We start from the raw sequence: 230,686 nt of genomic DNA, 5'->3' as shown, positions 1-230,686 counted from the left end.
TCAGTCAGACAGCACGCTTAACTACAAGCAGGAGCAGACTACAGAAGGCACCAAGGGCAAGAAAACCACTACTACCATTTACGAGGTTGATGAGAATAATGGTCTTACAAGCAACGTGAACGGCACTCCGACTATAGAGACCGTAAAGGCCAAGGACAAAGTCATCAAAGTTGGTAACTTGGAGAAAAAGACAAGCGATATTCCTTTCAAGAAAACTTACGAGGGAAATCCGGATCTTACTTATCAAAAACAAGAAACTAAAACCGCTGGTCAAAACGGTAAAGAAGAAGTTACTTTGACATACAAGGTAGACCCTTCTACTGGCTTAACTACGGAAGTTGAAGCGAAAAATGGCTCTTGCACTAAACCTGTTAATGAGGTTGTACAAGTCGGCAACAAAGAAGTCATTCAAAACAGCGACGGCTCAACCACGACTAAGACTTACAAAGTTAACCCAGATGATGGTACTTTAAGTGACCCGACAGTAGTAACCTCACGCCCGTGGACCGATATTGCAAGTGGCGCATCAGTCTCTGAAGTTTTGAAGGCGAAGATGACCTATACTGCTGATGATTCATTGCCTTACGGCCAAACTCAGAAAGTAAGTGACCCAAAGGACGGAGAGAAGATTACAACTCCGACAGGTAAGGTGGAAAACGGCAAGTGGGTCGAAGGCGAGCCGAAAGTCGAAATAAAGGCAGCTGTAAACGGTGTAACTAAAGTCGGTAATAAGGAAGTTAAGACTGAGGATATTCAACCTGTTACCAAGTATGAGGCCGATAGCTCGCTTGCTTACAAGCAGGAGCAGACGACAGAAGGCAACAAGGGCACTAAAACCACAACTACAATTTATAAAGTTGATGAGAATACTGGCCTGACAAATACCGTTCAGTCAAGCGAAAGCAAAACAACAACGCCCTCTAAAGACAAAGTCATCAAAGTCGGCAATGTTAAAAAGGAAAAGAAGGACGTTGCGTTTAAGACTACCTATGTTGACGACGACACCCTTGATAAAGGGCAAACAATTGTTAAAACCAAAGGTGTAAAAGGTTCAGAAACATTAGTAACAACATACAAGGTTGATTCTGTAAAAGGTTTAACAGAAGAAATTTCGAGCACATCAAAAGAAAATGAGGTAGCTGCTACTGATGAAGTAGTGCGTCGTGGAACGAAGACACCTCAGCCTCCAACACCGCCAGCACCAAACCCGGATAATCCAGGTAATCCAGGCGGCCAAGGTGGCGACGGTGGCCAAGGTGGCGATCAAGGCGGTCATGGAAATGACAGTCAAGGTGGTCATGGTGACGGTGGCCAGGGCGGCGAAGGTGGCCAGGGCAGTGGCACAGGAAACACCGGCACTGGCAACACTGGCTCCGGAGCCGGTGACGGCACTCACGGTGGATTGAACCCGCATAATCCGTACGGTGGTCATTTTGTTGATCCTGCGTGGACGTACAATCCTGAACTCAATATTTGGGAATGGAATGGCAACGGAACTAACGATCATTCTAACGACGGCAATGGTAGTAATTCCAATGGTTCTAATGGTGCAAATAGTGCTGCTGATTCCGCCGGTGCATCTGCTGGCGCAAACGTTAGCAATGCTAACGGTGCGAACGGCTCTAATGGAGACAACGCTTCCGGCAATGCAAACGGTGTGAACGGCTCTAACGGCGCAAACGGCTCCAATATCACCAACGCCAAGAATCACAAGCTATCTGCAACCGGCGCGAATGCTTCTGGCGCGTCCTTTGCATCCTTCGGCTCAATGCTGCTTGGATTGCTAGGATTGTTTGGCGCTGCTTCAAAGCGCAGGAGCTCTAAGCATTCAAATTACTAGCAGTATTACTAGCAATCTTTCTGATTTCTGATTTTTGATTGCTAAAATTAATCGCGCGCAGCTAACGCATAACGTATTAGCTGCGCGCTACTTTATTCTCACGATTCTCGCTTACGTTCGCGCGCTTGTCTCGCTCATCGCGCGTTTATCTCGCTTATCTCGCGCTTATCACGACGCGCGCGTTTATCTCGCTCATCGCTCGCTTATCGCTCACCGCCTGCCGCAGCAAGCTCCTGAATTCTTTCTGCCATATGGCAGTTGGTGTAATCGTTGAATGTGAATCCAATTAAGGACGAGGCATCAAAATCGATATTGAGCTTATTAGTATCCATTTTCGATTCCCAGTCTTTGCTATTAATCGTCTTATTAATTTTGTTCATAATTGATAGCATTGCCTGCCTGTTGTCTGTAAATTGTGCAGCAAACTCATCTGCTTCTTTGTAGCGTGTGTAGTTGCAAAGCGCGTTTCTTATTTCTTGCAGATGCTTTTCCAAGAACTTTTTGTCTTTTCTAAATTCCCATCCTGCAATCTTCGATCCGCCATACCTGTACTTGTAATACCTGAATTTTAGCGCTTTCATTAATTCATCAACTTGAACTACCAATTTCGAAGATGCGTTGCAATCTGCAAACTGCAGCTGGTAGAGCATACTAGCTATAACGCAATTTAGTTCTTCGTCGGTGGCCATAAGTGGCAGGTTGCTGCTAAAAATAATTGCCGAACGAATTTCATCTTTTAGCACAAAAGCATCCGTTTTTATGCAATCGCGTATGTAAATTTCTGGAACAGGCATGTTTAGGGTCATGCACATGTTGTATGTAAGCTCTACAAGTCGTCCTGTTCTTACTGGCTCCGAATACTTGCCTAAATAACTACTTATTGTGTTTCCTAAAAGCATAGAGTCGTGAATAAGTTCATAAACTATGCCGATTAGAGGTCCAATAAGTAAATTAAATGGGAAGAATGATGAAGAAAGAGCCGCAAAAACTAGGCTTCGCATAATAAAGTAGCGTCTGACGAATTTGCTTCTAACTTTTTCAAGCGCATACGTCATATTGAAGCAGTTTGGATTTCCGTAATAGCTATTATTTCCGTAATAGCTATTATTTGCGTAGTAGTTTTGATTTGCATAATAGTTATTACTGACATAAGAAGGTTGCGAGTTTTTGTTTTGCTCCTGGCTGGTTCCTTCTTCCGAATCCATGTATCGCAATGGCTTAAATTGCGAGCTTAACCCTGGGTACATGGCGCAAAGATTGTCAAAACGATTTATGTCTGTACGCGACTGAATGTAGTAAGGGTTAAATCCTGCTAGCAGAACAGGCTCAACATACGTATCTCGTAAATTAACGTTAAATAACTGGAAATTATAAGTATTCGATAATTTAAGAATTTTATGCAATGCTGAAGCAAGGTGAGCAGGATTTTGAATATGCTTTATTGTCAACAAATCTATATCGTTTTCTTTTGACCAGTTGATATAAGATTTTGCGTATTGAAGCATCTTATTGTAAGCGTGAGAAATTTTAATTGATCGGTAGAAAATTGCTTGTGCAATAAAGCATAATGTTATTGAGTAGAAGATTACTTCCAAAATGGCACCTATTACAATAAGTACTGTTCCTAAAACAGGTGCCATAAAGAATATAAGCAACAGGGCAAGGCATGCAAAAGCGTCGATTAAATACCATCTCAATAATACTGGTATTACATCTGCTGGTTCTAGCTTTGTGCGCTTAACAAAAAGCTTAAGAACAGTTGTGTTGTGGTATGCCTGGTTTGAAGAATTAAGTCCTTTAATGTGATAATACGCAATGCGCGATAGTAACGATATTGTTCGCGTCATACCTATGCATTCATTGCTCATAAGATGAATCATCTCGTTTGCAAGAATGGCTTTCAGCTCGTCGTCGTTGCACGCATCTGCTAAATCTTCGCTAATAAAAATTGCAGAATTTGCGTCGTCGCGTAGTGCAAAAGCGTTCGCTGCTATTTTTGATATGTAAATAGTAGGTGTAGGAATTCTCATTTCTCTACTTAAATTCTGCGCAATATCGTAGGTGCGACCGTGCAAAATTATGTATTTGTAATCGCTTGGCAAATTTTCAATAAAAGATTGAACAGGATTTTCCCAAATGGTTTTTAATCGCCATGCTGGTAGCGCAAAAATAGCGGCTAGTCCTACAAATAGAATCAGTCTTAGGTCTATGTGAAGTAAAACAGTTATTATTCCAGCAAGTATCATGAATGGGATGAGCAGGAATAAGATTGCAACAATAGCAAGTGGTATAAGTAGTGAAAAATACGAAGTTGCTAATATGTGTTTTGATATTTCTTCTGCGCTTTTATAATAGTTGCCTTGCTGATATGCGCCTTGAGACTGTTGGTATGTGTCTTGAGGCTGCTGATAGTAGTCTTGCGATTGATATTCGGTTTGCTGGTATGAATCTGATTGCGGTTGTTGGTATTGCTGCTGATAGTCTTGCTGATAGTTGGTCTGCTGCTGATAATCTGACTGTTGTTGATAACCCGTCTGATAATCCGGCTGATATTGTGACTGCTGATAGTCTGTTTGCTGCGAATAATCTGCTTGCTGATAATCCTGTTGATTTTGTTGATATTCCGTCTGATTCTGCTGATAATCCGCTTGCTGATACTCTTGCTGATAATATGCTTGCTGCGAATCATCAGCTTGATACCACGCCTGATTTTCTGGCTCCCCATTCGCGCCGTACTGATTGTAATCGTCGTTATGCATATTATGTATTCTCGCTCTCTAACTCTTTTAGTTATCTACGAACTATAAGAAATTACGCAGCCGCAGCACAAAATAGCCTTAACGTTTCAAAGAAAAAAGCACCTTGTAAATAAGCCACTTTCTACATAATAAGTCGCTTTAATAAAAAATAGTAGATAATTAATTACTAATTTTGCGAATCAATAAGCGTGTAGCCGTGCCTTGTTATTACAGACTTAAGCTGAGTAAGGTAGGCGAGTGAGGCTTTAGAAAGTTTAGTTCTTTCGTTGGTAATCCAGCCAACAAGCATAGTGTCGTCACATTCTAGCGGAATTGTAACGATTTTTTCGTTGTTCAAGTCGCCGTTGTTAATTCCAGTGCAAATTGTGTAGCCGTTTAGTCCAATAATAAAGTTCAGGATTGTTGCGCGGTCGGAAACGTTGATTTTTTTCGGCGGACGAGTTGGCCACACTGCTTCCTCTGCAAAGAAGAAGCTTCCTTCTTCGCCCTGCTCGTACTGAATGAACGGGTATGGTTTCAAGTCTTCCAAGCTCAGGCTTTTGTGAGCTGCAAGAGGATTGTTTCTGGAAAGAAAAACGTGCAAAGTTGCGCGGAAAAGTGGGTGGAATTCCAAATGTTTTTCGCGAAGCAGTTTGCCAATTACATCCTTGTTGTAGTCCGAAAGGTACAAAAGTCCAAGATCTGCGCGCATATCGCTTACTTGCTTAATAATATTTTTTGTGCGCGTTTCGCGAATAGAAAACTCGTATTCGTCGGAATTTATGCTACGAATCATATCAACAAATGCTTCAATAGCGAACATGTAGTGTTGTGTTGCAACGCTGCACAATTGTGGGCGTGGCTTTGTGCTTTTGTAACGTTCTTCAAGTAAATCGGCTTGCTCAATAACCTGTCGCGCGTATGTTAAAAATTCTGCACCGTCGGAAGTTAAAACAATTCCTTGAGTTGATCTTGTAAAAATCTCAATATTTAGCTCGCGTTCAAGCTCTTTTACAGATGAGCTCAGTGCAGGCTGTGAAATATAAAGTGCTCGCGCTGCTTCGTTCATTGAACCGCAGTCGACGATTTTCACAATATATTTCAGCTGTAGCAAAGTCATATTGAGTTTCCTTTATAAACTTTTGTAAGTTAAGTAGTAGTGAGTTAAATAAGAGCCGGTAACGAATTTAGCAAAAGGCATCGCCATGCGAATTTGCAAGAATTAAAGCTCAACGCCAATTGATGCTAAATCTTTACGCGCCTGCTCGGCTGTTGTAAAAACAAAACCGTGCATGCCAACAGCATGAGCTCCGTCAATATTTGCAGGCTTGTCGTCAAAGAATACTGTGTGTTCGGCCTCAAGATTAAATCTACTCATTGCAAGCTCAAAAATTTCCGCCTGTGGCTTGTGTAAGTGTTCAACGCCAGAAATAATAGTGCCTTGCAAAAGCGTTGAAAGTTCCGGGAATTTTCTAAGTGCCAGTGGGAATGTTTCGCTCGACCAATTCGTAAGTCCCCACACTCCGTAGCCTGCTTTTTTTAAATCGTGAAGCAAATCAACCATTCCTGGCATCATTCGTGTTAAAACCTGATCGTAATTTGCGCAATACCAACGGAATGCTTCTGCAAGCTCGCTTCCAAATCTGCGTTCATATTCTGGCATAAGGTCTTTCAAAAGCTCGCCACCGTCCATGCGGTCTTCAAACTCGTAGAATCCTGCTAAATCATCTTTTCCAAAGCTTCCGTTAGGGCAGATTGTGTCAACTAAATTAGGGAACTGTTTTTGCAAGCAATTGCGGCAATTCCACTCGAGTAGAACTCGGCAATAATCAAACATAACGTCGTGAATTTCAAACTGTTTTTTGGTGTTCATACTAAGATTCGCTTTCTTTTGGTAGTTTCTGTTTTGCAAGTTACTTCATATTTATAAGAATCCCAAGTACGTGGGGAAGTGCGCTAATTATGTCGCTTGCCACAATTGGGTGTTCTAAAGCCAACGGCTTTTTTGCTTTTAGCATATCTTGCACGAGCTGAGTGTAGCTATTCCCTCCGCTGCTTCTAGAAGCAAATACTGCGCAAATTCCGTGAATTACCGCTGCGCTTGCTGCAATAAACGCGTAGTTTGTGCGGCTTTCGTCTTGCTTTTCTCTCTGTGCAAGTAGCGCCCCTAAAATTCCTGCTAACACATCCCCAGATCCTGCAGTTGCAAGCCAAGTTGGGCCGTACTGAGCAATGTATATTGGCGTATGCGTGTAGCTTGCAGATGCAACAACTGTTTTAGCGCCTTTAACAAGCACTGTTGCTCCAGTAAGATCTGCTGCTTTTTGAGCGTACTCAACAGGATTTTTCAATATTTCTTGAGCGCTTATTTCTAAATCGTATCTTTTAAAAAGTGAACATAATTCGCCTGCGTGCGGTGTTAATACTACTTTTGCGCAAACTTTTTTAGGAAGTAAATCTAAGGCTCCAGCGTCAACACATATTGGGGGGAGTGCGTTTTGTGATTGCGATTGAATATTGCTTGATTGGCTTTCGTTTTCATAGTTTTTAAGTATGTTCGCAATTTGTTCTCTTTGCTCTTGTGCGCTTTCGCTGTTGCAATGGCTTGCGTCTGGTATGCCAGAGCCGACTGTTATTGCGTCAACTTTTCCTTGCAAATTTTGCGATGCTACTACTTCGGGGGATGCTTGTAACACTAAGTTTTGTGCGCGAAGAGGGCCTGAATAACGAACCATTCCAATATTTGCGTATGCTGCTGCGCGAGTGCTTAATACGGCGGCTCCCGGATACTCGTTAGAGCCAGTGATTACGCCTAAAACTCCTCTGGAATACTTATTGCTCGACTGATTCGGTATTTTTAGGCATTTACTAGCATCTTTTGTTGCTAAATTTACAAGTGGACTCATATATACGATTGTAGTAAATATTTGCGATTGGTGCGCTATGTTTTATCGATTGTATATTCGATTGTATATTCGTTTGCGTATACACTATTTGCCGTCAGAATGCAAGAAAAATCGTGATTATAACAGACGAAAATTTTGCGACACGCGCTTTTATAAAAAAATGTAAAGAAATTTTTGAAATATTGTTGACCCTCATGCATATTTTATTTAAGCTATAAGCGTTATTGCGAATGATTATTTTTTTCATGAACAATTTTTCATGGCTACTTTACGCAATCAACCCATGCAATAACAGTAAAGATTCCCGAAAGGAACGAGTGTGAAAACTACACGAATTTTCGCAACTGCCGCTGCGGTTGCACTTTTAGCTACTTCTATGAGCGCTTGCGGCTCTGCTAAAACTGCCGAAAACAATGCAAAAGGCAATCAAGTAAACGTAGTGGCAACAACAACGCAAATTTGCGATTACGTAACTCAAATCGCGTCAACTGCAGACGCAAATTCTGGTTTAAGCCTTAATAAAACCGATTCCCAGGGCAAAAAGTCTGTAATCGGAGCTCCAGCAAACAAAGCAAAGTCAACAATTAACTTGACTTGCTTGCTTGCACCAAACGCTTCTGCTCATGAGCACGAAATGACTCCAGCGCAGTCTAAAGCTCTTTCAAAAGCTGATTTGATGCTTGTTTCCGGCGTTGATCTTGAGCACTTCTTGGATCAGGCTGTAGAAGCAACCGGTTTTAAGGGAACAATGGGCGTCACTTCCGGTATTCTTACCGCAGACGAAATCAAAGATCCAAAGGCTGAGGCTGCTAAGGAAAAGAATCTTCCTTACAAGGTTGACCGCGGTATTGCTAAAGTTCATGCCGAAAAGTGGCCATTCCCGCCAGAAGAAGGCGAGAAGGAGCCTGAATTCCAGTACGATCCGCATATTTGGACAAGTACCAAGAATACTATGATTCAGGTTAAGAATATTGGTGCATTCTTAGGCAAGGCTCTTCCTAAAAGCAAGCCGATTTTCGACGAGCATGTTGAAAAGTTTGTTAAGGCTTTGACGGATTTGGACGCTTGGGCGACTAAAGCTTTGAACAGTGTGCCACAAGAGCATCGCGTACTCTTTACTTCTCACGACGCATTCGGTTACTTCTCTCGTGACTACAATGTGAAGTTTATTGGTGCAGCACTTTCTGACTTTAACAGCCAGCAGGATGCAACAGCAGATCATATTAAGCAGGCTGCAGAAGATGTTAAAAAGTCTGGTGCTGTGGCAATCTTTGCTGAAAATTCTAACAATTCCAAGTCAATTAAGGCTGTGGCTGCAGCTGCAGGTGTAAAGGCTGTTATTGGCGACGACGCACTTTATGGAGATTCTCTTGGACCAGTCGGATCTGCTGGTGAAACCTACATCGGTTCCATTGTTCACAATGTTGAAACATTGGTGAAGGCTTGGAACGGTAAGGTTCCTGAACTTCCAGATTCAGTCAAAACTGCATTGAAGAAGTAACATACAAATAACAGTAAAAATAACAGTAAAAATAACAGTATCGTAACAGTAACTTTGGTCGCGAAAGCAAGAAGTTACTGTTACGAATACTTATTATTAATAAACTGAAAAGACTGGAATTATAGTGAATAAGAGCGTCCTTGCAATGAAAAATTGCAGCCTTGCTTACGGTTATAAAACCGTGGTTACAGGTATTAACGGTAGTGTTGAGCCTGGAGAGGCTTTGGCTTTAATAGGGCCTAATGGTTCTGGAAAAACAACGTTTTTGCAAGCCATTATTGGGATTGTGCGCGTAAGTCACGGCGAACTTAGCATGCCAAAAGCTTTGTCTATTGGCTACGTGCCTCAGCAGGTTGATTTGGACTTGACTTTCCCGATTACTGCTCGTCAGGTTGTTGCCATGGGCTTGAGCAGAAAAACTGGATTCCTCGGTTTGCTTAAAAAAGAGCAAAAACAAGCCGTTGAGGACGCTCTTAATCACGTTGGATTGCTTAACCGCGCGGATGTTCGTTTTGGCGATCTTTCGGGCGGTCAGCGTCAGCGCATTTTACTTGCGCGTGCTATTGTTGCGCGCCCAACTCTTATTTTGCTCGACGAACCTTTTAATGGTCTTGACGAGCCAAATCGCCGAGAGCTTCTTAATATTATGAAAGCCGCTAAGCAAGAAGGAATAGCTTTTGTTGTTTCTACTCACGACTTGGTAATTGCGGATGCTATTTGCGAAAAAGCGTTACTTTTGGCTGGGCATCAGGTTGCGTTTGGTCCGCTTAAAGAAGTGATGACTAAAGAAAATATTACGAACGCTTACGGCGGAAGTATTCCTGCTGCTTCTGCAGGTCTTACTTTTTCGGAAATTGCGGAAGGCTGATTTTCAATGCTTGCCCAATTAGTCGAGTTATTAAGACAATCGTTGGAATCAATTCCAGGTTTTGATTTTATTGCTTCCGCTCCTTACATTTTCCGCCCATTCTGTCTTCTTATAGTTCTTTCCATAGCTAGTGGAATTGTTGGCGTATTTGTAAACTTACGTTGTGCAGAATTTAATGCGGAAGCTATTGTTCACGGAATTTTCCCCGGAATAGTGGTCGGAGCTTTATACGGTGGCATTAATCGTATTATTCCGGGTGCTGCAATTTGCGCAATATTTTTAGTTGCAGCTCTTGTATGGGCTTCTCGTTCGGCTAGAATTAACGAGTCTGTTATTGCTACTGTTCTTACGACTTTCTTTGCGCTAGGCGTAGTAATTTCGCTTAAAAAAGGCGATATGTCTGGGCAGCTTGAATCGCTTATGTTTGGCAGACTTCTTGACGTCACAGACGAGCGCATGACTCAAGCTATGTTTATTTGTATTTTTGCAATTATTGTTATGTTAGCCACATGGAAGCAGCAGATTATAGTTGCTTTTGATCGCGCAAGCGCTCCTCTTATGGGTGCTAACACTTTGCTTGTTGACATTGTGCTAAACGTTGGAATCGCGGCAGTTGTTGTTTCAGCATCTTCTGCGGTTGGTGTTCTTCTTGTTATTGGATACCTTGTTATTCCGGGTGCTAGCGCTCGATTAGTTTCGCGCACTGTTTCTGGCATGGTTTCTGTTGGTATTGTTGTTGGTATTGCAGGCGTTTTTCTTGGAATGTACGCTATGAATCTTGAGCTGGATCATCCTGTTTCTCCGCAGGCTGCAATTGCTTTAAGCATGTGTGCAATGTTTGTTGTTGTGCTTATATTGCGATGGGCTTTCCGCTTTATTTCCTCAATAATTCCGGCGCATGAATCAAATAAATCAATCTTAAAAAAGCAGGGAGCTTAAATGGTAAGTATTTGGCAAATTATTGCGCTCCCGATTGTTGAGGCGATTGTAGTTGGCGCATTATGTGGTTTCGTAGGGTCTTTAGCTCTTCTAAATCAGCGCATATTCTTTACTGAATCTATTACGCATGCAGCTTTTCCTGGAGCTGTTCTTGGAGTAGTCTGCACATCTTTATATACGATTGATCAGAATGTGCTTTCCTTAGGATTATTTATTGGGGCTGCAATTGCGTGCGTATTTCTTTCGTTGGTAATGCACGCACTTTCGCATATTAAAGGTATTTCTTCTCAGGCTGCTGCTGGAATTACTCTTACTGTTGGTTTTGCTAGCGGATATTTTTTGAATAAGTGGTTTGCGCCTTTACCGCTTCGTATTGAAGGATTTTTAACCGGATCTTTGCTTAATTGCACTCCTGCAGACGTTGCCTCAGCCTCTGTAGCTTTCTTGCTTGCTTTAGGATTGTGGATTTTTAATTCTGCTAATCTTGTGCACTGCTCTTTTGATCCTATCAATTACCGCGCTGCAGGCGGAAAATCTGGTTTTATACAAGGCATGGTTTTAGCTTTAATCATTATTACAGTTTCTGTTATTATTCCAGCTGTTGGAACGGTTGTTTCAGTATCTCTTATTGCTGCTCCTGCCGCAGCTTTAAAATCAAGAATCGCCTCTATCAATAAATTTGTGCTAGCTTGCGTACTTTCGTCTATTTTAATTGCGCTCACTGGCTTAGCTCTTGCCGTAATATTAAAGCTTTCAGCAGGAGGAACTATTGCTATTTGCGCTGGAGCTTTCTTCCTTCTAACTAAACTTGTTGAGCGGATTGTTTACGGCATTTGCAAGTGCAAATCTGTTACAGCATAGTTGAAGTCTTACGAGTGTCCTAAAGTATCAATGAATTGCGCGTGAAAAATGCGCGCGATTGACGTCGTTTTTTGCGTTTAATTTAATAAAATTTTAACCGCATGAAATTCGACGCCACACAAGTCCAGGTCTGCACATTAGTAACGCAAGACCCCGATAGAAAAGGACAATTATGGCTGAAAATACCATCTCCATCACCGTAAACGAGGAACGCAAGGAGGTGGATGCAAGCTTCACTGGCGTTGAACTTTTCGCGGAAGATAAGAATATTATTGCCGTGCGTTTAAATGGCGAGTTGCGTGATTTGTACACGCCTCTTCATAACGGCGATACCGTGGAATCGGTAGCACTTGATAGTGAAGATGGCATCGCAATCATGCGTCATTCCGCTACTCACGTGATGGCTCAAGCTGTTCAAGAAATTAGACCAGACGCAAAGTTGGGCGTTGGTCCTGTAATTAAAGACGGCTTCTACTACGATTTCGATGTTGATACTCCATTTACGCCAGACGATTTGAAGCAAATCGAAAAGCATATGCAGCGCATTATTAAAGAGTCTCAAAGCTTCCGCCGCCGCGTTGTAACAGAAGATGAGGCGCGCGAAGAAGAAGCAAATCAACCTTATAAGTTGGAGTTGATTGGAGATAAAGAAGCTGCTCTTGATCCAGCTGCTGCTGGCGAAATCAGCAAGCACGAGCTTAGCATGTACGACAATTTGGATCGCGAAGGCAATAAAGTTTGGAGCGATCTGTGCCGCGGACCTCACTTGCCAAACACTCGCTATATTAAGGCTTTTAAGCTTGAGCGTGTGGCTGCAGCCTACTGGCGTGGCTCGGAGCAGAATCCTATGCTTCAGCGCATTTACGGAACTGCTTGGCCTAGCAAGGAAGAGCTTAAAGCTTACACAACTCGCATGGAAGAAGCCGCTAAGCGCGACCATCGTAAGCTCGGCCAAGAGATGGATTTGTTCTCCTTCCCAGATGAGATTGGCCCAGGCTTAGCAGTGTTCCATCCAAAGGGTGCTGCAATTATTAACGCAATGGAAGATTATTCGCGCGAGCAGCATCGCAAGCACCACTACAGCTTTGTGCAAACTCCGCACATTACTAAGGGTGGATTGTACGAGACTTCCGGCCACTTGCAGTGGTACAAGGATGGCATGTATCCTGCAATGAAGCTTGACGAAGAGCGCGACGAAAACGGTAACGTAACTCGCCAAGGTGCAGATTACTACTTGAAGCCAATGAATTGCCCAATGCATAATTTGATCTTCAAGTCTCGCCAGCGTTCGTACCGTGAGCTTCCTTTGCGCTTGTTCGAGTTTGGTACCGTGTATCGCTACGAAAAGTCTGGCGTTGTGCATGGCTTAACTCGCGTGCGTGGCTTGACTCAGGATGATTCGCATATTTACTGCACTCGCGAGCAGATGCGCGACGAGTTGAAGAGCTTGCTCAACTTTGTGCTTGGTCTTCTTAAAGACTTCGGTTTGAACGACTTCTACTTGGAGCTTTCCACTAAGGATGAGCACAAGTTCGTTGGTTCCGACGAGATTTGGGAAGAAGCAACAAACACTTTGGCTGAGGTTGCTAAAGAGTCTGGTTTGGAACTCGTGGACGATCCAGGTGGAGCTGCATTCTACGGTCCGAAGATTTCTGTGCAGGCTCGTGACGCAATCGGCCGCACTTGGCAGGTTTCTACTATTCAGCTTGACTTCAACTTGCCTGAGCGCTTTAAGTTGGAGTACATTGCGGCTGACGGTAGCCACCAGCGCCCGGTTATGATTCACCGTGCACTCTTTGGCTCTATTGAGCGCTTCTTCGCGATTTTGCTTGAGCATTACGCGGGCGCGTTCCCAGCATGGTTAGCTCCAGTTCAGGTAACTGGCGTTCCTGTTGCAGACGAGTTCGCTCCACACTTGCAAAAGTTTATTAGCGATTTGGAAGAGAACATGGTTCGTTGCGAAATGGACAGCTCCGACGATCGCTTCGGTAAGAAGATTCGTAACGCTTCCAAGTCTAAAGTGCCTTTTACTTTGATTGCTGGCGAAGAGGATGTGAACAACAATGCTGTGAGCTTCCGCTTCCGCGATGGCAGCCAATTGAACGGCGTTCCTGTTGCTCAAGCTAAAGAGTGGATTCTTTCCATTATTAAGCAGCGCGTTCAGGTCAATACTGCTGAAGATTTCGAGCGTTACACTAAGTGATTTAAGTTATAACTTAGGTTCTAACGTAAGTTTCGGTGTAAGCTGAATCTTTAACTAAAAAGCCCACACTTCTTAACATTGTGTGGGCTTCTTTTTATATCTAAATCTCTACACTGTTACTTTTTCAGTTTGTTAGCTGAGTTAGTAACGGTGTTTTGCTTATTGCCGTTACTTTTTCAGTTCGTTAGCTGAGTTAGTGACGGTGTTTTGCTTATTATCGTTATTTTCTCAGTTGGTTGGCTGAGTTAGTGACGGTGCTTGTATCTTCTTACAGCCGCATGGTTAGTATAAAAGTGTTGTTTGAACACAAGTTTTATTTGCGAGCGCAGGAAGGTTGATTCAATGTTGGAATCGTTACGCAGTGGTTTTAAGCGTGTTATTGATCCTGTTGCAAAATTGTTGGTTCGCCTAGGCGTAAGCGCTAACGCTGTAACAGTTGTTGGCACATTAGCAGTAGTTGTTATATCTTTCGTAACGGCTTTTACAGGACAACTTTTTGCAGGAGCAATATTTCTTACGATTTTCGTACTTGCAGACGGTTTGGATGGCTCAGTTGCTGCACTAACTACTGGTGGCACTCGTTTCGGCGCATTTCTTGACTCAACTCTTGACCGTATTGCAGACTGGTCTTTATTTATGGCAGTGTTCATTTGCTTGTGGCGGGCAAATAATAAAAACGTGTGCATTTGGATGCCGTCCGTTATTGGAATGTCGTTAAAATACGCTGGATTATTTACTTGTTTGATTGCGCTTATGGCTGCTTTCGTAACTTCGTACACTCGCGCTCGCGGTCAGTCAATTTCGGTTGATCCTAAAAGTGGATTGATTACTAGAGCAGATCGTGTGGCTCTAATTCTTGTTGCTATTGGATTATCTGGTATAACTAATCAACTTTTCTGGTTAAGTTGCGCAATGATATTGCTTTCTATTGGTGGTATTGTGACTGTTATTCAGCGTATTCTCGAAGTAAAGCACGGTCTTCAACAAAAAGATAAGTAAAATTGTCGCGAAAGCGCAATAAAATCGTTTCGTTTGATTAATTGTACATTTTAGGAGTATCATGTCAGGTCATTCCAAGTGGGCGACTACCAAGCATAAGAAGGCCGCTATCGACGCAAAGCGTGGCAAGCTTTTTGCCAAGCTTATTAAGAACATTGAAATCGCTGCTCGTTTGGGCGGTGGAGATCCTGATGGTAACCCTACGTTGTACGATGCCATCGTTAAAGCTAAGAAGGCTTCTATGCCTGCCGACAACATCAAGCGCGCGGTGAAGCGTGGATCTGGTGAAGAAGCTGGCGGCGCTAACTACGAGGAGATTGTTTACGAAGGTTACGCTCCTGCAGGCGTTGGCTTGATTATTGAATGCCTTACCGATAACCGCAATCGTGCTGCTGCTGACGTTCGTTCCACTCTTACTAAGGGCAACGGCTCTTTGGCAACAAGCGGTTCTGTGAGCTTCAACTTTGAGCGTAAGGGCTTGATTGAAGTTCCATCCGAAGGCGTTGATTACGATAAGCTTTTCGAAGTTGCTGCAGAAGCAGGTGCTGAGGATGTGGCTGACGATGGTGATGTGTACTCCGTTTACACTGATTCCAGCGATTTGGTTACCGTTCGTAAGGCTTTGCAGGATGCTGGTTTCGACTACGATTCTGCAGATATTATTATGCATCCAAATAACGAAGTTGAATTAAGCTTTGAAGATGCTCAGAAGGTTTCTCGTTTGATTGATAATCTCGACGACCTTGATGATGTCCAGAATATTTACAGCAACTGGACTGCATCGGATGAAGTTATGGCTCAGCTTGAGGAAGCAGAATAATTTCATATGTTGATTTTGGGCGTTGACCCCGGGCTTACACGCTGCGGGGTCGGCGTGATTGAAGCCGGCGTTTCGCGTCGGCTTTCTTTTATTCACGTCGATGTACTGCGATCTGATCCAAATCTTTCTCAAGATTTGCGTTTGCTTAAGATTTACAATGGTTTAGTTGAAAAGATTGAGCGCTTTTCTCCGGATGCTGTCTCTATTGAGCGTGTTTTTGCTCAGGAAAATCTAAATACTGTTTTAGGCACTGCTCAAGTCGCTGGTCTTGCTATGTTGGCTGCAGCTCAACGCAATATTCCAGTCGCTTTGCACACTCCTACTGAGGTTAAGCTTGCTGTTGCTGGCAACGGCAAGGCGCAAAAGCCTCAGGTTGAGCGCATGGTTGCTCGTCTTCTTGGTCTTAATATGCTTCCAACTCCGGCTGATGCGGCTGATGCTTTAGCTCAGGCAATTTGTCATGCTCTTCGTCCGGAAGGGGCTTTGCAAGGCGGCGAGCGCGAGCAGCATTTAACGCCAGCTCAAAAACAGTGGGCTTTAGCTCAGCGTGCAGCTCGCGGCGTATCTTCTGTCTCTCGAGGCATGTAGTATACCAATAGAACAGATGTTCTATTGTCTGTTTTTTGACTTGTTTGCTGCGTTGTGCTGTGAGCTTTTATTGCTGGAAGGTGAGCGTTTATGATTGGTATGCTTGTTGGTCAAGTAGCGTCTGTTGATGCTCGCACTGCTCTTATTGTTGTTTCAGGCGTTGGTTACGAAACTTATATGCCTTCTCAAGATTTATCTTCTTTGCACGAGGGGCAGGAAGTTCGTGTTTATACTTCTATGCAGGTTTCTCAGGACTCAATAACTTTATACGCTTTTACAACTCAAGCTGCTAAACGCATGTTTTTGCAGGTTCAAAAAGTAAGTGGTATTGGTCCTAAAGTTGCGCTTTCAATTCTTTCTACTCTTAATGTTGATCGTCTTTTGAAAGCTATTTCCGAAGGAGATGTTACTGCTCTTTCTTCCGCACCAGGCTTGGGTAAAAAAGGTGCTCAGAAAATTATTCTGGAGCTTAAAGGTTCTATTGATCTTAACAGTTTATCTGCAGACGTCTCTGACGCTTCAAGCAGCAAGACTATTGATACTGGCGTTAGCGCCGTAATTGATGGTCTTGTTTCTCTTGGTTGGCGTCAATCGGATGCTCAAAAAGCTGTTGAACAAGTTTGCGCTGAAAATAATATTGTTGCTCCTGTAACTGAAGCAGATATGCCTAATGTTTTGCGCATGGCATTAACTTTGTTAGATAGGGGTAGATGATTATGTTGTTTAAAAATAAAGCATTGGGGGAGTTGAAATGAGTGATGAATATGCAACTGCACTAAATACTGGTGTTTCGGAAGATTCTTTGCGCATGGTTTCTTCTGCTCCTTTAGCTAATGAGCAGCTTAGTGATGAGGAGCTTCGTCCGCGCGCTTTAGAAGGTTTTATTGGCCAGCCTTTACTTAAAGCACAGTTGCAACTATTTTTGGATGCGGCCAAAAAGCGCGACGTTCCGCCTGACCACATGCTTTTGGCTGGTCCTCCAGGTTTGGGTAAAACTACTCTTGCAATGATTGTTGCAAACGAGCTTCAAGTTCCTATTCGTATTACTTCCGGTCCTGCCATTCAGCATGCTGGAGATTTAGCTTCTATTCTCAGCGCTTTGGACACTGGCGAAGTTTTATTTATTGACGAAATTCACCGTCTTCCGCGTGCTGCCGAAGAGTTGCTTTATATTGCGATGGAAGATTTTCGCGTTGACGTTATGGTTGGTAAAGGTCCTGGAGCATCTTCAATACCGCTTACTTTGCCACGTTTTACAGTAGTTGGCGCTACTACTCGCGAAGGCATGCTTCCTTCTCCATTGCGCGCTCGCTTTGGTTTTACAGCTCACCTTGATTTTTATCCTCACGAAGAGCTAGAAAAGCTTATTGAACGTTCGGCTAAAGTTCTTGGAATTAATCTTAAAGATCAGGCTGCTAAAGAATTATCTTTGCGATCTCGTGGAACTCCTCGTATTGCGAATCGTTTACTTAGGAGAGTGCGCGACTGGGCGATTGTTCACGACTTGGATTGTGTAAATCAAGATGCTGTTGTTGAAGCTTTAGCATTGTATCAAATTGATACTCAGGGTTTAGATAGGCTCGATATTGCGGTTCTAAAAGCAATGGTTTGCCAATTTAATGGAGGGCCGGTTGGTCTTAATAATTTGGCTGCAATGGTAGGTGAAGAAGCGGAAACTGTTGAAACTGTTTGCGAGCCGTATTTGGTTCGTGAAGGATTCTTAATTCGTACACCTAAAGGTCGTGTTGCAACTGCTAAAGCTTGGGAGCATTTGGGTTTGAAAGCTCCTAGTAATGTCAGCTAGATGGCTTAAAATAATTGTCTTGGACGGCATTTCGGCCGTCTTATGGTTGGACACTTAAGGAGTTTATTGTGCCTCAATTTTTCCAGCAGTACGGTCTTCTTATTGCGCTTATCGTAGTAATGGTTGTTATGATGTGGTTCCAAACTCGCAATGCTAAAAAGCGTCAGAATGAAATGCGTTCATTCCATGAATCTTTGCAGCCAGGTACTGAGGTTATTACAATCGGCGGAATTATTGGCAAGATTGTAAGCGTAGATATGCAGTACGAAGAAATCGTTATTGATTCTGAAGGTAGCTTAATGCGCGTGTCCTTTAGAGCTGTAAACAGGTTGTATGTACGTCCTGCATTTATTAGCGACGAAGAAGCTGAAGCAAACGAAAAAATGGAAGCCAAAGCTGATATCGAAGAAACTGATAAACAAGATGTTTCTAAGCCAACTGCTGAGTCCACTGAAGAAGACAGCGCAGTAGCGGCTCTCATGACGACTGCTATAAATTAATTATGTAATACTTGAAGTTGTGATGTGTGATGCGGTTCATGCTTCACACATCACACGAACATGCGTATACTTTCCTCATATTCTTAAAAACAGGTTGCAACGAAAAGAACGTTAGGATTATGACAACAACGGATATTACAGCAAAATCGTTGAGAACAGTAAGTAAAGATGATTCAGATTATCTTGCTTCATTAATTCGTACCGTTCCGGGATTTCCAAATCCGCATATTATATTCCGCGATTTTCTCCCAATATTTTCTAACGCACGCGCTTCTCGTATTCTTGTTGACTCTTTAGTAGACGCTTTGCCTACTGAGCCTGATTCAATCGACTTAATTGCAGGTCTTGAAGCTCGCGGCTTTCTTTTCGGCCCACTTTTAGCAGAACGTTTAGGCAAAGGTTTTCTTGCTATTCGTAAAGCTGGTAAGCTTCCGCCTCCAGTTATTAGCGAATCTTATATGCTTGAATACGGTCAGGCTAGTATTGAAATCGAAAATGATGCTATTAAACCTGGCCAGCGTGTTCTTATTGTAGATGATCTTATTGCAACTGGAGGAACTGCTAAAGCAGCTGCAAATATTGTTAAAAAAGCTAAAGGGCAAGTTGCAGGATTTAGTTTCGTGATTGAACTTACTGGCATTAGTGGAATGAACGATTTAGAGGATTATCCGTGCAGCAGTTTAATGACTATGCCTGCGTAGGGTTTAGCAAAATATAAACAATTTAAAGCAGTAGGATTATTTTACTAAGATTAGTTTTGCACGTTTGAAATAGTACTGAAAGGAGAAGCTATGGTTGAAAAACTTAAGTCATCCTTAATCAGTGTATCTAAAGGTGTAATTACTCCGTTTATTGTAATTTTTGTTTTTTCTCTTACAATAGGACTTTTCTTATCTCTTACTTTACTTATAGTTTCTATTGAAGAAGGAACCGGTAATCTTTCTGATTCCGCAATGTCTATGACTTGGGCTGTATTTATGTTCGCTCAAGGAATTGGTCTTACTTTTGACAATTGTGTGCTAACAATAACTCCTTTAGGTTTAACAATTTTGCTTATAGCTTCCCTTTCTAGCCTAATTAGAAAAGTTGAAGGCGGCTCTACAGCATACGTAACAGGTACCGTATTTTGGGTTGCTATTAACGTAATTCTTTCGCAAAATACGCATATAACTTTGGTTGATTCTGTTCCTGTTATTATTTTCAAAACAGCTTTAATATACTTAATATCTTTGTTTATTGCTGTTTTCCCTCGCAGCTTAGTTTATAAAACTCTTAAGCAGCGTTATAAACAAATGTGTCCTGAATTTGCGCAAAAAAATATTCGCATAATTAAACGATCATCAGTTATTTTATTTGCAATATACTCGGCTGTAGCGTTAGTAACTGTAATAGTTTGGTGCTGCACGAATATCGGTTCTGTTAATTCTTTCTTCATAAAACTCGGTATGCAAAACGGTTCGCGTATTCTTACGTCAATTGCATGCCTAGTGTGGTTGCCAAATATAGCTATTTGGGCTTTGTCTTGGATTTGCGGAGCAGGATTTAGTATTGGGAAAGTTGCGCATTTTACTTTGGCTTCCTCAATGCATAAATCTTTGCCACCTGTGCCAGTTTTTGGAATATTTCCCGAATCAGTATCCGATTCTTTATACCGAAACGCAATATTGAGTATTATTCCAATAATTTGTTTTGCGGTAATACTTTTAGCAATATTGCATAAACGCGGTTGTGGCTTGCGTTTGAAAAATATTAAAGATAAAGAAGAGCTTAAAGCTTTCGCTATAAGTTTAGCTCAGGCAGCTGCAGTAAGTATTTGCATCGCTTCTTTAATAACAGTTATTTTTACTATTGTTTTTGCTTTAGCCAACGGATCTTTAGGAGAGTACAGGCTTTCTTTTGTTGGAGTTGACATTGTTGAAAGCACTAGGGCTGTAGGCCATCTTACTCTTTATGCTGTTTGTGCAGCGTGGCTTATTGCAGCTCTTGGAATATTGTTATCTTGTGCAATTCGTTACCTTTTTTCTATGCTGCTTAATAAAAATTTTGCGCAAAACAAAACTCTTACCGTTGAAACTGAAACTACTTCTGATCCTGCAGAAGATAATACAAATAAAACAGATACCGAATTAATACAACGAAAATCACCTTTGTCTTTGAAAAAAGCCGCTCCTAGAACAGTTTCATCAAAGACCAAAATAAAATAAATTCCTCACTACTATTTTAGGAAGGATGACCGCCGTGCAACAGACACATAGCCAAGAATCAAATGCAAATGTTCTGATAACCACAGGGGGAAGGTCGGTTCGACGAGTTCTTGTTTCGGTTTTTCATAAAGAAGGACTTGAAACTCTCGCTAAAGCATTTATTCAGGCAGGTACTCAAGTAGTGTCAACCGGTTCAACAGCGTCAAAGCTTATGGAACTTGGTGTAAAAGTTACTGAAGTTTCTGCAGTCACTGGATTTCCAGAAAGCTTAGATGGTAGGGTAAAAACTTTAGATCCGCATATTCATGCAGGAATTTTAGCGGATATGAATAATGCTGATCATGTAAAGCAGCTTGAAAATCTTAATATAAAGCCGTTTGATGCAGTCGTTGTTAACCTTTACCCATTTGTGGATACGGTAATGAGCGGCGCAGATCGAGATTCTATTATTGAAAAAATTGATATTGGTGGACCTTCCATGATTAGGGCTGCTGCTAAGAATCACAAATCTGTTGCAGTTATTACGGATCCTAAAGACTACCAGATTCTTGCAGACCGTATTATTTCCGGAGAAGGTTTTAGTTTGCAAGAGCGTGAGTATCTTGCTGCAAAAGCTTTTGAGCATACTGCGGCTTACGATGCTGCTATTTCTCAGTGGACTACAAGCGCATGGCCAAAGCCAGAAAGTCTTAGCGCAATTAAGGAAGATACTGAAAGCAACGCAGAAAACAATGTTGCAAGCAATACTGAAGAAGCAAAGAAATGCATTTCGCTTCCTTCAAACTACACGTGCACCTGGCGTTTGGAACATGAGCTTCGCTACGGTGAGAATCCTCATCAGCAGGCTGGATTGTATGTTGATCCATTGCATAAGGGTGGTTTAGCTCAAGCTGAGCTTCTCGGCGGAAAACCTATGAGCTACAACAATTATGTTGATGCGGATGCTGCTTGGCGTGCGGTTTGGGATTTTGCTCCACAAATTGCTGTTGCTGTTTGCAAGCATAATAATCCTTGCGGTTTGGCAATTGGAGCTACTGCAGCTGAGGCTCATAAAAAAGCTCACGCTTGCGATCCTGTAAGCGCTTACGGTGGTGTAATTGCCGCTAATACCAAAGTGACTTTGGAAATGGCAGAAAGTGTTCGCCCAATTTTCACAGAGGTTATTGTGGCTCCAGACTATGAGCCAGAGGCTTTGGAATTGCTTCGCACTAAAAAGAAGAATCTTCGCATTCTGAAGGTTGCAACTCCGCCTGTTTTGGATTTGCAAGTGCATCCTATTGACGGCGGTGCTTTAGTGCAGTCGGCAGATAAGATTGACGCTTTTGGAGACAATCCAGAAAACTGGACTTTGGTTTCCGGTGATCCTGCAGACGTTGATACATTGCGCGACTTGCAATTTGCGTGGCGCTCGCTTCGTTGCGTAAAGTCTAACGCTATTTTGCTTGCGCACGACAATGCTACTGTTGGCATTGGCATGGGTCAGGTTAATCGCGTGGATTCTTGCCATTTGGCTGTTGAACGCGCTAACACTTTGGCTGACGGCGTTGAGCGTGCTAAGGGAGCTGTTGCAGCTTCCGACGCGTTCTTCCCGTTCGCTGACGGCCCTCAGATTCTTATTGAAGCGGGCGTTAGTGCAATTGTTCAGCCAGGCGGCTCTATTCGCGACGAGGAAGTGTTCGAAGCTGCACGTTCTGCCGGAGTAACAATGTACGTAACTGGCACTCGTCACTTCTTCCACTAAATTCTCGTAATTTAGTAAGTAAGTAAAATAAGTAAATTCATATTCTAAAAATGCAGCGTTTGATAACTTCAAGCGCTGCATTTTTTGTTTTTCTGTAAAACAACTTGTGTTTTATTATTGCAAGTTATGTATTATACAAGTATGACAAATAGCGAGCAGCAGACTAAGGATAGTAAAACTGAACATCCGTATGTGTCGGAAAAGTCTGAAGGAAAACCTTACGCTGAGTGGATTGTTGCAGCTATTGTTGCAACAAGCGCAATACTAGCTTTTCTTGGATACGCAACAGCCGCCACAGTTGTTGTTGCTGTGACGGCTGTTACTCTCGGTGTTATTCGTTTATTAATGCGTCAACGCAGTCCTTGGAAGGTCAGATCTGTTAGATTTGATTCTTTCATAAGTATTGCGCTAGGCATTGGTTTATTTATAACTTATGCTTCAATCTCATTATTGCTGTAAAAGCTAATTATTTTGGTTTGCTTCAGCAGCAGTTTTATCGAAATCAATATTGATTTCATGTTCGCTGTATTTAGCATCAGGCTCTTCAATATTGGACAGAGAATGATGCTTTTGATACAAAGCGTTAGTGTCATTTTCAAACCCTGCTAAAGTTTTATCTTCCGAAACAGCAAGAAGCTTTGTTAAAAGAATAATAAAACCAACAAGCGCGGCGGCAAAAATTGGAGCAATCCAAAAAACCCACAACTGAGTTAATGGCTTAACTTCAAGCTCTTTAAAGTTTGCAAAAATCGCAATGCCTGTAGAACGTGCAGGATTAAGACCCGAACCTGTAATCTGGTAGGTAATAAGAGTTGCAGCTGCGTAAGCAATGCCCATGTGAGTGGAATAACCGCAATTGGTCTTGCCGTTATCTTTTGTGTAATTCATTGCTGTAGCAACAATTATTGCAACTGCAATTACTTCAACCAATAAGGCCGTAATAACGCCGAAGGAAGAGTTTACGCTCTTTAGCTGCGTTGCAGAAATAGAGCCTTGTTCGAAACCGTTTACAACAGGAGCGAACCAGTTAGCATCTTTCACCATTTTTGTTTGAGGCAAAATGAACACAAAAGCGCCCGCTGCCAAAATGGAGCCAAGAACTTGCGCAATAATATAGCAAGGGCCTTCCAAATACGATGTGCGTCCTGTAAACATGGATGCAATAGTTACAGCAGGATTAAGTTGTCCGCCAGAAACTTTGGATGCAATAGAAATTGCTGCAGCATACGCAACGCCTGTGCCTACTGCAATCATAAGCAAATTAATGCCGTACATTGCTGTTGATAGTGAATAAAAAGTGTAAATTGTGAACATTAATAGCGCTGTAGCAATAAACTCGGTTGCTATTTTAATAGCAAGTGGAGAGTCACTTTTAGCTTCTTCAGAAGTTGTTTCCGGTGCTTCAATCATAGTTTTCCTTACTTTAATACGTGTTGCTGTATAGTTTGCAACTTATTAAAACAACTGCTATAGTATCACGGCCATGCCATACGGTAGCATAGAAAAAGTGGTAATTTTCTTATTTATCACAATTGCGAAAGTAATAGAAAAAATTATAGTAATAGAGAATTGTTTGATTTAGCGCTTAAGAATAACTTATTTGCGCATGTTTTGTTAAACAATTCATGAGGTCACGTTGGGAGAACGATGCCAAACGCATATTCCCGCGCCGATGGGGCGCATTCAGATGACAAAAACGCCATTCGACTGCAGAAGCTGCTTGCTGAAGCGGGATTTGGTTCAAGACGTAAATGTGAGGAGATTATTCTCGATGGGCGTGTTGAAGTAGACGACGAATTGGTTACAACACTTGGTATTCGCGTAGATCCGAAGCGTCAGAAAGTGCGCGTTGATGGATCTCGAGTAAAGTTCAACACGAAGCTCGTAACTCTCGCATTGCATAAGCCTAAGCGAGTTTTGAGCGCTATGGACGATCCTAAAGGTCGTTTTACTTTAAGGGATATTGTGGGAGACAAGTACGAGCGAATCTTCCACATGGGTCGCTTGGACTACGATTCGGAAGGTCTTATTTTAATGACCAACGATGGCGAGCTAAGCCAGCATGTTATGCACCCAAAGTATGAGGTTGAAAAAACTTATATTGCAACGCTTGAAGGCAAAATCAACGGCATGGTTTGCAGGCGCTTGGTTTCTCAAGGCGTAAATCTGGAAGACGGCTGGATTAAGCTCGACCGCTGCGCAATAATCGACCAAAATCACGACACAACTATGGTAAAAGTCGTGTTGCATTCTGGTAAGAATCGCATTGTGCGTAGAATTTTCGGAGCTGTTGGATTCCCTGTAAAGCGCTTGGTTCGTACGCAAATCGGCCCTATTAAGTTAGGTGATTTGAAGGCGGGATCGTATCGTGTGCTTTCTCAAACAGAAGTGCGTTCTCTTTCTAAGGAGGTTGGCCTGTGATTTGTGTAGCAATTGATGGACCAGCAGGAGTAGGTAAATCTTCTACTTCTCGCGCTTTAGCGCAATACTACGGTTTTGCGTATTTAGATACTGGGGCAATGTATCGCGCTGCTGCATGGTGGTGCATGCAAAAAGGCATTGACTTAAGCACTCAGCTTTCTTTAGATGATGAAGGTCAGCCGACAAATCCTGCAGACGCTGAACGTTTCAACCAAATTGTTGAAGCTGTTGGATCATTATTTACTGAAAGTAATGCCGACTTTAGCGTGGATCCTAAAAATCCTGTGGTGACTGTCGAAGGTGAGGATATTAGCGAAGAGTTGCGTTCTATCGAGGTTTCTTCGCATGTATCTACTGTTTCTTCTATTCCTGCAGTTCGTCGCATGCTTATTGCAGCGCAGCGCGCATATATTTCTGCGCAATCTGCTGATGATTCTTTCTCTAAAGGTGAGGGCATTGTTGCAGAAGGCCGCGATATTACTACTGTTGTAGCTCCTAATGCGCAAGTTCGAGTGCTTCTTACTGCAAGGGAAGAAGTTCGTCAAGCTCGCAGAAACAAGCAGGAGATTTCTAAAGAAAGTTTGCAAAATAATCAATCTTCTGAGGAAGACGATATTCGTGCTCGCGACGCTAAGGATGCTAAAGTTACGAGTTTTCTTCAGGCTGCTGATGGTGTTACAACGCTCGATAATTCAGATTTGACGTTTGAGCAGACTCTTGACGCGCTTGTTGAAATTGTTGATGCTGCTATTGAGCAGGACGAGTACGACCGTTACGCTGCAAATCTTGAAGGCTATGATCTTGACGATGAAGACCGCGCGCTTCTTAGCGGAGATTTTGCAAGTAGTGACGAGAAAAAAGATTCTAAAGCAGTTGGTGTAATAGCCGTTATAGGCCGACCAAACGTTGGAAAATCAACGCTTGTAAACCGTATTTTGGGTCACAGAGTTGCTGTTGTTGAAGATACTCCGGGCGTTACAAGGGATCGCGTAAGTTACGATGCTGAGTGGGCTGGAACTAACTTTAAGCTGGTTGACACTGGCGGTTGGGAAGCAGACGTTGAAGGAATTGATTCTTCGATTGCTCAGCAGGCTCAAGTAGCAGTGCGTTTAAGTGACGCTGTAATTTTCCTTGTTGATGGTCAAGTTGGTTTAACAGCCACCGACGAGCGCATTGTTTCAATGCTTCGCGCTGCAGGAAAACCTATTACTTTAGCGGTTAACAAGGTTGACGATGCTAGAAGCGAGTACTTGACTGCAGAGTTTTGGAAGCTTGGAATGGGAGAGCCGTACGGAATTTCTGCAATGCACGGCAGAGGCGTTGGAGATTTGCTTGATGCGGCGCTCAATTCTTTGAAAAAAGCGAATAAAACTTCAGGATTCTTAACTCCACAAGGTCTTCGTAGGGTTGCTTTAGTAGGAAGACCAAACGTTGGTAAGTCTTCTCTTTTGAACCATTTAGCTCACGAAGAGCGCGCTGTTGTAAACGATTTGGCTGGAACTACTCGTGACCCTGTTGATGAGGTTGTGCGAGTTGACGGCGAAGACTGGCTGTTTATTGATACGGCTGGTATTAAGCGCAGACCTCATAAACTTACTGGTGCAGAATATTATTCTTCGCTACGCACGCAGGCTGCGATTGAGCGTTCGGAGCTTGCGTTGATTCTTTTCGATTCTTCCCAGCCGATTGCGGAGCAGGATCTAAAAGTTATGAGCCAAGCGGTTGACGCAGGTCGCGCAATCGTACTTGTGTTTAACAAGTGGGATTTGATGGACGAGTTTTCAAGGCAGCGCATGGAACGCTTGTGGAAGACTGAGTTTGATCGTGTTACTTGGGCTGAGCGCGTAAATCTTTCTGCAAAAACAGGCTGGCATACGAATCGCCTTTCTCGTGCCATGAGAACAGCTTTAGATAGCTGGGATAAGCGTATTCCTACGGGTAAGCTTAACGCTTTCTTAGGGCGTATTCAGTCTGCTCATCCGCATCCTTTGCGAGGCGGCAAGCAGGCACGAATCTTGTTCGCAACCCAGGCGTCCACTCGCCCTCCGCGTTTCGTAATATTCGCAACAGGCTTCTTAGAGCACGGATACCGTCGCTTTATTGAGCGATCTCTTCGCGAAGAGTTTGGATTCGAAGGAACTCCTATTCAAATCTCCGTAAAAGTGCGAGATAAAAAGAAGCGCAAATAGAGCGTAATTAGGTCGTAAGTAAAGTCACGATTAAAGCGTAAGTAAAGTAGGAGCGTAGTATGACTGAATTGGGCGAGTTAGCTCTTGATTTGCATCATGCTAGCGAAGACGAGATTTTTCAAGCATTTGTTGACTGGGTTAAAGATAACAAACATGTAGATTTGTGGCCGCATCAAGAAGAATCCGTTATGGATTTGCTTGCAGGAGACCACGTTATTTTAAACACTCCAACAGGTTCTGGAAAATCTCTTGTTGCTCTCGGAATGCATTTTGCAGCACTTGTCACAGGCAGACGCTCCTACTATACTGCACCAATAAAAGCTCTTGTATCCGAAAAATTCTTCGACTTGGTTGCTATTTTTGGGCGAGATAATGTTGGTATGATTACAGGCGACTCGCATATTAATGCGGATGCTCCAATAATCTGCTGCACGGCGGAAATCTTAGCAAATCAAGCTTTACGTGAAGGTGTAAATGCTGAAGTCGGTTGCGTTGCAATGGACGAATTCCACTACTACGGAGACCCAGAGCGCGGATGGGCTTGGCAAGTGCCGCTACTTACACTTCCAAACACGCAATTCTTACTTATGAGCGCAACTCTTGGAGACGTATCGGATATTGCGGAACGCTTAGAAAAATCAACAAAAAGAAGCGTTGATATTATTGCTAATGCTCCAAGACCGATTCCTCTTGAATACGAGTACACGGATAAGCCGCTTGCTACAACTGTAGAACTCTTATTTAACAAGGGTTTAACGCCAATCTACGTAGTTCATTTTTCGCAAGACGCAGCTCTGGAAACAGCACAAGCGCTCGCAAGTACGGGAGTTTCAAGCAAAGAGCAGCGAGACAAAATTGCTCAAGCAATTAAGGGCACAAAGTTTACTACAGGATTTGGCAAAATCTTGCAAAGAATACTTAGAACCGGCGTTGGAGTGCATCATGCTGGCATGCTTCCACGCTACCGAAGGCTCGTCGAACAGCTGGCTCAGCAAGGACTTCTGCCAGTTATTTGCGGAACAGATACTCTCGGCGTTGGTATTAATGTGCCAATTCACTCGGTTGTGCTTACAGCTCTTACAAAATTTGATGGGAATCGTAGTCGAAAACTTCGCGCTCGCGAGTTTCATCAAATTGCAGGCCGTGCAGGCAGAATGGGATTTGATACCGAAGGCTTAGTGGTTAGCGAGGCTCCAGAGTTTGAGATTGAGAATGCTCGCGCTGTTGCAAAAGCCGGCAATGACCCTAAAAAGCTTAAAAAAGTTAAGCGTAAGAAGGCTCCAGAAGGATTTGTTGTTTGGGGCGAGCCAACATTTACTAAGCTTATTGAAAGTGCTCCAGAAACTTTGAATCCACACATGGTTGTAACGCACTCAATGATTTTGAACGAAGTTACGCAAGGTGGAGATGCTAGAGCGCGCGTGCAAAAACTTATTGAAGATAGCGCGCAAAAGCCGCAAGATAAAGAGAAACTTCTTGAACGTTGCGACGATATTTTCCAAACTTTGCTTGATACTCAAGTTATTGAATGTAAAAAGCGCGCGGATGGTTCTTGTGATTATGAGCTTGATGTTGCAATGCCTGAAGGTTTTGCGCTAGATCAGCCGCTTTCGCCGTTCTTGCTTGCTGCTTTGGAATTGTTAGATCCTGAGTCTCAAAGCTACGCGCTTGACGTAATTTCCATGGTTGAAGCAACTCTGGATGATCCTAAGCCTGTTCTTCGTGCTCAAGAGCGTAAGGCTCGAGATGCTGCAATGGCTGGCATGAAAGACGATGGTATCGACTATGAGGAGCGCATGGAGCGCTTAGCTGAAGTCAGCTATCCTAAGCCTCTTGAAGATTTACTAGCTCCTGCTTTTGCGCAGTATCGCAAGGACGTGCCGTGGGCAAACGACTACTGGATTAAGCCTAAATCCGTTCTTCGAGACATGGTAGAAACTGCTTCCGATTTTACTGGCTATATTTCACGCTATGGCATTGCTAGAAGTGAGGGAACGCTTCTTCGTTACCTTTCGGATGCTTACCGTTCGCTTGCTCGCACTGTTCCAGAAGATATGCTTAACGAAGAATTGCGTGATATTATTTCGTGGCTTCGTCTTGTTGTACGCTCTATTGATTCAAGTTTGGTTGACGAGTGGGAGAGTGCAGGAGGTTCGGACGCTGAAGCTAGCGCTGTAACTACGGCTGCGCCTGGAACTTCTGAGTCTGTGGTTGAAGATCGCCGTGGTCTTATTGTGTTGATTAGGAATGCAATGTTCCGCCGTGTGCAACTTATGGATTTGGAAGATGCGGATGCTTTAGGAGAGCTTGACAAGGCTTGGGGTTACGGAGTTCACGAGTGGAATGATGTGCTTGACGACTATTACGACGAACATGAGTATGTTGGAATAGACGCCAAAGCTCGAAGCGGAGACTTATTTATTCTTGACGATTCGCTTGAAAAAAGTGAGCATTCTTGGAAAGTGCGGCAGATTATCGACGATTCTGACGGGGATCATAATTGGGCTATTACTGGCATTGTTGATTTGGATACAACGCAAGATGAAGGCGAAGTTGTGTTCTTCGATTACCAAGTTTCGCACGTCTAGTGTTGTAAACTTGTCTTAGTTTGTAACCAACAATTAGAATCGAACGTTTGTTCTATACGTATTGTAAGCTGGTATTTATGGAGCAGGATTTATTTGCAGCAAGTAGCGCGCCGAGTGATGTAACTCGTCCGTTGGCAGTGCGTATGCGCCCGAGCAGCATTGACGACGTGCTTGGGCAATCTCATGCTTTAAAAGAAGGCTCTCCTTTGCGCAGGCTTGCAAATCCGCAGTCTAAAGGTTCTCTTACTGCTCCAAGTTCTGTTGTGCTATTTGGTCCTCCAGGAGTCGGTAAAACTACTCTTGCATATATTGTTGCTCGCCAGTCTGGGCGAGTGTTTGAAGAGCTTTCTGCTGTAACTTCTGGTGTTAAAGATGTTCGTGCCGTGCTTGATCGTGCGCACGAGCGTTTAGTTAGCAAAGGCCAAGAAACAGTTCTTTTTATTGACGAAGTTCACCGTTTTTCTAAATCGCAGCAAGATGCTCTGCTTCCAAGCGTAGAAAATCGCGACGTAACTTTTATTGGAGCTACAACTGAAAACCCAAGTTTTTCAATCATTAAACCGCTTCTTAGCAGATCTGTAGTAGTAAAACTTGAGTCGCTTAGCGTAGAAGATTTACACACGCTTATAGAGCGCGCAGTAACTAGCGAAAATGGGCTCAACAATCAGCTTAAAATTGACGAGGATGCAATAGATTCTATTATTCGCTTAAGCGGTGGAGACGCTCGTAAAACTCTTACTATTTTAGAAGCTGCAGCAGGAGCAATAACAGGAGATGCTGCGCTACAGCACGGCAAAAAGAAGCCTGTTATTACTGCCGATATTGTTTCTAACGTAATGGACACCACTACAGTTCGCTATGACAAAGACGGCGACGATCATTACGATGTGATTTCTGCTTTTATTAAGTCGATGCGCGGAAGTGATGTTGATGCGTCATTGCATTACTTAGCGCGAATGCTTAGAGCTGGGGAAGACCCGCGTTTTATTGCAAGGCGAATTATGATTGCTGCTGCCGAAGAAGTTGGTATGGCAGCTCCGCAAATTTTGCAAGTAACTGTTGCTGCAGCTCAAGCTGTTGCTTTAATAGGCATGCCGGAAGCGCGCATTATTCTTTCGGAAGCTGTGATTGCTGTAGCAACAGCTCCTAAATCAAACGCAAGCTATAATGCTATTAATCAGGCTTTGCAAGATGTTGATGCTGGAAATATTGGTCAAGTGCCTCTTCATTTGCGAAACGCTCCAACGAAACTAATGAAAAGCTGGGGAAACCACGAAGGATACCAGTATGCTCACGATTGCCCTGGAGCTGTAGCATCGCAACAGTATATGCCAGACGAGCTTGTTGGCCGCGAATACTACCATCCAACGAATCGTGGATACGAGCACGAGCTAACTCAACGCTTATCTCAAATTCGTAATATACTTCATGAGTCTAAAGAAAGTAGAGAAGTTGGCAATGAAAAAGAATAACGCTTTTCTGTATTATTGCGTATCAACAGTTGTGCTTATTTGTATGCTTACAACTTGGGTTGTGTATGTTCGCTTCACTGTAGACACCGTGCGAAACAGCGGTTTTTCGCTGAAAAATGTTATGAACAACAATGCTGTAACAGCTGTAGTTGAACCAAATAAGTCAGATAATGCTCTTGCTTTAGCAGGTCGTGCTTATAAAAACGTGCTTGAAAATCTACACGGAAAATACAAGTTCAAAAATGTTCCAGATTCCTTCGGATATTACTACGATTTATGGGATTTGGATAATGATAAGATTCCAGAACTTATTGTAACTGCAAGGAAAAAATTAGGTTACGATGATGATAAGCCGCGTTTTACTAAAGTATTTTCTTTTGATGGCAAAAAAATTGTTGAGTCACAGTTAATTGAAGATTTAGAACCGTCTCATGATAACGAACTCTCAGAAACATTAATGTACGATCATAATCACAATGGCATAGTTGTATATCATCTATTTGATGGGCTTAAAGTTCGTCGTGATACTTACAAGCTTACTGAAGATTATAAGTTTAAATTAGATTCAAGTGTTGAAGATAATTCGGCAGATCCTGGCACTATAGGCGATTTTGATGCAATGTTCGTTGATGTTAAAAATCTTAAGCCTGTAGATAATCTCATCAATAATATGACTCTTAGTGAAAAAGAGAAGAAACACAATAAGTATATTCAAGATTTACGAGATGATGGATACACCATTCTTACCGGCAATGTTAAAGAGATGAATATTGACGAAGTAAAGCAAACAGCACAGCCGGATGCAGATTTAGAAAATTATTCTTATTATTTTGTCAACGATTCAAAAATTATTTATACAGTAAATATGCCATACAAAACCATCATAACTGTTGGAGTTGATGGCAAAGGTACGCCAGTTCCTGACACATATGTTTACAAACGTTTCTTTGTTGCACCTAAAGCCGGAGAAATGAAAGATTATGTAGGCAAAAACGTAACTATAGCAGTTAAAAAGGCTTCTTCAATATGCTTTACCTTAGAACCAAGTTACGATGACCCTAGCTACAGCGCTCTAAAAATCATTACAGACTAAACGTAAACTGAAGGTTTACGCGTTATCAAATCGTGCGACTAGAATCATGGTTAAGAATTTCATTTAAGAGAGATTGATTGATTCGAAAACTAAGTCAGCGATGCTTATTTTGTATCACGCTTAAGATGGAGGTTTATTATGAGCAAAGCTAAAAGTTACTTTTGGGGATTTGTTGTAATTGCAATACTAGCCGGTTTATTCTATTGCGTTCAGCACAACGGTTCTTTTAGTGGCGTGCGTAATGCTCTTAATATTAAACCGGATCTTAACGCTATTAGCGAAAAGTGTAATCTGCCAATAAAGCATAGCTATGCTCTTGGTGGGGCTAAAGCAATCGTAAAAGTTGGAACAGGCGACGCTTTTGAAAAAGATGCATCATGCGTACTCAATGAGTTTCCGTCCGCTGAAAAAAATCGTAAAAAATTAGAGAACATTCTTTACAAAAATGGTAGCCCCTTCGATATGAGTGATGACAATCATATTTTTATTGTTGGTGACCCATGTTCTGTAATAATTTTCCCGACTACTGCTGGCGACGTTATGATTGTTGGAGATGCTAGTAATCTTTCCCACATTGACAACAACTCGCTTATGGCAGGTTTAATGAAAGATGTTTCTTCCAATTACGGTGACTAAATCTACGTATAACACGTACAAACCTTATATAACATGCGCTGAATAAAGACGATTAGTTGTTGTGCAGCTTGGCGAAAGTAGAGATGTTTGCGATGAAGAAAAATAATGCTTTTTTGTATTATTGCGTATCAACAGTTGTGCTTATTTGCATGCTTACAACATGGGTTGTGTATGTTCGCTTTGTTGCAGACACTGTACAAAACAGCGGTTTTTCGCTGAATCATGTTGCTAGTAGTACCATAAGTGCTATCACAAAACCGAATACTCGCAGTACTGACGATATTCTTTCTCAAGCTGGTAAAGAATACAAAAAGGTGCTTGAAAATATTCACAAGTATTCATTCAATGATGCTCCAGAAGGCGATTATACTTACGCCTTATGGGATATTAATGATGACAAAATACCTGATTTGCTGGTTAATGATACGTACGAAGTTAAGAAAAATGATTCAGACGATACTAAGGAAGTGTCGTCAACACGAGTTTTTTCATACGATGGGAATAAGCTAGTTGCTCCTAATAATGTTCTCAAAACTCTATTAGGTAGATATGAGCATTCAACACTTTTCTTTTATAGGAATCACAAAGGTTTAGTATTCTATCTTCCGGAAAGTGAAGAGTGGTATAACAATCTTTCTAATAACAATCCTTCTTTTAACCCGGAAACACCATTCAAGTGGAAAGAAGTATCTTATACGCTTACGGGAAACAATCTGAACGATAGTACTACAGTTGTTGATTATCCTATTAAGAAAAATGAAAACGATACGTGCGAAATGGATAAAGTAGTTGCTCCAGTTTTTATTCCTATAAATGATGACACTGGTATCAATAAGCTAATCAATTCAAATAAACGTAGCGATAAGCAAAAAGCGTACGATAAGCAAGTTCTTCAATGGCAAGAAAAAGGGTATCAAGTTTATACTGGTACAGTAAAACAGCTTACTCCAGAAGAAGCATACAACTATCCTGGTGCGCCAGTAACATATACTGGTTTTAGTCTTGATGATTTTATACGTATTAACAATAACCCAACTACCACAGTGCTCGCATTAGATAATCCGCGCTCAGCATCGTCATATTGTAATGGAACTGAGTGCGGATACAGACCTCCAAGTAATTTGATGAATAGGGTCGTAATAATATTAGATGATGCATTTGTGCACGATCCAAATCATGACAAGATTATGAATTATGTTGGAAAGAGAGTTACTTTTGCAACAGATGGAATGTATGATACTGTAAACAATCTTCCATGGGCGCAGCCTGTATTAAGCAGTAGCTCATATATAATTCAGGAGTTAGATCCTAGCTTGGATGAGTACAAATAAGCAACATCAGGTGCGTTCATGAAAACTGCTGAGCGCTAACATATGAAATAATTTATTCACGCACAAGCATAATGTGGTCAACGTTGTCGAGTGTAGATACGCGGAACAATACAAAGCGATTGCCGATTACTTGCACGACTTCGGCGCCAAGCTTTTGAGCAAGAGCTTCAGCTGCTTCTTTAGCGCTTAATCCGGAACCATCTTGCACAGCGCACTTCATAAGTTCGTGGTACTGCATGGTTTCGTCTGCTTGCTTTACGGCTGCATCAGTAATGTCGTTCTTGCCAACGTATAAAAGTGGGCTTAGCGTATTAGCAAGTGCGCGAAGCTGCTTAATCTGCTTCTTTGTCAATGCCATAAGGCGTCCTTTCGCATGCAAGTTTAATCAAGTTTAATTAAACAAAAGTATTGCATAAGTTACATAAGTGCTTAACGGATTATACAGTATCTTGCGAATTATTTCACGCAAAAATTGCAACATGCGTATTTTGCTATGCATAATTTTATTCTGTATAACATTTATAAACTCATTGCAATAATCGCGCTAACAAAAGCAACGGCCACAACTAATAACAGCACATCTTTTGCGTTAACTTTCAGCGTGTGCAGGTGCGACCTTGTTGCGCTTGGCGTGTAGCAGCGAGTGTCAAGTGCTAAAGAAAGTGTTTCTGAGTGGCGAATAACGCCTGCAAAAGCAGGAACAATAAGCGAAGATATTGCGTGGATTCGTTTGCAAATCGAGCCGTCCCGTATGCTTCCGCCTCTAGCGGTTTGAGCGTGCGCAACTTCTACTGCTTCGTTAGAAAGCGTTGGTAAAAATCGCAATGCTAGGCTCATAATAAGCGATATTTCCTGCGTTGGCACTCCAATAGTTTTAAGTGGCGACAGTAAAGACGTGCAGGCTTCGGTTAGTACTGTTGGGCTTATTGTCATAACTAATATTGCGCCAATAATAATTACAAGCGAGAATCTTGTGGCAAATAGTATTGCGCAATTAATTCCGTCGTAAGTTACAATAATCGGCCCAAGTTTATAAAGTATTTTGCCTGTGCGAACGGCAAGAATATTCAGCAATCCCGAAAAAGTAAATACTGCAATAAGCATGTGTAGTGAAGAAATTAGTTTTATGAATTGTATTTTTGCGGCAATTATTAGACACAGTGTGGCAAAAGCAAGAACAGCTAACTGCGTGTAATGAGTGATGCTAAAAGCGCTTAGCATGAGCATAAAGCAGGATATAAGTGTTATTCTGGGATCAAAAGAGCTAAGTAGTGAGGTTGATTTTTCTTGCGAAGATTCTTCTGTCGTAATCGTTTCTTGTGATGATTTCTTTGTATCTTCTAAACTTTCACTATTGTTTGCTTTTAATGTTACTAATCTTGCTCCTAAAGCTTTTACGTCATGAATATTATGCGTAATAACAACAATTGTTACGCCTTGATTATTCAGTTCGCAAAGAATTTGCAATAAATGCGATGCTGCTTCAAAATCTAATCCTGCTGTTGGTTCATCAAGCACAAGTACTCTCGGTCTAAAAGCAAGAACGCCCGCTATCGCCACAAGACGCTGTTGGCCGCCGGAAAGAGAAAAAGGCGATTTTTCAGCCAAATCTTCAAGATTAAGCAATCTTAACGTTTCATCTACACGTTCTTTAAGTTCGTCTCCTTTTAGACCAAAATTTTTAGGACCGTAAGCAACATCTTCGTGCACAGTGTTAGCAAAAAGCTGCTGTTCTGGAAGCTGCATTACGTAGCCAATAGTTTCGCGAAGTTTTTGACGATTCTTTTTAGAAGTTTTTCCACTAACAGGTATTTTTTCTACGCTTATAGAACCAGATTCTGTTTTTAACAGTCCGCACAAAGCTTTCGCAAGAGTGGATTTTCCACAGCCGTTTTCGCCCATTATTGCAATTATTTCACCTTCGTTTACGTCAAGTGAATAGTTGTTAATTACAGCTGGAGATTTATCATCGTATTTAACTGTTAAGTGTGATATTGAAATTGCTTTATTTGAATGCGTGCTATTGTTTATGTTTTCGTTTCGATTCGCGTAATTATTAATATTTTCCTGCGCTTTTTTTGAAAAACTAGATTTAGAATTGTTGAAATATGATTCCAGTTTTTCTAAACAAATTTCGTGAAGCACCCCATTTTCTAGCAGAAGTATGCGATCTGCATTCTGGCATTCGTCAATTCGGTGCGTAATTTGCACAATACTTGTGCCGCTTTTGTGCAAATCATCAAATAATGTGTCAACGTTTTCTCGAGATTTAGAGTCAAGCATAGAAGTAGGCTCATCTAGCACAAGTAGCTTTGACTGCATTGCAATAGATCCTGCTAAAGCAACTTTCTGCATTTGCCCGCCACTCATAAGACTTGGGTTAGAAAGTCTATGATTTTGCATGTGAACAGCCTCTAAAGCATTGTTAACAAGTTTTCGCATTTTATGCTGTTCTACGTTCAAATTTTCCAGTCCAAAAGCAACATCATCTTCAGTAACAGTAGTAACAATCTGATCTTCTGGACTTTGAAACAGAGCGCCAATAAACTTTCGCGCATTTTTGTAAGCGTCAGCATAAGCAGTAGTATTTTCAAAAACTTTTTCGCCGCACAATTCAACATAGCCGCTATCTGGAGCTGTTAAACCTGCAATAATTTTTGCCAAAGTTGATTTACCAGAACCGTTTTTGCCCACAATTGCTACGCGCTCGCCGGAGCGAATTGTAAGATTTAGTTGCTCAAGCGTCCAAGTTTTTCCATCATCGTAGCTGAAGCAAATATTTCGCAACACTACTAGAGTATTGTTTTCAACTGCGCAATTTTGAGCTTCGTTCATACTACTGCTTGTGCTGGTATTTTGCATAGTTTATGCCGTTTAGAAGATTTACTTGCTGTGGTGAAGTAGTTTAGAAACTGGTTTATAAACAAGCATTGTTACTACAACGTGAAGCGCAAGTTTAATAATATTAAACGGCAGCAGTGCTGGAATAATAAGAGCCACAACCTGCGAAACAGTCATGTGAGCGTAAAGCGGAGTAATAACAAGATTTCCTGCTATTGCGAGCGCAATTGCAACAACAGAGCCTACCAAAAGTGCAATGATTGCACCTTTTCTGGTATGCATTTTTTTGTATACGATTGCCGCTGTAACACTAGCTCCTAAAGAAACTAGCACTGCCATAACTGTGCCGAGTGGATTGGTAAATAAGTGTGGTGCAAAGCCGAGTATGCTTACGATTGCTGCAGCTGAAGGCCCGTATGCGAATCCTGCAACTAGGCACACGATTCCTGAAGGATCGTATTTTAGGAATGAAAAGTCTGGAATTAGTGGAAATTCTATGAAACTTACTGCCATTGAAAGTGCTACGAATAGAGCGTATTTTGCTATTTTTTCGCTAGACCAGCGTGTGTTTGAAGAGTTAGTTTGATGATTGTTATGATTGATGGTATTAGAAATGCCCATGATGGGCCTCCGTTTCTTTCATCCGGACTGTAACCGTTGGCTTCGGAATTTAACCGAATCAGCAGCTTTTACGCCGCTCGCGGGCTTCAAAAAGGCATAAAATACGCATTTTGTTACCGCCAGTAAGGATTTTCACCTTCCCTGAAACTGACTATTCTTTTGTATCTCATGCTAGGAACATTGTTGTAATAATTGTGTGGCGAGGGTAGGTGCGAGAATACAAGTATGAGCAATATGGGAACAAAGAAAATTGTTAACAGCAAAGCCAATAGCGTATGCAAGAGTATTGATAAGCTTGCTGTTGTTGTGGTTACTTATAAGCGTCAGGAACTTTTGGATAATTTGTTCCATTCTTTTGAATGTTTGAACGAGTGTCCTTGGCGAATTGTTGTTGTTGACAATGAGTGCAGCGATAAAACTCGCGAAATGGTTTCTGTTCTTGAATCTGATTTAACTAATCGTTGGGGTAAGGCAGAAAAAGACGATGAGGGCAATTGCTCTCACGTTGTTTACGCTCCGCAGGATGAGAATCTTGGTGGCGCCGGCGGTTTTAGCGCTGGTGTTAAAAAAGCTTATGAACTTGGAGCTAAGTGGTTCTGGGTTATGGATGATGATGTTGAAACAGTGCCTGAATCTATTGAGCGTCTTGCTCCTTGGACTAAGCGCCACTCGGTTGTTCAAGGAAGTCGTTTAGATTACGACGGTGGTAATTTCTACTGGCAGTATGATTTTTTGGTTCCTCTTGGTATACCGAATCCTATTGCGCCTTCAGCTTTTGGTAATGCTGGTTATCGTGTGATGAACACAATGTGTTTCGAGGGTGGTTTAATTCGTCGCGATATTGTTGAAAAAATCGGCTTCCCGGATTCTCGCTACTTTATTTACTGGGATGATACTACTTACGGTTATCTTGCTAGTAAGGTTACGAATCCTATTGTTGTTCCGGATATTATTCTTCGTCGCACTCGCGATATTCCAAACTGGGATATTGCAGGAGTTCGTCAACTAAACTCAACTTCTGACATGAACCGTTACCATATTATGCGAAATCGTGGGTTTATGGCTCGCTACTTTATGGTTCATGGTGATTTCCATCCGTTTATGTTTGCGCTTGGAACCGCTTTAACTGCTGCTAAAGAGATTATTCGTCTGTTGGCTGTTGATCGTGAGCATATTCTTTCCGGTATTTGGAAATTATTTACCGGTTGGCTTGCTTCTAGGAAGATTTTGCATGACGGAACGTGGAAACCTATGCCTTCTTTGAAGTAAAAATAAAGCAGAAGTGAAGTAGAAGTTAACAATCAGCAAGCGTGTCGCAATAAATATACGATACAATACTTGTGAATATCCTGTTATCAGCACACATTCAGAGGGGAGTGTTAGTGAGATGATTGACACTGCACAAGCATTTGGCGTCGATATTGGCGGTTCTGGAATTAAAGCTGCTCCAGTAAATTTGGAAAAGGGCGAGTTTGCAGAGCCTCGTTATAAGATTCTCACTCCTGCAGTTTCTACGCCTCAGGCGGTTGCGGATATTGTTCGTCAGCAGCTTGAGCATTTTGAAGTTCCTGCAGACGTTCCTGTTGGAATCGCTTTCCCTGCTCCAATTAAGCCGGGCAAGAAGCTTGATTTTATGGCAAATCTTGACCAGTCTTGGATTGGTGTTGACGTTACTGAAGTCTTTAGTGAGGCTTGCGGTCGTCCAGTAACAGTTGTTAACGATGCTGACGCTGCTGGTTTAGCTGAGCAGCGTTTTGGTGCCGCTAAAGATAAGGATGGCTTAGTTATTGCTACAACGCTTGGAACTGGTATTGGTACAGCTTTGATTTACAACGGTGTGCTTATTCCAAACACTGAGCTTGGTCATATTCAGCTTGAAAAAGGTAAGGGAGATGCTGAAAAGTATGCTGCTTCTTCCGTTCGTGAAAAGCTTGATATGGGCTATAAGAAGTGGGCTAAGCGCCTGACTAAGTACTATGGTTTGATGGAAAAATACTTCAACCCAGATTTGTTTGTTGTTGGTGGTGGAGTTAGCCGCGTAAGCGAAAAATTCCTTCCACATATTGATATTAAGACTCCTATTGTGGTTGCAACTTTGCATAATGAGGCTGGAATTATTGGTGCAGCTTATTACGCAATGCAGAAGAATCAGCAACAGGACTAAATATTAATAAATAGTAATAGTTTATTTGTTGTTGTTTTAAGCTGGGTGCAGGTTTAATCTGTTACCCAGCTTTTTTATGCCAAGTGTTAGGGTTGTTACGTGCGATTTTCTTCAAGAGTAGACGTAAGCGAGCCAAATCCTATTATTTTAGCGCAGAGAAAAGCTGTGTCTCAAGGCATAAAGCTTACTAAATTAAACGATTCTAATCCTACTGTTCATTCTCTTGCACCTGAGTGTTTATCTGAAAGTTATGCTGCAAATCCTAGAGGACCTATTGAATCTCGAAAACTGTTAGCAGACTTTATTAATAAGCGCGATAATCGCACTAATACTTCTACTCCTTCAAAGCTTAATCCAGATCAGCTTTACGTACTTTCTTCAACATCTCAAGCTTACGCATGGCTTATGATGCTTCTTTGTGATGCCGGGGATGCTGTTATTGGTCCTACTCCTGGATACCCGCTTATTGAGTCGATTGCGCGCTTGCAATGCGTGAACGCAATACCGTATCCTTTGCATTACGACGGTTCTTGGACTATTGATTTGCCTCGCGTAAAAGAGTTAATTGAAAATAAGTCTTTGCGCATTAAAGCACTTGTGCTTATTAATCCGAATAATCCTACCGGCTCTTACGTAAAGAGTGAGGAGCGTAAAGAATTATTGCAATTATGTCATGATAATGATGTTGCAATAATTGCTGACGAAGTTTTTTACGATTATTATCTTGAGCCTTTTGAAACAAACGCTAGGCTTGCTGGGGAATCATCTACTCTCGTGTTTGCTTTGGACGGTTTTTCTAAAATGCTTGCAGCTCCTCACGCAAAAGTTGGGTGGATTGAAGTTTCAGGTCCTAAGGATGATGTTTACGAAGCTCAAAAAAGGCTTGATGTTATTGCAGACGACTTTTTGCCGATTGGAACAACGGTTTCTAAGCGTATACCTGAGTTGTTAGAGTATGCTTCTTCGCAGACTCAAAAGGTTCGTAACCGGGTTAGTAAAAATCTTAAAACTCTTCGTGAAACTTTAGCATCCTGGCCTAATTGTTGTGTTAGTGCTTTGCGTGCAGAAGGCGGTTGGAATATTTTATTGCGCGTGCCATCATGCATTGATGACGATGTGTTAGCGTTGCGCTTAATGCAAGATTATCATTTGGTTTCGCAACCCGGATATTATTTTGACATGCCAGTAAATGGGTATCTTGCTCTTTCTTTGCTGCCGGAAGAATCTCAGTTTATTGTAGGTTTGAAATCACTTTTAAAAACTGTTGATACTCTTCTTTGTGAAGAATAGTTTTACTAAAGACTTTTATTAAAATAGCGTAAGCCAGGAGCGAACCAAATACCATAAGTCTGGGTTAAAACGAAGTGTGCTATCTTCACGACCCGTAACAAACCAGCTGAGTGCTGCAATAATAATCGACACAAAAAGTAGTGTTATTACAACAAAACGTATGCTGTATGAAATAGTTTTTTTCTGCCAACAATCGTCTTTTTGAACAGAAGCAGCATGCTCTAAAAGTAAAGTTACGCCAACTATCGCAGTAATTGCAAAAGTCCACGCGAAATCTGCAATATATCTCCAACCAATTCCGGCTTTAAGACTGTCAAAAACAATAAGAAATACGCCAATTATTAAAGAAGTTATAGAAATATTCCACGAAATCTTGTGCAAGCAGCGTTTTCTCATAGCTAAAGCCGCAAAAGACGAAACTAATGCGAGAGGAGAAAGCACGAACATTCCGCCAATCATAGGCTCAGCATACTGCCATCTGTCAAAAGCAACAGGCTGAATGCCAATCCAAGGGAAAGTCGGAATTAAACGCAAAGGCAGAGCAATATAGCTAAGAATAGACGGCAGAATATTTTGCGATGGCAAACGCATAGTTGTCATATCTGTAATAGTGATTTGATACTCGTTGCCAAAATTTAATGGTGAACCAAATCGCAAAAGATTATACACGCCAAATGGAATTGCAGTAATTACTGCTGGAAGAATCCAAGCTGTAGCATAGAGCAAAGGAATGCTCCAATATTCAGCTTTCTTCCAATCTTTACTAAAATCGTTAAACGATTTTTTCAAAATAGGGTATAGCACAGGAATTGCAAATAAGACTGCTATCACAAAAGTAGGTCTGCAACCTAAGTTAAGCGCTATAAAGAACGATCCCAAAGCAATATTTCTAAAAGAATTAGTTTTACTATTACCGAATGCGCCCAAATAAAACCATAATCCTAAAGATGTGAAAAATAGTGAAGCTGCCATTGGAACGGAATAGAAAGATGTTCTAAACCACAAGTAAACCGTGTTTGCGCTAATAAAGAACAGTGCTAAAGAAATTGATACGGTTCCTAAAGAAGCGTTTTTTACAGTGTTCTCAATTATGCGAATAACAAGTAAAGATCCTGCAATAAGAAAAGCAATAAGAAACACGAATGTTGCAACAGTAGTTGGAAGCATTGCTCCGCCTGGAATCCAAATGCTTGTAATAAGACGGTAAGGCAAAAACAGTAGTACTGCTGGAAGAACACCAAAATACGAGTACCAGTGCCCCTTATAGTATGCGTAATCCCAGTACATGTGAGGAACTGAATGATTAAGAAGATTATTCCTAGCCATAGGATCATACGGGTTTGGCAAGGTGGTTAATTCGTGAGGAACAGGAAGATTAAGATGAACCTGCCCTTTTGCAAGAGCGTCAGCAGTATGAGCATACTGGTCGAAATCGTAAGCGTAATTTCCAGGCGAATCAAAATGCATTGGTGTAGCATTACGCAAATTCCAAATAATTGTTGCAAGCGCAATGATTATAAAAGGCATCCATGATGCGAATAAGTAGAATCGTTGAGAAATGCTACTTGTGTTGAGTTTAATTTTCCAAAGCTTAGACCAAGGATTCCATAAAGCTATAAGTATTGCAAAAACAATTAGTATGCTTACGCGTCCCCAAGACCAGCTAAAAGGCGCTCTAACATTAGCTCTAGCATCCTCAACATCAAGTATTGCTCCAGCTGGATGCTGAAGCCATACTCTAACTACGCACGGTTGATCAACTACTTCTTCAGGAATGCTAAGTAGGGAAGCGTTAAGCGCTCGAGGATTTGTGCTTTGCGGTTTGCTTAAATATTTATTAGCTTCAACACGCGTGTGAATATCGTCTATAATTTGCTGCTTTTTATAAAGCTTATTTTTAACGCGAGAAGGTTGAAGACGAATATAAGGCGAGCTTCCATCTGAAATAACCTCTAAGTATGCTTCGGAAGGGTCTGTTATAAGAAGACCGCCTGATTTAAGACGTTTAACGCCGCTTCCTAAAGAATTGTGAACAGATGCGCTATCCGTACTTCCTGTAATACTGCTCCAAAATGGAATATTTCCAATAGAACATTCAAATAGTGTAATTATAAGCAAAACAAGAAGTGGAATGTGTAAAAAACGCCATGTGCAGCGCATAATGCGACTGTGAGTTTGCCTGCTAGTATGCGAAATAGTATTGCTAGAATCTTGCGGCAAGTTTTTAAGCATGGACGTTGTAATCACCACATAACCATTCTATTTCAAAGTTTCGAGCATTTTTCTAACTATTCTTCAGCAACCAAGTCAAGATATTCGTCGTTCCACAAATCTTCGTCGCCGTCAGGCATAAGAAGAACACGCTCAGGGCGCAAAGCTTCAACAGCACCCTCGTCGTGTGTGACTAGCACAATTGCGCCCTCATACTTAGATATAGCTTTTAAAATCTCGTCACGAGACGCAGGATCCAAGTTGTTAGTAGGTTCATCGAGAAGCAGTACGTTAGCTTGCGAAGTAACAAGTGTTGCGAGAGCAAGACGCGTTTTTTCGCCGCCGGAAAGCACTTTAGCAGGCTTCATTGCGTCGTCACCAGAAAATAGGAAGCTGCCAAGCATAGAACGTGCTTGTGTGTCATCCAGGTTTGGAGCAACATGCTGAAGGTTTTCAAGAACCGTAGCATCTAAATCCAAAGTGTCGTGTTCCTGGGCAAAATAGCCGATTTTGCAGCCGTGACCGTACTGAACTTCTCCAGTGTCTGCCGTTTCTTCTCCTGCTAGAATGCGCAAAGTTGTGGTTTTTCCAGCACCGTTGTAACCCAAAATAACAACCCTAGAACCTTTGTCTATTGCAAGATTAATTCCAGCGAAAACAATGTTAGAACCGTATGCTTTAGAAATATCTTTTGCCATAATTGGTGTGCGACCGCATGGTGATGGTTCTGGGAAGCGAATGTCTGCAACTTTTTCCTGTTTTTGAGCTTCGCTGGTTTCGCTAAGTAAACGTTCTGCTCTGCGCATCATGTTTTGAGCTGCTACTGCTTTTGTGGCTTTTGCGTGCAGACGAATACCTTGCTTCATAAGGCGTTCTGCCTTCTTTTCGGCGACTTCGCGCTCGCGGCGGCGGCGTTCCTCGTCTACTACTCGCTGATGCAAGTATGCTTTCCAACCCATTGAATACATGTCTATTTGGGCGAGTTGAGCATCCAAATGCCAAACTTTGTTTACTACTTCGTCAAGTAGTTCCGTTGAGTGGGAAATAACAAGGAAGCCGCCTTCGAAACGTTTCAAATAATTACGCAACCAAATAATTGAGTCGGCGTCCAAATGGTTCGTAGGCTCATCGAGAATAAGAGTGTCGGCGTCAGAAAACAGAATTCTCGCGAGTTCGATGCGTCTGCGCTGTCCGCCGGAAAGAGTGCCAAGAGTCTGCTGCATAACTTCTTGAGGTAGTCCCAAGCTTGTTGCCATTGAAATTGCTTCAGACTGTACTGCGTAACCGCCTGCTTTTTCAAAATCTTGCATAGCTTTGTCGTAGCGGTTCATAGCTTTAGTCATTACGTCCGGGTCTGGGTCGGTCATTTCTTTTTCTGCTTTGCGAATCCTAGACACAATGGAAGAAATATCTCGAGCACTCATAATGCGATCAATTACGCTTTGCTCAGGGTCTGCTGCGTGAGTATCCTGAGGCAAATATCCTAGGCCTCCGCTTACTCTAACGGATCCTCCTGCTGGAAGCATATCTCCAGTAATTACTCGAGTAAGAGTTGTTTTGCCTGCGCCGTTTCTACCGACTAAACCGATTTTGTCTCCCTTTGTAACGTGAAAATCGGTAGGGTTTAACAGCGTGCGCGCACCAATTTGAATGGTTAATGCTTGTGCGTCAATAGGCATAGTTTATAATCCGTTTCCCAAAAATTAGGCTTTATTTTATGTGTAATAAGTAAAGTATTGCCAAACTCACTATTGTACCGTGTGCTAGTAACGAATATGTGATTATAAGTTAGCAAAATACTTTAGTTTTTCGAACACTTGTTCTAAATGTAATTTTATAGTATAGTGGTTTGTTAATAGTTGGGGAGTGTTAATGGGGTTAAAAGTGGAGGTATGCGTTTGAATCAGCAAGTAAGTAAGCAGTCTGATGCTTTGCAAGCATTACTAGATAACACTACGTTTTCTTCGCATGACGGAAAAATAATATCGGATTTGTCCAAAGTTCCTTCTGAATGGAAAATCACTATTCAAGGAGCACGCGAGCACAATCTTAAAAACGTGAGCTTGTCTATTCCTCGAAATCGAATGGTTGTTTTTACTGGTCTTTCTGGATCTGGTAAATCCTCTTTAGCTTTTGACACGCTTTTTGCAGAAGGTCAACGACGTTATGTTGAGTCGCTTAGTGCATACGCTCGCCAATTTTTGGGGCGTATGGATAAGCCGGATGTTGATTTTATTGAAGGGTTAAGTCCGGCGGTTTCTATTGACCAAAAAACTACTAATAGAAACCCTCGTTCTACAGTTGGAACAATTACTGAAATATACGATTATTTACGATTGCTGTTTGCTAGGGTTGGAGTTCCTCACTGCCCTGAGTGTGGTGAGTTGGTAAGTGCACAAACTCCTCAACAAATGACAGACGCTTTGCTTTCTAAGCCAGAGCGTACGCGTCTGCAAATTTTATCTCCTGTTGTTAGAGGTAGAAAAGGAGAGTTTAAAGATACGCTTGAATTGTTGCGTTCGGACGGCTATGCGCGAGCAATTATTGACGGTCAAATGCATGAACTTTCTGAAGATATTACTCTTGAAAAACAAAAGAAACACAATATTGAAGTAGTAATTGATCGAATAGTCATAAAAGAAGGTATTCGCGTTCGTTTAACAGACTCAATCGAAACAGCATTAAAACTTTCTAAAGGTGTTATGGTTGCTGATTTTGTTGACGAGCCAGAAAACTCTCCAAACAGGCGCCAATCATTTTCCGAGCACAGGTCTTGCCCTAATAATCACAAGCTAGATCTTGAAGAAATTGAACCTAGAACATTTTCGTTTAATGCACCATACGGAGCATGCGCAGAATGTTCCGGAATTGGCTACAAGCTTGAAATTGACCCTGAGCTTGTTATACCAGATTCAGACAAATCTCTTTCTCAAGGAGCTATTGAACCTTGGGCAATGAATAAAGCTGCAGGAATGTACTATCAGCACGTACTTTCAGGTCTTTCTAAAGACATGGGCTTTAGCATGAATACGCCTTGGAAAAATCTTCCAGAAGACGTACAGCATGCAATAATGTACGGGCATGATTTTAGCGTAAAAGTCTCGTACAAAAACAGGTGGGGTAGGCAGCGCGAATATTCCACAGGCTTTGAAGGTGTAGTTAGAACGCTTATGCGAAAGCATGACGAAACTGATTCGGATCAAATGCGCCAATACTACGAGTCGTACATGCGCGAAGTTCCATGCCAAAAATGCCATGGAAAACGCTTACGTCCAGAAGTTCTTGCAGTTACAGTTGCAAATACTTCAATATCCGAAGTATGCGATATGCCAGTTGAACGCAGTCTAGAGTGGGTTAATGAGCTGCATTTAGAAGGATCTAAAGCACTTATTGCAGGAGAAGTATTAAAAGAAATCCGCGCACGACTTGGCTTCTTAAACGACGTAGGATTAAACTACTTAACTCTTTCAAGATCTGCAAAAACATTATCTGGTGGCGAAGCACAACGAATTCGCCTAGCTACACAAATAGGCTCAGGATTAGTTGGAGTTATGTACGTGCTTGACGAACCATCTATTGGACTTCATCAGAGGGATAACGAGCGACTGATTGCAACATTGCATCATTTAAGAAACCTAGGAAACACTCTTATTGTTGTAGAACATGATGAAGAAACAATTCGCGAAGCAGATTGGTTAGTTGACATTGGTCCAGAAGCAGGAGAACACGGCGGAGAAGTAGTGTACTCTGGTCCTGCAGCAAATATTGTGAAAGCAAAACGCTCGATTACAGGCGACTATATTTCAAGAAGGCGAATAATTGAAGTGCCAAAAAATCGTCGCTTAATTAACCCAGATCGAATGCTACATATTATTGGATCTCAGGAGCATAATCTTAAAAATATAGACGTTAACATACCTTTGGGAGTATTTACTTGCATCACAGGAGTATCTGGATCTGGAAAATCAACACTAATTAACTCAATTTTGTACCCTGTTCTTGCAAACAAACTAAACGGCGCTCGCATAGTTCCTGGGAAACACAAGCGTGTGGAAGGATTGGAATATTGCGATAAAGTAGTTCATGTTGATCAAAATCCTATTGGTCGAACCCCACGTTCTAATCCTGCAACGTACACTGGCGTGTGGGATAAAATTCGCACACTTTTTGCTCAAACTCCTGAAGCAAAAGTTAGAGGCTACGGTCCTGGAAGATTCTCATTCAATGTTAAAGGTGGCCGTTGTGAAGCCTGCCATGGTGATGGTACCTTAAAAATTGAGATGAACTTCCTGCCGGATGTGTATGTAGAATGCGAAGTTTGTCACGGAAAACGCTACAATCGTGAAACTTTGGAAGTTACTTATAACGGAAAGTCAGTTTCTGACGTTCTTGACATGCCAATTTCAGAAGCTGCGGTATTTTTCAAAGCATACCCGTCTATTGCTCGCTACTTGGATACTTTGGTTCAAGTTGGATTAGGTTATATTCGTTTAGGCCAAAGCGCGCCAACTCTTTCTGGTGGAGAATCTCAGCGCGTAAAACTTGCTACAGAATTGCAACGAAGGTCAACCGGCAAAACAGTGTATATTCTCGACGAACCGACTACTGGATTACATTTTGAGGATGTTAGAAAGTTGTTGAATGTTTTGCAATCGTTGGTAGATAAAGGCAATAGTGTTATTGTTATTGAGCATAATCTCGATGTTGTAAAGTCTGCTGATTGGATTATTGATTTAGGTCCTGAAGGTGGAGATTCTGGCGGAACAGTTGTTTCGGAAGGAAGTCCTGAAACTGTTTCACTATGTGAGGCAAGTTGGACTGGTAAATTCCTTAAACCAATGTTAAATTCGTAAAATTAAATTCGCATATTGTGCGTAAATCTTAAACGATTGTTTACATTTTGTGCTTGAAAGGAGGTGAAAATGCAGAATAATAATCTTAATAAGAATTTGCATAAACCAGATAACTTGCAAGAATTAGATCAAATGAAAGCGAACGAAAAATGGCGAAAAACGCAATCATTTGAAGATGAACATTATCTCGAAAATTCAGAAGATTCAGAAAATTCAGAAGATTCAGAAAATGCTAGCGAAAAGGTAAATGCTTTTGGAGCTCCATTATTGGGGGATAGTCGAGACTTGTTCCGTCCAGCGGCTAAAGATATTCCAGCGCAACCTGGAGTATACAAGTGGCGTGATGCAGATGGTCGAGTAATTTATGTTGGAAAAGCAAAAAATTTGCGCAATCGTTTAGCAAATTATTTTCAGCCACTTTACCAATTGCATCCTCGCACGCAATCAATGGTACTTTCTGCTAGAAGCTTGGAGTGGACTGTTGTTGCTACAGAATTTGAGGCGCTTACTCTTGAATACACTTGGATTAAAGCTTTCGACCCGCGATTTAATGTTGTTTTTCGAGATGATAAAACTTACCCTTATGTTGCTGTATCTGTAGGAGAAACATTTCCTAGAGTGTGGATTACTCGAAATCGTTCCGCAAGAAACGCTAGATATTTTGGACCATATGCAAAAGTTTGGCCATTGCGTCACAGCCTAGATTTGCTTATTAAAACTTTTCCTGTTAGAACATGCTCGCCTGCAGTTTTTAATAAGGCTCATAGAACAGGGAGACCATGTTTGCTCGCCTCGATTGGTAAATGTTCGGCTCCTTGTATTGGAAATATTAAACCGGATGAGCATCGTTATTTAGTTGAGCGCCTAGTTGGGGTTCTTACTGGAAGCGTAGTCTCATCTTATATTTCTCAAATAACTCGTGAAATGAAGCAAGCTAGCGAGGAGCTAGAATTTGAGCGTGCTGCTAAATTGCGTGACGAAATTTCAGTATTAAGCACTGTTTTACAACAAAATTCAGCTGTTTTTGACGACGATGTGGAAGCTGACGTATTCGGTTTTTGTACCGATGAGCTTGAAGCTTCAATTCACGCATTCTTTGTTCGTTCTGGAATGATTCGCGGCGAGCGCAATTGGTCTGTTGAGCGCAATGAGCAAATAGCTGATGGTGAACTTTTAGCGGATTTAATTACGCATGTTTATGCAGAGTATGAACATAATGTTTTTAATGGTAAGAATACTTCTATAAGTATTAAGAAGATTCGAGATGCTGTTAGTGATACGCAAAAAGCTACTGCAACTGATGTAATATTGCGAGCTCAAGCAACTAGAGAGCGTAGGGAGCGCCAAGAAACTACGGGGCGCGAAGATTTGTTAGCTCCTATATCTCCAGTTCCGCGCGAAATAATAGTTCCAATTTCAATTCCTGAAGATCGTCAAGAAGAGCTTGAATCATGGCTTAGTAATATGCGCGGCTCTAAAGTAAGTATTAGAGTTGCGGAGCGTGGAGAAAAGCGAGCTCTTATGGAGCGTGCTAACGAAAACGCTTCTCAAGCGTTAACTCGCATAAAATCAAGTCGTATTAACAGCATAGATATTAGAACTGAAGCCTTGAACGAAATTTCTAAGGCTCTTGGCATGAAGGAATCTCCTTTGCGCATTGAATGCTACGATATTTCAAATACTGTAGACGGTAGTTATCAGGTTGCTTCTATGGTTGTGTTTGAAGATGGAATTGCGCGTCCTAGCGAGTATCGTCATTTTGTTATTCGCGGAGAAAATGGTGTTGGAAAACTTGATGATTTAAGCGCAGTTTATGAAACAATTTTTAGAAGATTTAAGCATTCTGATTCGAATGTTGAATCTGAAAATTTGAATAACTCTACTGTTGTTGCAGATTCTAATCAGAATCGTCGTTTTGCCTACAAGCCGCAACTTATTATTATTGATGGCGCAAAAGAGCAAGCTAAATCTGCTAAGCGCGCAATGCTGGACGCGGGTATTAGCGGTATTACTGTTTGTGGTTTAGCTAAAAAACTTGAAGAAGTATGGCTTCCAGATGAAGATTATCCGATCATTTTGAAGCGTAGTTCAGAAGGATTGTATTTGTTGCAGCGTGCAAGGGATGAATCTCATCGTTTTGCTATTACTTACCATCGTAAGTGTAGAAGAAAAGGTGCTTTGCATTCAGCTTTTGACACTATTCCTGGAATTGGTGAAGTGTATCGTAAACGTTTGCTTTCTTCCTTTGGATCTTTAAAAGAGTTAAAGAAAGCTTCGTTAGAAGATTTACAAAAGGTTAATGGCATTGGTGAAAGTAAAGCAAAAACCATATTTGACGCTTTACATTCTGAAACAGCTGGCAGCTAGTTGTCGTAAAAATTGCGGTTTCAATAGTGATAGTTGAAAATAGTGTATAAGTTGTATCAACAAAAAACTCCACCTTGTAGAAGATTCTCGCTTGACTCGCAAAATATTAATCTACAAGGGGGAGTTTTCTGTAATTTTTATTAAATACTTATGAAACATTTGTGAACTTTATTACCGTTTGCTAGCCCAAATCTGCATATGTACAAATCCATTTATTGTATTTGTGCTCCAAAACGATTGAAGCCCAGTATTCTACAGGTCCTGCAGAAATATGAACAACGCCTTCAAAATGATGAGGATTCGTTAGCATTCCATTAACAAAACTCGGCACTGCCGGCATCGCACACAATGCTGAACGTGTTTTCATATCATTCTTATATTGGAAGTAATCATCCATTAGCTTCCACATGTTATTTAATTTTGTAACACACTTTGGTGTTAGCAATTGTTTCATAGCTGTAGAAGTAGGTCTTCCTCTGGAAATATCAGAAGCAATGCAAGCTATTTGGCAAGTTCTTAATGCAATCTTAACAAGATCTTTTTCATCTTGATCGTCAAAATAGCATGTGCCAATATGGTACTCCAGTTTTTTACGCGATAAAGCAATAGACAGTTCGCCTTCGTACACTGGTAACGATGTGCGAGCGTTAAAAACAACATGTGGCGGATGCTCATTGTTATCGTTGCTATTATTTGATGACTTGTTGTTAAGCACGTCATCATTTTCGTCATCGTTATCCATTTCATATGTATCAACTATATTAATTTTCATTTTCTCTCCTGTATCTCATCTGCTCTATGAGCCCTTAAATTTCAGTACTTGCTAAGCTCATATCCCTACAAAATCAGCAAGTTAGATAAAAGCTTACAACGCGAGTTTTCGTCTATCTGTGTAAAATGCAAAAATGTGGATAAATTACAAAATATTCGTCATTTACCTTGAAAATAAACGATTTTAAGCGTGTTGAGTTATACACATTACGGTTTTATCGGTGTGTCGTATGATTTGGATGAATATTTTGTATGCATTGTTATGCAAATTTGCTTATAAAAACCATTAAAAATTAGATTTTTCAACATCAAAAAGCTACTGATAATAGTTGTAAAACATTGCGGATAAAACTTCGTCAGCATAAGGCACTAGCCTAATAAGTATGTCTCAGGAAATTGAAATTGGTTTGGGCAAAAAAGCCCGAGTTGCATATTCGCTTGACGATATTGCTATTGTTCCTTCGCGCCGTTCGCGCGACCCAAAGGCTGTATCTACTTCATGGCAGGTAGATGCTTATACCTTTGATATTCCAATTATTGCCGCTCCAATGGATTCAGTTACAAGCCCAGATACTGCAATTGCTATTGGTCAAATGGGCGGTCTTGGAGTTCTTGATTTGGAAGGATTATGGACTCGTTATGAGAATCCAGAGCCTTTGTTAAAAGAAATATCCGAGTTGCCTTGCGAGGTTGCAACGCGTCGAATTCAGGAAATTTACACTGAACCAATCAAGCCTGAATTAATTGCTAAGCGCTTGCATACTATTCGTGACGCTGGTGTTACTGTTGCTGGCGCTCTTTCTCCTCAGCGAACTCAGGAACTTTACAATACTGTTCTTGAAGCTGGTGTTGACTTGTTTGTTATTCGCGGAACTGCTGTGTCTGCTGAGCATGTTTCCACAGATCACGAGCCTCTTGATTTAAAGAAGTTTATTTACGATCTTGATGTGCCTGTTATTGTTGGAGGCTGCGCTGATTACACTTCTGCTTTGCATTTGATGCGCACTGGAGCTGCAGGTATTTTAGTTGGATTCGGCGGTGGTGCTGTGTCTGCAACTATGAACACTTTGGGAGTACAAGCACCTATGGCTACTGCTATTGCTGATGTTGCTGAAGCTCGTAGAGATTATATGGATGAGTCCGGTGGTCGATACGTGCAAATTATTGCAGATGGCGGAATGGGTAATTCTGGCAACTTTATTAAAGCTCTTGCAATGGGAGCGGATGCCGTTATGCTTGGAACTCCATTAGCTCGCGCAACGGAAGCTCCAGGCCGTGGCACTCATTGGGGTGCTGAAGCTCGTCATTTAACACTTCCACGCGGTATGCGCACTAATGTTGGAACGGTTGCTCCATTGGAAAACATTCTATTTGGTCCAAGTCACGAGGCTGACGGTACAACGAATTTTGTTGGTGCTTTGCGTCGCACAATGTCTTCTACCGGATACGTGGATGTAAAGAGCTTCCAGCGTTGCAATGTTGCGTTTAACCCATTCCATCAGGATGTTCGTTAAGTTTATTTCAGCATAACTTTGTATATAGAATATGCGGTTTAGTGCACGAATTGTGTGCTAAACCGCTGTATTTTTAGCATATTGCGTAACTTTTAGTATAAGCGCTTGTAAAAATTCGTTTATTTAAATATTTTGTCAGCTAATAACAATATTAATAGATATTTTTTGTACGGCTTACAGTCGTGTCGGCATAGTAATCAAGTACAATTAATAATATGCTCCGAGAATTTTCTGTAGAAGTAATTCACCCAACTCAAGATGGTGACACCATTTACTCGCTTCTTTCTAACCGTGCTATGCGCGATCCGCAAGGTATTGTTGCGCAGTGGCAAGAGGACGACACTCGCCAGTGGCATGATGTTACTGCTGCTGAAATGCTCTCCAAGGTAAGAGCTGTGGCTCGAGGTTTAATTGCTCTTGGCGTGCAGCATGGGTCAAAAGTTGTTATTTATTCTGCTACATGCTACGAGTGGGGTGTTGTTGACTTTGCATGCGCTTGCATTGGTGCAGTTAGCATTCCTATTTACGAAACGGATTCTGCTTTACAGGCTGCCGACATTATCAACGAAGTTAAGCCGGTTATTGCTTTTGCTGGTGACGATTCTCATGCACAATGCTTAGAGCGAGTTCGCCAAGATTATAAGCGTATTACTCTCAAAACCGTATTCAATTTCAAAGCAGGCGGTTTGGAAGCAGTTATTGACTTTGGTAAATCAATAAGTGAAGACGAGCTAAATCAGCGTGTTAGCGCTGTTAAGGCAGACGATTTGTCTACTATTGTTTACACTTCTGGCTCTACTGGAAAGCCAAAGGGAGCTATGCTTTCTCACCGTAACTTTACGCATATTGTTTTTGCAGGATACGATGTTCTTAGCGACATGCTTTGCAAACCAAATCGTTTACTTCTTTTCCTTCCTCTTGCGCACTGCTTTGCTAGATACATTCAATATGTTGCTATTGGCGCGCATGGTGTAATTGGTTATGTTCCTAACGCAAAACATTTACTTGCAGACTTGCGTAGTTTTAAACCAACATACTTATTAGGTGTTCCTCGAGTTTTTGAGAAAGTTTACAATGCTGCTTCTCAAAAAGCTGGTGCAGGTATTCGTGGTCGTATTTTTGCTAAAGCTGTTAAACATTTTATTCAGTGGTCTCGTGACAACGTTGATGGCAAAGCTCATTCTTTGGCTTCGCGCATGAATCACGCTATGTATATGCGCACAGTTGGTTCTTCAATACGCTCTGCTTTAGGCCCTAATCTTTCATGGCTTGCTTGCGGTGGTGCTCCAATTAATGCTGATTTAGCGCATTTCTTCAACGGTCTTGACGGCATTACCTTCATTCAAGGTTACGGTATGACTGAAACTGCAGCTCCTTGCGTAGTTAATTTTGAACACGCAAATCAGGTTGGTTCAGTTGGTCGCCCAGGTCCTGGAATCACAATTCGACTTGCTGACGATGATGAAGTGCTTATTAAAGGACCTAACGTTTTCATGGGTTACTACAATAAGCCTGAGCTTACTGCAGAAGTTATTGACGAAGATGGCTGGCTTCATTCTGGCGATCTTGGTGAAATTGATGACGAAGGCTTCCTATCGATTACTGGTCGCAAGAAAGATATTATTATTACTGCCGGAGGCAAGAATATAAGTCCTGCTCCTATGGAAAGCATTATTGCGCAATGCCCACTGGTTTCTCACGCAGTAGTGGTTGGAGATGGAAAGCCATTCGTTTCTGCATTGATTGAGCTTGACCCAGACATGGTTCGTTCATGGCTTAAGAATAAGAGCATGGATGTTGACTTATCTATGAAAGAAATTGCTAACAATGACGCTGTTCGCTCTGTTGTTCAGCAGTTTATTGATCAAGCAAATAGCACTGTTTCTAGGGCTGAGTCTGTTCGCAAATTTGTTATTTTGCAAGATGAGTTCACTCAGGACGCTGGAACGTTAACTCCAAGTATGAAGATTGTTCGTCCAAAAATACTTGCACGTTACGCAGATATTATTGAAACTCAATTGTATGCTCCAAAGCCAAACACGCGTCCTTTGCCTGCAACTGTTAAGATTCTCGACAAAACTACCGAAACTGTTAAGCAGGCTCAAGAAACAGTTAAGCAAGCGCAAGAGGTTGTAACTCCTCGAGTCCGTCAAGCAATTGATCAGGCTGCAACTCATCTTAAGCATTTTGGTGAAGAAGCTTCCTCGGAATCATCTGTTTTGTCTCGCGATGATCAAGACAATAACGATAATAACGTACGCAACAACGAGTGAAATTAATTACTAATCTGCAATAGAAGATAATGTGTAATTAGTTACACTTGATTAAGGAGTTTTTGCGTGGCAATTAGAAAAATTCGTGTTGTTCCAGATCCTGTTCTTAGAACACCTTGTGACGAGATTCGTGAGATTACGCCGGCTGTTAAGCATTTGGTTGAAGATTTGTTGGAAACTGTGAACGATCCAGGTCGTGCAGGATTGTCAGCTAATCAAATTGGCGTAAGTTTACGAGCGTTCTCTTACAACATTGATGGACGTATTGGCTATATTCTAAATCCTGTTCTTGAAGATTTAAGCGGAGAACAATACGACGATGAAGGCTGCTTATCTGTGCCAGGATTGTGGTATAAAACTCGCCGATATAATCATGCTCGCGCTCGCGGTATTGATTTAGACGGTAAAACTGTTGTTCTTGAAGGCGATGGTCTTATGGCCAGAATGTTGCAGCATGAATGCGATCATTTGGACGGTCATATTTATTTAGATAGGCTAGAAAAGGACGTTCGCAAGCAAGCTATGCGTGAGCTTCGCAACAATATGCGCTCCTAACTTTGGCTGATTAAATATCGTATCTAGTATCTGATATAATTTCGCTTTGCGCGTCCATTTTGAGCATGAGTATTGTCGCGTTATATGAATGCTCGCTTTTTATTGTCTACAAGGACTCGCAAATACGCGCCATGTACGCGTCCGTTCGTGTCGGTCGGCTTGCGCTTAGACGTATGTTTAAGCCAAGTTGCATGCGAACAGACATGGCCAGGCAAGAACCGACAAGAAAGGTATATAGATATGGCACAGATTACCATGAGCGAAATGCTGAAGGCTGGATTGCACTTCGGTCATCAGACTCGTCGCTGGAACCCAAAGATGAAGCAGTTCATTCTTACCCAGCGCAATGGTATTCATATCATCAATTTGTTCAAGTCTCTCGACATGATCGACAAGGCTTATGACTTCATCAAGCAGACTGTTGCCCACAATGGCACTGTTCTCTTCGTGGGCACTAAGAAGCAGGCTCAGGAAGCTGTACAGAATCAGGCAACTCGCGTAAACATGCCTTATGTTTGCGAGCGTTGGCTTGGCGGTATGTTGACCAATTTCCAGACCGTTTCTACTCGCGTAAAGCGCTTGAAGGAACTTGAGGAAATGGACTTCAGCGATGTTCGTGGATCCGGCTTGACTAAGAAGGAACTTTTGCTTCTCGAGCGTGAGAAGGACAAGCTTTCCAAGCAGCTCGGTGGTATTCGCAACATGAACCGTACTCCATCTGCCATGTTCGTTGTTGACATTAACAAGGAAGCTTTGGCTGTTGAAGAAGCTCATAAGCTTGGTATTCCAGTCGTGGCAATCGTTGATACCAACACTGATCCTGAAGCTGTTGAGTACCCAATTCCAGCTAACGATGATGCTATTCGTGGCGTTGAGTTGTTGACTAGCTTAATGGCTGACGCTGTAGCTGAAGGTTTGCTTGAGCATGCTGGTAAGGGCGCTAAGTCCGAAGGTAATGATGCTCAGCCAATGGCAGCTTGGGAAAAGGAATTGCTCACCAAGGAAGGCGAAGCTGAAGCTAAGCCTGCTAAGGAAGAAAATACTGAGGCAAAAGCCTAGTAAGCTAATTTGCAACCAGATTCTTAAATTAAAGCTGCAAAATCCAATTAATTCTTTGCTTTTTGCAGCTTTTAAGAATCATATTGATACGAGGAGAACAAAATGGCAGCAATTACTGCAGCGTTGATTAAGCAGGTGCGTGAAGAAACCGGCGCCGGCATGATGGACGTTAAAAAAGCTCTTACTGAAGCTGAAGGAGACGTTGCCCGCGCTAAGGAAATCATCCGCGCAAAGGGTATTCAGGCCGCTGGTAAGCGTGAGGGCCGTAAGGCTCAGGAAGGCACCATCGCTTCTAAGGTTGTTAAGTCTGCTGAAGGCGAAACTGGTTATGCAGTTGAGTTGAATTCCGAAACTGACTTCGTGGCAAAGACCCCTAAGTTTGTGGAATTCTCTAACACTGTTCTTGACCATGCTGTTGAAGCTAATGCTTCTACTACTGAAGAAGTACTTGCAGCACCAGCTGATGGCGCAACTGTTAAGGAATCTGTTGAAGAAGCAGCAGCTTTGTTTGGCGAGCACGTCAAGGTTGGTCAGGTTGCTAAGGTAAGCGGTCCACACGTTGAGATTTATGCTCACAAGAAGTCCGTGGAATTGCCTCCAAGCATCGTTTCCATGATTGCTACTGACGAAGCTGGTGCAAAGGTTGCTCACGAAGCAGCTTTGCAGATTTCTGCTATGGGTGCTCAGTGGCTTCGCCGCGAAGATGTTCCAGAAGAAGTTTTGGAATCTGAGCGTCGCGTTGCAACCGAGAAGTCCTTGGCTGAAGGCAAGCCAGAGAAGATTGTTCCAAAGATTGTTGAAGGTCGTATGAACGCCTTCTTCAAGGAAACTGTTCTTCTTGAGCAGACATACGTTAAGGATCCATCCAAGAGCGTTGGTGACTTGTTCAAGGAAGTCGGCGGTACCGCTTTGGCATTCGCTCGTCTTGAGGTTGGCAAGGGCGCTGCTGAATAAGCATTGCTTATGCTAAGAATCTATTCTGATTCTTAAACTATTGGGCTGTGTACATTTTGTGCGCAGCCTTTTTATTTATTTGACAGTTTAATGTGTGTTAAGTGTCGCGTTTTATAGATAAAATAGCAAAGATATACTTGCATTCGCCGTGATGACTGGAGGAATCTGTATGGCAATTGCACAAGCGGAGGAAAGCAAGTCCCGTAGGGTTTTATTGAAACTTTCAGGCGAAGCATTTGGCGGCGGCGCTGTTGGCATTGATACTCATGTTATTCGAAGAATTGCTGGGGAAATCATGACTGCAGTGCTTGAAGGTGTTCAAGTGGCTATCGTTGTTGGTGGAGGTAATTTCTTTAGGGGAGCAGAGTTGCAGCAGGCTGGTATCGATCGTAGCCGTGGTGATTACATGGGTATGTTGGGTACAGTTATGAATTGTCTTGCTCTTCAAGATTTTCTTGAGCAGGCAGGGCAGGCAACTCGTGTACAAACTGCTATTACAATGGGACAGGTTGCAGAGCCTTATATTCCATTGAAAGCAATACGTCATCTTGAGAAGGGTCGCGTAGTTATTTTTGGTGCTGGTGCCGGTATGCCATACTTCTCAACAGATACTGTTTCTATTCAGCGTTCTTTGGAAATCCATTGCGATGAAGTTTTAATGGGTAAAAATGGCGTTGATGGAGTTTACAGTGCGGATCCTCGTAAAGATCCTTCTGCTCGAAAATTTGTAACATTGAACTATCAGCGTGCTCTTGTTGATGGTTTAGCTGTCATGGATGCGTCCGCACTTTCTATGGCTAGAGATAACAATCAAAAAATTCGAGTGTTCGGCTTAGAGGGTGAAGGTAACGTAACTCGTGCTCTTGTTGGCGAACCTATTGGTACATTAGTGTCTGACGCAGAACCAACATTTGCTTAAATATTACAAAGGAGAACACATGTCAGCAATTATTGATCAAGCAAAAGAGCAGATGAATAAGTCCGTGGAAGCTACTAAGGAAAATTTCATGGGTATTCGTACTGGTCGTGCTAATCCTGCTTTATTAAATGGAATTATGGTTGACTATTATGGTGCTCCAACTCCGATTAAGGCTGTAGCTTCTATTGGTGTTCCAGAGCCACGAACTCTTTCTGTTACTCCTTTTGATGCTTCTCAAGCTAATGCTGTTGAAAAAGCTATTCGTGATTCCGATTTGGGAGTTAGCCCTAACCGCGACGGCAATGTTATTCGCGTAACAATGCCAGAACTTACTGAGGAACGTCGCAAGGAATACGTTAAACTTGCTAAGAACAAGGCAGAAGAAGGCAAAGTAGCTGTACGCAATATTCGTCGTAAAGCCAAGGAATCTATTGATAAGTCTGTTAAAGATGGTGATCTTGGTGAAGATGAAGGCGATCGTTTACTTAAGGAACTTGATAAAGTAACTAAGCAGATTACTGATTCTTTGGATGTTTTGCTTGATGGTAAGCAAAAAGAAATTATGGAAGTCTGAGTTTCAACAGTTTTTCTTAGATTTTTGTAATCAATCTGAATGGGTGTCGTATGAGTCAACAAAAGCAGCATGATTTTGTAAGCGAATTAAATCAAAAGCGAGCTGACTGCGCTGCAAAAAAAGCAGATGCTACTTCTACTAATCAGGAAGAACGCGGCACCCATGAAACTTTAACAGACATAAATCGTCGAACTGGCCGCAATATGCCTCAAGCAATTGCAACAGCAGCAGTTTTGGTTGTGGCTATTGTTGCATGCTTATTTATTAGCATTGATGTTTTCGTTGTATTAATGGCTGTTTTTATGGTTCTTGCGTTGTGGGAGTTGCACGTTGATTTTGCAACTCTTGGGTTGCGTATACCGTTTGTAACTTTGTCGCTTTGCTCTCTTGTTACTATTTTTTCAACCTATTACGCAAAATGGCACGCTGTTGCGATGGCTAGCGGAATTACAGCATCATTACTTCTTACTGTAGTTTGTGCAACTCTTAGTAACACTATTTCTACTCGAACAATGCATGCTGTAGAAAAAAAGCTTAACGGCTCTAATTGCTCATCCTATGAGCATACGCTATTTACAAATATGTCTGTTTCTCTATTTGTAGTTTTGTATATTCCGCTTTTAGCTTCCTGCATTGTTCTAGCTTTAACTAATACTCGTTATGCTATTGCTCATGCCATGCTTTTAGTATTTTTGCCAGCATTAAGCGATACTGGTGGACTGTTTGCTGGTGCTTGGCTTGGTAAACATAAACTTTCTCCGCGTATTTCCCCAAAGAAGTCTGTTGAAGGCTTGATTGGCTCTATGCTTTTTGCTGTTGTTGGAGCGTATGCAATTATTGCAGGTTTTTACGGTTCTTCTTGGTTTAATTTCTGGTGGATGCCGTTAGTTATGGGCATTTCTTCAGGTATCGTTGGTACTTTTGGTGATTTATGCGCATCTATGCTTAAGCGCGATATTGGCATTAAAGACATGGGTCATTTGCTTAAAGGACACGGTGGAGTGCTAGATCGTGTAGATTCTATTTTGCTTTGTGGTCCTGTTCTGCTTGTTCTTGTGCATCTTGCTCATTTTTAAGCATAGAATCTTGAATATTGTCAATCTTTAGAATCTCAATCTTGGGTTTAGACTAATATCGACGCCATGACAGTCTGTTTTATTCCATCGCCAAGTATTTCGCAATTTTCACTTGGGCCTATCAATATAAAGTTTTATGCGCTTTCTATTCTTGCAGGCATATTGATTGCAATGTTTATTACCAATCGTCGTTGGAAGCGCGTAGGTGGTGATTTTAATCAGATTCTCGATATTATTCTTCTAAGTCTTCCTATAGGCATAGTTGGTGCGCGCTTGTACCACGTAATTACAACTCCAGAAAGATTCTTTGGATCTCATGGTGATTTCTTAGAAATTTTTAGAATTTGGAACGGTGGACTTGGTATTTGGGGAGGAATATTTTTAGGCGCGATTGCTGCATGCGTTTTTTGCAAGCATCGCAAATATCCTGCCGGGTTGCTTGCGGATGCTGCTGCTCCTGCAATACTTATTGCACAAGGCGTAGGTAGGCTTGGTAATTGGTTTAATCAGGAACTTTATGGTGCTCCAACAACATTGCCTTGGGGTTTGAAATTAAACTATAATGCAACTCAAGCTATTGGGCATGCTGAGCGCTGTTACGATGGTTTAACTTGCCCGGCTGGAACATTATTCCATCCAACATTTTTGTATGAAATGATTTGGAATTTCATTGGTGCAGCACTGCTTATTTTCTTTGGTAAAATGCTTATGGCCAAATTAAAAGCAGGCTCATTATTTATGTTGTACGTTATGTGGTACACGTTGGGCCGTGTTTGGATTGAGGCTTTGCGCATTGATTTTTCGCATGTTTTCTTAGGTGTGAGAATTAACGTATGGGTTTCTATTATTGTTTTTATTTTTGCTGCAGTAGGATTCGCTTTACTTCAAAAAAGTAATACTACACGCGAAATGTTAATCGAACGTCTTATTGACATTACTTCGGATGAGCGTGAGCGCGAAGAGCAAAATGTTTCGTCAAAGAAAATAAAATCTACTTCAAAAAAGTAGTATTAGGTACCGTTTTTTAGCATTCTAGTCTCTTGCATTTCCTAGAATAGAACACATGAATATACAAATAGCACCTAGCATTCTTTCCGCAGATTTTTGCAATCTTGAGCGAGATCTTGACGCAATATCGAATGCGGATCTTGTTCACGTAGATGTGATGGATCATCACTTTGTACCGAACTTAACTTTGGGAGAGCCAATTGTTAAGCGCATTTGCGAAGTAACCAAGCTTCCAGTTGATGTTCATCTTATGATTGAAGATCCTGATCGTTGGGCTCCAGAATATGCTAAGCTCGGGGCTGCTTCTGTAAGCTTCCACATGGGTGCTACTCATGCTCCTGTGCGTTTAGCTCGCCAGCTTAGGGATATGGGTTGCAAAGCATGCTTTGCTGTTCGCCCTGCTGAACCGGTTGAACCTATTTTCGATATTCTTGACGAATTTGATATGGTTCTTATTATGACAGTTGAACCAGGTTTTGGAGGCCAGAAGTTCTTGAGCAATCAGATGAATAAAGTTCGTCGTTTGCGTGATGAAATTACTCGCCGAGGACTTCAAACTCATATTCAGGTAGATGGCGGAGTTAGCCCTTCTACGGCTGCTACAGTTGCTGAAGCTGGAGCTGATGTGCTTGTGGCTGGATCTGCAGTTTATGGAGCTGAAAGTCCTGCAAAAGCTATTGAAGCTATTAGAAATACTGCTCAAGCCGCTTGGCGTGCATAGTTGTTTGTATTGGGGCATCAAAAGTGCCCCAATATTTTAAATCTTTTGTAACAACTTTTTGAGCATATAAATATTTGTTTCAGTACACGCAAAATATGTGATTAAGGAAGATTTATGGTTAAGTTCGTGATGAATCAGGAATACAGTCCTAAGGCGATGAATCGCGTTCTAACTGTTCCTAATCTTATTAGTTTTCTTCGCATATGCTCAATCCCATACATAGCTTGGCTTATTACTAAGAATCATATGATTCTTGCGTTGGTTGTTTTAGCTATTTCTGCTTTTTCCGATTGCATTGATGGTTATATTGCTAGGCGCTGGAATCAAGTTAGTAAATTAGGTCAAATTCTCGACCCTATAGCTGATCGCCTTCTGATTATTTTCAGTACTGTAGCGTTGGCAATTGCAGCAATAATACCGTGGTGGGCGCTTGTATTAGTGGTTCTAAGAGATGTGATTATGGCAGCTTTGGTGGTTCTTTTGGCTCAACATGATTACGGACCGTTACCTGTTAATTTTGTTGGTAAAGCTGGGACTGCTCTTATTATGTTAGCTATTGTGTCTCTTATGATTGTATATGCTGTTAGCACTGAGGCCATGTTTGTGCTGTATGCTGCCGCTATAGCTTGCGGAATATGGGGTATTGTACTTTACTGGTATGCCGGTTTGCTTTATTACAGACAAGCCTATGTGCTACTTTCTGGTGCAAAATCTAAGTAAACTATGTAGGTTAATATGGCTCAAAATAGTGCATTAGATAACGCTCAGAAAGATTTTGAAGAAGAGAAGTCTACTAAGACTTCTAGCTCTTCTAGTGTTTCTAGCATTTCTCGCGTTTCTAGTGTAGATATGCCTGAGTCTTTTGCAGCGTTGGAAGGTATTGCGTTATCTCGTCGTCGCGCACTATTCTCCAAATCTTTTACAGATCTTGAATCTCACCATGTTGTTCTAACTGCAGATCGTTTTGCGCATAGTCACGATCGGCGTAGGTATATCGATGATTATGCTCTTCGTCTAATTGACGACTTAACCAATAGGCCTGTTGACCCGCTATTTATGGATGCTCGTTTAGGCAAACAGCCTGTTAAACCATGGCACAAGTGGTTTACGCGTATCATTGTTTTTCTTATTTGTATTGCTATTGGTACTGTTGGTAGCCAGTTTGTTCGCAGATTGCACACGGATCCAAGAAAAGCAATACGCTCTTCTTTAGCGAACGAGTTAGTTGGTTATACGAATCGTTTTGATAAGCTTGTTAAAGAAGTAACTCAGCTTAGAAATAGTGTTGATCATGAATCGCAGCGTATTACAACTGCTGAGGAAGACGAAGTTAGTAAATCCGACGATATGGTTAACGGTACGCATGCTGTTGAAGGAAGCGGAGTTACTCTAACTATTGCAAATCCTCTTTCTGCTAGGTCTGACACGAATAGTGGTTCATTGCCTAGGGAAAATAACGGTGCTCGTATGCGTCTTGTTACCGATAGAGATATTCAAAGACTAGTTTCAACATTATGGGAAGCTGGAGCTGAGGCTATATCTGTTAATGGGCATAGAATTGGCGCTCAAACGTCTATTCGTATTGCTGGTCAAACAATTCTTGTTGGTGTTAATCAAACACAAAGCCCTTACGTTATTGAAGCAATTGGTGACACGAATGAATTAATGCGAGCATTTAATGCAGCAAAACGTGTACGTTGGTATACTTCTTTACTTAACGCAGGTATTAATCCACAAATTTCACCTTCCAGGGTTATAAAACTAAACGCAGCTAGTACAGGTGATATTAATTTTGCTAGCGAAAGAAATAGGAGATAAGCATGGCAGCAATTCTAGGCTTGATTTTAGGCGTGCTAATTGGCATTGTGGTGCATCCAGATATTCCTATTGTCATTCAGCCATATTTGCCAATTATGGTGGTTGCAGCATTGGATGCATTGCTTGGTGCGGCTCGTGCGTATTTTGAGCGAAACTTTTCGGATAAAGTTTTCGTTATTTCATTCTTCTCAAACGTTATTGCAGCGACTTTACTTGTTTTGCTTGGGAACCAGCTTGGTGTAGGCGCTCAATTGCAGACTGCAGTTATTGTTGTGCTTGGTATTCGAATATTCTCGAACGTTTCTGCAATTCGTCGCTTTATTTTCAGGAGTTAATATGCGACCACTGTTTTCTAATGCTTCTCGAGGGGATGACATTATTCATAAAATGCGCAGACAGAATGCTCACGATTCTGAAAGCGATGCAATTCAAACGGGTTCGTTTCCTGCTGTTCGCCGTAGAGTAAAGCCGTCTTTAAGCGGCCATATTACTTACACGCGAATATTTACCGGACTTTTAATGATGCTTCTTTGTGCTCTTTTAGGATTTGCTTATATGATTCAAGTTAATAGAAGCAACTCTTTACTGTATGAAACAATGAGCGAGGAAGAATTAACTCGACTTATAACCGAAACGCATTCTCAAATTCAGAGTCTTGAAATGAGAAAAAGTGAGTTGACCGGTCAGCTTGATTCTTTAAAGCAGGCAGTTAATAAGCAGGATGAGGCGCGAAGAATTGCGCAACAAAACGCACAAGCCAATGGTCTTATTTCTGGTCGTCTTCCAGCTGTTGGAAGGGGTATTATTATACACATTACAGCAGGAGAGAAGGAAAATATTGACGCCGCAACCATGTTTCAGCTTGTGGAGGAATTGCGAAATTCTGGTGTAGAAGTTATGTCTATTAATGATGTTCGCATTGTGACTTCAAGCTATATTTCGCAAACAAAGCATGGGCTTTTATGCGACGGCATTATGATTGATCCGCCATATATTGTTAAGGCAATCGGAGATCCGCAGAATCTTCAAAATGCTGTTAATATTGCTGGCGGTGTTGGGTCGCGTTTGAAGATTAAATTTGGCTCTTCTGTTTTGGTTTCTGTGCCAGATGAGGTAGAAATTACTGCGACACGCGCGCCAAAACAGTACGAATATGCAAAACCCGTCGAGTAACAAGGTAGAATAGCAAGTATGACTGAACCAATTCCTACCGCTGGCGAAACAACTATTATTGGTATGCCAGCTATTCATATTCCAATGAATACTACTTCGGATCGTCCTTTGCAGCAGGATGATTTTGACACAATATCAAAATTGCTGCCTGGAACCGCATTGTTGATTTCAACCAGGGGAGCGGTTTCCGGTTCTCGTTATCTTCTTGACGAGGATTTGGTGTCAGTTGGTCGCGATTCGCATGCTGATATTTTGCTCGATGATTCAACTGTTTCTCGCTCTCATGCAGTGTTTAAGCGTGTTAACGGCGTTTTTAGCATTATTGATGCTGGAAGCTTGAACGGAACTTACGTAAATCGTGAAAGAGTGGATGAAGCTGTGCTTCATAATGGTGATGAAATCATGATTGGTAAATTCCGACTGGTATTTTTCGCTCATGACGCAGTTACAGTCCGATAATTCTTCCGATAATTCTTCTTATGCTGTTCAGGGGGAGCTTTTTGGTTTTTCGCTATCATCTGATCAGCTAGGGTATCGCGGTAGCGTTGCTATGAAAGTTGCTGGTATTACTTACCGGCAGTTAGATTATTGGGCGCGTAAAAGCATTATAGAACCTTCGATACACGCATCTAATGGATCTGGTTCTCGTCGTTTATATTCTTTTAAGGATATTGCGATTATGGCAGTTGCTAAAAGACTGCTTGATGCTGGCGTGAATTTAGTAAATGTTACGACTGCTATTATTTTTCTCAATCGTTATTCTGAGGATCGTTTGCGCAACATGACGATTATTTGCGACGGACAGTCTGTTCAAGAATGTGATGATAATCAAGAAAATATGCGTCGTATGCTTGCTTCTGGTTTCGCTGTATTTGCTATTGCTGTTGGGCGTATTGTGGCGCGTGTAGAAGATGATTTAGCTTTAGAAGCATCTTCTGAAAATACTAAAACAGAAGGCAACAAGAAAATTTCTGGTAAATCTTCATCTAAATCTAATTTAAAATCATCTATTACAAAAACTTCGTTGAATAAGCATAGTTCTTGGAATCTCGTTCAAGAAACGTGGGGATAGTAGGTATTAGTCTACAATTATTGAGTAGCAATTATTATGCGTGGCCTTTTTAAGAGGGAGGATATAGATGCTTTTTACTAATAATATGCTTAGCAATGTTTTAGTTTGCGCTGTAATGGTTTTTTGTTTTGCTCCTTCTTTAATTTTCCTAGTTAGCGAAATTATGTTTCTTATACCGTTTTCTCGTCGAAACAAAAAGATATATAAAGAGAAAAAGTATATTAAAAGTATTGGCGGAGATGTTTCTAAATATAAGCCGTCAGAGCCTATGCCGTTGATTCCGTGGAATGCTGTTGCAGTTTATTTAGCTGGATGGCCTGTTATGATTTTAGCGTTCATAATTAACGAGGTTTGTAATTTTTATCATCTTATTGATAAAGAGACTGTTGATTTTAGAGTTTACAAATGGTTGATTATTGTATTTGAAACTTGTAGTATTTTATGTGCTTTTATTGCTTTAGCTGCAATGATTGGTTATTCAGCGTATGCAGTATCACAAAATAAAAAAGTATCCGCATAAAAGTAAGTAAGCAAATATAAAAATGAGTACTACTTTTTATGTTTTTTTGTTGCTTTCTTTTGCGTATTCTAATCTAATTTGACATAACGTACATTATCGGATAAATATCAGGTAATAATATACTAAAAAGTATTATTAAATAATAAGTTAAGCGAAATATTCTAAAACTGCTGTGCTTAATTCGCTTACGTTGTCAATAATCCTGTAAGATCCGTGTGCTTTAAGCTCACCAGGTTCAGCGTAACCCCAAGCGCATCCCAAGCAATCTAATCCGCATTCTTTTGCGCCGTCAGCATCAGTCCAACGGTCGCCAACCATAAGTGCTCTGTCTCCTTGAGACGCATCATAGCCTATTTGATCGAATACGTAGCGAATAACTTGCGCTTTAGTAATACGAGACATATCCCTACTTGCGCCATAAATTCCGTCAATAAGATTATTAAATCCGAAATAATCGCAAATAGGTTTCATTTGATATTCAGGCTTGCATGATGCGGTTGCCAAATAAAAACCTGCTTTGCGCAATTTAATAAGCTGCTCAGGAATGCCATCGTATACTTTATTGAGCAAACAACCTGGGATTTTGCTTCCAGGAACGTTCGGATCGTCAAATGTAGCAATCTCAGAATAATATTTGCGATAAATAGCAAGACCCTGCATCTGCAGATTTTCAGGAACTTTAATTCTCTGGAAGGATTCTAAAATAGACGGTCCTATAAAACGTTGCATTTCAGCATCGTCAGGAATAGGCTGACCTAACTCTTTCAAAGCAAGCTTAGCGCAGGTAATAATGCCTTCGTCAGACTTTGTTAAAGTGCCATCAAGATCTAATAGCACAACATTTCGTGAGATTTTTCTCGAGTCCATCGAGCAATCACTCATAGTCAGGAATCCAGCCTTCGTGATGCATTTTCAAACGCTTATCTAGTAAAGTCTTCAATTCGTCTTCACTACGGCGTTCAAGCAACATATCCCAGTGTGTGCGAGACGGCTTGTTAAAATCGTCGTCAGGACGGTCGTCTTCACCTTCGCGATGAGCAATTGAACCGCAGCGGCACTCCCATTCTTCAGGGACATCAGCACCTTGAGCAAAAGGAAGTATTGTGCGGTGACCTTTTGGGCACACATATGCAACATCCTCGCGTGCAGCAAAATCTACATTATCGTCAGATTCCAAAGATTTTGCACCAATGCTCATACCGCGTAAACTGCGTTCTGCCATAGTATCTCCTTATTTAGTACTTTATAAAACTACCTAATTGCACGGACTAGCTGTTGTACATGTTACACATCCGAATATGCCACGACGCCACGGTTCATAAGTAATGCAGCTTCGTGAGCGTTAGATGCAAGATTTTTATCTACACCGCTTATAGCTTGTAAATACTCTCCCGCTGCGTAAAGCTGGGTGAGTAAATCAATAAGACGTTTTGCTTGACGAACAAAATCGCCTCCAGTATTGTCTGTATTTTGCAAAATGTCGGCTAAATCTGCTCCCTGAGCCCAATCGTACATAATATCAACAGCACCAAATTCAAGCGGTCTTAAAGCTGGAAGATGGGCGTTTGCGCACAATGCGCTTGTTCTAATAAATAGATCCTTCATGCGCGAAACAGTTGTAAATACCGCTCCATTTTGACCACCCGGGTATCTTTTAGGCTCTCCACCTGAAGCTCCCCTAGATTCGTATACTAAAGCAGATAAGCATGATAATAATTCAATAGGCGTAAGATTATTAAAAATTCCTTCACAAATCGCCTCAGCAAAAACAATATCTAGTTCATTATATAGTCTTCGCAACAATTGTCCGCGATCAGTAAGGCATAAAATATTTTGCTTGTTATTATCTTTAGAAGATTGCAAATAATTCAAACTGTACAATACGTCACAAATATGGTCAAAAGTTCGCGCAACAGAACCAGTACGAGATTCATAACGTTCACGCACCTGCTCAAGCTCCTTATGTTCGCGCATCCAATGGTATCCCCAACGTAAATGTTGTTGAATATCTGGGCATGCAGCACAAGGATGCTTTCTCTCTTCTTCGCGAAGCAAAGAAATAGTGTCATCTAGCTTCTTAAAAGCTGCACTTCTTTCAGCATCCGTCTTAAATAAAGTGTGTTTAAGCTTACGACGCTGATCATGCTGAGCTTCTTTAAGTTTCATGCGCAGCTGAAGAAAATCAGCAAAATCTCCCTGTTCACAGTGAAAAGCTTCTTCATATCCACTAAGAGCTGTTTCAAGCTCGTTCATACGACTATGTAAACGTTGGGCTGAAGCATTAGCTTCCCACTGTGCAAATGAGCAATCCAAAGTTGTGCGAGCAGTATCCGCATCGCTTGAATGCAGCAAATTAACAGCCATATTAAACGTTGGTACGAAGCTTGAATGTAAAGGATACACGCGCTTACTAGAAAGTGCTGCAGCTTGAGCTGGCACAAAATCAGCATGATCAACTAATACAGCATGACCAATATCGTCAATTCCGCGTCTTCCAGCACGGCCTGTAAGCTGCGTAAATTCGCCTGGAGTAAGAGGAACATGACCTGTGCCATCAAACTTTACTAGCTTTTCTACTACAACGCTTCTTGCAGGCATATTTAAGCCCAAAGCTAGTGTTTCTGTTGCGAAAACAACTTTAATAAGTCCGCGTTCAAATAGTGTTTCAACAATATGTCTAAATAATGCAATCATTCCAGCATGATGAGCTGCAAAACCTTGTTCAAGTGAAAACCTGAATCTTTCAAAAGAAAGTGCATGCAAGTCTTCTTTTGAAAGTTGATTTGCAACCATGCTGTCAACGATTTTGCGAATTTCATACATTTCATCATCGGAAGTAAGAATTAATCCAGCATTCAAGCATTGCTGAACAGCCTGATCGCAGCCTGAACGAGAAAAAATAAAGTAAATTCCAGGAAGCATCCCTAAGTAATCTAATTCGTCAATAACAGCCCAACGTTTAGGAGTATGTCGGTGAGTAGATTTATCTGACTCGGCCACTCCCCTTCTAACAACACGCTTTTTGCCTTTTCTATAACGGTATTTGCTGTCACTGTATGAATCCTGGCGTCTACGAGCGCGATGCTCCCATTCGTTAAGTTTCCTAGTTAATGCAGGATTTACTCGTTTAGTTTCGTTTCCTTTATTGTCGCGATCATATAAATCCAATAATTCAGGCTCAGTTCTGCCATCTTCCTGAATAACAACATGTCTTTCAAGAGGTACAGGCCTGTGCTCATCTACAACCAAATGTGTTGTTCCACGCACAGATTCAAGCCAGGAGGAAAAATCTTCCACATTAGAAACTGTTGCAGATAAACCAATGATTTTCACAGTTTTAGGAAGGTGAATAATAACTTCTTCCCAAACTGCTCCACGGAATTTGTCTGCAAGATAATGAATTTCGTCAAGAATTACAAAGCCAAGAGAATTAAGCGTAATAGAGTTTTCATACAGCATATTGCGCAAAACTTCAGTTGTCATAACAACAATATCTGCTTCAGGATTTACAGATGTGTCTCCTGTTAGTAAACCAACATTTTTAGAACCGTATTGTTCGCAAAAATCATGATATTTTTGATTACTTAAAGCTTTTATTGGCGTAGTGTAAAAGGCTTTTACGTTACGCTGTTGAGCTAAAAATACTGCAAAATCTGCAACAACAGTTTTTCCTGCACCTGTAGGAGCAGCAACTAAAACATTATTTTCAGCTTCCAGAGCATCAATTGCTTCACGCTGAAAATCGTCTAAATCAAAAGGCAAAGAACGTTCAAAATCTGCGGCCATTGAACGCTCATGTTTAATAACTTCACGAAAAGCAGCAAAACGTTGAGCAGGAGACAATAAAACGTCACCATTTTTGCAGTTATCTGTTTGTGAATTATGCAAAATATGCCCCGCTCTATCTTTATTGTTCAAATTGTTTTATGAGCTTTATAGTTTAATATCTTCTTCTCGAAGAGATTTTTCATCCCAGTGCTGCCATATTTTACGATGATTTTCGCGAATTTTTTGATGGCGTTCAAGCACTTTTTCTCTGGTTTTTTCATAACGTTCTGCAGCTTTTTGAATAGGCAGAGTAAAAAGAGGATCTTTAGGCTCGTCGTCGTTTTCATTAGACTCGTTCAAAGCTTCAAACTTAGAGGCTGCACTATCTGTAAAGTTAACGCAAGTCCTAGCTAGTTTTATTGCGCTTAAAACAACTACCACTACTCCGGCGGCAATCATGCACAGCATAAACACTGTAATGACTAGCCAAATCCACCATGGCATATTACTCCTCCGAGTTCGTGCTATCAGCGTGATTAACGCTTAATTCACGCTGTGCGCGGGCAATAATCATACTGCGCAATGTTTCTGGAGCAACAGCAGTAATGTGGCGAGCATGAGCAATACAGAATGCAACGAACCAAGAATCTGAAGAAACCGTAAGATGAACCTCAACCCCGTTTCCGCAAGGTTTAATAGTAGCTCCAGATAAATTCTTTAAGAAATTAAGCTCTGTTTCGTCAGTAGTGAAGCAGGTTTCAGTACCATTGTCAAAACTCCACTTACGAAGCTCGCTAACTGGAACGTCTGGAATTTCTAATTTAGACACAGGCTCCACAACTTCCGCACGCTCGATTCTAGCTACGCGAAGCACCTGCCAAATTCGAGGTAAGCCATTTGCCTTGTTAATAGTCGTATCTTTAGAAACAAACTCGCGCTTATCTTCAGGTGTTTGATTCTCAACGTCAGTCCAAACGGCAACGTAGTAAACGCCTTCATCAACATAAATTTTCGAAGGAGCCACAACTTTGCGTCGAATACGGCCAGCTCCATCGGTATACTCCATATCCAACAAGGCGGAGGCGTTAATAGCACTACGCACAATCGAGCAATTGCGAGGCTCGATTTCGTAGCCTGTTAAGCTTAGCCAAGGAGTTTGGCCTGGAAGCACGTGGCGGCGAAGACGCTTATACAACGATTCAGCTTGCGCTCGCTGCTCAACTGGCAACAGTAGAGAGTGCGCCAAATAGTTAGCAGATGCAGTTAGCATACTCAAATACTGTTGAGAAATACCGGCAAGACGCTCCAAACCCAAAGAGTTTGTTGCAGAAACAATGCCCTCGTTTTCAAGAAGAGTCCAATCAATGTCAAAGAATTGGCTGCCTGCCATTTCGCCATCGTCGGAAACAGTAGTAAGCGTATTAATATCTTTGTGAAGAATCGTAACGAAACGACGAAGCTCATCCTCATTCTTTGGCTTTCCAATAAAACGCTCAGCTAGTTCGTTTAATGGGAATTCTTCTCCAAGATGGGCAGATAAGAAAAGCATCAAACGCAAACGACGGTCAACTTCGCTACCCGTTTGGAAGGATGAGCCTTTCTTTGCGTGAGATTTATCTGCTTCAGAATCTTGAGCTTCAGTATTCTGCAAAGGTGCTTCGTTATTTTCTTCGCTATTAAGTTTGTTATTTTCGTTGCATGCTGCAAAATCTACAGCTGCGTGCAAGCGACGGTGGAAAGCGTCAACTGCCTCTTGTGGGCTTACAACGCTTGAGCCTGGATGCTCTAGCACAAACATCGCTAAATCGTCTGCATCTGTATAAGCAACGTTTAAGTGTTCTCCGTCAACGTCAACTGTTGCCGCAAAACGACGAGAATCAATAACTTTCACCAAAGAATCAGGAAGCATTTGAGTACCTAAACCAGGCGCAATAGAATCCAAACCTAATCCAGGAATAGGAGTTTGAGGAACTCGTGGAGCTGTGCGAGAAGTACGCTGTTGCTCGTGCTGATCCGATTCAATAGAAGAAATAGACATTGAGCGAGCAAGATAATTTGCCGCTGCTAACACTGGCAATTCAGATTGGTCAAAACGTAAACGCACGCGAGGCTCATCGCCTAATTGCAAACGATATGAAGCAAAGTCTTGACCTTCGGACTTCGATGAGTATTCAGGCTGCCTAGACTCGATTGCAATTCCCATAGCAGCTAGTTTTGCGCGATCTCGCTGGAATTGTTTTGCGAATGCTGCTTTGGCTGCTTGGTCAGCAAGCTCACCATAAGAATCTGCGTATGCTTTAACGCGTTGTGCAATTTGCCGCGAAGTCAGCCATTGCGGGAATGCGGAAGACAATACAGCGAGCACATCGAGCTCGTGTTTGCCCCATTTGTCGGAAAAACGTCGCCTTCCGTTGCTTCCTTCTACCATCGGTCCTCACGTATCATGTTTGAAATCTGTTTACTTATGTGTAAGTGCATGCAAAACTCACAAAATGCAGTTTTATTTGCGTTGCACTATTACACAACCTTTTCTATTTTAATGGTGTTTTGCGGTACGTGTGGACATTTTTTGAAAAAAGTTACAATAATTCTATATTTTTTGTTCACACAAACACAAACAACGTTGAAAATACGCCATTTTTTCGCGACACGCCATACTAAACCCATGAATCTGGTTCAATTCCTTGCGGTCCAACAAATTCTCCATTTGGAACATAACTTGGCTCACCAGTGTCTTCTAATACTGCATCAGCAAACATTGATACCTGGTTGCCAAAAGTCCAATCTCCCCTAATAGTAACCGATTTTGCAGCAGCTAAAGCTGGTACGGAGTATGGGAATCTCTCGTCAAAATCGTTTATGTTCTTGTAATAGCGTGGATCCAAATCAATATCTGGGAATATGTAATTTCCATCTTCCATCTCGTAAGAATCAGTAAGATGGAATCTGTCGGATCGCATAATAAACAAGTCATTTGTGGTTTTAACAGGCAAGAAACGCATACGGTCTACTTCCACGCAAAGTGCTTCGTCAAAAAGCGATGCAACAGCGCCCATTGCTGTTTCTAATTGAACTACTGGAGTGCTTGTTTCGTCAGTTGGGTCAACTGTTTTTCTGTTACAAATAACAGGAAGTGGCAAAATTCCATCATGTTCTTCCAGCTTTTTTTGCAACGCGTCAACACGAACCCAAATATTATTCGTATTAAAATATGGATGCTTTTTAATACTTTGCGCACTTCTGCGATCTTCCGGATGAACCTGTGTCATTTCGCGAAGCATTAATCTTCCAGTTTGAGCATCTCGAACAATATGCCCACCTTTTCGATCAGCTTGGGTTCGTTTTGCAACTTCAATCATGATTGGAGCGCCAGTATTTTCAAAATGCTGTGCAAGTGTTCTTGAAGGTCTTGCGCCTAAGTTGTCGGAATTTGAGATAAACAAATACTCAATACCGTGCTCTTTTAAAGTTTGTAATAATTTAGATTCCCACAGAGTTGAAAAAATATCACCATGTCCAAGAGGGCACCATTCAAGGCAATGATCTTTTTCGTAAGAAACCGGCTCTCCTGTTTCTTCAACAAGTTTAGGCTCTTGATGCTGAATAATTTCAACTGGAATATCTTCCTGAATAAACTTACGATTGCGTTTTAGAACTTGCAAAGTATCGTGAGAAGTGCGGAAAGAGTTCATAAAAATCAGTGGAAGCTCAACTCCTAAACGCTGACGTGCTGTAAGAACCTGACCGATAATAATATCAATAAAGCGCATTTGACGAGCTTTATGTCTGCGAACTGGTAGTAAAGATTTTGCGCAAGACAATCCCATAGAAGTTCCCAAGCCGCCGTTCAGTTTAATAAACGCTGTTTTTGCGAATGCGTTCACTGCTTTATCATGATCAATAGTTTCGTAAATTTCGTGAAAAGTTGGAACGCTTTTAATAGGCTCAATTGTGCTTTCGCGAATAAACTCCCCTGAATTATCCCCAGATTTATTTACGCTCCAAACGTTATACAAGTGCTCAAATTGTTCAATAGCAATTTCGCTCATTCCTTGTTCGCGCATCTTTGCAGCGGACAATTCAAACGCGCCATCCATGTATTAGCCTCCTTGTATGCATGTGGCCATAAATAGTTTATGACCCTAATAGTTTAGCTACAAAAAGCGTAGTCAGCAACTAAAGTCACTAACTACGCTTCCTAAATTTTGCTACAAATTTTAGCTACAAGCTAAGCTTTTGGATTATCTTTTTTAATATCTTTATGATTATCCTTTGGCTTATTTTTTGATTTGTTGCCAAAATTGCTTTGAGCATTCTTAAGATTTCCTTCTGTCTCGTCGCCAGTTTTTAAGTGATGCTCATCATAGCCTTGTATGTAGCGAGTTCTACGCCAATGATGGATAGAAGCGTTAGTTCCACGGTGATGGACGTGATACTTACGAGGAGTACCACCATAAGGTAGCTCTTTAACCTCGTTAGCCACAGCCATCTGGTTCACGTTAGAAGGATCCATAATAGCAATTGGTGCAACAGGGTCTGCCTCTGTTGGAGCCGCAGTGCGATTCTTCAAGTGAGCTGGGAGCCATTCTGCAAACCAAGATAGCGCAAGGCAAATCAGGAAGTATATAACTGCTGCCACGCTTAAAGTTTGCAAAATATTAAAGTACATTGATCCAAGTCGACGAGATTCCTGGAGTAAATCAGTGTACATAATAATCGAACCAAGAGCAGTATCCTTCAAAACAACAACAAGCTGAGTTACTGCAGCAGGCATCATAGCAATAATAGCCTGTGGCATTTCGATTTGCGTAAGAGATTGGTATTCGCTTAAGCCTAATGCTAACGAAGCTTCACGTTGTCCGTTTGGCAGATTACCAACGCCTGCTCTAACAAGCTCGGCAACAACGGAGCCGTTGTACATAATCAAAGCTAGAACTACAGCCCAGTATGATGCCTCTTTCATGCCAGAAAGTGCAAATGCTCTCCACAAGAAAATCATAAGCATTAATACTGGTACGGCTCGGCAGAACTCAACTATTACTGCAGAAATACTACGAATAATGAAATTAGGTAAAAGACGGCACAATCCAAAGAATAAGCCGAATATTATGGAACCTACTACAGCAAGCATAGAAGCTTTCAAAGTCATCCATAATCCTGGAAGATAGAAATCAACCCATGCTTCAGATTCAATAGCTGGATTCCACAATACCCAAGAAAGCTGGTTTTCTCCTTCTGGTGGATTGCTAAGTCGCATTAGTACAGCAATAACGAATACAGCAAACACGCAGGCTGCAATAATATTTGCTACTCGAATCTTACTAAGAGCTTTAGGACCTGGAGCGTCAAATAATAACGATTGTTCACGTTGTTTAGCCATCACTATCACCTTCTTACAGCAAGCTTGTTAGACAGATACGTTGTCAAAATTCCAATAGGAATAATGAGGATGATGTATCCTAAGGCGAATATTAAGAAGATTGGTACGATTAAATCCGCGTGCTTCTCAATCATTTCGCTCATCATTGTTGAAGTTTCTGTTGCAACAGATGCTGCTGCAGCAACTGTAGAATTTTTAAGCAATGCAATAAAAGTGTTACCCAAAGGTGCAACAGAGCCGCAGAATGTTTGTGGCAAAATTATTTGTGTTGCCGACTGGAAGAAGTTTAATCCAAGAGCGCGGCAGGCTTCAGCTTGACCAACCGGAACAGTGTTAAGTCCGGATCTTAAAGATTCGCACACAAACGCTGCCGTATATAGTGATAATCCAGCAATTGCAAGCCAGAAGAAATTCACTTCAAAAATTGGTGAGAAACCAAGCTTAAGCTGAGCGTACACGCCTAAAACCATGAAAACCATGATGATTGTAAGAGGCATGTTTTTGAAAAGCTCAACATAGGCGGTTGCAACCATGCGCAAAGAAGCCACAGGGCAAATGCGCATTGTAACAAGTATTACACCAATTATTGTTGAAAACAGTACACTCCATAAGGTGATTTCAATATTGACCAAGAATGCTCCTGGAATATTGTAGGAGGTAAAAAGTTGCACGAAATCTTGCATATTACATCTCCCCCTCTTGAGGAATTGGCGGATTATACTTTGCGTTTGGCTTAAAACCAGTTCCGCGCAAATTATCGTCTAGAGCTCGCTTCCAAGATCCGTTACGAATCATGTCTTTTAATGCGGCGTTAATTTTCTTAGCTAAGCCAGTGTTGCCTTTTTTGATGCCAATTCCGTAATATTCTGCGGTAAATGGCTTGCTAACAAGCTTTAAACGGCCTCTAGAAGCTGTAGCTAGGCCAGCAAGAATAATATCGTCGGTAGTTACAGCATCCACAATGCCTGAGAATAATGCAGTTGCACATTCCGCGTAGCCTGGCTGTTGCATAAGTTGTACTTTTGAAGAGAACTTTTCTTTAACAACTATTGCGGATGTTGAACCAGATACTGAGCATAAACGCTTACCGTCTAAATCGTTCGGGCCATTTACTTTATGCTCGCCTTTGCGAACTAGCAAATCTTGGCCGGCAATAAAGTAAGGTCCTGCAAACGAAACCATTTTCTTGCGAGCGTCAGTAATGGAATATGTTGCAACAATCATATCGACATCACCGTTTTGAAGCATTGTTTCACGCTGCTTAGATGGTGATTCTTTCCATACGATTTGATCTTCTGAATAGCCGAGCTTTTTGGCAACATACTTAGCAACGTCAACGTCGAAACCAACGTAAGTTCCTGATTTTTTGAAACCCATACCAGGCTGATCGAATTTAATACCAATGCGTATTACTTTTTTACCATCGCTACGATCGCAAGCTGTAAGCGGCATAACGCAGCATACGGTACAAAGCATCGCTAGTATCGCACGAAAAATGCGATTATGTAATATTTTCATATCTTTTCCCTTCATAAGAACTGTTTTCGCATGTTTTGGCGTTTAAGCTAAAACGAAATTGAAAAAAGCGCTATTAGTGCGTAAGAATCTTGGAAAGGAAATCTTTTGCTCGATCAGTTTTTGGATGCTCGAAGAATTCTTCTGGAGTACCCTGTTCGAGGATTTGACCATCGGCCATAAAAACAATTCTGTCAGCAGCTTTACGAGCAAAGCCCATTTCGTGCGTAACACAAATCATTGTCATGCCTTCTTTTGCAAGCTCAACCATAACATCCAGTACTTCGTTAACCATTTCTGGGTCGAGTGCGGAAGTTGGTTCGTCAAAAAGCATAACTTTTGGTTGCATTGCGAGCGCTCGAGCGATTGCTACGCGCTGCTGCTGTCCGCCTGAAAGTTGCGAAGGCATTTTATTAGCCTGATTGTCTACTCCTACTCTAGTGAGTAATTCCATGGCAAGAGTTTCAGCGCTTTGCTGATCCATGTGACGAACTTTCATTGGTGCAAGAGTAACGTTTTCAAGAATCGTTTTGTTTGCAAAAAGATTAAATGACTGGAATACCATTCCAACTTCTGCGCGCAAGGATGCAAGCTCCTTGCCTTCCTGTGGAAGTGGATTGCTGTCTATGCGAATATCTCCCGAATCAATTGTTTCAAGACGGTTGATTGTACGGCACATTGTTGATTTTCCAGAACCGGATGGGCCAATAATAACGAGAACTTCGCCTTTATTGACAGTGAGATTAATATCTTTAAGCACATGTAATTTTCCGAAATGCTTTTCGACATGGCTTAATTCTACAAGGGGATTTGCCGCTTTGAGCACTTTAGAAGTGCTATTAGTCATATCCTCGGCGTTTGGATCTGACTTTGATACTTGCTTATCCATAAAAAGAAGTCTAGCTAAGCTGTGTTACGGTTATTTATCGCCACCGTTACGTTTTGTTACTCTTAGGTTACAAAAAAGCCGCTGATTGAGGATTATTAAATCAACAATCAACGGCTTTGTAACAATATGTTGCGAGTAGATTTTATTTACTCGTCTTCTTCTGGATCGTAGTCTACGCCAGTTTCTGCACGCTGCTCGTCAGAAATTGGAGCTGGAGCGCCAGTTAGAGGGTCTCTACCGCCGCCAGCCTTAGGGAAGGCGATTACGTCGCGAATCGAGCTTGCGCCTGCCAAAATTGCAGCAGTACGATCCCAGCCCAAAGCAATACCAGCGTGAGGTGGAGCGCCGTACTTGAAAGCTTCAAGCAAGAAGCCGAACTTTTCGTCAGCTTCAGCCTTGTCGATTCCAAGAACGTTAAGAACGCGGTCTTGAATATCGTCGCGGTGAATACGAACAGAGCCGCCGCCCATTTCGTTACCGTTGCACACAATATCGTAAGAATCGCTCATTGCATGCTCTGGATCTTTATCGAACTTGTCAATCCAATCAGCAGTTGGCATTGTGAACGGATGGTGCATAGAAGTCCACTTAGAATGGCCAACTGCAACATCGTCATCGTCTGGATCGTCAGTGCGCTTAAACAGTGGGAAGTCAACAACCCAAGTGAAAGCAAACTCATCTGGGTGAAGCAATCCTGCGCGGCTAGCAAGTTCAACTCGCACTGCGCCAAGCAAAAGCTGGGAAGACTCGCGAGAGCCTGCTGCAAAGAATACTGCGTCGCCATCTTCTGCTCCAACAGCTTCTTTGAGTCCTGCGCGCTCTTCTTCACTAAGATTCTTAGCAACAGGGCCTTTAAGCTCGCCGTCTTCGCCGAAGACTACGTAAGCCAATCCCTTAGCTCCACGCTGCTTAGCCCAATCCTGCCATGCGTCAAACTGGCGACGAGGAGTATCAGCGCCGCCCTTAAACAGCACAGCGCCAACGTAGGAAGCTTGGAACACGCGGAATGGAGTGTTCTTAAAGAAGTCAGTTAATTCAATAAGTGGGTTTCCAAAACGCAAATCTGGCTTATCGGAACCATACTTATCCATAGCTTCCTGCCAGGTAATACGAGGCAAAGGAAGGGTGATTTCGTGACCTGCTTCCTTCCAAATAGCAGCAATAACGCGCTCTGCCATAGCCATAACGTCTTCCTGGCTTGCAAAGCTCATTTCCATATCGAGCTGAGTGAACTCAGGCTGACGATCAGCACGGAAGTCTTCATCACGGTAGCAGCGAGCAAGCTGATAGTAGCGTTCAACGCCAGAAACCATGAGAAGCTGCTTTAAGAGCTGTGGAGACTGTGGAAGCGCATACCAAGAGCCTGGAACTAAACGTGCTGGAACAACAAAGTCTCGAGCGCCTTCTGGAGTGGACTTAATAAAGGTTGGAGTTTCAACTTCCGTAAAGTCCATATCTTCCAAAGCGTGACGAGCAGCCTTAGCCATGTTAGAACGAAGCTTTAGATTGCGCTGCATAGATGGGCGACGCAAATCAAGGTAGCGGTACTTCAAACGAACATCTTCGCTAGGAAGCTTGTTTTCGGACTCGTTTTCCAAAGCAGTAGAAACCTGGAATGGAAGAGCGTCGGATTTAGCGAGAATTGTAACGGTTTGAGCAACAATCTCAATTTTACCTGTTGCTAAGTGGTCGTTCTCATTACCATCCGGGCGCAAGCGAACCTCGCCGGTTACCTGCACAACAAACTCGCTTCTAAGCGGGCGTGCAGTTTCCTCATCATAAATAACAACCTGCACCAAGCCTGTGTTATCACGGACATCAACAAAGGCAACGCCACCGTGGTCACGGCGACGATCAACCCAACCAGCAATGGTTACTTTTTGCCCGACTAATTCTTCAGTCACTTCAACGGCATGATGTGTACGATACGCCGTCTGGCTCATAAGTCCACTTCCTCTACGTTCTAATAATGGTGTATTCATTTTTGTTGACATAAATTGCGTTTAATATTCAAGCAATTTCGCACGAATATTATTTAGCGCAAGAAACTGTCTGCCGGGCATAAACAGTATCCGGTTGCCACGACGTGGCGTCTGCTACCGTCTGCTCGCCAGTAATAATATTTTTTACCTCGTCTTTGGAAGACTCGGACTCGGTGCTGTCTGCTGGGAACCATACGTAAGGAATACCCAGCTTATCTGCATACTTGATTTGCTTACCGAGCTTTGCTGCAGTTGGTGCAACATCTGTTGCAATACCGCGCTCGCGAAGCTTCCTAGCAATCTCATTGCATGCAGGACGATCTTCCTCATTCCAAACTGCCACAAGAACTGCTGCAGGAGAAATTCTAGAAACTGTAGCGCCAGCGCTATGAAGCATGTAAGAAACCAAGCGAGACAATCCAATAGAAAGACCGACGCCTGGATACTTCTTTTTGCCTTGAGAAACAAGATTATCGTAACGGCCGCCAGAGCAAATAGAGCCTAAAGATGCTGCATTATCGAGGAAAGTTTCGTAAACGGAACCAGTGTAGTAGTCAAGTCCTCTAGCAATCTTCAAATCTGCAACAACAGCGCCCGGACGAATTCGTGCAGCTTCGTCAACAATCATTGCGAGCGTTTCAACACCTTCTGTAGCCAAAGCGTACGATTCGTTATCTTCGCTAGTAGAAATATTGTGTTTATTGCATAAAGATTCAAAGCTAGACTTTAGTTCTTCCCCAGTTTTTGCAGTAAGCTCAGCTAATTCTAAGCAGGCAGCAGCTTGAGACTCATTAGCTCCGCACTCTTTTATAAGAAGTTTAGATACTTCTTCTGCACCAATTTTGTCTAGCTTGTCGATTTCGCGAAGAACACCTTCAATATCTGTTAAACCAATACCGCGGTAAAAACCTTCGGAAAGCTTACGATTATTTGCGTGAACTGTAGCTTTTGGTAAACCAAATTCTCTCAATCGTTCAAGAGCTTCAACCATAACCAAAGGCAATTCAACTTCGTAATGAGAAGGAAGTTCTCCGTTGCCAACAACATCAATATCTGCTTGAACAAACTCGCGGAAACGACCTTCTTGAGGACGCTCCCCTCGCCAAACCTTTTGCATTTGCCAGCGTTTAAACGGGAATGTTAAATCTCCAGTATGTTCAACAACGTAACGGCTAAGCGGAACTGTTAAATCAAAATGCAAGCCAATTCGTTCTTCCACAGGAGTGTCAGATTCGTGACCAACTTCTTGCAATCTTGACAATAAATAAATTTCTTTACTTGTTTCGCCTTTTTTCAACAAACTTGAACCCTGTTCTACGGCGCGCGTTTCTATGCCAATAAAACCGTTTAGTTCAAAGACTTCTCGAAGTGTATCTACTACTCGCTGTTCAACAGCGCGTTCACTAGGAAGCCATTCAGGGAAACCTGATATAGATGAGCCTTGTACCATGTCCACTATAATAGGTGGTGTTGCGGAAAAATCATGGCTTACCGTCATACTTATTCGTAACATTGTTACCGTGCATCTGCTGTAAGGAGTCGACCGTGACCGAACAGACTAAACCTGAAGAAACTACTAAAACTACTACCGCGCCAAAGCCACTTGCTCCATCGCCTGCGAGCTTCGCGCATAAGACTCGTGTTGTTGCTCAAGCACCAACTATTTCTTATAGCGAAGAGGATATTAAATCCGCAAAAAACTTTGGCCGTGTTGATGAAAATGGCACTGTTTATGTTACTGAAAATGGTACTGAACGTGAGGTTGGTCAATACTCCACTGGAACTCCTGAAGAAGCATTGACTTTCTACATTCACCGCTACCTTGATTTGAAGATTAAGCTCGATTTATTCGCTAAAAGGTTGGAATCAAGCAACGTAAAAGTGAAGGAAATTGATGAAACGCTTAACACTTTGCAAGAAGAATTAGCTGAGCCTGCAGCCGTTGGTGATCTTGCTGCTTTGCGTGCGCGACACGCCGAGCTTAAAGCAAAGGGAGATGAAAAGAAAGAAGAAATTGCAAAAGCTCGTAAAGAGGCTCTTGAAAAAGCTTTGAAAGAGCGTGCAAATATTGTAGAACGCGCTGAAGCATTGGTTGCTAAAATGGGCGATTCAACAAATTGGCGAGAGCTTAACGATAAGCTTCGCTCTCTTTTCGACGAATGGCAGGAACATCAGCGCACTACTATTCATTTGAATAAGGCTGATGCAGATGCTTTGTGGCAGCGTTTCTCTAAGGCTCGTTCCGCATTCTCCCAGGCTCGTAATTCTTGGGTTAAAGAACGTGAGCACGTGCGTAATAACGCTAAGCAGCTTAAGGAAGCTATTATTGCTGAAGCTGAAAGCTTGAAGGATTCAACTGACTGGCGTGAAACTTCTACTAAGTTTAACGCTTTGATGGATCGTTGGAAGAAGGCTGGTAATGCTGGACGTCAGCATGATGATGCTTTGTGGGCTAAGTTCCGTGAGGCTGCTGATGCTTTCTACCATGCTCGACAGGCTGATCGTGAAAAGTTGAATGCTGGAGAGCATGAGAATCTCGCTAAGAAGGAAGCTTTGCTTGTAAAAGCAGAAGCGTTGCTGCCTGTAGAAAATGAGGAAGCTGCTAAGAAGGCTCGTAAAGCTTTGTCTGAAATTCAAGAAGAGTGGGATGCGATTGGCTTTGTTCCTCGAGAAGATATGCGTCGCATTGAGGCTCGCTTGAATGATGTTGATAAGAAGATTAAGGCTGTTGAAGAGGCTGCTTGGAGAGATGCTGATCCTGAAGCTAACGCTCGTAAGTCCAGCTTTGCTTTGCAATTGGAAGCGCAGCTTGAAGAGCTTAACGCTGCTATTGCTAAAGAAACCGACAAGAAGCGTAAAGCTAAGTTGGAAGCTGAAAAAGCAACTAAAGAACAGTGGCTTAATGCTGTTAAGTAATTAGTTTTATAAATTAGTTTTATAAATTAAATAAAAATATGGGGTTTCTTGAAAAATCAAGCGGCCCCATATTTATTTTTGATTAGATTCTTCCATTAAAGATTTAGCAAGTTTCACAAAAGTATTAGCAAGCTGTGAATTATCTAACTTCCCGTCTTCGTTTAGAACCGCAGGACGTCCCGCTTCGCCAATTTCTCTAAGAGTTGGGTCAAGAGGAAGCTGAGCTAAAAGAGGAACATTAGTATGAAGAGCTTCACAAAGCTGTTCGCTAACTCTTTTTCCGCCTCCGGAGCCGAATATTTCCAAGCGCTCGCCATTATTTTCAAACCAGCTCATATTTTCAACAACTCCTCGAACGCTCACAGGAATTTGCAAAGCCATAAGACCTGCCCTAACCGCAACGTCCGACGCACTAGGCTGAGGTGTTGTAACAACAACAAGCTCAACGTTTGGTAAAGTTTGAGCCACAGCAAGTGCCATATCTCCTGTACCAGGTGCTAAATCAAGCAAAAGAACATCTGGACTTCCCCACCAAACGTCTGAAAGAAACTGTTCTAACGAACGCTGTAAACGCGGTCCTCTCCACAAAATAGCACGATCAGTTCCAGCAAACATGCCGATTGAAATAAGTTTTACTCCCCAAGACACAACTGGCATAAGCATGCCGTTAAGATTAGTTGGCTGAGAGTTTACTCCAAACATGCGCGGCAAAGAAAAACCGTATACGTCCGCGTCGATTGCTGCAGTGTCGTATCCTAAAGCTGCAAAAGTTGCGGCCAAATTAGCGGTTATAGAAGATTTTCCAACGCCGCCTTTTCCTGAAGCAATAGCAAAAATTTTCGTACGCGTACCAGCTTTGTTAAAAGGATTTTCTCTGCGCTCAGCCTTCAAATCTTCTACTAGTTTTTCTAGCTTATCTTTACTCATTGCGCTAGAAGTAACATGCGCTATAAGAGTTGCTTGAGGATATTTAGATACAGCTTCTTTTACTCGTTCTGTAATAATTTCAGCCAATGGGCAGTTTGGTACAGTAAGTTCAAGCTTTATTCTTACGTTATAAACTGGTTTAGAAGCATCTAAATTTTCAGCTTCACTAACACTAACGCCAGTTACCATATTTAGTTCTGTAACCGAACGGCCTAATTCTGGATCAATAACGCTACCCAGCAAATCGTAAACGCGTGTTTCGAGTTCGCTCGTGTTCATTTATGTTATGATTCCTTAGTCATTAATATCAAGAGAATTTTCGCTAGCTTTTTGTAGAGCTTCTTCCACGCTTCCAGTTTCCAAAAGAACACTAAATTGCTTTTCGTTAAGCATTGGAATAGAAAGTTCTTGAGCTTTGGTTGCTTTAGAACCAGCATTTTCTCCCAAAATTACGCAGTACGTGTTTTTACTAACTGATCCTGAAGCTTTACCGCCTCGAGACACTATTGCTTCCTTTGCTTCGTCCCTACTAAAGCCTTGCAAAGATCCTGTTACAACAACAGTTTTACCAGCTAGAGTTTGAGCAAGGGATGATGTTTCAACTTTCCCGACCACCCCTGCTTCTTGCCAAGCGTGCAAAACTTCAAATCTCCAGTTGCTACTATCTTTTGCTTGCTTAAACCAGTCATAAACAGCTTGAGCAATTTCTGGACCAACGCCATCAATCTGAGTAAGTTCTTCAACTGAAGTATTTGCAATATTTTCTAAAGATCCTAATTTTGCCGCTATAAGACGCGCTGTTGGTGGACCTAGTCTACGAATAGAAAGCGCAACCAAAACGCGCCACAGAGCAGCATTTTTGCCTTTTTGGGCTATTTCTTCAAGCATGCTACGAGTAGTTTCCGATGGTCTTGTGTACCACGGAACGTTAATTGTATCTTTTGCATTATTTGAAGCTCGTTTAGTTTTCCAAAAAACTACTCGAGCATCTTTTGGAACCTGAAATTCTGGATATTTAGAATCAAATTCACTGTTCTGATCCAAAGCTTCAGCATCAATGTTTTGGCTAGAAGATTCAGCAAATTTTGCTTCAATTGTGCGCGTCCAGAATGCTCGCACTTGTCTCCAAAGACCAGATCCCCCAATTTTTCGAGTATGCTTTTTTAATTTTCCGTCTTTTCCTACTTCTTGCCATTCTTCAACAAGCGGAATTTCCTTCCAAACCATAACATTTTGTAAATCGTTAGCTGTTATGCTAAAAATTCCAGATTCGCTTTTAAGCACAGGAATTTGAGGCTTAGGTAACGTTAAATTAGCAGGAGGAACATAAGGCTGCTGCATTGAGCCTCTTTGAACCACAATCTTATCAATATCTGGGCAGTAAACTTCAGCGGTAGTTGGCCTAGAATCTTCAGGATTTGTAAGAGCTAAAGCGGCGTTATCTCCCAAATTCTCAATATCAAAAGCCTGCCTAGAAGCTAAGTGAATAATACGTTCAGTAAGCTGAGCTGGGCAGTTTTCCACATTAGGACAGCGAATATCTTTATCCCCCTGTTTTGCTGGAGCTAATTTTGCTCCGCAAGAAGGGCAATACTCAGGCATAACAAATTTTCGTAATTGGTTTTCACGACCTTCTCTTGCCTTTAAAACAGGCCCAACTAATTCAGGAATAACATCTCCAGCTTTGCGAACCACAACAGTATCGCCAATAAGCACGTTTTTATGCTCAACTTCGTAAGCGTTATGAAGAGTTGTTCTGGAAATAGTAGAACCTGCAACAGTTACAGGCTCAAGAATTGCTACAGGCGTAACTCTTCCTGTTCTTCCAACCTGAACAACAATATCCTTCAAATAAGTGTTAACTTCCTCCGGCGGATACTTATATGCAATAGCCCATCTTGGGGCTCTTGAAGTTGCTCCAAGATTGCGCTGCAGTGCGCGGTCATCAACCTTTACAACAATTCCATCCAATGCGTGCAAAATATTTGCCCTATGTTCGCCATAATAATCAATCATGTCTTGTATTTCGGCAAAATTAGTTACTCTACGCGTGTATGGAGAAACTGGAACACCCCACTGTTTGTAAAAATTGTATGCGTCAGACTGGTTAAAAGTTGTTTCACTATTAGCATGACTTGAGTTTGATTTCCAACGAAGCTCCCCCAAGCCGTGCGCGAAGAAGCTTAAATGACGAGTTGCGGTAATGCGCGGATCTTTTTGACGAAGCGAACCTGCAGCAGCGTTTCTAGGATTTGCAAAAGCTGCTTTTCCAGCGTCTTCCTGCTCCTCATTAAGCTTACGAAAATCAGCCCATTTCATAAAAACTTCGCCGCGAATTTCAACAAATTCAGGAATATCGTCAGGATTTTCAGCATGAAGCTGAGTTGGTATTGCTTCAATCGTTCTAACATTAAGAGAAATATCTTCGCCTGTTACGCCATCTCCTCTAGTAAGCCCCTGCTCAAGAGTGCCGTTTCTGTAAATAAGATTTAACGCAAGACCGTCAATTTTTACTTCGCATGTCATAGGAAGCGGCTTGGATTCAGGCCATTGCAAATCTCTAAGAACACTGTTGTACCAATCGTGTAATTCGTCAATAGAAAACACGTCATCCAAACTCATCATTCGCGAAGGATGTTTTACAGAAGTAAAATCGTTGGAAAAAGTTCCACCTACGCGGTGCGTTGGAGATTGCGGAGTGTCAAGTGTTGGAAAAGCTGATTCCAGAGCACTCAATGCTCGTATACGCGCATCATAAGCTGCATCCGAGCTTGTTGGAGCATCTTCAACATAGTAGTCAATTTGATCAGATTGCGCCCACGCTGCTAATTTTGCCCACAGGCGTGCAGCCTGTTCAGTAGTAAGAGATGTAGGCTGTAGACTTGAAAGAGCTAAAGCGTCCGCATCGGTAGGTTCTAGTTTATGAATCCACTCATCTGTGTCAACATTAGGATTCCAAATATGAGCATTAGAGTGCGCTTCATCAGTTACAGCTTGCTCATCAAAATCGTCAAAAAGCGTCCATTGAGAGCTTTGTGACGCTGCATCATTGTAAGCAGCACTCATAAAATCCCCTTTCAACCCAAATATTTAGCGTAACCCACTACTCTATTTAGCATTTTAAGCATTTAGTGAACGCAAGAATTGAGATTGCACAGCACCTTCCAAATCTTCGTTTGAAGTCATGCGAATATTAGCAACGCACAAAGTTCTTGCAATAACAAACATTCCTTCATCAACCGTAAGTTTTGCAGCTTTACCAATAATATGGCTGGCTTCAATATTTGGCCAAACAGGAATATCGTCATTCATAAAATTCTGCTTCACATCGTCCATATTAGCCGGAGCTTTATAACACTGCGAGCGCATTCTAGATAGCAGTTCTTCTAGTTCCATTTGCAATGGTTCTATTCTTCCTGGGGCTAAATAATCAGCCATGCGATACGCGCTTGCAGCGAGTGCAAACCTGTCTTGCATCCATGCAGCGTACGCTAGTCGATAGTATGCGAATGCTGCATCATCCTTGTCGAAAGATACTCTCAAAGCGTTTAAGCATGCTGCTATAACAGATGGCCAGTCTTCTTTTTGAGATAATTCTGCCGCAAGCTTTAAGTGAGATAGTGCGTATGTTGGAGCGTACGCAACCATCATGTTTAAGTGCTTTAATGCAGCCTCATGCTTATTTAATTGCGAAAGTAAGTCTGCTAACTCCATGTGCGCGTAGAACAATCCGTCTGGAATAAGTAGTGTATGCTCTTCTGGTGTTGCAAATACGTGATTGTACACAACTCTTTCCGCATAAGAGTTAAAGTAGCGTGGAACAACATTTTCTACGGAAAACATTGAGTCGAATTTAGCAATATTTTTCTCGTATTCTTCTATTGCAGTGCTAATATCGCCTTCCATAAGCTGCTCTTGGACTCGAATACGCATGTTTCGTATGCTTTGCGAAGCTTTGAATGAAAGTTCAGGTATGTCTGTTTCGTCAATAAGAGCTCTTGTTACACTGTCTGCTTTTTCACTAAGCTCAGGATCTGCAATTTGCTCAATAATATTCATTGCCTCTCTAGCTTTTTCTGCTGTTGTTTGAATTGGCTGAGATGCAATATGGTGGAAGTCTGTAACAGCTTGCTGCAAAAGGTCTTCTCTTTGAATTGATAAGCCTTGTGCGTGTGATGTTCCAAGTATTTCTTCTTGTTCTTCGCTAAATATTGTGTCGGAAAATTCAGGCTCTTCTTGCGCTCCTCTAGGTGCGAAGCAAGTATCGTGCATATCGAATGATGCTTCTACTGAGCCTAAAGTGTAGTCTTCGCGCATGCTCATTGTTGCATTAGATTGCTTATATATTTCTATTGGATTTTGCAAACCGTGAGCACGAATATGTTTAATAAATTTTTCGCGTTCAAACGTTACTGTCATTAGCGTACGTATTTCTGGAGGCTCGCTAAAAGCAGCTAAAGGATTTGAGTTTGAATCTGCTTTAGATTCCGTCTTAGAATCAACTAAAGATTGCGCACCTTCAACAACTTCTGCAAGCGGTAAGTGTTGCAAATCCTGGATTTGTGAAGGGTCTCCATGAACGTCACCGTCTTTTGGATCACCCTTTGAAGGCGCATTATTTACATTCATATTGTCTAATGCTTGAATAGTGCGGTTTAGTAGCGTACTTATTGCATTATCTTGTGCTGCAACCATCTCTTCTAAACCAATAGAATCAAGTCTAATTGAAACATGCTGTATTTTTTCGCTTGCACCAAAGGCGAGCGTTGCAAGCATAATGCCGAATCGCAGATTGTAATATGTTGCCATACGCGACTTTTCAACATTACTTAGCATATGCCACTTATGCTCTAAAGTATCGTATTTGCTTGTAGGCATTAGCGACGATCCTGTAGAAGTGAAAGCAATCGCCACATTGCCATCGTTTAGATTAGAGCGAAAATCTGCGTCGAATCTAAACGGCATGTATAAGCTTCTAATAAGCTTAGAAAGAGATTGACGGTACAGCCACTCTCCCGCATCGTTCTGCTTCAAAAATGTTGCAGACTGCTGATATTTTCTAGCCTTATTCCATAAGTGAAGCAAAGGACGAATACTATCGTCTTGTAAAGGATTTGCTAAACTTGGCGTATCAAAAGATTCACAAGCATTAAAAGCAGGGTTTTCAATCATAGCGTTATCTATAGCAGCAATGCGCTCTAAGCTAACGTTTCCTTCAAAATTCTTTCCGCCCTGCAAAGAATTAGCTTGTAAGAACTGGTATATGGCTTGTAAACGATTTAGCGCTCCTTCAATTCTTAAAACTTTTAGTGCTGAGGAAGGGTCTAATGAATCGTCCCAAATTAAGTAATGTGCAGAAGTTTGTTGAGCTTGTCTAAAATGTAGTCTTTCTGCTCCATGAACAGCTTCTAAGCTTCTAGTTGGATCTAATGCTCCAACCTCTTTCATAACTCGCTCATAGTAGCTTTCTAAGCCGGAAACTTGCAATCCAACTTTTTTTGCGTGCGCAATATCTGCAGCGCTTCTTCTTATTGCGCCAAGAGGTGCTTCAGTATGCAATCTTCTTAGAACGTGCGAATATCCAAAACCTATTAAGTTTTGATTTAAATCTGGTATGAAAAATGTTGCGAAAAATGTTGTTGCAATAGCATTCTCGTAAGTAAGATTACAACGCAAAGAATCAGGTAATTTTACGCGCGTGCTTTCAAGCGTATATCTTTTATGCTTTCCAATTGTGCAGCAAAGCCACGAAGCAACCTGATGCAAACCATCTTCTAAAGAAACTTGCATAACAATATCGCCATTTACTATAGAAATATTGTTGTTGCCGTTTGTGATTGCTGCGCTTGCCTTGGACGTGCTGGCTGCGTTTTTATTTTTTAAGCACAGGCTTGGCAAGCTTTTTAAACTTTGCAAAATATTGCGGAATTTTTTTGAAATATTATTTGATTTAGGTACTTTTAAGCTTCCGTAAAAACGAGTTGAATTTCGTAAAGTAAAAGAAGATTGCTCAATAAAAGAAAGTTGCGGAAGACGTTCAAACGTATCTTCAAGAGTTACTTTGTCGCCCGTGTAAACTCTACCTTCTGAATCTGCAATAGCAAGTTGACGAAAAAGCTTTCCATCATTTTTAACTAATCCAATCGAAATGCAGAAGGATTTCCCAGGAATTCTAAACCATCCAACCTGAGTATTAGAAGGAAGGCTTGGAAAATCGGTGAAAATATTATGCTTTACAAAGTTTGGAATAGAAGTAACTCTGCCTTCTAGCCATAAGGAATTGATGGCATCTACCATTGTAGACATACTATCTTCGTTAGAAGTCGTCTGATTGGTAGATTGTACGTCGTCAGCCATAAATTCCCATTCTTTCAAAATCGATGCTAGTAGCAATTATGGAAACACGATTTCATAAACAAAATACTAAAAAAGTGGAGCGGACAACGGGACTCGAACCCGCGGTCTCAACCTTGGCAAGGTTGCGCTTTACCAACTAAGCTATGTCCGCAAAACAAGATGCTATTCTAGTTAATTATTTAATTAAATGCAAATATGGAATGTCGCAAGGTTTGTGGTTTGAAAATCAGTGTAATCGGCGAAAATCGTGGTTATGGGATTATAGAGTTATAGGGGTTATAGGGTTAGGTTATAGTCCAAAATCGAGTAACAAAAACAAAAAACGCAGTGCTTTTACACTGCGAACATATTGTGGGTGATATAGGAATCGAACCTATGACCCCTTCCGTGTGAAGGAAGTGCGCTAGCCGCTGCGCCAATCACCCAAAATTTTTTAATTATGCGTGAAAGGCAATCCTTTCGAGTGGGCGATACAAGGTTCGAACTTGTGACCCCTTCCGTGTCAGGGAAGTGCGCTACCACTGCGCCAACCGCCCAGGTTGTTTATTAAGCATGAAGCTTAATCGAGGTGGGTACGAGAGTCGAACTCATCTATACGGCTTTGCAGGCCGCTGCCTAACCGCTTGGCTAACCCACCGTAAGGTCGAATAACTCATCGGACCTAGAGCGGACAACGGGACTCGAACCCGCGGTCTCAACCTTGGCAAGGTTGCGCTTTACCAACTAAGCTATGTCCGCAATGCAACTTTACTGACCAACGTCAGCGCCGAAGCACGAGTAACTACTATACCCGAAATATTCTCAAATGCAAGCCCTCGCCTATTTGGCGTGTCGTTTGGTGGTGTTTTGGGGAATAACCACTCTTTTGCAATAGTTAATTTTCCCGTTTTCTATTATGCAAACGCAATTTAGCTTCGTATCTTCTCTAGATAAACGTTTTTGAACAATGGTATTTATTGAATCCCTTGTTGCATTGGATATTCTAAAAAATAACGCTATAATGAACGTAACGCGAGGGCCTCGCAGCTGCCGTTTACGTCAGATTGTTAGTCGAGGGGATCCCTCGCAATTTTCATTTTAAGTGTTTTTTTTTAATATAAGATTTATTCATCTTCGTCGTAATTTGCAGAATGTTGACGACGTGGAAGCTCTAGTTTATCTGCCATTTCGTTATATGAATCAAGATAGTCATCGTCAATAAGATTGTACGCTTCAACAATAAGCTTACGAGGAGTATTTTGATGTTCCCATGCAAGGCTTAGTAATCCGTTAATGCTTCATAAGGCTCTCCTGCGCATGTAGCATTATTAGCGGCTTCTTTGCAAAGCTTATCCATGTATGGCTCAGCATAAGGCCGGAGTTTTTCGACCATGTCATAATAAATTTTCTGCATGTTCATCAGCTTCTCACTCCTTTCTTATTTTCCACAACTGGGAACGCTGTATTGACGCGCCACTCTTTTTTCTTTTCTCGCTCAATCGTTGCAAAAACTGAAAAACGTGGGGTGCTCCTCAGACTAATGTTCCAGTCTTGAAAGCTGGTTGCCGAGGTTCCCACGTTGGTTATATCGTATCACAATATTTATAGGATCACCCCCGCGTATGCGGGAAAAACTATAGTGGATAGTGAGTCCCGGACACCTGGATTGTTCGGGACTCTTTATTTACTTATTGCGCTTCAAGGATTACCACTGCGTATTAGAGAAAGACTAGTGCCCCCGGTGATAGGGCACTTTATTGAAAGGATCACCACGCATATGCGGGAAAGACTTATATTCCGTGGCTCGCTTTTCTAACCCCTTAGGATCACCCCCGCGTATGCGGGAAAGACGCGACTTTTAAATCCTCAACACAAATTACTTGTGGATCACCCCCGCGTATGCGGGAAAGACGATTATACTGTTTTCGCGCACCCCGCGATACAGGGATCACCCCCGCGTATGCGGGAAAGACTTATAAGCTAATTTCCACTTTGGCATGTTCTCGGGATCGCCCCCGCGTATGCGGGAAAGACATCCAGCTGACCCCAAGCCAATCAGCATAGACGGGATCACCCCCGCGTATGCGGGAAAGACCCGTTTATTATTCAAGGCGACCAAACAAAAAAGGGATCACCCCCGCGTATGCGGGAAAGACAGCGTACGGTGCGGCCTCTCCTATTTTCCTGGAGGATCACCCCCGCGTATGCGGGAAAGACTCTGACGCTACACTTCGATTCTTTCCGTATGTGGGATCACCCCCGCGTATGCGGGAAAGACAACTTGTTTGACGATTTGGAAACATTTGAACTAGGATCACCCCCGCGTATGCGGGAAAGACATTAAACCAAGGCCAAGAGTAGAACGCGTCTTAGGATCACCCCCGCGTATGCGGGAAAGACTGTGGCTCAAACTATTGAAAAACAAGGCGACTAGGATCACCCCCGCGTATGCGGGAAAGACACTTAAAAATCCCAATAAAATGGCCATTTTTATAACAGCAATAGTCAAATTCCATTTACTTTTCAAATTCAACCTATCACAGAGCGTAGTACATCAGTATTTTATTTTTATGAAATAAATTTTAGCAATCCTTTCAAATTAAAAACAAGATGCGCTGTCAGTCTAGCGTCCAGAAGAGCTCTATGTGGAACGGAGTCAGAAATGTTGTATTCGTGTAGTACCGTCTTTAGCTGGTAATTTTTTAAAAATTTCTTTTCTTTCTTTACAAAACGTGAGATATCAAAAATTTTATTAATTGAAAGAGAATAATCCAATCTTTCATCTAATGAAGATAAAGCAGAATTTAAAAATGACATATCAAACTGTATATTGTATCCAAGTACCGGTAATTTTCCGATAAAATCAATAAATTCTTTTAATGCTAAATCTAATCCTACACCATAAGACTCAAGCATGTTAGTTGTAATACCAGTTAGCTCAATAATTTCATTAGGAATAAAATTATTTTTGTTAAAATTACTAACGCTATCGCAATTAATCTTTATTAGTTTTTGGAATTCTTCAATTTTCCCATCAATAAACTTAACGGCTCCAATTTCAATAATTTTATCAAATTTGCTATTTAAACCTGTAGTTTCGCAATCTATTACAACAAAATTTTTATCTATTTTATCTATAAAATCCTTCCAGTAATCGGTACAAGTTATCTCCTCATTATCCGTAGTAAATTTTGCAGTTTGAGAAGCATTATCATAACTTAGATAACTAATATTTTCATTAGCAAGATTATTTTCAATTGTGCTAGAAGGAGTATTAATATTTTTACGCCTTATATTTGAAAATTTCTTTGCATTATGAAAATGTGCTGCATCGCTAAATCCATGTTTAATATCGTTTTCTAATGTATCAACTGTTGGAATACGTACCAGAGGTAATCCATCCGAATAAACTACTTCACGATGCGAATGGATAGTCTTAAAGTCGTATCCAATTTCATTTCTGGAAGAAAAACTCATTGTTACAGCACCATTGCCAACACTGCCTTCTATACGTTTCCATAATTCTTCTCGAACTCTACCGTTAAAATTGCCTACGTAAACGCCTGTAGCAATTTCTTGCATCCACTTGGTTAAATCACCTCTTAAAGATAGTGGACAGTTCGTCATCGTAATCACAGTTAACGGCATATTAATTCACCTCGCTGTAATTTACACCAGAAGCTACAAGGTGTACTCTATCATCCCAAAGATGTATTACATCAACAGTAATTTGGTCGTCAATTGGGATTTCAAGAAGATTTTGTATATCATTAACGATACGAGACATTATATTGCAATTTGCGAAGCAATCGCGCATCTTCAAACGCATTAACTGTTCAATGTCATCGTCTGGTTCACACTGAGCAGCAATTTCAAAAGACGCAGGAATAGTTAATTCAGCTTTATATAAGTCTGCAATATCGTATACGAGAGAAAGATCATGTCCGGTATGCACGAAACCTAATCCAGGTGCTAAACCTAAAGCAGATATTATGCTATGTACTAAACCGTAGAGACATACATTTCCTACAGATAATGCTTGATTGACAACAGTGCCACTTTCAAAATCGTCGATTTTATAATCGCGACCATTCCACTGGACATTGTATTTGTTAGACATTTCCCTATATACATGTCTAACGCGAGCGCCCTCTCTTCCTCGCAATTGTTGCATAGTATATGAGGATACGTTTTCATTAGGGAAACGCATTTGATACATTTTTCTCGCAACGCTCAGTCTAGATCTACTATTAGTAACAAGTTTTGCTTGTTTTTCCAACAATCTTGAACTTCTTGACAATGCTCTACCATGAGCATAATTGCGAACCCCATGCTCACCAACCCAAACTATGCTTGCACCAACATCTCCAAGTAATTCCATGGCTCTATGAGTAATCTCCGTACCAGGACCTAAAAGTAAAACACCAATCATTGCAGCAGGAACTTTTATAGTTCCATTTGCATCAAAGACTGTAACAGTACTATCAAGACGATTGATTTTCGCATGCTCTACATATATGAAACTTACTCTGTCGCCTATACGTGGAAGCTCTTGAATTTCGGCTTTCTTAGCACCGCATTTCTTTTTCATACTGTTACAGCCTTCAATAAAATAGCATCATTTATTTAAATTATCTAATGGGATTACTGTCATCATTCCAAAGCCATACGCTTTCTTTTTGCCAATTCCTTCTAGCAACGTTTTACGTATAATATCCGCATCGCTAATTGTTAAAATACCTTGATAAACAGCTTTACTTAATCGAATAGGTTTTTCTGACTTGGTAAATAAGCTATATCCGCGTTCAACAATGGTGAATTCATTTTCGTTCAACGAAAAACCTAATTTTTGCGCTCGATTAAGCAAAAAATTCATCTGCTGATCATAAGTAACATGTGGTACTACTCTACCTCTAGTAGTGCGAGTTTCAGCAGTATCAGAAATAGCAACAACAGGGTTAAGTGCCACCCGAAATTGCATTCTCATGCCATTCATTAGTGAGCCTAAAAACTTATCATAATTCTTACTTGACGCTGTTCCGGCAACACCATACATCTCTAGACGTTGCAAATCCGGTTCAGAATTACTCACTATAAGCAAGTAATGTTTTCCATGTAAAACATCAACTCTCCACAGCTTTCGGCTCCTTTCATGATTCTCCCATTCGTCAGGAAAACTTTGCTCAACCCAATTATGGAAAGCACCAACAGATTTAAGATCTCTCAACGACGAAGGCTTTTTATAATCAATTTCTACTCTGCTTAAATAAGACATTTAAGACTCCAATCCAGAAAAAGCATCATGCTCAGCAATAAACTCTCCAACAGATTTAAGATGTTTACTATCTGATGAAATATCTTCCGAATTCAAATTATTGTGTGAAATTTTCTCAATAGGAATTTCCATTTTTGACTCGTATCGAAATCCAAATTTTCTTTCCTTATTTGAGAAAGAATTAACGTAATCCTTTCGTAGCTTACGAACATACGACTGAATTTTATAAGTACAAGTATTATCTTTAGCTAATTCGCATTCTGCTTTATATACTAAATCTGAATCAGCATATAAAGATATAAATCCAGCATTACATGATTCATTAGAAGATTGCGAGAGCATAGATAATTTAGAAACTTGTACTTGATTTTTCCCTGCTTTTCTTGCAAGCCACTCATACGTTAATAATGCTTGAATTACTCCGCAATCTTCTACTCCTAGAATAAAATCAGCTGTAGGAGGCAGTGATCTTCTACCTAAACTAGATTGAAAATACGGCGAGCGCAAAGCATTATTAATGCTATCAATGAGTTTTTCATTGTCAGATCCTATTGCAACAAGAAATATAGCATCTTCTAGATAGTAACGATTTGTAACATAATTTTTTTCAAAGTTACCGTTAGACTTATATTTTGCAGCAATATGATAATCTCTAAGCAAATTTCCTTGCTGATCAATTCGCACTGCAAAATCCAAATCATTAAGCTTTACAATCTCCTCATCACAATCTGTACTTCTTCTATACCCAAAAGCTGCAGCAACCATACCTATTACCGCACTTTTAGATGGATAGTAATCTGTGTGACGAGTTTCAAAATGAGAATCTGTACCCCATGATTGCAAAGGTCCAGCAAACTTCAGTAATAAACTTTTCATAAGCTTCCTAACTGTTAAACACTAAACATCAACTAATAAGTGTTATTTATTAAGAAATTTACTGAAGCAATCCTGAAACTTTAGAAGAAAAATCATCTAACAATTGCTGCATACTTTGCTCTTCCACTCCTAATTTAAGATTCTCATTTGAAGAATCCATTGTTACATAGAATGACGCGAGTGGCTTATGAACAAATTTTTGAACTTTCTCGTATTCTTGAGATAGCTTCTCTATAGACTTTGAAACATATCCACCTTTAGATTTTACTGGATCTTCAAATGCGCTAACTAAGTTCACTGGCCTGTCATCTCTTAAAGTTACCACAAGCATTTGCGGCAAAGTTTGATTAGCAAAAGTATTTACTTTGCCAGTAGGCATTGCGTTAGCAAAAGCTTCAATAAAAAGTCTGAGAGCATTAATTGTAGATTCTTTGTTATCGCTCAACTGGTGACTAAATTCATGCACTGCCACATTTGCATAACGATAAAGCGTTGAAGAATTATATTCTATTGTTCCAAGCATCCCTGCTCCAGCATTATTATCCTCAGTAGATAAGTCATCAACAGCAGTATAGTAATCAAATTCAGTTCGAATAGCATGAGTGGAAATTGCGTGAGCAACTTGCGAAGAAGCGTCCTCATTAAGCGATGCATCGTCTGCAAGCATGCGACCGAATAACGCAATATCAATAGGCGGATTATCTTTCAAGATTTCTTGCAGTTGCTTCTTGTCCTTAATATTGTTGACTGCTGCTTGCGCTAAAGAATTCGCTTGATTTTCACCTAAGAAAAATAGAACATTTACTACAGGAGTTATTTTACCTTTATTTGTTTTAGTTTTAACGCCAGCATTATTTAACGTTTTATTTGCTAAATCTAATGCTTCTTGTTCAGATAATTCTGGTTTTAACGCAACAATTTTATCTGCAAGGTACTTAACAATGTTTTTGCTTCGCATTCCAACATTGGAATCTACGCTGTGTTCTTTGAAATATTCGCGCATTGAGTGCTTCCAGCATTGAGAGCTTACTCTAGCTCTAGTTACACCGCCATATTGAGCAGTTTTCGGGCTGCCTGCATCATCACGATTAATATTGCATGGTGGAACAGTTTGGATTGCTTGAATATCTAAGAATAAATGAGCGTTCATTGTTTTGCCTTTCTAAATTTTAGTTAATTGTTTAATAACGTTGTTTTTGAAATATGTAATTTTTAAAATATGTGATGTTGCTAAAAAGTTATTGCTACTTGCTTAAGCGATAATATTCTTGTGCCCAGGAAAGTCTTATTTTTTCTGAATCTTCAAACTGAAGCAAATACAAATCGCGCGCAAGTTTAGAATAATCAATTGCTTGCTTATCTTCTTTCGTTCTGCTTTTTAATAGTCGAACTAGTTGACGAAGATAGTAGTAAAAACTCTCATAATCGCTTGCAGTAATCATAACACTAAAGCGTCTATCCATCGCCCCACGTACGCCTTCGTCACTTCTTAGTGCTCTTAAAGCTGTTCCCATATTGTTATAAGATTTTTCATTTTCTGAATCTTCAGATTTGTCTAAATCTTTATAACTTGATTTTTCTCTAACACCTTGCTCGTACAATGCGTATATTTGCAAAGTGTTTATAACAGCTCGCAATTGGTAGCTAACTTCACCATATTTATTGATGAAGCTTACCGGAACATTGCTTAATATCCATGGCCATATTTCTACAGACTGACTTAATGTCTTACCAATTGTGTGGCGAAGTTGAGCAAGCATAGCTCTATTTGACGAAGCATCTGCAATTTCTATAAATTGCTTGATAATTTTGCTAACAGCATTAGATACTTCGACAGTTTTGCTTTGATTTTCAGTCATAATAGCCTCCTTTCTATGTCTTTTATTTTCCTGATAATTTTTTTAATCGACTAATAAAAATGTTGTAAGCTATAACTATATTTTTTGCAGGATTTTTTTTACTTTTTTCACCAACAAGACCTGTAAAATCACGTAACGTAGCATTTTTTAACATGACTTCTGCCTCATTTATGAGTATGTTATACAAAGTATTTCTCCATTGAGTACATCGTTCATTCATTGAATCTTTTGGTTTAATATTTGCTAACCATTCTCTAAACGGTTGATCAACTAAGAAATAAACATGACTAATACGCTTATCGGCATATTTAGTTGCATCATCTTTATTTCTATTACGTATTTCACATATGTCTAGAAGAAATTGCCTGTAAATAAATCCTATGGCAGATCTTGTATGCTCCACTTCATTGTTAATTCTACCCACCCATCCATTGTCAGAATTATCAGTTACTACAACTTCATCAATATGCAAAGTATCGCATATTTCATCTGTAGGAACCCAAGATGTAGAATTGCCATCATCTTTCATACTTACAGCCTGTAATGAAATAGAAGAACCTTCAATATCTTTACTAATTTTATTTAACCATTCCATAATTCCCGGTTTGTGATTTTTTAGGCTCCCATCATCTGATTCTTGCAAGGTAAGTAACCCAAATGATCTCCACATAGATTCTTCTACTTCATGCTTCCTTGGAGTGTATTTGTCCTTGTTTTCCCGTTCCTTGTTGTAGTGCCATACTGTCATTGGCTCAATAAAAGCATTTTTATGATTAATATCAGGAAGTTTCACTATAGAAACCGATATCGGCTTGTCAATACTAATATCAGGATTTATATATATTGCTCTACTCCATCGAGTGTAAAGCTGAGAAATATTGTCAATAAATGTTTCATAAAACGAATTTTCAATATTTTCTGCTCCTGAATATTCCCAACACGGTTTTTGTCTCTTCGCAGGAGATTGCATTTCACCAACAAGCACGCAGTTGAGCATAAGAGTTTCAAATAGGTTTTCGCCTTCTACGTAAATGCCACCAAGGTCAAAAAGCCATCCTTTAGAAGCTTTATATTTTCCCGTACCAAAAAAGGTCTTATCCGCCAATCCAGCGTATGACTGTAGCGTAATAATCCATCTTGCTAATTGCGGCTGCGTAAGTGACGATTTGTTATTATCAACATTATCTTTTGGAGAAAATACAGCTATTTTATTGTTACTTTCAGAAATTAAGCGATTAATATTTTTGCCCAATAATTCAGTAGGATTTTGACAACTAAGCTTTTTGCTCTCAATATCTAATATAGTAGCCTGAAAGAAAGGATATTTGTCATCAAAAAGGTAGAAACGATCATGCCATTGTTCTAAATATTTGAAAACTGCGTCTGGAAACTTTTTTGAAATCCAAACTTCACGCCAAATCTCCATTGTTTCTTCATTGAAATCCTCTTTATCGTCTTCATCTGAATCAAATTCACGAGAATTTCCTCGAATATCATATCTAGAAAAAACAGTATGAAGCACAGCTAACAGAATACGAAGCAATGCAAAATCTTGAGTTTTCATATCACCAGCAAGAGCTTTATATTCAGATGCATGCTTAAATAAATCTGTAATTGATACAAGCTTATTGTGGCCTTTTTTGTCTACAATGACGGAAATCCAAGGCTCATCTAGTAAATTAAATCTACTCACCTTTTAATTCCTTTCTGTCTTCTTCCAAACTCTTAATACATACAATACCACTTTTTTCAGAATACGCAACTCTGTATTTCGATAATTTGCAAATATTATTTTCGTCAAATAGAAGCACCAAAGAACCTCGCAGCCAAGGCTGATCATCCCAGTTTTGGAATTGCTTTTGTTTTCGTATTCTTTCCAATTCTGCAATTGTTTCTTCAACACGATTACTGTTTAGTGTAAACATCCACGGCAACCCTACTGTTTCTTGAGCAAGTTTCATTGCAACTTCCACATCATCAATATTTTGTGAAATATCCTTACAATCATGGAAAGTTCCATAACCAGATCCAACTTTTTTAACAGCAATAACTTCTATAGATTCACCGCTGTTACGAACTTGAGCGCATGCAAATTCATCAGACTCTTTTACAATTGGATTCTTCAACAAGCCAACAATAGATTTTCTACCGATTTCTGTTTTTGGATTTTCAATTCTATATGTTTCAGCATCACTTTCATTGTTATTTCTGTCTGAATCATATTCTCTTTTTGCAGCAGCATGCGCATCGTTCAAATCTTCCTGTAACTCTAAAGGATTATCGCCATAAACTATTTGCACTAATCGAGAAATATCTTGAGGCATGTTTATAACATTCGGCAAATAGTATTGAGTTCTCATAAGTAAATATTTACTGTAAATAGACTCAGAGCCTTTATCAAATTTGTAGATTTCACTAGTACCCAACACATATAAAATTGGTTCTTTAAGAGAATTTGGTCGTTCTATCGTATGCCTATGTAATCTACCAGCACGTTGAAGTAATAAATCTATAGGAGCAAGATCAGTAAACAAAACATCAAAATCAATATCAAGTGACTGTTCTAATACTTGCGTACCAATAATTATTGCACAAGCAGGTCTATGAGCATTCTTGCCAATCATATTACAAATCTGCTGTTCTTTTCTAACTCTATCAGTAGCAATAAATTGCGAATGAACAAGTATAACTTCGTCATCACTAAATTCATCAACGCAAGCATTATAAATTTCTTGCGCTCTCTTAACGGTGTTTACTATAATTCCAGCAATACCGCCATTATTTAACAAAGATTTAAGCTTACTAACAAGCGATTCATGTAAGTTATCGTCTGTTATTTTTCTTACAGAAATAGATTTATTATCACTTTTATCATTTTCAATAAATTTTTGTTTTACACAGTTTTTATCACTGTATGTAATTAAAGGATAACCATTTGTTTCAAAATCAACATTAGACTTATTGCATTCACTCCATTTAAATCCCAACCCGCGCAGCAGATAAGATTTTATAAGTTCTTTTCTACGCTTTGCAGGTAAGGTGGCAGAAAGCAACACTACAGGAACACCATATGCTGCCATCCAAATAAGAGATTCTTCAAGATACTTATTCATATAAGCGTCATATGCGTGCACTTCGTCAATAATTACAACTTTTTTACTTAAACCCAAATGACGAAGCATAAGATGTTTTTGTTTTAGAGAAGCTAACAAAAATTGATCTACTGTACCAACTACAAAATCATCCAACATTGCGGTTTTTCGCCCCGTAAACCAATCATTAAGTATTACTCCATTGTTATTTGCATCGTTATTACTTGAAGTACTTTCACAACCATCATTCATATTTTGCATTCCACGAGGCAAATGGGCATAATCTGCATTCAGTTCAGCTTTACCATGAACTAAACGTAAACCAATTTCGCCCTGAAAATCACTATTCACACTTTTAAGCCAATTCTCGACTCGCCTAAACATTCCGTTAGAAGTGGCTTGAGTAGGAAGACCGAAGAACACTCCGCTTCTTCCAGTTAGATTTGCCAATTGCTCAGCAGCAATTAAAGAAGCTTCTGTTTTACCTGAACCCATTGCCGATTCAAGAATAAAAATTCCAGGCTCTTTAGATTGAGAAATTACGTCGTACAACGCTATCTGAACATCATTTGGCAAAAAACCAAAACGATGCTTATATAGTTCTGAAACACTGCTACAACAATTTAATGATTCCCATACGTCTTTAGAACCATGCTGTAACCACTTTTTCCAGCCTTTTTTATATCTTTCTTCCTGATTCTCAATCAAATCTTTCTCTATTGGAATAAGCGGAAAATAGTTTTCATTACTAGCAATCCAATCAGCCATAATTACTAATCCGCACAACAAAACTTGCGCAGGTTCACTTATTTCAGGAAGATCATTCACATTAGAAAAATCATTCCTTTCTAAAGCCCAGCCTAAAATATCATTCTGCAATTTTTGCCATAATTTACTATTTTCACTCTCAGATTCACTTTGATAATAATGATCAATATATTTAGACATATTATTTTTATAAACAGAATCATCATCTAAAGGCCTACCATGATGAGCGCCAACGATTGCACAAATTCCTTCAGGAACTCCAGCCTTAGAAAGAATAGCTTGACCTGTTATAGTGTGATGACTACTTGAGCAATCTGTTGACTTAAGAATAAAATCATCGATATTTGTAAAACCTACGTTAGCTAACTTATTTTTTAACGCAATATCTAAATCTTTTGAATTTGAAGGCGATTTACGAAACTGAAAAACAGGAGTAGCTTTACCAATATCATGTATGAATCCTAAAAATTGAGATAATTTTTTTGCATCAACATGCTTACTTAATGAGCATTCAATCAATCTTCGCTGACCATTACTAAGCCAATGATACCATAATTGGCCAATAACATTTCCAGTATCTTCAAGGTGTTGAGCAAGAGGAAGCCATTGCATAGTACCATTGACTTCTCTCTTTTTACCCCATAATGCAGGATTAATAATATGATTACAATTCATACCTACTATCCCCTTAATCCACAATGATTACTAAATAATGGTAAATATACTCTCAATAAGAGCTTTAAGAAAGATTGTGTTGCATATTCGTTACTAAACTAATTGGGCTTCAAACGTATTGCATGCATTTGAAGCCCAAATAATTGCCTCGCCAATGCGAGAAAGACGATAGAATACGAAACACAGAAGGATCACACCCGCGCATGCGGGAAGCTCTATCAAAAGCGATTATACATCAACAACATTGTTATTGTGGTTCTTGTACTGGTTATTCTGGTTAGGGGCAAAATTATTGCGTTAAGGAAACAATTTTGATACTTGGATTAAATTTTCATAGTCGAAAATTCATAGTATTTGATTAAAATTATTCAATTCGAAAAAACATTTGTAATTTTTACCACTATTAGTAGATTATATTAATGGAATATTTCTTATCAAATAGTTATCATTAAATTATGATGAAAGCTATTGTTCCACCTAAGTCCATAATTGTTGATTTACCTTATAAAGTTTTCAAAGATAATGAATTGGAACGTAGCATTAATGAAAATCTAAAATATAAAAGAAGTGATCTAGATAACCAAACTATTCAGGTTTTAAATCATTATTTGCTGAAATTTCCAACTGTTTATATTGTTCATAAGAAAGAATATGAGAAATATACGGTTTATGTTGGTGAAACTAATAATATTGAGGCTAGAACAAAGCAACATTTGAATACTGATACCAAAAACAGAGATGATTGGGAAAAACTATCTGAAGGCGAAGTAAAACAATACATTATAGCTAATAAACATTTTAATAAATCACTTACTTTAGATGTTGAAAACCGTTTTATGCAGTATTTGCTAAGTGTTGATTCAATAGATAAAGTTAACAATCGCAGGCCTAATCCTCAAGGTGAATATTATCCTGAAGAAGAGTTTGAACGTATTTTTTCTGAAATCTGGGTTCAACTTCATGACATGGATCCAGTTTTGTTCCCAGAAGAAGGAATTATTCGCGACTCAGCTTTATTTAAAGCGTCACCATTTCATAAATTGACTTCTAAACAGCAGCATATTGAAGAAGCGGTTATACAAATCGTTAATGGAGTTCTAAAATCAAAAAATAAGTGTGACTCTGCTTCATCTACTCTTATTTTATTAGAGGGTGATGCTGGTACCGGGAAAACAGTTTTGCTTAGTGACTTGTTCTACAAAATTTGTAATAGATTAAAAAACATAAATAATCGGTTACAACAATACAATGAGGATATTGAAGAAGAAAACTACGAAGAAGAAGATTTGGATTATGAATATAAGCAATCCTCAATTATTAAAAATAAAAAAACGGCTTGCATAATTGTAAATCATAAAGAACAAGTAAATGTATACAATCAAATAGCAACAAAGTTACGTTTGCAAAAGAGTAATGATGAACTTGTTATGTTACCTTCTCAGTTTATTAATCGTTTTAGTGAACACACTGAACAAGGCCGTGGCATTATTGACAAGCCAAAACGTTGTTGCGACGTAGCTCTTATTGATGAAGCTCACTTGCTGAATACGCAAGCTAATCAGGCTTACTCTGGTTCAAATATGTTATATGATATCTTACGTAGGTCTCGAATTGTTATTGCAGCTTTTGATCCTAATCAAATTTTACAGAGTAACCAACGGTGGAATTCAGAAAAGTTAGAAAAATTATTGGGAGCATGTTACAGGGATAAAAAGTCTTCAGACAATACTACTAATAATGCCGAAACGTTATCATTAAATGATTCAATAAGCGTGAATGTCCATCGTTTTATTCTTGAAAAGCAGATGCGTATGAACGCTAATGAAGATGTTCTAAAATGGATTAAAAATTTTGTATACAATGGTTGTATTGATACTCTTCCACTATGTAATAATACTGAAACAAAAGATGCAGATTCGGATACTGAAAATAAAACTTTTGATTTCAAGGTATTTGATTCACCTATTAAATTATTTAATGATATTAAAACTAAATCTGAAGAAAAAGCGTCTGGGTGTAATGGACATGGATTATCACGTCTTGTTGCAACATACGACTGGGAGTATAAGAGCAATAAGAATAACCCTAATGCGGTAAATGGTACTTGGAATGTAGATTTACATTGTGATAGCAATGGAAAATGGCATATGGGACTTGGAGAATGTTCTGATGTAAGTAGTTCCGAGTTAGAAATTTTGGAACAAGAAGGTAAGGTCTTTAGCCATCCATGGAATTATCAATTGTCTTCGCAAGATAGCCAAAAGCATTCGCATTCAATAAAAGAATCAAAAAAATCATGGGCAGAACAGCATCATACTATAAATGAGATTGGATCTACATTTACCATTCAAGGATTTGATTTAAATTATGCTGGAGTAATAATTGGACCTTCAGTGCAGTATCGTAATGGTAAAGTTGTTTTTTGTCCGGAAAATAGTCGAAACGATAAAGCAACTAATAAAAGGCATGATAAAGATTTATCATCAAATAAGAAAATTGCACTAGATTATTCAATTGATAATCTTAAAAATGAGCTCAATGTGTTATTAAAACGAGGAGTTAATGGACTCTACATTTTTGCTGTAGATACAGAATTAGAAAAAGCATTATTGGAAGCTCAACGCAAACGTGATTCATTAATTTGAGTTACCTGCTTATGTAACAAAATTTTCTATCACCTTTTATCCACAATTGCGTAGAAACTATTGTTTTTCGATTTTTAAGTGCATGAGCCTGATTATGAGATATGCAATTGGGGGTTAATTGCCAATGTAATGTGCATGGCATCTGACCAAGCTGCTAAGTAAAAAGTTTTATTGGAACAATATAAATAGTATCGGAATAACATATTGCATTAATCGTAACAATAGTTATTTATAAAACACATAAAAACAAAAATCCCGACGACATTACAGTCAGTCGGGATTTTTACTATCTAGGCTTATTTTGTTTCGCTGTCAGTTTTATCAACTGTTTCGTTTTCAGCATTGCTTCCAGTATTGCTTTCAGAGCTGTTATCAGCATCCTTTGCAGTATTATCTGCAGAATCGTCACTAGAAGCCTTGCTATCGCTAGAATCGTCACCAGATACGTCGCTAGATAAGTTGTTAGAATCCTTGCTATATTCATCTAGCTCCACATCATCGCTAGAATCCTTGCTAGATTCATCTAACTCCGCAACATCAAACTGCTGGCTTTTAAAAGTAAACTCCCCCAGCAATCCTTCGCCTTCAGCGTCAACCTCAATTCGTTCGCCGTCAGAAATTTCGTTCAGCAAAATCTTCTCGGAAATAATATCCTCAATATCTCGCTGAATTACACGACGCAATGGACGCGCGCCCAGCAAAGGATCGAATCCTTTTTGAGCGAGCAAATTCTTAGCAGCGTCGGTCAATTCCAAAGACATGTGGTGGTCAAACAGTCTATTATTGAGCAGCTTTATGTCCATATCAACAATTTGGCGCACTTCAGGCTCCGTAAGCTGACGGAACACAATAGTGTCATCCAAACGGTTCAAAAATTCTGGACGGAACTGGCGCTTAAGCTCCGAATTAACCTGATCCTTCATTCGCTGATACGTAGAATCAGAACTATTTCCAAGCGTAAAGCCAGTGTTTGCAGCCTTCGCAATATCGCGCGTACCAAGATTAGTAGTAAGAATAATAATCGTATTCTTAAAGTCTACTTTTCTGCCTTGGCCGTCGGTTAAATGACCATCATCCAACACTTGCAAAAGCGTGTTGAAAATATCCGGATGAGCTTTTTCAATCTCGTCAAAAAGCACCACAGAGAATGGCTTCCTGCGAACTTTTTCGGTAAGCTCGCCGCCCTCTTCGTAACCAACGTATCCAGGAGGAGCTCCGAAAAGCCTAGATGCAGCATACTTTTCAGCAAACTCAGACATATCAACGCGAATCAAAGCATCATCGTCGTCAAAGAGGAAGTTTGCCAACGCTTTAGCAAGCTCAGTTTTACCAACGCCTGTAGGTCCAGCGAAAATAAACGAACCAGAAGGACGTTTAGGATCTTTCAAACCAACGCGCGCTCGTCGAATAGAGCGTGCCAAAGCAGATACGGCTTCATCTTGGCCAACAATACGCTTATGAAGCTCAGATTCCATTTGAAGAAGCTTCTGAGACTCCGCCTGAGTAAGCTTTACTACAGGAATTCCTGTAGTGCTTGAAACAACAGAAGCAATCATGTCTTCGTCAACAACCATTTTGACGTTAGACTCACCTTCACGCCAAGCTTTTTCCTTTTCGGCAGCTTCGTTTTCAAGTTTTTCTTGATCGTCTCGAAGATTAGCAGCCTCTTCGAAATCTTGCTGCTTAATTGCTTCATCTTTCTTTTCAGAAATCTTAGCAATCTTATGGTTAAGTTCTTTAAGCTCAGGCGGCTGAGTTAAGCGCTTAATTCGTAAGCGTGCGCCAGCTTCATCAATAAGATCAATAGCCTTATCTGGAAGGTGACGATCTTGAATATAACGGTCAGAAAGCTCTGCAGAAGACTGTAAAGCTCCATCCGTAATAGTTACATGATGATGATTTTCGTAGCGCGAACGCAAGCCTTTAAGAATCTCAATCGTCTCAGCAATAGTAGGTTCAGGAACCTGAATTGGCTGGAAACGACGCTCTAAAGCAGCATCTTTCTCAATATACTTACGATACTCATCGGTTGTAGTAGCACCGATTGTCTGTAGTTCGCCGCGAGCAAGCATTGGCTTAAGCATGTCGGAAGCGCCAAGAGCACCATCGGCAGAGCCTGCACCAACAATAGTGTGAATTTCGTCAATAAAAAGCACAACATCGCCGCGAGTTTTAATTTCTTTAAGAACTTTCTTCAAGCGCTCTTCGAAATCGCCACGGTAGCGAGATCCTGCAATCATTGATCCTAAGTCAAGAGAATAAATCTGCTTGTTTTTCAACGTTTCTGGAACATCGCCTTCAACAATTTTCTGGGCAAGTCCTTCTACAACTGCAGTTTTACCAACGCCAGGATCTCCAATAAGCACAGGATTATTCTTCGTGCGTCGGCTAAGAATAACCATAACTCGTTCGATTTCCTCAGAACGGCCAATTACCGGATCAAGTTTTCCTTCGCGCGCTTCAAGTGTAAGATTTCGGCCAAACTGATCCAGAAGTGCAGACCCAGACTTGTTGCTTTTATCTTGCACGCTTCCAGCGTTAGCAAGTTCGCCCTTTTCATCTTCTGAACTTGTAGAGCTACCTCCGCGAATTAAGTCAACTGTAGTGCTTCTTAAGTCTCCAAGATCGACTTCCATTTTAATAAGCACTTGTGTGCCAATGCCTTCGCCTTCGCGAATAAGTCCTAGCAAAATATGCTCAGTACCAATGTAGCTATGACCAAGCTGCAGAGCTTCTCGTAAGCTAAGCTCCAAAACTTGCTTTGCGTGCGGCGTAAAAGGAATGTGGCCGCTTGGGGCAACAGCACCCTTGCCAATCATTTCTTCCACTTGTTTGCGCGCGCTTTCCAAGTCTACGCCCTTTGAGCTCAACGCTTTTGATGCAATTCCGTCACCTTCGCGAATTAGACCAAGCAAAATATGCTCAGTACCAATGTAATTATGCTGAAGTGAGCGAGCTTCCTCTTGAGCTAGCACAATCACGCGTCGTGCGCGATCAGTGAACCGTTCAAACATAACTGCCTTCCGTTCTTTTCGTTCATTCCATGGTAACTAGTCACCATGACGCGAAGTATTACACAACTTATTAGTATTTATTAGAATCTGTTAAGATTTTTAGGATTTTTCTGTATTCCTTAGAATTTCTTTAGATTTTACTTATGTTGTCTGCGTGATTTCCTTTTGTACAATCGCATTGCTGTAGTACCTGTGTTTTTATTAGGTTCTTCGCTTTTAGCAGATTCTTCAGTAACTTCTATTTTCTTAATTTCTTCGGTTTTTGCTTCATCCTCATAGTTAGATTCAACATCATTAGATTCAACATCATTAGATTCAACATCGTTAATTTCTGGAGTCAAATCTGCTGTCTTAGAATCAGCTGTATCTGTACTAGGGGTATCAGTGATATCAGTATCAGCTATACCAGCTGTATCAGCGGTATTAGCATCATTAGTAGCATCTTTATTTAATTTGCGACGCTTGCGGCGATGCGTTTTGCTATCTTCAATTGCTTCCTCAATAAGCTCAACATCTGCACGCTCTTCTCGAGGAGCTTGCTGCAAAATATCAATATGATAATCGTCGTAGGCTGGAGCTGATTGAATCCACAGCTGTGATGGCTCAGGTGGCTCAATTTCGGAATGCTCTCCGCAAGCGTGGTCAAGAGATACAACTCGACCATCGTCTGGACTCCACATGTTCGCGCACACGCCAAACATTGAACCCAAGCTTCCAGCTAGTGGAATCATAAAGCCGCATGAAGAGCAAACATTACCGTCAGCTATTTTTGTTGACAGTGACTTTGGACCGTGCTGCCCTGCATACCAACGTTTTGCTGTTTGCGAAAGAGCTTCTGCAGTCATCACGCGTCTGCGAGATAGGCGCAAAGTAGAAACTGCCTCTTCAAGATCTTCGTTAGAATCATTGTTTTCGGATGATTCATTGTTTTGCGAATCGCAAGAGCTGCTTTCATTCTCAACAGTTTCTGTAGCGTCTGCATTTTCAGCAGTTTCACCATCTTGCTTAAGTGTATTTTCTTCGGAATTTTCTTTTTCTTCTTTAGATTCTTCCTCAGATTTTTCGCTTAATTCATCTTCAGACTGATGATTTACTGGACGGAATCCATCTTCAAGACGAGAATCGTCTTCTTCTGTTCCAATAGAATCCATTACAGAAAGATCGCTTGGCTTCAATCGATCTTTCCATGGAATCCAAGGTGGCGGTAGTAGTGAATCGTCGGTAGGAATAAGCGTGGATTCGTTTACAGTCCAACGCTCAGTTTCCAAATCGTGATACAGCGTTACTGACCACTGCCAGCCCTCGTAACCAACAAGCTTACTTTCAAAGCGAAAATCGGTAACACCGTCACCAATATCCGTGGAAGACACAAAATCTCCCACGGCATCGGAACGCTCTGAAGTTTCCACAGCAATGCTACGAGCAATATCTTGTGGATTCATCACTTCATCAGTCATAAATAATATTCCCGAAACTATTCTTGAACGTCGAAATTGTCGGCTACTGCGCGCAAAAGCGTAGCGAGCTTCTTGCTTTCAGCAGTAGATGGATAATGACGACGGCGCAAACCGTTACCTGCAGAATCAAGCAGCTTAATAAGATCTTCAACAATTGCTGCCATATCTTCTGCCTTTGGGCGAGTTGCTTTAACTAGCGATGGAGTTGTTGCAATAAGATTAAGTCCCATCGCTTGAGGACCTTTACGACCCTCAATTACAGAAAATTCAACCTTTGTACCCTTATGCAAAGTCTTTACAGTTGCAGGCAAAGCTGCAGCTGGTAAGAAAACATCCTTGCCATCGTCGCCGGCAATAAAGCCGTACCCCTTCTGCGCATCGTACCAACGCACACGCCCATTGGGCATAACACACCTCACTCAAATAATCACTCATTGTCGCATACCAATATGCATTAAACACACAAGTGCATCGTTTATATGCGAAAACATCCGTATATAGTTTAACAGATATTAATGTTAATTGTTTCGCTTTTTCTATTGTAGCGCATAAGGTTCAATTTCTCTTACAGGAAGCACAACAGTAAGCGTTAATCCATGAGGATTAATATCCAGAGACTCCGAACCGTCCATTGTATCGTCAACATTATTATCTGAGCCAGCAAAGTTTCCCGAAATAGTTGACGGGTCAGATATTGTTGCGCAAATAAAACCATGATGAGCTTTTACAACAGACTGTGCTATAGCCATTCCTAATCCAGTTCCGCCTTTTTCGCGCGCTCTTGAAGGATCCGCAATATAGAAACGTTCAAAAATGCGAGAAAGCGACTCTTCTGGAACTCCAGGACCATGGTCAACAACACGAATTACTGCGTAAGTATTGCCAGAATCAGTAGATTGGCTTTTTTCTGCAGCAATCAAAAACTCTTTTAACGAGTCACTAACTGAAGGAAGCTTGGAAAGCTGGTCTGGATCAATTGAAGCCTTCATTACGCCAATAGCAATTTCTACTGGAGAATCAGCCGGAGTGTATCGGTGAATATTTCCAACAATATTCGTCATGACTTGACGTAAGCGCGCTCCATCACCAAGAAGAGATACGCTAGGAAGACTTCCGCTATTGAACACAAACTTGCGTTCAAAATTGCAGTCAGTGCAATCTTCCAAAGAAAAGTCTTCAGAAAGCGTAAGCGAACCCTGCTGAACCGCTCTAGCTGGATCTAAAGCATGCAAATCGTTAGCAGCATCCGAAAGAATTGGAGACAAGCTAACTTCCTGAGAAATATTAATTCCTCTACCCTCGTCAAATCGAGCCAAAGAAAGCAAATCTTCCACTAACTCAGTCATGCGCTCGCTAGAAGCCTTAATATGAGCAATAGAATCATCAGCGCGCTCCTGCTCTCCCGGCATATTGCGCCACATTGTGTAAAGCTCAGCATAACCGTGAATAGCTGCTAAAGGAGTTCGCAATTCGTGACTTGCGTCAGAAACGAATCTCTTCATTTTTTCAGTCATTGCTTCTTGCTCATTAAATCCACGTTCAATACGCGCAAGCATTGAGTTCAAAGAAGCAGCCAAAGAACCAACTTCCGTGTTTTCTGGCGCGGATGGAACTCGCCTACTTAAATCTCCAGAAGCAATTTTTGAAGCTGTTTTTTCTATACGCTTTAACGGTCTTAAAGTGGACTGAATAATAAGCGCCGCAAATACCGCTCCAAGAAGAATAACTGCAATACTTACCATAATGCAGTATCTAGTAAGAGTATTTACAGTATCGCGCTGGTCGCTTAAAGATAAAGCAATATATACGTATCCGCGCAAACGTACGTCGGAAGTGTAGCTGCTTCTATGCTCCCATTCAAGCACCAAAACTCTCCAAGGAGCTTTTGCAGATTTTAAAGTAATCTCATCAACACTACTAGGGTCACCCTTAACTTTAGCCGGAGTAGTGTAAGGCCTATGTATAAGAACGCCCTTAATGGGTTTTCCGTTTGCAGGAAGCTTCGGCATAGAAACAAAATCTCCCTTTAGTTTTGGAACTAAAGGAGTAGATATGATTTTGTTATTAATATCGCGAATCTGCATAAAGTAGTCGTTTGGACCTGCTGTAGATTGGCTTGAATCTTTTGAACGAAGCAAATCTATATTGTCGTAAATAAGTCTTGCCTGATCCGTTAACTGCGCATCAGTTTTTTCAAGCAAATAATTTCCTACCAATTGACGAATTGATAATGAAATACAAAATGCTGCAACAGTAAGTACTGCAAGAGTGCAAGCCACAAGACGAGTACTTAAAGGAATAGAATTTGCTTTGGTTTTAAGCCAGCAAATTCTGTTTTGTTTTGGCTTTTTTTCTGACGCAGTATTTTGTATAACAGCAACGCTTTTTCCAATATGCTGTCGCGCTGAGTCTTTGTTAGATTGCGCAGTTCCAGCATTATTTGGCTGCTTTTTATCGTCGCTACTACGATTATTGTTTTCCATAATCAGGCTTGACCTTACTTTGGTTCGCGAATCATGTATCCAATTCCGCGTTTTGTTTCAATAAGAGGGACTACCTTTTGCAGCTTGCCATTTTCGTCCGTAATTTCAATTCCGTCAATTTTCTTTCGAAGATACGAAATATAGGATTCAACGATTGCAGCATCTCCGCCCCAATCGTACTGCCATACATGATTCAAAATCTGGCTTTTTGATAACACTCGGCCTTCATTATCCATCAAGTAATGTAAAAGCTTGTATTCGGTTGGGCTAAGCTCAATCGGTATGCCGCTTCGAGTTACATCGTGCGAATCTTCGTTAATCTCAAGATCTGCTACGCGAATAACAGGAGTTATTTCATCCTGCTCCTGAGTGCGGCGAAGAATTGCGCGGATTCTTGCAACAACTTCTTCCAAACTAAATGGCTTAGTTACGTAGTCGTCACCGCCAACTGTTAAGCCCATAATCTTGTCTTGCGTATCATCTCTTGCAGTGAGGAAAAGAACTGGTACTTTAATACCGTTTTGGCGAATTCGTCTTGTTACGGTGAAGCCGTCAATATCTGGCAGCATAACGTCCATAACAATAAGATCAGGCTTCACTCTTTCAATAACGTCAACGGCTTGAGAACCGGATGCTGCAGTTTCAACTTCAAAACCTGCAAAGTGTAAAGACGCTACTAAAAGCTCACGAATTGATGGTTCGTCGTCTACGACAACAATAGATGCTTCAACATTCTTACTCATACTGATTAGCATCACTTATAAAGCTGAATGTTTCCTGAATAAATGCTGAAAATCAACAAGTTGTAGTTGATTTTATTAGCGGTGACGAGCATGACGCCTACGCGCTTTTCTAACGCCCGCTTTTATCTGCTTTTGAATACGGCTTCGGTGAAGCAAAATAAGTGTCACTACTACACCTAAGCAAAGAATAATAATCAACATAATAAGTGTTGATATAAGACTTGCAGATGAAGTTGTAGCGGTTCGTTTAGAGCGAGAAATTTGCTTCATCATCATAATTGCAGACTGACCCCAATGAGTGCCAGTTGTTGTTACTAGAGGTTTATATGCTGCATCAGATAATGCGTCAACAGTATTTCTGCTTTTTAACCATTCGTCGGAATTAGGAGATACTGCAACTACTAGACGGCCGTCGCGAGTTGCAACAGCAAGTAATACCGTATTTTTAGCAGGAAGAGTGCTTATTAATAAATCACTCGCCCATTTTGATGGATCTTTAGTATCCCCAAAAGTAGACAAATAAAGTAGTCTTACAGTTACTCCAGTTCGCTTTTTAGTTGCTGCAATTTCGTCAGAAACTTTATTAACAGAGTCACCGAGAAGATTTTCAGTATCCGTAATTGAATCAGTAGCAACAATTCCTGAATTTGAAGTTTGTTCTTCCGCATAAGCTTTATTAATTTTTATAAAATCAGATGGAAGTAAAGAAAAAGTTGGAAATATTGAAAATATTTGAAGAATAAGAAAAACACTAACTAAAAATGCCACAACCGCACGTAATACTTGCTTTAAGCGTGCGAGTTTTAAGCTTGTAAGCTTATAGTCCTTTAAAATGTGGATAACCCCTGACCTTTTAACCACATTCTCTTCTAAAACTTTTGCGTAATTTTTCGATGGCATATATTCATAATAGCGTGACATCACACAAGTAGGTAAGACACGTTTATGTAAGAAGGTTACTTAATAAGTGTGATGTTGCGCTAATTAATACTAAATGCTTTTTAAGCAGATACGAATAGGGGGAAATATGGCACAATTTCGAGTTGATTCAGAACAAATTCAGCAGGCGGCTGCAGCAGTTGGAACCTCGGTTAATTCAATTAGAGAAGCAGTCAACGGCATGTATGCCAATCTGCAGCAGTTGCAAAGCGTATGGACGGGTTCCGCTGCTACAAAGTTTGCGTCGACCGCAGGTCAGTGGCGTGCAGCACAGCAGCAGATGGAACAATCATTAGAAGCAATTCAGCAAGCTATGCAACATGCTTCGGGAGTGTATCTTGATGCGGAAACTCAAGCTACTTCCCTATTTGGAATGGGCTGAATAGTCTGAATAATCTAATGAAATATAAATGGCGGTATACTTCATTTGTGAGCATACCGCCATCTACTATGAGCTATTCAGCTATAAAAATTTTCTCAACTTTTTATATTTAGTAACCCATATCAGCGCCAGCTTGTGGTGCTGCAGCTGGCTTTTCTGGCTTGTTAGCAACCACAGCTTCAGTGGTTAAGAACAAACCTGCAATAGAAGCAGCGTTCTGTAGAGCAGAACGAGTTACCTTAACTGGGTCAGTAACGCCAGCAGCCATCAAATCTTCGTAAGTGTTGGTTGCAGCGTTGAAGCCTTGGCCTTCTGGAAGCTCACGCACCTTGTTGAGCACAACATCTCCAGAAACACCGGAGTTTTGTGCAATCTGCTTGATTGGAGCTTCTACAGCGCGGAACACGATTGCAGCGCCCGTTGCTTCTTCACCCTTAAGCTCGGTGATTGCTTGAGACTTTTCAATCTTTGCAGCAGCCTGAACCAAAGCTACGCCACCGCCTGGAAGCAAACCTTCCTCAATAGCAGCCTTAGCGTTACGAACTGCATCTTCAATACGATGCTTACGCTCCTTAGCTTCAACTTCAGTAGCAGCGCCAACCTTAATAACAGCAACGCCGCCAGCGAGCTTGGCAAGACGCTCTTGAAGCTTTTCGCGATCGTAATCGGAATCAGTGTTTTCGATTTCTGCGCGAATCTGAGCCACGCGAGCATCAACATCTTCCTTAGATCCAGCACCAGAAACGATAGTTGTTTCATCCTTAGAAACAATAACCTTAGCTGCGTGACCAAACACAGAAGCGTCGATAGAATCAAGCTTCAAGCCGAGGTCATCGGAAACAACCTGTGCACCAGTCAAAATAGCCATATCCTGGAGCATAGCCTTACGGCGATCGCCAAAGCCTGGAGCCTTTACAGCTACAGTGTTGAAAGTGCCACGAATCTTGTTCAAAACAAGAGTTGGCAATGCTTCACCATCAACATCTTCAGCAATAATAAGCAATGGCTTGCCGGACTTCATAACGAGTTCAGCAATGTGAACAATGTCCTGCTGGCTTGAAACCTTGCCAGAAGTGAGCAAAATGTATGGATCTTCAAGAACAGCAGTCTGGTCTTCTGCGTTAGTGACGAAGTAAGGGGAAATATAGCCCTTATCAAAACGCATACCTTCAGTGAAGTCCAAATCAAGGCCAAACTTGTTGTTATCTTCAACTGTAACAACGCCGTCCTGACCGACCTTATCCAAAGCTTCAGCAATCTTTTCGCCAACTTCAGGATCTGCTGCAGAAATAGTAGCAGTAGCAGCAATCTGATCCTTAGTTTCAACATCCTTAGCAGAAGCAAGAAGTTCTTTAACAATTGCTTCAGAAGCCTTCTCAATACCACGGCGAAGAGCAATTGGGTTGCTTCCTGCAACAACGTTCTTCAAACCTTCGTGTACCAAGGACTGAGCAAGCACTGTTGCGGTTGTTGTACCATCGCCTGCAACGTCATCAGTCTTCTTAGCAACTTCTTTAACAAGCTCGGCGCCAATACGCTCATATGGATCTTCAAGATCGATTTCCTTAGCGATGGAAACACCATCGTTAGTAATGGTTGGAGCTCCATAAGTCTTATCAAGCACTACGTTGCGACCCTTAGGTCCAAGCGTAACCTTTACAGTGTTAGCAAGCTTGTCAAGACCTGCGAGCATACCCTGACGGGCGTCCTCTTCATAGGCAATAATCTTTGCCATGTTTCCTCCACATATCGTAACTATGGAACACTCACTCGTAGGTGAATAAGATTTGATTAGCCGTCAGCTGCTAATTATCACTCTCAACCTTCGAGTGCTAATTAGCAGATTAGCACTCTATGTGCCCGAGTGCCAACTTTGGCGTTTATAATTATTTATTTTCAATAAAATTTTATAAACAAAAGCCGGTTAGAACTAATCCAACCGGCTTCTATATTTTGCTTTTATTACTTATGTGAGTAGAAAACTACTTGCAAAGAACTACTACAATCTGCGAAACAATCTCTTTTTCGTTTTCTACAGCAGTAATGCCCAAAGTTTTTGCTATATCTTCAGCAGCAGCTTTCTGAGAATCATCCTTGTACCATACAACAGATTCAGACGGAACTTTGCCGCTTGGATTACCAGCAGTAACATTTGCATAACCAGATTGCTTCAGCTTGTCTGCATTCTTAGCAGCATATCCAGCAACATTGGTTGCATTAATAACTTTTACAGTAACAGACTTATCTACTGAAGCCGTAGAATCAGATTTATTATCAGCATCCTTAGTATCGTCCGCTGATTTATCTTTGTTGGACTTTTGCTTTGCTGAAGTATCCTCATCTTCATCAGCATCTGCATCTTCAGACTTATCTTCATCTTTTCCATCTGACTTATCAGTATGCGATTTCTTAATTATTGTTGTAGACTTCGAGCTTTGATGCGAATTATTCCAAGGTAATGGAAGATGCGAAATCTCTCCAGAGCCGATTGCCCAAACAAGCAAACCAGCCAGTAATGCAATAACTATTGCAACAAAATAAGGAAGAATTACAGCGTACCAAGCGGGATTGCCGCGATGCACACCAACTGGTCCCTCTGGTGGTTCATCAAAAACATCGGGCGTATACGACACGTTGTGATTATTTCGCGCCATAATTGCATTCCTCCAAGTGTTTACTTAAAACAATATGCATCCATAGTAGCGAATGCTGGTCACAAAGCACAAATCAGAATTTTTAAGAAATTTTTCCTATTATGCTATGCCTTGTCATACAGTAGCCATATGAGTCCTTACAAAATTAAACCTTTAGAAGAATTGATGGATCCAGATTGGGCTAAAGCTCTTACTCCAGTTGAGCCACAAATACGAGCAATGGGAGTGTTTTTGCGAGAACAAATCGAAAGTGGACACCATATTCTTCCCGCAAGTCACAACATTTTGCGCGCGTTTAGCATTCCGCTAAAAAGCATAAAGGTCTTAATTGTTGGCCAAGACCCTTACCCTACTCCAGGCCATCCTGTGGGATTAAGTTTTTGCACTTCACCAAAAGTGCGTCCGTTACCTAAAAGCCTTATTAATATTTACAAGGAATTAGTGAACGACTTATGTGTTTCTACTCCTCAAAGTGGAGATTTAACACCGTGGACTAAGCAGGGTGTAATGCTTCTTAACCGATGCTTAACTGTTGAAGCAGGTAAAGCAAATAGTCATCAAGGAAAGGGCTGGGAAACTGTAACAGACGCTGCAATAAATGCGTTAAATTCTCGAAAAGACGAAAACGGAAACCCAATGCCTCTTGTAGCTATTTTATGGGGAAGAAACGCTCAAAGCTTAGCTCCATTGTTAACAAACGCAACACTTATTACTTCTTCTCACCCAAGCCCTCTTTCTGCCTCGCGTGGTTTCTTTGGATCAAAACCGTTTTCAAGAGCGAATAGTGCACTAATCAAAATGGGCGCTTCGCCAATTGACTGGTCGCTAAATTCTCAAGAAATATAGCTTTAAAAATACGCGTAGTAATCAAATAATCCCTAGCAATATGCCGGTTTTTACCGATTTCAGTACCGTATATCAGCTAACATAGAGCCTATGGCATTATTTCCACCGCAACCACGTAAGCAACAATTAAATAATAATTCCAATATGATTCCTAATGCGAATATAGCTTTTGCAGCAGGTAAATCTACAGTTGGATTATCAAATGCTCAAGATTCGACTACTATTTCAGCAGACGATATTCGTCGCTGCCAGCAGATTGCAAACATTTTGCGCTCGCGCTTTGCACAAACTTTAGTCGGTCAGGAAGCATTGCGAGAATCTCTTATTTTAACACTTATTGCTGGCGGACATATTCTTATTGAATCTGTGCCAGGCCTTGCAAAAACCACTGCTGCACAAACTCTTGCAACTGCAATGTCTGGTAGCTTCCGACGCGTGCAGTGCACTCCTGATTTAATGCCAGCTGATTTAGTTGGTACGCAAGTTTTTGATTTTGCATCCCAACGTTTTACTACTCAGATTGGTCCTATTCACGCAAATATTATTTTGCTAGACGAAATCAACCGATCTAATGCAAAAACTCAATCTGCAATGCTCGAAGCTATGGCAGAAGGCGCAACAACAATCGGCGGTGAGCGTATTGCGCTACCTCAGCCTTTTATGGTTATTGCAACTCAGAATCCTATTGAAGAAGAAGGCACTTTTAATCTTCCTGAAGCTCAAATGGATCGTTTTATGGTTAAGGCAATTATGACCTACCCGAATCCTGACGAAGAAGTTAAAATGCTTCAGTTGCTTACACAAAGAGGATCAGATGTTGTTGACCCTGCAACTTTAAGCACACAGCGCATTAGCTTGCAAGATGTTGTGTTTATGCGTGCTGCAGCACGACATATTCATGTTTCTGAAGCAGTTATGAAGTATGCTGTTGACATTGTTGCAACTTCTCGAGGCGAAGGCTCTCACCCTCTTGCAACCATTAATACTCTTGTTCGCATGGGTGCAAGCCCTCGTGCTTCTATTGCGCTTATTCGCATTGCTCAGGCTCATGCTTTGCTTTCTGGTAGAGACTATGTAATTCCAGAAGATGTTAAATTATTCGCGCACGAAGTATTAAGACACCGTATTCTGTTGACTTTTGAAGCTTTGGCAGACTCTATTACTACTGATCAAGTTATTGACGCATTGGTAAAGACTGTTCCTGTGCCATGATACCTATGAAACGTTTAGCGTTGTCTGAGCCAGCCAAAGCCGTTCGCAGAAAAATTGAGCTGCTCGACCAACGCATAGATTTGCCTATTGCTCGTAAAGCATTGGGATTACTAGAAGGTGAGCATCCTTCGCATCGTCGTTTTGGAACCGGGGATGTTATTGATGTTCACGCTTGGCAACCTGGTGACGAAGCTCGAATGATGAACTGGTCTGCTAGTGCTAGAACAGGTCAGCCTATGGTTTCTTCGCGCGAACGTACTTCGTCATCTCATACTTGGATTGTGTGTGACGCAAGTATTAATATGAACGGCGCTTGCAAATCTTTTGAAACGTTGTATGAGATTGCTGCAAATGCTGCATGCTTTTTTGCAGCTTTAAGTTTAAGACGTCACGATTCTGTTTCGTTACTTTGCGTTGATGGTAGCAACATAGTTAAAGTTCCTCAAGCTCGCAATCTTTCTGATTTTGAAAGAAATCTTGACAGTGCTTTGCTTAATACTCGAAGTCACATTCGAAATACTGAGTATTTGATTAAATCAATGCAAAAGTTTGTTGATTCAAATGGTCTTGTTGTTCTTATTACAGACGAGTATGCGTTGCAAGCTCACGATGCGAATAGTTTACGAAAAATTACTCAAAATCATAATCTCGTTGTTGTAACTATTTGCCCAGTTAATTCTTTTGATAAAACAATTAACATGCGTATAAGCGATGGCATTACTTTGCGAAGAATTCCAGCATTTTTGCAAAACGATAACGTTAAGCAAGAGGTTGAAAATCGCAGAAGCATCAAAAGTAGTGCCTTGCGTGACATGCTTGTTGGCGTTAAAGCGTCATTAATATGTGGGTCATCTAGTGAGGAAATTTTCCGAGTGTCTGCTAAATCTGTAAGTCGTACGAATTATCTTACTGAATCATTACGCAAGGAGGATGTGCAGTAATGAGTATGCAAAATATTCACCCACAGATTCATAACGACATTCTTTTTGCAAGCATACTTGGCGTTGCTTTTGTTGTTATTGTTATTGCTGCAATTGTTTTGTATTTTTCTTTCAAAAAGCCGAAAGTTTTGTTATCTTCCGACGAAATTGCAGATAATGCTGTGCATGTTCATCGTGAAAACAAACAAGCTTGGCGAAATGAAATTGACGAAATTGTAAAACAATATCACAGCAATGAGCTTACTTCTGATCAGGCTTGTGCAAAACTAGCGTCAGTTGCTAGAACTTACGTTTCTCGAATGAGTGGTGAAGATATTAAAACGCATACTTTAGGTGAAATTAGTTCTTTGCGCCTAAAGTGGCGAAATAAAAAGGGTGCAGATATGTTGCGCCAAACAATCGCAGCTTTGTATCCGCCGGAATTTGCTAATTATAAAGAGAACGAACAGGCACAAAATACTACTGTTGATCAAGCAGCAGAGTGGGTTCTTGTTTTGCTCGAAGGCTGGCAAACGAAGGGGCAACGCTAATGAGTAAGATATTTGAAACTTTGTGGCCTTGGCGTTTTAAGTGGCCTTTAATTTTTGCTGCAGGAATACTAGTATGCTTAGTTATTTTTGCTGTTTTGATTATTGGAGACGTTATTCGTCAGCATATTCTTAAAAAGCAGTATCAGAAGCATCACCACAATCTGAATCAAAAATTCTACACTTTTACTTTTGACGAAGATTTGCAAGGATCTTTAGCAAGTCACTCATGGTATATGTGGAGAAGGCTTAAAAGATGCGCAACAGCAATGTTGGTTTTGTCTTTATTAGGGTCGCTTGCGATTGCCTCTAGACCTTCTCGAGTGTTTAATGCAGATGAACAAATAAGCTCTAGAGATATTGTTTTATGCCTGGATGTTTCCGGCTCTGCATTACCGTACGATCGTGAAGTTATTCTTGCTTATCTTAATTTTATTGAGCATTTCCAAGGCGAACGAATAGGTTTAAGTATTTTTAATTCCACTTCTAGAACCGTTTTTCCTTTAACGGATGATTATCGTCTAGCTAAAAAGCAGCTGCAGTATGCTGCTAATTTGCTTGGAGGCGTTCAGTCTCAAAATAAAATCGACAATTTGCAGCAACGCCAATATCAGGAGATTTCTGATTGGCTTGAAGGCACACAAAATAGAAAAAACGCGACTTCTCTTATTGGAGATGGCTTAGTTAGTTGCGCTGCAATGCTTCCTGGTTTTATTTATGGAAATGCGCATAATTCTAATAAATCTCAAAGTCGTTTTAACAGAAGCGCATCAATTGTTCTTGCAACAGATAATGTTGTTTCCGGAAATCCAACTTACTCATTAAAGCAAGCTTTAGACTTGACTAAGCAAGCAAATATAACTGTTGACGGCTTATATTCAGGCGCTAAACAGAATGAGAATGAAGATACAACTGTAGACATGAAGAATCTTATTGAATCTCATGGCGGAATATTCTTAACTCAACGAAATACTGATTCTGTTCTTAATCTTGTAAGAGAAATTGAAAAACGTCACTCAGTTATTCCTCAAGGCACAACGCAATCAGCGTTTAGCGACGATCCTGGAATATGGGTGCTTGTTAGCGTTGTAAGCGTTGTTGTGTGGTTGGCTATTGCAAAGAGGATTAAGAGATGATATCAACACTATTTTCAGCAGCGGCTCTCAATTTCTCATACGGCAAAATTGTGGCAGATGACACTGCTAAAGCAGGTCAACTGGTTCTCGCTCCATCTTATGGTTGGATTGTTGCGATTATAGCCGTACTTATTGTTCTTGTTGCAATGTTTTTTGAAATAGTGCCTTTAAGAAGAAAATCGGCGCTAACAAACGAAACTTTAGCAATGAGATTGCGCAGAATAGCTATTTGCGCAATGCTCGTAATCTGCATACTATCCCCTAGTATTATGCGCGCAACTATGCAACGTGCTGTAAACGCAACTAACGTGATTATTGCAGTTGATATTACAGGATCAATGCGAGCTAAAGATGCAGATTATGATAATAAGGCAAAAATTGAGCGCATTGATGCAGCTCGCTCTATTGTTAAGCAAATAACTAAGTCTTATGCAAACGCGAGTTTTGCAGCTATTTCTTTTGGAGCATCCACGTCTGTTGATGTGCCTTTAACTCCGGACGCAAAAGCAGTTGATAATTGGATAACAACCTTACTTACAGAGCCTACAAGTATTGCTACAGGAACAAGCCTGGACGCTCCAATAGATCAGACTTTGCTCACCGCAAAAGCTATTCATGACGCTCATCCAGACGACACAACAGTGCTGTATGTTCTTAGTGATGGCGAAGAAACAACTCAACGAAAGCGCAGAACATTCTCATCTTTACGAGCTTATATTACTCACGCTTTTGTTATTGGAATAGGCTCGTCTAAAGGTGCAAAAATACCGCTTAAAAGTACAAAATTAAGTATTGACGATTACGCTTCTGAGCAAGATGCGCAAGGAAAATCAGAAGAAGATTCCAATTTAAGTTCTTCAATACAATGGGTTAAAGATCCTTCTACTGGAAAACCTGGCATTTCAAAACTTGATGAGAAAAACTTGCGAAATATTGCGGATGAGCTTAGCGGAAAGTATATTCATTCTTCTTTAAATCACGCTTTAGGAAGTGAAGCAAAGCCAATACTTTCTCATCAGTGGCGTATGAATGAAACAGCGAAACCGCGCTTGCGTCCAGAACCAATTATTTGGCCATTTGCCACAATTGCTGCTGTTTTGCTTATATGGGAATTAGTTGTTTGGTTTATTACATCAAGGAAATTAGTATGATGCGCATATCTAAACGAAATATTATTCGCGTTATTTCTATTATATTTCTTATTATTGCGTTATTCGCAGCATACTATGTGATTACTAATTGGCGTGCGCAATATGCGTATAATGCTGCAACAAACAGCCTTATTGCAAATATGAAATCTGCTAAAAATATTTACAGTGACAAAGACATATTGGTTACACAACAGCAGCAGACTGACGCACAATTTAGCGACGCTAAATCTCAGCAAATACTTTTATTACCAAAACTTAGCGAAAACATTGAGCACAATTCTGAGATTTCTCGAAAGTTTACTGAGAGCCTTAAGCAAAAGAATGGTAAAAATAATACTAAATCTCCTGCGTCTAAGAGTAAGCAACTAAAAAACTCTAGTAAGAGCGAAGAAAATAAGAATAAGACTGAATCAAGCAAGCCTAAACTTAATAATACGCAAAAGAATAAAGTGGAAGACTTGCTTAAGCAGAACAATAAGGTAAATCCTAAAGATCAACAAAATCAAGAAGATCAGGATAATCAAAACGGAAAAGAAAAAACAACTAAGCGCACAACGAGTTCAGACGGTTCAAATAAGCCTTGGTAATTCTTAGCAATTAGCAGAATCGCTGGTGTGCTAGTAGTAAATTTACTGCAAAATTTACTGCAAAATTTTTAAGCAAAGCGCGAAAAAGTTTGCAAAAAAATTGCTTATAGCTTTTAACCACAATGCTTACTTTTTGGTGACTTTAATTTAGCAAGTGTGTTTAATACTTAACTATGCACACATATTACGAATGGAAATGGCTTATTCAGCGCACCGAACAGTGCGCAAGAAACATTCTTGCTGAGGCTAAAGCGAGCGAATTAAACGAATGGCAAGGTATTGCTGCCCAGTATTTTCGCCATAGCATGAGCAATATTGCTAGCCAAGCATATTCACTCTACGAAATTAGAGGAGGAATGTAATATGCCTTGGAAAGTTCAATCTTCTGTTTCGGGCGGAATGCCTCTTACAGTTGCGCAAAGCGAAGCATACTGCAGTGTATCTAGAAAACTAAGCAATCTTGCGCATGAAATGTCAATGTTAAGTGCTTCTTGGCAGCATGCTGCAATGGTTATTTCTAATCAAACTTCGGCTTTTAATAATTTATCAGCTTATTACAACCCTTCCTCGCCTTTTACTATAAACGCTTCTCAAAGTTTTCTAACTCCAAGTATGTGCAATGTTTATGCGTCTAAATGTCAAAATATGTCTCAAAATTTAGAGCAGTTGGCAGCTCTTATTATTAGAGCAAGCGGCATTTACGAGGAAGCTGAGCAGAAAGCAAAAGAGCAATTTGATAATGGAATTGCGCTTCTTACAGCAATTTTTCCTATAACATCCTTACCATTTTTTATTTCAGCACTCTCTTCAGCGTCTAGCGATGCTAATAACCACACAGGTCTTAAAAATGTTGGGAAATGGGCTCACAAAACTCGCAAAATTCAGCAAGGAACTATTCGAGGTCTTTCTCAAAATCTACTAATAAACCCAATTACAGGAATACCACTGTTTATTTTAGGAGCAGCGCAAAGTAAAAGAAATAATCGAATGACAAAAACGTATCGAAATAAGTCGCTTAATTTCTTAAAGTACGCAAATAAGCATATTGATAATTCAAGCAAAACAGTTTCTTCAGTTCCGTTTGTTTCTGGAGCGCTAAGCCTTTTTACAGCACAGTTAAATAACAAAAAGCAAGGTAATAATCTAACTGTTACTAAAATTAACGAACCATGGAGAAAACCAGCTTTTGTGCTTCCTAAACCTGGAAGAAATTTGAGTGAAACTCTCGATAATTTAGCTGAGCTTGGCAGCGGAAATTTGGGAGTTCGCCCTCCACTTGTTAATCCAGATGCCGCAACTATTGCTATTTCACGCTTCAAAAAAGCGGACGGAAAAACATCATGGCTAGTTGTAATACCTGGAACAGACGGTAAGGCTCATTCACCGTTTGGATGGGAGCAGAATGCTGAGGTAATGAGTCATACTCCTTTAGCTAGAAAGCAAGCAGATAGCACAAGAATGGTTGTTGAAGCAATGAAAAAATCTGGGATTAAGCCTAAAGATCCTGTTGTGTTAGTTGGTCATTCGCAAGGCGGTATTGTTGCTGCAAGTATTGCAAGCGATTATTCAAAAGAGTACAACATACAGCATGTAGTAACTGCAGGCTCTCCTATTGCAAATCATCCTATTGCAAAACGCACTTGGGTTACGAGTATTGAAATGGAAGATGAGCTTGTTCCATCTCTCGATGGTAAGGAAAATCCTCGCCGCAGTAATTGGATTACTATTCATGGCAAAGCAATACATGTTAAAGAAACTCAAAAGCCTTTGCCTCCTGGAGTAACGCGTTTTTCTGGAAGGAAATATTCTAATCAAAAATTTAGTAAAGACGGAATATTTGTAAACGATGTGCCTGAAGAAGGAACTTTAACTCATGACATGCATTATCATAAAGCTGCCTACGATGACGCTCTGCAATTAGGCTCTAAAAATGTGATTATGCATAATCAGCATTTTAACAGTATTATCAACGGAAAGTTAGAAAGCACTACCCTATGGCAAGGCATAATGCATTAGTTAATATAATTTATCTAACTGCCTAATTCACAGCATGATGTAACCTTGCAAGTATGAAGCTTACTGATATTTCTCCTGCAATAGCTCTGACTCCTTTAGACGGTCGTTACCATAATCAAACTTCAGAACTTGTTGAATACTTGAGTGAACCTGCGTTAAACCGCGAGCGCATGCGTGTTGAAGTTGAGTGGATGATTCTTCTTGCAAACGGATATGAGGGCAATAATTGGAAGCCTATTGTTAATGGTGTCAATCCTTTAACGAATGAAGAATGTGAGTATTTGCGCAATATTCCTGAAGATTTCGACGCTGAAGGAATTGCTCGTCATGCTGCGCATGAGGCTGTTACGCATCACGATGTTAAAGCTGTTGAATACTACATTGATGACGCTTTAGATGAGGCCGAAAAGAAGTTAGGTCACAAAACTCAGCTGTCTAATCTTAAAACGTTGGTTCATTTTTCGTGCACAAGTGAAGATATTAACAATCTTTCTATTGCTCGCTGTGTAAAAAATGCGGTTTTGAATGTTTACAGGCCGAATTTAGAAGCAATTGTTGAATATTTAGTGAGCAATGCTCAAAAATATCGCGACTTGCCAATGCTTTCTTTGACGCATGGTCAGCCTGCTACTCCAACAACTTTGGGTAAAGAATTGGCTGTTTTTGCATACCGTTTAAAACGTCAGATTAAACATCTCGACAATCAGGAATATTTGGGCAAGATTAATGGTGCTACTGGTACTTTTGGCGCTCATTTAGCAGCATTCCCTAATGTTGATTGGATTGGCGTTTCTAAAGAGTTTGTTGAAAATCGCATGTCTCTTCAATGGAATCCATTAACAACACAAATTGAAAGTCACGACTGGCAGGCTGAACTTTATAGCACAGTAAGCCACACTAACCATATTTTGCACAATCTTGCTGTTGATGTTTGGATGTATATTTCTCGAGGCATTTTTGTTCAAGTTCCTGTAAAAGGTGCTACTGGATCTTCTACTATGCCTCATAAGGTGAATCCTATTCGCTTTGAGAACGCTGAAGCTAATCTTGAGATTTCTTGCTCTCTGTTTGATACTCTTTGCGCAACTCTTACAGAAAGCCGTTGGCAGAGGGATCTTACAGATTCTACAACTCAGAGAAATATCGGTTCTGCTTTTGGCTACGCTCTTTTGGCTCTTAACAATCTTTTGGGCGGACTTAATTCTATTCACCCTAATTCTGATTTTATTCTTAAAGAATTGGATGCTAATTGGGAAGTTCTTGGCGAGCCAATTCAAACCGCTATGCGTGCTGAAGAAATTGCGGGAGTTCCTGGAATGGAGCGTCCTTATGAGCAGGTTAAAGAGCTTATGCGAGGACATCATATTTCTCAAAAGGATGTTGAAGATTTTATTTCTTCTCGCGAGTTTGACGAGGATACAGCTTGCAGATTAAAGTCCTTAACTCCTGCTTCTTACACTGGTTTTGCTTCACGATTGGTGGATTTTATTCAATAAGTAGACGGTAAGAACAATGCAATCTCGCATAAATCCAAATCTTGTTATTGAAGACACTCAGCCAAGCTTAGTGAGAAATTGGGCTGATTTGCTGTACGCACTTTCAGCTATTGCTGTTGCCGTACTTACAGTTTTGTCAGCAATGTGGCTTTCTGCAACAACAGTCGGCGTGGAAATTGATGCTCGTAGCGCTAGTAAAATCATTGGTCTTACTGTTACCGGAATTCCATGCGCGTTAATACAGCAGGGTTTAACGCTTATTGTTGTTGCAGAAGTAATTGCTTTTATGGCTGCACAAAAGCGTTGGATTGATACTGCTATTTCTGTTATTACGCTGTTTGTAAGCTACGGCTCAATATGGCTGCTCTCTGACGCTATTGCTTCTACACACAATTTGCCCCTGCTTTCTGCATTGCATTCTCAACCAACAAATTCAGTAACAGAATTATTGCCAGACATGTACGCTGTTCTGGTTGCGTTTCTTACAGTAAGTGGCCCGCGTAAAGAATATAAGCATGTAATGTGGGGCTGGAATGCTCTGTTTATTGTTTCTGCAATACTGCTATTTTCTTCATGGGACTCCTACCCTGCAGCGCTTATTTCTTGCTGCGTAGGAAGAACTATTGGAACATTAATAAGATTTGCTAAAGGTACGAGCAGTAAAGGCGCTTGGGGTGATGACATCGTTATTGCGCTTAAAAATATTGGCATAGATAATCTCACTCAGCTTACTCGCAGAACTCAGCAGGCTGACCATACTGGAGTGTTACGCTCAAGCTTGGATGACGATTTAATCGAAAATTCAAGACTTTATGACGCAACTGATATTCACGGAATGCACTATGTTATTTCAGTTTTAGACAATCAAGTGCATTTACCTGGATATTTGAATCAACTGTGGCAGTGGGTGCGTTTAATTGATATTCCAACTCGACGTGACCGTTCAGCAAGACATTCCGTGCACCATCATCTTTCAATGCTTCTTGTATTGAGAAATCTTCATTTGCCAACTGCTAATGTTTACGGAGTATCTGACAGCGATAAATCATCAATCATGGTTTTTCACGCAGCAAATGCTTTACTTCCTTGTAATTTGAACACTCTAACTGTTGAAGATGCAGCAAAACTTATGCGATACGTTGACGCTGCAAATATGCGAGGAATTACGCATCGAAGAATTACTCCAGAAACTATTGCACGTTTAGAGGATGGAACTCCTGTTATTGCAGGATGGCAAAATGGCGATGTTGCTAGCGATTCAACAAATATTGCTTTAGATAAAGTTCAATTATTGACTCTTATTGCTGCATGCACAGATATTGAAACTTCAATCAAAGCCGCTCTTAACGCTTGGGGTGCAGACAAGCTTGCAGAAATACTTCCTTTTATGCAAAAAGCTGCTATTCCTGCATCAACACGTTCTCTTCCTTCTTGGAATAAGAAAGTTTTTGAGCATCTTTGCAATAAGCTAAGCCAGACAGTCGCACTGCATACTGATGAGGAAGACTATGATACAGTGCGATTAGCACGTTTTAATATTCGATTCTTTGTGAGCCTTGTTCTAGCAATTATTGCTATTGCTGTTGTTGCAACACAATGGCATCCTCAGGAAGTGTTTGCAGCATTGAAGCATGCTAATAATCTGATGGTTTTGCTTTGCTTTATTTTCAGTATGCTTGCTTGGGTTGGCTCTGCAATTACTTTAGGATCGTTTATGGATGATCAAAAACCGTCTTCTACGGTTTTGTTTGCTTCTCAAGCAGCATCAGGTTTTACAGCAGTTTCTATGCCTGCAGGCGTTGGCCCTGCTTTTGTCAATATGCAATTATTGAAAAAGAATGGCTACAATTCAACTCAAGCTACTGCTATAACTAGCGCAGTATGGCTTATTCAAGCTTTAATAACAACTATTGTTCTTCTTGTTATTGGTATTTTTACTGGAAAGAATGTGCTTTCTGGAATGATTCCAACGCACATGCTTATTACAGTTATTGGCGTAATAACCTTGTTAATATGCACTTTAATGGCCATTCCTAAGGCTCGTAAAATTATTCGCAAGCATTATCTTCCAATACTGTCTGATTATGGCAGACAGGTTAAAGAGCTTGTTTCGCACCCTCTTCAGCTTATTGGCGGATCTTTTGGAGCGATTGTTCTTGTTGCTTGCATTGGATTGGGATATTGGGTTGCTTTACTTGCGTTTGGCTACTATGCGAACCCTTGGGAAACAATACTTTTGTTCATTCTTGCAAATACTGCAGGATCCGCAATACCAACTCCTGGCGGCTTAGGCGCGGTTGAGGCTTCTCTTACTTTTGCGTTTACGTCTGTTGGAGTTCCACCTACTATTGCATTATCTGCAACCTTGCTTTATAGGCTTATGTTCTACTGGCTAAGAATTCCTATTGGTGCTTTTGCTATGAATTGGCTTAGCAGCCGTGAGCTAGTATAAATGGCTTAATTGCTCAACTTTTGCGTATTTTTCTATCAAAAAATCGCAATAAGACTATTCAGAATGAGTTTTTTATAAAAAAATACATAAAATTATTGAAAAAAATGCTAAAAAAGGCCACATTTGTAGGGAAAATGTATTAATATCGAGAGTGAACGTGGCCTTTGCAAAGAAGGCCCCTGACCCAAAGGATGCTGCATGGCATACAACAAGTCTGATCTCGTTTCTAAGATCGCACAGAAGTCCAACCTGACCAAGGCACAGGCCGAGGCCGCCGTCAACGCATTCCAGGATGTGTTCGTTGAGGCTTTGCAGTCTGGTGAAGGCTTGAAGCTCACTGGTCTGTTCTCCGCAGAGCGCGTAAAGCGCGCTGAGCGCACTGGCCGCAACCCTCGTACCGGCGAAACCATCAAGATTCCAGCTTCTTACGGTGTACGTATCTCCGCTGGTTCCTTGTTGAAGAAGGCTGTTGCCGCCTGAAATTAGACGGATGCACATTCAAAATGTGCGATTAATAAAGAAGGACGTTCCAAAGCTGGACGTCCTTCTTATTTTTTATCTTATTTTATTTTTTATTTATAAGTCTCCGCGCTCCATTTTACGCAAACGAGGCTCAGCGCTATCTTTTGCGCCAGTAATACGATAGACGTCAAAAACGCCTTCAATCTTACGAATAGCAGCCAAAAGCGTATTCAGATGCTGAGGGTCTGCCATTTCAAACGTAAACTGGCTTGTTGCAACACGATCATCTCCAGTGGCAATAGTTCCGGAAAGAATATTTACGCCATGATCCGAAAGTACGCGAGTAACATCAGATAGCAAGTGTTGCCTATCCAAAGCTTCAACCTGAACCTTTACTAAGAACAAACCTTTATCGCTAGTCCATTGAACAGGAATAACTCGTTCAGGCTGAGTTTTTTGTAAATCAAGCATATTCTGGCAGTCAGTTCTATGCACAGACACGCCTTGATTTCTAGTAATAAAACCAATGATGTTATCTCCTGGAACAGGCATACAGCATCTTGCAAGCTTTACCCAAACGTCTCCAACACCCTTAACGGAAACACCTAAAGCACCGTTAGATTTTCTATTGCGCTCTACATTCTTAAGAGGTAACGCTTCCTGCTCTACTTCTTCTGCAACCTCATCTGCACCAGCATCTTTTACTAAGCGCGAAATGACATTTTGCGTAGAAACTTGGCCTTCGCCAATCGCCGCGTACAATGATTCAACATTAGCTGGCAAATTAAGTTCATCCGCAACGCCAATTAAAGCCTGCTGTGTCATCAAAGTAGTTAAAGGCAAGTTACGTTTACGCATAGCACGAGTTAGCTCGTCTTTGCCCTCTTCAATGGCTTCAGAGCGACGTTCTTTGCTAAACCACTGACGAATCTTATTTCGAGCACGAGGACTTTTGACAAAACTCAGCCAATCACGAGATGGGCCGGCGGTATCTGACTTTGAAGTAAGAACTTCAACCGTGTCACCATTTGTAAGCTTAGTGTCCAAAGGAACTAATCTTCCGTTCACTCTTGCACCCATCATTCGGTGACCGACTTCAGTGTGAACCGAATAAGCGAAATCAACAGGCGTTGCATCCTGAGGAAGAGCAACAATGCTTCCCTTTGGAGTAAACACGTAAACTTCAGAAGCTCCAAGATCTTGCTTCAACGAACCTAAGAACTCATCAGAATCAGGCGTTTCACTAGTCCAATCAGCAAGCTGCTGAATCCACTTAAGATTGTCTGCTTCACTAAGCTCTTTACGCTCTTCAAGCTCACCTTCACGCTTACGGTCATCTCTGTCTGGCTTACTTAAAGCTCTACCAGCCTGACCATTTGCCTTGTACTTCCAGTGTGCAGCAATACCAAATTCAGCTCGCCTATGCATATCCCAAGTACGAATCTGAATTTCTACAGGCTTTCCACCAGGGCCAACAACAGTAGTATGTAAGCTCTGATACATATTTAGTTTAGGAGTTGCAATATAGTCCTTAAAACGTCCTGGAACAGGGCTCCAACGCGCATGAACCGCTCCTAATGCGGCATAGCAGTCTCGAATAGAGTCAACAATAATTCTAACGCCAACAAGATCGTAAATATTCTCAAAATCGTGACCGCGAACAATCATTTTTTGATAAATCGAGAAATAATCTTTTGGACGACCCTTTACGGATGCTTCTATGTGTTGAACTGCTAAATCTTCGTTGATTTCTTCAAGAATTTGACGCAAATAAACTTCGCGCTGACCAGCTCTACGAGCAACAAGTACAACAATTTCGTTATAAATTTTTGCATAAAGTACTTTGAAGCTAAGTTCTTCAAGTTCAGTTTTAATAGCATTCATACCAAGACGGTTTGCAAGAGGAGCATACACGTCAAGAGTTTCTCGAGCTTTTTTGTGAGAACTTGATGGCTTAACATATCTCCAGGTTCTTGCATTATGAAGACGATCTGCAAGTTTTACAACAAGCACTCGTACATCTCGGCTCATAGCAACAACCATTTTTCGAATTGTTTCAGCTTGTGCGCTTTCGCCATACTCCATCTTGGAGATTTTTGTAACACCATCAACTAATCCAGCTACAGTGTCACCAAATTCTGCACGACATTCTTCTAACGTGTAATCAGTATCTTCAACAGTGTCGTGCAATAATCCTGCTGCAACAACAATCGGACCCATGCCAAGATCTGCAAGAATCTGCGCAACTGCAAGAGGATGAATAATATAAGGTTCGCCTGATTTACGACGCTGACCTGTATGCTGTTTTACCGCACGGGAGTAGGCACGATGAAGAATAGTCATGTCTTCATCGGGATGATGCCACTTGCACATGTTTAATATTGGCAGCAATGGGTTACGAGAATCCTCACTGATTTCGCATCCAAGCCTATGAGCGCCTTTTACATCATCTTGAAGTTCACCCATCGCAGCACACCTCCTGTATTGTCTACTATCCTACCCGCAAAAATGCGTTATGCTCTACAAAATTGTCAAATAATACAATAAATCCGACTCAGCGCTAAAACTGGTCGGATTTACTAAAAAATTATTGTACTCCGGTTGATCCAAAGCCTTTATTTGAACGATCAGAACCAGGCAATTGTGTTGCTGGAATAAATTGTGCTTCTACATAACGCTGTATAACCAATTGAGCAATACGATCGCCGCGATTAAACTTCACGGTATTTTCTGGATCTAAATTAATAAGCGGCACTTTAATTTCGCCACGATACCCAGCGTCAACCGTTCCAGGAGCATTCAACACAGTTACGCCCTGTTTTGCGGCAAGACCAGAACGAGGATGAACCAAAGCAACGTATCCTGCTGGCAAAGCAATAGCAACCCCGGTCGGAACTAAAGCACGTTCAAATGGACGCAAAGTAATATCCTCAGTAGTACGCAAGTCTGCACCAGCATCGCCAGCATGCGCATAGCAAAGCGGCTGCATGGTGGAGGATTCGCCATCGAGATACTGAATTAATACCTCAACCTGCTCGGGGCCAGTGTAGGTCTCGTCGTATGCCATTTAAGCTGCGCACTCCTTGCAAACAGGCTGTCCATCAGCCGTAGTTTCTGCTAATTGACTACGATGCTTTACAAGGAAACATTCAGAACAAATAAATTCATCACCTTGCATAGGAATAACAGTTACAGACGCATCTTCATTGCTTAAATCAGCACCTGGTAACTCGTAGTCTTCAGCAATAGCATTCTCGTCATCGTCAATGTCGCTGCTGGAATTTTGAGAGCTTTTGCTCAAAGCTTCCAACGACTCTTCGTCCTCATCTTTACTACGAGGAGAATCATAATCCTGTGCCATTATGGTCCTTTCGTTTTAAGCTACCTACGCGCATAGCATACATTAATGCCACCCCGCATATAATACACACATTTTATCTTATATAGAATGGTAAAGAATGCAGTGTATGGACTAAAGTATATACATAGTATTGTTAAAAGCGAAGAAAGTGGTGCACAATGCTTGAAAATCCGCCAAAAGAGGCGAGTTTTGACCATGTTGATGCAGACGGCAATTTGATTTTTATTTTTGAAAACACGCCGTTAAGCATTAAAGTGGACGACACGCTGGAACACGCTATCGCTGAATCACAAAAGATTACTAAAAAGCATAGCGATAATAATTCGGCAGATAATAACGTATCTGCAGCATCGTCGAACGCTACCCTGCCTATTTCGCAGATTCAGGCTTTAATTCGCGCTGGAGTTGATCCAAGCCACGTTGCTAAGCGTTATAACGTAAGCGAGGCACAAGTAAGACGATTTTCTGCTGGCGTAGAAACAGAAAAACAGTACGCTATTGAGCAATTCCTGCTTGTTCCTGCACCAAAACAAAGCAATATGCGCACACTTGCAGATTTAATAGAGCGAACTCTTGCCAAAGCTCATATTGGTATGGAAACAGTTCAATGGCGCGCGACACGCCGAGGCTTAGAGCCGTGGCTTATTAGCGCTACTTTCAAAACTGCGACACGAACTATTAAAGCTGAGTGGACATGGAATATGCATGACAACTCAGTAACATGCGCTAATCCATCTTCTCGTTTACTTCTTGGCGAAGACGCAAATGGTAATGATGCAGCTAAGCAGGCGCAATACGGCGGAATGTATCGTGACACTGTAAGCATAAACTTCCCATTTTCAACAGAAGAGTTGCCGGGAAATTCAATTCGTTCAGCAAGAATTGAACGCGCTGTTTCACAATGGGAGCTTAGAAATAGTGATAAGCTTTCTGAACTTGATTCGAATAGTTCGGATATTTCTGATAGTTCTGATTCTAAGCAAGAGCATAAGCGCGCAAAAACTAGGAAAATCGCAGATTCTTCAAATGATTTAGCCGAAAACGTGCTATCAAATAGCAGCAGAGCTCAGCAACCTTCGCTTATACAGTCAGATTATGATGAAAATCAAGATGCATCATCTAGTATTCTTTCTTACGACTCGAGTGAAGCACAAAAATCTTTGGCAGACAAAGTAAAGCAAACCGAAAAAGCCGAGAAAGCAAAAATAGTTGAAGTATCTGAAAACGCAGAAAAAGTAAATTCTGATGCTGCAAAATCTTTGAATACCACTTCTACAAATAATGAAGCTGAGTTTGACACTAATCAAGAGTCTGATTCTGCTAAGAAAAACTCTTTAGATCATGCAGATCACAATAACAACAAGAGACGAAGTGGAAGAGCTGCAGTTCCAAGCTGGGATGAGATTTTATTCGGCGAAGGCTGATTCTTTTGATTTTAGAGCGAATTTTTACTGCGCAAATTGCGCTAAAAAATTCACACTAAGTCAATAAGACATGGAATATCCATTTCCATGTGAGTCATTGACCCATGAACACTTGGTAAGCTCATAGCTTTTTCTGTTTGAGTTCTAGAATCAACAATAGTAAAAGAGTTACGAGCCTGAACTAGAACGTCGCCAAGAACAGATTCTGCTCGCGGGTCAACCTTGCCAAAAACACCATCTAAAATAGCTTGCTTTTTGCTGCGAATAAGCGCATTTTCACCAATAATTTTGCGCCATCTTTCAATAATATCTTCGGGATTAGTGTTTTTATTTGCATAAAGCATAACAGAGCGAGGTTCTCCACCAACCAGTTCAACTCCGCGCATTAACTCTTCACTTTTAGCAATATCAATACGAGAGTTAGGGTCAGACTGAATCATACCGTGGTCGGCAGTAATAACAATCAAAGTGCCTTTAGCACAATTTCGCTGCAACAAACGCAACTGCGAATCAACCTGCTCAAAAGCGGCAACCCAATGCTCGGAATCCCATCCATAATTATGCCCAACCTTATCCGTATCTCTTAAATACAAATAAGTTAATCCCGGAGTTTTAGTAGTATTAGCAGCTTTCATGATTCTAGCTCTAGGAGTTCCAGCAGTAATATAAGTAGCTCCACGAAAAGCAGCTTGAGTAAGTGGGGAATTTTCAAACTTAGGCAAACTAATACTATCTGCACGAAAACCTTTAGAAACTAAGCTTTCAAACACTGTTGGCTGCTGCTGCAATTCCAGAGGATTTGGAGCATCCTTAAATTGAATAAGTTGAGCAAGCTTTCCAGTTTGAGCATTTTTTTGAGTATAGCCAGTCATGCAAGTAAGACCTGGGCATGTGCCTGTGCCAAACGTTGCCATTGCAGCAACAGTTGTGCTTGGAATACAAGATTTAATAGGACGCTGATTTTTAGGCTCATTTAAAAGAGAACGCAAATATGGCGCATGACCTTGACGCATTAGAATATTCCAGTATCCCAATCCGTCAACTAAAACAACAATTGCAGATTTTACTTTAGGAAAACCAAGACTTTCGCGCAAAAAAGCTGGATTTTCATGCACTTTAGTACTTATAGGAGCGCCAATTGCATCGCTTAAAGCTGGTAAAACTGATGAAAGATGAAAAGCTCCGCCACTTTGCTCATAGCAAGAATCATGCGAATAATCTTGCAAACTTGAGCTGGAAAAATCTCCATAAGTAATATTGCCTACAAACTGCAACAATTCTTTTTTAGATGGCACATCAACACTCATATACACTATTGAACCACTTATATAGAACCACAAGCTACTACTGCTAGCCACTACTAAGAGCTAATACTGAGAGATTAAAATCATTCTAGCAAAATAAAAAATACTAAATTAGTAACAAATCTTCAGCAAATAAACCTACTTTTATTAACAATATTAAGAAAATACTTACAGTTTGTGCATAGAAATTGGTAACATTGAGAGCCGTAATGTCATTCAAGGAGTTCTAGATATGCCTTCACGCCGTCACTCAACACAACAAGCTTTCGACCCAAGAAAAGTCAAAGAGCATATTGTTGAAACACCATTGAATGAAGAAATGAGCAAATCATTCCTTGAATACGCTTATTCTGTTATTTATGCGCGTGCTCTTCCAGATGCTAGAGACGGCATGAAACCTGTTCAGCGACGCATCATTTACCAAATGGGCAACATGAATTTAAGCCCTGATCACGCTTACATGAAGTCTGCTCGCGTTGTTGGTGAAGTAATGGGTAAGCTGCATCCTCACGGCGATTCTGCAATTTATGAAGCAATGGTTCGCCTTGCTCAGCCGTTCTCACTACGTTTACCTCTTGTTGACGGCCACGGTAACTTTGGTTCTCTTGACGACGGTCCTGCAGCATCCCGCTACACGGAAGCACGTTTAGCTCCTGCAGCTCTTGGAATGAACGCGGATATTAACGAAGATACTGTTGATTTTGCTCCAAACTACGACAACAAACTAAAAGAGCCTACTGTACTTCCATCTGCTATTCCAAATCTTCTTGTAAACGGAGCTTCCGGTATTGCTGTTGGCATGGCAACAAACATGGCAACGCATAATTTAGGAGAAGTAGTTTCTGCAGCAAAATATGTTATGAAACACCCTGAAGCAACATTGGACGATCTTATGAAACTCGTTCCAGGACCAGATTGGCCAGGCGGAGGAATTATTATTGGCAGAAGCGGTATTCGTGAAGCTTACGAAACTGGTCGCGGAGCGTTTACAACGCGTTCCACAACACATATTGAAAATATTACCGCTCGCAAAAAAGCGATTATTGTTACTGAGCTTCCGTTTATGGTTGGCCCTGAGCGTGTTCTTGAGCGTATTTCTCAAGGTGTTAAAGCTCGTAAACTCGACGGAATTTCGGGTGCTATTGATTTAACTGACCGACACAACGGCACTCGCCTTGTTATTGAAATAAAAACAGGTTTTGACCCTAACGCAGTTCTTGCGCAACTTTTTAAGCACACTCCTCTGCAAGAAAGCTTCACTATTAACAATGTTGCATTAGTTGATGGAAGACCACACACAATGGGCTTGCGAGAGCTTCTGGACGTGTGGATTGCGCATCGCAGAACCGTTGTTAGAAGACGCAGTGAGTTTAGACGCACGAAAGCACAAGAGCGTCTACACTTAGTTGACGGCCTGCTACTTGCCCTGCTTGATATTGATGAGGTTATTCAAGTTATTCGATCTTCTGAAGACGCGGATAGCGCAAAAACCAAGTTAATCAAAGTTTTTGATCTTGACGAAATTCAAGCACAATATATTCTTGATTTGCGCCTTCGCAGACTTACAAAAATGAGCCGAATTGAGCTTGAAGCCGAACGCGACGATTTACTTAAAAAAATTGACGAACTTAATCAAATCTTAAGCTCTGACGCAAAACTTGACCGAGTAGTAATAGCAGATATGGATTCTGCTGTTAAACAGTGGGATACTCCACGAAGAACAATTCTTCTAGACGAAAACGAAGACGGAAGTTTTGTTCCTGTTGAAACAAGCATGAGCAAAGATAGCGAAGACGTTGCAATTAAAGCAGTACAGTCCGCTAATAAACTTACTTCAACTCAAGCAGACTTGGCTGCTGCCGCTAACGCTGCACGTAAATCTGGAGAGAATGATGCAGCTTACGCAGCTTTGCAATTAAGCGACGAACCTTGTGCAGTTGCATTAAGTGCTTCCGGTTTCATTGCGAGAACCGACGTAGAAACATTCGAACGCTGGAAGTCTCACAACGAAAACGTTTTTAACACTCCTTGCTCAACAATGTTTAAAACAACAACTCGAGCAAGCTACGCTCTTATTACTTCCGCTGGACGCCTAGTATTAGCGCATGTTGCTGATTTGCCGCAGATAAACTACGAAGAAGGAAAAACTTCTGAATTAACCAAAGGCGTAAAAGCACAAGAATTGTTAACATCTACACAAAGCACAGATCCAGTAAGAGGAGAACGTGTAGTTACAGCAATAGTATTAGAAAATTCCGAATCTCCTACCCCGCTTGCTATTGGAACTAGAAACGGCGTAGTAAAACGTTGGAACTGCGAAGCTCCAACAACTATGGACTCGTGGAGCATAATTGATTTGAAAGATGACGATGCTGTTATTGCCGCAGCCCCAGCTAAAGACAATGACAGACTTGTGTTTATTAGCACAGATTCGTCACTTCTTACCTTCGACGCAAAACAAGTTCGTCCACAAGGACGTACAGCAGGAGGAATGGCTGGAATTCGCCTAGCTGAAGGTGCAAAAGTTGCAAGCTTTGCAGTAGTGCCAGAACAAGACATTGAATGGCATTATGAAGAAGGCGAAAATGGACTATTCTGCGCTACAGGAACAGTAGTATTCACAGTTGCTGGCGACAGCGATGCTCTTCCTGGAACAGAAAACGGTGCTGCAAAACTTACACCTTTCGACATGTACCCAACAAAGGGCCGCGGAACTGGCGGCGTGCGCTCGCAACGATTCCTTAAGGGGCAAAATACTCTTATTCATGCATACGTTGGATATTATCCACTGCATGCAGTAACAGATAGAGGAAGCCGCGTGGAGCTACCTAAGCCAGACATGCGAAGAGACGCTTCGGGAACCGAGCTTGTTTCCCCAGTTGCACACATTGGGTAGTAATGTTTTTGCTGCGCTAGTTTTACACTTTTTTAGAGCTAGTTTTTGCGAGCATGCTTGGAATATCTGCGAAGTGATTTTCTAGCTTCTACAAGTGCAAAAATTCCTGCAGTCACAGATGCAAACAAATAATTTATTACCATAGCTACTGAAGAGCCAGTTTTAGGAAGATGCTTAACAACGCGCTTAGCTTCCGGTTGCTCCGGCTGTTCCGGTTGCGAAAGAACTGGAGCGGACTCAGGTTCTGACTCAGGCTCAAAAGGTGTAAGAATCGGAGCTGGAGAAACGGGGGTTGGCAATTCAGGAACTGGAGTTGGAGTTGACTCCGGTTCTGGCGCAGGAGCTGGTGGAGTTGGAGGCGTTGGCTTCTTAGTAACAGTTACTGTTGCAGCTGCTGTTGCAGTAGCACCGCCATTGTCCGTTACGCTAAACGAAATAACATAAGAACCAACTTTACTATTATCAAAACCGCCATTATTGGTAATCTGAACCTTATCTTTTAAGTCTCCATCTTCTTTATCGGTTGCAGACACAATAAGAAACCTTAAGTCAAGAGGATCTCCCTCGGTAATGGTTTTATCCTGCACGATAAGCGATGGAACAGCATTAAGTACCGCTGGAGTAGGCGTATATATTGCATAAACAGTCATATCACCTTTTACTGAGGTAGAAGCACTAAATTCCTTGGTTTTATCTTTACCAGTTTTGTCCGTGCTCCAACCTCTAAATGTATAACCAGCCTTAGAAGGATTGCTAGGCATAGCCTGATTTACAACGCTTTTATCCTTTATGGATTTACCCTCTTGTACCTGCACCTTTGCATAGTTTTGATCGGTTCCATTCACAAATGTTACCGTGCAAATTTTAGACTTAGGAACAATGTTATAGGTAAACTGAGAAGTTCCAATTACTCTAAACTGACCGTTAATCACATCGTAAAATAAACATTGACCTTGGAGAGTTCCAGGTTTTATCGCTACATATTTTCCTTCGTTATTCTTTTGAAAGTAAGATGAATTTTCAATTTGTACCGGACTACCGTTTTCTTTGAATCCCTCTATGACGCTGATTGCATGGCCAGAGCTTTCTTGCGTGACCTTGATAGGACTTTTGTATTCCTCTCCTACTTCAATAGTGAAAGGTCCTGGATTCTGGTTATCGAATACAGAATCGCTTTTTTGTGGATTATTAGATGGGTGTAATTTATACTTTCCTAAGTTATCTTTTACGACAATTTCAGAAATTTTATTACCCTGAAATGCCTTTTCGCCAACTCCAGCAAGATAATACGGCTTAGCATCTGTATCGTGCTCTTTGCCCTTACCGTCAATTACGCCTTCAAACACAACTTTTTCAATTTCATTAGCAACAAATGCTGCGCTATGTATTGAAATCACATTTTTTGGAATAATAACAGTTCCCTTAATTTTGTTCCAGCCGAACGCACCGTATTCTATAATCTTAAGAGATTGCGGAAGCGTTACACCCTCAATATAGGTTTCGCCTTCAACATGTTCATGCTGCTTATTCCCAACTTGTTTTGCATGTCCAGTAAAAGCACACTCATGAATAACTTCAATGCCTTCAGGAATAACAATGTGATGATTCTTCTTAAGCTTTTCCTTGCCCTTTTCGCTAAGTCCATCTACATATTCATTTACCGTTTGACCGGTATCCGGATAATGAACATCTTTCCTGCCTCCAATAGTTTTACCATCGGCAAATGTTAAAGTCGTCCTTCGTCCAGGTTAAAGAGGGATCATCTGTAGTACTTGAATCAGTTGATGCTGATCTAGATTCTGCAGATGCGTGTACGCTTCTATCTTCACGATTATTTGTTTGAAGATCAGTATTGCTTACATCTATAAGAGTTTGTGTAAGTCTAGCATTTTCAGAATTTTCAGCATCAGTTACAGATTCAGAAGCTTTAGCAGATTTAGTAGATTTTGTGGTTTCAGCAGTTTTTGCAGTTTCGCTAGACTTGGAAGGTACAGTATTTCCAGAAGGCTTTGCGGAAGTGCTATCTAAAGCAGACCCCCCATTGGGCGTATTAGAAGCTGCGTTAGAAGAAGTCGCAGAAGAATTTACAGTTTCACTAACGCCAGCAGTAGCCGAAGCCTCAGCAGCATTCGCACTTTGCGCCATGCAGAAAGCACAAGCAGCAGTAGCAATACCCATCATAGTGCTAGTCAAAATTACGTTAGTTCTCTTACTCATTTTTCCTCTTACAAAACCAAATTTTCTATAATCTTTAGAAAAATAACGGAATCAACACTAAAACAAATATAATTCAGGTATTTAATAGCATTGAACCATCAGATATTCTACAACTTACAATTCCAATCGCAACAAAAACGTGAGCAAACTCACAAATTGCAATTACTATTTGCCAAACAAATCAGAATGAGTGCCTGTTCTGGTCAAATATAATATAAGTTCGTCATCTGCTATCTCGTAAACAAGCAACCAATCAGGAGTTATATGACATTCTCGGCAACCATCATAATTACCAGTTAGTTTATGATCCTTATATTTTCCAGGAAGGCTCACACCTGACGCAAGAATATCAACAACTTCTTCAAGCAAACTAATGTTATATCCACGTTTAATAGCCAGCTTCAAATCTTTTTTAAACATGCGCGATTGCGCAATACGATATTTCTTATAAACGCTCATAGACATTCTCGCGATTATCGCTACGGTCAATCATTGTCAATATCTTGCAAAAGTTCAGCAAATGAACCGTAAGTTTTTTTATTAGGATTAGCCTTAAGCTGTTTTACTTCCTCAATAGCTTCAATAGTATCCGCATTAGGAATATCATATTTAATAACCGATTGCATATATTTAACTAAATTGTTTTTTACATTATCTCCGCGTAATTTAACTACATGCTTATACTGGTTGTAAATATTGCGATCCATAACAAATGAGCATGTAACAGTATCTTGATTAGGCATTTAATATTCCTCCACAATTGATAATGCAAACAATGAGGCTATCAATTTACAAACTATATAATTACTAAGTAGTATTACTAAGTAATTTTACTTAGTAATACTACTCAATTACTTAACTTGCATCAACATAAATAATTAACTATTTTTAATTTTTTCGGAGATGCTTTAAGTCTGCTACCAATGTCACAAGCCCGGCGAAAAGCGAGGCAATTGCGGAAGCAAGAACTGAAGTTGCGGTTGAACCAGTTTGTGGAAGACTTTTAACAACGCGCTTAGCTTCCGGTTGCTCCGGTTGCGAAAGAGCTGGAGCGGACTCAGGTTCGAACTCAGGCTCAGCAGGCGTCAGAATCGGAGCTGGAGCAACAGGAACCGGCAATTCAGGAACTGGCTCTGCTTCTGGCTCAGGTTTTGGAATAGGCTTTGGTTTCGGGACTGGATTCGGCTTATCACCAGCCGGCGTTGGAGGTGTTGGAGGTTTAGACGTATATGAACTATACACAGAAATACTGCTACTAACAGTAGTATTTCCAGTGAACTTAGTACCTTTACCATCTTTCCCAGTAAACCAACCGTTAAAAGTAAAACCAGGCTTCGTAGGATCAGGCGGCATCGACTGGTCAGTTAAAGAATCGCCACTAATAGAAAGACCTTGCTGAACTTTCACAGTTGCATACGGATTATTTTCATCATCATTTATAAATTTGACTACAGCAATCTTTCTTCTCAACACAAAAGTAACAACTTTTTGAGTAGAATCCGTATCGCTTTTATTTACTCCAATACTAAAGTTCACACTAGTGGAAGAATTAGCAATATCTGTTGAATCAACAACCCACTCATAGTCCTCTGGAGCCTCAGCTGTTGGCTTTACAATATAGCTTCCAGGAGCAAGATACACATTGCTATCAGAAAAATAACCAGCAGCCTCAGGAAGCAAAGACGTGTTTTTGTCTGTGATCATCTTTTGAAGTTCATCTTTTGTAGGAGCTGTTGGAGTATTAGAAGATGAAGTAAGAGTATCACTTACAAGAGTATTTCCAGCATAAATAGCATACTTTTCACCGCTCTCAATCTTGTTTTGCAAATCTTTGTACTGTACAACCAGCTGCGTAGGAATCGGCCTAAAAGTCACATAATAGTGCTTTGTTGTTACTTGATTATCATCACTATCTCGAACAATACCGTAGTCGTAGTTGCCAAATTTCTCGGTATTGTCCTTGGTGAATGTGCCACCTTCAGGAGTGTCAATGTCGTTACTGTAATACAAGTAACCTTGTATTTTCATACCAGTAAGCTCCTGTAACGTTGGACGCTTAACCGAATCCTTCTTTGGATCGTCATCGAAACTTAAGAGAGGTGTAAGCATTCCCCTTACAACCTGATTATTACCAAACCTAACTTCGGAAATATTTTTCATGTCAGACAAATCAGATAAATCCAACTTGACGAACGGTTTAGTAGAGAACCTATCAGTTTCACCAGAACTACGTTGTGGAAGATCATCATTCCCTTTAATGTTTGCTGCCTTGCGATATTGCAAATCATCTACAAAGTGAAATTGCGCGCCACATTCAGGTAAAAAGGCGACATATCCAAAAATTCCAGATGAGTCTTCATGATTAAATCCTTCATAGCCAAAAATAGCTTCATTAGCGTTGCTACCCTCCATAACAACATGGATAAACGTTTGGTTCTTTCTCATATATACTGTGATATTTGTCTTATCAGCCAAATTGGATCCAATAAGCTTCCCATTTATCTCGAGCCTGTATGAGATCTTATTGTCGGGAGCTTTATTAAAGTCAAAATCTGCTGATCCATCTGAGTTTTTTAATTCACGAGATGACCTGTATGGGTAAAATTGACCATCGGCAGTATATACACTTTCTTTATCAACCCGCGGGAAAAATATGAATGTATCAATTCTTCCAAGCCTGCCATTATATGTATTGATAGTCTCATTAATGCTTTTAGTATCGCCAGATGCTTGACCATTCTCTACAGAAAACTTCTTGCCATAGGGTGTATAAAAAATCTTTTGAATAGAGGACAGAGGCCTAACAGATGTTGTTTTATCCTGCAGCTCTTTGACTTCAGCAGGCGTAATAACATTCGGGAACGGATTGATTACATTCTTGTCATTACTAAAATCGTATATGCCATCTTTATTAGGTTTAACTTCGCTATCCTTCTTGCCACTATTTGCAGAATCTGCTGCCGCCCTATCATCTTTTGCCGCACGATCTTCAGCTGAGTCTGTTGCAATCTTATTATCTTTTAGCTCTTTATCACCTTTGACATCTTTGACATTTTTATCTACGTTTGCTTTTTTATCTTCTGATACTTCTTTCGCAGCTTGAGCCGACTTGTATACAACTACTTTGCTTTTCTTTACATCAGCCGAACCGTTTGCAGAACTATCATCTTTGACATTATTATTTACAGCATCATTCTTATGAATATTCACACTATCAGAATTTAGATCATTCTTCGAAGTATCAACATTCTTGTAACCAGCATTATCCTTAGAAAGCGTAACATCCCTGGAACTAGCATCACCCTTTGCTTTATCAGGATTTTTGGCGAAAATATACACCCCCCCCCCGTCAGAAAATCCCGTATTTGCAACATTAGAGTTAGCATTCACAGCAGCAGCCGCACTTGTAAGGTTTTCAGCAGCATTCGCACTCTGCGCCATACAGAATGCACAAGCAGCTGTGGCAATACTCATCATCGTAGTCGATAAAACAAGCACAGTTCTCTTGTTCATTTTTCCCTCTTATAAAATAAACAAATTTAAAAAACTTATAAAATAAAAATCACACAGCTGCAATCTCATCCTAAGAATGCAACTACACTAACCAATATACCACAATTCGGTATAATTTATATACAAAATTATAAAAGCTTAAACTTAAACGCACACGCAAATACTTTCACGCTCAACTTTCGCAAGTTCGAAGCAGACGCACGTGCATAAAAGTCATTAAAACAAGAAGAATAAGCAAATAAACCGGAAGCAGAACCATAGAAACATTCTGCGCAATTATTCCAAAAATCGCAGGCATTACCATAGATCCAATATATGCACTTGCCATTTGCATGCCAACAATCGCTTGCGACTTATCTGCACCGAAATATTGCGGAGTTGAGTGAATAATACACGGATACACCGGAGCACAACCAAGCCCAATAATTACAAATCCTGCAATAAGCTCAATATGATTCGGCAAAGGCAGCAACAATACCAAAATTCCCACAAGCATAACGCACTGCCCAATACGAATCATTGTTGCATCGTTAAAACGCATAGTAAGAAATCCACTTACAAAACGACCAACCGTAATACCAACATAAAACAAGCTTGCCCAGCTTGCCGCAACAACACGGCCAACTCCCCCATGCAAAACCATGTAACTACTAGCCCACAAGCCTGCAGTTTGCTCCAAAGCACAATAGCAAAAGAACATAATAAGAATATTCTTAGCTCCAGGAATAAGCAAAACTTCCTTATAAGATAGCATTCCAGAAGATTGTTTCTTTACCTCAGTAAGATTATGCGGCTCTGCCTTTTTATTATTATTTTTCCACAGTGGCAAACTTATAAACAGCACAAGAGTTAAAACAATTTGTATAACAGCAATATACTGATACCCTGCAGGCCAACGCCGGCCGTGAGAAAGCGCAAAACCCATAACGTAAGGACCTAGAGAAGCTCCAATTCCCCACATGCAGTGAAGCCAGCTCATGTGCCAGCTTTCATAATGCACTGCAACGTAATTATTAAGAGCCGCGTCCACTCCTCCTGCACCCAAACCGTACGGTATAGCTAGAAAAATAAGCACAAGATAATTAGGCGCAAAAGAAAAACCTAGTAACGCTAAAGCTGTTAAAGCAACTGAAATAAGCGTAACCTTCCCGGGGCCAAACTTATGCGTAAGCCTATTAGATAGCAGCGCAGAAACAATTGTTCCTGCAGAAATAACCATTGATATTCCACCAGCCCAAGAAATTTGCGCGCCAACATCGTGACTCATCGTAGGCCACGCAGCTCCAAGAAGAGCATCCGGCAAACCCAAGCTAATAAAAGCAAGATAAATAACAGCAAGAAGAACGTTAACCATAAAAATTCCCCAAACATTAGTAAATTTGTATTTGCAAAGCAAACTCCCCATATAAGTGTAGCTCAATAAGCATTAATAACCTATCGCATAGCGCAAGATAATTTTAAGATATACAGAACTTGATTACAGTGACAGTTTATCGGGCTTAAAAGCGCTCAAATAATACCCCCCCCCCCAATATTATTGGAATAGTTTATATGCGAGAGACAATACACGTGATATATAACTAGAAAATCACATTAATTTGAGCAGAAGGACACAAATATGGAAAATAATAACCTACCTAACAATAAGCAGGCAGAAGATTTGGATAAAATGCTTGCTGGCACTACTGAAGAAAGTGCAGACTATGATACTACGCAAATCGTAGAAGGCGCGGATAAATCCGCTAAAACACGCAATACTTGCATTATTGCAGGCTGCATTATTGGCGTGATTCTACTAGCCTTGCTGGGCGATCTTATTTGGTGGTATCAAGCCTCTAATAAGCCACAATTTAGCAATGCTCAACACTACGCGTCTACGCAAAACTTGTCAAATACGAAAGCTGACGAGAAAAGCAATAAAGCTCGCGAATTAGCCGATTTATATCGCACTAAAGGCAATATCGACATTCAACCATACTATTTTAAGCCACGTAGCGAAATGACCTCTGATAATAAGGCTGATGCTCTCAAACGAGCAAAATTAGCTTTTGATGAAAGTTTAAAAGCTACGTTCCCTAGTAAAAACGCGTATTTGACTCAAGATTACGTGGCTGGCACGATTTATGACGATTATCAGCGTCTTTTGAACCCTATTTACGGCGGCTGGAACGATTTTTATAAGAATGACGCGTTAGATTATAAGGATACGAATAATATCTTTAATAAAAGCGGTCTGAGCGAAATGTTTGATAATAGTCTTAAAAGGGACGCTGACATATCAGAGATATTGTATAATTTTGGCGACCGTGTAATAGATGACGCGGCTACTAAAAAAGATGCTAAAAAGTTTGTCCATGAGGGATTGACAAAATACGTGCATTGGGATAGAAAGCTTCCTGTTGGTCAGGTAACTGGTCAGATTAAGTGCAAGTATAATATTCAAAATACTGACAACGATATCCTAACGTGCAAAACTCCTGCACGTAGTGTTTTACTCGCGAAAGATAAGAAGAACAAGGATTGTATCTATGACTATACTATGGGTCTTCAATATAAGGTAAACCATGACCAATCATTAAGCAAACGTCGTATTCTAATCATCGGCTATGCGAAAGAATAATGTAAAAAATTATTAAAAAATAGCGATTTTTAAGCCAGCCCTCGATAGATATTAGTTGAGAATACTATTCGTATCTATCAAAAGGCTGGCTTTTTATGAAAAAACGAAAAATAATACCAATTATAACCGCAACCTTTATGGCTGTTAGCTTACTGATTACTAACACCGCATTTGCCGATAGCTTAAATTGCGGTAGTAACAAAGTTAATCACTTTAAGAACCCTGGCAATTACACCGGTAATGCTGCTGAACAAACTGGTCTTCAGTATGTGAAAGTTGAACCAAGCAACTCCGCATTATACAATCAAATATTAGGAAAACTCAGTCAAAGCAACAGTGTTCATTGCGATACTAGCGCGCCTATCTGGGCTATAAGAACCCCAGACGGGTATTATACCGCTATTAGCAAAAACTCTGAACCGACGAAAATAGACCCTACTAACCCAGCTAACTGGCAAGGCGGTCAAGCTCCTGACGCTTACATGGAATATGTAAAAGCCCAACAAGAGTATGTCGCGAATGAAATGATTACAACCGGCATTGCTCCGGGAGCACTTAAAGCAGAAATGTCATCTCTTAACGATATAGACCCAAGTCAAGGCGTATCCGGTAAAAACATCGTTGGTTTAGAGGCGTTTTGTAAGCTCATATGCGAAGAATGCAAGTGCAAAGATAAAAAATGCAAGCATGAGCCGCCAGAAACTATACCAAGGCAATATTTCCTTGACTATCCTGAATATAAGCATGATAAAGCATCTCGTAGTGACGTAGCTCAGAAAGATATGCCAATGTCATGGACTATGTTCGATAATTCCGCTAAAGGCACTGACGGTTATCCGCTTAATATTCAGTATAGTGCTGAAGATACGCCAAGTGACGGTCATATTGAGAAAGACGTTGTCATAACACCGTTCGGCGAAATGATGAACAAGCTGCGCCAAGGCATAGGCGATTATGCTAAGTTTAAGAACCCTGCGCCAAGCGTAGAGGCTACAAACGCGTATCAGCAGGAGCTTATCCAAAGGGCGATTGAGCATAAGAACCACACTGATAAGACAAAAACGGGCATTACCATACCGAAAGACCATGCTATTTCTAAGGCTTTAGCAAAAGGCGGTATTGTAAGGGTGCAAAAGATCATATGACGGAACAATATAAGACATAAGAATATTACTTTTCTTAGTTAAAGCATCATACGTATCACGAGGGGTTTGATTAAGTTTCTTAGCAACATTTTCGATACAAAATATTGCAAAATCAAGATTATCTCTATCGAAGACTTCTTGCATATCATCTTAAAGCATAAAAACAAGCCAAGAACATTAATAAGGCTAATAAATTTTATTCTAAAATGCATGTGCAATTATTTATGCATCAATAGATGCGTTTTTCTTGATAAATGCACTTATTTTTTGTATCATAAGAGCGGAGGTGGTATATGAGCAATAACTATAATCAGAATTACACAAAAGAAGAAATTTCAACAATACTTGCAAAGATAAAAGACTGCATAAAAAATGACCGCTTTACCATCTCATTAAACGAAAATCGTCAAGAAAACATAAACTTCATTCGAGAATACAACATACGATCAGATATTCAGAAAAATATACTTCTCAACATTGAAGTAGAAGATTTTTGTCATTCGTTAAAAAACAAAAAAAGAGGCTATGAGTATGAAACGCTTTACGTATTTGCGCCACGAGTAAAACTATCACACGTAGGTAAGTGTGAGATGGTAAACATTTACACGAAGTTTAATATCATTACTATTTCTCAGCAAAATAGAACAGTTGTTATTTCATTTCATAAAGCAAATAAACAGATAGATTATTTATTTAAATAATCTAATAACAACTCAAAAAAAAATAATAAATCTGCTAATTCTCAATAAAAGGCTCATAATGAAAGATAATAAAACATTTTGCGAAGAATGCAGGAATGAAGTTGAGTACTCAACAAAATCCATTCCAATGACTGCATCTATTAAAGGAAAACAATATTCCTACACCGGCACAGAGGCACACTGCAAAGAATGCGGTTCTGCCGTATATGTACCAGAAATTATCGACGCAAATCTTCGAGCATTGTATGACGAGTATCGTAAAGAAAACAATATTATTCCACTTGATAAAATCAACGAAATACCTACTAAATACTCAATAGGTAAACGACCACTTTCGCTGCTACTTGGCTGGGGAGAACAGACATTTTCTAGATTTGCAGACGGAGACATCCCCTCAAAACAATATTCTGACATTTTGCAACGCATTTATAATGACCCGGAATATTACTTGCAATTATTAATCAGTAATAAAAATAATCTGAAATCCGCACTTAGCTACGAAAAAAGCTACAAGGCAACTCAAAAACTATTGCTTAAGTCCAACAATTCTTCAAGCAATAACGGCTCTATTAACACAGATTCAAGCAACAAAATAAACTATGTAATACAATACTTGCTCGTAAAATGTGAGGACATTACTCCCCTTGCTTTGCAAAAATCATTGTACTATATACAAGGTTTTTACTTTGCATTCTATAAATCGTTCTTATTTACCGATGATTGTCAAGCATGGGTTCATGGACCTGTGTATAAAGACGTCTATTTGCGCTATAAAGACTACACTTTTACACCAATCGATTCGCCAACAACAGAAATATCAGGAATTAAATCATCAGGAAAATTAGCTGATTACAAATACGCTCAAAAAAGCGATATCACAAGACTTACAGCAGAACTAACAACTACACTATCTGCTACTGAAAAAGCAATATGCGATAGCGTTATTGATAATATTTGCTGCTACAGCGGTAAAGAACTTGAACGATTTACGCATCATGAGGAGCCTTGGATACTTACTCGCGGCAATCTAAAAGCTGATGATTCATCAAATAAAATAATCAGCAAAAATATAATTGGCGAATACTTTACGAAAATAAAAGAAAAATACAATATGATAAATCCAGATGACATTCACCAGTATGCAAAAGATATGTTTGCTAGTAAATAACTAAATAACTAAATAAATAGTCCACATAAAAAATCCTCCTGCAGCAATTCACTAGACAGGAGGATTTTGTGTAAGTAATTTACGCGTAATCAATACTCGTAAGTAATTCACGTGTAATTAATAATTCAGTTTCACTTATCAAAAAAGTGTTTATATAGCAAAATCAGGTATCGATTTTGGAACGATCAAAGTCGTCCGCATTATCAACAATAAACTGCTTGCGCGGAGGAACATCATCGCCCATCAGCAAATCGAATACTTCGCTCGCTTGCTGAGCATCTTCCATACGAATCCTTCGAAGCATACGGGTTCTAGGGTCCATAGTTGTGTCTGCAAGCTGATCCGCATCCATCTCGCCCAAGCCCTTGTAACGCTGAATATCGCTGTTAAAATCAATACCCTTAGCTTGCAAATCATCAAGCTTTCCAGCCAATTCGTCGTCTGAGTAAGTATAAATATACTCACCCTTTCGCTTTCCAGCGAGCGCAATTCTGTGAAGAGGCGGCACTGCAGCATAAACATGACCGTGCTCAATAAGCGGACGCATATAACGGTAGAACAGCGTTAGCAGCAAAATACGAATGTGCGCGCCGTCAACATCTGCATCGGTCATCATAACAATCTTGTTATAACGCGCTTGCGAAATATCAAAACTTGCGCCCGATCCTGCTCCAACAACCTGAATAATTGCAGCGCACTCTTTATTGGAAAGCATTTGCGCAAGGCTTGCTTTTTGCACGTTCAAAATCTTACCGCGAATTGGAAGAAGCGCTTGGAAAGCAGAGTTTCGAGCAGCTTTTGCAGTTCCAAGTGCAGAATCGCCCTCGACGATGAAAAGTTCTGCAACATCGTCGTTTCCAGGCTGGCAGTCGGAAAGTTTTGGCGGCATTGAAGCGGACTCAAGAGCATTCTTTCTGCGAGTAACTTCCTTAGTTTTACGCGCCTGAATACGCGCATGCATTTCGGAAACTATTTTTTCCAAAACTCTAGCAGACTGCTCTTTGAATCCTCGCTTAGAACCGGTAATCATTTCGCCAAATTGAGCGTCAGTCATTTTAGTAACGATTGGCTTAACTTGTGCGGTTCCAAGAACATCCTTAGTTTGACCTTGGAATTGAGGTTCAGCAATTCGAACAGTTACGACTGCTACCAATCCTGCCATAATGTCGTCGCGCTCAATTTTTGTGTTGGCGTCTTTAAGATTTACTTTAAGCTTTCTAGCATTATCTTCCACTGCTTTACGAATCTGCTTAGTTAATCCCTGCATAAAGCCGTCAACATGCATGCCTCCGCCAGGAGTTTCAACAACGTTTACGAAACTAATAATCGTTGAATCGTAGCCGTTTACCCAGCGCATTGCAATGTCAACACCGCATTTTCTAGTTACCTGCTGCGCGTGTAAATCTCCTGCAGAATCAACGGCTTGCGTTTCTTCTACATACGTATCTTCGCCAGAAATACGCCAAATATCGGATACTGCTTCACCTTTTGAAAGAAAATCAACGAAATCTTTAACGCCACCATTATGCAAAAACTCAATCACGCGAGGGTGATGCTTATTTTGCATTGAGTTAGCAGACTCAACATTTGCAATAGATTGTGCTTTTGATTCTTCAGATTCAGAATTTTCAGTCGCTATATTTTCAGTCTCATCTTCAGACTTATCTTCATCTTCTAATGTTGTTTCAGATTCTAATTCTTCAAATTCAGCCACAGAGTCATCGCTATTATCAGACTGATTTTCAAGAATATTATTTTCTGCAACATTATCTTCTGCAACATTATCTTCAGTAGAATCAATTTCTTCAATATTTGCAGATTCACCTTCAGGAACATGCTCGTCAATAACAGTAATTTTTAAGCCAGGAACTAGGAAACTTGTTTGACGCACGCGAGCAATAAGCTGCTCATAGCTAAAATGAGCAGTAGAATTGAAGATTTCTGGATCCGCCCAATAGCGTACACGAGTTCCGGTAGTTTTTGGCGAAACAGTGCCAATAATTTCAAGCTCAGTAGGCTTATTTTTGCGCGTGCGCTTAAACGGAGATGCTGGAGATGGATGCTCCGGATCCGCATCACTATAAACACCAGGATGTCCCTGATGGAACGCCATATGATGCGTTTTACCGTCTCTATCAACTTCAACATCCAAACGCAAACTTAAAGCGTTTACAACAGAAGAGCCAACGCCGTGCAAACCGCCTGCAGCATTATAAGACGCGTTACCAAACTTTGCTCCAGCGTGAAGCTTAGTTAAAACGACTTCAACACCAGTGAGCTTTGTTTTAGGTTCAACGTCTACTGGAATGCCACGACCGTTATCTGCAACTTCAATAGAGCCATCATCGTGAAGAGTAACAACAATATGGTCACAAGCTCCAGCCAAAGCCTCGTCAACCGCATTGTCAATAATCTCCCAGAGGCAATGCATTAATCCTTGGCTGTCTGTAGTGCCAATATACATTCCTGGACGCTTTCTTACAGCATCCAAGCCTTCTAGCACTGTCAAACTGTCGGCATCATATTGCTCTTGCTCTTTAGAGACCACTTCTACCCCTTATATAAGCTAACTATTAAGCAATAAGTGTCGCATCTTAACTAAAGTAGAAACACGACACTTTTGCAATATAACGTTACAAAATCACTGATCTAAGAAGTCACGCAAAGTTTGCGATCTAGAAGGATGACGCAACTTAGACATTGTCTTGGACTCAATCTGGCGAATACGCTCACGAGTAACGCCATAAACGCGACCAATATCATCCAAAGTCTTAGGCTGACCATCTTCCAAACCGTAGCGCATTTTAATAACACCAGCCTCCCGAGGAGCTAATGTTTCAAGAACCTGCCTGAACTGCTCTTGCAAAAGAGAGAATGCTACAGCATCAGATGGTGCTATTGCGTCAGTATCCTCAATCAAATCTCCGAACTCAGAATCGCCATCTTCACCCAAAGGTGTATGCAAAGAAATAGGCTCACGCCCATACTTTTGTACTTCCTGCACCTTTTCAACTGGCATATCAAGCTCGCGCGCAAGCTCATCTGGCGTAGGCTCGCGACCCAAATCTTGAAGCATTTGACGCTGAACTCTAGAAAGCTTATTAATAACTTCCACCATATGCACTGGAACTCGAATTGTACGAGCCTGATCTGCCATAGCGCGAGTGATTGCTTGGCGAATCCACCATGTTGCGTAAGTGGAGAACTTAAAGCCCTTCTTCCAATCGAACTTTTCTACAGCTCGGATTAAACCAAGATTACCTTCCTGAATCAAATCAAGGAAAAGCATTCCACGACCGGTATAGCGCTTAGCAAGAGAAACAACAAGACGCAAGTTTGCTTCCAAAAGATGATCTTTAGCTTTCTTACCGTCTGCCGCAGCCCACTTAAGTTCGCGCTTGCGCTTAAATTCCATATTGTCAATCTCAGTATCGAGTAAATGCTGAGCGTACAAGCCAGCCTCAATACGTTCCGACAAATCAACTTCCTGCTCAGCGTTCAGCAAGCTCACGCGGCCAATCTGCTTCAAATAATCCTTAACAGGGTCAGCAGTAGCTCCTGTAGCAATAACTCGACGCTTAGGATTTCCGGAAGGAGTTAGATTATCGTCATCATCGTCATCTCGAACAATAAATGCGCCCTTAGCCTGTGGAACTTGAGGAACATCATGCTTATGCTGATCATTGTCTTCAGTATCTTCAAGATCATCTACATCATCTTCAAGATCACTATCAACATCTACATCAACATCTCCAAGATCATCAACATCAGCTATATCTTCCGGATGAATATCATCCAAATCTTCCAAATTCATTTGATCCTCATCGTCAAGATGAGCATCGTCTAATGAATCGTCAATAGCTAATGAATCACCATCTTCTATAGCATCATTTTGAGCATTATCGATACTGTTATCACTATTGTTGCGAACTTCTGCTTCAACTTCAGATTCAACTTCGCTCAAACCTAACTCAGTATCAGTTTGATTTTCAACTACTTTTTTTGAACGAGAACTACGCGTTTTACTAGCAGCAGACGAAGTGCGAGCGTGACTTTGTCGTGCAGTACTTGTTTTACGTGCTTTTACAGGCTTATTACCATCTTGCTCTTCGCTCTGATCAGCTGATGATTCAACTTCGCTCGTCAAACTGTTCCTCCTGTAGTATCCCCTTGCAGCGCATATAGGCATAGTTCAAGCAAGGGCAAGTTTTACCTTAAGTAGTAAACCATTTAAGCACGACGATTATTCCCCCTTATTTTTCTTGCGGCGTGGCGCATTCTGATATCCAGGCTGGTTCAAGCTTATTTTCATAAGCTCCTTCAACAATTTTTGCCATTGTACAATCACTATCTATACTCAATGCTCGCTCAGTATATTTTTTAACGTTACCTAGCCTAAACCACCAGCTAATATAGGCTAAAAGTGCGTAAATTTGCACTGTTAGCTCCGGTATACTTTGTGTAGCAAATGCCATAACTTGTAGCACTCTGCATGCTGTTATTGCTCTTTTTACATTCGGCTTTTTGCTTGTTTGAATAAACTTAGCTTCTAAAAATTGACGCAATCTATCTGACACCATAGGCGTGTGCGGATACCATGCGAATTCTGCTAGAGCATTGTCGTCATACCATTCGTGATTTTCATCTAAAATAGATATAAGCATTGCGTCGCGGACGTTAATATTGTGGAACATTCCAATAGCAAGATTTACTAAATCATATCCGAACATTTTCTTGTCGTGTAGAAACATGTCGCACCATCGTACGAAAGCAACACATGCAGTATTTCTAACAGCGCTTTCTTTACCGTTTATATTCGCGTTTTGAATAAAAGATTTTGAAACTGTTGGAATCCAATGCTGTATGCCTTTAACCCATTGAGAATTTTCATCGCAATTAAAATACGCATATTCTTTTGGGAATGTCATAAAGAAGCTACATTCTTTCGAAGGGTATATTTTTCCTTCAATGTCCGAAATCTCTTGCCCAGCAAAACTACTAAAATCATCCAATCCAATAAAATCTATTGAATCATCGCAAAGATCAGCGCTTTCACCATAAACTTCCAATATGCTTTGAGTATCAAAATCATCAATGCAACTATGCGAAATCTTCTCTTCTAAATCAATACCTGCTACTGTCATAATAATTACTCCCCTTCATTAATGTGTATTGCACATATACATTTATGTATTTGCTCATAATTTTTTATTATTAAATCAAGCTTTACGAGCGTAATTCTTGATATGTGTAAGTTTCTCAATATGCGAAATAGTATTCAATAAAAAACGATTGCAACGGTTAGAAGCTCATTAAATCGTACAAACTATTGTGTTTTACATTGTTTAGCCCTGTGGATAACTTTCATAATATGAGCACTTTAACGGACGATACTTGCAATCTTGCTGCTATTGAATCTCGAATTGCGTATTTAATTTCGCAACAATTTTGCACAAGCGCCGAAAATAATCTTTCTTCAACCTGTAAAACAACGTTACAGCAGGTAATAAAGCAAGCTATCGTTTCTAGCGAAGGCGGTAAGCGTCTTAGAGCTCTACTTACTATAAGTGCTTATAATGCTGCTTCTAGCGAAAAAGCCACGAATAAGCTTCAAGATAAAGCTTTATTTGATATTGCTTGTGCTTTAGAAGTATTTCAAACCGCAGCATTAATTCATGACGACATTATTGACGAGTCAGCTTTAAGACGTGGAAAACCGAGTGCATATTGTGCATTAAGTTCTGTATGCAACAACAAGCACATAGGCTCAGGGCTTGGCCTTATGCTTGGTGATTTGCTTGCTACAGAAAGCTTTGATATTACTAGAAATTCGGCGAAATATTTTACTTATAGTGAAGAATTACTTCAAGCTTTTGCTTCAATGCAACGAAATGTAGGTATTGGTCAAGTTTTGGATTTGTCTATTGAAATGATGCAACTTGATAATCCATCTGAGCTTGCACAATCTTCTCTTAATGTGTTTAGGTGGAAAACAGCAAGTTATACAACTATTGCTCCTTTAACACTTGGTTTTCTTGCTGCATCAATGAATCCAAACGATGCTTATAATCTTGCTAATTCTATTGGAGATCCTCTTGGGATTGCTTTCCAGCTTGCTGACGATTTGCTTGACATTGTTTCAGATAGCAAGCTTACAGGAAAACCTATTGGTGGAGATATTCGCGAAGGAAAACGTGCTGTGCTACTTGCAGACGCGTTGCAATACGGAAGTGACCAAGAAAAAGAAATACTAACGAAAGCTTATACAAGCGAAGAACGCAGTGAAAGCGACGTTGAAAAAATAATACAAATCTACCATACTTCGGGAGCTATTGAACGTTCAAAACAGCGTATTATGAATCTTTGGCAGAAGTCAAATAATTCAATTGATGAAAGTCCTCTAAGTGGCAGCGGTAAAGCAATACTTCACAATATAAGCGAACGCTTTATACCTGAAGCATGGCGTAATGTACAATAGTATTTGAGTGTAACTATCGAAAGCAACCATACTTACTACGTTACTTGTAAAATCATTCGTAGGCTTGTAAATAGTAAGCAAGGTTTACGCGTATAAGGATTGTGACAATGGATGAAGCTACTCAGGTTCAGCCTGGCATGTGCATTGAAAATCGCTATCGTATTGTGCGTAAAATTGCTCAAGGTGGTATGGCTACGGTGTACCAGGCGCAGGATGAGCGTCTCGATAGGCCTGTCGCAATTAAAATAATGCACACTCAGCTTGCTCAAGGAGTGCATCGCCAGCAGTTTATTGCTCGATTCCGCAGAGAAGCAACTTCTGCAGCAGCTATAGCAAACCCGCATATTGTCCAAGTTTATGACACTGGCGAATACGACGGTCTTGATTATCTTGTTATGGAGTATGTGCATGGCGTTAATTTGCGCTACGAGATGAACATGCAAGGCACTTTTAGTGTTCGTGACACCTTACGCTTATTGGCTGAAACTTTAGACGGTCTTGCTTCCGCACACCAAGCTGGAGTCGTGCATAGAGATATTAAGCCTGAAAATATTTTGATTAATGATCGCGGCCACGTGCAGATTACTGATTTTGGCTTAGCTCGCGCAATATCTCAGGCAACTCTTTCTTCTACCGGATTATTGCTTGGAACGGCAGCTTATCTAGCTCCAGAACTTATTGAGAACAATCTTGCAACACCTCAAGGTGATTTATATTCTGCCGGAATGATGGCATGGGAAATGCTTGCGGGACGAGTTCCTTTTACTGCAGATAATCCTGTAACACTAGTGTTTAAGCATGTTCACGAAAACACTCCTTCAATAAGCACAGCATGCCCAGATATTAACGAAAAAGTTGCGCAATTTATATCTAAGCTTACTGCGCGCGATATGAACGATCGACCAGATAATGCTATAGAAGCGTTAACGCAATTGCGAAATCTTTCAAAACAATTAAGTGCTGAAGACTGGCAATATAAAATTGATGCTGTTAAGGAAGAGCAAGATTCCGACTCGTTATCTCCTCTAGACAATCTGCGCCTTAAAGATATTGATAAGTCCGATAGCGATAATAAGACTAAAGATTATAAGTATTCTCAAGATTCAGATGATTCTACAAGCGATTTAGATGCTACTCAAGCAATAAGCACTGCCGCTGTAAAATCTGAAGAAAATACTGACTCTGATTCTCAAAGCAATCCGCTTGAAGAATTTGACGACAGCAATATGCCAACTATTGCAATTGATTCACACGAGCTTAATCGCAATAAGACTTCTATAAATCCACTAATTCCAACATTGCAACCTGCAAGCTTTAATTCAGACTCTAAAAAAGATTCCTCTTCTAAAAAGCGAGTAATTGCTATTGCTGGAGGAAGTGTTCTTGCAGTTCTAGTTCTTGGTGCTATTGGAAGCTTCTGGTACTTCCTAGGCCCTGGCAGCTACTGGACGCTTCCTAAGCCGGATGATCTTCGATGCGCAAATCAAGCAGCTTGCAAAGTTAAAGATGTTAGTTGGCAAGAATATGAGCATACTTTGAAGGTTGCTGGAATTCCTTACACGGTTTCCAAAGACTACAGTGATGATGTTGATTCAGGAAAAGTTCTTGCCACTGTGCCTGATGTTGTTGGAAGTCACATTAGTAAGCACTCGAATAGTAAGCTTCGTATTATACTTTCGCTCGGTATTAAAAAAGCTACAATTCCTTCTGATATTACTAATCCAAAAACTCGTAATGGTAAGAAACCATTGCAAGCACTTCGTAAAGCTGGATTTACTCATATTATTCATCGAACTTCACTCGACGTTTACTCTATTGAAATCCCAGAAGGAAGCGTTGTTGACATTACTCCTAAACCGGGCACGCGCATGAATCACAATGAGGAAGTTAGTTTGCTTCTTTCTAAAGGACCTATGCCTGTTCAAATGCCGGATATTGTTAATCACACTAAGGATGATGCTGACGTTGCTCTTAGTGGTGCTAAATTAGACGTAAAGTACGAAGAGGAAAATAGCGATACTGTTGCAAAAGGTAGGATTATTAGTGCTTCTGTTGAACCCGGTACTCAAATGCACTGGGGAGACAGCGTAAAAGTTGTTGTTTCAAAAGGACCTAAATCTGTTACCTTACCAAATGTTTGCGGCAAAAACACTGCAGAAGCTCGTAGGATTATTGAAAGCCTTGGTCTGCAGGTTAAAATATCTGCTCCTCTTGGAGATTATATGCATGTAGTTAGGTTCCAATCCCCTGGAGCTGGCAGCGAAGTTCCTTTGAAGGATTCACACGGAAATCCTTCTGTTATTACTCTTACAGTAATCTAAGATACAGTTTATTTACTGCTTTAAAATACAGTTCATTCACTGTTTCCGCTATTTTTACTGGTTCTTGAGCTTACAGCTTTACAACTGTTACTAACTTGTATTAGTGCACGTTATTGCTTATTAGCTTGATTATCTTTTGCAGCTTGACGCATACGTTCTTTTACAGTTTGAGCATATTCGTCAACGTACTCTTGGCCGCTCATCTGTTGAATTGCTTTCGTTATTTGATCAGTAATTTCACGAAGACGCTCGTGAGTAATCTCACTTTCGTCTTTTACACGCTCTACTTGAATAGGCTCACCATAAATTGCCTGCGTTTTGCCTTTGGCAGGAATTACTTGACCTTGAACCTGCAAATCTCTTGTGCCAATAATTGCCACAGGAATGATTGGGCATCCAGTTTCAAGAGCGAGACGAGCAGCACCAGTGTGACCTCTATATAGTCTTCCGTCTGGGCTTCTTGTGCCCTCAATGTGAATACCGAAAAGCTGACCTTTTTCTATAATCTCACGAGCATGATTTAAAGCTCCAAGCGATTTTGAACCACCAGAACGATCAACTGGGAACACACCAACGGAAGTAAACCACCACTTCTTAAAACGTCCCTTTAAGCCTTTCCCTTCAAAATATTCGGCTTTACCCATAAAGTGAATCATACGTGGGCAAGTTAAAGGAAGTAGCGCATCGTCAATAACAGCAAGATGATTCGCTGCAATAATTGCTCCACCTTTTTTAGGAACATTATGAACGCCTTTTGCTGATGGATGAATCCTCATGCGGGCAATACCCCCAAGACCCTTCACGAAGAACCAGTACAACATAGCATATCCTTTCTGCAAGCAAGCAGGCACTCGCTAATTTACGCACCAAGAATCAGGCATACTTGCTAGAGTATAATTCATGACTTCTTCTAAGGATACCAACGACCCTCACCGTTACGGAAAAGGAATGTCACAATCATCAAATAATGAGAATGAAAAGAATAGTAAAAATTTTGAAGATGATTGGCTGAATTTTATTACGGATCATTCGGATGAATTAAAAGATATTTCTAATTCTCGCGACGCAAAAAGTTTTGAAAAGCATGCTAAGAAGAAAGAGAATGCGCAGAATTTTTATTTGATTGCAAAAAATAGTAGAGGCCCACGCGACAATACTCGCACAAGTTGGCTTGACGTAGATACGACTATGGACGAGTATGGCGATGATTTTGTGCCTCCTAATCCAAAGTTGGAAGATATTTCTCCAGTTACATTTGTTTTATGGACTGTTTTTGCTGTTGGTATTGCTGGTATTATTTTGAGTGCTTTTCTTCCATCTTTCGCAACTATTGTTGGAATTATAAGCGCAATATTAATGCTTTTAGGCGGATTAGGGATATTTTTAAACCGTAAAAAACCAGATCCTTATAAAGAAGATTATAGAGATTATGGGAGTGGAGCTAGAGTGTAACAAAAGCATAAAACGTGTCTTAGAATAAACGCTTTTATTAGATTGCAAAAGTATTTTGAATAAAAATAAAAGTAGAAGGCCAATACAAAACGTATGTAGCCTTCTACTTTACTTTTAGCTTATTTATTTTTAGTTTATTTTTTTCTAAGCTTAAATTTTCACTTAAGTTCTAGCTTAAGTTTTGCTTAGTTTTCAGCTTCATTCTGTCCATGGCAAAGCTTGTACTTACGTCCAGAACCGCATGGGCATTCATCATTCTTGTTAGTTCCTGGGAACGTACGACCATCGGACCAAGGGGTCTTCCACTCTTCGTTCTTTGGTCGCATGCTTAACGGAACATCGCCTTCAGCATGGCTCAAAGGTGCAGGTCCAACAATTCCAGATGGCTGATCTTGAGAATCAACTTCGGCTTCTGCCTGAGCAACATCCTCATCGACAGAAGAATCAGAAGAAGTATCTTCTGTAGAAGCAACCTGCTCAAGATTAATGTGGAACAGAAGCTGCACACTTTCTTCCTTGATTGCTTCAATCATGGAGTTGTACATCTGATAGCCTTCACGCTGATACTCAACAAGAGGATCGCGCTGGCCCATGCCGCGAAGACCAATACCATCCTTCAAGTAGTCCATCTCATAAAGATGTTCACGCCACTTGCGATCAAGCACAGCCAGCACAACACGACGCTCAATCTGACGAATTGCGTCAGATCCAATGCGCTTTTCAAAGATATCGTAGAAATTGTTTACGTTATCAACAATCAAATCTCGCAAAGCAATAACAGCTTTTTCACCTTTAAGCTTAGAAATTGTTTCACGAACCTGATCCCAATCGAGAATAACAGGCATAACCGCTAACAAAGCGTTCTGCAAGCCGTCCAAATCCCAGTTCTTTGGCTTATCAGAACCGTTCATTGCGCCACGAACATAGCTTTCCACAGTGTCACTAATGAACTTCAAGATGTCCTCATGAATATCTTCACCCTTAAGAACCATCTGACGTTCTGCATAGATAACAGTACGCTGCTTATTCATAACATCGTCATACTTCAAAACGTTCTTACGCATTTCAAAGTTACGAGCTTCAACAGTCTTCTGCGCCGTGCGCACACCGTTAGAAACATACTTAGATTCGATTGGCTCGCCCTCTGGCAATCCCTTAGCCATAACACGAGCAACAAGCTGAGTGTTGAATAGGCGCATCAAATCATCTTCCAAGCTTAAGTAGAAGCGGGACTCGCCAGGATCACCCTGACGACCAGAACGGCCTCGAAGCTGATTATCAATACGGCGAGATTCGTGACGCTCAGTACCAAGCACATACAAGCCACCAAGCTTCTTAACTTCTTCGTGCTCGTCCTTAACCTGCTCTTTAACTTCGGCTAAAACGCCTGGCCAACGCTTCTCATACTCTTCAGGAGTATCGTCTGGAGAATATCCTTCAGCCTTCAACTTAGCGTCTGCAAGGAACTCAACATTGCCGCCGAGCATAATATCAGTACCACGGCCTGCCATGTTAGTAGCAACAGTTACAGCACCCTTACGGCCTGCAACAGCAACAACAGCAGCTTCCTTAGCATTCTGCTTAGCATTCAAAACCTGGTGAGGAATGCGAGCAACGTCAAGAAGTGAAGAAAGAATTTCTGAAGATTCAACAGAAGCAGTACCAAGCAATACTGGCTGACCCTTTGCATGACGTTCTGCAACATCGCGCACAATAGCAGTAAGCTTTTCTTTCTTAGTGCGGAAGATTAAATCATCCTTATCCATACGAATAACTGGACGATTAGAAGGAATTGGAAGAACACCAAGCTTGTATGTTCCCATAAATTCTGCAGCTTCAGTTTCTGCAGTACCAGTCATACCAGCAAGCTTGTCGTACATGCGGAAGTAGTTTTGCAAAGTAATCGTAGCAAAAGTCTGATTTTCTGCCTTAACTTCCACGTTTTCCTTAGCTTCAATAGCCTGATGCAAGCCTTCACTGTAACGACGTCCTGGAAGAACACGACCAGTATGCTCGTCGACAATCAAAACCTCACCATTAGTAACCACATAATCGCGGTCAAGAAGGAAGAGTTCCTTAGCTTTAAGAGCATTGTTCAAATAACCAATAAGAGCAGTATTAGCTGGCTCGTAAAGGTTATCAATACCCAAGTAATCCTCAATCTTAGCAATACCAGAATCGAGAATACCTGCAGTTTTCTTCTTTTCGTCAATCTCGTAATCAGCATCGCGATTAAGCTTCAAAACAAGCTTTGCAAACTCGCGATACCAGTGAGTTACGTCGCCTTCAGCAGGACCGGAAATAATCAATGGTGTACGAGCTTCATCAATAAGAATGGAATCAACCTCATCGACAATAGCATAGTGATGACCGCGCTGCACAAGCTCGCTCTTTTCCCAAGCCATGTTATCGCGCAAGTAATCGAAACCAAACTCATTATTTGTACCGTAAGTAATATCAGCATTGTATTGCTTACGACGCTCAGGTGGCTGCTGATCGGTAATAATGCAGCCGACGCTCATACCGAGGAATCGGTAAATACGACCCATAAGCTCACTCTGGTAGCTTGCAAGGTAGTCGTTAACTGTAACAACGTGAACGCCCTTGCCTTCCAAAGCATTCAAATAGCTTGGCAAAGTTGCAACCAGCGTTTTACCTTCACCAGTTTTCATTTCTGCGATATTGCCCCAATGCAATGCCGCACCGCCCATAAGCTGAACATCGAAGTGACGCTGGCCAAGCGTGCGCTTTGAAACCTCTCTAACAGTAGCGAAGGCTTCAGGCATCAAATCATCCAGTTTTGCACCATTATCTAAGCGCTGCTTAAATTTAGCGGTTTGCCCCTTCAATTCTTCATCGGAAAGCGCAGAAATTTCATCTTCTAACGCATTCACAGCCTTGGCAACGTTCTCAAGGCGCTTTAACTGACGGCCTTCACCCATACGCAAGGCTTTATCGACGATATCTACCACGTTTTGCTCCCTTAGGTCATGTCTATGAAGACGGCCTAGCCAACATAGACGTAAACTGTGCCTATATTACGCGACGGCAGCGATTTTTATAAGCACGCGAGTCGATGTAACAAATAAAATGCCCGCCTAGCCATCTAGCAGACGGGCATTTTGTTAATCTAACTTAATTTTTACAAACTCCTAAATACTTTATTACTTTTCGTAATTATTTTATTATTACTTTTTCTTAGCAACATTTTCAGGCGTATCAATCTCAAACACGCCATAGCTCCATCCATGCCTACGATACACAACAGATGGTCGCATTGTTTCTTTATTAACAAACAGGAAGAAATCGTGACCGATTAATTCCATCTCGTACAAAGCTTCATCAATGCTCATTGGCTCTGCAATATGAAGCTTGCGTCGAATAACAATAGGCGTGTCACCAACGCTAACTTCTACAGACTCACCAGGGCCTAAATCAGAAGCAACAGCTGCATCCGCACTATTGACAACATCCTCACTAGGCTCCTCAATTTTCATGTCAATTTCTGGCTCAACAGCGCCCATATCAACAGGAACCATTTCCGTGTATCCGCGGCGATGATCCTTGCGGCGGTCACGCGTGCGGCGCAAACGTAGCGTCAACTTATCTAGAGCCATGTCAAGAGCACTGTACTGATCAGTGCTAGAAGCTTCTGCGCGAATCACGGTGCTACCTGCAACAACAGTAATTTCAACTCGTTTTGCAGTATCTGCCTGCCTTGGATTACCTTCATGAGTCAACACAATTTGAACGCGCTGCGCATCAGGAGCAATAGCGGTTACGCGATTCATCTTACTTTCTACAACGTCACGGAACCTTTGATTAATCTGCGTATGACGACCAGTAATGACGATTTCCATGCGAAACCTCCCCATGTAGATTCGAACTTTAGGTTCGATTTGTATCAGCCGACTGCCACGATGCCGTCGGTGCTTCTATTATATCTGCTAAATCAATAAGAACCTAGCAAGTTATTAAATTTAAGCAAAAAAATTTCATAATTATTTCGAAAATTTACGCAAAACAACTAATTTTTTACGAGATGAACAATATCTGCTATACTTGGGAAGGTTGAGGTTTCACGATGGCCGCGGTCACAATGTTCATTCGGAGTGACTGAGGAACTTCCGGGCTCCACAGAGCACAATGGCGGATAACGTCCGCCCAGGGCGACCTGAGAGATAGCGCAACAGAGAATAGACCGCCCGAACGTTTCGTTTGGGTAAGGGTGAAACGGCGGTGTAAGAGACCACCGGGCTTCTGGTAACAGTTAGTCGCATGGCAAGCCTCATTGGGAGCAAGGTCAAGCAGAAGACGCTTAAAGGCTGCTCGCCTGAGTCTTCGGGTAGACTGCTAGAGTTTGGCGGTAACGTCAAATCGAGATGGATGGCCATCCGTGTGCACTTGTGTACGCGACAAAACCCGGGGTATGTGAAACCTCATCAACTTTTTGGAGCATCTTCGAAGTTGGAAAATACTTCTAAGCATTTCCTAAACGGTAAATCTAAATCATTTTTTGAGCATGATTCATCTACGATACCGTATGTTTTCATTCCAGCTTGTTGAGCAGAATTTAGCGCAGTTGCAGAATCTTCAAAAACTGCACAATCTTTTGTAGCAACCTTAAGAGTTTCTGCTATATCAACATAAGTTTTATAACTGTGTTTTCCTTCTTTAGATAAATCTTCTCCAAATTGCAAAAAATCAAAACAATCTAAAATATTAAGCCTTCTTAACGCAGGATCGCATAAAGTTTTGGAAAGAGTTGTAATAAGAAACATCTTTACTTTTTTAGAACGCAAATATTTAACGTAGTCGTAAGCTCCCTTTCTAAGAGGAAGATGATTAGCATAAGCATCAAACGCCATATCTGACCACTCCTTCATTAGTTCTTCAGGAGATTCACTAAAACCGTAATGTTCAATAACATAATCCGCAATTTGGCGAGGATTCATAGCTGCTGTAGTATTTGCAAAAATATCCGGAACATTTAAGCCGCGTTTTGCGAAACTCTTTTTATCAATATCATCCCAAACTCCAAGAGAATCAATAAGAGTTCCGTCAAAATCAAAAATCGCAGCCTTAAAAAACGAATTATTATTCTGCAGCGTCATCAATTATCTTTCTACTCGTTTCCAACAATTCATGCGCATGTTCAAGCGAAGTTTTAGAGTTACTTCCAGCAAGCATACGAGCGATTTCCATCTCACGAGATTTACCTTCGAGTAGATTAACAGTAGTATCCGCTTCTTGACTTTCAAAATCACCATTATTAACAGGTGAAATATTTTTTTGCACAGCGTATTGCGCATCAGCAAAAGAGGCGACTTGAGGCAAATGCGTAACAACAATCACTTGCGAATGTTTAGCAAGTTTAGCCAAACGCTTTCCTAATTCCACTGCAGCAGCGCCACCAACTCCTGCATCAACTTCGTCAAAAATAAAAGTCATGTTTTTATCATCGTGCTCGCGCATTCTTGCAACAACAAGTTCCATTGCAAGCATCAGCCTACTTAGCTCACCGCCAGAAGCACTTTTGCCCATTGGTAAATCTGGCGAAGCTGGAAATGGTTTGAAAAGAAACTCAATATCGTCAATACCGTTTGAATCGAGATCAACGAAACCATCTTGATTTTCACTTCTAGAATTTACTCGAATATTTAATTGAGCGCCATCCATTGCTAAAGAAGATAGCTCATTACTAACATCATCGCTAAGCTTTTTAGCTGCTTTCACACGAGTTGCAGATAATTTCTTAGCTAAATCAAAAGCTTCATTGTAACGCTTATTACAAGCGGCCCTAGCACGCTCAATAGCTTCTGGAGAATCATCTAAATCTTCAAGTTCAAACTGAGCTTTTTGCGCCCAATTAAGAACATCATCTAAAGTAGGCCCCCATCTTCGCGTAAGCTCACTAAGATCGTGTATTCTTGCGTTTAAAGAATCTAAATCTTCCTCACTTGCGTCAAAATCAATCTGCTGAGCAAGCTGCATTACAATATCGTCAAGTTGCGCATGAATATCATCAAGCTGTTGAGCGAGTTTACTAAAGGAATTATCAACTCTAATATTTCGCAATGCTTGAGCAGCCTGATCAATAAGCCCTCTTGCGTCTAAAGATGACGATGAAGCACTATAGTCGATTTGACTAGCGTCCAGCGAGGATAAAGCTGTGCTCACAGCGTTAATAATTTGCGCAGAATTTTCAATGCGTTCTCTCTTTGAACGCAATTCTTCATCTTCATTAGGCTTTGGATCTACTTGTTTTATTTGCGCTAAAGACTCTCGCAAATAGTCAGCTCTCTGACGAGCAGAGGATTCTTGGTTTTCAAGACGATTACATGTTTCTTGAGCATCTTTTAAAGCTTGATAAGCTTGAAAATACTTATTCGCTAATTCACTATTCTTAGCCACTAAATCTAATATTTCACGCTGTTTTGCGCTAGTTGCTATGCGTAATTGATCACTTTGACCGTGAATTGTGACCATTTGTGAGCATACGTCTTCAAGCAAAGTTTTTGGAACAGCGAATCCAGATATTGTTGCTCTTGAGCGGCCCTGTTTAGGGACAGTTCTTGCAACATACATATCTGACTTTGTTTCATCAATTTCTGAAGTTTCAAGCTCAATACCTGCTTGATTAACAGTTTCTTCCACTTCGCTTGATTTTGGAATGCTAAATACGCCTTGCACCCACGTTTCTTTAGCATTTGGCGAAATTCTAGCAGAATCTGATTTCGAACCAGAGATAAGTTTTATAGCACTTAAAAGCATTGATTTTCCAGCGCCAGTTTCGCCTGTAATCGCAGTCATTCGTAAAGAAGGAGTAATAAGCGCGTGTGAAATTGGCCCAAGATTGCGTATTTCTAATTCTTCAAGCACACTATACCTCGTTTTTACTGCTATTAGTTAAGTAGATTATTTACGGTTTGACTGATTACTGTTATGTTCTCGCCAACCAACTACTGGTAAATCAAATTTTGTAACCAAACGCTTAGTAAAAGGCGCTCCAGAAAGTCTAGCTAGCAAAAGCTCATCTTTAGACTGTCGAACTTGAATCCTTGATCCTTGAGGAAGAGCACGCTGACGCCTGCCATCGCAGCAAATCCAGCCACCCGAAGAAGATTCTTCAAGAATATCAATCGTAAAAGTAGACCCTGAGCCAATAATAAGCGGACGAGCAAAAAGCGCGTGAGCAGCTAAAGGAACTAATTGCAGAGCCTCAACATTTGGCCACATAATTGAGCCACCTGCAGAAAACGCATAAGCTGTTGAACCAGTAGGAGTTGAAACTATTACACCATCACAGCCAAAAGATGACATTTCAACATCATCTACTCGTATTGAAAGCTCTACCATTCGCCCACGATCTGCACGATCAAGCGTAATATCATTCAAAGCCCAGTCTCTTAAAGGCTCACTTTCGCCAGGAAGCCACACGTCAACATGAGCTTCCATACGTCGATCGATTGAATAATCCTTATTGGCAATTCTTCTAATTGCTTCATCAATTTGGAAGCTTTCGAATTCTGCCAAAAAACCAACGTGACCAAGATTTATTCCAATAATTGGCACGGTAGTGCAATGTACTAATTCTGCAGCCTGAAGCATGGTGCCATCTCCCCCAAGCACCACAACGATTTCAGTATGCTCATCAACTAAATTAGTAGGCGTTTTAGAAAAATCAGAAACGGCAGCACTGTGAAAAACATCAACTAGAAAACCCGCTTGAGTAAGCTGTGAAGTAACTTGATTTACTACAGCACTGTGGCTATCAAGTCTCGCATGAGTTACTACAAGAGCGCGTCGAGGCGCAGAAGCAGTATTTTCATCGAAATGTTTCTGCATCACAAATACCCTTCGTACTGTTTTCAAATAACAGTACTATTGTAATTCTTCTACGTATATTAAGCGTAAGTATTTGTATTATCAGCCTTCAAAATGCGCATAAAGCAAATATTCTACGTTTCCGTGAGTGCCTTCAATAGGAGATTTTACTGTTGAAACAATCTTCAAATTATTATCTTTAGCACACTTTTCAACATTTTCTAACGCTTTAAAACGCAAAGATTCGTCTGTTACTATTCCACCTTTTCCAAGATTTCCTTTTCCAACCTCAAACTGAGGTTTAACAAGTAAAACAACATCTGCATTATGCTCAGCAATGCGCGAAATTACCGGAATAACAAATGTTAAAGAAATAAAAGAAACATCCGAAACTATCAGATTAGGTTTATACGGCAAATCTTCTTCGTAAACGTTACGAATATTTACTCCGCTCATTTCGATTACTCTAGTATTATTCGCAATTTTAGGATTAAGCTGCCCATGACCAACATCGAGAGCAATAATATGCTCAACTCCTCTTTGTAAAAGCACGTCGCAAAATCCGCCTGTTGACGCACCAATATCTAATGCTCTAGTTGACTTGGAAGTAGATAAACCGTATTTAGAAAACGCTTCAAAAGCTCCTTCTAGCTTAAGAGCTCCGCGAGAAACATATTTAGCAAAAGAGCTTACGCCTTCTAATTTAGAAATAACTATTTCTTCTGAATCCTCTACAAGAAAAGAAGATCTTTTAATAGTTTTATTATTTACGCTTACAGCACCATTTTGAATTAAACGCTTAGCTATTGTTCTACTTTCTGCTAATCCTCTGGCAACAAGAGCACAATCCAAACGTTTATGTGAAGAAGAGTTTACAAAAATTCGCAAATCTTCATTAAAACTCATAATGAAAACTCCGGAAGAGTATAGTTTTCAAGAGATTCACCATTATCTTGCAAACTCCATGTCAACGCGCATGCAGCCCTCAAAGCATTGCAATCATTAAGATTATTCACTTCAATAATACAATTATCAGTAAGCTCAGCTTTTGCACTTTCGCAAATAAAAGTATGCTCGTCCACTCTCTCTGGGCAGTTATGGGACTCGTTAAGTCCTCGCAAATCTTTAGAGACAAAGCTTGGTCGCAAATGTTTCGGCGCAAGCATAAGCATTCTAGGATTCGTAACTCCAGTAAGAACAAGCAAAGACTCGTAGCCTCCCCTTGTTCCGGCTTCAATATCAGTATCTAAACGGTCTCCTACAGCAAGAGATTTAGAAATACTTATTACAGGATTTCCAAACTCGTCTTTTTCAGTATATTGTTCGTCCTCTGACTCAAATTTGGTTTTTACATGTTCAGCATTTGCTGCAACAAGCAGTCGAGCCTCGTCATACATTGCAGATTCAGGTTTTCCAGCAGACGAAATAGGCTCAACTCCTGTAGCATTAATAACAGCCTGAATCATTGAGCCGCATCCAGGAGCTATTCCAAGTTCGCGAGGAATTGTTAAATCACGATTCGTAACAAAATATTTAGCTCCGTGCTCTACAGCGAAAGAGACTTCTGCCATTTCTTGCCAAGTCATCTGAGGATACCAGCCTTGAATAACAGCTTGCGGATTATCTTTGCAAGAATCTACAGGCTGTAAACCTACACGCTTAACTTCCTCAAGCAAATGCTCAGCACCAAGAACTAGAACACGAGCACCTGGCTCAACATGACGCGCAACCATGCGAGCTGCAACAACAGATGAAGTAATAATCTGCCATGGTTTTACACTCAGACCAAAACTTTCCAATTGTTTAGCAACAACAGCTTGAAAACGAGAAGAATTATTTGTTGTGTATTCAATAAACATTCCGCGTTTTTGAGCTGACTCAATCGATTCAGCAGCATACTCAACAGAATTTCCGCCTCTATAAACAACACCATCCAAATCAAGCAAAGCTAAGCTAAAAGCTTCACTTAAAGGACGAGTACTTGCAGAAAAATTCTTTCTCGTTTCAAGTTGCATAAAAATAGCCTTAAATGATTTTAATCCTCAGATTCATCTTCTTCTGGAGCAAATTCGCAATCATCTTCACTTACACCAATCTCATCCATCATGGCGTCGTTCAAATGTTCCAAATCGTAGTCAATAACAATATCATCTGCGTTAATATCGTCATCGTCAGCATCAGCATACTGATTTTCAAGACTGTCGAGCAAAGATTCTAATTCTACGGCTTCATCGCTTCTGCCTGCTTCTTCTAAGAAGTACTGCTCAGCTTGAACGGCACGCATACGATACTCTCCAGGTAAGCCCTTTGAACGGCCCATTGCATGAACCAGCTCAATAGCTTTATCCGCATGACCAGTATCAAACAAAACACCGGCGTAGACTAGGAACATTTCGGCTTTAACTTCACCCTTAAGGCTTTTTGCTTCATCTGACATGCAAATCTCTAAGGCTTTATCGAGATTGCCCATGCCGCGCTCGCAATCTGCAATAAATGGCAGGTAGTCGAGATAACCGTTCATGCGCATTGCAGTGCGGAATTCTTTAGCAGCAAGCTTGTAATCGCCTTGACGATAAGATACAAAAGCTAATGTTTCGCGAGCAAAATCAATTCTTGAAGCCTGCTTAGCAACCCATTTTGCGTGTTCCAAAGCAAGATCAGGATTCTCTTCCTGCAAAACGTAGGCTGCAAGAATATGAAGACCAATATTTTCAGCATGCTCCTTGGAAAGGCCACGCAAACGCTCACGGTCTTCCTTAGAAAGCATTGCCCACTCTAGACCCTTTGGCATTTTAGGCTCGCCAGGGCGACGCGCGGTATAAGGGTTTTGTGATGGATATGAAACCGTTCCGTCAGAATTGCGACGAGGCCCATTTTCAAATCTGACATTGCCATGCGCATTGCTGTTTCGGCGCTCAGAGCTGCGATGCTCATCGAAGCGACGATTTTCATTGCGATTATTGCGGTCATAACGATCATTGCGATCATTGCGGTCGTAACGATTATTATGATGATTGTCAAAGCGACGATTTTCGCTGCGATTATCACGACGATTATCGCCAAAATCACTTCTGGAATCTTTATGGAAATCCTTGTGGAAGTTTCCACCGCGATTATTTTCTCTGCGATTCTCGTTGTGATTATTTCGACGGTCGAAACGTTTTTCACCATCAAACTTCTTGTAGCGAGGATTTCCGCCTTCTTCACCGCCATGCTCAAAATCGCGCGAACGACGATCATCACGGCGATCATCAAAGCGGCGATTACGGTTAAAACGATGTTCTCCGTCGCGATTTTCAGAACGGAAACCACTTCTCTTAGAACCACTCTTGTGGAATCCATCTTTATGGAAACCACCGCGTCTTTCACCACTTTTACCACCGTTTCGATGGCCAAAATTACCACGATTACCAAACGACTTGCCACTACGTGATCCGCGCTCTTCGCCCATTATCGGCATACCTTTCAAATTCTAATAAACAATAAATTAATATTAATCTAATATTAAAAACAAATCATGCGCGCTCTACAGCACCAATAGCTTTTTTACCGCGGCGAAGCAAAGCAAAACGACCATGTAAGAACGAATTATCGTCAAGAACATCATCAACGCCTTCAACGCGTTCATTATTTAGATACAAACCACCAGCTTCGATAGCGCGACGAGCTTCGGAAATTGTGCGGAACAAACCTGCAGAAACCGCAGCTTCTACAATACGATCCCCATTGTGAGACTTTGCAAAATCTAAGCTACCATCTTCTGACTTCACTTTAACGCCATCTAAAGCAGCCTCAAGAGTCTGCTCATCAATATTTTTAATATCTCCACGTCCAAACAGTGCGGAAGAAGCTTCAATAGCTTGGTTAGTTAAATCTTCACCATGAACAAAACTTGTAACTTCCCAAGCAAGCACGCGCTGAGCTTCACGGCTTCCTGGATCTTCTTGAATTTGCTGCGCTAAACGCTCAATCTCACTCTTTGGTAAGAATGTGAAAACTTTAAGTAACTTAACAACTTCATCATCAGGCTGATTAAACCAGAACTGGTAGAAGCGGTATGGGCTTAACATTGTTGGGTCAAGCCACATTGCGTTGCCTTCAGACTTACCAAACTTGCGGCCCTGATTATCCGTAATAATCGGGCTAGTAAATACGTTTACTGAAGCTCCGCGAACCTTACGAATCAGATCCATTCCAGAAGTCAAATTACCCCACTGATCAGATCCACCAAGCTGCAAAGTAACATTGTAATTATCGAAGAGATACAAGAAATCGTTTCCTTGCAAAACCTGATAACTAAACTCTGCGAAAGAAATACCTTCATCTGAGTTCAAGCGACGAGCAACAATATCCTTAGCAATCATTGTGCCGACGCGGAAGTTTTTGCCAACATCTCGCAAGAAATCAATAGCAGACATCTTAGAAACCCAGTCGTAATTGCTAACAAAACGAACAGGATTTTCGCCATCAAGAGGAAGAATACGTCCAATCTGATTATGCAAGCGTTCAGCCCATGCAGCAACAATATCTTTAGAATTTAAAGTTCGCTCACCGCTTTGACGAGGGTCGCCAATCAAGCCAGTTGCTCCGCCAACAAGCGCAATAGGATGATGTCCTGCTGCCTGCAAGTGGCGCATGTTAATAAGCTGAACAAGATTTCCAATATGCAAAGATGCAGCTGTAGGATCATAGCCGCAATAATACGTTAATGGTTCTCCGTCAAGTGCTTGAGCAAGCTGTTTCTCGTCTGTAGATTGAGAAATCAATCCACGCCACTTTAGCTCTTCAAACAAAGAAGCAAAACCTGCTTCCTTGTAATTCCTGACCTGAGCCATTCGTATCTCCTTATTGCAAAAATTCCGAAATATCGGGCGCTATGCGCGTCCGCAAGCCTTTTAATTTTTGCAGTACAGGCAGACACTACTATAAAGCCGTCAAAACTATAATCACAATATTTCAATTTTGCACAATATTATTTTGAAGATGAACTATAAGCAGAACCGTCACTTGCAGAAGAAGCAAACTTACTATATTCATTTACTTTAGATTCAGCTTCATTTATTTGTTCAAGAACTCGCACAAGCGCAGTTCCGCCTCTAGTGCAACGAGATGCAACAGATCCATCACTTGAAAGCAGTTTTCTAAGATTAGTAATTTGGCTGCAATCAATAAATCCGTCTAAAATATTTGCAAAATCATCGTCGCTTAAATCAGCAAGATCTCCGCCAATTTCTTCTGCTCGCTTTACACACAAACCAGACAAAGTATGAGCATTGCGGAATGGAACGCCTTGTTTTACCAGCCATTCTGCAATATCTGTTGCGAGCGCAAAACCTGTGGCTGATTGCTCACGAAGACGCTTAAAATCAAACTGCATAGTTTTTAGCATTCCCGCGAATGCTGGAAGTAGCACTTCTAAAGTGTCAATTTGGTCAAAAACAGCTTCTTTATCTTCTTGAAGATCTCGAGCATAAGCAGTAGGAAGACCTTTAAGAGTTGCCATCAATCCTGTTAAGTCGCCGATTAATCTGCCAGACTTTCCTCTTGCAAGCTCTGCAATATCTGGATTCTTTTTCTGAGGCATAATAGAAGAACCGGTTGAATAAGCGTCGTCCAAGCGCACAAAAGCAAATTCTTGCGTATTCCAAATAATAATTTCTTCGCTTAACCGGGAAATATCAACGCCAATCATTGCTGAAATAAATGCAAATTCAGCAACAATATCTCTGCTTGCAGTTGCGTCAATAGAGTTTGCGCAAACAGCGTCAAAACCAAGCTCTTTAGCAACGCCGTCAGCATTTAACCCAAGAGTGTTTCCAGCTAGAGCTCCAGCACCATAAGGGCTTTCGTTTGCTCGCGAATCCCAATCTACAAGTCTCTGAATGTTGCGAAGTAGTGGCCAAACGTGAGCCATTAATTGGTGCGCAAGTAAAATAGGTTGAGCATGCTGCATATGAGTTCTACCTGGCATTACAGCATCTTTTGCATTTTTTGACTGAGTAATTAGAGCTTTGCAAACTGTTAGAAGTAGCTTTGCAATAAATCGAGCATGTCGGCGTAAGAACATGCGTATAAGCGCTGCAATCTGATCATTTCTAGAACGACCTGCTCTAAGCTTTCCACCTAACTGACTTCCAGCAATTTCAAGCAATCCTCGCTCTAACGCAGTTGCCTCATCTTCGTCTTCTTCAATAGGAGCAAAAGTTCCTGAATCAACTTGCTTTTGCAATTCGTTTAATGAGCAAATCAGTTCTGAATACTCTTCTTTGCTAAGAAGACCTGCACGATACAACGCAAACGCGTGAGCTCTAGATCCTGCAATATCATCATCAGCTAATCGCCAATCAAACTGTGTCGATTTGCTTAATGCAGCAAGCTCTTTAGATGGGCCGGAGCTAAAACGCCCGCCCCACAATGCAATCGGATTGCTAGCGTTTTTTGTTGTATCGTGCGAAATCATTATTACCTCAAATCCAAATTAATTGTTTTTTGAAACGCGCATGTCACGAGCTGCAGCAACAGTATTTGACAATCCGTAAATTTCAATAAAACCGTTGGAAGCACGCTGATCGAAAGTATCGGAAGAATCGTACGTAGCTAAGTTAAAGTCGTACAGAGACTCTTCGGAGCGCCTACCGGTAACAACAGCCTTTCCAGCGTACATAGTCATTCGAATATCGCCAGAAACATGTTCCTGAGTTTCGTTAATAAACGCATTCAAAGAACGCACAACTGGAGAGAACCACTGACCGTCGTAAACAAATTCTGCCCACTTTTTATCAAGATCACGCTTTAGCCTGTGCTGTTCACGTTCCAAACAGCAGTTTTCAAGCTCTTGATGTGCAGTAATAAGAGCCTGAGCTCCTGGAACTTCATACAATTCGCGAGACTTGATGCCAACTAAACGATCTTCAATAATGTCAATTCGACCGATTCCTTGAGCACCTGCTCTTGCGTTCATTTCTTCAATAGCTTGCAAAGGCGTTACACTATGACCGTCAATAGCAACTGGAACACCTTTTTCAAAAGTGATAGTCACTTCATCAGGCTCTTGAGACTCCATAGGATTTTGAGTGTAAGAATAGCACTCTTCTGTTGGAGCATTCCAAGGATCTTCCAAGAAACCTGTTTCAATTGCGCGACCCCAAACGTTTTGATCAATTGAGTAAGGGCTTTTCTTACTTTGCTCAATTGGAAGCTGGTGACTGTTTGCAAAAGCAATTTCAACATCACGAGTAAGCGACAAATCTCTAATAGGGCTGATTGCTTTTAACTGTGGATCTAAGGATTTGATAGCAACTTCAAAACGAACTTGATCGTTTCCCTTTCCGGTGCAACCATGAGCAATAGTATCCGCATCAAATTCGTGCGCCGCATGCACTAAATGCTTTGTAATCAGTGGACGAGATAGTGCAGAAACAAGAGGATACACATCTTCGTACATTGCATTTGCTTTCAAAGCGAGCATGCAATAATCGTTGGCAAACTCATCTCGTGCATCAACAACATAAGATTCTACTGCACCGCAAGCTAATGCGCGCTTCTTTATTGCATCAAGAGCTTCGCCGCCTTGACCAACATTAAGAGATACGGCAACAACATCTTGGCCGGTTTGTTCTTTCAAGTAAGGAATTGCTACAGAAGTATCCAAGCCGCCTGAGTACGCCAGAACAATGCGCTTATTAGTATTCATGTGACCTCCATATGCAGCGCTTTGTATAACTAAACAATATAGAGCATATTATACACATGAGATAAACGCAATAGACATGTCACAAATTGTTGTATTTTTATTTTTTTGTCACATTACGTGAAAAAATATATAAAATTTAGAAATCATACTTATACATATAAAAACGTGTACAGCATAATTTGCACTGTACACGTTATAAATATAAATATTCACGAATAAATTTTCGCAAATAAATTTTCGACTAAGATTTTTCTATAATTAGCGAGATGCAACAGTAAGCATCCAGTTTGCTCTTTCTTCCGCTTCTTCATTGGAAACGCAAACCATAATAACAGTGTCATCTCCTGCAACAGAGCCCAAAATACCCTTCAAAGGCTGGCGATCTATAACGCTAGCAACATACTGTGCGGCTCCAGATGGAGTATGAATCACAACAATATTATTTGCGTGAGCAACTTCCGTAACAAGACCAGATAACGTTCGAGCAACCTGCTGATCTATACGAACAGTATCCATTGCATGACGATTTCCAGTGCCATCCCCCAAAACGTAAGCAATCCTACCGTCGGTTAAACGAATCTTAACAGCATTTATCTCATCTAAATCGCGGCTTAAAGTAGCTTGAGTAACATTAAAGCCGTGGAGAGCAAGAACCTTAGAAAGCTGAGACTGAGACGTAATAACCTCAGACAACAAAGCCTGCTCAATAGCATCTAATCTAGCAGCTTTTGTAGAGGGACGTTGTTGCTTAAAAACAACATCTCCGTCATCATCTATTTCAGCATCCTGCCTAGAATTAACCATAATTTTTTACAGAACCTTTCATAAAAAACATTTATACATAAATATATACGATTACATGTGTAAATATCTACGAAATATGAAATTTATTTCAAAAAATTTGTTATAACAACAAAATAATGCGACTGTGAAACCAATAAAACATGGAATCACAATCGCATTATGCTTATTTAATACAGTTTTATACGCGCAAAGTTGCGTGCAATGCTGCAGCAGACTTTGTAATCTCCTTACGAACTGCTTCCATTTCTTCACCAGAAAGAGTTCTATCTGCAGCTCTAAAGGTTACAGAATATGCGAGAGATCGCAAACCTTCACCTAACTGCTCGCCTTCATACACGTCAAAAAGCTCAACAGATTCGAACAAATCGCCTGAAGCTTTTTCAATCGCATCTTGCAAAACCTGAGCCTTCAGTGAAACAGGAGCAGTGAACGCAAAATCTTGCTTAACTGGTGGGAATGTAGAAATCGGCTTAGCTTGAACTGGCTTCATTTGCATATTGTTAAACAAAGAAGTCAAATCAAGCTCAAACGCTGCAGAATGTTTTGGAAGATCCAAAGCGTCGCACACGTGAGGATGCAATTCGCCAACAACACCAATAGAAACTTTAGAGCCGTCTTCAGCAATTACACAAACGCTAGCACTGCGACCTGGATGCCAAGAAACAGGAGCATCCTCAGCGTTAAATTGATCTAACACGAATTGAACACCAATGCGCTTAGCTAAACGTTGAACTGCTTCAACAGCATCACTCCAGTCAACATCGCGATGAGTGCCAAGCCAGCCAGTTTCTTCAGCATGACCGGTAAGCAGAGCAGCAACATGCAAAGGCTGATCCGGCAAACCTGCATCTAATGCAGCAAGTTCTGCATTAGACGGTCGCACAGAACCAGGAAGAGCAGGAATTGCAGGAGCGTTTGGATCACTAAAGTAAACATGACCAAGCTCATACATTGAAATATTATCTAAGCCGCGACGAAGATTACGACGAACAGTTCCAGCTAAAGTCATAAGAACTGATCTGCGAAGCCAAGGACGATCTCCTGCCAAAGGATTAGCAATACGAACACTTACCTTGTCAACTTCATCAACATCTTCGCGGAAGGCCTTAATATCTTCTTCACCAACAAATGGGTAGCTTAAAGATTCAACTAAGCCCATTTCTGCAAGCTCATAAGCAATAGCGCGACGAGTTGCCTGCTTTTCTGTTAAACCAGTTCTTCCCACAATAGGAACAGCAGGTACTTTAACAGGAATCTCGTCGTAACCAACAAGTCGAGCAATCTCTTCAACCAAATCGCAAGGCTCATTCAAATCTGGACGCCAAGTTGGGGGAAGAACTGAGAATGAACCATTTCCACCACCTGCAACAGAGCAACCAATATCGGTGAGAATGTCACTAATACGGTTCAAATCAAGATCAAGACCAGCAACACGCTTAACTTCATCAGCTTTGAAAACAATCACATTGCGAGACTGAGTATTATTAACATCATTTGGATAAGAAGATGGCTGAGCACCACCAAACTGCTCCAAAAGGTTTGCAGCCATTTGAGCTGCAGCAGGTTGCAACTCAGTGTCAACACCACGCTCAAAGCGACGCGAAGCCTCAGAAGGAATCTTATGACGGCGAGCGGTTCGAGCAATAGATACAGGATCAAAGTGAGCTGCCTCAATCAAAACATTCTTAGTTTCACTGGTTACTTCGCCATACATGCCACCCATAACGCCAGCCAAACCAAGAATACGAGAGCCATGATTTCCACGAGGAGAATCGCAAATAACCAAATCCTCAATGTGCAATTCGTGATCCTTACCATCTAAAGTCGTAAGATGTTCACCAGAACGAGCACGACGAACAACAATAGGACCCTCAATTTTATCCAAATCGTAAGCATGCAAAGGCTGGCCTAAGTCAAGCATCACGTAATTAGTGACGTCAACAGCAAGAGAAATGCTACGCATGCCTGCACGAGTTAAACGACGCTGCATCCAGTGAGGACTTTTAGCATCTGAACTGAAATTATTAACAGCACGAGCATAGTAACGATCGCAACCAGCAACACCGTGAATTGGGTTCGTATCTTCAATGCTTACCTGAATATCTGCAGATTTATGATTCTGAGAGTCCATAACTTTTGCAGCTTGCTCATTAAGAGCTACTACAGGATCTGTGTAAGATGCGCCGGTTGAGTGATGGTACTCGCGAGCAACACCCCTGTACGAGAACGCGTAACCGCGATCTGGAGTAATATTAATCTCCAAAATTGGCTTATTAAGATGAAGCAATTCCATAGCATCATCGCCAGGCTTCAGAGCATCATATTCAGCCTTAGTGAAGCCATATTCGCGAAGCAAAATAATGCCGTCGTGGCTATCTCCTAAACCAAGCTCACGCTCAGATGCGCACATTCCGTTAGAAATATGACCATAAGTCTTACGAGGCTCAATCTTAAAATCACCAGGAAGAACAGCGCCAGGAAGAGTTACAACAACCTTTTCACCTGCAGCCATATTTGGAGCGCCACAAATAATGCCACGAGGAACTTTCTTACCGTTCTCATCAACATCGTTGTACTCTTCACCAACATCAACATGGCACCAATTAATAGTTTTACCATTTTTCTGCGGTTCGGCAGTGGCATCTACTACATAGCCGACAACAATCGGGCCGGTAACCTGAGAAGTATGAATTTCTTCCTCTTCCAAACCTACGCGCACTAAATCCTTAGCAAGCTGCTCGTAAGTTAAACCTTCTGGCACTTCAACATGATCTTTAAGCCAGTCAATATCTACCATTGGCATGAGTTTTACTCCCCCATTACAAACTGTTGTGCGAAGCGCTTATCGCCTTCAACCAAATCATGCATATCGTTAATATCGTGACGAAGCAGCAAAGTGCGTTCCAAACCAACACCAAAAGCGAAGCCAGTGTAAACTTGCGGATCTAAACCTGCAGACTTCAAAACATTTGGGTTGACCATACCGCAGCCACCCCATTCAATCCAACCTGGGCCACCCTTTTTATCTGGGAACCACAAATCAAGCTCAGCGCTAGGCTCAGTAAATGGGAAGTAGCTAGGACGCAAACGGCTTTTAGCGTCTGGACCAAACATTGCAACAGCCAAACGGTCAAGAACGCCCTTTAAGTCAGCCATTGTCAAGTTCTTATCTACAGCTAAAGCTTCACACTGGTGGAATACTGGAGTGTGAGTTGCATCAAGCTCATCTGTGCGGAATACGCGACCAGGTGAAGCAATATAAAGAGGAACTCCACGCTCAATTAATGCACGAACCTGATCAGAAGAAGTCTGCGTGCGCAAAACCATGTTTGAACCAACAAAGCCTGCAGCATCCTTAGCTTGATTTCCCTGAACGTAGAAAGTATCCTGCATTTGACGCGCAGGATGATCTGGACCAAAATTCAACGCGTCGAAATCAAACCATTCAGTTTCAACTTCTGGACCTGCAGAAATCTGCCAACCCATAGACACAAAGAAGTCTTCAAAATCTTCAATAATACGAGCTATCGGATGACGAGCACCAAGAGGTTTGCGATTCACCGGAAGAGTCATATCAACTGTTTCAGCAGAAAGCATACGTGCTTCTTCAGCAGATTTAACACGCTCCGAAGCCTGAGCAAATGCACGTCCAAAATCAGCTCGCAAAGTTGACATTACTTTGCCAACTTCCTTCTTTTGATCTGCAGGAAGTGAACCAATAGCCTTGCTCGCAAGAGTCATCACTGACTGAGCACCAGCATATTGAGTTTTCACCGCCTTTAACTCGTCCATGTTCTGAGCTGCAGCAGCACGAGCAATACCTTCTTTGACTGCTTGAGTTACAGCTTTAACGTCGAATGGCTTATTATCGGTCACAGCACCCTTCCTATCTGTATTACGCGTATCCACATGTTTCATTATGTTCTATACACTGTTAAAAATACTGCCCAAAGCTATATTTTTCGCTCATGACTAGACATAGCCAAGCCCATAAGCATTACTGCTGCGCTTGTTGCAAGGTTCATTGATTCCGCTTTACCGTAGATTGGGATAATTGAAATATTGTCAACTTGCTGCAATATTTCTTGAGGAAGACCACGCGCTTCGTTGCCAAATAAGATTGCTAAAGAAGAGCTGGTAAGCTCAGTATTTGCAAGAATCTTTGGGAAAGGCACAGGTTTCAGCTGATCAGTTCCGTAAATATCCGCTGCAATAACGCGAATATTTGATTTTTTAGCGTAATCAAACCAGTCTTGAACGCTTAATTGCACTACAGGAAGATGAAATAGCGAACCAGCAGTAGAACGCACAAGCTTAGAATTCCAACGACTTACGCAATCGTCAACAAAAACAACAGCATCGCAGCCTGCAACATCTGCAACACGAATAATCGCACCCGCATTACCAGGATCTCTTACCTGCCAGCAAGCTGCAATCAAAAGAGGATTATTTGTATTGCCTGCGCGCTCAGAGCCTTCTGCATTAACAAAGTTTTCTGCACTAACAGACTTTTGCAAATTCTTAAACTCGCCTACGTAAATCTCATCTAAAAATTGCGCATCGCTAACAGCAACAATTCCTTGCGAATCAGAACTTATTTTTTGCATAATACTTGATTCAACAGGATGAACATATAAATCTTTAGATAACGCTTCTTTAATAATTTCTTGCAAAGAAGAAGATTGATTAGCATCTTCTTCATTGTTAACGCAAACCTCTTTAGTAACGTAAATATCACTTATTGAATCTGAAGCGTAACGAACAGCCTCACGAACACTTTGAGGACCTTCAACCAAAAAACGCTTAGAAGCATGCGAGTTGCCTTTGCTTAACGCTACAAGTCTACGCACACGCTCGCTGTGTGTATTATCAATTAATTCTTTTAAGGGCATATTTACACTTTACTTCAAAAACGAATGCAACACAGTTAAATAATAACCAAGCTTCAAATATTACTCGTGATGCTCAGAAGAACTAGAAGTGGTATAGCCTTCAGGCTCCAACTGGAAAGTAGTGTGCGAAACAGAAACAGGAAAATGCTCACGCAAGCAATCCTGAAGCTGGGAAAGCACCTGAGCGCATTGAGCCATAGTAATGTTCGGCTCCACAACTACGTGAGCCATAAAAATTGGCATGCCAGTAGAAACAGTGCTTGCGTGCAAATCATGAACAGCAAGAACATGCGGCACATGCTCTAAATGCTCACGAACTTTATCTAAATCAAGCCCTTCTGGAGTTTGTTCAAGAAGAACCTTAACAGCATTCTTCAATAACTTCAGAGCGCGCGGAATCATAAGAATAGCAATAATCGCGCCGGCAATAGCATCAAAACCAGCCCAACCAGTGCTCATCATAACAATTGCGGAAATTACAACCGCCACAGAACCCAAAGCGTCATTCATAACCTCAAGGAATGCGGCTCGCATATTCATGTTGTCTTGCGATTGAGACATAAGAATTACAAGCGAAGCAAGGTTTGCAGCAAGGCCGAGTATGCCGAAGAAAAGCAGTTGATTTACATCATGAATGCCTTGGTGGCCACTTCCAAAAAGACGCATTCCAGCCTCAACAAGAGCATATACGCCAACAATTAGCAAAATAATAGCACCGGCTGCAGCAGTAATAACCTCAAGACGAGCCCAACCCCACGTGCGCTTACTACTTGGACGACGACGCATAAGAATTGCAGTAACAGTTGAAGCTGCAAGAACGGAAATATCCGTAAGCATATGGCCTGCGTCAATAAGAAGCGAAAGAGAATTCGTGAGGAAAGAGCCGATTACTTCGGCAAAAAATACGATTGAAGTAATAGAAAGAGTAAGAAGTAAGCGGTGCTGGTGGGTGTGACTTGCGTGGATTGCGGCAGCTTGAGAAGCTTCGTTGGCGTTGGTGGTGGTGCTGGTACCTGTGCTTGCGTTGGTATTGTCGCTTATTGAGTATGAATCAATGCCGTTAGTTGAAGTTACACCGTTATGATTATGCACTTTCTAAGCCTCCTCTAAATACAGGAACGATATTATTTCTCAATATCATTCGCATTTTCTCTTATACGCAATGAACCCCAGCCAAAGCCGGGGTTCAAAATTGCTAAACTATCATATCTACAACTATGTAATCACACGCTGTCGACATAAGTGTGTAAGCGGAAATAAGTGCAACCTTCAAAAATTTTATTTAATGCAACTTGTCAAAATTTTATACAAAATAAAACGCGCAAATAAAAAAAAACAGCTAACGAAACATACGTAATAACAATCAAATAGAATATAGTATAACCTAGCTTGCGAAACTACAGATAGGAAACTTATGAGCAAGAATATTACGCGCGTTACTAAGCATAAAACTACAACTCGCTCTATTGTAAATACTATTTTGGGCATACTTATTACTCTCACAATGTCGGCATCACTATTTGCTGCTCCCGAGGCTGCGTATGCTAGCGAAAATAAAGTAAACTCTTGCATTGCAGCAATTCAAAAATCTGACAATAGTACCAAAACGATTGCCGCAGGTTCTTGGTTTGACGGAGTTAAAAATTTTTGGAAATCGATTTTTAAAGGTAAAAATAAAGACGGAAAAAAGGATGAAAAAAGTGACAAAAAGGGAAAGAAAGACGAGAACTCAAAGAAACACATCGAAGTAGTAGACGAAAACGGATTAACAGCAGAAGAACGCAATAAAACAAAAGCCGACAACAAAAAGTCTAAGAAAAAGCAGACTCGCAAAAAGAAGAAAAATCGAAAAAATCGGAAACGCAAAAACATTAAAAATGGTATAAAACGCAAAAAGAAAACTACAACGCGTAATCGCAAACGTGTTAATCGTAAAAGAAAAAATAGAGTAAAGAAAATAGTGCGCTCTAACACTAATCGCAATACCACCAATAGTGGAAATAATGGCGATAAAAATAAAAACACAGGCAATGATTACAAACAAAATCAAGCCCCTACTCCTGCACCTTCTCCTGCACCTGCTCCATCACCACAGCAACAACCACAGCAGCAAGTTCAGGCTCCTGCACCAGCACCTGCACCAGCACCAGCACCAGCACCTGCTCCAGCACCTCAGCAACAGACGCCACAACATTCAGGCGCAATAGTTGTTCATCCAGGTTCTTTCTGCAACTCAGGACCGGGAGTAGAAGCTGCATCAGCAAAAGGTGTGCCTATGGTTTGCAGCGACAATGGCGAAGGACGCACTCGCTGGCGCAGACGATAACGCAGATTACGTACTGCGCGAGTAACAATAAATCACACTTTTTCGTTACTAACGCAGTCTACGTACTGCACCAGTAACGCATGACCGTTGTTTTCTCAGTCTTATGACTGAGTTAGTAACGGTATTTGGGCTATCAGTGTTACTTCCTCAGTTCGTTAGCTGAGTTTTTAACAGTGTTTTGGCGATTACCGTTACTTTCTCAGATACTTGACTGAGTTTTTAACAGTGTTGAGGCTTGTGGCTTATGCCACAGAATATTCATCAGCCTAGCTTTACACACTTTTTGGCCTATAACCCTGGAAACCCCCAAAAGTTAATCAAAAAAGCGCCGCACAGCTAAAACTGTACAGCGCTTTGTTCGTGCCTCCGGTGGGACTCGGACCCACAAGCCCGTAAGGGCGTCAGATTTTAAGTCTGATGCGTATGCCAATTCCGCCACAGAGGCAGCAATCAATTATTATGCCATACATCACCGCAAAGAACAAGACGGCGCGTGGCGAAAATATAAACACACACTTGCTAAACACTCGTTAAACATGCAGCTCCATCAAACACTTGCCAAAAACACTCAACTCAGCGTTCTAAACCAAGCAGTCTGCGCCCCAAATCAAGCGTAATGCCATCAAGCAAACCATGTTCACTCGCCACAAAAGTATCCAGCACCCCACCATGATCCTCATACGCAGCTTTTGCTAAACGCTCAAGCACGCGGCTCCACACCACAGCTCCGCCGCCAACAACATCAACGCGCCCAGGGTGAATCGTCGCATACGAGCGCCTACGCTCACGCGTCATGCGCAAAAATCGGTTATTAACCGCGTACGCCTGATCAAGCCCAATTTTAACTCCGTCAACAGCCGAGTGATCATAATGCTTCAAGCCCATTGTTAATGCAGCCATTGTAGTAACAGTTCCAGAAACTCCAATAATAGTGCGCACGCGCCCAGCAGGAACAACTTTGAAAGCTTCGTCAATATGCTTGTCAACGTCATCAATTGCAGCTTGGATTTCGTCTTCAGTAGGCGGATCAGTATGCAAATGACGCTCAGTCATGCGCACAGAACCAACATTCATCGAATATGCTGCAGCAACCTTGTGAGCAGGCAAACTCTCTCCATCCCCTCCAAGCACAAGCTCAGTAGAACCTCCGCCTAAGTCAACTACAAGATACGGCGGCTGCAAATCATCGCGCGAAACAACGCTAGTTGCTCCAAGAAAACTAAGCGACGCCTCTTCCGTACCACTAATAACTTCAGGTCGAACACCTAGCTCATCAACCATCATCTGCTCAAAAATTTCACGATTTTCAGCATCTCTTGTAGCCGAAGTTGCCACAAAACGAATCGCATCAACCGGATGCTCTTTTAACACCTGCGCAAATTCGTGCGCAGCATCACGAACTCGTGCTAAAGCATCGTCCGCAAAGCGGTGCGTTTCGTCAATTCCCTGCCCAAGTCTAACAACGCGAAGCATTCTAGGAACAATATCTTTCATTCCATGTTCAGAAACTTGCGCAATTTTAAGACGAATAGAATTAGTTCCACAATCAATTGCAGCAACAGTCACAGATTTTTCTTCACTATTACTACCAACATTTTTTCTAGTATTTTTTATACTATTTTTTTCGTCCACAACAACTTCCGTTTCTTCAGCATCACAATCATCGCTCCATGGAGTTGTGCAACGGCACACGTTTGGATCAAACTCATCCTTAATTCTCTCCAACACCATGTCACCAATAGGATTCACACCCTTGCCCATTACCAAGGTTTGCGCAAGCAAAGCATGCAAGCATTTCACGCGCACAGGCATACCACCTGCACTCATATCGCTAATATGCTCTTCACTATCCCCCAACGAAACAGCCAATGCATGACGGAATGCCAAATAATACTTATGCGCCTGTTCATACTGCTTCTTAACAGCTTCGTCCGTCTGCAACAATTCGTTAAATTCTCGCATAAGACCGTTTGCCTCTACATGAGACACTGCTTTTACAGCTTCGGGATTTGTTAAATAGCAAGTAGTTGGAAATGGTGTGCCATCTTGCAAACACGGCCTTGTTATAACCGCAAGAGGCCGGCCACAAACGCAGCGCGCACCAACAGCAACCATTCCCCTCGGAAACCTTCCAAGCTGCTTCTGAACAATCGCACGTTCAGCATCGCTTGCTGGCGTTTTAAGTAAACGCTTTACAGCATCTTCTGGAGAGTAATGATTATTGTCATTTTTTTGCATAATATTTGAACTTTCTGGCATATTTATTTTTCCCAGCACAGCTTTACTGTAATTTTATTGCAATGGCAAATTATCTGGCTTGTCTGCTTTGTGTATTGCATACATCAAATCACTATACCAAGGTAGAACAGTACGATTCTTAGTTTCGCTATTTTCCTGCGCAAACGCATTAGGCAATGTGCCTGTTACAGCTTCAGGATGCTCCACTCTAACTGCCTGTTCCCCTGGAAAAACAAAACCAAGACGATCTCGAGCCTGAGCTGCAATATACGCTTTATCTTTCCAGCGTTCAATATTATTGTCGAGTGTACGTTTTTGCTCTTTTAACGTACTTTCTTCGCGCTGCAATGCGTGAAGTTCAGCCAAACTTAGAGCATAATTTCTAACTGTAGAAATGCACTCAATTGAACCAACTGTAACTATAAAAACCATGAGTAGAAAAACAAGCGGTCCTGAAAATAGTCGACGCTGCTGCATCGGTGACTGTGTTTCTTCACCTGCTGCTTTCGTACGGCGCTTCCTCATAACCATACATTCTAAATTACTTGATGTATTCGACGTGAAAAACACAATAATAATGGTCAGTTACTAAACAGCAACTGACCATTACTACCTAATTATTTCGTTAGATTACTTTTATAATATTTCGATATATTACATCGCTATATTACTTTTAGATTATTTTAGATTATTTTGCTTGAGCTTTACTTAAGATCGTATCTGCAGAATGCTGCAACTTTTGCAATTCTTCTTCAGTTAGATCAAGCTTGCACTGCTTTACAATACCTTCGCGACCCACGATTGCTGGGTAAGAAAGATAAGAATGGTATTCCTCGCGATAGTTCGAAACAGGCATCTGCTCTTTAGAATCCGAAAGAACAGCATGAACTAGACGAACTGCAGCGGCAGCAATACCGTAATTCGTGTACTTCTTGCCATAGAACACCGTAAAGCCGCCTTGGCGAGTTTCCTCATCAACAGCGTTCAAATCAATATTCTTTTCTTTTGCGAGCTCAGCAATTGGCTGTTCAAGAACCTTAACTGTTGACCACGCAACAAACTGTGAATCGCCATGCTCACCCAAGCTATAGCCCTTCACTGCTTTTGGATGTACTCCGAAGAATTTACCAACAGCGCGATGAAGTCTTGCGGAATCAAGCAAAGTTCCAGTGCCAATAACTTTTTCATAAGGAAGACCAGTTGTTTCTTTATAAAGCTGGCAAATAGCGTCGCAAGGATTCGTAATATCAACTAAAACACCATGGAAGCCAGAAGCTTTAATCTTTGCGCCAACTTCTTCAACTTGAACACGATTATGTTTAAGTTCTGCGAAACGATCAGGATTTGGAACGTCTAAAAGTCTAATATTGCCCATAGCACTTACGATAACTTCAACATCTTTCAAAGCATCGTAATCATTGACAGTAATGTTTACGTTAAAAGGCAAATTATCCATTGAATCCTCAAAATCCAATGCATCAGCCTTAACCTTAGCTTCATTCTTGTCATACAGGTATAACTCGTCGGCGTAACCACCAACAACAAGCTGGTGAGCAACAGCTGCACCAACATTTCCCATACCGATAACTGCTACTTTTCGCATAATGAAACATCTCCTTCTGTTTCGAGTTTCTCACAAAAATATCACCATTATGCTGAGAATGAAAGTAAATTCAAAAAAATTTTTTGCGTGTCTTGATTTTTTCAAAAATATTTACAAAAAACGGCCAGCCGAAAACACGACTGACCGTTTAAACTTAAAGACTTAAGAAGATTTAAGTTACTTAAAAGTAGAAAGTTACTTCATATACTTCTTGCAAGCCTTAAATGCACTGTAACCAGCGTACTGAGCGGTAGAACCAAGCTCTTCCTCAATCTCAAGCAAGCGGTTGTACTTAGCAATACGCTCGCCACGAGCAGGAGCACCAGTCTTAATCTGGCCGGTGTTCTTAGCAACAGCAAGATCAGAAATTGTGGTGTCTGGGGTTTCGCCAGAACGGTGAGAAACCATAGAGGTGAAGCCATTCTTGGTTGCAAGTTCAATAGCGTCGAGGGTTTCGGTGACGGAACCAATCTGGTTCAACTTCACGAGCAAGGAGTTAGCTGCACCAAGCTCAATACCCTTAGCCAAACGCTTTGGATTGGTGACGAGCAAATCATCGCCAACGAACTGCAAACGATCACCAAGACGCTTGGTGATTTCTGCCCAATCATCCCAGCCTTCTTCCTGGAATGGATCTTCAATGGAAACGATTGGATACTCGTTGATGAGCTTCTCGTAGTAATCAAGCATGTAAGCAGATTCGCGCTCTTCGCCATCGAAACGATACTTACCAGTTTCCTTGTTGTAGAACTCAGAAGAAGCAACGTCAAGAGAAATACCAATCTGCTTGCCTGGCTCGTAGCCTGCGGCTGCGATTGCATCCATGATGTACTTCAAGGAATCCTCATTGGACTTCATCTTTGGAGCGAAGCCGCCTTCGTCGCCAAGACCAGTAGCCAAGCCTTCCTTCTTCAAAACATTCTTCAAGGTGTGATAAACCTCAACGCCAGCGCGCAAAGCATCGCTGTAGGTTGCGAAACCGTATGGAGAAATCATGTATTCCTGAATATCGGTTGCGAAATCAGCGTGAGCACCACCGTTCATGATGTTCATGTTTGGAACTGGAAGAATGTGACCATTGGTGCCGCCAATGTAGCGGTACAACGGAAGCTGAGCAGACTCAGCAGCAGCGTAGAGAGCAGCGAGGGAAACGCCGAGAATTGCGTTAGCACCAAGCTTGCCCTTGTTTGGCGTGCCATCAAGCTCAATCATTGTTTCGTCAAGAGCGCGCTGATCGGTGGCATCCATGCCGATAACCTTAGGAGCGATTACTTCGTTGACAGCCTTAACAGCTTCCAACGTGCCCTTGCCCTGATAACGGGACTTGTCGCCATCGCGACGCTCCCAAGCTTCTGCCTCACCAGTAGAAGCACCAGAAGGCACTAAACCAATACCCTGAGCGCCATCTTCGGTCTCCAAATAAACCTGAACAGTAGGATTTCCACGAGAATCCAAAATTTCGCGTGCATATACGCTTTCAATAGCTGCCACAACTACTCCTTTATACCTATGGGTTGTGATGACTCTTTTAAGATTAGTGCGTTTTATGGACGTTATATTGTATTTGCAAGTGTTTATGCCGAGAACGTTCACGTGTCGCGAATTTGTACGTTTTGTCCATGCCTGTGCGCCATAATAGCGAACTGACACGGGGTGCAACCTTACGCATTCATATGATTTTGCGGATATTGCTGAGAACATACCCGTCGAACCTGATATAGCTAGTACTATCGAAGGGATGTCGGATGAATATCCACTTTCGCGAGCGCAAAACTGAATGTATTGCAAACAGCAAGCAAGCGAATAAGAAAGCAAATAAGTCGTTAAAATCTTTTAGCGCTTGGCTTTCTACAATAGTTATAGTTTTTTGCTGGTTTATTATTACGCTCGGCCCTGTTGAAAACCGCGCTCTTCCTTCCCCATTCGAAGTTGTTAAAGCTTTCGTAGATTTACACAATGAGGGAATACTGTGGCCGTCTCTTGCAATAAGCATTTTTAGGGTTGTTGCAGGTCTTCTTTTGGGTATTGCGTTTGCACTTCCTGCCGGAATTCTTTCTGGAGGAAGCGCAATAGGTGAAACAATAATAAACAAGCCTAGCCACATGATACGTTCAATACCGTTCCCTGCTCTAGCTCCTCTTCTTATTATTTTTCTTGGCGTTGATGAGCTTATGAAGATTATGCTTATTGCAGTGGGCGTTTTTGGCCCTATGTATGTAAATATTCGCGATGGTGTTCGTAATATTGACCCTCGCCTTATTGAACTAGCTAAGGCTTATCATATTAAAAAATCTACTATTTTCACCACTATTTTTATGCGCGGAACTCTTGCTAATTTTATGACTGGATTGCGTTTTTCTATTTCCGTTGCATGGGTTGCACTAGTTACTTGCGAAACAGTTAATTCTTCTATCGGAATCGGCTATATTCTTTCGAGAGCGCAACAATTCTTTAGGCCGGATCAGATGATGGCTTGCATAATTATGTACGCAATTGCAGGTCTTGGATCCGAAATTACGGCAAATATTTTCGAATACTTACTCATGCCAGAACGAAGAATTTCCTAAAAATAAACACAATAAACAAGAAACACAAGATAATAAACACAAAAAAGGAGCCAACTATGGTTAATTTCAAATTAAAAAGCGCAAGCAAGCGTGCCATTTGCGCATTGTGTGCTCTTTGCACAGCAGTTGCACTAGCTTCATGCGGAAGCGCTCAGAAATCTTCAAGCAACGCATCTTCAGCAAAAGAAGATACTGGCACTATGCGTGTTGCTTATCTTTCTACAGCAAACTATTTAACTACATTGAAGAACGAAAAGTTCTTGCAGGAAGAGTTTGGAAAGTCTAAAGTCACTTACACTGGTCCTTACACTCCAGTTGATGGCCTTACTGCAGTAATGAGCGGTAGCGCAGATGCAACAACTACAGGAACTGGCCGTTTTATTGATCTTATTGCCGAAGGTCAGCCTTGGGTTGCTTTTGCACTCGAATACTACAATGGTGATTCTCAGGGAATTGTAGCATCTGCAAAAAGCGGCGTAAAAAGCTTAAAAGACTTGTATGGAAAGAAAGTTGCTATTATTCACAATGGCGACACTGGCGACTACATGCTTCATCGCGCTTTCGATAAAAGCGGTTTAGACGTTTCTAAAGTTCACAAAGTTGAAATGAGCCCTAAAAACTTCCAGGCTGCTTTCTCTTCTGGACAGATTGACGCAATTTCTTCGTTCGACCAGAATCTTGCAGCAGCTATGACTACTCCTGGCTCTAAGTTACTTGTAAATGCTAAGAAGTACGGCAATATGAACGTTACTATTCATATTGTTTCTAGAAGCTTTGCTAAGAAACATCCTGAACTTGTGAAGAAAATGTATAAGGCTCTTGTGCGCGAAGCAAAGAAGTCTCACAAGGAAAAGAATGTTATTGGCAACGCTTATAAGCAGCTTGGTGCGTCTGACACGATTATTAAGCAGATTGAAAAGTTTGATAATCCAACAATTAGACCAATCGACGCTAAAGGCTTGGAAATGATGAAAGTTCAAGCCAAGGAATACGTTAAGTACGGTTTGATTAAGCAGGCTCCAAAGAATTTGGATGATTTTGTAATGGACTGCAGCAAGTAAACGTTATTACCTAACTAAAATACGACTATGTTTAAGAGCATTTTTCATAAGCGTCACAATGCTGAAGTTTCGGAAGAATCTACTTACGAATCGAATATTAACGATAGTGATTACTGCGTTAGTATGGAGAATCTTGGTATTTCTTTCGCATCTTCAGAAAGTAAAAATACAGAAGATAATTCTGCAACTAATTCTTCTTTCGTATTGAAAAACATTACGATGAGAATTAAAAAGGGCGAATTTGTGTCGCTTATTGGTAGATCCGGTTGCGGAAAAACGACGCTTTTGAAAATAATTTCAGGACTTCTTACTCCTACTGAAGGTAGCATTTACGCCACAAGTCGTCAGGCTATTGGTTTCCAAGATGCGAGATTAATACCTTGGCTTTCTGTGAGCAAAAATGTTGTTTTTGGTATGGAAGCTAGTAAGCAAGAACTTAAAGATATTGCACATTTAGCGCTTTGCCAAATGCAGCTTGAAGACTACGATAACAAGTGGCCATCTCAGCTTTCTGGCGGCCAGCAGCAGCGCGTATCTTTAGCAAGAGCTTTAGTTAGAAATCCTGAATTATTGTTGCTTGACGAGCCTTTTGGTGCTTTGGATGCTCTTACTAGATTCGACATGCAAGATTTGCTTAATAAACTTCAATCTGAATACGGCTGGAGCACGCTTATGGTTACGCACGATATTGCGGAAGCTGTGAGACTTTCTGACCGAATTCTTATGATTAAAAATGGTGAGATTTATAAGCAATGGCATATTAATCGCGAGAATCTTGACGCTCAAAATCGTCCATTAAATCATAGTGAAATAGAAGATGAGCTTAGAGAAGCGTTACAATAAGTAAACTCGAAAAAATGATAAAGGCGACTGCAAAATAAGCGGCCGCCTTTATTTATAAAATAAACACAAGCAAATTTACCAAGCTAAATCTTCAAGAAGTTGGCGCACCCATGAAAGTATTTCATGCTCACTCATTGCGCTAGTTCCAAGCGAAGATTCAAAAGGCGCTGGAATAATAAGCATATGAGTAAGAGGACGATACTTTGCTCCGCGGTAAATTCTTTGCAAACGCATCCACAACGACTCTTTTGGATCGATGCCAACAACTCGCACTGATTTTCCTTGAGAGCTAATTTGCGTAATACCAAGCTCTCGAGCCTTAAAACGCAAGCGAGCAACATCACACAGCGCGCCAAACGCTTCAGGCGGCTCACCAAAACGATCCAACAACTCGTCGTGAAGATCCTTCAAATCGTCATCATTACTTGCGCAAGCAAGCTTACGGTACACTTCCAAACGAAGCTTGTCGGAAGCAATATAATCAACCGGAATCGAAGCTTCAATAGGTAAATCAATAGTTACCGAAACAGGCTGAACGCGTTCTGGTTCCTTATACTTCTCAACAGCTTCTGAAACCATGCGAACGTAGAGATCAAAACCGACTCCCTCAATATGCCCACTTTGCTCATCGCCAAGCAAATTACCTGTGCCACGCAGCTCCAAATCTTTCATAGCAACATCAAAACCAGAACCTAAAGCCGTGTGCTGAGCAATAGTTGCAAGACGATCGTGAGACTGCTGAGTCATTGGCTTAGTTGGATCATACAAGAAGTAAGCGTATGCGCGCTCACGTCCTCGCCCAACTCGCCCACGAAGCTGATGCAATTGACTTAAACCAAATCTGTCGGCATGATCAACAATAAGCGTATTCGCATTAGAAATATCAAGTCCGGTTTCAATAATCGTAGTGCAAACGAGCACGTCAATATCTCTATGCCAAAAATCGCGAATTACCGCATCAAGCTGCTTTTCACCCATTTTTCCGTGCGCAATAGCAACGCGCGCATCCGGCACAAGCTCGTTAATTTTGCTTGCAACAGAACTAATATCTTCTACGCGGTTGTGAACGTAAAAAACCTGTCCACCACGCAACAATTCGCGTTTAATACAAGCTGATACTTGCGAATCTTCATAAGCGCCAACATAAGTCAAAACTGGAAGACGGTCTTCTGGAGGCGTAGCAAGTGTAGACATTTCACGAATACCAGTTACAGCCATTTCAAGCGTTCTTGGAATTGGCGTTGCTGAAAGACTTAATACGTCGACGTTTGTACGCAAAGCTTTTAACGTTTCCTTATGCTCCACGCCAAAACGCTGCTCTTCATCTATTATGACTAAACCTAAATCTTTGAACTTTATGCTAGGGTTCAAAAGTTTATGAGTTCCAATAACAACGTCAACGCTTCCGTCTTGAAGCCCGCTTAAAGTTTCGTCAATTTCTTTAGTTGTTTGGAATCTACTCATTGCAGCAACTTTTACTGGGAATCCTTCAAAACGATTCGTAAAAGTTTCGTAATGCTGTTGAACAAGCAATGTTGTTGGAACCAGAACAACAACCTGCTTAGAATCCTGAACAGCTTTAAAAGCTGCACGCAACGCAATTTCAGTTTTTCCAAAACCAACATCGCCGCAAATTAAGCGATCCATCGGCATTGGTTTTTCCATATCTGCTTTTACTTCATCAATAGTTGTCAGCTGATCGGCAGTTTCTTGGTAAGGAAATGCGTCTTCCAACTCTTTTTGCCAAGGAGTATCTTTACTAAACGCAAAACCGCGAGACTGCTGACGCGCGGAGTAAAGTTTAATAAGATTTTCCGCAATTTCGTGAACATGCTTTTTAGCTTTTGCCTTAGTTTGAGCCCAATCCGAGCCTCCAAGCTTATTAAGTTTTGGTATTTCGGCACCAATATATTTGCTAACTAAATCAAGCTGATCTGTTGGAATAAATAATTTATCTGCAGGAGCGTTACGTTTACTTGGCGCGTATTCGATTACTAAATATTCACGAGTTGCAGTTCCACCAGTTACTGCAATATTTCGCTGCTTCATGCCAATAAAACGACCAATACCATGCTGCTCGTGTACTACAAAATCTCCAGGCTTTAGTTCCATTAAGTCGATTGCTTTGCGCCTGCGTTTTGGCGTTTTTAATTGTGTTGAAGCAGAAGATTTACCAGTTAAATCGCGCTCTGTAAGCACAGCTATACGCGCTTTTGAATCAATAAAACCGTCGCTTAAAGAAGAACGTACTGTAGTAAAGTTTGCAACTCCTGTTGTTCTAACAGCTCTTCTTAATCTAGAAAGAGTACCAGAAGCTGCTGCAGTAATAGTTACATCAAAACCGTCATCTATAAGAGATGATATTCCGCCTGAAACTTTCGAAGAATCTCCCCTAAATTCTTCAGGAGCCTTAACAGGTAAAGAGATATTTCCTGCAAGCGTATCGTCTACGCCGAATGATGTTAATTTCCAAACATCATGATTAGAAAATTCTAATGCAGAAAGAGTTTCGTCAAAATCTAAGAAATTAGCTTGATCAAAAGTAATAGGAGCGCCAGCCCCAAGACCAGAAGCTGCAACATGCCAGCTGGCTGCCAAAAATTCGTTTGCAGTGGACGTAACATCTTCTGCTGCTCTTCTGCATTTTTCCGGGTCAGAAAGCATTATTACAGCATTTTTAGAAAACATGTTTTGCACTGATTCCATGTTGTCAACTAATGCAGGCAGCAAGGATTCCATACCTTCTACCGGTATAGAATTTGCAATGGATTCAAGCATGTCATCAGCATTCGGAATTTTGCCAATAAGCGAACGCGCACGCTTACAAATTTCCTCTGTAAGTTGCAGTTCTCTACAAGGAGTTGCCCAAAGTTTTTCAATATTATTTCCGTATGTGCGCTGATCTGAAGCATGGAATTGCTTCATTGTGTCAATTTCGTCACCAAAAAATTCAATACGCACTGGATGCGTCATTGTTGGCGCAAATACGTCAATAATTCCACCTCGAACAGCAAATTCTCCACGCTCCATAACCAAATCAACGCGCGTGTAAGCATTTTCCACCAACCGCTTAGTTGCGTCTGTAATAGAAAGTTCTTTTCCACACTCAAAAACTAGCGGATCTACATCTCCAAGTCCTGAAACTACTGGCTGAATAAGAGATCGAACAGGAAGAACAAGAACTCGAATTGGTCCAAATAAAGAACTACCTTCTTCTGGATGCTTAAGCCTACGAAATACTGAGATTCTGCTCGCAACAGTATCTGCGCGAGGTGAAAGACGCTCGTGAGGCAAAGTTTCCCATGCCTCTAGTTGTGCAATGTCTTGCGGATTCCCCCTATACCAGTCACGAAGAGATTCAGTGAAATCTGCCGCATCTTTGGCTGAAGGAACAATAACAACAACAGGCATATTCTCTGCAAGAGAAGCTGCAAGAGCCGGTCGCACTCCAAGAGGCGCTGCAATATTAAGCTCGCCACTTTCTGCATGTTTTTGAAACTTGTTAATTGAATCAATATTATTTTTCGATAATGCACAAAATATTTCATCTTTACTGCATAAATCTAGCAAAATATCATGCAAATTGATTGATGATTCTTCTGTTTCAATATTTTTTAATTTTGCAGCCATTTGTATTGACCTGTTATCAGCGGCCATTAAAATGCTCCTGAGTTGCTGCAAGCCCTCGGAAAATAACGCTTTCTGCAGCATCAGCACCGTCAGCTAAGAAGTTAGGAAGCTCAGATTTTTGAGTTCCACCAAAGCCGCCAAGCACCCAATTTACAGTATTATCATGTGCATGAGCACCACGCTGAGCATGACCTACGCCCATGCGAACGCGAGCATATTGTTGAGTTCCAAGGGATCTGTCAATAGACTTAATACCATTATGGCCACCTGCGGAACCGCCAGCTTTTACTTTAATTCTGCCAAAATCTAAATCCATATCGTCGTGGATTATAACAATATGATCCGGCTCAATCTGATAGTAGGAACTTATAGATGAAATAGCAGCTCCTGAATTGTTCATAAAAGTTAGCGGCTTAGCAAGGAAAAACTTAGCCATTTTTCCATCCAGATTCATCACACCTTTGCCAAGTTTTGCTAAACCTTTGTGGTCTGCAAGAGACACCGACCAGCGCTCTGCAAGCACATCCGCTACCATAAAACCCATGTTGTGACGCGTGCCTTCATACTTTGTTCCAGGATTTCCTAAACCTGCAATAAGCCAAAAATCAGATGCCATACATCCCCACCCCAATTCGCATAGGTAGCCAACAACAAAACGGGCGCATCGATTGAAGCTGGATTTCCAACTACCCGATACGCCCTCATATACTGTAATCTATTTTAGCAAGACTCAAGTCATTGCGTAAACTACTTCAAAAATTCGTCTGTAGTTAATTCTTTTGCTTGAGGAGTTTTATATGTTACTTTGCCTTTAGAATCCGTATATGCGCCTTCCTTACTTAGGAAGTTGAAGTATTCTTGAGCACCCTTAACATCATTCGTGCCGAACACAAACTTGCCGCTTTTTATGTCTGCACGATTGCCCCAATATTGCCCGTCAACAATCATCTTCATGCTTCGCTTAACGAATTTCACATCAAGATTAGCTTCAGGAGCTTCTTTTACTAAAATATTCGCAGCTTCATCTGGATGATTGTAAGCATATTCATAACCGCGCTTAACGGCTTTAACAAAAGCACGAACAAGCTTCGGATTGCGCTTAACCGTGTTGGCGTGAGTAATAATGCCAATAGTGTCCTGCTGGCCTGGCACGCCATAGTCTGCTTCTTTAAAGCAACGCAACTTTGGACCATACATTTGCGCTTGCACGCCTTCCCAAGTTCCATAAAAACCACCAAAATCAGCTTTTCCGGATTCAAGAGTTCGGAACGTGGAAGTGCCAACAGTAACCTTATCGAACTTACCTTCGCCACCATCATGCTGAATCATTCTGCGAATAACAGCATCGCCTTCTGCAGATCCAAAGGTTGCAAAAGTTCTACCATCAAAGTCTTTAGGAGAATGAATTTTAGTGTTTTTATAAAGAGAGCACCAAATTGCGCTAGGCTTTTGCTGAACTTGCAAAACTTCCTTCAATTTAGCGCCCTTTGTGCTGAAATCTGCAAGATTAGTAGTATTACTTAAAGCAAAATCCGCAGCTCCAGAGTCAACAGCATGCTCGGCACCAGTTTGAGACACAGCCAAAATATTCACGTGTAAACCAGCTTGCTTAAACCAGCCCATATGCTTTGCCACGTATACGCCAATATGATTAGTATCTGGTATCCAAGAAAGCATAAACGAAACGTTTTGAAGACCAGATTTACTATTCTGCTTACTGTTGTTTGATCCGCACGCGCACAAAGACAGAATGCAGCATGAGCTTATAAAAACTGCTGTTGCGCGCATAATATTTTTATTAAATTTAAAACAAAAAGCTCGCGCATTGCGCCATAATTGACATATCATGAGTTCCCTAACTTTCTTAAAAATCCGCTTTCTGGGAATGTGACACGAACTTGGCAGAAAACGGTATCAAGGGCCTAGCCCGCGCCGTTCAATGCCCCCGAAAATTAGAACTTTCGGTTTGCCACACATTGACTCACGAAACGACTAAATTATGCACTAATCGAAAGACAAATACGCATAAAATACACGTTTGCTAACTACATACTAGCTATGTGATATTTTCATACAAGAAAGTTTGTAAAATTTTATGTTGTTTGATTGGGGCAGCAGTCAAGCAGCTACAACAGGCATTATTGCTTGTATATTGAAAGGAACGATATTCCATGACGCGCGCGCGTTGGAAATCACTACTGCATAATTATCTGCCAACAGTAATTTCTATTATTACGTTACTAATTTTTTGGCAGCTTTCTTGCGAATTTTATAAAATTCCAGAAAATTCTATTCCAACTCCGACAACTATTGCAAAAGCCACTTGTGAAGTGTGGCCGCAATTATGGCCTGCAACTCTTGCAACTATTGAAGAAACGGTTATTGGTTTTAGTTTTGCCATTGTGTGCGGCATTTTACTGGGCGTACTTTTTCACGTATGCAAGCTGGTTCACGCAGCTTTGTTCCCCCTTCTTTGTGCTGCACAAACGTTACCACTTATTTCGATTGCCCCTCTATTTCTTATATGGTTCGGTTTCGAAATGTCTGGAAAAATAGTTATCGTAACTATTTTCAGCATGTTCCCTATTGCTGTTCAAACAATTAGAGGTCTTGATGCAGTGCCAAGTTTTTATAGCGATGTAGCTTTAACGTGCGGAGCTGGACGAGTTTGGACGCTTTGGCATGTAAAATTACGAGTTGCAGCGCGCCAAATTTTTGGCGGTATTCGCATTAGCGCAGCCTACGTTTTTGGCGCAGCTACTACTGCAGAATATCTTGGCGCTCGTCAAGGATTAGGTATTTGGCTGCAAGCTGCATATAATTCTTTCCGAACCCCCCTCATTTTTTCAGCGACTTTGGTAATTATTGCTTTTACAGCATTGCTTATGGGAGTAGTCAATATTAGTGAGCGTCTGCTTCTTGGCCCTGTAAGCGATGACGAAGATCCAGACAACCAGCTTTAAAACACCGTTACTAACTCAGTCAACAAACTGAGAAAGTAACGCATAAATAGCAATATCCGTTATTATCTCAGCTACAAAACTGAGATAATAACGGATTAGTAACGGCAATTCTACTACTTTGCAGATTCTTCTTTCATAGCCTCGCCAATAGCATCGCTTAGCTCCTTTTGAGCTTTGCCATACGCTTCCCAATTACCTTCACGCATTGCAGTATCGGAATCCTTTAACGCTTGAGCTGCACGCTTAAGAGCAGCTTTTACTTGAGGATTTAACGAAGATGAATTAGTAGAGGAAGCTTGATTAGAAGAATTTTGCTTATTCTCTTTGCTATCTTTACTACCTTCGCTTATTTGAGACTTATCTGCTTTATCGCCAGGTTTATTAGAAGCGTCTCCTGCCAAAGCTCCGGAATCTCCACCGAATACTTGATCAAGAGCTTCGTCCAATGTATCTGCAAAACCAACCTGATCGCCGAAAGCTACCAGTACTTTCTTAAGCAATGGATAGCTCGTAGAACCACTCGATTGCACATACACAGGCTCTACGTAAACAAGTCCTCCACCAAGAGGCAAAGTTAATAAGTTTCCTCGCTTAACTTTTGTAGAACCAGATTCAAGCAAATTCAGCTCTTTAGAAACGCTAGCGTTAGCGTTGAAATTGTTTTGAGCTTGACCAGGTCCTGGAACGTTAGAAACCTTAGGTAATTCTTGCAAGCGAAGCTTACCATAGTTTGGTCCAATCTTTCCAGGAGTATCCCCGGCATCTGAATCAACAGACAAGAAACCAGTTAAAATTTCGCGAGTAATCTTACCTGCAGGAATATATGTAGAAACTAACGAAAATACCGGCTTCTTTGCATCCCCAGTTTGCAAAGTCAAATAGTAAGGCGGTTGCAAAATATCATCACGTTGAAGACTTTGAGATTCCGTTGGATCAACAGGAGTCTGCCAGAAATCTTCACCAGAGAAGAACTGACTTGCAGTATCTACATGGTACTTTGCTAGCAAATAACGCTGAACCTTAAACAAGCTTTCCGGATAACGCAAATGTTTCATCAAATCGCCAGAAATCTTAGAAATATCGTGATAATGACCTGGGAATATTGATTTCCAAGCTTTAATCACAGGGTCTTTGGCATCCCAAACGTACAAATCAACCGAACCATCGTATGCATCAACAGTGGCTTTTACTGAATTGCGAATATAATTTGCGCGCTGATTAGTTAAGCCTTTAATTGAGCGAGATGTTGTTGTAGTTGAATCCTGCGTAATACTGCCAAAATCAGTCATTTGCGAATATGGGTAGGAGTCGGATGTTGTATACCCGTCAACAATCCACTTAACTCGACCATCTACAACCGCAGGGTAAACGCGCCCATCTAAAGTCAAGTATGGAGCTACTTTAGAAACACGAGTCTTAGGGTCACGATCGTACAAAATCTGAGAATTTGCGGTAACTCTATCCGAGAAGAGAATCTGATCCGACTCAAAACGAATAGCATGCATCAGCTTAGAGAAGAAGTTACCTACGCTCGGGCCACCATTACCCTTAAAAGTAGTTAAGGCACCTTGAGAACCTGTTGGATAATCAAACTCCCAAGGAGCTGTGCCTTTTGGAGAACCAACAATAGAATACTCAGGAGCATTTGGAGAGAAGTAAATACGAGGCTCATATTTTTGCTGCTTCGTAAGCTTACCTTGAGTAGGAATACCGTATTCCATAAACTGAGGCTGACCGTCTGCAGTAACCTTATTTCCGTAAGCCGCAACCATGCCGTATCCATGAGTGTAAACAGTGTGATCGTTCACCCAGTTACGATTATCATTGCCAGCTAAATCTAGCTCTCTAGCCGCAATAACAGTATCTTGACTCACTCCGTCAATATCGTATTTGTCAACAGAAAGAGTGTCCGCAAAAGTGTAGTATTGCTTTGATTGCTGAAGCTGACGGAATGTTGGAGATGTGACTTGCGGATCGAGCAAACGAATTTGCGCTGTAGATTCTGCTTCTGCAGATAACGCTCCAGATTTTCCGTGAGAAGTTGCGTTATACGATTCTTTCTTTACATTGTTTAAACCGTAAGCAAATTTTGTAGCATCAATATTTCGCTGAATATAAGGAGCTTCCATTTCCTGTGCGTTAGGAGCAACCTTAAAACGCTGCAAAAGTGCAGGCCAAGCAAAAGATATAACAATTGAGCAAGCAATTAAAGAAGCCAAAGCAATTGTTGGGGTTTTCCAAGCTTTAACAGCACTCTTAAAACGTTGCGCTATTGGAGCTTCACCAGAGAGTGCATGAGATTTCATAAACCAAAACGCAAGAACCGCACCAACCACAACAGTTATTACTGCCATTACTATGCTTCCAGGCACTCCAGCGTTCATATCCGTGTATGATCCACCAGTAATTCTTGAACCGTCAAGAGTTACTACAGAGAACATGTCTAAAATTTGCAAAACTGCCCAAGATAAAATCACAAACATAAACCATATTGCGATTTGCCTGCGAGCGCGGTTAGTAATATTCAATATTCCATTGCCATCAATAGGCATAGTAAAGCGAATACCGCCCATAAGCAGGTGCGAAACAATAGAGAAAATAAGAGATATTACCAAAAGAAGAACAAAAGCACCGGCAAACAATCTTAGTCCCGGAAGCACAAATACGTAAAAACCATTGTCGATTCCAAATTGTGGATCCTTAATTCCGAAAGACTGAGCGTTGAACATAAGTAATATTTGCACCCAGTGATTGTAGAATTGGAAACCAAATATTGCGCCAACAATTAGTGAAACAATACCAGCAGCATGTAACGCAACTTTAGAGCTTATTCCATGCTTTAGGTCAATAACATTTCCGCGCACGCGAATATAAGAGCCATCTGCATTAGTCGGACGAGCTTTAATTGCTAAAGCTGCAGACAAGTAACCAAAAGCGGACATCAATACAGCGTATAGTACCCAAACTCCTACTTTTGCAGCCAACTGAATCCAAATTACGCTTTCAAAGCCGAGTTGAGCATACCACATGCAATCGGTTATAAACTTTGCAAGACCAAAAACAATTGCGCATATAAAAACTATTGCTACTACGATTGCAGCAAGAACCCAGCGCCATTTTCTTGAGCCGCCAATAAATTTACCTACATTAAACTCTAATCTCATAGAACGCTTATGCTCCTTATTTTTGGTGACTTTATCATCGTTTTTATTGCTATTACTATTATCGCTAATATTGCTAGTATTGCTTTCGCTATTTTCGCTATCTTCGCTAGTATTGCTAGTATCGCTATTTTTTGGCAAATCACCTTCGTTTTCTAGTTTTTTCTTAGCTTCTAATAAATCAGTAAAGAGGTCACCGAGGTCATCATCTTCACTATAATAGTCTGCCCAATCTTTCATTTTTTTTGCAAACTTTGAAAAAGTCTTATCTTTGTTTTCACTATTAGACTCATCTTTAGAAGCATCTTTAGAAGCATCTTTATCAACAACATTTGCATTGCTATTATCTTCATCAATGCTTTCTATAACTACATCTTGATCAATAGAATCATCCATAGAAGCATCAGCAGCATCATTATTTTGATTGCTCTTTTTCTTTCCATCGCTTGAATAATCGGAACGCTTATGCACTTTAGTGTTTTTAGGTTTTTTAGCCATATACGCGCCAAAAGCAACCCATGCAATGCCAATAATTATTTCTATGATGACTTTCAACATAAGCTTAATGATACTATACTAATTATTCCCAATCTACTTGTTGTGTTTGCTGTGTAATCAAAAATAATTACAAAAAAGCGCGCTCGCAAAAGTAGCGAACGCGCCTAATTTGATTAGATTAAATCAGATTAAAGCATTTAAGCTAAGCAACATCTGGATCGTCTTTAGCGATTGTTCCGGTGAGCTTTCCTATTGCCTTCATTACGTGGTACACAACCAACACAACAACAGTGCCGATTGCAATGCCGTTGAACTGAATTCCAGAAACAGCAAATTGGAAGTTAGCAATGCCAATAATCATAACGATTGCAGCAATCATAATGTTAACTGGCTTGTCGAAGTTCACCTTGTTTTCTACCCAAATGCGCACACCAATCATGCCAATCATGCCGTAAAGCAAAGTGGTTACACCGCCCAAAACTCCAGCTGGAATAGAGTTTACAACTGCACCGAACTTTGGGCAGAGGCTCAAGATGAAAGCAAATGCTGCTGCACACCAGTAAGCTGCTGTTGAGTAAACCTTTGTTGCAGCCATAACACCAATGTTTTCACCATATGTAGTTGTACCGCAGCCGCCGAAGCAACCTGCAATTGCAGTGCCTAAGCCGTCTGCAAACAAAGCTGTACCAATCTTGGAATCGTAGTCGCGGCCAGTCATTTGAGCTACAGACTTAACATGACCAACGTTTTCTGCAATCAAAACCAGAACAACAGGCAAGAACATGAGCAGAACAGAGAAATCTACTTGTGGAGTGTGGAACTTAGGGAAGCCAATCCAAGAAGCTTGCTCAATCTTACTAAAGTCAACTTGACCCTGGAAGCATGCATACGCGTAGCCAACAAGAACACCGAGCAAAATGTTCAATCGTCCAAGAAGGCCACGGAAGATTACTGCAATGAGCATAACTGCAACCAAAGTTACTAAAGCAGTGTCTGGAGCCTTTTGGAAGTTACCCCAAACAGCTGGACCCAAGTTAAAGCCAATAATTGCAACGATTGCACCGTTAACAACAGGAGGCATAATAATGTCAATCCACTTTGCTCCTGCAAAATGCACAAGCACACCAATTAGCGCAAGAAGAATACCCGTGCACATAATGCCAAAGCTTGCTACAGCTATGCCCTTATGCGCAGCAGTTACTGCCATAACAGGTGCTATAAGACCAAAAGAGCTTCCTAAATAACTAGGAAGCTTATTTGCGTTAATAAGTAAGAACAGTGCTGTGGAAAGAGCCGTGAACATTAAAGTAGTAGACGGATCAAAGCCTGTAAGAATTGGCACTAAGAATGTGGCGCCAAACATTGCAATAACATGCTGAGCACCAATGCCAGCAGTACGAGTCCACGTTAAACGTTCATCTGGCTCTACTACTTCGCCTGGCTTCAAAGTTTTTCCGTCTCCATGAAGCTGCCATGTAAACAAAGAATTCATTTCTTCTCCTCGTAAAAACAAGTTCTGCAAGAGGTATGTAACCGAGTGTCGTTAAAAAAAAAAAACAAGCACTCATCGAGCGCTGGGATGGCAGCTTCTGGGGGCTCCATTACACCACCGACCCATATGCCAAAGAGAAATTTTAACGCGCAAAAAGATATGTGTCGAACATAAGTAGAAAATCGTAAGGCTACTTTTTATTTTTGTTGAAATATCAAGGAAAATCGGTGTGTCGAAAACGCAACAAACACCACCAATTATTACTCATAAAAGTTTATAAACATAAACTTTTGCTTACGTATTAATCTGCTTATTGCAATCTTAGTTTTGCAAAACATTTTGAATGTAATCTTTTAACACAATTGCATGATTTATACGCAGATCTTTCGCGCCATATAAAAACGTTACTTTTTTATTTTTTCTGCATATATCTACGATTTGGTTTACACAATCTTGATTCTCGTCCAACTCTTCGATATAACGATTAGCAAATTCTTCGAAACGCTCAGACTTATGCCCAAACCATTTTCGCAAATCACCTGATGGAGCAATATCTTTACACCACAAATCAAGATTTGCCTTTTCTTTACTTATTCCTCTAGGCCACAATCTATCTACTAATATTCGCAAGCCATCATGTTCATCAGATGATTCATAAATTCGTTTAATTTGAATATCAATATTGCACATAATTACCTCTTTAACTACATATAATAATTATACAATTATGATTTTTGTTCGTTTTTGTCCGATTGTGAGAGAATAATGAGCTAAATGGTTAATTTCTTTGATACATGGAAAAAGAAAATCTGCACCATCGATATGGCTCTTATTGCCGTATTGACGCTTCTAGCTTCCTTTATTGGTAGCTGGCTTAAGCAATACCCAGGCTTAAAACTTCTGGGTGCTCTTATTATTGCGTTGCTCGTTGGCATGGCTCTGCAGCTGCCATTGCACGCATACAAAAAGAATAATGATTTACGACGCGCAGGAGTTAAAAGCGCAGCTGGTTTGATTGCAAACAAACTTCTTCGCCTTGGTATTATTCTCCTCGGCTTTAAGCTGAATTTGCATGATTTGTTTACCAAGGGCATTAAGTGCCTACCTATTGCAGCTGTGTTAGTTGCAGTAATGGTTTGCGTAACTTATAACATTGCTAAACTTTTGAAGGTAAATCCTCAGCTTGCAATGCTTACTGCAGGAGGCACAAGTATTTGTGGCGCTGCAGCAGTTATGGGTCTTTCTGGCTCAATGCCAGTTCTTCCAGAAGAGGAAGATGAAAAAGAGCAGAACGAAGTTATGGCCGTTGCAACAGTTGCAATTATGGGCACTATTTACGCTCTTGCTGAAATCTTTATTCTTCCTCACTTCGGCATGACTAATCAGCAGCTTGGAATAGCTTCAGGCGCATCTCTTCACGAAATTGCACATGCTGTTGCAGCTGGTGGAGCATTCAATAGTATTAATGTTGCAACAATAATGAAGCTTTCACGAGTTCTTATGCTCGTTCCAGCTTCTATCTTTATTGCAATCTGGTGGAATGCTCGTCATAGCAAAGTTGAAAATGGCGGAAAGCATAAGATTAGCTTCCCATGGTTTATGCTTGGCTTTATTGCAGCATCTGTTATTGGAACTTACGTTCCTTTCATAACAGCTCACGCATCAACTCTTGTAGAAGCAGGATACGTTTTCCTTGGCATGGCAATGGCAGCTCTTGGAATTAACGTAAACTTCAAAGTTATTTTCAAACAGGGTCGCACTGCTTTCCTTGCAAGCTTCTTAGCTTCTATTGTTTTGGTAGTATTAGCTTGTTTGGCTGCAGTACTATTCTTCTAAACAAAATATTGCAAGAATAGTTTGCTAAAAATATATGAGGGTCTTCAAATGAAGGCCCTCTTTTTTATTTGCAACATTTAAAATTACATTTAAATCAGACTAGTTAAATATTGCGTTTATACAGCTTTTGCAAGATTATCCAATATGAACAGACGTTCCGTCAGGAATATTCTCATAGAACCATTTTGCATCCGCAACGCTTAAACGCACACAACCATGAGATGCAGGCTTTCCTAACTTCATACCTTCAGACCTAATATAATTCCCAAACTTATGGTTAGTTGGCACAGAGTGGAATAAGTATTCTGCATCAATAAAACCTACCCAATAGTCAGCGCCAACTTTTTCATTCTGATTGTAAAAATGCTTGTTGCGCATGCCGTTAATATGATAATCGCCATGAGGAGTAGAGTCATTTATTCCAGAACTCATAATCATTGAATAAACAGTTTTCCCTTTAGCAATAATGTATACGCGCTGCTTTTTAAGATTTACATCAATATGTAAGTCAGAAACCTTTATTCCAGTAAGATTAGGGTACGCTCCCCCCGTAGGATACTTCCAAAAATCAGATTTAGCATTAGCTTTTTTAGAAGAACTTTTATTGCAATACTTATAAATATTATTTAGATTTCTTCTATTACTGTTATTTTTAATACCGCCGCAATTATTCTTAATCTTTTCAATAAGCGCATTTTTCCGTGCTTGCACACCGTATTGATACGTAGTAGAAAGTACGTTCGATGTTTCAAAACCAACAAATAACAGAAAAATTACTATCAACATTGCAAGTATGCTCGCAGATATGTAGCGCATAGTTTTCGAACTACGAATCCACCATCTGCGCACTTTTGCAAAAACTCGCGCACATTTGCGTATATCACTAACAAAGCCACGAATAAATTGCATCACTATCTCCGGTTATAAAAATAAAAAGGTTGCTACTAATAGTTTAACAGCAAACTACTAGCAGCAACGCTTGAAAAACAAAATTTCGCTTAATTCGCAGAAATATCACACGTTGAATTTAAATTCAACAATATCTCCATCTTGCATAACGTAGTCTCGGCCTTCAAGACGAAGCTTGCCTTCTTCCTTAATTTTTGCCATAGAGCCTTGAGCCTCAACAAAATCATCGTAAGATACGATTTCTGCTTTAATAAATCCGCGCTCAAAATCAGTGTGAATTACGCCAGCAGCTTGAGGAGCAGTCCAACCTTTATGAATCTGCCAAGCGTGAACTTCCTTAACACCAGCGGTTAAATAAGTTTGAAGACCTAAAATATCGAATCCCACACGCGCAAGCTGATCCAAACCAGATTCCTTCAAACCAGCATCCTCAAGCATTTCACGAGCGTCAGCTTCGTCAAGCTCTGTAAGCTCGGACTCGAACTGAGCGTTCAAGAAGATTGCTTTTGCAGGTGCCACAGAAGCAGAAAGTTTAGACTTTAAATCTTCGTCAGCAAGCTCAGAATCATCTACGTTAAACACGTAAATAAACGGCTTAGCAGTAAGCAAGTGCAAATCGTACACGTCGTTTTTATCAATAAGCTTTTCGTTATGCGCTTGGTCAATCGTTTTACCAGAAGCAAGAATTTCCTTAGCTTTATTTACTGCATCAACATATTCCTGCGTAACTTTCTTGCCACGCAAATCCTTTTCCAACTTTGGAAGAGCATTTTCAATAGTTTGCATATCGGCAAGAATAAGCTCAGTATTAATAGTGTCAATATCGTCGGCAGGATCCACTTTGCCGTTCACATGCACAATATCGTCGTCATTAAACGCGCGCACAACTTCGCAAATAGCATCTGCTTCGCGAATATTAGCAAGGAACTTATTGCCCAAACCTTCGCCCTCGGAAGCACCCTTAACAATGCCTGCAATATCAACGAAAGTAACCGTTGCTGGAACAATCTTTTCGGTATTAACTAATTTAGCTAAAACTGGAAGACGATGATCCGGAAGCGGAACAATACCAGTATTTGGTTCAATAGTTGCAAACGGATAATTCTCCGCCAAAACGTTATTGCGAGTTAAAGCATTAAACATAGTGGATTTGCCCACGTTTGGCAATCCAACAATTCCAATAGTTAAAGACATATTCACCTAGTTTAGACCAGCGTCGGGAAAGCCGACACAACTTGATTTTATTTACTTTATATTTTCGATAGCATCCACGGCAGAAATAACATCTCCCCTAAATCCGCGAGATTCTAACTGTGCAACGCCTCGAATAGTGGTTCCTCCAGGAGAGCACACTGCATCTTTCATAATACCTGGATGAGTACGCTCGTTCATATATAACGCACCTACCCCTTCGATCATTTTTGCAGCCAAACGGTAAGCACAATCTCGCTGCAACCCGTACTTTACGCCAGCATCTCCCAAAGCTTCCATGTACATTGCTGTAAAAGCTGGAGCACAGCTAGAAATACACATTGCAATATTCATATTTTCGCCAGACACACGCTCTACTAAAGAAATTGGATCAAATAAAGCATTAAACATAGAAAGCTGTGCGTCAGTTAGAGTATTACTAGACTCAGCTAAAGTAACTCCCTGACCTACCGAAATAGGAGTATTAGGAATAATGCATTGAACATGAACATTATTGCCAAGCAAATCCTTGTATCGCTCAAGATTCCAGCCGGCTGCAACAGAAATAATGGCTGTACCGCGTTCGTCAATAAGACCAGCAATAGGTTTAAGAACTTCAGAAATCTGATAAGGTTTTACAGCAACAATAATTACGTCACTTGCTTCACATACTTCTTTAGCAGTGCGCATAGCGCGAGCGCCAATAAGCGAAGTGTTACGCTCAAGTTTTTCAAAATTACGAGCACATGCAACAATATTTTCACCTTGCAATACGCCTGCATTTACAGCACCTTTAGCAATTGCTTGTGCCATATTGCCGTAACCAATAAATCCAACAGTACCGAATGTTCCACTACTCATTCATAATCCCCTTTGGTGCAATTCATAAATAAAGCACTATTTATGACGCAATTATTACTCAAACAGATGTATAGCATATCAAATAGTGCTCTATTAAACGATACAAACACGCAAAATTTAAAACTTACAGAGCTTATTAGCGCTTGTAAATTCCCTCTAAATCACCACGATTTAAAGCCTCATCAAAAAGATGACGGAATACTACATCTCCATGCAAACCATCATGCTCAAATTCGTTTGTTGTCCAATAATGGGAGTTTGCAATACGAGAAAGCGTGTCAAGCTGAAGACCAGAATCAACATACATGTCATCAAAGTAGACTGCAGACTGTAATGGAACTTCGTTATTAGCAAGTTGATCTTGATCATAGATCTTGCCAAACTGCTTGTCGCTCATTAAGCAGTCAACTGCTGGCAAGAATGGCTGCAAAGCTTTTTCTTGATCAAACATCCAAGGAAACATAGCTTCGCCCGTAAAAAGAAGCGGACGTGCAGAACCAGAAAACTCTGGCATTGTTTCCCTAACCTGCTGAGCTGCCCACAAAATTGGGTGCTCTAATTCACCGTCAGCATAAATAAATTCTTGCAGCGGCCAATAAAGCGGGCTTGAAGCCGTTGAATCCATTACACCGTACACAAACTCGTCGCTTAAACTTCCAGCAGAAGCTCCACCACCGTGCTTAAACGCTTTCAAAGAACCATCACCATCTGCAAACGCAGAATCAAGAAGCCAGTGCACTCGCTCAAAACTTGGCTTCATGCCGAAGGAAGAACCCAACATTTGGAATCGCTCAACCGTAAGCTTCTCGCCATTTGGAAGCACAACATCACCCTGCGCAATACGATCCGCAATAGCGGCTGCACGAGCAACATCCTGCGGATAACGCTCATAGAATTGCTCAGTTTTACGCGCCATACGAGGAAAAGTATGCTCATAGACTTCACGCGCATTTGCAGGAACATGAGGAATGCCGCCAGTTGTGAAGCTTGCAATCAATCCTTGCGGGAAAAGCGACAAATACGTAAGCGTAAGGAAACCACCGTAACTTTGACCTAGAGAGACCCACGGTTTTGCGTCAAATTCTGTAAGTCGCAAATGTTCAAAATCGCGAATAATAGAATCAGCTAAGAAACGCTTCAAATACCACGCTTGACGCTCAACACTTACGCCATCATCTGCCATACGCTTCATAGTTGAAGCATCCACTCTTGAAGAGCGTCCTACTCCGCGCTGATCTGGCAAGACTACACGAAAATGCTTAATAGCCTCTTGAATCCAACCATCACTAGAAGGCGAAAGTGGTCGCGGACACTGCCCACCAGGGCCGCCTTGCAAGAACACAAGCAACGGCAAATCGTCATGCACATGCTCAGGAGCACAAACAACTCTACAGAACAGTCGAATCGTTTCGCCTTTAATAGCTCCACCAGGAGTGTTGCCTTCCCAATCAAGTGGAACATCAATCGCACGCTCCTCAACATGTAATCCCGGAACATAATAGCTTGTGAGTAATGCCATCTTGCCATCCCTTTCTTTATTCGTGCTACATTGCAACTATCAATTACACACTCTATTTATAAATCATACTCAAGTTTGATTGTTCTATAAAGTACTATGCACTAGCCTAGTAATTATGAAAGTACCTAATATGTTTCAAAGTGTTATACAGCGCTTACGAAAAGAGCTCACATTAAACGACATATTATGGGGTATTATTCCACTTATTCTTTTTATACTCTCAAGCGATCGCTACGTTATAAGCAACGTTGATGGCTTTTTGACTCAAGGTTCGCTTATTACAGTAACGCTTATCAATATTGTTGTTGCATTACTACTTTCATTACGAAAACTATGGCCTGAACAAGCGGCTACTATTTTTATTGTTATTTGCATTGTGCAAGTAGCATTTGGCCCTACTCAACTTTTCGCTGATTTCTTTGGTTTCGTGCTACTTGTTAATGCTATTGCGCGCGGAAATCCAGAACATTCAAAAGCTTTTGTTATTGCAGCTTACGTAACAACAGTATTATCTTGCGCAGTAATATCGTGGAATACTGTAATGGGACCAATATATGGCACCAATCATTCAAAAGCTAGTTATACTTGTAGTGTACAAAATATAAATAGTAGTAGCATAAAAAATTGCGTTTCAAATATACTTAATTTTGCAATTCCTTCAATAATTTTTGCGATTATTATTACCACTATTACGGTTATTATTGGCTACTGGCAGCGCACTCACGTGCATACTATTCAACTTTTGCAAGATCACAATAATGCTATTCGCGCGTACCGCCGAAAAGCTCAACACATTGCTGTTACTGCAGAGCGCGCAAGAATTGCAAGAGATATGCACGATATTGTTGCCCACACGCTTTCTATTATTATTGTTCAAGCAGATGGTGGTCGTTATGCAGCAACCAAAGATATTTCTCTTGCTAAAAAAACAATGCATATTATTAAAAACGAAGCCGAGCGCGCCGTTCACGACATGCGCCGACTTCTAGAAGCTTTAACAGACGCTCCATCGTGTCAATTGGATTTCAATCACATACCTTCGCTTATTGAGCAAGCAAAAATTGCATCTCCTAAAAATATTTTTTGGCATACTGTTGATGGCATAAATTCTCAAAATAGGCTTAACACTGACGCACAAACCGTTGCATACCGCGTTGTTCAGGAGTCTCTTACAAATATTCGAAAGCATGCAGGCGAATGCGTTAAAGTAAACATTCATGAAGAATGGAACAACCAAGGTTTAAAACTAAAAATTACAAATGAAATACACAAAATCGAAGCTAACCAAACGCAAAATAGCAATGCGCCACATAAAAACGGTTATGGTTTGATTGGCATGAAAGAGCGAATTGAAAATCTTCACGGAACGCTTGATTATGGAAAACTCAATGATGGAACGTTTAGTATTGTTGCTTTTATTCCATATTCTTACAGCGCAGACCAATCAAACACTACTGTTTCTGTATTAAATAGTATTCATAACGTTACTCATAAGAATGCAAAAGTTAATAATGAATCGGCGGCGCAAGCAAACCCGGCAAATGTGAAACCAGCAGATGTAAACGTTCCAACCTCATCAAAAGTTTTGCCAAAAGTTTTACCAGAAACAAATGCTTCACAAAATAGGATTGAGAAAGTATCTCAATGGTTTGAACAACATTGGCTTATTGGAGACATTATTTATGCATCACCTTGGGTTGTTATGATGCTCTTTCTGCCAACCTACGATTTTATTGTTGGAGTTGGAATATCTTCACAATATTCCAACTCGCTTTCATTACAAATACTTTATAAAGTATTTACTCTTACAACCATGATTCCATTCATGTTTCGCAGAAAAGCTCCAACCGCATGCGCAATTGTTGCAGCAGTATTTTCTGCAATACAGCTTATACTCTTGCCGAATATTTTATTCGCTAATTTTTTCATACCGAACATTATTTACGCTGCTGTGCTCTACGGTAAAAAACACGCATGGCAATGGGTTAGCTCAGTAGTGCTTGCCGAATCTGCTATTTTCGCCGTAAAAATTGGTATTTCATCAAAAAATATTCCACAAACTGAAACTCCAATACGATTCTTTACATCAAATATTGCCACAACCAATTTTTATGACTTTATGCAATTTGCGTCCGTTGGATTAGTTTTTGGTTTTATAGTTGCGTTAATTTGTTTTGCGGCCATTGCATTTGCTTATTCCCGCAGAAACGATGACAATAATTTGCTGATTCTAAAAGCGCGCAGAACAGAATTAGAGCAAGAGCAAAAACAGCTAGAAGTACTTGCAGCTAACGCAGAAAGGCAACGACTTAGCTCAAATATTCAGCAAAAAGTTGCTATTACATTGCATAAAGTAATCGATGCCGCAAATAGCGGAATTGATATGCTAAATAAATACGAAAAAACAAATAGCAATGCAGAAAATCGAAAGTTATCAGAACCAAAGCAATCACAGGAACAAAGTGAAGAAATTAGTAAAGCTTTCAAAAATATTGGAGATGAAGGTCGTTCGGCACTGAAATATATGCGAAAATTGCTTGGAGTTTTGCGAGAAACAGGTTCAAGCGTTCATTCAGCAAATAATGCTGCGAATGTAACTGAGATTGCTATTCGCCCTGCTGCCCCACTTGATGAGCAAATTCAACACAACGCATTAAATAAGCAAGAGTAAGTTGATACTATGGAAAATATGGAAAACAATGAAGTAATTCGCGTTGCAATAGCCGACGATCAGGAGCTTGTGCGTGCAGGATTTGCTATGGTAATTAACTCGCAGCAAGATATGCAAGTTGTTTCCCAAGCAGCGAATGGAAAACAAATAGTAGAGTTTACAGAAAAAGATTATCCAGACATTATTCTTATGGATGTTCGAATGCCTGTAATGGACGGTTTGGAGGCAACTCGCAAGATTCTGCAGCAAAAAACTAACACAAATACTCGAATCATTATCTTAACAACTTTTGATTTAGACGAATATGTTATGGCTGCAATTCATGCTGGCGCTTCCGGATTTTTGCTTAAAGATACAGAGCCAGAAACTTTGCTTAATTCCATACGAACTGTGTATCAAGGAAACGCAATTATTGCTCCGACCGCTACTAAACGTTTGATCGAAAATATGATTCAGCAAGGCAAAGTAGCAACAAATATTAAAGCAAACAGCGTTGCGAGTTACGCTGCACAAGCAAGTTCAACTGCACAAGGAACACAAAGCTGCGCATACGGAATTTCCGTTATTCCAGAGCTTACTGATAGAGAACGCGAGGTTCTTGTTGAAATTGCTCACGGACTTTCAAATCAGGAAATTGCTGACAAACTATTTATTAGCTTGCCAACAGTTAAAACTCATGTTGCGCATATTTTAGGAAAAATCGATGCTAGAGACCGCGTTCAAGCTGTAGTTTTTGCTTACGAAAATGGCTTAGTTAAGCCGTAAAAACATACCAGAATATATAAAAATGCGGCTATTAATGCATAATGCACGAATAGCCGCAAATTTAAATTATCAACATACCTAATAGCTTTTTAATTTATGCTTTCGGTAAGCGACGGTGACGCATAAATGTTACGCCTGCAGCAGCCGCACCAGAAATGGTTAGCGCACCCAAAACACCCAACATTATAGTGCTAAGCATATTGCCAGAAGACTTGTTCTCGGATGTAGCACTAGCTTGAGCTTGTGGCTTTTCGCTTTCAGTATCCGAAATCTTTTCGTCAGTTTCGTTAGCAGGACGATCCTGAACATCATTATTTTCGGAAGTTTCCGCACTTTCTGCAGTTTTAGCGTTTTCTTTAGCCACATTAGATTCAGAAGGCTTTGCAGAAGGCTTTGCAGAAGGCTTTGCAGATTCAACAGGCTTGCTTTCAACAGGCTTGCTTTCAGTCTTACTTTCAACAGGCTTTGACTGCTTATCTGTAGCATCTTCAGAAACAGCAGGAGCTGAATTATCTTCAACTTGAACTGCTGGAACTACTGGGTCTGCAGGAGTAACAGGAGCAGATGGAACAACAGAAGCAGGTGGCATAGCTGGTGCTTTAACAGACGGAGCTGGGATATTAGCTTCAGGTACTGCAGGAACTGGAGCAGTTACTTCCGGAACAGATACTACTGGAGGTGCAGGAACTGGAGCAGCATGCTCTTGAGATTCACTACCTTTCTTAGACTCAGAAGGTGCTGGAACACTAGGAGCAGTCTGTTTTTCAGATTCTTTGGCATCATTATTGCCAGCAGAACTGCTGCTATTTTGCTGATTCTTTTTAGCTTTTTCCTGTTCCAATTGAGCTTTGAGAGTAGTAACTTTAATTCTAGCTGCCTCAAGATTCTTTTCTGCTTCCTTTAAAGAATCTTCAGCTTGCTTCTTTTGCTTATTGTTATTAGCTCTTGCATCAGGCTGATTATTTTTAAATGCTTTAGCACCCTCAACACCATTTCTTAATGAGTCAATTTTTTTGCCTAGTTCCTCTTTGTTGTCAACTAACTTATAGTTCTCAATAATATTACCAAGAAGCTTTATTTCAGACTCTGCTTTCTTTACTTCAGAATCTTTAGTATTAGAAGCTTCGAGCTTTTTGGCTACATCTTTCTTATACTCATCAATTTGATCTTTAATCTTTTTAAGTTCTTCATCTGCTTTTTCAAATTCTTGCTGCGCTGTCTTGAAAAGAGTATCTAATTGTTTCAGAGTTTCTTCTTTAGCAGCAACAGATTTCTTATTTTCTTCAACTTTTTTGCTAAGTGAAGTTTGATCATTAGAGACTCTTCTAAACTGCTCCGCTAGAGAATAAATATTACCGGCATCGTCTGGATCAGCTTTTTCTAACGCAGATTCTAATTCAGCGATTTTTGTATCATACTCTTTAACTTGAGCAGAATCACTTGCAATAGATTCCTTAAGAGAATCTACTTCTTTGTGAAGATTTGAAATCTGTGATTCATACTGCTTTATGCTAGATGCAGCTCTTTCTTTTGTTTGACTTTTTTCTTCTTCGTCATTTTGCAAACCATCAAGAGCTAATTTTGCATTATCATATTGTTCTTTTAAAAGTTCATACGCTGCTTTTAATCCAGTAAGATCGCTCTCTTTTTCTTTTTTGGACTTTTCAAATTCTGCAACCTTTGCTTTTGCAGCTTCGGAATCCATTTTAAGTGCATTTTGAGCTTCTGAAAGTTCCCTTTCCTTATCTTTCTCAGCGTTTTCAGCTATTTTTTCAGTCTCAGAAATTTTATTTAAAAGAGCATCAAACTCTTCGACTTTTTTCTTATAATCTTCAATTTGAGCTTCTAATTGCTTAACTTGCTTTTCAGCTTTTTCAATTGCTTCTTCAGTAGACGCTTTTGCAGTCGCCTCTGTTTGAGTTGGTACATTCTGTACTTCATCAGCAGCATCTTGCGCCCACGCTGGCATTGGGCTTTGCATTAACAATAAGATTCCTGCAATTGCTGCGGCAGATTTTTTATTGACCGTTACCATATTTTCTACTCCTTGCTCGTAGCGGCCTTCATGTCTAACTTATGTCAGCAGTCATTTTGAGCATAACAAAGAAATAAATACATTTTCAACGCTATTTATTCGGAAAATTTCCGGCAAAACTTGTCATTATGAATAATAATCGTATTATTTTTGAATATCTTTAATAAAAAATGCCATTTCTATACATAATATTATAATCTTCGCATAATTATGCACACATTTTAATAAAAAAATAATAACGATAATACAAATTTTTTCTGCGTGTCGAAGACGCTTAAGAAAAAGATAATGCCGGCACGTAAAATTTACGCACCGGCATTATCCATATTTTTCTGCAACTTAACTTCTACAAACTATCTTTCACATATAGTTTTTGCGAATTTACTCCTCCGCGAGCGCAACTACTGGCGAAGACTTCACTGCTCTACGAGCAGGAAGCACGCTGGAAAGAAGCGCTGCAAGCAAAGCGATTAGAGCAAGAATCGCGTAAATAGTCCAATCAACTACAAACGGAACTTTGCCGATTACGCTAAACACCATGTAGGATCCAATCCAACCAAACATTGTTCCAACAATCAAACCGGAAACAGTGCTTGTTAAGGAAATCAACGTTGCCTCCAACGCAAGAGACCTTCTAACTTGACCTCTCGTCATGCCTATTGCGCGCAAAGTTGCAGATTCTTTGGTTCGCTCAATAACAGACAAGCTTAATGTGTTTGCAACGCCTATTAAAGCAATCACAACAGCTACTGCTATTAAGCCAACAAGCACCATCATCATTGCGTCGATAGCACTCTCCCACTTTGCACGCTCAAACACGCTTCCAGTAGACATAACCTCCGCATAGCTAGATGTAACATTTTGAATGTTTTTAGCAATATCTACAAGATTAGCTTTGCTAGAATCTACCGAAATAAGCAGAATATGCGTTGTAGGCTTAAGGTAGTTATTGAAGTAGGATTTGCTCACAAAAGCAGTATTATTTGAATACACACCAACATTTCGATACGTCTTAAACTGAACTTGTTTTACAGTAATGCTCTTATCGTTATTACTAGAGTCTGTATTCATGCCAGTAAATGGAGTAACATTTTCTACACTATCTTCACCAGAACTGTATTTTTCTACGTAAGCTTGCAGATTAAGGTTTCCTTTTTTAAGGTCAAAAGGCTCTCCACCTTCATCATTAAACTTAGGCAAAAGCACAGAATCCCTGTTTATATTGACGCCATCAAGGTCAGTGTGCATCACATTTCGAAGCTGATTTACATTATCAACTCCAGCTGCCATAGCGTACTCAGTTTTGCCCTTAGCGTTCTTAAAAGTCATAGGAACTGCAGGAAGCAACTCAGTATGCTTTATTCCACTAATCTTTGAAATATCGGCAGCTAAAGACTCATCAACATTCTTGCCTTGAATAATAATGTCAACACTGTAACGGTCATCAACAACACCTTTAAGAGTTGCTTTACCGCAGATTGCGCCAGTTACTACTGTAGAAACAAGCGTTACGCCAATAAGCAAAGCCGTTCCAGTTGCAGCAACTCTTCTAGGGTTTCGTTGCACGTTTGCGTTGGCAACTTTAGATGCAGGCCCACAAAGTGCCATGATTGCGCCAGTTGCCTTCATAGCAAACGGCATCCAGAATGTTGCTGTAATAATAATTCCAATAAACACAAGCGCGCATCCAAAAACTGCCACAAGCAAAGTTCTCCAAGAGTCAGCACCAGCATTAGGCGACTGCTGAGCAATCATGCTTGCCAAAGAAGTAGCACTTAAAGCCGTAAATAAAATACCTACAACAATAAATAGAACGCCAAAAACAGAGCGAAGAATGCTTGCACGTTTATCTTTAATCAAATCCATTGGACGCAACGCTTCCATAGGCGTTACTTTTGTAGCAGATCGAGCAGCACCCATAGATGCAAGAACTGTTACAATCGCACCAATTACTATTGGCCACACAACCGCCGGAAGTGAAACAATCAAAGGAATCTTAGATAATGGTCCAGAATTAATATTCAAGTTACTAATTGCGCCCATAAATCCTATTGCGCAAAGCACGCCAACACCTGCAGAAATAACTCCAAGTATTGCAGCTTCAAGTAAAACTGCCGCATAAAGCTGGTGCGATTGTGCGCCAATTACGCGCAAAAGCGCAAGAGTGCGTCTGCGTTGAGCAACCAAAACTTGGAATGTGTTTGCTATAACAAGCGAAGAAATAAGCAACGCTAGAACACCAAAAGATAGCAAGAACATGGTTACAAAATTAGTGCCGTTGGACACATTTCGAACAGCTCTTACACCAACATCATGCCTAGACATAAGAGAAAATTGCTCTGGAAGCAAAGCACTAATCTTAGGAGATAAATCGTTTATTTTAGATTCATCGATGCTCATATACACTTTGCTTTGCACAACTTGATCATCAAAATTCTTAAGATTGTTGAGTTTTGCACAAAAATCGTTCGTTACGCCGCCAAGATATATGCCGCGATTTGAAAATGGTATTTGAGAATGTTCTCCATCGTCAACAAGACCAACCACACGAACATCGTACGATTTTTCTTTATTTCCGCCAGTGTCATCTACTTTAACCAAAGTTATAGTATCGCCAATGTTTGCATGTATGGATTTAGCAATACTTTTAATAAGCGTAATTTCGCCTATTTTTTGCGGATCTCTACCTTCTGTTGATTTATACACAGGAAGATTTCCATACAAACCACTAGACCAAGCAGCGCTCGTAACTGATTTATCACCTTTTTCTACTCTTACAAGCGCAGTCGCATCGTTACTACGAATACCGTTGACACCAGGCATCTTCGATATTTCGTCTAAATGAAGGTCTTTATAATGAATTCCACTATTCGGAGAACTGTTAGAGCTTTTAGATGAGATTGCATAATTTGCGCTATGGAATTCTTCCGTTGCATTGCGAACCATCAAGTCGTCAACACTATTTACAAAAAGCAAAGTAGCACTCATAAACATGCTGCCTATAAGAATTGCAATTCCAGAGGCGATTAGCATGCGTACGCTTTTACGCATAAGTTTTAGCGCGATTTTCCACATTCTAACTTCACCACCTTTTATTGCAATTGAGCAGACTGATTACTAATACCAGCCTCACTGCGTTCCATAAGCATCTTGCTCATACCTTCCGCAGTAGGATTTTGCACGTCTTCAACGATTTGACCATCTGCAAACACGATTGCTCGATCCGCGTAAGAGGCTGCAACAGCGTCATGCGTAACCATAATCACAGTTTGACCAAGCTCCGTTACAGACTTCTTCAAAAAATGCAAAACTTCTGAGCTGGAAGCAGAGTCGAGATTACCGGTAGGCTCATCCGCAAAAACTACGGAAGGCTTAGAGATTAAAGCTCGAGCGATTGCAACACGTTGGCGCTGACCACCAGAAAGCTCAGCAGGCCTATGCTTTAAGCGATTTTGCAAGCCAAGAGTATTAACCAAAGCATTAAACCATTGTTTATCTGGCTTTTTGCCTGCCAAAGTAAGAGGCATGAGAATATTTTGCTCAGCGCTAAACATTGGAAGAAGATTAAAACTTTGGAAAATAAACCCAACCATTTCGCGGCGCATAAGCGTAAGCTGCTTATCGCTCATGCCTGTAATATCTAAGCCATCTACCAAAACTTTTCCAGAATTAACACTATCAAGACCAGCCAAAGAATGCATTAAAGTTGACTTTCCAGAACCAGAAGGGCCCATAATCGCAGTAAACTTGCCACGCTCAAAACTTACACTAACATCTCGCAAAGCGTGAACAATGCCTGCACCCTTGCCAAAATCTTTAACAACGTGCAAAGCTGCAACCGCTGTTTCACCAATCAAGTTTTGGTTAAAATCTGCTCTAAAATCTAAAGCATTTTCTTGCTCGTATGAGCTTACTTCGTACGGACTGTTCATAACTGCTCCTTTTCTTAAAAAGTAGTAATCGCATAGTTATCTATTGCTAATACTTAAATTTACGGGAAAATACGGCTGATTACCATCGTACGTAAGGCGGAAATTATTTAGAAAAAATTAGCGTCTCATCCTAAAGTATGATGCGCAAATTTAAAGAATATACACAAAAAATCGGAGCGCATACAAATACGAATGCGCTCCGAATAAAACGGTAATGGATCTCCAGGAATATTTTTAATTAATAACTTTTGCTTTACTTTCTCTTTTCTTTTTAAGCAAGACCTGCTTTACGAACCGCGTCAAATCCGCGCTGCAAATCGGCAAGAATATCGTCAATATGTTCAGTTCCAATAGACAAGCGAATAGTTCCCTCATGAATGCCCTGATCTTCCAACTCTTCAGGAGTTTCCTGAGAGTGAGTAGTAGATGCAGGATGAATAACCAATGACTTCACGTCAGCAACATTTGCAAGCAATGAGAAAAGCTGTAAATTGTCAATAAATACGCGAGCTGCATTCCTTCCACCTTTAATATCAAACGTGAAAATAGAGCCGCCGCCGTTCGGGAAGTAACGCTTATAAAGCTCGTGATCAGAACGACCTTCAATAGAAGGATGACTTACAGATTCAACTTCTGGCACAGTTTGCAAATATTTCACAACCTTCAACGCGTTTTCAACGTGACGTTCAACTCGCAAGCTCAAGGTTTCCGTGCCTTGCAAAAGCAAGAACGCAGCAAACGGGCTAATGCAAGCGCCAGTATCGCGCAAAATAATCGCACGAATACGAGTCACAAAAGCCACAGATCCTAAAGCTTCATAGAAGTTCAAACCATGATAGCTAGGGTCAGCTTCAGTAAGAGTTGGGAATTTTCCAGGAACTTTAGCCCAATCAAAATTGCCACCTTCAACAATAATGCCACCAAGAGTTGTGCCGTGGCCGCCAATAAATTTCGTAGCAGACTCAACTACAATATCTGCACCATGCTCAAGCGGACGGAAAAGATATGGAGTTGCAAAAGTATTGTCAACAAAAACAGGAATGTTGTGTCGATGCGCAATCTCTGAGATAGCCTCAAAATCAGGCAAATCAGCATTAGGATTACCGAAAGTTTCAAAGTATACGAGCTTTGTATTTGGTTGAATTGCATCCTCGAAGTTTTGAGGATTCTTAGGATCAACAAAAGTGGTTGTTACACCATCTCGAGGAAGAGTGTGACGAAGAAGGTTATAAGTTCCACCATACACATTCTTTGAAGACACGATGTGATCGCCCTGCTGCGTAATATTGCGAACCGCATAGTCAACAGCCGCAGCACCAGAAGCAACAGCCAAAGCTGCAGTTCCACCTTCAAGAGCCGCAATTCTACGCTCAAAAACATCTTGAGTAGAATTCGTTAAACGACCATAAATGTTTCCAGCGTCACGCAAATGAAAACGAGCTGCAGCATGATCAAAATCATGGAATACGTAGCTTGTTGTTTGATAAATAGGAACTGCACGAGAATCAGTTGCAGGATCCGCCTGCTCTTGGCCAACATGCAATTGCAATGTTTCAAAATGATACTTTCCTTGCAATTCTTCAGTAGCGCTCATAATACCCCTCCAGTTTTTCAACTTTTTAAACAGTAGATTAGTTTGCTTCAGCTTGCTTTGTGCATCCACTTACTTTTCTGTTTTCTGTTTACACTTTTATTTAAGTGATAACGACAGTATGCCATTATGGTTCATTCGTACATACCTACAGTTATCAAAATTACCTATAACGAATTAACAATTTGCAAAAAATAGCGAAATTTGTTTAAGAAAAATACAGAAAATATAGTGAATTTCTAATACAACACGCCGTATATAGCTTTTATCCACAATGCTCAAAAAATCTGGATTACTGCTCAATAAGAACAGAAAATAGCAGCATGATTACACAAAAACACATTATTGACGATGAAATTATCTCGTTTGACGAGATTGATGACGCTGAGACTGCTCAAGTATTTTTACAAGAAAAACTTGAACAAGTATCAAACGAGCTTCAATCAGACTCTGTTGACAGCAAAGAGCTTGGAAAACTTGGCGAAACATACGCCGCTTTGCGCCTAATGCAACAAGGTTGGCATGTTATTGACAGGAACTGGCATTCGCGTCAAGGAGAATTAGATTTAGTTATGATTACGCCGGAACAAAAATTAGTTTTCGTGGAAGTCAAAACTCGAAGAAGCGTACGTTGCGGCACACCACTTGAAGCAATAAACCAGGATAAGCGTAATAAATTACGTAAAGCAGGCATGCAGTGGATAGAAAAATTCGGCACTGACATACCCAGATACCGTATTCGTTTTGATGCAGTATCAATTCTTGTTATAAACAAATACACGTACAGCGATTCTGCATGCATGATTCAAGCGCTAGAAGAAATAAATAACAACAGCAATATTCAATTCACTCATATTCCAGGAGCATTCTAATGAGTATTGGAAACGCATTATCAGTTGGACTTATTGGACTTAAAGCTTTTACGATTAAACTTCAAGCATTTATGTCTGGCAATATGCCAAACTTTTCAATAATAGGACTTCCAGACACTTCTCTAAGCGAAGCTAGAGAACGAGTAAAGTCAGCTCATCATGCCTTACACTGCAAATGGCCAGAAGGTAGAGTAACAGTAAACTTGTCTCCTGCTTCAATGCCTAAAAGTGGATCTTCATACGATCTTGCTATTGCAGCAAGTATTTTAAGCGCCGAAAAATATATTCCACTTTCTGAACTTGAAAATACCGTTATTTTAGGAGAACTAAATCTTGACGGCACAGTTCTTCCAATACAAGGAATGCTTCCTATTGCTCTTTACGCAAAAAAGAAGCATTTTAAGCGCATGATTATTCCTCAAGAAAATCTTGCGGAAGCGCAATTAGTAGAAGGTATTGAGACTATTGGAATACATCATATTTATGATTTAGTAACCGAATTGCATGGAACTTTGCAAGAAGAGTCCCTAAAACTTATTGAAGAAGACCCAGTTTATAAGCACATGCAAGTTTTAGAACGAAATGGGCAAGACAATACAAATAGTGAGCACTCTGAAATATTAGAAGATCAAAGCACTTCACCACTACAAGTCAATTCAAAATATGAGATTGGAGACATGTGCGAAGTTATTGGGCAAGAACACACAAAGTGGGCTCTTCAAGTTGCTGCAGCCGGAGGGCATCACGTTATGATGATTGGCCCTCCAGGATCCGGAAAAACCATGCTCGCATCTCGAATACCAAGCATTATGTGTCCTCTTAATGAACAAGAACAGCTTGAAGTCGCATCTATTCGTTCACTTTGCGGCACGCTACCATACTATGGCATTAGTGACATTCCACCATTTGAAGCGCCACATCATACAGCTTCAGCAGCTTCACTTATTGGAGGCGGAACGGGAGTTGCAAAACCTGGTATTATAACTCGCGCACACTGCGGAGTACTGTTCATGGACGAGGCTCCAGAATTTTCACCAAGAGTTTTGCAAACACTTCGAGAGCCGCTGGAATCCGGCCATATTGCTATTTCGCGTTCAAAAGGAACTACGCTTTATCCTGCTAAATTCCAGCTTGTTATTGCAGCAAATCCTTGTCCTTGCGGCTACGCATACGGAAACGGAGAGCGATGCACATGCAAAGAGCGAGAACGCGCTAGATACTTTTCTAGACTTTCTGGACCTATTCTTGATCGCATTGATATTCAAATGGATGTTCCACCTGTGGAAAGAATTGTTATACCAAACCAAAACAATCAAGTTCACGGACCGAATGAAGAAGCGAGCACAACTCTTACAAGTGAAATGATGCGCAATAATGTAACAGAAGCACGTCAAGTAGCTAGAACTCGTTTCAGCAAGCAAGGTTGGGATTGCAATGCTCAAGCTTCCGGAACATGGCTTCGAAAATACACTTCTAAACAGGCTGTTGGGCTTATTAATCGAGCATTAGAAAAACACCAATTAAGTTTAAGAGGAGCAGACAGAGCGTTGCGACTTGCTTGGACGTTAGCAGATCTTTCTGGACACAGTTCCCCAGACATGACAGACATGGCTCAGGCTATTAGTTTAAGGACACGAATATGAGCAATCTTAATAATGTAAATAATAAAAATTGCGAAAATAGCATTGATAATGTTATTGAAATTGACGAGGAAACACTTTCTCGCGCAATACTAACGTTCTGCTTAGAAGGAGCAGACGCCATTATGTACACGCTTTTACTTGGAGCGCAGCATGCTAACGATATTGTAAAACTGCTGCATCCTATTGTTAAAAGTTTCCTAGCCCAACAGCAAGAATCTTCTGCTCAACAAATGCAACTTCCTATTATTAGTGAAGAAACTAGCGAAGAAACAGCCCAAGAAAATATTGAAGAAGCTATTAAAGAAAACGCGGATAATATTAGCTTATCTAAAGACAAGCGCAGCAAAAGCCAACAGTTAACATCTACTATGTGGAAGCACATAAGCAAACACCACTCAATAACAACTTTAGAATCTTATTTTAATAAGGGATTAAAGTCATGGGGATACAGAGACAACAACAATACACAAACTTTAGAAGCACTACACCACACTCTCGCAAAATGGTGCGTTAGACTAACACATCTACCAACTTGGGAGCCAAACGCATTATGTAAATGGTTCACTAATTCAGGAAAGCAGTGGATTATTGCACCTCACAGTAAGTATTGGCCAAAGCAATTACAAGATCTGGCTTTTCAAAGCCACTTTTCTCCACCATTATGCCTGTGGGGTATTGGAAACCCTCAAGCACTTATTCAATGCCATAATCCGCTTGCAATTGTAGGATCTAGATCTTGCACAGATTACGGAAGAGAATTAGCGTATCGTTTTGCTTACGACTGCGCTTCAAAAGGGCATACTATTATTTCTGGCGGCGCTTATGGAATTGATGCAGCAGCCCACTGGGGCGCAATTGACGCTCAAACAGAGGCAGGCGAAAACAAACCAATCGGAAGAACAATTGCAGTTTTTGCAGGCGGATTGAACCATATGGGTCCACAAAGCAATTCTCAGCTTTTTGATGAAATTATAGAAAAAGGCGGTGCTTGCATAAGCGAATTGTGCCCCGACACTACTCCAGTCGGGCACAGATTCCTATTACGAAACCGAATTATTGCAGCATTATCTTCAAAAGTTCTTGTAGCGCAAGCAAGACTACAATCAGGCGCTTTGAATACTGCAACATGGGCCACAGACTTAAACCGCGAGTTGTATGCGATTCCAGGAGATATAAATCGACCTCATAACGCTGGATGCAATAAAATTATTCACGATTCACAAGCAATAATGGTGTGCGGTCAACAAGATGTTGATATTCTTTTCCCACAATCTCACCATTACATAGCGAGAGCTTTGAATAAAACTGCTAGTAGTAAAACAACAGCAGAAAGCAACTCTTTTAACAACTCTGATAATAGCGATAAAACCTACAATGTTCAGGAAGAGCAAGTATTAAATTCAAGTGAATCAGAAAATTATACTGAAATACAAAAGCATATTATTAATGCGATTCTTACATGTAAGCGCAAACGTGAAAATTCAAACATTGATAGCATTTATGAAATTATTAAGCTTTCATACGAGAAAGAAGAATTAGACACAATTCCATCTATTGCAGAAGTTTCTGGAGCAATCACACTTTTAGAGTTGGAAGGAACTATATTTAGAAAAAATGAAGATTTTGTTATAAAGCAGCAAAAAGTGGCATAACACGCATTCCGCAAGACTATGCTTATGAGAAAATAAGAGTATGCAATCAAGCGAATACTACGATGCAATTATTATTGGAGCCGGAGCAGCAGGACTGTCTGCAGCACTTGGGTTGGTTCAATCTTGCGAATACAAAACATTGAAAAAACAAGGAAAATCTCCTTCAATAAAAGTGATTTCTAAAATACCTTCTTTAAGATCTCATACAGGATCAGCAGAAGGTGGAATCGCTGCAAGCCTAGGAAACGTTGAACACGATACTTGGCAGTGGCATTATTATGACACTGTTCATGGCGGAGATTGGTTAAGCGACCAGGATGCAGCTAAATTGCTTGCAAAAGAGGCTGCAGAAACAATTATTCAGCTTGAACATGATGGCGTAGCATTTTCTCGCACAAAAGATGGCCATATTAACCAACGTCGTTTCGGCGGTCATACTGCCAATTTTGGCGAGCAACCAATTGCGCGTGCTGCTTTTGCTGCAGATAGGATTGGTCATCAAATTTTGTATAGCCTTTGGCAAAAATGCGTTGCTGAAAATATCTCTTTTATTGAAGATTTATATGTTACAGATATTGCAATAAATCAAGAAACGCAAAAAGTTGAAGGCATTGTAGCTTTTGATCTTACAAAAGGTAAATTGCGCTCTATGCGCGCAAAGTTAGTTCTTATTGCTACAGGCGGCGCTGGAAGATTATTTTCTACAACATCAAATTCTTGGGATTTAACAGGCGACGGAATGTCATTAGCTTTGAAAGCAGGCTTGCAGATTGAAGATTGCGAGTTTATACAATTCCACCCTACTGGTCTTGGACATACTGGAATGCTACTTTCTGAAGCAGCTAGAGCAGAAGGTGGAGTATTAAAAAATTCCAATGGCGAATCATTTATGAAAAATTATGATTCAATTCATAAAGATTTAGCCCCGCGAGATATTGTTTCTCGAGCTATTGAAAATGAAATTCACGAAGGCCGCGGTGTTAAAGACACTACAAGCGATTGTAATGCTGACTCAAAATGCGATTGCATTTGGCTAGATATGACAAATATTGGCAAAGACCGCATTAAAGAAGTTTTGCCGCAAGTTAACGAAACAATAGAACAATACGCTAATATTGACCCTTCTAAAGATTTAGTTCCTATTCGTCCAACAGCTCACTACACAATGGGCGGAATACCTATTACTTTAGATGGCGAAGTTTACACGTGGCACAACAATAATCAAACTATTATTCAAGGATTATACGCAGCTGGCGAATGTTCTTGTGTTGGAGTTCATGGAGCTAATCGCTTGGGAGGAAATTCTTTGCTTGACGCTTGCGTTTTTGGAAAACGCGCTGGCATTGCAATGGCAAAAGAACTTAACGATATTTCTGGTAGCAAATGCGAATGCGACGAAAACTGCGATTGCAACAAAAACAGTGAACACAACAAAACATGCATAGAACTAGAAAAATTATATGATCAAAAAATTTTTGAGATTAAAACGCTTACTAAAGAAGATAATTCTGAGCAAGATGGTACAGAAAATAATATAAATACCCTAAGTAATTCTGCAGATACAAGCGAAGAAAATAATCCTTATGCACTATTTTCAGAACTTGGAACAATTATGGAAAAAGCTGCTGCAATATCTTGCGACGAAAAGTCACTTAACTCAGCTTTACAAGAAATTCGCGCTTCATTACTTCCTAAAATAAAAAATTTAAAGCTTCATAGTAAAGATTTAATTTTTAATCAAGAACTTACAGCAATATGGGAAATAAGCAATATGTCAACGCTTGCACAAGCAGTATTAAAGGCATCGCTTTGTAGACATGAGTCACGCGGATCATTCTTTAGAAGAGACTACCCAAACCATGACACTTCCACTATTCCACAACATTCATTCGTTGATTTAGATGGAAATACAACAAATAAACAGATTAATATTGTTGATTTTCAACCAAGTAGCGACGGAAATTTTGCGGTGAAAAATGGCTTAATATAAAGCAATTCATGCTTTACTAAAACAAAAAAGCATAAATTTTTCAACACGCCGAAGCAAAGACTCAAAAAAGATGTTATAGTCTTATCTGTTGTCTAAAACACCTGTCCGGGTGGCGGAATGGTAGACGCGCTAGCTTGAGGTGCTAGTGCCTATTTGTACAGGCGTGCGGGTTCAAGTCCCGCTCCGGACACGAAATAAGTCTTGCTGAGAAATTGGCAAGACTTTTTTGTTTTTCAAAACAACCGGCAGAATATAAAACTGAAAACCAAGGGTTATAGCCCAAAACCAAACACAAATGGCTTATACGAAAATTGCCTGCAGAAAATTCTACAGGCAATTACAAAACTTCATGCTAACACAATGCAAAATTTACGAATTAGCATGCAAATGGAAAGTAATCTCACCAGAATTTGGCGTATATATAGCAGCACCAAAAGCAATAATCGCACCAAACCTATCTTTTACTGTTGATTTAGCTGCAATTGCAGGAGTGCCGTCTTCAAGATTAAGTATTATAGCAAGTCTGCCACACAGTTTTTCAACATAAACTGACACTTCGCTTTCAACAAGCTCAACAGCATATGCTTTATTCAAGAAATCAGATAAAGATTCCTCTGAAAAATCATGAGTCAACACCTTTGGAAAACGCGAAGCAGGTAAATACAGAACGCTGTAGCGTGAAAGCACACCGTCTACATATCGCAAACGCTTTAGGCAAATAAGCTCATCCGTTGGCTTTAAGCCTAATTGCGTAGCAGCATCTTCATCATGAACAACATCATTTTCTAAAACTTTTATTGTAATAACAGAGTCGCTTGAATACCTTTGCTCGTAAAAACCTTGCGCACGATCCGAAATAAACACTTTATTACGACTATTAATAATTTCAGGCGCACGGAATGTTCCTCTACCCTGCTCACGCACCAACAAGCCTTCTGCAATAAGTGTGTCTACAGCATGTCTCAACGTAATGCGACTAACGTTGTACTGCTTGCACAATTCAATTTCGGGAGGTAATTGTTCGTTTGCTTCCATAGAATCAATGCGAGCGCGAAGATTATCTCGCACAGCAATGTATTTAGGCACACCTTCGACCATTATCACTCTCCCCTAGCTAAACGATAACATGAAAAGCCGTTGATACTAGTTTGTGTAAAACACAGCGTAGTAACAACGGCTCATGCAAAACTAATAACTCTGTTATCCTACCAGTCATACAATAAAATGTACAAATAAATAAGAAAATGAGTAAAAAATTTTTTAATTTTTATATGTCTACACAATTATTTAATTGTGTTTTTATTTTCCTTACTTATTTTATTTCTTCAACTTTTTCAAAATTATTAGAATCGCGTTTATTCATAAATATTGAGACAGAGTAGAACAATATTAGCGCAATAAGTATTACAGAAATTAGAACAGTACGGCCTCCAACAATATTTACGTGACCAAGTATTACACCAAATACGCCATAATCCGCATCAGAATATGTAGAATTTGCGCTTCCCAAATCGCCAAGCACTGGCAAAAGGAACAACGGAAGGAAAGTAATAAAAAGACCATTAATAAATGATGCAGTCAAGCAACCACGTATTCCACCTTGACCATTACCGAATACTCCTGCAGCACCACCAGCCATGAAATGCGCAACAATTCCAGGAATAATAATTGTCGTTCCTAAAATCGCCATAAGCGTCATTCCAAGCAAACCGCCAAAGAAACTAGCTAAGAAACCAATAAGAACAGCATTAGGAGCAAAGCCAAAAGTCATTGGTGCATCTAAAGCAGGACGAGCATTTTTAACAAGCTTTTCCGATATTCCCTTAAAAGCTGGAACAATTTCGTCAAGAACAATCTGCACGCCTGCAAGAATAATATAAACACCTGCAGCAAAAGTTGCAGCCTTCAACATAACGAAAACAATGAAGTTTTGACCATTAGATAAATGTGTTTCGACATACGAAGATCCAGCAAAAAGTGCCACTACTATATAAATAACAGCCATAGAAAGCGTGATAAGAACTGTTGTATCACGCAAGAATCCCAATGCTGCTGGGAATTTAATATCCTCAGTTGACTTAGAAGGACGCTTTTTTGAAGCAGTAATTTTTGCAATTAACGCACCTAAAGCAACACCAGTACCAGCAGGATGACCTAAAGCAACATCATCTTTGCCTGAAGCTTTTTTCATAAACGGCTGCACCAGTGCTGGAGAAATTGTCGTAAACAATCCTTGAGCAATTGAGCCCCATAAAAGAACTTCCCACATGCTAAATCCTGCAACATTAAATATAACTGCAAGCATACTTGCCATATAGAAAGCTACGTGACCCGTTAAATAGATAAATTTAAAACGAGAAGTAATAGAAAGAATAATATTAACAATCATTCCAAAGAAGAAAATAATCGCAGATTCAGAGCCATATTTCAATAAAACAGTTCCAATAATTGCTTCATTATTCGGGACTACGCCTTGCACATGAAATGCGTATTGAAACATTTTGCCAAATGGGTTCAACGCTTCAGTAATAACTCCAGAACCAGCTGCTAAAACAAGAAAACCAACAAGAGTACGGATTGATCCTTGCAAAATATCCGAGAATCTCTTTCTTTGCACTGCAAGCCCAATAAAAGAAATAAGCGCAACTATAACAGATGGCTGTCTGAAAATATCGAGCAGTACTGACAGAATTCCGTCCACGTAACTCTCCTTACCATATTAATCGATATAGTTTGAGCGGCTTACGCAATTATTGGCGGCAAAATATCTTACAAACTTCGCAAACGATACCGTAGGCGAAACTATTCGAGATACACGATTAGTTTCGTAGCACAGTAAAACTACACTTACAAAATTCACGGTTCCGCAATGAAGCAAAGTAGTAAGAGCTACTACGAAAGGCTCAATAAGCTTAAACTTCAAATCTTTTGGCAAACCACCAACGTTGTGATGCGACTTAATGTTTGCAGCACCGTCTCCGCCGCCAGATTCTACAACATCTGGGTAAAGAGTTCCCTGCACAA

General features: G+C 40.8%; 173 protein-coding genes, 7 tRNA genes, 1 other RNA gene, 2 pseudogenes, 1 CRISPR repeat array and 2 riboswitches (1 of these 186 cut by a window edge). Of the genes and pseudogenes, 83 read left to right on the top strand and 100 right to left on the bottom strand.

The window, feature by feature from the left end:
• Positions 1-1,840, top strand: the 3' portion of a protein-coding gene (locus ACLD5M_RS00915; protein WP_410314360.1) for a G5 domain-containing protein. Its footprint begins 1,748 nt before the window's first position; 1,840 of the gene's 3,588 nt are visible here — the last part of the coding sequence; its start codon lies beyond the left edge, outside the window; it ends in the stop codon at positions 1,838-1,840.
• A 203-nt stretch (positions 1,841-2,043) separates the two neighbouring features.
• Here the strand turns inward: ACLD5M_RS00915 and ACLD5M_RS00910 are convergent, their stop codons facing one another.
• The 4 genes from ACLD5M_RS00910 to ACLD5M_RS00895 form a co-directional block, all read right to left on the bottom strand.
• Positions 2,044-4,599 carry a M48 family metalloprotease gene (locus ACLD5M_RS00910; RefSeq protein ID WP_410314359.1) on the bottom strand — a complete coding sequence of 852 codons (2,556 nt, stop codon included), beginning with the start codon at positions 4,597-4,599 and terminating at the stop codon, positions 2,044-2,046.
• Positions 4,600-4,765: 166 nt separating this feature from the next.
• A complete protein-coding gene (locus ACLD5M_RS00905) occupies positions 4,766-5,698 on the bottom strand; it encodes a LysR family transcriptional regulator (RefSeq protein WP_410314358.1) in 933 nt (310 codons plus the stop codon).
• A 102-nt stretch (positions 5,699-5,800) separates the two neighbouring features.
• Positions 5,801-6,451 carry an HAD family hydrolase gene (locus ACLD5M_RS00900; protein WP_102694712.1) on the bottom strand — a complete coding sequence of 217 codons (651 nt, stop codon included), beginning with the start codon at positions 6,449-6,451 and terminating at the stop codon, positions 5,801-5,803.
• Positions 6,452-6,491: 40 nt separating this feature from the next.
• A complete protein-coding gene (locus tag ACLD5M_RS00895; RefSeq protein WP_410314357.1) occupies positions 6,492-7,484 on the bottom strand; it encodes an NAD(P)H-hydrate dehydratase in 993 nt (330 codons plus the stop codon).
• 319 nt (positions 7,485-7,803) lie between these two features.
• Here ACLD5M_RS00895 and ACLD5M_RS00890 point away from each other — a divergent pair, with 319 nt between their 5' ends.
• The 15 genes from ACLD5M_RS00890 to ACLD5M_RS00820 all read left to right on the top strand — a co-directional run bounded on the left by ACLD5M_RS00890 (position 7,804) and on the right by ACLD5M_RS00820 (position 22,971).
• On the top strand, positions 7,804-8,985 hold the full coding sequence (locus ACLD5M_RS00890; RefSeq protein ID WP_410314356.1) for a metal ABC transporter substrate-binding protein: 1,182 nt from the start codon (positions 7,804-7,806) through the stop codon (positions 8,983-8,985).
• A gap of 145 nt (positions 8,986-9,130) precedes the next feature.
• Positions 9,131-9,853 (top strand): metal ABC transporter ATP-binding protein, encoded by a 723-nt coding sequence (locus ACLD5M_RS00885; protein ID WP_020628553.1) that lies wholly within the window; start codon positions 9,131-9,133, stop codon positions 9,851-9,853.
• A 6-nt stretch (positions 9,854-9,859) separates the two neighbouring features.
• Complete coding sequence (locus ACLD5M_RS00880; protein WP_410314355.1) at positions 9,860-10,792, top strand: metal ABC transporter permease; 933 nt, start codon at positions 9,860-9,862, stop codon at positions 10,790-10,792.
• Positions 10,793-11,653, top strand: coding sequence for a metal ABC transporter permease (locus ACLD5M_RS00875; protein ID WP_116794056.1), 861 nt, complete (start codon positions 10,793-10,795; stop codon positions 11,651-11,653).
• Positions 11,654-11,825: 172 nt separating this feature from the next.
• Positions 11,826-13,856 carry a threonine--tRNA ligase gene (gene thrS, locus ACLD5M_RS00870; RefSeq protein ID WP_410314354.1) on the top strand — a complete coding sequence of 677 codons (2,031 nt, stop codon included), beginning with the start codon at positions 11,826-11,828 and terminating at the stop codon, positions 13,854-13,856.
• Positions 13,857-14,198: 342 nt separating this feature from the next.
• Positions 14,199-14,855, top strand: coding sequence for a CDP-alcohol phosphatidyltransferase family protein (locus ACLD5M_RS00865; protein ID WP_004137312.1), 657 nt, complete (start codon positions 14,199-14,201; stop codon positions 14,853-14,855).
• Positions 14,856-14,916: 61 nt separating this feature from the next.
• Positions 14,917-15,675: a YebC/PmpR family DNA-binding transcriptional regulator gene (locus ACLD5M_RS00860; RefSeq protein WP_004137310.1), complete on the top strand. Its 759-nt coding sequence runs from the start codon at positions 14,917-14,919 to the stop codon at positions 15,673-15,675.
• Between the two features lie 6 nt (positions 15,676-15,681).
• Entirely contained in the window at positions 15,682-16,263 is a 582-nt protein-coding gene (gene ruvC / locus ACLD5M_RS00855) for a crossover junction endodeoxyribonuclease RuvC (RefSeq protein WP_004137308.1), read from the top strand.
• A 90-nt stretch (positions 16,264-16,353) separates the two neighbouring features.
• Complete coding sequence (ruvA, locus tag ACLD5M_RS00850) at positions 16,354-16,977, top strand: Holliday junction branch migration protein RuvA (protein WP_410314353.1); 624 nt, start codon at positions 16,354-16,356, stop codon at positions 16,975-16,977.
• 37 nt (positions 16,978-17,014) lie between these two features.
• A complete protein-coding gene (gene ruvB, locus ACLD5M_RS00845; protein ID WP_116794052.1) occupies positions 17,015-18,067 on the top strand; it encodes a Holliday junction branch migration DNA helicase RuvB in 1,053 nt (350 codons plus the stop codon).
• A 68-nt stretch (positions 18,068-18,135) separates the two neighbouring features.
• Positions 18,136-18,567 carry a preprotein translocase subunit YajC gene (gene yajC, locus ACLD5M_RS00840; protein ID WP_004137302.1) on the top strand — a complete coding sequence of 144 codons (432 nt, stop codon included), beginning with the start codon at positions 18,136-18,138 and terminating at the stop codon, positions 18,565-18,567.
• Positions 18,568-18,686: 119 nt separating this feature from the next.
• On the top strand, positions 18,687-19,268 hold the full coding sequence (locus ACLD5M_RS00835; protein WP_004137300.1) for an adenine phosphoribosyltransferase: 582 nt from the start codon (positions 18,687-18,689) through the stop codon (positions 19,266-19,268).
• Positions 19,269-19,358: 90 nt separating this feature from the next.
• Entirely contained in the window at positions 19,359-20,771 is a 1,413-nt protein-coding gene (locus tag ACLD5M_RS00830) for a DUF6350 family protein (protein ID WP_410314352.1), read from the top strand.
• Positions 20,772-20,796: 25 nt separating this feature from the next.
• On the top strand, positions 20,797-22,512 hold the full coding sequence (gene purH / locus ACLD5M_RS00825) for a bifunctional phosphoribosylaminoimidazolecarboxamide formyltransferase/IMP cyclohydrolase (RefSeq protein WP_410314351.1): 1,716 nt from the start codon (positions 20,797-20,799) through the stop codon (positions 22,510-22,512).
• A gap of 141 nt (positions 22,513-22,653) precedes the next feature.
• Positions 22,654-22,971: a hypothetical protein gene (locus tag ACLD5M_RS00820; protein ID WP_032841794.1), complete on the top strand. Its 318-nt coding sequence runs from the start codon at positions 22,654-22,656 to the stop codon at positions 22,969-22,971.
• Positions 22,972-22,974: 3 nt separating this feature from the next.
• On the opposite strand, the gene ACLD5M_RS00815 is transcribed toward ACLD5M_RS00820, so the two are convergent.
• Entirely contained in the window at positions 22,975-23,922 is a 948-nt protein-coding gene (locus ACLD5M_RS00815; protein ID WP_119521179.1) for an MIP/aquaporin family protein, read from the bottom strand.
• 237 nt (positions 23,923-24,159) lie between these two features.
• Between ACLD5M_RS00815 and ACLD5M_RS00810 the strand changes: the two genes are divergently transcribed.
• The 7 genes from ACLD5M_RS00810 to ACLD5M_RS00780 all read left to right on the top strand — a co-directional run bounded on the left by ACLD5M_RS00810 (position 24,160) and on the right by ACLD5M_RS00780 (position 34,242).
• Positions 24,160-24,933, top strand: coding sequence for a pseudouridine synthase (locus tag ACLD5M_RS00810; RefSeq protein ID WP_004137291.1), 774 nt, complete (start codon positions 24,160-24,162; stop codon positions 24,931-24,933).
• Entirely contained in the window at positions 24,930-27,122 is a 2,193-nt protein-coding gene (gene der, locus ACLD5M_RS00805; RefSeq protein ID WP_019261036.1) for a bifunctional cytidylate kinase/GTPase Der, read from the top strand. Before ACLD5M_RS00810 ends, der begins: the two co-directional genes overlap by 4 nt.
• A 59-nt stretch (positions 27,123-27,181) precedes the next feature.
• Entirely contained in the window at positions 27,182-29,710 is a 2,529-nt protein-coding gene (locus tag ACLD5M_RS00800) for a DEAD/DEAH box helicase (RefSeq protein ID WP_410314350.1), read from the top strand.
• A 77-nt stretch (positions 29,711-29,787) separates the two neighbouring features.
• The gene (locus ACLD5M_RS00795) at positions 29,788-31,182 is read left to right on the top strand and encodes a replication-associated recombination protein A (protein ID WP_410314349.1); all 1,395 of its coding nucleotides are present in this window, start codon (positions 29,788-29,790) and stop codon (positions 31,180-31,182) included.
• Positions 31,169-32,275, top strand: coding sequence for a hypothetical protein (locus ACLD5M_RS00790; protein WP_410314348.1), 1,107 nt, complete (start codon positions 31,169-31,171; stop codon positions 32,273-32,275). Before ACLD5M_RS00795 ends, ACLD5M_RS00790 begins: the two co-directional genes overlap by 14 nt.
• A gap of 138 nt (positions 32,276-32,413) precedes the next feature.
• Positions 32,414-32,911 (top strand): hypothetical protein, encoded by a 498-nt coding sequence (locus ACLD5M_RS00785; protein ID WP_410314347.1) that lies wholly within the window; start codon positions 32,414-32,416, stop codon positions 32,909-32,911.
• Between the two features lie 92 nt (positions 32,912-33,003).
• A complete protein-coding gene (locus ACLD5M_RS00780; RefSeq protein WP_410314346.1) occupies positions 33,004-34,242 on the top strand; it encodes a hypothetical protein in 1,239 nt (412 codons plus the stop codon).
• A 52-nt stretch (positions 34,243-34,294) separates the two neighbouring features.
• On the opposite strand, the gene ACLD5M_RS00775 is transcribed toward ACLD5M_RS00780, so the two are convergent.
• The 3 genes from ACLD5M_RS00775 to ACLD5M_RS00765 all read right to left on the bottom strand — a co-directional run bounded on the left by ACLD5M_RS00775 (position 34,295) and on the right by ACLD5M_RS00765 (position 37,704).
• Positions 34,295-34,600, bottom strand: coding sequence for a YhbY family RNA-binding protein (locus ACLD5M_RS00775; protein ID WP_119521168.1), 306 nt, complete (start codon positions 34,598-34,600; stop codon positions 34,295-34,297).
• A 161-nt stretch (positions 34,601-34,761) separates the two neighbouring features.
• Positions 34,762-37,077, bottom strand: coding sequence for an energy-coupling factor transporter ATPase (locus ACLD5M_RS00770; protein WP_410314345.1), 2,316 nt, complete (start codon positions 37,075-37,077; stop codon positions 34,762-34,764).
• A gap of 48 nt (positions 37,078-37,125) precedes the next feature.
• Positions 37,126-37,704, bottom strand: a complete 579-nt coding sequence (locus ACLD5M_RS00765) for an ECF transporter S component (RefSeq protein WP_032841765.1) — start codon at positions 37,702-37,704, stop codon at positions 37,126-37,128.
• A 6-nt stretch (positions 37,705-37,710) separates the two neighbouring features.
• Positions 37,711-37,857, bottom strand: a riboswitch (FMN riboswitch).
• 72 nt (positions 37,858-37,929) lie between these two features.
• Here ACLD5M_RS00765 and ACLD5M_RS00760 point away from each other — a divergent pair.
• The 3 genes from ACLD5M_RS00760 to ACLD5M_RS00750 all read left to right on the top strand — a co-directional run bounded on the left by ACLD5M_RS00760 (position 37,930) and on the right by ACLD5M_RS00750 (position 41,158).
• A complete protein-coding gene (locus tag ACLD5M_RS00760; RefSeq protein WP_410314344.1) occupies positions 37,930-38,973 on the top strand; it encodes a glycosyltransferase in 1,044 nt (347 codons plus the stop codon).
• 118 nt (positions 38,974-39,091) lie between these two features.
• The gene (gene ppgK / locus ACLD5M_RS00755) at positions 39,092-39,868 is read left to right on the top strand and encodes a polyphosphate--glucose phosphotransferase (protein ID WP_004137262.1); all 777 of its coding nucleotides are present in this window, start codon (positions 39,092-39,094) and stop codon (positions 39,866-39,868) included.
• 99 nt (positions 39,869-39,967) lie between these two features.
• Entirely contained in the window at positions 39,968-41,158 is a 1,191-nt protein-coding gene (locus ACLD5M_RS00750; RefSeq protein ID WP_410314343.1) for a pyridoxal phosphate-dependent aminotransferase, read from the top strand.
• An 18-nt stretch (positions 41,159-41,176) separates the two neighbouring features.
• Here the strand turns inward: ACLD5M_RS00750 and ACLD5M_RS00745 are convergent, their stop codons facing one another.
• Entirely contained in the window at positions 41,177-43,390 is a 2,214-nt protein-coding gene (locus tag ACLD5M_RS00745; RefSeq protein ID WP_410314537.1) for a beta-carotene 15,15'-monooxygenase, read from the bottom strand.
• Positions 43,391-43,446: 56 nt separating this feature from the next.
• Positions 43,447-45,048, bottom strand: coding sequence for an ABC-F family ATP-binding cassette domain-containing protein (locus tag ACLD5M_RS00740; RefSeq protein WP_004135059.1), 1,602 nt, complete (start codon positions 45,046-45,048; stop codon positions 43,447-43,449).
• 213 nt (positions 45,049-45,261) lie between these two features.
• On the opposite strand from ACLD5M_RS00740, the gene uvrA reads away from it, so the two are divergent.
• Positions 45,262-48,222 carry an excinuclease ABC subunit UvrA gene (gene uvrA / locus ACLD5M_RS00735; protein WP_410314342.1) on the top strand — a complete coding sequence of 987 codons (2,961 nt, stop codon included), beginning with the start codon at positions 45,262-45,264 and terminating at the stop codon, positions 48,220-48,222.
• A 69-nt stretch (positions 48,223-48,291) separates the two neighbouring features.
• The gene (uvrC, locus tag ACLD5M_RS00730) at positions 48,292-50,589 is read left to right on the top strand and encodes an excinuclease ABC subunit UvrC (protein WP_410314341.1); all 2,298 of its coding nucleotides are present in this window, start codon (positions 48,292-48,294) and stop codon (positions 50,587-50,589) included.
• A gap of 181 nt (positions 50,590-50,770) precedes the next feature.
• On the opposite strand, the gene ACLD5M_RS00725 is transcribed toward uvrC, so the two are convergent.
• Positions 50,771-51,361, bottom strand: a complete 591-nt coding sequence (locus tag ACLD5M_RS00725) for a hypothetical protein (RefSeq protein ID WP_004137250.1) — start codon at positions 51,359-51,361, stop codon at positions 50,771-50,773.
• A 382-nt stretch (positions 51,362-51,743) separates the two neighbouring features.
• Between ACLD5M_RS00725 and ACLD5M_RS00720 the strand changes: the two genes are divergently transcribed.
• The 17 genes from ACLD5M_RS00720 to ACLD5M_RS00640 all read left to right on the top strand — a co-directional run bounded on the left by ACLD5M_RS00720 (position 51,744) and on the right by ACLD5M_RS00640 (position 66,596).
• Entirely contained in the window at positions 51,744-52,874 is a 1,131-nt protein-coding gene (locus ACLD5M_RS00720) for a GuaB3 family IMP dehydrogenase-related protein (RefSeq protein ID WP_004126790.1), read from the top strand.
• Between the two features lie 215 nt (positions 52,875-53,089).
• Complete coding sequence (locus tag ACLD5M_RS00715; RefSeq protein ID WP_410314340.1) at positions 53,090-55,147, top strand: AMP-dependent synthetase/ligase; 2,058 nt, start codon at positions 53,090-53,092, stop codon at positions 55,145-55,147.
• Between the two features lie 66 nt (positions 55,148-55,213).
• A complete protein-coding gene (locus ACLD5M_RS00710) occupies positions 55,214-55,702 on the top strand; it encodes a peptide deformylase (protein ID WP_004135050.1) in 489 nt (162 codons plus the stop codon).
• A 240-nt stretch (positions 55,703-55,942) separates the two neighbouring features.
• Complete coding sequence (rpsB, locus tag ACLD5M_RS00705) at positions 55,943-56,761, top strand: 30S ribosomal protein S2 (RefSeq protein WP_004126798.1); 819 nt, start codon at positions 55,943-55,945, stop codon at positions 56,759-56,761.
• A gap of 102 nt (positions 56,762-56,863) precedes the next feature.
• A complete protein-coding gene (tsf, locus tag ACLD5M_RS00700) occupies positions 56,864-57,715 on the top strand; it encodes a translation elongation factor Ts (protein WP_004135048.1) in 852 nt (283 codons plus the stop codon).
• Between the two features lie 169 nt (positions 57,716-57,884).
• Positions 57,885-58,634 (top strand): UMP kinase, encoded by a 750-nt coding sequence (pyrH, locus tag ACLD5M_RS00695; protein WP_004126813.1) that lies wholly within the window; start codon positions 57,885-57,887, stop codon positions 58,632-58,634.
• 19 nt (positions 58,635-58,653) lie between these two features.
• Entirely contained in the window at positions 58,654-59,208 is a 555-nt protein-coding gene (gene frr, locus ACLD5M_RS00690) for a ribosome recycling factor (protein ID WP_004126816.1), read from the top strand.
• A gap of 50 nt (positions 59,209-59,258) precedes the next feature.
• On the top strand, positions 59,259-60,284 hold the full coding sequence (locus ACLD5M_RS00685) for a phosphatidate cytidylyltransferase (protein WP_410314339.1): 1,026 nt from the start codon (positions 59,259-59,261) through the stop codon (positions 60,282-60,284).
• A 66-nt stretch (positions 60,285-60,350) separates the two neighbouring features.
• The gene (gene lgt, locus ACLD5M_RS00680) at positions 60,351-61,292 is read left to right on the top strand and encodes a prolipoprotein diacylglyceryl transferase (protein ID WP_410314338.1); all 942 of its coding nucleotides are present in this window, start codon (positions 60,351-60,353) and stop codon (positions 61,290-61,292) included.
• A gap of 55 nt (positions 61,293-61,347) precedes the next feature.
• Positions 61,348-62,013 carry a ribulose-phosphate 3-epimerase gene (rpe, locus tag ACLD5M_RS00675; protein WP_004126825.1) on the top strand — a complete coding sequence of 222 codons (666 nt, stop codon included), beginning with the start codon at positions 61,348-61,350 and terminating at the stop codon, positions 62,011-62,013.
• Positions 62,014-62,127: 114 nt separating this feature from the next.
• Positions 62,128-62,733, top strand: a complete 606-nt coding sequence (locus tag ACLD5M_RS00670; protein WP_410313397.1) for a CDP-alcohol phosphatidyltransferase family protein — start codon at positions 62,128-62,130, stop codon at positions 62,731-62,733.
• A gap of 15 nt (positions 62,734-62,748) precedes the next feature.
• Positions 62,749-63,831, top strand: a complete 1,083-nt coding sequence (locus ACLD5M_RS00665; RefSeq protein WP_004137219.1) for a DUF881 domain-containing protein — start codon at positions 62,749-62,751, stop codon at positions 63,829-63,831.
• A gap of 2 nt (positions 63,832-63,833) precedes the next feature.
• Positions 63,834-64,166, top strand: a complete 333-nt coding sequence (locus ACLD5M_RS00660) for a small basic family protein (RefSeq protein WP_004135038.1) — start codon at positions 63,834-63,836, stop codon at positions 64,164-64,166.
• A gap of 1 nt (position 64,167) precedes the next feature.
• The gene (locus ACLD5M_RS00655; protein WP_004137217.1) at positions 64,168-65,004 is read left to right on the top strand and encodes a DUF881 domain-containing protein; all 837 of its coding nucleotides are present in this window, start codon (positions 64,168-64,170) and stop codon (positions 65,002-65,004) included.
• A gap of 18 nt (positions 65,005-65,022) precedes the next feature.
• The gene (locus tag ACLD5M_RS00650; RefSeq protein ID WP_004137215.1) at positions 65,023-65,463 is read left to right on the top strand and encodes an FHA domain-containing protein; all 441 of its coding nucleotides are present in this window, start codon (positions 65,023-65,025) and stop codon (positions 65,461-65,463) included.
• Positions 65,441-66,076, top strand: coding sequence for a MerR family transcriptional regulator (locus ACLD5M_RS00645; protein WP_410314337.1), 636 nt, complete (start codon positions 65,441-65,443; stop codon positions 66,074-66,076). The genes ACLD5M_RS00650 and ACLD5M_RS00645 overlap by 23 nt, the downstream gene beginning before the upstream one ends.
• A 67-nt stretch (positions 66,077-66,143) precedes the next feature.
• A complete protein-coding gene (locus tag ACLD5M_RS00640; RefSeq protein WP_410314336.1) occupies positions 66,144-66,596 on the top strand; it encodes a hypothetical protein in 453 nt (150 codons plus the stop codon).
• 147 nt (positions 66,597-66,743) lie between these two features.
• Here ACLD5M_RS00640 and ACLD5M_RS00635 read toward each other — a convergent pair whose 3' ends face one another.
• From ACLD5M_RS00635 to hisS, 12 genes are all read right to left on the bottom strand, one after another.
• Positions 66,744-67,463, bottom strand: coding sequence for an HAD hydrolase-like protein (locus ACLD5M_RS00635; RefSeq protein WP_410314335.1), 720 nt, complete (start codon positions 67,461-67,463; stop codon positions 66,744-66,746).
• Between the two features lie 7 nt (positions 67,464-67,470).
• Positions 67,471-67,818, bottom strand: coding sequence for an RNA polymerase-binding protein RbpA (locus ACLD5M_RS00630; protein WP_004126876.1), 348 nt, complete (start codon positions 67,816-67,818; stop codon positions 67,471-67,473).
• Between the two features lie 62 nt (positions 67,819-67,880).
• Positions 67,881-70,514 carry a DEAD/DEAH box helicase gene (locus ACLD5M_RS00625; protein ID WP_410314334.1) on the bottom strand — a complete coding sequence of 878 codons (2,634 nt, stop codon included), beginning with the start codon at positions 70,512-70,514 and terminating at the stop codon, positions 67,881-67,883.
• Between the two features lie 15 nt (positions 70,515-70,529).
• The gene (locus ACLD5M_RS00620; protein ID WP_119521138.1) at positions 70,530-70,868 is read right to left on the bottom strand and encodes a hypothetical protein; all 339 of its coding nucleotides are present in this window, start codon (positions 70,866-70,868) and stop codon (positions 70,530-70,532) included.
• A gap of 1 nt (position 70,869) precedes the next feature.
• Positions 70,870-72,792, bottom strand: coding sequence for a helix-turn-helix transcriptional regulator (locus ACLD5M_RS00615; protein ID WP_410314333.1), 1,923 nt, complete (start codon positions 72,790-72,792; stop codon positions 70,870-70,872).
• Positions 72,793-73,021: 229 nt separating this feature from the next.
• Positions 73,022-74,461 (bottom strand): UTP--glucose-1-phosphate uridylyltransferase, encoded by a 1,440-nt coding sequence (locus tag ACLD5M_RS00610; RefSeq protein WP_410314332.1) that lies wholly within the window; start codon positions 74,459-74,461, stop codon positions 73,022-73,024.
• Positions 74,462-74,592: 131 nt separating this feature from the next.
• On the bottom strand, positions 74,593-75,744 hold the full coding sequence (locus ACLD5M_RS00605) for an amino acid ABC transporter permease (RefSeq protein WP_410314331.1): 1,152 nt from the start codon (positions 75,742-75,744) through the stop codon (positions 74,593-74,595).
• A 5-nt stretch (positions 75,745-75,749) separates the two neighbouring features.
• Complete coding sequence (locus tag ACLD5M_RS00600) at positions 75,750-76,427, bottom strand: ABC transporter permease subunit (protein ID WP_004137196.1); 678 nt, start codon at positions 76,425-76,427, stop codon at positions 75,750-75,752.
• A gap of 1 nt (position 76,428) precedes the next feature.
• Positions 76,429-77,262 carry a glutamate ABC transporter substrate-binding protein gene (locus ACLD5M_RS00595; protein ID WP_410314330.1) on the bottom strand — a complete coding sequence of 278 codons (834 nt, stop codon included), beginning with the start codon at positions 77,260-77,262 and terminating at the stop codon, positions 76,429-76,431.
• A gap of 73 nt (positions 77,263-77,335) precedes the next feature.
• Positions 77,336-78,106: an amino acid ABC transporter ATP-binding protein gene (locus ACLD5M_RS00590; RefSeq protein ID WP_050543666.1), complete on the bottom strand. Its 771-nt coding sequence runs from the start codon at positions 78,104-78,106 to the stop codon at positions 77,336-77,338.
• Between the two features lie 188 nt (positions 78,107-78,294).
• Positions 78,295-80,091, bottom strand: a complete 1,797-nt coding sequence (gene aspS, locus ACLD5M_RS00585) for an aspartate--tRNA ligase (protein ID WP_410314536.1) — start codon at positions 80,089-80,091, stop codon at positions 78,295-78,297.
• An 88-nt stretch (positions 80,092-80,179) separates the two neighbouring features.
• Positions 80,180-81,580, bottom strand: a complete 1,401-nt coding sequence (gene hisS / locus ACLD5M_RS00580; protein ID WP_032841790.1) for a histidine--tRNA ligase — start codon at positions 81,578-81,580, stop codon at positions 80,180-80,182.
• Between the two features lie 95 nt (positions 81,581-81,675).
• On the opposite strand from hisS, the gene ACLD5M_RS00575 reads away from it, so the two are divergent.
• On the top strand, positions 81,676-83,046 hold the full coding sequence (locus tag ACLD5M_RS00575) for a DUF349 domain-containing protein (RefSeq protein ID WP_410314329.1): 1,371 nt from the start codon (positions 81,676-81,678) through the stop codon (positions 83,044-83,046).
• A 72-nt stretch (positions 83,047-83,118) separates the two neighbouring features.
• Here the strand turns inward: ACLD5M_RS00575 and ACLD5M_RS00570 are convergent, their stop codons facing one another.
• From ACLD5M_RS00570 to cas3, 17 genes are all read right to left on the bottom strand, one after another.
• Positions 83,119-84,252 carry an Mrp/NBP35 family ATP-binding protein gene (locus ACLD5M_RS00570; RefSeq protein WP_004126899.1) on the bottom strand — a complete coding sequence of 378 codons (1,134 nt, stop codon included), beginning with the start codon at positions 84,250-84,252 and terminating at the stop codon, positions 83,119-83,121.
• Positions 84,253-84,267: 15 nt separating this feature from the next.
• Entirely contained in the window at positions 84,268-87,039 is a 2,772-nt protein-coding gene (gene ligA, locus ACLD5M_RS00565; protein ID WP_410314328.1) for an NAD-dependent DNA ligase LigA, read from the bottom strand.
• A gap of 54 nt (positions 87,040-87,093) precedes the next feature.
• On the bottom strand, positions 87,094-90,330 hold the full coding sequence (locus tag ACLD5M_RS00560) for a tetratricopeptide repeat protein (protein ID WP_410314327.1): 3,237 nt from the start codon (positions 90,328-90,330) through the stop codon (positions 87,094-87,096).
• A 75-nt stretch (positions 90,331-90,405) separates the two neighbouring features.
• Positions 90,406-90,481, bottom strand: a tRNA-Gly gene (locus ACLD5M_RS00555).
• Positions 90,482-90,682: 201 nt separating this feature from the next.
• A tRNA-Val gene (locus ACLD5M_RS00550) sits at positions 90,683-90,755 on the bottom strand.
• Between the two features lie 39 nt (positions 90,756-90,794).
• Positions 90,795-90,866: transfer RNA gene (locus tag ACLD5M_RS00545), tRNA-Val, on the bottom strand.
• Positions 90,867-90,896: 30 nt separating this feature from the next.
• A tRNA-Cys gene (locus ACLD5M_RS00540) sits at positions 90,897-90,967 on the bottom strand.
• Positions 90,968-90,995: 28 nt separating this feature from the next.
• Positions 90,996-91,068 (bottom strand) — tRNA-Gly (locus ACLD5M_RS00535).
• 520 nt (positions 91,069-91,588) lie between these two features.
• Positions 91,589-91,729, bottom strand: a complete 141-nt coding sequence (locus tag ACLD5M_RS00530) for a hypothetical protein (protein WP_410314326.1) — start codon at positions 91,727-91,729, stop codon at positions 91,589-91,591.
• Between the two features lie 403 nt (positions 91,730-92,132).
• Positions 92,133-92,770: direct repeats of the CRISPR family, unit length 28 nt; unit sequence GGATCACCCCCGCGTATGCGGGAAAGAC.
• Between the two features lie 107 nt (positions 92,771-92,877).
• Positions 92,878-93,957 carry a type I-E CRISPR-associated endoribonuclease Cas2e gene (gene cas2e, locus ACLD5M_RS00525; RefSeq protein WP_410314325.1) on the bottom strand — a complete coding sequence of 360 codons (1,080 nt, stop codon included), beginning with the start codon at positions 93,955-93,957 and terminating at the stop codon, positions 92,878-92,880.
• A 1-nt stretch (position 93,958) separates the two neighbouring features.
• On the bottom strand, positions 93,959-94,900 hold the full coding sequence (gene cas1e, locus ACLD5M_RS00520; RefSeq protein WP_119521632.1) for a type I-E CRISPR-associated endonuclease Cas1e: 942 nt from the start codon (positions 94,898-94,900) through the stop codon (positions 93,959-93,961).
• Between the two features lie 27 nt (positions 94,901-94,927).
• The gene (gene cas6e, locus ACLD5M_RS00515) at positions 94,928-95,584 is read right to left on the bottom strand and encodes a type I-E CRISPR-associated protein Cas6/Cse3/CasE (protein WP_410314324.1); all 657 of its coding nucleotides are present in this window, start codon (positions 95,582-95,584) and stop codon (positions 94,928-94,930) included.
• Positions 95,585-96,460, bottom strand: coding sequence for a type I-E CRISPR-associated protein Cas5/CasD (gene cas5e / locus ACLD5M_RS00510; protein ID WP_410314323.1), 876 nt, complete (start codon positions 96,458-96,460; stop codon positions 95,585-95,587).
• A gap of 58 nt (positions 96,461-96,518) precedes the next feature.
• The gene (cas7e, locus tag ACLD5M_RS00505) at positions 96,519-97,610 is read right to left on the bottom strand and encodes a type I-E CRISPR-associated protein Cas7/Cse4/CasC (RefSeq protein ID WP_410314322.1); all 1,092 of its coding nucleotides are present in this window, start codon (positions 97,608-97,610) and stop codon (positions 96,519-96,521) included.
• A gap of 94 nt (positions 97,611-97,704) precedes the next feature.
• Positions 97,705-98,319, bottom strand: a complete 615-nt coding sequence (casB, locus tag ACLD5M_RS00500; protein ID WP_119521624.1) for a type I-E CRISPR-associated protein Cse2/CasB — start codon at positions 98,317-98,319, stop codon at positions 97,705-97,707.
• Positions 98,320-98,341: 22 nt separating this feature from the next.
• Complete coding sequence (casA, locus tag ACLD5M_RS00495; protein ID WP_375169505.1) at positions 98,342-100,012, bottom strand: type I-E CRISPR-associated protein Cse1/CasA; 1,671 nt, start codon at positions 100,010-100,012, stop codon at positions 98,342-98,344.
• Positions 100,005-102,854: a CRISPR-associated helicase Cas3' gene (gene cas3 / locus ACLD5M_RS00490; protein WP_410314321.1), complete on the bottom strand. Its 2,850-nt coding sequence runs from the start codon at positions 102,852-102,854 to the stop codon at positions 100,005-100,007. The genes casA and cas3 overlap by 8 nt, the downstream gene beginning before the upstream one ends.
• A 455-nt stretch (positions 102,855-103,309) precedes the next feature.
• On the opposite strand from cas3, the gene ACLD5M_RS00485 reads away from it, so the two are divergent.
• Entirely contained in the window at positions 103,310-105,499 is a 2,190-nt protein-coding gene (locus ACLD5M_RS00485; RefSeq protein ID WP_410314320.1) for a DNA/RNA helicase domain-containing protein, read from the top strand.
• A gap of 296 nt (positions 105,500-105,795) precedes the next feature.
• Here ACLD5M_RS00485 and ACLD5M_RS00480 read toward each other — a convergent pair whose 3' ends face one another.
• The 6 genes from ACLD5M_RS00480 to ACLD5M_RS00455 form a co-directional block, all read right to left on the bottom strand.
• The gene (locus ACLD5M_RS00480) at positions 105,796-108,513 is read right to left on the bottom strand and encodes an ATP-dependent Clp protease ATP-binding subunit (protein WP_410314319.1); all 2,718 of its coding nucleotides are present in this window, start codon (positions 108,511-108,513) and stop codon (positions 105,796-105,798) included.
• A 137-nt stretch (positions 108,514-108,650) separates the two neighbouring features.
• A complete protein-coding gene (locus ACLD5M_RS00475) occupies positions 108,651-109,970 on the bottom strand; it encodes a DUF3027 domain-containing protein (RefSeq protein WP_410314318.1) in 1,320 nt (439 codons plus the stop codon).
• Positions 109,971-109,987: 17 nt separating this feature from the next.
• Positions 109,988-110,377 carry a cold-shock protein gene (locus tag ACLD5M_RS00470; RefSeq protein WP_410314317.1) on the bottom strand — a complete coding sequence of 130 codons (390 nt, stop codon included), beginning with the start codon at positions 110,375-110,377 and terminating at the stop codon, positions 109,988-109,990.
• Between the two features lie 129 nt (positions 110,378-110,506).
• A complete protein-coding gene (locus ACLD5M_RS00465; protein WP_410314316.1) occupies positions 110,507-112,453 on the bottom strand; it encodes a sensor histidine kinase in 1,947 nt (648 codons plus the stop codon).
• A 14-nt stretch (positions 112,454-112,467) separates the two neighbouring features.
• Positions 112,468-113,196, bottom strand: a complete 729-nt coding sequence (locus ACLD5M_RS00460; protein ID WP_004127837.1) for a response regulator transcription factor — start codon at positions 113,194-113,196, stop codon at positions 112,468-112,470.
• Positions 113,197-113,271: 75 nt separating this feature from the next.
• The gene (locus tag ACLD5M_RS00455; RefSeq protein WP_410314315.1) at positions 113,272-114,096 is read right to left on the bottom strand and encodes a hypothetical protein; all 825 of its coding nucleotides are present in this window, start codon (positions 114,094-114,096) and stop codon (positions 113,272-113,274) included.
• Positions 114,097-114,223: 127 nt separating this feature from the next.
• Between ACLD5M_RS00455 and ACLD5M_RS00450 the strand changes: the two genes are divergently transcribed.
• Positions 114,224-114,517, top strand: a complete 294-nt coding sequence (locus ACLD5M_RS00450; protein WP_004127832.1) for a WXG100 family type VII secretion target — start codon at positions 114,224-114,226, stop codon at positions 114,515-114,517.
• A 109-nt stretch (positions 114,518-114,626) separates the two neighbouring features.
• Here the strand turns inward: ACLD5M_RS00450 and groL are convergent, their stop codons facing one another.
• Both groL and ACLD5M_RS00440 read right to left on the bottom strand, forming a co-directional pair.
• The gene (gene groL, locus ACLD5M_RS00445) at positions 114,627-116,252 is read right to left on the bottom strand and encodes a chaperonin GroEL (RefSeq protein WP_004134974.1); all 1,626 of its coding nucleotides are present in this window, start codon (positions 116,250-116,252) and stop codon (positions 114,627-114,629) included.
• 247 nt (positions 116,253-116,499) lie between these two features.
• Positions 116,500-117,171, bottom strand: coding sequence for a LytR C-terminal domain-containing protein (locus ACLD5M_RS00440; protein WP_004134972.1), 672 nt, complete (start codon positions 117,169-117,171; stop codon positions 116,500-116,502).
• Between the two features lie 129 nt (positions 117,172-117,300).
• On the opposite strand from ACLD5M_RS00440, the gene ACLD5M_RS00435 reads away from it, so the two are divergent.
• The 12 genes from ACLD5M_RS00435 (at position 117,301) to ACLD5M_RS00380 (ending at position 130,015) form a co-directional block, all read left to right on the top strand.
• The gene (locus tag ACLD5M_RS00435) at positions 117,301-118,017 is read left to right on the top strand and encodes a uracil-DNA glycosylase (RefSeq protein WP_410314314.1); all 717 of its coding nucleotides are present in this window, start codon (positions 117,301-117,303) and stop codon (positions 118,015-118,017) included.
• A gap of 90 nt (positions 118,018-118,107) precedes the next feature.
• Positions 118,108-119,229 carry an AAA family ATPase gene (locus ACLD5M_RS00430; protein WP_410314313.1) on the top strand — a complete coding sequence of 374 codons (1,122 nt, stop codon included), beginning with the start codon at positions 118,108-118,110 and terminating at the stop codon, positions 119,227-119,229.
• Positions 119,226-120,170 (top strand): DUF58 domain-containing protein, encoded by a 945-nt coding sequence (locus ACLD5M_RS00425; protein ID WP_410314312.1) that lies wholly within the window; start codon positions 119,226-119,228, stop codon positions 120,168-120,170. The genes ACLD5M_RS00430 and ACLD5M_RS00425 overlap by 4 nt, the downstream gene beginning before the upstream one ends.
• Positions 120,170-120,700 (top strand): hypothetical protein, encoded by a 531-nt coding sequence (locus ACLD5M_RS00420; RefSeq protein ID WP_246905124.1) that lies wholly within the window; start codon positions 120,170-120,172, stop codon positions 120,698-120,700. The genes ACLD5M_RS00425 and ACLD5M_RS00420 overlap by 1 nt, the downstream gene beginning before the upstream one ends.
• Entirely contained in the window at positions 120,700-121,833 is a 1,134-nt protein-coding gene (locus tag ACLD5M_RS00415; protein WP_019260993.1) for a vWA domain-containing protein, read from the top strand. The genes ACLD5M_RS00420 and ACLD5M_RS00415 overlap by 1 nt, the downstream gene beginning before the upstream one ends.
• Positions 121,830-122,984 carry a vWA domain-containing protein gene (locus tag ACLD5M_RS00410; protein WP_410314311.1) on the top strand — a complete coding sequence of 385 codons (1,155 nt, stop codon included), beginning with the start codon at positions 121,830-121,832 and terminating at the stop codon, positions 122,982-122,984. The genes ACLD5M_RS00415 and ACLD5M_RS00410 overlap by 4 nt, the downstream gene beginning before the upstream one ends.
• The gene (locus ACLD5M_RS00405; protein WP_246905113.1) at positions 122,981-123,571 is read left to right on the top strand and encodes a DUF6466 family protein; all 591 of its coding nucleotides are present in this window, start codon (positions 122,981-122,983) and stop codon (positions 123,569-123,571) included. Before ACLD5M_RS00410 ends, ACLD5M_RS00405 begins: the two co-directional genes overlap by 4 nt.
• Positions 123,572-123,744: 173 nt before the next feature.
• Positions 123,745-123,933 carry a hypothetical protein gene (locus ACLD5M_RS00400; RefSeq protein ID WP_410314310.1) on the top strand — a complete coding sequence of 63 codons (189 nt, stop codon included), beginning with the start codon at positions 123,745-123,747 and terminating at the stop codon, positions 123,931-123,933.
• A 1-nt stretch (position 123,934) separates the two neighbouring features.
• Positions 123,935-125,587 carry an alpha/beta hydrolase gene (locus ACLD5M_RS00395; RefSeq protein ID WP_410314309.1) on the top strand — a complete coding sequence of 551 codons (1,653 nt, stop codon included), beginning with the start codon at positions 123,935-123,937 and terminating at the stop codon, positions 125,585-125,587.
• 53 nt (positions 125,588-125,640) lie between these two features.
• Positions 125,641-127,083, top strand: coding sequence for an adenylosuccinate lyase (purB, locus tag ACLD5M_RS00390; RefSeq protein ID WP_410314308.1), 1,443 nt, complete (start codon positions 125,641-125,643; stop codon positions 127,081-127,083).
• Positions 127,084-127,099: 16 nt separating this feature from the next.
• The gene (locus ACLD5M_RS00385; protein WP_308582640.1) at positions 127,100-129,535 is read left to right on the top strand and encodes a YbhN family protein; all 2,436 of its coding nucleotides are present in this window, start codon (positions 127,100-127,102) and stop codon (positions 129,533-129,535) included.
• A gap of 198 nt (positions 129,536-129,733) precedes the next feature.
• Positions 129,734-130,015, top strand: a complete 282-nt coding sequence (locus tag ACLD5M_RS00380; protein ID WP_004127774.1) for an HU family DNA-binding protein — start codon at positions 129,734-129,736, stop codon at positions 130,013-130,015.
• A 96-nt stretch (positions 130,016-130,111) separates the two neighbouring features.
• Here ACLD5M_RS00380 and ACLD5M_RS00375 read toward each other — a convergent pair whose 3' ends face one another.
• From ACLD5M_RS00375 to ACLD5M_RS00365, 3 genes are all read right to left on the bottom strand, one after another.
• Complete coding sequence (locus ACLD5M_RS00375; protein ID WP_004136141.1) at positions 130,112-132,463, bottom strand: RelA/SpoT family protein; 2,352 nt, start codon at positions 132,461-132,463, stop codon at positions 130,112-130,114.
• Between the two features lie 121 nt (positions 132,464-132,584).
• Positions 132,585-133,064, bottom strand: coding sequence for a dUTP diphosphatase (gene dut / locus ACLD5M_RS00370; RefSeq protein ID WP_004128220.1), 480 nt, complete (start codon positions 133,062-133,064; stop codon positions 132,585-132,587).
• Positions 133,065-133,358, bottom strand: a complete 294-nt coding sequence (locus ACLD5M_RS00365) for a DUF4193 domain-containing protein (protein ID WP_004128217.1) — start codon at positions 133,356-133,358, stop codon at positions 133,065-133,067.
• Positions 133,359-133,516: 158 nt separating this feature from the next.
• Between ACLD5M_RS00365 and sepH the strand changes: the two genes are divergently transcribed.
• On the top strand, positions 133,517-134,782 hold the full coding sequence (gene sepH, locus ACLD5M_RS00360; RefSeq protein ID WP_410314307.1) for a septation protein SepH: 1,266 nt from the start codon (positions 133,517-133,519) through the stop codon (positions 134,780-134,782).
• A gap of 50 nt (positions 134,783-134,832) precedes the next feature.
• Here the strand turns inward: sepH and ACLD5M_RS00355 are convergent, their stop codons facing one another.
• Positions 134,833-136,089, bottom strand: coding sequence for an alkaline phosphatase family protein (locus tag ACLD5M_RS00355; RefSeq protein WP_410314306.1), 1,257 nt, complete (start codon positions 136,087-136,089; stop codon positions 134,833-134,835).
• A gap of 229 nt (positions 136,090-136,318) precedes the next feature.
• Here ACLD5M_RS00355 and ACLD5M_RS00350 point away from each other — a divergent pair, with 229 nt between their 5' ends.
• Complete coding sequence (locus ACLD5M_RS00350) at positions 136,319-138,982, top strand: DNA topoisomerase (ATP-hydrolyzing) subunit A (RefSeq protein ID WP_375169521.1); 2,664 nt, start codon at positions 136,319-136,321, stop codon at positions 138,980-138,982.
• A gap of 38 nt (positions 138,983-139,020) precedes the next feature.
• Here the strand turns inward: ACLD5M_RS00350 and ACLD5M_RS00345 are convergent.
• From ACLD5M_RS00345 to ACLD5M_RS00325, 5 genes and pseudogenes are all read right to left on the bottom strand, one after another.
• Positions 139,021-141,199 (bottom strand): annotated as a pseudogene (locus ACLD5M_RS00345) (InlB B-repeat-containing protein).
• A 165-nt stretch (positions 141,200-141,364) separates the two neighbouring features.
• Positions 141,365-141,658: a type II toxin-antitoxin system YafQ family toxin gene (locus ACLD5M_RS00340; RefSeq protein WP_004134942.1), complete on the bottom strand. Its 294-nt coding sequence runs from the start codon at positions 141,656-141,658 to the stop codon at positions 141,365-141,367.
• A gap of 26 nt (positions 141,659-141,684) precedes the next feature.
• Positions 141,685-141,942, bottom strand: a complete 258-nt coding sequence (locus ACLD5M_RS00335; RefSeq protein ID WP_004136131.1) for a hypothetical protein — start codon at positions 141,940-141,942, stop codon at positions 141,685-141,687.
• A gap of 145 nt (positions 141,943-142,087) precedes the next feature.
• The gene (locus tag ACLD5M_RS00330) at positions 142,088-144,712 is read right to left on the bottom strand and encodes an InlB B-repeat-containing protein (RefSeq protein ID WP_375169523.1); all 2,625 of its coding nucleotides are present in this window, start codon (positions 144,710-144,712) and stop codon (positions 142,088-142,090) included.
• A 172-nt stretch (positions 144,713-144,884) separates the two neighbouring features.
• Entirely contained in the window at positions 144,885-146,066 is a 1,182-nt protein-coding gene (locus ACLD5M_RS00325; RefSeq protein WP_410314305.1) for an MFS transporter, read from the bottom strand.
• 264 nt (positions 146,067-146,330) lie between these two features.
• Between ACLD5M_RS00325 and ACLD5M_RS00320 the strand changes: the two genes are divergently transcribed.
• Together ACLD5M_RS00320 and ACLD5M_RS00315 are read left to right on the top strand one after the other, a co-directional pair.
• Positions 146,331-147,332: a hypothetical protein gene (locus ACLD5M_RS00320; RefSeq protein ID WP_410314304.1), complete on the top strand. Its 1,002-nt coding sequence runs from the start codon at positions 146,331-146,333 to the stop codon at positions 147,330-147,332.
• A 95-nt stretch (positions 147,333-147,427) separates the two neighbouring features.
• Complete coding sequence (locus tag ACLD5M_RS00315; protein WP_410314303.1) at positions 147,428-148,477, top strand: hypothetical protein; 1,050 nt, start codon at positions 147,428-147,430, stop codon at positions 148,475-148,477.
• Here the strand turns inward: ACLD5M_RS00315 and ACLD5M_RS00310 are convergent.
• Positions 148,460-148,621, bottom strand: a pseudogene (locus tag ACLD5M_RS00310) (DUF3791 domain-containing protein); the annotation flags it as partial. The gene ACLD5M_RS00315 and the pseudogene ACLD5M_RS00310 sit on opposite strands and share 18 nt — an antisense overlap.
• Positions 148,622-148,770: 149 nt before the next feature.
• Between ACLD5M_RS00310 and ACLD5M_RS00305 the strand changes: the two are divergent.
• Both ACLD5M_RS00305 and ACLD5M_RS00300 read left to right on the top strand, forming a co-directional pair.
• Positions 148,771-149,178, top strand: a complete 408-nt coding sequence (locus ACLD5M_RS00305; protein ID WP_410314302.1) for a hypothetical protein — start codon at positions 148,771-148,773, stop codon at positions 149,176-149,178.
• A 58-nt stretch (positions 149,179-149,236) separates the two neighbouring features.
• Positions 149,237-150,346, top strand: a complete 1,110-nt coding sequence (locus ACLD5M_RS00300; protein ID WP_116793993.1) for a type II TA system antitoxin MqsA family protein — start codon at positions 149,237-149,239, stop codon at positions 150,344-150,346.
• Positions 150,347-150,509: 163 nt separating this feature from the next.
• Here the strand turns inward: ACLD5M_RS00300 and ACLD5M_RS00295 are convergent, their stop codons facing one another.
• The 3 genes from ACLD5M_RS00295 to ACLD5M_RS00285 form a co-directional block, all read right to left on the bottom strand.
• Entirely contained in the window at positions 150,510-152,894 is a 2,385-nt protein-coding gene (locus ACLD5M_RS00295; RefSeq protein ID WP_410314301.1) for a DNA gyrase subunit B, read from the bottom strand.
• Positions 152,895-152,987: 93 nt separating this feature from the next.
• Complete coding sequence (locus ACLD5M_RS00290; RefSeq protein WP_410313359.1) at positions 152,988-154,493, bottom strand: RNA polymerase sigma factor; 1,506 nt, start codon at positions 154,491-154,493, stop codon at positions 152,988-152,990.
• A 106-nt stretch (positions 154,494-154,599) separates the two neighbouring features.
• Positions 154,600-155,490 carry a hypothetical protein gene (locus tag ACLD5M_RS00285; RefSeq protein WP_410314300.1) on the bottom strand — a complete coding sequence of 297 codons (891 nt, stop codon included), beginning with the start codon at positions 155,488-155,490 and terminating at the stop codon, positions 154,600-154,602.
• Positions 155,491-155,717: 227 nt separating this feature from the next.
• Between ACLD5M_RS00285 and ACLD5M_RS00280 the strand changes: the two genes are divergently transcribed.
• Together ACLD5M_RS00280 and ACLD5M_RS00275 are read left to right on the top strand one after the other, a co-directional pair.
• Positions 155,718-156,824, top strand: a complete 1,107-nt coding sequence (locus tag ACLD5M_RS00280) for a polyprenyl synthetase family protein (protein WP_410314299.1) — start codon at positions 155,718-155,720, stop codon at positions 156,822-156,824.
• 107 nt (positions 156,825-156,931) lie between these two features.
• Positions 156,932-159,145, top strand: coding sequence for a protein kinase domain-containing protein (locus ACLD5M_RS00275; protein WP_004134919.1), 2,214 nt, complete (start codon positions 156,932-156,934; stop codon positions 159,143-159,145).
• A gap of 110 nt (positions 159,146-159,255) precedes the next feature.
• Here ACLD5M_RS00275 and ACLD5M_RS00270 read toward each other — a convergent pair whose 3' ends face one another.
• Positions 159,256-159,966 (bottom strand): lysophospholipid acyltransferase family protein, encoded by a 711-nt coding sequence (locus tag ACLD5M_RS00270; protein ID WP_004134917.1) that lies wholly within the window; start codon positions 159,964-159,966, stop codon positions 159,256-159,258.
• 79 nt (positions 159,967-160,045) lie between these two features.
• Here ACLD5M_RS00270 and ACLD5M_RS00265 point away from each other — a divergent pair, with 79 nt between their 5' ends.
• A complete protein-coding gene (locus tag ACLD5M_RS00265) occupies positions 160,046-160,597 on the top strand; it encodes a hypothetical protein (protein ID WP_004134916.1) in 552 nt (183 codons plus the stop codon).
• A gap of 185 nt (positions 160,598-160,782) precedes the next feature.
• On the opposite strand, the gene secA is transcribed toward ACLD5M_RS00265, so the two are convergent.
• Positions 160,783-163,569, bottom strand: coding sequence for a preprotein translocase subunit SecA (secA, locus tag ACLD5M_RS00260; RefSeq protein ID WP_004134915.1), 2,787 nt, complete (start codon positions 163,567-163,569; stop codon positions 160,783-160,785).
• Positions 163,570-163,785: 216 nt separating this feature from the next.
• The gene (gene hpf, locus ACLD5M_RS00255) at positions 163,786-164,457 is read right to left on the bottom strand and encodes a ribosome hibernation-promoting factor, HPF/YfiA family (protein WP_004134914.1); all 672 of its coding nucleotides are present in this window, start codon (positions 164,455-164,457) and stop codon (positions 163,786-163,788) included.
• Positions 164,458-164,669: 212 nt separating this feature from the next.
• On the opposite strand from hpf, the gene rnpB reads away from it, so the two are divergent.
• Positions 164,670-165,043, top strand: an RNA gene (rnpB, locus tag ACLD5M_RS00250) — RNase P RNA component class A.
• Here rnpB and ACLD5M_RS00245 read toward each other — a convergent pair.
• From ACLD5M_RS00245 to ACLD5M_RS00180, 14 genes are all read right to left on the bottom strand, one after another.
• Positions 165,040-165,711 carry an HAD family hydrolase gene (locus tag ACLD5M_RS00245; RefSeq protein ID WP_410314298.1) on the bottom strand — a complete coding sequence of 224 codons (672 nt, stop codon included), beginning with the start codon at positions 165,709-165,711 and terminating at the stop codon, positions 165,040-165,042. The genes rnpB and ACLD5M_RS00245 overlap by 4 nt on opposite strands.
• Positions 165,695-167,479, bottom strand: coding sequence for a DNA repair protein RecN (recN, locus tag ACLD5M_RS00240; protein WP_410314297.1), 1,785 nt, complete (start codon positions 167,477-167,479; stop codon positions 165,695-165,697). The genes ACLD5M_RS00245 and recN overlap by 17 nt, the downstream gene beginning before the upstream one ends.
• A gap of 36 nt (positions 167,480-167,515) precedes the next feature.
• On the bottom strand, positions 167,516-168,445 hold the full coding sequence (locus ACLD5M_RS00235; protein WP_410314296.1) for an NAD kinase: 930 nt from the start codon (positions 168,443-168,445) through the stop codon (positions 167,516-167,518).
• Positions 168,446-168,526: 81 nt separating this feature from the next.
• On the bottom strand, positions 168,527-169,330 hold the full coding sequence (locus tag ACLD5M_RS00230; protein ID WP_410314295.1) for a TlyA family RNA methyltransferase: 804 nt from the start codon (positions 169,328-169,330) through the stop codon (positions 168,527-168,529).
• Complete coding sequence (locus ACLD5M_RS00225; RefSeq protein ID WP_410314294.1) at positions 169,327-170,439, bottom strand: HAD-IIA family hydrolase; 1,113 nt, start codon at positions 170,437-170,439, stop codon at positions 169,327-169,329. Before ACLD5M_RS00225 ends, ACLD5M_RS00230 begins: the two co-directional genes overlap by 4 nt.
• A 20-nt stretch (positions 170,440-170,459) precedes the next feature.
• Positions 170,460-171,875 (bottom strand): tetratricopeptide repeat protein, encoded by a 1,416-nt coding sequence (locus tag ACLD5M_RS00220; RefSeq protein ID WP_410314535.1) that lies wholly within the window; start codon positions 171,873-171,875, stop codon positions 170,460-170,462.
• A gap of 64 nt (positions 171,876-171,939) precedes the next feature.
• Positions 171,940-173,259 (bottom strand): tyrosine--tRNA ligase, encoded by a 1,320-nt coding sequence (tyrS, locus tag ACLD5M_RS00215; protein WP_004136073.1) that lies wholly within the window; start codon positions 173,257-173,259, stop codon positions 171,940-171,942.
• Positions 173,260-173,396: 137 nt separating this feature from the next.
• Positions 173,397-174,884 (bottom strand): argininosuccinate lyase, encoded by a 1,488-nt coding sequence (gene argH, locus ACLD5M_RS00210; protein WP_410314293.1) that lies wholly within the window; start codon positions 174,882-174,884, stop codon positions 173,397-173,399.
• Between the two features lie 18 nt (positions 174,885-174,902).
• Positions 174,903-176,117 carry an argininosuccinate synthase gene (locus tag ACLD5M_RS00205; RefSeq protein WP_004134896.1) on the bottom strand — a complete coding sequence of 405 codons (1,215 nt, stop codon included), beginning with the start codon at positions 176,115-176,117 and terminating at the stop codon, positions 174,903-174,905.
• 258 nt (positions 176,118-176,375) lie between these two features.
• The gene (locus ACLD5M_RS00200; RefSeq protein ID WP_004128117.1) at positions 176,376-176,921 is read right to left on the bottom strand and encodes an arginine repressor; all 546 of its coding nucleotides are present in this window, start codon (positions 176,919-176,921) and stop codon (positions 176,376-176,378) included.
• A 178-nt stretch (positions 176,922-177,099) separates the two neighbouring features.
• A complete protein-coding gene (pheT, locus tag ACLD5M_RS00195) occupies positions 177,100-179,724 on the bottom strand; it encodes a phenylalanine--tRNA ligase subunit beta (RefSeq protein WP_410314292.1) in 2,625 nt (874 codons plus the stop codon).
• 5 nt (positions 179,725-179,729) lie between these two features.
• A complete protein-coding gene (gene pheS, locus ACLD5M_RS00190) occupies positions 179,730-180,839 on the bottom strand; it encodes a phenylalanine--tRNA ligase subunit alpha (RefSeq protein WP_410314291.1) in 1,110 nt (369 codons plus the stop codon).
• Positions 180,840-180,874: 35 nt separating this feature from the next.
• Positions 180,875-181,813: a TrmH family RNA methyltransferase gene (locus ACLD5M_RS00185; RefSeq protein WP_410314290.1), complete on the bottom strand. Its 939-nt coding sequence runs from the start codon at positions 181,811-181,813 to the stop codon at positions 180,875-180,877.
• A gap of 60 nt (positions 181,814-181,873) precedes the next feature.
• Entirely contained in the window at positions 181,874-182,854 is a 981-nt protein-coding gene (locus ACLD5M_RS00180) for a cation diffusion facilitator family transporter (protein ID WP_410314534.1), read from the bottom strand.
• Positions 182,855-183,227: 373 nt separating this feature from the next.
• Between ACLD5M_RS00180 and ACLD5M_RS00175 the strand changes: the two genes are divergently transcribed.
• Positions 183,228-184,139 carry a hypothetical protein gene (locus tag ACLD5M_RS00175; protein ID WP_410314289.1) on the top strand — a complete coding sequence of 304 codons (912 nt, stop codon included), beginning with the start codon at positions 183,228-183,230 and terminating at the stop codon, positions 184,137-184,139.
• Positions 184,140-184,500: 361 nt separating this feature from the next.
• Here ACLD5M_RS00175 and ACLD5M_RS00170 read toward each other — a convergent pair.
• The 5 genes from ACLD5M_RS00170 to eno all read right to left on the bottom strand — a co-directional run bounded on the left by ACLD5M_RS00170 (position 184,501) and on the right by eno (position 189,471).
• Positions 184,501-184,584, bottom strand: a tRNA-Leu gene (locus ACLD5M_RS00170).
• Positions 184,585-184,712: 128 nt separating this feature from the next.
• Positions 184,713-186,377, bottom strand: a complete 1,665-nt coding sequence (locus tag ACLD5M_RS00165) for a DUF501 domain-containing protein (protein ID WP_410314533.1) — start codon at positions 186,375-186,377, stop codon at positions 184,713-184,715.
• Positions 186,378-186,431: 54 nt separating this feature from the next.
• Entirely contained in the window at positions 186,432-186,908 is a 477-nt protein-coding gene (locus ACLD5M_RS00160) for an FtsB family cell division protein (RefSeq protein ID WP_004128105.1), read from the bottom strand.
• A 157-nt stretch (positions 186,909-187,065) separates the two neighbouring features.
• On the bottom strand, positions 187,066-187,980 hold the full coding sequence (locus tag ACLD5M_RS00155) for an L-lactate dehydrogenase (protein WP_004128103.1): 915 nt from the start codon (positions 187,978-187,980) through the stop codon (positions 187,066-187,068).
• 195 nt (positions 187,981-188,175) lie between these two features.
• Positions 188,176-189,471 (bottom strand): phosphopyruvate hydratase, encoded by a 1,296-nt coding sequence (gene eno / locus ACLD5M_RS00150; protein ID WP_004111411.1) that lies wholly within the window; start codon positions 189,469-189,471, stop codon positions 188,176-188,178.
• A gap of 148 nt (positions 189,472-189,619) precedes the next feature.
• A riboswitch (TPP riboswitch) is annotated at positions 189,620-189,736 on the top strand.
• Here eno and ACLD5M_RS00145 point away from each other — a divergent pair.
• The 3 genes from ACLD5M_RS00145 to ACLD5M_RS00135 all read left to right on the top strand — a co-directional run bounded on the left by ACLD5M_RS00145 (position 189,726) and on the right by ACLD5M_RS00135 (position 192,451).
• Entirely contained in the window at positions 189,726-190,547 is an 822-nt protein-coding gene (locus ACLD5M_RS00145) for an ABC transporter permease (RefSeq protein WP_410314288.1), read from the top strand. It overlaps the preceding riboswitch by 11 nt.
• A gap of 56 nt (positions 190,548-190,603) precedes the next feature.
• Positions 190,604-191,608 carry an ABC transporter substrate-binding protein gene (locus ACLD5M_RS00140; protein WP_410314287.1) on the top strand — a complete coding sequence of 335 codons (1,005 nt, stop codon included), beginning with the start codon at positions 190,604-190,606 and terminating at the stop codon, positions 191,606-191,608.
• A 27-nt stretch (positions 191,609-191,635) separates the two neighbouring features.
• Complete coding sequence (locus tag ACLD5M_RS00135) at positions 191,636-192,451, top strand: ABC transporter ATP-binding protein (RefSeq protein ID WP_410314286.1); 816 nt, start codon at positions 191,636-191,638, stop codon at positions 192,449-192,451.
• 75 nt (positions 192,452-192,526) lie between these two features.
• Here ACLD5M_RS00135 and mfd read toward each other — a convergent pair whose 3' ends face one another.
• The 3 genes from mfd to ACLD5M_RS00120 form a co-directional block, all read right to left on the bottom strand.
• Positions 192,527-196,081 carry a transcription-repair coupling factor gene (gene mfd, locus ACLD5M_RS00130; RefSeq protein WP_410314532.1) on the bottom strand — a complete coding sequence of 1,185 codons (3,555 nt, stop codon included), beginning with the start codon at positions 196,079-196,081 and terminating at the stop codon, positions 192,527-192,529.
• 16 nt (positions 196,082-196,097) lie between these two features.
• Positions 196,098-196,697, bottom strand: a complete 600-nt coding sequence (pth, locus tag ACLD5M_RS00125; RefSeq protein WP_375169543.1) for an aminoacyl-tRNA hydrolase — start codon at positions 196,695-196,697, stop codon at positions 196,098-196,100.
• Positions 196,698-196,828: 131 nt separating this feature from the next.
• Entirely contained in the window at positions 196,829-197,869 is a 1,041-nt protein-coding gene (locus ACLD5M_RS00120; protein ID WP_032841610.1) for an ABC transporter substrate-binding protein, read from the bottom strand.
• Between the two features lie 383 nt (positions 197,870-198,252).
• On the opposite strand from ACLD5M_RS00120, the gene ACLD5M_RS00115 reads away from it, so the two are divergent.
• On the top strand, positions 198,253-199,044 hold the full coding sequence (locus tag ACLD5M_RS00115; protein WP_410314285.1) for an ABC transporter permease: 792 nt from the start codon (positions 198,253-198,255) through the stop codon (positions 199,042-199,044).
• Between the two features lie 113 nt (positions 199,045-199,157).
• On the opposite strand, the gene ACLD5M_RS00110 is transcribed toward ACLD5M_RS00115, so the two are convergent.
• From ACLD5M_RS00110 to ACLD5M_RS00100, 3 genes are all read right to left on the bottom strand, one after another.
• On the bottom strand, positions 199,158-202,763 hold the full coding sequence (locus tag ACLD5M_RS00110) for a UPF0182 family protein (protein WP_410314284.1): 3,606 nt from the start codon (positions 202,761-202,763) through the stop codon (positions 199,158-199,160).
• Between the two features lie 142 nt (positions 202,764-202,905).
• Entirely contained in the window at positions 202,906-204,195 is a 1,290-nt protein-coding gene (locus tag ACLD5M_RS00105; protein ID WP_410314283.1) for a uracil-xanthine permease family protein, read from the bottom strand.
• Positions 204,196-204,516: 321 nt separating this feature from the next.
• A complete protein-coding gene (locus tag ACLD5M_RS00100; protein ID WP_116793970.1) occupies positions 204,517-204,885 on the bottom strand; it encodes a DUF488 domain-containing protein in 369 nt (122 codons plus the stop codon).
• An 84-nt stretch (positions 204,886-204,969) separates the two neighbouring features.
• Between ACLD5M_RS00100 and ACLD5M_RS00095 the strand changes: the two genes are divergently transcribed.
• Positions 204,970-206,031: a YeiH family protein gene (locus ACLD5M_RS00095; protein ID WP_004136034.1), complete on the top strand. Its 1,062-nt coding sequence runs from the start codon at positions 204,970-204,972 to the stop codon at positions 206,029-206,031.
• Between the two features lie 135 nt (positions 206,032-206,166).
• Here the strand turns inward: ACLD5M_RS00095 and ACLD5M_RS00090 are convergent, their stop codons facing one another.
• The 4 genes from ACLD5M_RS00090 to ACLD5M_RS00075 all read right to left on the bottom strand — a co-directional run bounded on the left by ACLD5M_RS00090 (position 206,167) and on the right by ACLD5M_RS00075 (position 210,511).
• Positions 206,167-206,817 (bottom strand): L,D-transpeptidase, encoded by a 651-nt coding sequence (locus tag ACLD5M_RS00090; protein WP_410314282.1) that lies wholly within the window; start codon positions 206,815-206,817, stop codon positions 206,167-206,169.
• A 228-nt stretch (positions 206,818-207,045) separates the two neighbouring features.
• A complete protein-coding gene (gene ychF / locus ACLD5M_RS00085; protein WP_004136029.1) occupies positions 207,046-208,134 on the bottom strand; it encodes a redox-regulated ATPase YchF in 1,089 nt (362 codons plus the stop codon).
• A gap of 51 nt (positions 208,135-208,185) precedes the next feature.
• Entirely contained in the window at positions 208,186-208,992 is an 807-nt protein-coding gene (gene proC / locus ACLD5M_RS00080; protein ID WP_119521373.1) for a pyrroline-5-carboxylate reductase, read from the bottom strand.
• A gap of 136 nt (positions 208,993-209,128) precedes the next feature.
• Entirely contained in the window at positions 209,129-210,511 is a 1,383-nt protein-coding gene (locus ACLD5M_RS00075) for an alpha/beta fold hydrolase (protein ID WP_410314281.1), read from the bottom strand.
• A 115-nt stretch (positions 210,512-210,626) separates the two neighbouring features.
• Between ACLD5M_RS00075 and ACLD5M_RS00070 the strand changes: the two genes are divergently transcribed.
• Positions 210,627-213,182 carry a sensor histidine kinase gene (locus ACLD5M_RS00070; RefSeq protein WP_410314280.1) on the top strand — a complete coding sequence of 852 codons (2,556 nt, stop codon included), beginning with the start codon at positions 210,627-210,629 and terminating at the stop codon, positions 213,180-213,182.
• Between the two features lie 9 nt (positions 213,183-213,191).
• The gene (locus ACLD5M_RS00065) at positions 213,192-213,947 is read left to right on the top strand and encodes a response regulator (protein WP_410314279.1); all 756 of its coding nucleotides are present in this window, start codon (positions 213,192-213,194) and stop codon (positions 213,945-213,947) included.
• A 94-nt stretch (positions 213,948-214,041) separates the two neighbouring features.
• Here ACLD5M_RS00065 and ACLD5M_RS00060 read toward each other — a convergent pair whose 3' ends face one another.
• From ACLD5M_RS00060 to ACLD5M_RS00045, 4 genes are all read right to left on the bottom strand, one after another.
• Positions 214,042-215,982, bottom strand: a complete 1,941-nt coding sequence (locus ACLD5M_RS00060; RefSeq protein ID WP_410314278.1) for a chromosome partitioning protein ParA — start codon at positions 215,980-215,982, stop codon at positions 214,042-214,044.
• Between the two features lie 381 nt (positions 215,983-216,363).
• Positions 216,364-219,057, bottom strand: coding sequence for an ABC transporter permease (locus tag ACLD5M_RS00055; RefSeq protein ID WP_410314277.1), 2,694 nt, complete (start codon positions 219,055-219,057; stop codon positions 216,364-216,366).
• A 17-nt stretch (positions 219,058-219,074) separates the two neighbouring features.
• On the bottom strand, positions 219,075-219,914 hold the full coding sequence (locus ACLD5M_RS00050) for an ABC transporter ATP-binding protein (RefSeq protein ID WP_410313331.1): 840 nt from the start codon (positions 219,912-219,914) through the stop codon (positions 219,075-219,077).
• Between the two features lie 271 nt (positions 219,915-220,185).
• Positions 220,186-221,508, bottom strand: coding sequence for an O-acetylhomoserine aminocarboxypropyltransferase/cysteine synthase family protein (locus ACLD5M_RS00045; RefSeq protein ID WP_410313330.1), 1,323 nt, complete (start codon positions 221,506-221,508; stop codon positions 220,186-220,188).
• A 320-nt stretch (positions 221,509-221,828) separates the two neighbouring features.
• On the opposite strand from ACLD5M_RS00045, the gene ACLD5M_RS00040 reads away from it, so the two are divergent.
• The 5 genes from ACLD5M_RS00040 (at position 221,829) to ACLD5M_RS00020 (ending at position 227,852) form a co-directional block, all read left to right on the top strand.
• Positions 221,829-222,377: a YraN family protein gene (locus ACLD5M_RS00040; RefSeq protein WP_119521359.1), complete on the top strand. Its 549-nt coding sequence runs from the start codon at positions 221,829-221,831 to the stop codon at positions 222,375-222,377.
• Positions 222,377-224,020 (top strand): YifB family Mg chelatase-like AAA ATPase, encoded by a 1,644-nt coding sequence (locus ACLD5M_RS00035; protein ID WP_004136009.1) that lies wholly within the window; start codon positions 222,377-222,379, stop codon positions 224,018-224,020. The genes ACLD5M_RS00040 and ACLD5M_RS00035 overlap by 1 nt, the downstream gene beginning before the upstream one ends.
• Positions 224,017-225,672, top strand: a complete 1,656-nt coding sequence (gene dprA, locus ACLD5M_RS00030; RefSeq protein ID WP_410313328.1) for a DNA-processing protein DprA — start codon at positions 224,017-224,019, stop codon at positions 225,670-225,672. Before ACLD5M_RS00035 ends, dprA begins: the two co-directional genes overlap by 4 nt.
• A gap of 40 nt (positions 225,673-225,712) precedes the next feature.
• Entirely contained in the window at positions 225,713-227,662 is a 1,950-nt protein-coding gene (locus ACLD5M_RS00025; RefSeq protein WP_410314276.1) for an FAD-binding protein, read from the top strand.
• A 103-nt stretch (positions 227,663-227,765) separates the two neighbouring features.
• Positions 227,766-227,852, top strand: a tRNA-Leu gene (locus tag ACLD5M_RS00020).
• Between the two features lie 179 nt (positions 227,853-228,031).
• On the opposite strand, the gene ACLD5M_RS00015 is transcribed toward ACLD5M_RS00020, so the two are convergent.
• From ACLD5M_RS00015 to ACLD5M_RS00005, 3 genes are all read right to left on the bottom strand, one after another.
• Positions 228,032-228,760 (bottom strand): GntR family transcriptional regulator, encoded by a 729-nt coding sequence (locus ACLD5M_RS00015; protein WP_410314275.1) that lies wholly within the window; start codon positions 228,758-228,760, stop codon positions 228,032-228,034.
• A gap of 214 nt (positions 228,761-228,974) precedes the next feature.
• Positions 228,975-230,363 carry a PTS ascorbate transporter subunit IIC gene (locus ACLD5M_RS00010; protein ID WP_004134850.1) on the bottom strand — a complete coding sequence of 463 codons (1,389 nt, stop codon included), beginning with the start codon at positions 230,361-230,363 and terminating at the stop codon, positions 228,975-228,977.
• 18 nt (positions 230,364-230,381) lie between these two features.
• Positions 230,382-230,686 (bottom strand): hypothetical protein (locus ACLD5M_RS00005; protein WP_410314547.1); only part of this gene is annotated, 305 nt, incomplete at its 5' end.

The organism is Gardnerella sp. Marseille-Q9185 (assembly GCF_046508745.1).
Taxonomy (GTDB): domain Bacteria; phylum Actinomycetota; class Actinomycetes; order Actinomycetales; family Bifidobacteriaceae; genus Bifidobacterium; species Bifidobacterium greenwoodii.
This window is presented reverse-complemented; position numbering and strand designations above follow the sequence as displayed.

Coding starts and splice junctions, on each gene's coding strand:
- ACLD5M_RS00900 (WP_102694712.1), bottom strand. CDS start 6,451: ATGAACACCAAAAAACAGTTTGAAATTCACGACGTTATGTTTGATTAT.
- ACLD5M_RS00070 (WP_410314280.1), top strand. CDS start 210,627: ATGAAAGTACCTAATATGTTTCAAAGTGTTATACAGCGCTTACGAAAA.
- cas6e (WP_410314324.1), bottom strand. CDS start 95,584: ATGTCTTATTTAAGCAGAGTAGAAATTGATTATAAAAAGCCTTCGTCG.
- ACLD5M_RS00745 (WP_410314537.1), bottom strand. CDS start 43,390: ATGCTTAAAAACTTGCCGCAAGATTCTAGCAATACTATTTCGCATACT.
- ACLD5M_RS00120 (WP_032841610.1), bottom strand. CDS start 197,869: ATGCGCGCAACAGCAGTTTTTATAAGCTCATGCTGCATTCTGTCTTTG.
- ACLD5M_RS00470 (WP_410314317.1), bottom strand. CDS start 110,377: ATGCCCAATGGGCGTGTGCGTTGGTACGATGCGCAGAAGGGGTACGGC.
- ACLD5M_RS00875 (WP_116794056.1), top strand. CDS start 10,793: ATGGTAAGTATTTGGCAAATTATTGCGCTCCCGATTGTTGAGGCGATT.
- tsf (WP_004135048.1), top strand. CDS start 56,864: ATGGCAGCAATTACTGCAGCGTTGATTAAGCAGGTGCGTGAAGAAACC.
- ACLD5M_RS00155 (WP_004128103.1), bottom strand. CDS start 187,980: ATGCGAAAAGTAGCAGTTATCGGTATGGGAAATGTTGGTGCAGCTGTT.
- ACLD5M_RS00810 (WP_004137291.1), top strand. CDS start 24,160: ATGCCAAACGCATATTCCCGCGCCGATGGGGCGCATTCAGATGACAAA.
- ACLD5M_RS00760 (WP_410314344.1), top strand. CDS start 37,930: ATGAGCAATATGGGAACAAAGAAAATTGTTAACAGCAAAGCCAATAGC.
- ACLD5M_RS00430 (WP_410314313.1), top strand. CDS start 118,108: ATGGCATTATTTCCACCGCAACCACGTAAGCAACAATTAAATAATAAT.
- ACLD5M_RS00830 (WP_410314352.1), top strand. CDS start 19,359: ATGGTTGAAAAACTTAAGTCATCCTTAATCAGTGTATCTAAAGGTGTA.
- pth (WP_375169543.1), bottom strand. CDS start 196,697: ATGGCATCTGATTTTTGGCTTATTGCAGGTTTAGGAAATCCTGGAACA.
- lgt (WP_410314338.1), top strand. CDS start 60,351: ATGACAGTCTGTTTTATTCCATCGCCAAGTATTTCGCAATTTTCACTT.
- ACLD5M_RS00325 (WP_410314305.1), bottom strand. CDS start 146,066: ATGGTTAACGTTCTTCTTGCTGTTATTTATCTTGCTTTTATTAGCTTG.
- ACLD5M_RS00425 (WP_410314312.1), top strand. CDS start 119,226: ATGATACCTATGAAACGTTTAGCGTTGTCTGAGCCAGCCAAAGCCGTT.
- ACLD5M_RS00135 (WP_410314286.1), top strand. CDS start 191,636: ATGTTTAAGAGCATTTTTCATAAGCGTCACAATGCTGAAGTTTCGGAA.
- aspS (WP_410314536.1), bottom strand. CDS start 80,091: ATGAGCCAGACGGCGTATCGTACACATCATGCCGTTGAAGTGACTGAA.
- ACLD5M_RS00740 (WP_004135059.1), bottom strand. CDS start 45,048: ATGCCTATTGACGCACAAGCATTAACCATTCAAATTGGTGCGCGCACG.
- hpf (WP_004134914.1), bottom strand. CDS start 164,457: ATGGAAATCGTCATTACTGGTCGTCATACGCAGATTAATCAAAGGTTC.
- ACLD5M_RS00860 (WP_004137310.1), top strand. CDS start 14,917: ATGTCAGGTCATTCCAAGTGGGCGACTACCAAGCATAAGAAGGCCGCT.
- ACLD5M_RS00385 (WP_308582640.1), top strand. CDS start 127,100: ATGCAATCTCGCATAAATCCAAATCTTGTTATTGAAGACACTCAGCCA.
- ACLD5M_RS00235 (WP_410314296.1), bottom strand. CDS start 168,445: ATGCAGAAACATTTCGATGAAAATACTGCTTCTGCGCCTCGACGCGCT.
- rpe (WP_004126825.1), top strand. CDS start 61,348: ATGAATATACAAATAGCACCTAGCATTCTTTCCGCAGATTTTTGCAAT.
- ACLD5M_RS00075 (WP_410314281.1), bottom strand. CDS start 210,511: ATGGCATTACTCACAAGCTATTATGTTCCGGGATTACATGTTGAGGAG.
- ACLD5M_RS00410 (WP_410314311.1), top strand. CDS start 121,830: ATGATATCAACACTATTTTCAGCAGCGGCTCTCAATTTCTCATACGGC.
- ACLD5M_RS00715 (WP_410314340.1), top strand. CDS start 53,090: ATGCTCCGAGAATTTTCTGTAGAAGTAATTCACCCAACTCAAGATGGT.
- sepH (WP_410314307.1), top strand. CDS start 133,517: ATGCTTGAAAATCCGCCAAAAGAGGCGAGTTTTGACCATGTTGATGCA.
- ACLD5M_RS00160 (WP_004128105.1), bottom strand. CDS start 186,908: ATGGTTATGAGGAAGCGCCGTACGAAAGCAGCAGGTGAAGAAACACAG.
- ACLD5M_RS00905 (WP_410314358.1), bottom strand. CDS start 5,698: ATGACTTTGCTACAGCTGAAATATATTGTGAAAATCGTCGACTGCGGT.
- ACLD5M_RS00405 (WP_246905113.1), top strand. CDS start 122,981: ATGATGCGCATATCTAAACGAAATATTATTCGCGTTATTTCTATTATA.
- ACLD5M_RS00645 (WP_410314337.1), top strand. CDS start 65,441: ATGACGCAGTTACAGTCCGATAATTCTTCCGATAATTCTTCTTATGCT.
- ACLD5M_RS00225 (WP_410314294.1), bottom strand. CDS start 170,439: ATGCAACTTGAAACGAGAAAGAATTTTTCTGCAAGTACTCGTCCTTTA.
- cas2e (WP_410314325.1), bottom strand. CDS start 93,957: ATGCCGTTAACTGTGATTACGATGACGAACTGTCCACTATCTTTAAGA.
- groL (WP_004134974.1), bottom strand. CDS start 116,252: ATGGCAAAGATTATTGCCTATGAAGAGGACGCCCGTCAGGGTATGCTC.
- pyrH (WP_004126813.1), top strand. CDS start 57,885: ATGGCAATTGCACAAGCGGAGGAAAGCAAGTCCCGTAGGGTTTTATTG.
- ACLD5M_RS00725 (WP_004137250.1), bottom strand. CDS start 51,361: ATGAAAATTAATATAGTTGATACATATGAAATGGATAACGATGACGAA.
- ACLD5M_RS00770 (WP_410314345.1), bottom strand. CDS start 37,077: ATGAACGAAGCTCAAAATTGCGCAGTTGAAAACAATACTCTAGTAGTG.
- ppgK (WP_004137262.1), top strand. CDS start 39,092: ATGATTGACACTGCACAAGCATTTGGCGTCGATATTGGCGGTTCTGGA.
- ACLD5M_RS00440 (WP_004134972.1), bottom strand. CDS start 117,171: ATGGCGCGAAATAATCACAACGTGTCGTATACGCCCGATGTTTTTGAT.
- ACLD5M_RS00400 (WP_410314310.1), top strand. CDS start 123,745: ATGCACACATATTACGAATGGAAATGGCTTATTCAGCGCACCGAACAG.
- ACLD5M_RS00910 (WP_410314359.1), bottom strand. CDS start 4,599: ATGCATAACGACGATTACAATCAGTACGGCGCGAATGGGGAGCCAGAA.
- ACLD5M_RS00420 (WP_246905124.1), top strand. CDS start 120,170: ATGAGTATGCAAAATATTCACCCACAGATTCATAACGACATTCTTTTT.
- ACLD5M_RS00270 (WP_004134917.1), bottom strand. CDS start 159,966: ATGTTGTACTGGTTCTTCGTGAAGGGTCTTGGGGGTATTGCCCGCATG.
- ACLD5M_RS00335 (WP_004136131.1), bottom strand. CDS start 141,942: ATGCCTAATCAAGATACTGTTACATGCTCATTTGTTATGGATCGCAAT.
- ACLD5M_RS00415 (WP_019260993.1), top strand. CDS start 120,700: ATGAGTAAGATATTTGAAACTTTGTGGCCTTGGCGTTTTAAGTGGCCT.
- ACLD5M_RS00635 (WP_410314335.1), bottom strand. CDS start 67,463: ATGGACTCGAGAAAAATCTCACGAAATGTTGTGCTATTAGATCTTGAT.
- ruvA (WP_410314353.1), top strand. CDS start 16,354: ATGATTGGTATGCTTGTTGGTCAAGTAGCGTCTGTTGATGCTCGCACT.
- ACLD5M_RS00365 (WP_004128217.1), bottom strand. CDS start 133,358: ATGGCACAGGATTATGATTCTCCTCGTAGTAAAGATGAGGACGAAGAG.
- ACLD5M_RS00465 (WP_410314316.1), bottom strand. CDS start 112,453: ATGGAAAACAATAATCGTAGTAGCGACGATAAAAAGCAGCCAAATAAT.
- ACLD5M_RS00340 (WP_004134942.1), bottom strand. CDS start 141,658: ATGAGCGTTTATAAGAAATATCGTATTGCGCAATCGCGCATGTTTAAA.
- ACLD5M_RS00305 (WP_410314302.1), top strand. CDS start 148,771: ATGAGCAATAACTATAATCAGAATTACACAAAAGAAGAAATTTCAACA.
- ACLD5M_RS00685 (WP_410314339.1), top strand. CDS start 59,259: ATGAGTCAACAAAAGCAGCATGATTTTGTAAGCGAATTAAATCAAAAG.
- ACLD5M_RS00435 (WP_410314314.1), top strand. CDS start 117,301: ATGAGTCCTTACAAAATTAAACCTTTAGAAGAATTGATGGATCCAGAT.
- ACLD5M_RS00885 (WP_020628553.1), top strand. CDS start 9,131: ATGAAAAATTGCAGCCTTGCTTACGGTTATAAAACCGTGGTTACAGGT.
- casB (WP_119521624.1), bottom strand. CDS start 98,319: ATGACTGAAAATCAAAGCAAAACTGTCGAAGTATCTAATGCTGTTAGC.
- purB (WP_410314308.1), top strand. CDS start 125,641: ATGAAGCTTACTGATATTTCTCCTGCAATAGCTCTGACTCCTTTAGAC.
- cas5e (WP_410314323.1), bottom strand. CDS start 96,460: ATGAAAAGTTTATTACTGAAGTTTGCTGGACCTTTGCAATCATGGGGT.
- ACLD5M_RS00455 (WP_410314315.1), bottom strand. CDS start 114,096: ATGCCATCGAAAAATTACGCAAAAGTTTTAGAAGAGAATGTGGTTAAA.
- ACLD5M_RS00660 (WP_004135038.1), top strand. CDS start 63,834: ATGGCAGCAATTCTAGGCTTGATTTTAGGCGTGCTAATTGGCATTGTG.
- ACLD5M_RS00560 (WP_410314327.1), bottom strand. CDS start 90,330: ATGGCTGACGACGTACAATCTACCAATCAGACGACTTCTAACGAAGAT.
- tyrS (WP_004136073.1), bottom strand. CDS start 173,259: ATGGCTCAGGTCAGGAATTACAAGGAAGCAGGTTTTGCTTCTTTGTTT.
- ACLD5M_RS00220 (WP_410314535.1), bottom strand. CDS start 171,875: ATGGGCGAAGAGCGCGGATCACGTAGTGGCAAGTCGTTTGGTAATCGT.
- ACLD5M_RS00375 (WP_004136141.1), bottom strand. CDS start 132,463: ATGGGTGAACTTCAAGATGATGTAAAAGGCGCTCATAGGCTTGGATGC.
- ACLD5M_RS00350 (WP_375169521.1), top strand. CDS start 136,319: ATGCCTTCACGCCGTCACTCAACACAACAAGCTTTCGACCCAAGAAAA.
- ACLD5M_RS00880 (WP_410314355.1), top strand. CDS start 9,860: ATGCTTGCCCAATTAGTCGAGTTATTAAGACAATCGTTGGAATCAATT.
- ACLD5M_RS00265 (WP_004134916.1), top strand. CDS start 160,046: ATGACTTCTTCTAAGGATACCAACGACCCTCACCGTTACGGAAAAGGA.
- ACLD5M_RS00795 (WP_410314349.1), top strand. CDS start 29,788: ATGGAGCAGGATTTATTTGCAGCAAGTAGCGCGCCGAGTGATGTAACT.
- ACLD5M_RS00595 (WP_410314330.1), bottom strand. CDS start 77,262: ATGAAAATATTACATAATCGCATTTTTCGTGCGATACTAGCGATGCTT.
- ACLD5M_RS00765 (WP_032841765.1), bottom strand. CDS start 37,704: ATGGGCATTTCTAATACCATCAATCATAACAATCATCAAACTAACTCT.
- ruvC (WP_004137308.1), top strand. CDS start 15,682: ATGTTGATTTTGGGCGTTGACCCCGGGCTTACACGCTGCGGGGTCGGC.
- ACLD5M_RS00275 (WP_004134919.1), top strand. CDS start 156,932: ATGGATGAAGCTACTCAGGTTCAGCCTGGCATGTGCATTGAAAATCGC.
- ACLD5M_RS00785 (WP_410314347.1), top strand. CDS start 32,414: ATGAGCAAAGCTAAAAGTTACTTTTGGGGATTTGTTGTAATTGCAATA.
- ACLD5M_RS00640 (WP_410314336.1), top strand. CDS start 66,144: ATGCTTTTTACTAATAATATGCTTAGCAATGTTTTAGTTTGCGCTGTA.
- ACLD5M_RS00245 (WP_410314298.1), bottom strand. CDS start 165,711: ATGACGCTGCAGAATAATAATTCGTTTTTTAAGGCTGCGATTTTTGAT.
- ACLD5M_RS00230 (WP_410314295.1), bottom strand. CDS start 169,330: ATGAGTTTTAATGAAGATTTGCGAATTTTTGTAAACTCTTCTTCACAT.
- ACLD5M_RS00895 (WP_410314357.1), bottom strand. CDS start 7,484: ATGAGTCCACTTGTAAATTTAGCAACAAAAGATGCTAGTAAATGCCTA.
- ACLD5M_RS00300 (WP_116793993.1), top strand. CDS start 149,237: ATGAAAGATAATAAAACATTTTGCGAAGAATGCAGGAATGAAGTTGAG.
- uvrA (WP_410314342.1), top strand. CDS start 45,262: ATGCGTTTGAATCAGCAAGTAAGTAAGCAGTCTGATGCTTTGCAAGCA.
- ACLD5M_RS00050 (WP_410313331.1), bottom strand. CDS start 219,914: ATGAACAGTCCGTACGAAGTAAGCTCATACGAGCAAGAAAATGCTTTA.
- ACLD5M_RS00820 (WP_032841794.1), top strand. CDS start 22,654: ATGACAAATAGCGAGCAGCAGACTAAGGATAGTAAAACTGAACATCCG.
- ACLD5M_RS00145 (WP_410314288.1), top strand. CDS start 189,726: ATGAATATCCACTTTCGCGAGCGCAAAACTGAATGTATTGCAAACAGC.
- ACLD5M_RS00090 (WP_410314282.1), bottom strand. CDS start 206,817: ATGTTGATAGTAATTTTTCTGTTATTTGTTGGTTTTGAAACATCGAAC.
- ACLD5M_RS00650 (WP_004137215.1), top strand. CDS start 65,023: ATGACTGAACCAATTCCTACCGCTGGCGAAACAACTATTATTGGTATG.
- ACLD5M_RS00775 (WP_119521168.1), bottom strand. CDS start 34,600: ATGGCATTGACAAAGAAGCAGATTAAGCAGCTTCGCGCACTTGCTAAT.
- ACLD5M_RS00355 (WP_410314306.1), bottom strand. CDS start 136,089: ATGAGTGTTGATGTGCCATCTAAAAAAGAATTGTTGCAGTTTGTAGGC.
- ruvB (WP_116794052.1), top strand. CDS start 17,015: ATGAGTGATGAATATGCAACTGCACTAAATACTGGTGTTTCGGAAGAT.
- ACLD5M_RS00110 (WP_410314284.1), bottom strand. CDS start 202,763: ATGTTGAAAGTCATCATAGAAATAATTATTGGCATTGCATGGGTTGCT.
- thrS (WP_410314354.1), top strand. CDS start 11,826: ATGGCTGAAAATACCATCTCCATCACCGTAAACGAGGAACGCAAGGAG.
- ACLD5M_RS00460 (WP_004127837.1), bottom strand. CDS start 113,196: ATGAGTAAGAATGTTGAAGCATCTATTGTTGTCGTAGACGACGAACCA.
- ACLD5M_RS00720 (WP_004126790.1), top strand. CDS start 51,744: ATGTCTCAGGAAATTGAAATTGGTTTGGGCAAAAAAGCCCGAGTTGCA.
- cas1e (WP_119521632.1), bottom strand. CDS start 94,900: ATGAAAAAGAAATGCGGTGCTAAGAAAGCCGAAATTCAAGAGCTTCCA.
- ACLD5M_RS00165 (WP_410314533.1), bottom strand. CDS start 186,377: ATGCAAAAAAATGACAATAATCATTACTCTCCAGAAGATGCTGTAAAG.
- purH (WP_410314351.1), top strand. CDS start 20,797: ATGACCGCCGTGCAACAGACACATAGCCAAGAATCAAATGCAAATGTT.
- proC (WP_119521373.1), bottom strand. CDS start 208,992: ATGAGTAGTGGAACATTCGGTACTGTTGGATTTATTGGTTACGGCAAT.
- mfd (WP_410314532.1), bottom strand. CDS start 196,081: ATGGCTGCAAAATTAAAAAATATTGAAACAGAAGAATCATCAATCAAT.
- ACLD5M_RS00100 (WP_116793970.1), bottom strand. CDS start 204,885: ATGTGCAATATTGATATTCAAATTAAACGAATTTATGAATCATCTGAT.
- ACLD5M_RS00015 (WP_410314275.1), bottom strand. CDS start 228,760: ATGGTCGAAGGTGTGCCTAAATACATTGCTGTGCGAGATAATCTTCGC.
- ACLD5M_RS00315 (WP_410314303.1), top strand. CDS start 147,428: ATGAAAAAACGAAAAATAATACCAATTATAACCGCAACCTTTATGGCT.
- ACLD5M_RS00480 (WP_410314319.1), bottom strand. CDS start 108,513: ATGTTTGAACGGTTCACTGATCGCGCACGACGCGTGATTGTGCTAGCT.
- ACLD5M_RS00600 (WP_004137196.1), bottom strand. CDS start 76,427: ATGCAAGATTTCGTGCAACTTTTTACCTCCTACAATATTCCAGGAGCA.
- ACLD5M_RS00835 (WP_004137300.1), top strand. CDS start 18,687: ATGACAACAACGGATATTACAGCAAAATCGTTGAGAACAGTAAGTAAA.
- ACLD5M_RS00330 (WP_375169523.1), bottom strand. CDS start 144,712: ATGAACAAGAGAACTGTGCTTGTTTTATCGACTACGATGATGAGTATT.
- ychF (WP_004136029.1), bottom strand. CDS start 208,134: ATGTCTTTAACTATTGGAATTGTTGGATTGCCAAACGTGGGCAAATCC.
- ACLD5M_RS00140 (WP_410314287.1), top strand. CDS start 190,604: ATGGTTAATTTCAAATTAAAAAGCGCAAGCAAGCGTGCCATTTGCGCA.
- uvrC (WP_410314341.1), top strand. CDS start 48,292: ATGCAGAATAATAATCTTAATAAGAATTTGCATAAACCAGATAACTTG.
- ACLD5M_RS00105 (WP_410314283.1), bottom strand. CDS start 204,195: ATGAATTCTTTGTTTACATGGCAGCTTCATGGAGACGGAAAAACTTTG.
- pheS (WP_410314291.1), bottom strand. CDS start 180,839: ATGAAACATGTGGATACGCGTAATACAGATAGGAAGGGTGCTGTGACC.
- hisS (WP_032841790.1), bottom strand. CDS start 81,580: ATGGTACAAGGCTCATCTATATCAGGTTTCCCTGAATGGCTTCCTAGT.
- ACLD5M_RS00590 (WP_050543666.1), bottom strand. CDS start 78,106: ATGACTAATAGCACTTCTAAAGTGCTCAAAGCGGCAAATCCCCTTGTA.
- ACLD5M_RS00040 (WP_119521359.1), top strand. CDS start 221,829: ATGATTACACAAAAACACATTATTGACGATGAAATTATCTCGTTTGAC.
- pheT (WP_410314292.1), bottom strand. CDS start 179,724: ATGCCAATGGTAGATATTGACTGGCTTAAAGATCATGTTGAAGTGCCA.
- ACLD5M_RS00285 (WP_410314300.1), bottom strand. CDS start 155,490: ATGACAGTAGCAGGTATTGATTTAGAAGAGAAGATTTCGCATAGTTGC.
- dut (WP_004128220.1), bottom strand. CDS start 133,064: ATGGCATACGACGAGACCTACACTGGCCCCGAGCAGGTTGAGGTATTA.
- ACLD5M_RS00815 (WP_119521179.1), bottom strand. CDS start 23,922: ATGATTGAAGCACCGGAAACAACTTCTGAAGAAGCTAAAAGTGACTCT.
- ACLD5M_RS00450 (WP_004127832.1), top strand. CDS start 114,224: ATGGCACAATTTCGAGTTGATTCAGAACAAATTCAGCAGGCGGCTGCA.
- dprA (WP_410313328.1), top strand. CDS start 224,017: ATGAGCAATCTTAATAATGTAAATAATAAAAATTGCGAAAATAGCATT.
- cas7e (WP_410314322.1), bottom strand. CDS start 97,610: ATGAACGCTCATTTATTCTTAGATATTCAAGCAATCCAAACTGTTCCA.
- ACLD5M_RS00095 (WP_004136034.1), top strand. CDS start 204,970: ATGGTTAATTTCTTTGATACATGGAAAAAGAAAATCTGCACCATCGAT.
- ACLD5M_RS00570 (WP_004126899.1), bottom strand. CDS start 84,252: ATGAACACGAGCGAACTCGAAACACGCGTTTACGATTTGCTGGGTAGC.
- ACLD5M_RS00025 (WP_410314276.1), top strand. CDS start 225,713: ATGCAATCAAGCGAATACTACGATGCAATTATTATTGGAGCCGGAGCA.
- ACLD5M_RS00665 (WP_004137219.1), top strand. CDS start 62,749: ATGGCTCAAAATAGTGCATTAGATAACGCTCAGAAAGATTTTGAAGAA.
- ACLD5M_RS00655 (WP_004137217.1), top strand. CDS start 64,168: ATGCGACCACTGTTTTCTAATGCTTCTCGAGGGGATGACATTATTCAT.
- ACLD5M_RS00380 (WP_004127774.1), top strand. CDS start 129,734: ATGGCATACAACAAGTCTGATCTCGTTTCTAAGATCGCACAGAAGTCC.
- ACLD5M_RS00185 (WP_410314290.1), bottom strand. CDS start 181,813: ATGCCCTTAAAAGAATTAATTGATAATACACACAGCGAGCGTGTGCGT.
- ACLD5M_RS00065 (WP_410314279.1), top strand. CDS start 213,192: ATGGAAAATATGGAAAACAATGAAGTAATTCGCGTTGCAATAGCCGAC.
- ACLD5M_RS00800 (WP_410314350.1), top strand. CDS start 27,182: ATGACTGAATTGGGCGAGTTAGCTCTTGATTTGCATCATGCTAGCGAA.
- ACLD5M_RS00205 (WP_004134896.1), bottom strand. CDS start 176,117: ATGAATACTAATAAGCGCATTGTTCTGGCGTACTCAGGCGGCTTGGAT.
- ACLD5M_RS00055 (WP_410314277.1), bottom strand. CDS start 219,057: ATGTGGAAAATCGCGCTAAAACTTATGCGTAAAAGCGTACGCATGCTA.
- ACLD5M_RS00115 (WP_410314285.1), top strand. CDS start 198,253: ATGACGCGCGCGCGTTGGAAATCACTACTGCATAATTATCTGCCAACA.
- ACLD5M_RS00280 (WP_410314299.1), top strand. CDS start 155,718: ATGAGCACTTTAACGGACGATACTTGCAATCTTGCTGCTATTGAATCT.
- ACLD5M_RS00475 (WP_410314318.1), bottom strand. CDS start 109,970: ATGACTGATGAAGTGATGAATCCACAAGATATTGCTCGTAGCATTGCT.
- ACLD5M_RS00630 (WP_004126876.1), bottom strand. CDS start 67,818: ATGGCAGAACGCAGTTTACGCGGTATGAGCATTGGTGCAAAATCTTTG.
- ligA (WP_410314328.1), bottom strand. CDS start 87,039: ATGAGTGCTGCTTACAATGATGCAGCGTCACAAAGCTCTCAATGGACG.
- ACLD5M_RS00045 (WP_410313330.1), bottom strand. CDS start 221,508: ATGAGCGCTACTGAAGAATTGCAAGGAAAGTATCATTTTGAAACATTG.
- cas3 (WP_410314321.1), bottom strand. CDS start 102,854: ATGAATTGTAATCATATTATTAATCCTGCATTATGGGGTAAAAAGAGA.
- ACLD5M_RS00395 (WP_410314309.1), top strand. CDS start 123,935: ATGCCTTGGAAAGTTCAATCTTCTGTTTCGGGCGGAATGCCTCTTACA.
- ACLD5M_RS00790 (WP_410314348.1), top strand. CDS start 31,169: ATGAAAAAGAATAACGCTTTTCTGTATTATTGCGTATCAACAGTTGTG.
- ACLD5M_RS00610 (WP_410314332.1), bottom strand. CDS start 74,461: ATGGATGGCGCGTTTGAATTGTCCGCTGCAAAGATGCGCGAACAAGGA.
- ACLD5M_RS00530 (WP_410314326.1), bottom strand. CDS start 91,729: ATGAACATGCAGAAAATTTATTATGACATGGTCGAAAAACTCCGGCCT.
- ACLD5M_RS00615 (WP_410314333.1), bottom strand. CDS start 72,792: ATGGTAGAAGGAAGCAACGGAAGGCGACGTTTTTCCGACAAATGGGGC.
- ACLD5M_RS00605 (WP_410314331.1), bottom strand. CDS start 75,744: ATGGCTAAACAACGTGAACAATCGTTATTATTTGACGCTCCAGGTCCT.
- ACLD5M_RS00670 (WP_410313397.1), top strand. CDS start 62,128: ATGGTTAAGTTCGTGATGAATCAGGAATACAGTCCTAAGGCGATGAAT.
- ACLD5M_RS00320 (WP_410314304.1), top strand. CDS start 146,331: ATGGAAAATAATAACCTACCTAACAATAAGCAGGCAGAAGATTTGGAT.
- frr (WP_004126816.1), top strand. CDS start 58,654: ATGTCAGCAATTATTGATCAAGCAAAAGAGCAGATGAATAAGTCCGTG.
- ACLD5M_RS00175 (WP_410314289.1), top strand. CDS start 183,228: ATGAGCAAGAATATTACGCGCGTTACTAAGCATAAAACTACAACTCGC.
- ACLD5M_RS00035 (WP_004136009.1), top strand. CDS start 222,377: ATGAGTATTGGAAACGCATTATCAGTTGGACTTATTGGACTTAAAGCT.
- ACLD5M_RS00780 (WP_410314346.1), top strand. CDS start 33,004: ATGAAGAAAAATAATGCTTTTTTGTATTATTGCGTATCAACAGTTGTG.
- ACLD5M_RS00485 (WP_410314320.1), top strand. CDS start 103,310: ATGATGAAAGCTATTGTTCCACCTAAGTCCATAATTGTTGATTTACCT.
- ACLD5M_RS00060 (WP_410314278.1), bottom strand. CDS start 215,982: ATGGTAACGGTCAATAAAAAATCTGCCGCAGCAATTGCAGGAATCTTA.
- ACLD5M_RS00200 (WP_004128117.1), bottom strand. CDS start 176,921: ATGGTTAATTCTAGGCAGGATGCTGAAATAGATGATGACGGAGATGTT.
- ACLD5M_RS00865 (WP_004137312.1), top strand. CDS start 14,199: ATGTTGGAATCGTTACGCAGTGGTTTTAAGCGTGTTATTGATCCTGTT.
- argH (WP_410314293.1), bottom strand. CDS start 174,884: ATGATTTCGCACGATACAACAAAAAACGCTAGCAATCCGATTGCATTG.
- ACLD5M_RS00620 (WP_119521138.1), bottom strand. CDS start 70,868: ATGCCATGGTGGATTTGGCTAGTCATTACAGTGTTTATGCTGTGCATG.
- rpsB (WP_004126798.1), top strand. CDS start 55,943: ATGGCACAGATTACCATGAGCGAAATGCTGAAGGCTGGATTGCACTTC.